This is a genomic window from Comamonas sp. Tr-654 (genome assembly GCF_011752915.1).
Taxonomy (GTDB): Bacteria; Pseudomonadota; Gammaproteobacteria; order Burkholderiales; family Burkholderiaceae_C; genus Comamonas.
Map to the genome: position 1 here is coordinate 57,672 of NZ_VWWQ01000005.1, position 226,451 is coordinate 284,122.

Genomic DNA, 226,451 nt, shown 5'->3' on the forward strand with positions numbered 1-226,451 from the left:
GCGCACCTTCACGGCTTCGTTGATGCCGGGCCCCGTGTTGGCCAGGCTTTTGATCTCGGTGCGCGGCAGCAGGGCCAGCACCGGTTCGGCCTCGATATGCAAAGTCCGGCACATGCCCATGGCCAGGGCACGCATGAACACATGATCGGGAAAGGCCGCGTAGTCATCAGCCTCCAGCGCCTCCAGCTTGCGCTGCGGCACCTTCAATGTTGCCGCCATCACGGGCAGCTGCATGCGGGCCGCTTCCCGCGCCTGACGCAACAAGGCCCCCGCCGTGGTCTGTGCCGGAGTTGGCGCCTGCTCTTCGCTTTGCATAGTTTCCTCTTCCACCGCATCCTCACTCATTGAAAGCTCCGCGCTCATAGGCCAGCCACTGACGCGATTGAGGAAAACGCTCGCGCAGCTGATCGGCCTGTTGACGCGCTCCAATGTCGTCGTGCAATGCCCTGTCTATTTTGATTCCCAGCCAGAGGCTTTCTGCACTGGCCTGGTTGCTATTGTTATTCAAGCGCCGGATGTAGAACTGCGCTTTTTTCAGATCACCCTTGAGCCAGAGCACATTCGCCAGGTTGTAGCCCGTAGCGGCGTTGCCCACATCCATCTCGTAGGCGCGGAACATGTTCTGGTAGGCCTGCTCCAGCTGGCCTGCCTGCTGGTAGCACATACCCTTGGCCAGCAGGGTCTTGGGCTGCTCGCGATAGCCCGGCGCCTGCAAGGCCCTGTCAAACCATTGCTGGGCTACATCAAAATGCTTTTGCTGACATTGCATCCAGCCGTAATTGTGAATCTGGTTGCCGTCGCGCGGATTAAGGTCCACGGCCTTGCGCATGGCGACCTCGGCCTGTGCCCAGTCCTGGTTCTGCATGAGGATCAGGCCCAGCAGACCGTACGCATCGGCGTAATCGGGCTTGGCAGCCAAGGCCTGGCCCACCTCATCCATGGCCACGTCCAGGCGCCCGGCCTGAAAGTAGTTGGCTGCCAGTTCCAGACGGATCTGCGCACGGCGATTGGCATCTGCGACCTGGGTTGCGCCCGTGCTGACCACGGAAGCCTGGGGAACGGACGTAGAGGAAGTGGTGGTCGTCGTCGTCGAGGTACAGCCCACAAGTGCCGCGACCGCAACCGGTACCCCCCACCGGGCCAACAGGCCCCAATGTCGCCAAACCGGTCGCTGTGCCACTGCCCTCATTGATTGTCCTTTATTCAAAGCTCCGTCAAGACACCTGCTTGAGCGGGATGGTGCGCTGCTTGGCCATACGCTCGGCAGCGCGGGTTCTATCCTTGACGTCACCAGCCAGCTGACCGCAGGCCGCGTCGATATCGTCGCCGCGGGTCTTGCGCACCGTGGTCACGATGCCGGCATTGCTGAGCATGGCGGCAAATTCGGTCACGCGCGCCGCAGACGAGCGCAGCAGCCCCGAGGCCGGGAAGGGATTAAACGGAATCAGATTGAACTTGCACCAGCTCTTGCCGTCGCCGCGCACGCGCACCAACTCTATCAGCTGACGCGCATGCTCCGGCTGATCGTTAACGCCGTCGAGCATGCAATATTCAAAGGTGATGAAGTCGCGCGGTGCAAACTCCAGATAGCGCTCGCAGGCATCCAGCAGCTCGGCAATCGGGTATTTCTTGTTCAGCGGCACAAGGTTGTCGCGCAGCGGATCGTTGGGCGCATGCAGGGAAACGGCCAGCGCCACGGCGCAGTCCTGCGACAGGCGGTCCATCATGGGCACCACACCGGAGGTGGACACCGTCACGCGGCGGCGCGACAGGCCGTAGCCATGGTCGTCCAGCATCACGCGCAAGGCAGGCACCAGCGCACTGTAATTCTGCAGCGGCTCGCCCATGCCCATCATCACCACGTTGGAGATGATGCGATCTTCGGTACCGAACCGCTTGCGCAGCGAATGCTCGGCATACCAGAGCTGGGCGAGGATTTCGCCAGTATCGAGGTTGCGGCTGAAGCCCTGATGCCCCGTCGAGCAAAAGCGGCAGCCCACGGCGCAACCAGCCTGGGACGAGACACACAGCGTGCCACGGTCGTCCTCAGGAATGAAAACGGATTCGACGGCATTGCCGTCACCCACATCGAACAGCCATTTCACGGTGCCATCGGCCGAGACATGCTCGGTCACCACGGGCAGCGCAGTGATATGGGCCCGGCTCTTGAGCTTTTCGCGCAGGGACTTGGCCAGATCGGTCATCTGGTCAAAATCGGATGCGCCACGCTGGTGAATCCAGCGGAACAGCTGCGTCGCACGGAAACGCTTCTCCCCGAGCTGCTCGCAATAAGCGGTCAGTCCTTCGAGGTCAAAATCAAGCAAATTAGTAGTCATATCGGCATGTGGCGAGGCGTCTTGCGAACGGTGTTTGCCACGCCGTGGCCAGCATCTTCAAGTGCTGACACCGGCTTCGCCCAGGCGAAGCGCTGGCGTCAGCGAGAGCATGCTGTAAAGCTAGCGTGGATTAACGCGAGTACACGTTCATGCCGGGGAAGAAGAAGGCAACTTCCACAGCAGCGGTTTCAGCAGCGTCGGAGCCGTGCACGGCGTTGGCGTCGATGCTGTCGGCGAAGTCGGCGCGGATGGTGCCCTTCTCGGCCTTCTTGGGGTCGGTGGCGCCCATCAATTCACGGTTCTTCAGGATGGCGTTCTCGCCTTCCAGAGCTTGAATCATCACGGGGCCGGAGACCATGAAGTCCACCAGATCCTTGAAGAAAGGACGGGCAGCGTGCACAGCGTAGAACTGCTCGGCTTCGCCGCGCGACAGGTGCACCAGCTTGGCAGCCACGATCTTCAGGCCAGCAGCTTCGAAGCGGGCGTAGATTTGGCCGATCACGTTCTTGGCAACTGCGTCGGGCTTGATGATGGAGAGGGTACGTTCGATAGCCATGATGATTATTTCCTAATCAGGGTTACTATGGGTTTTTGCCGAAAAAGCAAAACAGTTGATTTTAGCGGTGCCGCCATAGACCTTGAAGTCCAGACAGCACTCAAATCCTTACGGACACCTTTTTAGCGGCCGCCGCGGCGACCACCACCACCACCGCCACCAGGGCGGCGCTTGGCGTTCTGACGGGCACGCGACAGGCTGTCGCTGCCGATATAGCCCACCGAGGTGCGCATGGGGTCGGGCTGACCGCCCCCCTGCGAGCGACCCGAGCCACCGGAGCGGCCGCCGGACTTGTTGCGTGGGTTGTCACCCAGCATGCCGCTAGGTGCCGGACGATTGCCGTCCCACTCGCCACGGCGCTGACCACCGCCTTCACGACGACCCTGGGGTGCGCGATCGGCATTCATGCCATTGCCGCGACCACCGCTGCGGTTGTTGCGGCCGCCGCGGTTGTTGGCACCGCGGGCGCCACTGTTGTTGCGCTCGACGGGAGCACGCTCCTTGACGCCCGCTGCCGACATCAGCGCCTGGATATCAGCCTGATCGAGTTCCACCCAGGCACCGCGCTTGAGACCGCGCGGCAGCATCATGGCGCCATAGCGAATGCGGATCAGACGGCTGACGGCATGGCCCACGGCCTCGAACATGCGACGCACTTCGCGGTTGCGGCCCTCGGAGATGGTCACGCGGTACCAGCAGTTGGCACCTTCGCCACCGCCATCTTCCACGGCACCAAAGCTGGCTTCGCCGTCTTCGAGCTGCACGCCGTCCAGCAGACGCTGCTTTTCTTCCTTGCTCAGCGCGCCCAGCACGCGGGCCGCGTATTCACGCTCCAGACCGAAGCGGGGGTGCATCAGCGAGTTCGCCAGCTCGCCCGAGCTGGTGAACAGCAGCAGGCCTTCGGTGTTCAGGTCCAGGCGACCCACCGACTGCCACTTGCCATGCTGCAGCTTGGGCAGCTTGCGGAACACCGTGGGGCGGTTCTGCGGATCGTCATGCGTCACCACTTCGCCCACTGGCTTGTGATAGGCAATCACGCGTGCGGGCGGCGGGTCGATACGGAAGCGGATGGGCTGGCCGTTGACCTTGACGATGTCGCCGAATTGAATGCGCTGGCCGACGTGGGCAGGCTCGTTGTTGACCGAGATGCGTCCTTCCAGGATCAGTTGCTCCATCTCCAGACGTGAACCCATGCCGGCCTGGGCCAGCACCTTGTGCAGCTTGGGAGAATCAACCTGGGGCGCAAGCACGCGCTTGGCAGGCATGGCGCTGCCGTTCTCTTCCTCGTCGTCGAAGTCGCCCGAGATCACATCGGCAAAGTCGATGCTCTGCCCCTTGCGTCCCTTGGACCCATGAGGAGCGGCAACGCTCTGCACAGCCACTTCGGCAACAACGGCATCCGCTGCGTCATGGCCGTGGTCCTGGTCTTGCTCCTGGGACTGCAGCTCTTGCTCGACCACGGTCTGAACCAGCTCCTCGACAGCCACGGCTTCTTCGGCACGCGGCTTCGTCACGCGCTTGCGCGCTGGCTTGGCCTCGCCAGCAGCGTCCTTCTTGACGCCAGCACGCTTGCGCGGTGCAGCGGGCTTCTTGGCCTCGGCGGCATCCTTGGCACCATCGGCCTTGGCTGCGCGGGGCTTGCGAGTCTTCTTGACCGGCTCGGCTTCGGACGAAGCGGCTGCGGACTCGGGCATCGGGTTCGATGTCTCGTTGTTCATTCCAGTTTTCCTTCGGGGGTGACGCCATCGTCACCCTCCACAATTCGTTGTTCTGCCGCCCCGACGGTATCGTCGACCCGCGCTTTCGTATTTGCGTCCTCGGCCTCGTCGTCGCTGCCGTAGTCATCCTCGAGAAACGCCTTCAGGCCCACCCACTCGGTACGTCCGGCTTTCTTGGCAGCCGGTTTGGGCTCCGGCTCTGCCGCCTTGGCAGTCCTGGCGGGCCTGGCCGCCTTGGGCTTGCTCACGGACGGAGGTTCTTCGCTCGGCCCTAGCTCCGAATCCGGCAACTCACTTGCTATCTCTTCAGTAGCAGCTTGCGCAATGTCAACCTGCGTCTGGTCCGGATATGACTCCAAATCTGGCGCATCAGCCTCGGGCTGAAGCTCCGACACAGGCGCGGCAGGCGCTTGCGCCTCGGGGTCGGCATCTGTATCCGGCAGTTCCTGCGCGCCATCTTCCTCATCCGGGGCCCGCAGGATCTCACTCTCCGCCGCGTCGGACTCTGTTAGGGCATCTGCCGACTCTGCGGCCTCCACGCCCTCCTGGAGCTTGACCTCCTCGGCACCGGCCTCCGGCACAGCGGCTGGTTCGCCCTCATCCCCATCCAGCGCCTTGAACAGACTTTGCTGAGCCTGGGTTTCCTCCAGCATCGGCAGCTGGTCCAGCGACTGCAGACCCAGATCATCGAGAAACTGGCGCGTGGTGGCAAACAGAGCTGGCCGCCCCACGGTTTCACGGTGACCGATGACCTCGATCCAGCCTCGGTCTTCCAGCTGCTTGATGATCAGGCTGTTGACGGTCACGCCGCGAATATCCTCGATATCACCCCGCGTGACCGGCTGACGGTAGGCAATGATGGCCAGAGTCTCCAGCGTCGCCCGCGTGTACTTGGGCGGCTTCTCGGGATGAAGCTTGTCCAGGTAGACGCGCATCTCGGGCCGGCTCTGAAAACGCCAGCCAGAAGCCACCTGCACCAGTTCCACGCCCTTGAGGGCCCAGTCCTTTTGCAGGTCCAGCAGCAAATCCTTAACCGTGTCCGAGCCCAGCACATCATCAAAAAGTGAGCGCAATTCCCGCAGCGTCACAGGCTGTGGGGCACAAATCAATGCTGTTTCAAGAACCCGCTTGGCATCTACCGTATTCATGGGCGCAGCGTTTCGGGAGCGGCTGTCGCACCGACTGCGGTGGGACGCCTGATTCTAAGAAGAGAGGGAAGCGCCCCAAAGATGCCATGCGAGTGATGGTCAGAGGCTTTCCGGCGGATTGTAACGCAGACCCCATAAATCCAGTGCACCGGCCATGTCTTGTGGCAGCGGCGCATAGTGGACCAGCGGCTTTTTCGTCACAGGGTGCTCGAAGGCCAGCCTGAAGGCATGCAGCGCCTGGCGCTCCAGCCCCCCCTCGGGCTGACCGCCATACAACGTATCGGCTATCAGCGGATGGCCGAGCGAAGCCATGTGCACCCGGATCTGGTGCGTGCGACCGGTGTGCAGCGTGCAGCGCACCAGGCTGTGAGCTGCATCACCATCGAGCAGATCGAAGTCGGTACGCGCCTGCTTGCCGGGATGCAGATTCAGATCCACCACAGCCATGCGCAGGCGGTTGCGCGGGTCGCGTCCAATCGGCGCATCGACCTCGCGGCGCTTGCGGCTGCCCCATTGCTTGTGGGCAAGCGCCAGATACTGGCGGCTTACCTCACGTGCAGCAATCATCTTGATGAGCGCATCCATGGTGCTGCGATTGCGCGCCACCACCATCAAGCCGCTCGTGTCCTTGTCCAGCCGATGAACAATGCCGGCACGCGGCACCTGACGCGCTTTTTCGTCACGCGCCAGCAGGCCGTTGAGCAGTGTGCCCGTCCAGTTGCCGGGCGCCGGATGCACCACCAGACCCGCAGGCTTGTTGATGACCAGCAGATCCTCGTCCTCATAGACCACCTGCAGATCCATGGCCTCGGGCTGAAAGGCCATACTCTGCTGGGTGGGCCGCATTTCAACGCGCAGGCGGTCACCCACGGCCACCTTGACCGAAGGCTTAAGCAGAGCCTTGCCGTTGAGCGTGACCGCACCGTCGGCCAGCAACTGCTGCAGATAGCTGCGCGAGAACTCGGACACCCCCAGCGCCAGCACCTTGTCCACACGCTGACCATGATGCTCGGCAGCGACCGTGAGTTCGCGGTTCTCGACCTCGGCCGAGGCAATGCCGTCTTCGGCTGCTTCGTCCCAGCTCTGCTCGACCGTGTCAGAAGACACAAGCCCCTGCGGGGCAGGGGCTTGTGTGGCTTGCTTACGTTGCGAGGCCATGCTCAACGCGAGGGCAGATAGCGCGAAGGATCGACAGGCTTGCCCTGGCGACGCACCTCGAAGTGCAGCTTGACGCGATCAGCATCGGTGCTGCCCATCTCGGCGATCTTCTGACCCTTCTTAACGGCCTGATCCTCCTTGACCAGCAGCGACTGGTTGTGGGCGTAGGCGGTCAGATAGGTGTTGTTGTGCTTGAGGATGATGAGGTTGCCATAGCCACGCAGGCCGGCACCGGCATACACCACACGACCATCGGCCGCAGCCAGCACGGGATCTCCGGCCTTGCCGCTGATGTCGTAGCCCTTGTTGCGCTGCTCGTCAAAGCCGGCAATCAGCGAGCCGCTGGCGGGCCAGATGAAGTTCACATCATCGGCTCCCTTGGCAACAGGCGCAGGGCTGGTTGCAGGTGTGGCCGGTGTAGCAGGCACGGGCGTTGCGGTCGCCGCCGGGGGAGTCACGGGCGTGGTCGTCGCTGCGGTGCTGCCACCACCCACGACCACGGGCGCAACACCACGGCCCGAACCGGACGATGCAGCGGGCGTGTCACGTCCGGGCGGCACCACGCGCACCACCTGGCCGACTTCGATCACGTTGGGATTGTCCAGATTGCTCCAGCGAGCAATGTCCTTCCAGCTCTGGCCGTGCTCCAGACCAATCCTGATCAGAGTGTCGCCAGGCTTGATGGTGTAGTAACCGGGTTTGCCGGCATTTTCAGCGCCGGGCAGCGACTTGACGTCCACAGTTGAAGACGAGGAGGCCGACTGTCCGCGATCCTCCACAGGAGCCCTGTTTGCCTGGGCAGCACAACCGGCCAGGATGACACCTGCCAGCACGGCCGTTCCCCATGCACCAAGACTTCGCGATACCAACATAAGCTATTCCCTTCTAGGCGATCCCCGATTTTAGAGGGACAAAGTTGACTGCTTCCAAAACTGTCTGAGTAAAACCGTGTGAACTCTTGTCAATCACCAACAGCGCCTGCTTACCCGCGCCAACCACCACCGGAGCCACCAGACGTCCGCCCACAGCCAACTGGTCGCACCACTCCTGCGGCACCACGTCACCGCCAGCAGCGGAGATGATGCCCGCATAGGGCGCGCCACTGGCAAAACCCACCATGCCGTCACCGAGGATCAGATGCACATTGGACAGACGCATGGGACGCAGATGGCTGCGCGCCTTCTCGTGCAGGCCGCGCAGCCGCTCTATCGAATAAACCTCTTTGGTTAGCATGGACAGCACGGCGGCCTGGTAGCCGCAACCGGTGCCGATTTCCAGCACGCGCCCTTGCCCGTTGCGCGCCGCATCGGAGTCGAGCAGTAGCTCAATCATGCGGGCCACGATGCTGGGCTTGGAGATGGTCTGACCGAGGCCGATAGGCAGGCTGGTGTCCTCATAGGCCTGGTTGACCAGAGCACTGTCGACAAAGCGGTGGCGCTCCACCGTAGCCATGGCCTGCAGCACGGCGGGATTGCTGACGCCGGCCGCACCGATGCGCTGGGCCATGCGGGAGCGCACCGTGGAGGAATCCAGCCCCACCCCCACGGGCGAGGCGGCCACACGCAATGGATTGAGGGGCTTGGGGGCAACGGGCGGCCGAGCCGCGCTGGTGCCTGTCTGCACGGAACGTGCAATCCAGCCCGGCACCTGAGGCGGACGACGCTCGCTCACGATGCCGCCGTCGGTGGTGTGGACGAACCTGCCAGCTTGCTGGCTGTCTGCGCCCAGTAGCCCAGGTTTTCATGATCTGTCAGATCGACCTTAAGCGGCGTCATGGACACATGACCATGGGCCGTGGCATGGAAGTCCGTGCCTTCGGAATCATCCTTGGCAGCGCCGGCACTGCCGATCCAGTACATGGTCTCGCCGCGCGGGCTTTGCTGCTGAATCGCCTGCTCGGCCGCATGGCGGCGTCCCAGACGGCACAGCTTGACGCTTTTGAGCGCATCCAGCGGCATATTGGGGATGTTCACATTGAGCAGCCATGGCAAAACACCAATCAGCTGCTGGGACTGCATCTCCTGGACCATCTGACGCGCCGTGGCGGCCGCCGCTTCGAGCTCGGCCCAGCCCTTGTCCACCTGCGAGAAGGCAATCGAAGGAATGCCGAACAGATAGCCTTCCATGGCCGCCCCCACGGTGCCCGAATAAATCGTGTCGTCGCCCATATTGGCGCCGTTGTTGATGCCCGAGACCACCAGATCGGGCCGGTAGCCCAGCAAGCCGGTCAGTGCGATATGCACGCAGTCTGCAGGCGTGCCGTTCACGTAGCGAAAGCCGTTATAGGCCTGGTGCACATACAGCGGCGCGTTCAGCGTCAACGCATTGGACTTGGCGCTGTTGTTGTGCTCGGGCGCCACCACTTCGACGTCTGCCACGGTGCGCAGCGCATCGTGCAAAGCCACGATGCCTGGGGCCTGGAAGCCGTCGTCATTGCAAATAAGAATCTTCATGGATGAGGCGGATTGTAGGCGGCTCCAAGGTCACGACAGAGACACGCGGCATTCGCACCACACTTCTATCATCTGCGAGCCGATTCCCCCCAATCTCACCTCAAGAAGATCAGGAGACAAGATATGCACGCATGGCTTTGCACCACCCCCACCGGCGTCGAGACCCTGAAGTGGACCGAGCAGCCCACACCGCAGCCAGGCCCCGGCCAGGTACTGCTGGAAGTCAAGGCTGCCAGCCTGAACTTTCCCGACCTGCTGATCGTGCAGAACAAATACCAGATCAAGCCGGCCCTGCCCTTTGTGCCGGGCTCGGAATACGCCGGAGTAGTGCAGGCCGTGGGCGAAGGCGTCAAACATCTCAAGGTGGGCCAGCATGTGGCCTGTCTTTCGGGCACGGGAGGCTTTGCCACACATACGCTGGCACCCGCCGCCATGTGCATGCCGCTTCCGGCCGACTTCCCCTTTGTCGATGCCGCCGCCTTCATCATGACCTATGCCACCTCCCACCATGCGCTGATCGACCGCGGTCAGCTCAAGGCCGGCGAGACCGTGCTGGTGCTGGGCGCCGCGGGCGGCGTTGGTACGGCGGCCATACAGATTGCCAAGGCGGCCGGCGCACGGGTGATTGCAGCGGTCTCCACCGACGAGAAATGTGCGCTGTGCAAGGCGCAAGGTGCGGACGTCACCATCAACTACAGCCAGGGCGACCTGCGGGAAGCCATCAAGGCAGCGACCGACGGCAAGGGTCCCGACGTGATCTACGATCCCGTGGGCGGCGAGTTCGCCGAGCCGGCCTTCCGCTCCATTGCCTGGCGCGGCCGCTATCTGATCATCGGCTTCGCCTCCGGCCCCATCCCTTCGCTGCCGCTAAACCTGCCTTTGCTCAAGGGCGCTTCCCTGGTCGGCGTGTTCTGGGGCGACTTCGCCAAGCGCGAGCCTCAGAACAATGCAGCCATGATGCAGGAGCTGTCGCAATGGTGGGCCCAGGGCAGGATCAAGCCCGTGATCGACCGCACCATGCCCATGAGCGAGCTGTTCGCCGCCTACGAGCGCATGGGCTCGCGCCAGGTACAGGGCAAACTGGTGCTGGTCAACGCGTAAAGCTGCGGTAAACCGCGGCGATGCCTTCGGGGCCGGGGGATACTTCCAGCCACTGGCTACAAGAACCCCACACCACAGCATCGCCATGTTCTCTCCTCTTTACACGCCCGCGCCGGAACGCCGGCGCTTTCTGTTTGCCTCCAGCCTTGCCACGGCCGTGGGCGCCCTGCCAGCCTGGGCCCGTGCCACGGAATCGCTGACCCACAACCCGTTCACGCTGGGAGTGGCCAGCGGCGACCCGGAGCCCGACAACATCCTGATCTGGACGCGGCTGACAGCGCCTCTGGACTATCTGGGCACAGCGGCCGCGCCAGACCTGGCAGCACAGACCGTGCATTGGGAAGTCGCCCATGATGCCCAGTTCCGCCAAGCCGTGGCCCATGGGCAGACCCAGGCCAGGGCTGAATGGGGCCATGCCGTCCACGTGCAGGTCAACGGCCTGAGCCCTGACCGCTGGTATTTCTATCGCTTCCGCTGCGGCGACGCCTTCAGCACGACCGCACGCTGCCGCACCGCTCCGGCGGCCGGAGCCGATGTCCGCAGGCTACGCCTGGCCGTGGCCTCCTGTCAGCGCTGGGAGCATGGCTTCTACAGCGCCTGGGCCGATGCCGCACAAGCCTCGCCCGACCTGGTGCTGTTTCTCGGCGACTACATCTATGAATATGCCCAACCGGCCAAGCCCGATGGACTGGCGCGTGCGCAGCCGCTGCGTACCGCCCAGACCTTGCAGGACTACCGCGACCGCTATGCACTGCACAAGAGCGATCCCCATCTGCAGGCTGCCCATGCCGTATGCAACTGGTCCGTCATCTGGGACGATCACGAGGTTGAAAACGACTATGTAGCCCAATACGGACGCGGGGACAGCGCTCACTTTCTTGCAAGACGCATGGCCGCCTGGCAGGCTTTTTATGAAAACATGCCACTGCGTGACAGCGCATTGCAGCGCAACTTTCAAGGCCTGGCGCTGTACCGCAGTCTGCAATGGGGCAAGCTGGCCAGACTGCATCTGCTGGACGGGCGCCAGTATCGAGATCTGCAGGCCTGCCGCCCCGAGGGCAAGGCCAGCACCGGCACCGTAGACCCTTCCGAATGCCCTGCCCTGCAAGATCCGGGACGCAGCTTTCTGGGCTGGGATCAGGAGCGCTGGCTGGCCCGGCAGTTGCAGGACGATGCTCGCCAGAGGGCCGAGGCCACCCGCTGGAGTACCGTGGTGCAGACTACCTTGTTCGCGGCCCGCAAGCATCCCAACGGCCGGCAGTCAACCGACAGCTGGGACGGCTACCCTCAGGCCCGCCAGCGCCTGGTGCGTCAGATTGCAGAGAGCCAGCCACGCAACAGCGTGCTGCTCGGTGGAGACATTCACCAAAACTATGTCTGCGCCATTTCGGCCCAGCCCGACCAGGCCCCGGACAAGGCCAATCCGGTGCTTGCCAGCGAATTCTGCGGCACCTCCATCAGCTCGCACAGCGGCACGACACAGGCCAGGGTGGATGCCATCGTGGCCCACAACCCCCAGGTGGTTTTCGCACGCTGCGAGGAGCGCGGCTACAGCCTCGTGGAGATCACGCCGCAGTCCATGAGCACCGAACTGCGCGCAGTGAGCAACCCGCTCCAGGCCGACAGCAGTCTCTATACGCTGGCACGCTTTGTGGTGGAAGATCGCCGCCCCGGCCCTGTGAAGATCACCTGATGCGCTGCGGCATACTCGAGTCATGCAAAACACACAGGCCTCGAGACCCGAACTTCCCCTGTGGCGCGGTACGGCGGCAACCCTGCTGATTGCGGGATTGCTTGCAGGCTGCGGCCTGCCGCCCATGCCGGATCGCACTGCCACGCAGGCTCTGAATGCCGAACAGGCCCTGCAAACCCGGCTCGGCCGGGCTCTTGAGCCGCTGCAGCAGGCGCATCCGGGGCAAAGCGGCATTCACATGCTGGCCGATGCCCATGACGCCTATGCTGCCCGCGCCCTGCTGGCCCGGGCCGCGCAGCGCACGCTCGATGTGCAGTACTACATCTGGCGCAACGACACCACGGGCCATTTGCTGTTCGACGAGCTGCTGCTCGCGGCTGACCGAGGCGTGCGTGTACGCCTGCTGCTGGATGATGGTGGCACCGGTGGCATGGACGCCATGCTGGCCGCCCTGGATCAGCATCCGCAGATCGAGGTACGACTGTTCAACCCCTTCGCCTTGCGCACACCCAAGGTGATCGGCTATGTGACGGACTTCGCGCGCACCCAGCGGCGCATGCACAACAAGAGCTACACGGCCGACTCCGCCGCCACCATCGTGGGCGGACGCAATATCGGTGACGAGTACTTTGCCGCCTCCGATGGCGTGCTGTTCGCCGACCTCGATGTGGTGGCCACAGGCTCGGTCGTGAGCCAAGTGGCAGCGGAATTCGACCGTTACTGGAACAGCCCCTCAGCCTACCCGGCAGCCAGCCTGCTGCCCGCCATGCCGCAGCAGGCCGTGGACAAAGTCTATGCAGGCCTGCACGCCGATGTGAACCGCCCGGAGTCCCAGGCGTATGTGCAGGCCGTGGGCCGCAGCCGCTTCAGCACCGACTTGCTGGCGGGTCGGCTGCCGCTGCAATGGGCAGAGACCACCCTGGTCAGCGACGACCCGGCCAAGGTACTGCGCGAAGCCGCGCCCGAGGACTTGATGCTGTCCCAGCTCCAGCCGGTGATTGGCAAGCCGCAGCAGTTGCTGGAAGTGGTGTCGCCCTATTTCGTGCCCACCCGGGCCGGGGTCGACGCCTTTGGACTCCTGCGCCAGCAAGGCGTGCGGGTGCGCATTCTGACCAACAGCCTGGAGGCCACCGATGTGGCCGTAGTGCACGCAGGCTACGAGAAATACCGCAAGCCGCTGCTGGAAATGGGCGTGGAACTCTACGAGATGCGCCGCCAGATCGATCTGCGCAGCCAGCCCGCTGCCACCGGGGCGGACAAGACGCCAAGAAGCGAGCCTGCCGAAAAGGCTCCCAAGCGCGAAGCCCCGTCACCCGCCGCGCTGAGCGGCAGCTCTGCCACCACGGGCAGCTCCGGCGCCAGCCTGCATGCCAAGACCTTCGCGGTCGATGGCCAGCAGCTCTTTGTCGGCTCCTTCAACTTCGATCCGCGCTCGGCCATGCTCAATACCGAAATGGGCGTGGTCATCAAAGACCCGGCCCTGAGCCAGCAGGTCAGCACCAGCCTGGACCAGCATCTGCCGCGCATGGCCTACAAGGTGCAACTGGACGCAGAGGGCAGGCTGAGCTGGACGGGCCAGAATCCGCAGCCGCCCCATGAAACCCAGGTCTTCAGTGCGGACCCCGGCACCAGCTGGTGGCAACGCTTCATGGTGCGGGTGCTGAGCTGGCTGCCCCTCGAAGGGCTTTTGTAGCTCAGTCCAGACGGATGGAGGGACGCAGCCGCGCATTCATCAGATCGATCAGCCACAGCAGGCCACCGCGCCAGAAGCCATAGAGCCGCGCCTGGTGCGAGCGGTACAGCATGATGTGGCTGAGCATGGCCATGCGGCCACGGATCACGCCGCCGTTGAACAGGCCGAACTTTCCCAGCGAGCCATAGGCGTCGTAATGCGCGAGAGACACCAGGGCGCCAAAGTCGCGGTAGGCAAAGCCTACGGGTTTGGCGCCGGGACGTTCCAGCACATGAGGCAAAGTTTCGATCAGATAGCGGGCCTGCTGGTGGGCCACCTGGGCTGTGGGAGGCAAGGCCTCCAGCTTGCCGGGCAAGGTATAGCTGGCGCAGTCGCCCAGGGCATAGATATCGGGGTCGCTGGTCTGCATCTCGTCATTAACCAGCAACTGATTGCTGCGCGTCGTCTGCAAACCCAGCTGCATCAGAAATTCCGGCGCCTTGACCCCGGCCGCCCAGACACGCAGGCTGGCGGGAATCAGCTCTCCATTGGCAAGCTCAAACCCTTGCTCCGTCGCACGACTGACACGACCGCCGACGATCACGGAAACGCCCAGAGCCTGTAGCCGCACGCGCGTGGCTTCAGAGATTTCTTCGGGAAAGCTGGGCAGCAGGCGCGAGCCTGCCTCGATCAGCACGATGCGGAACTTGGCCGCCTCGCCCAATGCGCCGTAGGCCGTGGCACTTTCAGCAAGCTGGACCAGCTCTGCCGCCAGCTCAACCCCCGTGGCACCGCCGCCCACGATAGCGACCTGCAACTGTTCGCCACTGGTCATGCAGCGCACCATGCGCAGCCGGATCTCCTGGTTGAAGGCATCGGCCTTGCGGCGCGAGTCGATCATGAAGCAATGCTCATGCACCCCTGGCGTGCCGAAGTCGTTGGCACCGCTGCCCACCGCGATCACCAGCTTGTCATACGCAAGGCGCCGCCCCGCCACCAGCTCGCGACCATCAGGGGCATAGATAGGGGCCAGCAGAATTTCACGCGCCTCGCGGTCCAGACCACACATCTCACCGGGCTGGTAGGCAAAGTCGGCATCAGTGGCCTGGGCAAGATAAGTGGTCTGCTGCTGAGCCAGATCGCGGGTGCCGGCGGCAATCGTGTGCAGCATGGGCTTCCAGACATGGGCGGAGTCGCTGTCCACCAGCGTCACCGTGTCAATGCTCTCGCTCTTGAGCTTGCCCAGGGCAGTGGCCACCTCCAGCCCCGCCACGCCACCGCCCACGACCACGATGCGGGCCCCATGTCCATAGTGTGGAGGCCGAGGCTTTCGAGCTTGCGGCTCCTGGGATTCGGTGACGGGCTGCTCGCCCTGCTCTGCTTGGTTGACTGCGTTTTCCATGAACGACCCTGACTCTGCGTCTGTTGTAACCGGACGCCAGAACATCTCAAGATGTCTGGCACGCATTGATTGTTCTTCAATTTTTATAGCAGGAAACTCAATATGGACAAGGCAAATAATGATGATATATATCTTTTATAAGACTTGAGTCGAGAGCACGCAAGGCCTGCCGCAAAAGCTTTCAGTTTTCTGAACAGCTTTAGCTGCAAGCAATACCAATCAAGCGTGGCGCGCTATCAACTTCTTGAGCAGCCTGTCGCTGGCGCACATCACAAAACGCCACCCCATCAATGACGCATGTCAAACAACAACAAAACCGCAACAGAAATCATGCATTTCGCGTTTGTCAATATACGAAACGTATATAGGTCTTATGATGCTCGGCCATGGGAATCGTCAAAATTTCAGACCAGTTGCACGACCAGATTCGTGTCTCCAGCGCGGCCCTCGGCCGCTCCATCAATGCCCAGGCCGAGCACTGGCTGCGTGTAGGCCAGCTGGCCGAGCATCATCCCCAGCTCAATTACGAAGGCATCTGCGCCCTGCTGCTGCAGCAAGCCGAGCGTGAGCTGCAGCTAGTCAGCGCGCATGAAGCCGATGCCGTCGTGCGCCGCCCTCGTCCAGTGCGCCTGGTGGGAGGCATGCAATGAATCGCGGCAAGCAGAAAGTCGTGCCCATTCATGACGCTACTGACATCTATCTCTCGCGCAAGGCCGGCGGCCTGGCCGCCAAGGTGCTGGCCATGCTCACGCCTCATGTGCAGCCCGGCGTCAGCACCGAGGAACTGGACAAGATCTGTCACGACTACATCGTCAACGAGCTGAAATGCACACCCACCAATGTGGGCTATTACGGCTTTCCCAAGACCGTGTGCACCTCTGTCAACCACGTGGTTTGCCATGGCATCCCCGATGCCAAGCAAGTTCTCAAGGACGGAGACATCATCAATGTCGACGTCGCAGTGACCACGCCCGAGGGCTGGATCGGCGACACCAGCCGCATGTACTACGTGGGCCAGCCCAGCAATCTGGCCAAGCGCCTGGTCAACACTACCTATGAGGCCCTGGTGGCAGGTATCCGCGCGGTCAAGCCCGGAGCCACCCTGGGCGATGTGGGCCATGCCATCCAGACCGTGGCCCAGCGTGAGCGCTTTTCCATCGTGCGCGAGTACTGCGGTCATGGCATCGGCAAGGTCTATCACGACGAGCCTCAGGTGCTGCACTACGGCACGCCCGGTCAGGGACTGGTGCTGCAGCCCGGCATGATCTTCACCATCGAGCCCATGCTCAACGCAGGCAAGGCCGCCACACGCGAGCTGTCTGACGGCTGGACCGTGATCACCAACGACAAATCACTGTCCGCCCAGTGGGAGCATATGGTGCTGGTGACGGAGACCGGGTTCGAGGTGCTGACGCCCTGGCCCGAGGGTACGGGCGAGTACTCCGCCATCTGATCCGGCGTGCCCTGGCCTTGCACATTGCCCCAGGCGATGTGCGCACAGCCGCTGGATTTTGGCAATAACGGCCAGAAGCCGCCCGGGGTCTTGGAGCTGGGCTGGAAACAGCGCGGCTCCGGCCGCACTACAGTGCCCGGCATGACAAATTACCTGTATCTGGGCCTGGCCATCATCTGCGAGGTGATTGCCACCTCCTTCCTCGCCAGGTCGGACGGCTTCTCCAAGCTCGGCCCCACCGCTGTTGCCCTGGTGGGCTATGCGATTTCTTTCTATCTGCTGTCGCTGACGCTGCGCACCGTTCCTACGGGCGTGGCCTATGCGATCTGGTCCGGCGTGGGCATCGTGCTGGTCTCAGCCGTCGCCTATTTCTGGCAGGGCCAGAAGCTCGATGCCCCCGCTCTGGCCGGCATGGCCATGATTGTGGGCGGCGTGCTGGTGATCAATCTGTTTTCAAAGACCGCCGGTCACTGATCGCCGTCGCCCCCGAAGTCATCCGCTGACTGCGTCAGATCCTGCAGCCACTGCATGCTGGCCCTCAGCTCTTCGGGCCGGATCTCATGGGCACCCGGATACTCGTGGTAGCTCAGCTGCAAGGGCAAGGAGGCCAGGCGGTCACGCACGGCATGGGCGCTGGTCAGCGGGATCACATTGTCATAAGTGCCATGGCTGACCCAGGCCGACTTGCCCTCGAATGCGGCAGCGGGCGCGTGCAGCGACACGATCTCGGGCAATAGACGACTGTGCCAGACCAGTGCGGCACGCAAGGTCTGGGGCTGCGTCAGCATCTGGCTCAGGCTCATGATGCCGCCCTGGCTGAAGCCTCCCAGCACCACACGCTCGGGCGGGATGTCCAGTTGCTGTGCTGCCTGCTCCACCGTCTGCTGCAGCAAAATGCGCGCCTGCTGCTCCTGCGGCACATTGATATGGCGCGTGCCATCGGCATCCACGGTGAACTGAAACCAGGCATAAGCGCCCATGCCCATGGCAAAGGGCGCGCGCAGACTGAGCACATGGAACTGCGGTGGCACATAGGGCACCAGGCCAAACAGGTCCTGCTCATTGCTGCCCACGCCATGCATGAGCACCAGCAGCCAGGCAGGCCGGCCGGCGGCAAGCTGCGCGGGTCGCTCCAGATAAGTCAAAGGCAATGTGCTCATGGATAACTCCCAAAGGCAGCACGGAATTTGATAGGAAAACAGGCTGTAGCGCTTTTGCATTCTGCGACTGCAGCTATCAAAACAATATAGCGCAGACCCGCAGCCGGCTGACCGATCCGCACCCGGCCCGACGGGGTACGCACATGCCTTTTGATACAGTTGACTGACCTGAGCGTGGCTTTTCCGCTACACAAGCTCAGTCATGCACCCGGCCGCGCAAAGCCTTGATGCCGGAGCGCAGGCTTTTGCCCTGCAAGCGTCTTTGCTGCGAGCCCCAGGTCGGCTTGGTGGGTTTGCGCGGACGTGGCGGTCTGGCAACCGTCGCCACCAACGCATTGAGGCGCTGCAGTGCATCCCACAGATTGTGTTCCTGGGTGCGGTACTTCTGCGCCTTGATGACCACCACCCCATCGGTGGTGATGCGCGAATCGCCCAGCGCCAGCAAGCGCTGTTGAACATCGGCAGGCAGACGCGAGGCCCGGACATCAAAGCGCAGATGCACGGCGCTGGCCACCTTGTTCACATTCTGGCCGCCAGGGCCTTGAGAGCGCACGGCGCTCCATTGCACATCGGCTTCGGTCAGTTCGAGGGCAGCAGCATTGCTCACGGCAGAGCCTCCTTCAGCGCAGCGCAGAAGGCGGTCGGGTCCTCGTGCGGGGCCCAATGACCCACGCCTCGCATCACCTGCCAGTCCAGTACCCCCTGGCACTGCCGCTGCATCAGCAGTTCCAGCTCGGCCAGGCAGCCCGCATACAGAGGGTCATGCTCGCCGTAGATCGCCGCAACCGGCACTTTGATACGGGTCAGAGCCCGGGCCAGCACATCGGTGCGCGACAGCCGTCTGCGCGGCAGCCGGTCACGAGCCACATTGAGTGCATGCAGCGCCAGCGTCTCTTCATCGATCAGCGCCGCGTCATGCAGCATGAGGGCCGCGATATTGTGGCGATGGGCCTGCATCTGCGCCTCCAGACCCGGCAGATGACGCCAGCCCAGCAGGCGCACGCTGCGTCCTTCGGTCATTCCCATGCCGGGAGCACCGACCACCACCAGCTTGCGGGCCAGCTCCGGATGCTCGGCGGCCAGCAGACCGGCGGTCATGCCGCCAAAGGAAAAACCGACCAGATTGCAGACAGGGCCTGCACCGGCATTGCCCAGCAGTTGCCGGATGCCATAGGCCAGAGGCTCCAGCATGGTGTCCACATCCATGCCCCCGGGCACGCCATCGGATTCGCCAAAACCCGGCAGATCTGCCAGCCACAGGCTATAACCAGCCTCTGTCAAAGGCTGAATCACGCGCAACCAATGCGTCCAGCTGCCGCTGCCGCCATGCAGCAGCACCAGCGGCAAGCCACGCTGCGCCACCCCGGCCGGTGGCTGCCAGCCATGCCAGACCATCGAGCCACTGTCGGCGGCTTCGCCAAGCCGGGTCTGCACGCGCTGCGCCGTGGCCTGCAGCCGGGCAATCGCTGGTGGCACGTCGACACCCAGCTCCTGCGAGACCTGGTCCAGGGAGCAAGCTGCTTCAACCGCCGATGTCACCACTGCGCCACCGCATCGATGGCCAGGCCGTAGCCGGCCACGCCAAAGCCGCACATCACGGCACGCGCCGTGGCCGACAGATAGGAATGGTGGCGAAAGCTTTCGCGCGCATGGACGTTGCTGATGTGCAGTTCCACCAGCGGCACGGCCGTGCCCTTGACGGCATCGAGAATCGCCACACTGGTATGGGTATAGGCTGCGGCGTTCATGATCAGGGCCTGCAACTCCCCCTTGGCATGCAGCCGGCCTGCTTCGTGAATCCATTCCACCAGCTCGCCCTCATGGTTGCTCTGGCGGAACTCCAGCTTCAGGCCATGGCGCAGGCAAGCTTCCTCGCAGAGCTTCTGGACATCGGCCAGCGTGGCCGAGCCATAGATGGCGGGTTCGCGCATGCCCAGCAGATTGAGATTCGGGCCATTGAGGACGTAGACGGTTTTCACGGAAGCACTCTCCTGATTCTTGAGGACTGCCCCGGATTATGCGAGCACGGCACCCGGCCTGCAGGCATAAAAAACGGCTGCCTTGGCAGCCGTCTGTGGAGCAGCCCCTTTCAGGGCTCTGCCATCGATGCCATCAACGATAGTGATGGTGATAATGACCACGCCAGCGCGGGCCGCCACCGTAGTAGACCGGGCCGGGCACGACCATCACAGGCGCGGGACGATACACAGGGGGCGGCGGCGCATAGTAGACCGGGGCCGGAGGCGCATAGTAGACGGGGCGTGGCGGCATATAGACCGGAGCGGGCACCACATAAGGCGCAGCGTAAACGGGAGCGCCGACACCCACGGCCACACCGGGCACACCAATGCCGACCGACAGGCTGACGCCGCCATGCGCCTGGGCGCCTGCAGCAGCCATCAGGCCGGCCACAACGATAGAACCAACGGCAAGCAGCTTGGCCATGCGGGGGGAAGTTGTTCTGGACATCACAATCTCTCCTCTGTTTATGAGTCACCGAGGGCAGGCCTGCAGATCTGTACAGCGCCTTCGGCCCTTGTGGATATAACGTTTCAGAGTCCCGTCAGGATGGCACGGTTCCTCAAAAACATTGTGTCCAAATGCACACGAGACAAAGCTGCAGTGTCCGCAGATCGACATGAGGTCATGGCAGCCGGCCTAAAATGGTGCAATGAGCTCTGCTGACGCCTCCAAATCCAACAACTCCGCCCCTGAAGCGGTCAAGCCCACCAACTTCCTGCGCCAGATTATCGAATCGGATCTGGACAAGGGCACTTATGCCACCCGTCACTGGGGCGGCGCGCCCGGCGATGCCCAGCATCACCAGAGCGGCCAGGTCGACGAAGCCAAGATCCGCACCCGCTTTCCGCCAGAGCCCAACGGCTATCTGCACGTGGGTCATGCCAAGTCCATCTGCCTGAACTTCGGTCTGGCACGCGACTTCGGCGGCGTCTGCCATCTGCGCTTCGACGACACCAATCCGGAAAAGGAAGATCAGGAATACGTGGACGGCATCATCGATGCCGTGCGCTGGCTGGGCTTTGACTGGAAGGATGCCGACGGACACGAGAACCTCTATTTCGCCAGCAATTACTTCGACTTCATGTACCGCTGCGCGGTCTACCTGATCGAGCAAGGTCTGGCCTATGTGGATGAGCAATCGGCGGACGAAATGAAGGCCAACCGCGGCGACTTCACCCGTCCCGGCGTGAACAGCCCCTTCCGCGACCGCTCCGTGGCCGAAAACCTGCAGCGCTTTGCCGATATGAAGGACGGCAAGCTTGCCGATGGCGCCGCCGTGCTGCGCGCAAAGATCGACATGGCCGCGCCCAATATCAACCTGCGCGACCCGGCCATCTATCGTGTGCGCCATGCCGAGCACCACAACACCGGCAACCAGTGGTGCATCTACCCGATGTATACCTTTGCGCACCCCATCGAGGATGCCTATGAGCACATCACCCACTCCATCTGCACGCTGGAGTTCGAGGATCAGCGCCCTTTCTATGACTGGCTGCTGAACCATCTGCGCGAAGGCGGTCTGATCGATGCACCCCAGCCCCGCCAGTACGAGTTCTCGCGCCTGAACCTGACCTATGTGATCACCAGCAAGCGCAAGCTCAAGCACCTGGTGGACAACCAGTTCGTCACAGGCTGGGACGACCCGCGCATGCCCACCGTGGTCGGCCTGCGCCGCCGCGGCTACACGCCTGAGTCCATCCGTAACTTCTGCGAACGCATCGGCGTGACCAAGGACTACGCCTGGATCGACTACGGCACGCTGGACGGCTGCCTGCGCGAAGACCTGGAAAACAAGGCCCACCGCGCCATGGTCGTGCTGGACCCGGTCAAGCTCGAACTCAGCAACTGGGCCGAGGTGTTTGGCAATGCCGAACATCTGGAGGACTGCCACCTGCCCGCCCTGCCCCACGCTGCAGAAGGTGAATCCGTGCCCGAGCGCCGTTTTACCCTTGGCCGTGAAGTGTGGATCGAGCGCGAAGACTTTGCCGAAGTGCCGCCCAAGGGCTACAAGCGCCTGTTCCCCGGTAACAAGGTCCGCCTCAAGGGCGGCTATGTGATCGAATGCACGGGCGCCGAAAAGGATGCCGACGGTAATGTGACCAAGGTGCTGGCCACCGTGGTACCCGACACCAAGAGCGGCACACCGGGCGCCGACAGTGTCAAGGTCAAGGCCGCCATCACCTGGGTGGGCGTGGCCGACGGCCTTCAGGCCGAAGTGCGCATGTACGACCGTCTGTTCACCGACCCGCAACCCGATGCCGGCGGCAAGGATTTCCTGAGCCTGCTGAACCCCGACAGCCTGAAGGTGGTCACCGCTTATGTGGAGCCTTCGCTCAAGGTGGCACAGGCTGATGACAAGTTCCAGTTCGAGCGTTTTGGCTATTTTGTGGCCGACCGCAAGGATCACCGGAGCGACCAGCCCGTGTTCAACAAGATCACCGGACTCAAGGACAGCTGGGGCAAGTAAACGCTCCAGCCAGTTTCAGCAAGGCTGCCAGGATTCACTGGCGGCCTTTTTTTATTGCGCAATCGACTGCGGCATTTATCCCGAGAACAGCCATTCAGTCTCCAATCGGGAAATGAATGGCGCCCCTAAATTATGGTTACATATTGAAATAAATACCGTCGGTATTGATTTTCAATACTCGATAAACATTTGGATAAAATGTTCTGAAATTCAGAGCATTTGATTATTTTTCTTTCTAGAATCCTGCTCACCGCAACATTACCAATCCGCAATTCATTCGCGGATTTTTTATTTTCATCAAAGGTCAAGAATGAACAGAAAAGCAGGAGCAGGCATTGCAGCGGCCGTCGCCGTGATCGTGGCAGGAACACTGGGCACCAGCTACTACATGGGCGGCAAGCTGCAGCAAAGCTTTACCGAAGGCCTGGACAAGTGGAGCGAGCATGGCGTGAAGATTCAGGTCACCAGCTATGACCGCGGCGCTTTTTCTTCCACCGCCAAAACGGTATGGACCCTGGACAGCGGCGACGAGCCTGTACAGTTCACCGCCGAGCACAAGATCAGCCACGGACCGCTCCCCCTGGGCCATGCCGCCGAGATTCATACCAGCTTCAATCTGCCAGAGAATGCAGACCCGGAGCTGAAGACTGCGCTCAATGGACGCTCTCCACTGGAAGTTGACACCAAGGTCGGCTGGGGCCGCAGCAGCTCCAACGTCATGACATCGCCGGCCGTGAGCAGCAAGATCAAGGACAGCGAAATGAGCTGGGGCGGCATGAAGATCGTCTGGGACATGCCCGCCGACATGAAGGCCGCCAAGGGCACGGGCAGCTTCGCCGGCCTGCAGTTCAAGGACGAAGAAGGCAGCGTGACGCTGGACAAGGCCGATATGCGCTTCGACATGAAGCAGCCCCCGGGCCAGCAATTCTGGACCGGCCCGTTTGCCATGACGATTGCCAAGATTGCCGCCACCAAGCAGGAAGAGGAAGGCAAGAGCTCTGCCAGCCACTTTGAAGGCATCACCATGGATTCGGACACCATCCTCAAGGGCGAGGTCGTGGAAATGACGCTCAAGACAGGCATCAAGACCGCCAAACTCGAAGACAAACAGGCTGATGACCTGGTCCTGGACATGGCGTTCAACAATGTCGATGCCAACTGGATCAATCAGGTCGTGGAAATGAGCAAGCGCAAGAACCCGCTGCTCGGTGCTTCTGGCGAAGCCGGGGACGATGAAGACGCTGACAATCAGCAAAGCGGCGATCTGCGCGAGAAAATGCTCAAGTCGCTGACACAGGCGCTGGCACGCCAGCCCGTGATCGAACTCAAACGCCTGTCCATGCGCACCCCCGACGGCGTAAGCGAGTTCGCGGCTGCCATTCAGTATGTGGGCGATGGCGAGAAGATGGGCACTCTGCTGCAGGATCTGAAGGTCAGCCTCAAGGCCGACATGCCCAAGCCCTTCATGGAAAACATGATGCTCTCGCGCAGACGCTCCAGCCTGCTGGCCGTGTTTGAAGGCGAGAGCGAGTACAAGCCCGAAGATATCGAGGAGGCAGCCAAAGCCCAGACTCAAGCCAGCCTGGACATGCTCAAGGAGCAAGGCATCTTCGAAGACAAGGACGGCAAGATGCGCACCGAGATCGTCTATGCCAAGGGTGAATTCCAGGTCAACGGCAAGCCGCTGGACGCCATGGGCACGAGCACACTCATGGGCACCATGACCGAATGATGTGACCTGCGTACTGTGTCGCGGATCGCTCCAGGGCCTGCTTCGTGCAGGCCTTTTTCATGGAAAAAATCGCCCCGAGCGTGGAGATACAGGCGAGAAACCTCCCTCTGCATGCCTTGCCCAAAATTTTTGTTATTTTCGGCCCTTAAGCCTTACCCATACTACGAAGGAAGCTATCAAAATTTATATGCTCTCGTGGAGCATGACTGCAGCCACACGCTTTATTTGCTTACAACACTCTGTCAACAATGGCTCAACACTGGCGTTAAAACAGCATCCGCCATAGCACCGTGACTTGCACTGTGCGGCGCAAGGAGCGTTAGATGTCGCATTTCTCCCGGACCCGGCCTGAGCAGCCGGAACAGCAGCCAAGCATGGTCGCCCGCCTCTGGCACCCAGGCATGATTGCACTGGCCGCCGCCATGGCGCTGAGCGCCTGCAACGACAAGGATTCGCCGATCAAGGCGGACAGTGCGCCGTCGGCCTCGGCACCGGCCGCCATGTCGGATGACCCACAGCCTCAGCCCACAGCCTATGTGCCACCCGGTGCTGACGCGCTCTATCGGATGGTGGCGCCGATTGCGCTGTACCCGGACAAGCTGGTGGCCCAGATCCTGGCCGGTGCCACCTATCCAGACCAGATCAGCGCTGCCGAAACCTGGCTGGGGCAGAACCCCGGACTGCAGAAGACGGCGCTGAGCAATGCCGTCAATGCCCAGAACTGGGACCCGTCCGTCAAGTCATTGACCCAGTTTCCCAACGTGCTGGAACAACTGGCATCCAACCTGCCCTGGACCACGGCGCTCGGCAAAGCCTATTACAACGATCCCTCGGATGTGATGAACGCCATACAGGTCATGCGCAACCGGGCCTACAAGGCCGGCACGCTCAAGACCTCCAGCCAGCTCAAGGTCAACCTGGCGTCCGCGCCTGCCGCCGTGGCCTATACGCCTGGAGCCGTGGTCACACCGCTGCCCGACCCGGTCATAGAGCCACCGGAGCAGTTCATTGAAATCAGCCCCTCCCAGATGGATACGGTCTACGTTCCTCAGTACGACCCGGCTGCGGTCTATGGTCAGCCGCTGCCCGTATATGGCGGCTACCGCTATGTGGAAGTGCCGCCTCCGGCTCCCGTGGCCGGCGTGCCAGTGATGGCCGGCCTAATGGGCTTTGGCACCGCCATCGTGCTGGCCGGGTCCATGGACAGGCATCCGTCCTGGGGCTGGAATGCCTGGAATATGCATTGGGGCGATCCTGAAAGGCCCTGGCGTCACGGCGAGCGCCCCCCGCCCCCGCAGGCCCGTCCGGCCGTGGTCTACAACAACACCACCTATGTATCGCAGTCGCGAACGGTGGTTCAGAACATCCGTCGCACGGACAACACCTACATCAACAACATCCATGAAAATGCCTCAGGCGAGCGCCGCGAGCCGGCCGGGCAGCCCCAGGCAGCAGGCGTGTCTACTGGGCCTGGCACGATGGCCGCGGGCGCAGTAGCCGGAGCTGCCGTCGGTGCCGCCGCCACGGCAACCGGTGGCTATGGCCTGAACCAGCGCCAGCCAGCACAGAGCCCCCGGGCTACACAGCTACAGGGCAGGCCGGGCTTTGCCCAGGGACCCAACCAGGCTCCAGGCGGGCCACGCGCGTCCAATGGCAATGTCTTGTTGCCGCCGCAAGACCCGCATGATCGCCATCCACCACAGGCACCGCAGATGCAGGCTGCCATAGCGGAGAAAGCCTTGCAGCAACGTCCACATGAGCCAACCCAGCGCCAGCAAGCAATGCAGCAAGTCCGCGAGCAGCAGGAGCGCCAGCAACAAGCCGAGATGCAGCAGCAGCGCACCCAGGAGCAGGCTCAACGCCAACAGCAAATGCAGCAAGCCCGTGATCAACAAGAGCATCTGCAACAGGCACAAATGCAGCAGATGCAACAGCAGCGTTCCCAGGAGCAGGCTCAGCGCCAGCAGCAGATGCAGCAGGAGCGCCAGCAGCAAGCCCAGATGCAACAGCAGCGCGCCCAGGAGCAGGCCCAGCGCCAACAGCAAATGCAGCAAGCCCGAGAACAGCAAGAGCATCGGCAGCAGGCGCAAATGCAGCAGATGCAACAGCAGCGTGCCCAGGAGCAGTCGCAGCGCCAGCAGCAGATGCAGCAAGAGCGCCAGCAGCAGGCCCAGATGCAGCAACAGCGGGCGCAGGAACAGGCCCAACGCCAGCAGCAGGCACAGATGCAGGCCCAACAGCACCAGGCCGAGCAGCAGGCCCGCATGCAGGCGGCGCGCGCAGAGGGCCGCTCCCGCGGGGATCGCGAGCACCGCTGAAACGCCACTCGCCCTCATGCCAGGCCGCCTGTCACGCAGGCGGCCTGTAAGTGCGCGGCCTGCACGGCTGTATAAACAAGGCCATGCGTTTTTGCGCCATTCACTGCAGCAGGTCTTCATGTACAACCCCAGCCATTTCAAGGTCGACGACCCCACCGCCCTGCATGCTCTGATCCAGGCTCACCCGCTGGGTTGCCTGGTCACCCAGTCCGACGCGGGACTGGATGCCAATCACCTGCCGTTTGAGTTGCAGCAGGACGAGGATGGCTTGCTGCGCCTGATCGCCCACGTGGCGCGCGCCAATCCTGTGTGGCAGCAGATCCGGGACGACAGCTCCGTGCTGGTGATCTTCCGTGCCGAGCAGGCCTATATCTCTCCCAGCTGGTATCCCAGCAAACACGAGACCCACGAGCAGGTCCCGACCTGGAACTACCGCGTGGTCCATGCCCATGGCCGCATCAGCGTGCGCGACGATGAAAAGTTCGTGCGCGGCGTGGTGGGCCGACTCACCCGCCGCCACGAGGCCAGCAACAATGCCCAGGCCCCATGGAAGATGAGCGACGCTCCGCCCGACTATCTGCAGCGCATGCTCGGCGCCATCGTGGGCCTGGAAATTAGCGTCGACCGCCTGGAAGCCAAGTTCAAGCTGAGCCAGAACAAGCAGCAGCGCGACCGGCTCGGTGCAGTCCAGGCCCTGGAGCAGCGGGGACAGCTGGACCTGGCCCGGAACATGCGCCAGCCCTGATCGCGCTGCCAGCCTTCAAGGTATAGCCAGCGTAAAGCTCACATGCCTGTATCGCCTTTAGCTCCGCTATCGATAGCAATACAGCACAATGCCTGCACAACCCGATAAGCACCATGTCGACCGAAAAACTTACCAGCTCCCCTCTCCCACCCGAACGCCGTCGCCTGCTGCAATGGATGGCGCAAACAGCGCTGTTTGCCGCCGCACCGGCCTGGGCGGCGCGCAGCGCCAGCTCGGACAGCGTGCTCTGGCCGCAGGACAGCAGGGTTCCCGGCGGCGTCGCACGCCTGTCGCTGGGCCCGGCTCCCGCACGCCCCCTGGTCATGACCGCAGGGGCCGAGATTCTGGTGGTGGGCGACATGATCGAATGGACCGCACTCGTGGGCATACCGCTTGCCACCGCACCGGGTGAGCAAAGCGTTGACGTGAAGGCCGAAGGCCGTTTGCGCACCATGAGCTATACGGTGCGCGACAAACAGTATGTGGAGCAACGCCTCAAGGTCTCGCCCAAGACGGTGGATCTGTCTGCCGAAGACAATGCCCGCTACGAACGCGAGGCCGCCCACCTGAAGACCGTGATGGCCACCTTCACCGAGCCGCAGCCTTCCGGCAGCCTGCACATGCGCGTGCCGGTGCCGGGTCGCCGCTCCAGCAGCTTCGGCCTGCGCCGTGTCTTCAACGGCCAGTCGCGCAATCCGCACAGCGGCATGGACATTGCCGCCCCTACGGGCACGCCGGTGCGCGCACCGCTGCCCGGCAAGGTGATCGATGTGGGTGACTATTTCTTCAACGGCGGCACGGTCTGGCTGGACCATGGCGGCGGCCTGCTGACCATGTACTGCCACCTGAGCCAGGTGGATTGCAAACCGGGAGACCAGTTGCAGACAGGCGATGCCTTCTGCAAGGTCGGGGCCACCGGCCGCGTGACCGGCCCCCACCTGCACTGGAGCGTGATGCTGAACCGCGCCATGGTGGACCCGGCACTGTTCATTTGAACAAATCTCGTCGATAAAAAAAGCGGCTCCGGGAGCCGCTTTTGACTATATTGCTATTAAATCAGGGCCTCAAACGCTTACCCATCAAGCGCTACAGGCCGATTTACTCGAAACTATGGCGCATCCTGATCCTGCTTCAGATAGTTCTCCACCAGCTCGAAAAAGCTGTCGTAGAAGCTGCGTTTGGAAATGGTCTCGCTGCCTACCTTGACCAGCGAATCGTTGCTGGAAGAAAACGGCAGCGAAAGCGACCCCAGAGCACTTACGCCCACGCTGGCCGAGGTTGCGCTCTTCTTGAGCGAATAACGATCCTGCAGCGCCGTCGCAAAGCCCAGGCTGACCATGCCGTCGCTGGTCTGCGGCACGCAGACCACACGGAAATTGATTTCCAGGTTGGTCTCTGTATTGGGCTGGAAGTTCTTGCGCCCTTCAATCAACTCCTGCGTCCTGGCCGTGGCGATATAGCCCTGGCTCAGCAAGGCGCGGCGCGCTGCCTCGCAGGTCTGTGCTGGTGTCGCATCAAAGCCGCGGGAGAAGGTTGCACTGGAATCGAAAGTCTCCTGCACCGGCATCTGCTGCGGTGCAGTGGCCGAGCAGGCGCCCAGCAATCCCGCCAATATGCCAACAGCACCCAGCCGACCCCAATTCAGACCGAACAAAGCAACACCACCTAAGCGCACAGAAACTCCTTGATGCCCGGGCCATATTCTCTTTACCAGCCCAAGCTTCGAAGCGTAGCAGCTTGGCAAAGGCTAATTTGACGAAGCGCTGTCTAGCCGTACGGATTTTTGCGATCTTTACCGGGCTTTCATCCTTCTGGTTTTGCCACGCCCGCCGGCGAGCTGCATTTGTTGACACTCTGAGGCCATGGAACGTCAAAACAATGGCCAAGATTGGGTTAAGGTCAGATACAACCCGCAGGGAACTGATATGGTCAGCCAGACTCTTTTTGTGCTGACACGGTTTGCCGTATTCCTCCATTCCCCAAAAAGGAAACCCTATGAAATTTCGCTGGACCTGGTGCCTTCCCCTTGTTGCTTCCATGACGCTGGCCGCCTGCGGTACGACAAGCGGCGGCGGTGCAGGCAAGCCCGGCCCCTCCGGCCCTACAGGCCCCGCAGGTGATGCCGCATCGCTGACCGCCTATCACTGGAAGCTGCAGCAGGCCTACACGCCTGCCGGCAATGAGGACCAGAGCTGGTTCCTGAGTTCCAGCCAGGCCCCCATCGAGCTGGACTTTGTGGACCAGCGCGTCGTCGTCAAGAATCTGTGCAACGTCATCTCGTCGGCCTACAGCATCGAAGGCCAGCGCATCAATCTGCAACGCGGCATGAGCACCTTGCGTGCCTGCAACGACAACCAGCTGATGATGCTGGAGCAGCAGGTCGCACGCATTCTGCCCACGGCAAAGCAGTGGAACGTGCAGCTCGGCGGCTCCGCTGCAGAGCAGCCTCGCCTGACGCTTCAGTTCATCGACGGCACACGCTGGCAGCTCAACGGCAAGCCCACTGCCCAGACCCAGTACGGCAGCGCGCCTGAACGCATCTTTCTGGAAGTGGCCCCTGAGCGCAAGGCCTGCAGCCACGGCGTGATCAAGGACTACCAATGCCTGCAGGTGCGTGAAATTCGTTATGGCGACAACGGCGTCAAGACCTATACCGGCCAGTGGGAAAACTTCTACAGCGAGATCGAAGGCTACAAGCATGAAGCCGGTGTGAGCAATGTGCTGCGCATCAACCGCTTCAAGCGCCAGAATGTGCCCGCCGACGCATCGAGCTATGTCTATGTGCTGGACATGGTGGTGTCTTCGGCCATCGCCGACAAGCGCAAATAAGCCAGAGCTCTGGTAGCGAAAAGCCGGCCATGGTGCCGGCTTTTTTGCATTCTCATGCACCGATGTTTCACGCCCCACGCGCATCCGCCGTGGTTTGCTGCCAGATGCGATTTCCTTTTGCCCATAGCCACTTAGAGAGCATTACCTGAATGCAACCGTTCGGCAAGCACGATGGCAGGTTATGCCCAGCGACTGTGGAGCCGCCTGTGGACAAACCTCGGGAAAACGGGGAAAAGCCGCACCGGCATTGACTTGGGCCGCAGCGATCAAAAAATACGCAGCGTCCGACGGGCCTTTGATGTTTCACGGACAAAAACCGACACCTGTCGAATGTCGGCAAGAGAGGAAGACACTGGCCTCTCACCCACACTCTTTGCGCTACCCCCGGCCTGCGCTGCAGGCCGGGCAGGAGCTAACAGATTCAACGCAGGCGGAAGCGGCCTTCGACAAACATGGAGGACCGATGACCGGTTTCGCACTGGTTGTCGGCATAGGACCAGAAGGCCTGCACCGTGCCTTTGGCCGAATCGATGACCTGGCTTACCGTGAAGCCGGTTTTCTCGATCCAGTTCAGAAAATGCAGATGGTCGCTCAGTTGCAGATAGCTGAGGTTCTCGCAGCCCTCGGAGATATGCCCCTGCGAGTCCACCACGCGCCAGCGCATCTGCCCGCTGGCGGTGTAGCGGACCTGGGCCTGACTGTCCGGGAATTCAATGACTGCTTCGCGGCCCAGAAGAGTTCCTGCGTATTGCATCGAAAGCATGGACATGATGTCACTCCTTGAGAGAAGGCTTCGCTATTCATAAAGCCAAACCGTTTGCGTGAAGCTATGATGAATCCGCGCCGTTTTTTTGCGTGTGGGAAAGTGACTCATGCCTTCGTCGGTAAACATTTTTTGACAAACAAGGCTTCTCTCCTGCACGGCTTGACGGCCAATCCGCAGCCTGCTTGCCGGATACGAACTGCAGCAGAAGTGAATGCTCATGGCGGCCACAAGTTGTGCAGAAAACAAGGCGATCGCGCATACTCGGCCCTCTGACCTTTCAGGTCGCCGAGGCAGGAAGCCAGCCCAGGCCTTCCCCAGCCTCCCCGGCCGCATTCACGGATCTCACCTTGTCCAGCCCCGTCCCACCCAGCGCCCCCCAAGGCTCCACCGTTGCGCCCTTGCGCGACCCCGCTTTTGTCAATTTCGTGCTGGCACGCATGCTGGCCATGTTCGCCCAGCAGATGCAGGCCGTGGTGGTGGCCTGGCAGGTCTACGACATCACACGCGAGCCGCTGTCTCTGGCCTATGTGGGGCTGGCGCAGTTCCTGCCCATGGCTGGCCTGCTGATTCCCGCCGGCGATCTCAGCGACCGCATGAGCCGCAAACGCCTGCTCGGCATCAGCTGGCTGGTGGCCGCGCTGTGCTCGGGCCTGCTGTGGCTGCTGGCCGAGAGCGGAGCGCACGATGTGCACTGGATCTACGCCGTGCTGGTGCTGTTTGGCTGCAGCCGCGCCTTCAGCGGACCGGCGCTGCAAAGCCTGCTTCCGCAGATCGTCGCCCGCGAGCAGCTGGCCAAGGCCCTTGCCACCAATAGCATGCTGATGCGCATCTCGGCGATTGCCGCTCCCGTGCTGGGCGGCCTGCTCTATGCATTCGGTGGCGGCGTGCTGACCTATGCGGTCTGCGGCATCGCCCTGATTCTGGGCGCGATCCTGCTGAGCCAGGTCCCCGTGCGCTTTGCCAGCCCCATGATCGGTATCGACGGGCAAACCACCATGTGGCAGCGTTTTGCCGAAGGTCTGCATTTCATGCGCACCCGCCCCATCATTCTGGGCACCATCTCGCTTGATCTGTTTGCTGTGCTGCTGGGCGGCGTGGTGGCATTACTGCCCGTCTATGCACACGAGGTGCTGCAGGTCGGCCCGCAAGGCCTGGGCCTGCTGCGCTCCTCCATGGCCGCGGGCGAGGTCTGCATGGGCCTGTGGCTGGCGTCTCGTCCCATCAACCGCCGCGTGGGCAAGGTGATGTTTGCGGCTGTGGCCGTGTTCGGACTTGCCAATCTGGTGTTTGCGCTCTCGCACTGGTTTGTTCTGTCCATGCTGGCCCTGGCCGTGGCCGGTGCAGCCGATATGGTCAGCGTCTATATCCGAGGCGCACTGGTGCAGTTTTCCACGCCCGACCATATGCGCGGCCGCGTGAATGCGGTGAACATGCTGTTCATCGGCTCGTCCAACGAACTCGGCGAGTTCCGCGCGGGCAGCAGCGCCTCCTGGTTCGGCGCCGTTCCTGCCGCCATTCTGGGCAGCCTGTGCACGCTGGGCGTGGTGGGCGGCTGGATGACGCTGTTCAAGCCGCTGCGCGATGTGGACAGGCTAGAGGATGCCGCACGCGTGAGCGGTGTCGCCGGCCCCGCAGCCACTTGAGCCAGCCTGGCTGACGGCGATTCATTGATCGGCGCTGCAGCGTGTTCCCATCAAAAAAGCCTCGCCGGTGTCGCGAGGCTTTTTTTCATGGCTACAGGGGTTTACAGCAGCTCGGCGCGCAACTGGTCGGCGCTCTTGGGCGAGAGCAGGCCGGGGGCCACGTCAAACACGGTCTTGCCGCCATGCTGGCCGCTCTGGGCCATGCGGTGGACGGCACGGGCATAGGCCACCAGCACGCTGGAAGTGAACTCGGGGTTGCTGTCCAGCTGCAGACGGTATTCGATGACCTGCCTGTTCTCGGCATTGGTGTTGCCGCTGCGAATCACAAAGCCGCCATGCGGCATGCGGGCATGGTCGCGGGCCAGTTCCTCGGCACTGATGAAGTGAACCGTGGTGTCGTACTCGTCGAAGTAGTGAGGCATTTCCACAATGGTCTTGCGCACGGCTTCGGCGTCGGCTCCCTGCTTGAGCACCACATGGCATTCACGCTGGTGCTTCTCGCGGGTGGACAGTTCGGGGCGCACGCCGGAGCGCACCTTGTCGACAGCCTCCTGCACGGGGACGGTGTACTGCACGCCGCCAGCCACGCCTGCCACGCGCCGGATGGCATCGGAATGGCCTTGGCTCAGGCCCTTGCCCCAGAAGGTGTAGGTGGCACCGTCAGGCAGCAGGGCTTCGCCGAGCACGCGGTTGATGGAGAACATGCCCGGGTCCCAGCCGGCCGAAATCAGTGCCGTGCACTGTCCGCCCCGGGCGGCCTGGTCCACATTGGCAAAGTGCTCGGGAATGCGGGCATGGGTGTCAAAGCTGTCGACCAGATTGAAATGGGCCGCCAGCTCGGGCGCCTGCGTGGGCAGATCGTCCTTGGAGCCGCCGCAGAGAATCAGCACATCAACCTGGCCTTTGTGCGACAGCAAGGCATCCATGGAATGCACGGACGTGCCTGCATCCAGGGGCTTGAGTCCGGAAGGGTCGCGACGGGTGTAGATCCCCTTGAGCTGCATATCGGGGTTTCTGGCGACAGCAGCTTCCACGCCGCGGCCCAGATTGCCGTAACCAACGATAGCAACGCGGATAGGGGATGGGGTCGATGCCATGACAAGCAGTTCCTTCAAAGAAAACAAAGCTTTCATTATTGCCCTGCGATGCACCAACCTGGGGCGGCAACTCCGGCACTCTCAGTCCGATGTGTGTGAACGCCCACGCCATGAATGCAGCAGGCCGTCGACGATCAGCAGGCCCACGGCGGCAAAGATCAGCGCATAGCTGGTCTGCTGCTGCGGCTCCATGCTCTCGCCCAGCAGCCAGGCCACCACGACCAGCAGGACCGGCTCCACATAGGACAGCAGTCCGAACAGACCCAGCGGCAGCCAGCGACTGGCAATCATGTACAGCGCCAGCGCCACGGCGCTGACGATGCCCAGCAAGGGCAACAGGGCCCATAGCATCGGATGGGCCGCCACCAGCGGCCAGCTGGCGGGCGCAGGCAACGTGAAACCGACGGCCACCGGCACCAGCAGGGCCATGTCGATCCAGTGACCGGCCAGGGTATCGGTCTGCAGCTTGCGGCGCAGCGAGAAATACACCGTGTAACCCAGCGCCACCACCCAGGTCTCCCAGGACATGCCGCCCGCCTGCCAGAACTCGTGCGCCACGCCCGCAGCCGCCACCAGCGTGGCCAGGCTCTGGCCCGGCGTCAGGCGCTCGGCAAACAACACGCGCCCGGCCACGACCATCACCAGCGGCAGCAGAAAATAGCCCAGCGACACCGGCAGCGCGCGCCCGTTCATGGGTGCCCACATGAAAATCCAGAGCTGCACGCCCAGCAGCGCCGAACTCAACACCAGCAGCAGTCCAAAGCGGGGCTGGGCCAGGGCTCTCGCCAGCAAGGCGCGTACCGCCGCCACTTCCTTGAGAGCGAACAGCAGGGCCGTGGTAAAGGGCAGCGTCACCAGCACGCGCCAGCCAAAGATCTGCTCGCCATCGAGCGGGGCGAGAAAAGGCGAGAGGTAATACAACGAAGCGAACAGCACGGATGCGAGTACCGAAACCACCACGCCCTTGAACATCACAGACACAAGATCAAGCCTCCAGTTGACCGCCAGCCTTGATCCTTCATGCGCTGGCAGCTGTCCCAAACAAATGGGCCAGCGTCAAGCGGCCCTCACCGATTCTCGGCCACGGCGCGGCCTGCCGGCAGGCAGGCCCTGGTCAGCAAAGCTTTGCACTGTGCGATAGAGTGCGGCTCGCCCTGTACTGCCTGCCCTCTTCATGCCCGACGCCGCCCCCAATCCCCTTTTGCATATCCTCTGGCAGGACGAGCATCTGGTCGCGGTCTACAAACCCGCCGGCTGGCTGGTGCATCGCACAGGGCTGGATGCGCACGAGACGCGCTTTGTCATGCAGACGCTGCGTGACCAACTGGGCCGCCATGTCTGGCCCGTGCACCGGCTGGACAAGGGCACTTGCGGCGTGCTGCTCATGGCACTGAACAAGGAAGCGGCCCAGGCCCTGGCGGCCAGCTTTGCAGCCCATGAAACCCGCAAGGAATATCGGGCCCTGGTGCGCGGCTGGCTGCCCGAAGCGGTGGAAGTCGATCATCCCCTCAAGCCCGACGATGCGCCCGAGGATGCTCCGGTACAGGAGGCGCACACGCGCCTGCGCTGTCTGGCACGGCTGTCCTGGCCTGAAAGTTATGACGGCCGGCACCCCGAGACCCGCATCAGCCTGGTCGAAGCCCTGCCCACCACGGGCCGCCGACACCAGATCCGCCGCCACCTCAAGCATGTGGCCCACCCCATCATCGGCGACGCCACCCACGGCAAGGGCCCGCTGAACCGCTGGTGGGCCGAGCGCCTGGGTCAGCAGCGGCTGTGGCTGCATGCCAGGGCACTGGAGATCGCCCACCCCGTGAGCGGCCAGCTCCTGCGCTTCGAGGCCGACTGGTCTGCCCTGCCCCAGGTTCAGGAAGCGCAGGACTGGCAAAAGCTGCTAGCCCTGCCGGGCTGGCAGTCCACGCCATAAAAATAACTCTCAGCCCTTTTATATCAAGCGCTAACAGCTATTATTTTTGCAATCACGCAGACTTGGGCGTGACACGAACCCACTTGCCTTCCTCGTCGAACTGCAGGCTGGGTGCGGCCACAAACTCGTATTGCACCTCGGGATCGGCCTTGAGCTCGCCCTGCAGCAACTCCACCAGACGCTCGTTGCCCATCTTGAAGCCACAGGCCTGGGCGTGACCACCACCGCCAAAGCTCTCGGCCAGAGGAATGCAGTTGAACTCCGAGCGCGAGCGCAGGCCCACCTTGGTGCCCTTGTGATTGGCATGCCACATCAGTGCAAAGCTGCCGCTCTGACGTGCCAGCAGGTCGCCCACCTGGCTGTGGAACATGCCGGGGCAGTTGACCATCAGGCCCTGCCGGCCGTTGAAGACCAGCACCTGGGCGCCGTCGGCGATATCGGCACAGAGCTTCTGGAATTTCTCGTCCATGGCACCGCCGCGGGCCATGTAGACGGCTTCCTGCTCAGGCGTGAAAGCCGCGATCTCGGCCCAGCGCTCGAAGCTGCGCACGGGCTCCATGTCCAGGGCAGCCAGGAAGGCCGCGCTTTCGGGGAACTCCCATTTCCAGATGTCGCGGTCCTCGATGTAGCGAATCAGGCCCGGCACGGGCTTGTCGGCCTGGAAAAACTCCCAGGCCAGGCGTGCGCCGGACTTGTTCATATCGAAATGGATCACGCCGCACTGGCACTGGTAGCCGCTGAGCTTCTCGGCCGCGCTCTTGTGGTGGTCCAGCACCACGAGCTTGGCCACGCGCGACTCGATCTCGGCCATCAGCGCGGGCTCGAAGGCAAAGTCCAGCACATAGACGGCGCGACCGGCCAGCTCACCCAGGTCGTCGGCCGTCTGAATCTCGCCGTGGTCCAGGCCACGAAACTCGGCCTGGCCTTCATAGAACAGCCAGGCAGCCAGCGCCGCGCCAAAACCGTCGGGGCAGCGACGGCCGTGGTAGAGGATGAGGGGCTTGGGATCGTTGCGATCGGGACGCACCAGCAATTGCTGGAACAGGGAAGTTTTGGCGGTCTGTGCGGTCATAAGCCCGTATTTTCGCCGTTTGCGCCGCAGCAAGCTGGTGCACAGGACATTGCCGCTGCATCAGACCGCCGCTCGAGCCACTGCCCGGGCCCGCCAAAACACATCTGGCGGAACATTCGCCCCCGAGCGCCACAGAGATCGGGCCTGGTGAGTCATCGCTTGCTTTTTTCTCGGTTAGCACAAACGCTGAAATCCCTGATTTCGGTATCTACCTAAGCCCCCACTCCTCGCGTACGCCTATGATGGGGGTCTTGCTATTGAAATGCTGCGGTCACCAGCAGGCCCGCGACGCTTGCCTGCCACGACAGTTACAGCGCTGGGTGCTCCGCGGCCCCTGTATGCGATCTACACCCGATATCACTCCTCACCTCGGTACGCTGCTCAGTTTTCGCCGCGACCTGCATGCCAATCCTGAGCTCAAGTACGAAGAGCACCGCACCGGCGACAAGGTCGCCGCATACCTCACGGCCCTGGGCCTGACCGTGCATCGTGGCCTGGGCCAGACTGGCGTCGTCGCCAGCATCTACGGCAAGGGCCGCAGCAAGGACAACCCCGGTCGCAGCATCGGCATCCGCGCCGACATGGACGCCCTGCCCGTCACGGAAATCAACACCTTCGAGCACATCAGCCAGAACAAGGGCCGCATGCATGCCTGTGGCCACGACGGTCACACCACCATGCTGCTGGGAGCCGCCACCACGCTGGCGCAGCAGCCCGACTTTGACGGCACGGTGCACCTGATCTTCCAGCCCGGCGAAGAAGGCGGAGCCGGCGCCAAGGCCATGATGGATGACGGCCTGTTCGAGAAATTCCCCTGCGAGGCCGTGTTTGCGCTGCACAACTGGCCCTCGCTGCCGGCCGGCCAGATGGCCGTGCGTGTGGGCCCCATCATGGCCTCCACCCTACGCTTCCAGATCAAGGTGCACGGCAAGGGCGGCCACGCAGCCATGCCCCACACCACGCTGGACCCGATTCCCGTGGCCTGCGCCATCGTCAGCCAGCTGCAGACCCTGGTCTCACGCAGCACCGACCCCCTGGATTCGGCCGTGCTCACCGTGGGCAAGATCACCAGCGGCACCGTGGAAAACATCATTCCCGATGACGCCATCATCGCCGGCACCGTGCGCACCCTGAAGAAGGAAACGCGCGAGATGTTCATCGAAGGCATCAAGCGCATCAGCGGACATGTGGCCGCTGCCCACCTGTGCAGCGCCGAGTTCACGCTGCGCCCCGGCTCCTATCCCAACACCACCAACCATGCCCGCGAAGCCAAGTTCATGGCCGCCGTGATGCGCGAGGCCGTGGGTGAGGACAAGGCCTTTGACGACGTGCTGCCCGCCATGACCTCGGAAGACTTCGGCTTCATGCTTGAGGCCGTGCCCGGTGCCTATGGCTGGATCGGCAACGGTCCTACCAACGGCCAACCCGGCGTGAGCCTGCACAACCCGGCCTACGACTTCAACGATGACAACATCGGCCGCGGCTCCCGATTCTGGGATCTGCTGGCGCGTCGCTACTTCGAACAGCCGGCAGCCTGATCACTGCCAGCCAACACGCTCTTCAGCGCTGAAAGCCCTCAACCAGCAATGGTTGCGGGCTTTTTCACATCTTGACATCCGGATCGGGCTCGCCCAGTACCTCGACCTGCCAGCGCTGCTGCGGCCTGGGCATCCCGAGCAGCATGCCCTGCAGCACGATGTCCGGGTTCCATCGCGTCAGCTGCAGCGCCTGCTCGGACAGCTCCACGCCTTCGGCCACCACGCGCAGCTGCAAGCGGTGCGCCACCAGCAGCATAGCCTCCACCAGAGCCGCGTCCTTTTCGGAGCGATGGCTGCCGCTGACGAAGCTCCTGTCGATCTTGAGTTCCTGGATCGGCAGATGCTGCAGGCTGTACATGCTGGAATAGCCGGTGCCGAAGTCATCGAGAGAGATCTCTATCCCAAGGCCGCGCAAGGCCAGCATGCGCCGGCGCGCCTGGTCCAGATCCCGTAGCAAGGTGCCTTCGGTGATCTCCAGCGTCAGCTGGCGCGCATTGGCTCCGGTCTCCCTCAGTATCTTGTCCAGCGTGGCCATGAATTCCTCATGCCCGAACTGCTGGGCGCTGACGTTGACCGACAGACGCAAACCGCGCTCTGCCATGGCCGGTCTCGCCAGCAACGTACAGGCCTGACGCAGCACCCAGTCGCCCAGACGCACGATGAGCTCGGACTCCTCGGCCACCGGAATGAACTCTCCCGGGCTGACCAGCCCCCATTCCGGATGCTGCCAGCGCACCAGCGCCTCGGCGCCCACGCAGCGTCCGCGCGCATCGGTCTGGCTCTGCAGATACAGGCGCAGCTCGCCCTGGGAGATGCCGTGGTACAGATCCTTGGCAATGCGCACGCGCCGGTACACATCCTGAGCCATGCGTGGCTCGAACAGGACCACGCTGCCCGGTCCGCCCTGCTTGGCCTCATGCAGGGCCACGCTGGCAAAACGCAGCACGTCATTGCTGTTGCCGCCCTTGAGGGCCGGCTCCAGCACCGCACCGCCTATGCAGCAGCTGACAAACTCGGTCTCGATCCAGCTATTGAGGGAAAACGGCTTTTGCAAGGCCTTCTTCAAGGTCAGCGCGTACTGCTGCAGTTGCTCCTCCACGCCCTGGGCATGCTTGTGCAGGCTATCGAAGACGATGGCGAATTCCGCAGCCGCGATACGCGCAATCCAGGCATCGTCAGGCAGCGCCTCGACAAGCCTGGCCCCCATGGCCTGCACCAGCTCGTCGCTGTGCTGCATGCCATGCACATCGTTGAAGACGGAAAAGCGATCCACATCCAGCAGCAGCAGACCATGGCAGGCGTCCTGGCGGGCCAGGTTCAGCTCGCGCAGATGCAGGGTCAGCGAGTGGCGGTTGGGCAGGCCCGTGAGCGGGTCCAGATAGACCAGGTCATGGATGCGGCGCTCGGCCAGCACACGCTCGGAGAGATCGCGCTTGAGCTCCACATAATTGACGACCTCGCCCTGCGGCGTGCGGATCGGCGTCACCAGCACCGATTCACGCAAGGCCTCGCCCTTGCTCGTGCGATTGGTCATCTCGCCGCGCCACAGCGAGCCCGTGGCCAGCTGCTTAAGCGCGCGCTGACGGTGACTGCGGTCCATGCCCATGGTGGAGACCAGCTCGGTCGACTGGCCGAGCACCTGCTCGCGCTCATAGCCCGAACGGTTCAGAAAGGCCTCGTTGACATACACGACCTTCAGTTGGGGATCGGTGATGACGATGCTCTCCGGGTTCTGCTCGACCGCCCGGTAGAACTTGCGTAGCTCGTTCTGACTGGCCTCCAGCGCAGCCAGCGTTTCCATGCTTTTCTGCACACGCCGACCCAGGCTGGCCCTGGCCTGCAGACAAATGATGAGCACTAGCATCATCATGCCCACCACATGGATCAGCGCCAGCAGGTGTTCGGTGGCCGACAGCGCCGCAGCCGGCATGCCGATCTGGGGAGCCAGCCACCACAGGGCGACGACGACCAGGGTGGACAAGCCCAGCATCGCCAGGGCGGCACGCGTGCCCTGCACCCAGACCGCAACCACCAGCCAGGCCGGGAAAGCCATCACGGCCGGCCCGTAAAGCCCTCCCGTGTGCCAGGCCCAGAGCAGGCTCAGCAGCCAGTTGCCCCAGACAAAGCAGGACACGGCCCAGGCCCATTTCCTGGCCTTGGCCAGTCCCATGCCCAGCAGCGACAGCAGCATGACGCCGCCGGACAGCGCCAGGTCCATGTCGTCCACTGCGGGTGCCAGCAACCAGACCAGACTCATCATGGCGCCCAGGACCCACATCCAGAGACAGCCCAGCCACACCATGCGGCGCATGGGCAACCGATATCTGGCCTCGACAAAATGACGCCGCATGCAAGCCCTTTAGCATTCAGACTGAATGATGAATGCTAGGGGCAGTTGCCAATTAGTTCAATCGCCCAGGCAAGTCTGATTCAGAAAATCTGCACGCAAGGCCTGCCTGCCCAGTGCCACCTGCCTGAGCCACCCGGGGGCCGGGCGTTAGCCCCAAGCTCAGGGCTGGCGGCGGCGCGCGCTTCTGCGCGCCTTGGTCTGGGCGTCCTTCCTGGCCTGGCGCTCCGCATCTTTTTGCTGGCCCTCGGCAAGCCAGGCCTCAAATTCGGCCGGTGTCTCCAGCGTGATGCGGCCTATGCTCACATCGCGGAAGTCCGTCAGCACCAGCTCGGCCGCCTTCTGCAGATTCACGCGGCCACCGCTCATCACGGCCCCGCGCTTCTTGCCGATCAGCGTCAGCAGCTCGTCGTCGTGCAATGCCGCGATCTCCTCGGCCGAGATGCCCAGCTTGTAGCGCGCCTCCAGCATGGGGGCATAGTGCTTCTGCAGATACAGCAGCAGCTCCAGCGCAACCAGGTCTTCGTCATAGGCATTGCGCCCCACGGCGCCGCTGGCGGCGAGATTGTAGCCGCTTTTCTCCACGATGATGCGCGGCCAAAGCATGCCCGGCGTGTCCCAGAGGTAAAAATCGTCGGCCAGCACGATGCGCTGCTCCAGCTTGGTCACGCCGGCCTCGTTGCCGGTCTTGGCCTGGGTCTTGCCGCTCATGGAGTTGATCAGCGTGGACTTGCCCACATTGGGCACGCCGCAGATCAGCACACGCATGGGCTTGGCCAGACCGCCGCGCGACGGTGCCAGCAGCTTGCACTGCTCGATCAGGCGCTTGGTGGGCGCCGGCTCCGAGGCGTCCAGGCCAATGGCGCGGGTCTCGCTCTGGGCGTTGTACCAGTCCATCCAGGCCTTGGTCTGTACCGGATCGGCCATGTCCTGCTTGTTGAGTATCTTCAGGCGCGGCTTGTGGCCCGTCATCTCCTGCAGCAAGGGATTGGCGCTGGAGCCAGGCAGGCGCGCATCCAGAACCTCGATGACCACATCGATTTCCTTGACGCGCTCCGTGATGGCCTGACGTGTCAGATGCATGTGACCGGGAAACCATTGGATGGCCATAGCGCAGATCTTTCTTGTTGTGCGGGGTGTAGGCACGCAATCGGCGCAAACACCCTTTTATGTCGGTGAATTCAGGCGCGCAAGGATAATCTGCCTCTGCCTTTCTGACCTGTCCGCTCGCTTATGCCCCTGCCATCCGCCCCCCAAAAGCCCAAATCCCGCAACGAAATCCTGATCAAAGGCCTGACGATTGCGCTGATCGGCATCATCATCTTGCTGGCTCCGGTGTTCAAGCCCGAAAGCGGCATCGCCCAGCTGTTTGCCCAGTCCCATATCGTGGGTTGGTTCGCCCTGGTGCTGGGTCTGGCCTTCATAGCCCAGTTTCTCTGGGTTCGCTTCAGGAAATGAGCGATGCGGCCCTGCTGCAGCCGCTGACCCAGGCTCGCAGCCAGATCGCGCTCTGGCAGCAGCGCGCTGCGGCAGCGGCGGTGACACTGCGCCAACCACCACCCGAGCCCACGAGCTGCTGCGGGCGCGGCTGCAACGGCTGCGTCTGGGAAGGCTATTATGGTGCGCTGTCTTTCTGGCTGGAGGATGCGTCCGAAGCCCTGGCCGCAGGCTGAAACCAGACTGCCGGAACTTATGCCGTTTCGGCTTCCTGCGCAGGCAGGCTGCGCGGATGAGCCTCATCTTTCATAGCATCGTCATCGTCATCGAAATCGATATCGACGATCTCGTTACCCAACGACTGGTAGCTGACCCGGAAACGTCCTGCCCCGGCCTCCAGTCGCTGCGCCTGATGGAATAGCTCGCGTGCCGCCGCACTGGACTCCGCCACCAGACCCGCGTTCTGGCTGGTCATATGGTCCAGGGCCTGCACCGCCTCGCTGATCTGGGCAATGCCCTGGTTCTGAGCCTGGGCCGCCTCGGTGATCGATGCGATCAGACCGCTGACCGTGCGCACATCGCGCACGATATGCTCCATGCGCTGACCGGCCTGCAGCGCCAGCGTCTGGCCCGACTTCATCTGCCGGGTGGAATGGTCCATCAGCTGGCGGATCTGCTTGGCCGCTTCGGCACTGCGCTGGGCCAGCTCGCGCACCTCGGCTGCCACCACGGCAAAGCCGCGGCCCTGGGTGCCGGCCCGCGCCGCCTCCACGGCGGCATTCAGTGCCAGGATATTGGTCTGGAAGGCAATCCCGTCTATCACTCCCACAATGGCGGCCACCTGCTGGCTGCTCTGCGCCATGTGCTCCATGTTGCGCACGACCTCCTGCACCACGCTGCCGCCGCTGGCCGCCGCCTCGGCAGCACTGCGCGCACTCTGGTCGGCATGGCGCGCACTGTCGGCCGAATGGGTGACCAGGGTGACCATGTTCTCTATGCTGCTGACCGTGGCCTTGAGCTGCTCTGCCGCATGGGCCGTGCGATCGGAGAGGTCGCTATTGTCCTGCGCCATCTGGCTGGATGCGGCGGCCACCGCCTCCACGCCGCCCTGCACCTCGCCCACCAGGCCCCGCAACTGGCGCGTCATCAGCGCCAGCGACTGCATGAGCCGGCCCAGCTCGTCGCTGCGCCCCGTTGACGGCGGCGCAAAGCTCAGATCGCCCGCCGCAATGGTCTGCGCCAGCTGTACGGCCTCGCTCAGGGGTGAGGTGATGGAGCGAATCGTCGCCAGCGACAGCAGCGCCCCCACCAGCCCCATGAACAGACCCACACCCACGGCCATGCGCTTGGCGACAGCGGTTTGCTCGCGCCCCTGCTGCTCGGCATCCAGGCGCTGCTGCTGCTGGGCCTCGATAAAGGCATCCTGGGCCTGGACATAGCGCCTGGAGGCCGGGATCAGTTGCTCGTCCACCAGCTTCTGCGCCTCCCAGGCCTTGCCCAGGTCGCGCGCCTGATAGGCCTTTTCATAGATATCGAGCACGGCCTTGCGCTCCTGCTCCACCTTGGTCAGCCCGCCCCGATCGACCTCGGTCTGGGCATCGGCCTGTACCTGCTGCTGCAGACCTGCGGCCTGCTGCATCAGCCCGCGCGCTTTCTGCGAGAGCTGAGCGATCAGATGCTCTTCCGACGAGAGCACGCTGGCCAGCGCGGCCTCCACACTCTGCAGTGTCAGCGCCTGCCAGCGCAGCGCTAGATTGATGCGCTTGTCCGTGGCCTGAACGGCTGCGCTGACCCGCTGCTCCACATTCTGCAAATAGCTGAACAGGCCGCCTGCCACCAGCACATTGCACAGCAACAGCCCCAGGAACAAGGCCCACATCTTGCGAGCCACCGAAAGGTTCTGGAATTTCTTCAACAACATGAGCACACCGCCGATCAAGCGCGGAGCGCAGTGCCCCGCCAATCGTTACGATATGAAACACAGATGACGAGGCTGTGACATCGCAGCCTGATCAAAAAGAAAAAGCGCTTGCAACCCAGAAGCCGCAAGCGCTTTCAGCTATCAAATTCGGAGAATCAGCGCAGGCTGGACGGGTCCATATAGCGCTGACGCCACTCTTCGAACGTCATGGTGTCGGCGGCCTCGATGGCCTGCTGAGCAATCACCGACTCCTGGCTCATCTGCTCGTAGCGCGCCTGCTGCTCTGCCGTCCAGGGCATGGCCAGCAAGGCATCACGCGCCTTGGCGGACTGCGTGGTCATGAAGTCGATGAAATGGTTGTCATAGGCGCCGGTGAGCTCCTGCAGCACATGGGCCGAGGGCGTGGACTGCGCGTCCTGCACGCGGGCCAGGGCCTGCTCCAGCGCGGCGCTGTAGTCGCCCGTGCCATGCGCGGCATCCAGCGCCTGGGCATAGGGACGGCACTGCTCCAGCACTTCCTGCGCCCATTCGGTCAGCAGCACCTGCTGGCCGTTGCGCACCAGCGTCAGGCCTGGCTCGCGGCCCTGCTCGGCTGCCAGATGCTGGTTGTGCTTGAGGTCGGCGATTTCCTGGGGCGTGTCATCGGGGCTGTCGCTGTGCAGGCAGTGCAGCAGGAAGACGTCGATCATGCGCATGGTGGCCGGGGCAATGCCCACGGTTTCATAGGGATCGATGTCCATGAGCCGCACTTCCACATACTCCACGCCGCGCTCGCGCAGCGCATGCAGCGGGCGCTCGCCGCTCTTGACGGTGCGTTTGGGGCGGATGGTGCCGTAGAACTCGTTCTCGATCTGCAGCAGACCCGTGCCCAGTTGGTTGTAGTCGCCACCGGGGTTTCTCACGCCCAGTTGCTCGTAGGCCGGGTAGGGACGGGTCAGCGCCTCATGCAGCGAGTCCGCATAGCCCTCGAGTCCGTTGTAGCTGACATTGATGCTGGACTGCGCATCGCTCTGATAGCCCAGTCGCCCCATGCGCAGCGACGTCGCATAGGGCAGATACAGTGCGTTCCTGCCGTCGCCCAGAGGCTGCAGGCGATGCTCGCGCCCTTCCACAAAGCAGGGACACAGCGCGGGAGAGGCACCGTACAGGTACAGCAGCACAAAGGCGTTGCGGCGGAAGTTGCGGATCAGCGCGAAGTACTGGTCGCTGCTCACTCCGGGCAGCGACCAGTTGTAATGAATCCCAGAGATGGTCTGCATGCGGCGGCCATAGCGGTGCCCCAGCCCCATGCGGTAAACGCTCTTGGAACGACCCGAGTGCGAGCCGCCATAACGGCCCAGCGGAATTGTCTCGTCCGTGGGCAGCCGGCAGGGCATGCTGGCGTTCCACATCAGCTCGCCGCTTTCGCTGAGATTGCGCAGCACGAACTGGTGGACTTCGGTCAGCTCGTCCAGGCATTCCTCGACACCCAGGCGCGCGCCGGTGATCAGTTCCAGCTGGGACTCGCTGTAATCGGTGGTGATGTGCGGGTGCGTGAGAGCCGAGCCCAGTTCCGCAGGGTGCGGCGTCAGGGCCAGCGAGCCCGTGGCCAGGGCCCGCAGTCCTTCTTTCTCGATGCCGCGACGAATGCCCAGCAGCCTTTCGGCGGTGGGCATATTCACGACGGCCTGCGATGTCTTCATTGTTTTTACCTTCTTAGTGAAGACGCTGACGACAAACCTCGTCTGCCCAATCGCGCCCAGACGGCGAATGATAGAGAAACAAGGCACAACACGAAGGCGGCTGGCCGCTTAACCACGTTTTTCGGCCTGTTGAGCTGCTACAAGCCCGAAGCCATGCCAGAAATTTGTCAGGTTAACCGAAGCCCTGGCATGAGCACATGCTCACTCCCAAACAGAAAAAGCCCTCGCAAGAGGGCTTTTTTCAGCTGTGCTAATCGCAGCTGGCAGCCGTTGCCGCCGCCGGCACGGGCCAAAAAATGCCGCGAGCTTGGCTTTGATCAATGTCCATGCGCTTTCATGGCCTTGCCCACTTCCACCTGTCCCTGGACGGCGCCGCTGCCCGGCACCTGCTGGCCCTCGCTGGCCGTGACTTCGGCCAGGCGCTCGGCCAGCTCCTCGGGCACGGTCTCGCCCATGCCCAGATAAATGCCCTCGGTCATGGTAATGTGCGCGGCCTCGAAACCGCCGGCACCGGCGCAGACGATGGTGCGTGTGGGCGCGCTCTCGTGCGCCAGCACCAGCATGGCGGGCACCACGGCCTCCGGCTTCAAGGCTTCCAGCACCGGCTCGGGCAGCAGGCCCGCCGTCATGCGCGTGGCTGCCGTGGGGGCCAGTGCGTTGACCCGGATATTGTGCTTGGCGCCTTCGATGGCCAGCGTCTGCATCAGGCCCACCTGGGCCAGCTTGGCCGCACCATAGTTGGCCTGGCCGAAATTGCCATAGAGGCCGGTGGACGAGGTCGTCATCACGATGCGGCCATAGTTCTGCTCCTGCATATACGGCCAGACGGCCTTGCAGCAGTTGGCTGCGCCCATCAGGTGCACGTCGACCACCAGTCGGAAGTCCGCCATATCCATCTTGGCAAAGCTCTTGTCACGCAGAATGCCGGCGTTGTTGACCAGAATGTCCACGCGCCCCCAGGCCGTGATGGCCTGCTTGACCATGGCCTGCACGGCTTCGAAGTCGGTCACGGAGGCCGCGTTGGCAATCGCCTCGCCGCCTGCCGCACGGATTTCATCGACCACCTGCTGTGCCGCCGTGGCCGAGCCGCCCGAGCCGTCCACCGCGCCGCCCAGATCGTTGACCACCACCTTGGCGCCGCGCCTGGCCAGGGCCAGCGCGTGCAGACGCCCCAGACCGCCGCCCGCTCCCGTCACGATGGCCACACGACCTTGAAAATCCATTGCCATGATGTCTTGTTCCTTGCTTGTGCATTGATGCAATCACTTTAAGCCCCCATGCTGCAGCGCAACGTAGCGTTTGCGACTGCCTGCGGGTAAGTCTGGAGCATGCTATTAATTCGGAAGCTTTTACCGCAATCAATCAATTGGTTTCAATATTAAAACTATTCAAATTTCAATATTTGCAAGCGCTACAAGCTCTTTTATCAATAGCAAACATAGGTCATCCACAAGCGACGGGCTTTTCCCCAATTTTTCTCAACAAGCCTGTGGACAAGCCTGAATAGCTTTTGCAGCAATGTTTCAAGCACTTGATTTGCATGGGGTTTTGCAAATTGCCTGTTTTTTAATCAGACCACCATCGACAGACGTCCACTTATCCCGTCCTACGCTGGACATCCTTGTGAACAACTGCACCTGCCTCATGAATAAGTCAGGCAAGTCGTTGATTTCAAAAGGCTCATTTCCAAGCGCTGAAAAAACAGGCAATCCGCACCGGCCCCACGGCCTTGGCAAACCGGCTACAACAACGGGTTTTGCAAAGAATCACCACAGCGCCTCATGTCCAACGCCTCTGCTTTTGCCCCTCCCTTCTTCATCGCCAAGTGCGAGCCCAGCGGCCAGCAGGTCGATGCCTGGGCCGACCAGTCCCTGCTGGACTCGCTGGAGAGCGGCGGCGTGAACTGGCCCAGCTCCTGCCGCAACGGCACCTGCCGCACCTGCATGGGACAGCTGGTATCGGGCAGCGTGCACTACAACATCGAATGGCCGGGCGTGACGAGCGAGGAGCAGGCCGAAGGCTACGTGCTGCCCTGCTGCGCCTATCCCGACAGCGATGTGGTGCTCAAGGATCATGAGTATCTGTAAGCCACTCTGAGCCGCCTTGCTGCTTCTCCCAAGGGGAGGGCATCAATGCTGGAGCAGCCCACGCTGCGGGGCGGCTCTTGCTTGATGCCTTTGAACTAGGCTGTGCCAATACAAGCTGAAGCTTCCAATACTGGAGCGGCCTTGCCGCCTCTGCCGCCAAAGACGGACGGCATCATTGCTGGGGCAGGCATCCTCCGGGGCGGCTCTTGCTGGATGCCACGCATCGGAACTGCGTCCGGTTCTTGCATTGCATCATGGTTTCAGGGTCGGCTCGCGCGCTCAAAGCCCGCTCTGCAATAGAATGAGCGCTTTCCGCAAGGCCTTGCCCTGCAGAAAGCGGCTCCGCCCAGGCGGCCCCCGCCTCACACGTTCTTTGGAAGTCCTGCCTGCGCCCGTGGCGGCGTCGGCAATGCCTCACTGGTGCGTGTCATGCGCCAGCCGCCAACTGCAGTGCATCGCATCCAGTTCACGTCCAAGAAGGCATTCCATGAACAGCTCCCTCCAACCCGTGCCCATCTCGCCCGTCGAAGAAATCGTGGCGGAAATGCGTGCCGGCCGCATGGTCGTTCTCGTTGACGAAGAGGACCGCGAGAACGAAGGCGATCTGGTTCTGGCGTCCGACCATGTCACAGCGGAGGCCATCAACTTCATGGCCCGCTTCGGCCGTGGCCTGATCTGCCTGACGCTGACCCGCGAGCGCTGCGAATTCCTCAAGCTGCCGCCCATGGCCGCGCGCAACGGCACCGTGTACAGCACGGCCTTCACCATCTCCATCGAAGCCGCCGAAGGCGTGACCACCGGCATCTCGGCCGCCGACCGCGCGCGCACCATCCAGGTGGCCGTGAACAAGAACAGCCAGCCCAGCGATCTGGTGCAACCCGGCCATATCTTCCCGCTGCAGGCCGTGGACGGCGGCGTACTCATGCGCGCCGGCCATACCGAAGCCGGTTGCGACCTGGCCGCGCTGGCAGGCTGCACGCCCTCGGCCGTGATCTGCGAGATCATGAAGGACGACGGCACCATGGCCCGCCTGCCCGATCTGCAGCTGTTCTGCGCCGAGCATGGCATCAAGATCGGCACGATTGCCGACCTCATCGAATACCGCAGCCGCAATGAATCCCTGCTGCAGAAAGTGGGCAGCCGCCCCATGCAGACCGCCCATGGCGAATTCATCGCCCATGCCTTCCGCGACGTGCCCAGCGGCTCCGTGCACCTGGCACTGGTCAAGGGCGAATGGCAGCCAGACACCACCGTGCCCGTGCGCGTGCACGAGCCGCTGTCAGTGCTCGATGCGCTCGAAACCGGCCGCAACCAGCATTCCTGGTGTCTGGATGAAAGCCTCAAATACATCAACGGCAATGGCCAGGGCGTGGCCGTGCTGCTCAACTGCAGCGAATCCGGCGAGCAGTTGCTGACCCAGTTCGAAGGCAAGGCCCGTTCGGCCCAGGCCCCGGAACGCGGCCGCATGGACCTGCGCACCTATGGCGTGGGCGCGCAAATCCTGCGCGAGCTGGGCGTGAGCAAGATGCAGCTTATGGGCCAGCCCCGCCGCATGCCCAGCATGGCGGGCTACGGCCTGGAAATCACGGGTTACATCCCCAAGGAATAAGAGACGGACCACCAGATGCAAAACGCAGAAAAAGGCCAAGGCCAAAACCTGAACGGCGCCGGACTGAAGATCGGCATCGTGCAGGCACGCTTCAACGAAAGCATTACCAACACCCTGTTTGCCTCCTGCCGCGACGAGCTGCTGGCACTGGGTGTGAAGACCGAGAACATCGACCATGTCACCGTCCCCGGCGCACTCGAAGTGCCCGTGGCACTTCAGACACTGGCCGACACCGATCAGTACGACGCCCTGGTGGCGCTGGGCTGCATCATCCGTGGGGAGACATACCACTTCGAGCTGGTAGCCAACGAATCGGGCGCGGGCGTGACACGCCTGAGCCTTGACTACCGGCTGCCGATCGCCAACGCGATCATCACCACTGAAAACATGGAGCAGGCCATCGCCCGCCAGGTCGAGAAGGGCCGCGACGCAGCCCGCGTCGCCGTGGAAATGGCCAATCTGCTCAACTCCTACGACGATCATGAGTGAAGAACAATCCAGCGAGTCCGGCTCGCGCCGCCCACCCCAGAAGCGCACCGGCCTGACCAGCACCGGCGCACGCAAGGCGGGCTCCAAGTCCAACCGCAGCCGCGCACGCGAATTCGCACTGCAAGGTCTGTATCAGCACATCGTGGGCCGCAATGCGGTGCTCGACATCGATCGCTTCACGCGCGATCTGGCCGGCTTTCACAAGGCCGACGTGGTGCACTACGACGCACTGCTGCGCGGCTGCGTGGAAAACGAAGTCTCCCTGGATGCGCTGATCACGCCCAAGCTCGATCGCGGCCTGACCGAGATCTCGCCCATTGAACATGCCTGCATGTGGATTGGCGTGTACGAGTTCCAGAACTGCCCTGACGTGCCCTGGCGCGTGGTGCTCAACGAGTGCATCGAGCTGGCCAAGGAATTTGGCGGCACCGACGGTCACAAGTATGTCAACGCCGTGCTCAACGGGCTGGCTCCCGAGCTGCGTGCCACCGAAGTGGCGCATGACCGCGCCAACAAGTCTGCCAGCTGAAGCGCTTGACCTGCAGCGCCGCGCCTGCGCGGCCCTGCTGCCGCTGCATGCATAGTCAAAGCAAACACTGCAACAGGGCCGCTGGTGCTATCGTGCACCCGCTGGCTGGTTGCAGTTTTTTTATGGGCGCAAAGCTGCTGCAGCGTACGCCCTGCAGTTGCCCGATTGCTCCCAAACGCTGATTGATTGAAAGAATAACGTCGTCCATGTCCGTCATTGAGCTTTCCCGCCGCGCCCAACGCATCGAGCCTTTCTACGTCATGGAAATGGCCAAGCACGCGCAGGAAGTGGCCCGCCAGTCCAGCGCCAGCGGCACGCCCATGATCTACCTGAACATCGGCGAGCCGGACTTCAGCGCCCCGCCCCTGGTGCAGGAAGCGGCTGAGCGCGCCATCCGCGGCGGCCGCACGCAATACACCCAGGCTCCGGGCCTGCCCGAGCTGCGCGAGCGCATCAGCGCCTGGTACGCCAGCCGCTTCGGCGTGGACGTGCCGGCGCGCCGCATCATCATCACGGCCGGCGCCTCGGCCGCGCTGCAGCTGGCCTGCCTGGCGCTGATCGACGAGGGCGACGAGGTGCTGATGCCCGATCCCAGCTACCCCTGCAACCGCCACTTTGTCTCGGCGGCCGAGGGCAAGCCGGTGCTCATCCCCTCTTCGGCGGCGGAGCGCTTCCAGCTCAGCGCCGCCAAGGTCGAAGCGGCATGGGGCGAGCGCACACGCGGCGTGATGCTGGCCTCGCCTTCCAACCCCACGGGCACCTCGATTGCTCCCGATGAGCTGCGCCGCATCCACGACGTCGTGCGCGCCAAAGGCGGGTTGACCATCGTCGATGAAATCTATCTGGGCCTGTCCTATGACGAAGCCTTCGGCCAATCGGCCCTGAAGCTGGGCGATGACATCATCTCCATCAACAGCTTCAGCAAATACTTCAATATGACGGGCTGGCGCCTGGGCTGGATGGTGGTGCCCGAGTCCCTGGTTGCGCCCATCGAGATGCTGGCCCAGCATCTGTTCATCTGCGCCAGCACCGTGTCGCAATATGCGGCCCTGGCCTGCTTCGAGCCTGAAAGCATCGCCGAGTACGAGCGTCGCCGCGCCGAGTTCAAGGCCCGCCGCGACTACTTCATCCCGGCTCTCGAATCGATTGGTATGCCCGTGCCCGTCAAGCCCGACGGCGCCTTCTACGCCTGGGCCGACTGCCGCGCCGCTGCCGAAAAGCTCGGCGTGAAGGGCAGCTGGGACTTTGCCTATGCGCTGATGAACCAGGCTCACCTGGCCATCACCCCCGGCCGCGACTTCGGTCAGGCCGAGACGGCAAACTATGTGCGCTTTTCCACCGCCAACTCGATGGAGCAGCTGCAGGAAGCGATTGCTCGCATGAAAAAGCTCTTGTGCTGAACCCGTGATGATGCAGAGCCAACCAGCGCCTTTGTCTGACGGGGCCGATGCCATGCAAGCCGCCGCAGCGGGGGTGTTCACATTCCCGATACGCGTTTACTGGGAAGACACCGACGCCGGCGGCGTCGTGTTCTATGCCAACTACCTCAAGTTCTTCGAGCGTGCTCGAACCGAGTGGTTGCGCTCGCTGGGCATCGCCCAGCAAAAGCTGCGGGAACAAACCGGCGGCATCTTTGTCGTAACGTCTGCGCAGCTTGAATATCTGCACCCGGCGCGACTCGATGACCAACTCTTTGTTACCGCTAGCTTGAAAAGTGCCGGCCGTGCTTCGCTCACAATCGAGCAGCAGGCGCTGCTGGTGCATTCCGACAGTCAGCCCCAAGAGTCCACGCCGCTGTGCACGGGCTCAATCCGAATTGGGTGGGTGGATGGCACGACCATGCGCCCCGCGAGAATTCCGAACCATATCCTGGAGCAACTTTCATGAACTCCCAAGACATGTCCATCCTCAGCCTCATCATGCAGGCCAGCTGGGTGGTGCAACTGGTCATGCTGATCCTGGTGATCGCATCCATAGCGAGCTGGGCCACCATTTTCCGCAAGGCCCAGACCCTGAAGCGCGTGCGCACGCTCAACGACAATTTCGAGCAGGACTTCTGGTCGGGCACCAGCCTCAACGACCTCTACGCCTCTGCGGCGCAGAACGCCAAGACCGGCGGCCCCATGGAGCGCATCTTTGCCAGCGGTATGCGTGAATACCAGAAGCTGCGCGAGCGCCGCATCGGCGATGTCGCCACCCTGATGGACGGCACGCGCCGTGCCATGCGCGCCAGCTTCCAGCGCGAACTTGACGAGATCGAATCCGGCCTGTCCTTCCTGGGCACGGTGGCCTCGGTCTCGCCCTATGTCGGCCTGTTCGGCACCGTGTGGGGCGTGATGCACGCCTTCACCGGCTTTGCCAATATGGAGCAGATCACCCTGGCCACCGTAGCCCCCGGCATTGCCGAAGCCCTGGTCGCCACCGCCATGGGTCTGTTTGCGGCCATCCCCGCCGTAACGGCCTACAACCGCTACGCCCACCACATCGACCGCATCGCCAGCCAGGAAGAGACCTTCATCGAGGAGTTCTCCAATATCCTGCAGCGCAATGTCGGTGCCACCGCCAGCGGCTCCGCCTCCGGCCATTGAGATGAAGCAGGCCCTGAGTCGCTTCGCGCCTGCCCCCTCCCTCTTCGGCAGGGGGACGACAACTTCGCTGGGGCAGCCCCTGCTGCGCGGCAGCCCTTGCCCGGTGTCTTCGGCCTGCGCTGAGCAGTCTATTTGTAAGGAGTGTGATCCATGCCAGCCATGAGTTCACGCGGTCGCAATCGCCGCACCGTCAACGAAATCAATATGGTGCCCTTCATCGACGTGATGCTGGTGCTGCTCATCATCTTCATGGTGACGGCGCCCATGCTCACGCCGGGCTCCATCAACGTGCCCAGCGCGGGCAAGTCCTCGCGCCCGCCGACCAAGAACATTGCCTATGTGCTACTCGACAAGGACGGCAGCATTCAGTTCAAGAACGGCAGCAACACCCAGACCATCAAGCTCGACGACCTCAAGGGTCTGGCCCAGTCCTGGCAGCAAGGCCAGGGCGAGGACAGCGCCATACAGATCATCGCTGACAAGGGTCTGCCTTTTGACGACGTCATGAAGGCGCACACCACGCTGTCCAAGGCCGGCGTCAAGCGCATTGCCTTCGGCGTCGTTTCCTCTTCCAGCAATTGATCCCCTACAGGAAGCTCTGCCGCCAGCCGCGACTTTGATACCTTGAAGCCGCAGCCTGCGCAGACCACCAATTCACCATGCCTAACCAGCAAGATCGCGATCAGTTTGCCCCGCCCCGCCCCAAAGGCCGGGCGCGCTCATGGTCGCTCGCCCTGGCCGCGCACGGGTTGCTGATCGCGGCCCTGCTGTGGACGGTGCGCCCCCCCAAAGAAGCCGACGAAGCCATGGTCGAAGCCGAGGTCTGGAGCAGTTCCGCGCCCGCCTCTGCCGCCGCCGTGACACCGCCGCCCCCTGCCCCGGAGCCTACTCCGGAACCGCCCCCCGCGCCCGAGCCGCCGCCACCTCCACCGGAGCCCGTGGTGGCTCCGCCGCTACCTCCTGTTCCCAAGGTCCAGGCCCCTGACGACGATCATGAGGCCGAGATCGCCCTGGCCAAGAAGAAAAAGCAGGAGCAGCTGAAGAAGGAAAAGGCGGAGCAGGAAGCCCGCGAACAGCGGGAAAAAGAGCGCAAGGAAAAAGCAGAGAAGGACAAGGCCGAAAAGGAAAAGGCCGAAAAGGCTCAGCAGGAAAAGCAGAAGGCTGAAAAGGCGGAGAAGGAGCGCAAGGAAAAGCTCGAGCACGAAAAAAAGGAAAAGGCCGACAAGACTGCCAAGGACAAGGCCGAGAAGGAAAAAGCGGAAAAGGCCGAAAAGGAAAAGGCCGACAAAGCCGCCAAGGACAAGGCTGCCAGGGAAAAAGCCGAGAAGGACAAGGCCGATAAGGAAAAAGCAGCCAAGGAAGCCAAGGAGAAGGCGGCCAGGGACGCCAAGGATGCCAAGGCAGCCGATGACCGTCGCAAGGCCGAGCTGGCACGCCTGCAAGGGCTGGCTGGCGGCTCCGGCGGCAGCGATCAGGCCGGCAGCGGCGGCAGCCGCACGGGCGGTGCGGGCAGCAGTGCCAGCGGCGGCCCATCGGCGGGTTATGCGGCCAAGGTGGCAGCGCGCGTCAAGCCCAACATCGTCTACCCCGATGCGGTCAGCGGCAATCCGCGTGCCGAGGTTCGCGTGCGTACGGCACCGGACGGCACCATCACCAACGCCACGATCTCCAAGTCCAGCGGCAACGCGGCCTGGGACGAAGCCGTGGTTCGCGCCCTGCACAAGACCGACAAGCTGCCGCGCGATATCGACGGCAAGGTGCCGTCGGACCTGGTCATAGGTTTCAGACCCCAGGACTGACGCGGAACTGCGCCCTCGCTGTCCCCCAAGCCCCGCAGGCATGGCCTGCGGGGCTTTTCTCTATCTGTGGTCAATCCACAACGCACCGAGCTGCACGGCTTGCGCCGCCGCCCGCCAGTCCATAGCATGCCTTTCTTTGCCGCAATCCACGACGGATTGCGCGCTTTCACACTCACGCAAAGGAGAGAGCCATGTCCCAGACGACAAATCCCTTTGCAGTCGTGCCCGCCTAAAGCCTTCTAGCGCTTCCCGCCACGCTGCAGACCTCGCCCGGCCCATCAACGGTATGGAGTCAGGCCTTGCGCTGCGCGTGAATTTCCGGATGCCTCTCGGCCGAGCATGTCGCGACTGCCTATCGCTGATTTCATGCATTCGACCAAGGGCCATTCATGGGCAATTCTTTTTCGGACACCTATATCAAGGTGTTCGCCAACCGCAGCGTCTGGATCGAGGACGCTGCCATCCAGCAACTTCACACCACCGCCGCCAATCTGGACGGCATCCGCGCCGCCGTCGGCCTGCCCGACCTGCATCCGGGCCGGGGCTATCCGGTAGGCGCGGCATTCTTCTCGACAGGACGCTTCTATCCGGCCCTGGTCGGCGGCGACATAGGCTGCGGCATGTCCCTGTACGCGACCGAACTGGCCGTGCACAAGACTTCGGGCGCCAAGCTTGAAAAAGCCGTGGGCAATATCGACGGCCCTCTGCCTCAGGAGCTGCTGGAGACCGTGGACATGGAGCAGCTGCAGCAGATTGCGCAGACCAGCGGTGTCGCTGACCTGGCCTATCTGCAGCAGAGCCTGGGCACCATCGGCGGCGGCAACCACTTTGCCGAACTGCAGCAGGTCGAGACCCTCTATGAGGAAGGCGCGCTCGACAAAAAGCGCGTGCACCTCATGGTGCACAGCGGCTCGCGCGGCCTTGGCGGCGCCATACTGCGCGAGCATGTACAGCGCTTCAGCCACGACGGCCTGGCCGCCGGCACCGAAGCCGCAGGGCAATACCTGCTGCAGCACGATGCCGCCATTGACTATGCACAGCTCAACCGCCGCAGCATCGCCCAGCGCCTGCTGCGCGCGATCCGCACCCAGGGCGAGGCCGTGCTCGACATCACGCACAACCATGTGCTGCCCCACCACTGGCAGGGCCAGGACGGCTTTCTGCACCGCAAGGGCGCCACGCCGGCAGACCGGGGTCTGGTCGTCATTCCGGGCTCGCGCGGCGACTATAGCTATCTGGTGCGGCCCATCACCGGCCGGCACGAGGCCCTCGATTCGCTGGCCCACGGCGCCGGCCGCAAATGGGCACGCACGGACTGCGTGGGCCGGCTGCGGCCCCGCTTCACGCTGGACGAGCTGCTGCGCACGCGCTTTGGCAGCGCCGTGGTCTGCGCCGACCGCGAGCTGGTCTACGAGGAGGCCCCCCAGGCCTACAAGGATGTGGACTCCGTGGTCGCCAGCCTGCAGCAAGCCGGCCTGGTGGAGCTGGTCGCGCGTCTCAAGCCCCTGCTGACCTACAAGAAGGGAGCGCTGCAATGCTGCTGATGCAACTGAGCTCCGCCCACGGCCCCGCCGAGTGCGAATACGCGCTGCAACTGACACTGCGCAAGCTGCTGCAGGCCTGCGCCGCCGAGGATCTTGCGGTCGAGGTGCTGGAGGAGTTCCGCACCCCGGCCGGCTACAGGTCGGTGCTGCTGCGCTGCGAGCGCGAGACGCCAGCCCTGCGCGAATGGCTGGGCACCATCCAGTGGGTCTTCGCCAGCCCTTTCCGCCCCCGGCATCCGCGCAAGAACTGGTTCGTCGCCGTGCAACGCTGCGAGCCGCCGCGCCAGCTGGCCATGGACGGCGAAATCCAGTTCCAGTCCTGCAAGGCTTCCGGCAAGGGAGGCCAGCATGTCAACACCACGGACTCGGCCGTCCATGCCCTGCATGTGCCCAGCGGGATTGCCGTCAAGGTCATGAGCGAACGCAGCCAGCATGCCAACAAGCGGCTGGCACGCGAGCTGCTGGCCATCAAGCTGGCGCAGCACAATGCGCGCAGCGAGGGGCAGGCCCAGCGCCTACGCAGCCAGCAGCACTGGGAAGTCGAGCGCGGTCAGGCCGTCAAGGTCTTCCGCCTGTAACCGTCCCTTGACGACGTTGCCGCCCGCCTCCCGAGCGCAGGGGTGGCGACAATGTCACAGCGGCCCTCCGGGCTGCTGCCCGGCAGCCTGTGGCTGGGCCTGCCGGCCCGGCCACTCAGAAGCACAGGTAGATCCCCAGGGCCAGCAGACTGAGCATCAGCAGCTTCCGGAAAAGCTCGGGCGAGAGCTTTTCGCGCAGCAACTCGCCCCAGCGCATACCGGCCAGAGCCGGAATCAGCATCAGCGCCGAAGCCAGCAGTCCCATTCCCATCTCCTGCGCCTGCGCGCCCAGGCCTTGGCCTTGCCATAGCAAGCCGGCCCCCAGGGCCAGCGTGGAAGTGGTAAAGCACAAGCCCATGGCCTGCATGAGCGCGGGACGTGACAGGCCCAGCGACTGCAGAAAGGCAACGGCAGGCACGACAAAAACACCGGTCACCGCAGTGATGGCGCCCGTCAGCAGGCCGCATGCCGCCCCCAGCCAGGCCTGGTGCGGCGCCGGCGTCTGCCAGCGCAGGCCCGACAGCCCCCACAGGGCATAGATGACCAGCGCCAGGCCCAGCGCCGGCCTGGCTGCAGGCAGGCTGCCGACTCCGCCCCAGAGGGCCACGCCTCCCAGCGTGCCCAGCACAATGCCCAGCTGCATCCAGCCCAGTCTCTGCAACAAGGGCCGCAAGCCGGCCACGGGCCGCATCTGCACCAGATTCGTCACCAGCGACGGCAAAAGCAGCAGGGCCGCAGCCTGCGCGGGCGGCATGAACACCGCCAGCAAGGCCATGGAAACCGTGGGCAGGCCCAGGCCCACCACGCCTTTGACACAACCCGCCAGGCCAAACACGGCAATGGCTGCCGCAGCCATCCAGCCTTCATTCCACATCATCAATCCTTCGTATTGTCCGAACCATCAAACATCGGCAAGAATCATTCTTCTCTTGCATAGCGCCGATAATCCGGCGATGAAAGATGCTTGACCAGCAGGATTATTCAAATACAGACTTCGTATAAACCTTAGGCTTGAACCCCCATGCGCTTTGACCTGACCGACCTCCAGCTGTTTGTGCACATCCTCGACAGCGGCACGCTGACGGCAGCGGCACAGCTCAGCCATCTCACGCTGGCCTCGGCCAGCGAGCGCGTGCGCGGCATGGAGCAGCTTCTGGGCACGGCGCTGCTCATTCGCAAGGCACGCGGCGTGCAGCCCACGGCTGCGGGCCACACCCTGGGCCAGCATGCGCGCCAGGTGCTCAGCCAGATGCAACTCCTGCGCGGAGCCATGGGCGAATTCGGCGCCGGTCTGGCCGGGCAGATCCGGCTGCGCGGCAATACCTCGGCCGTGCGCGAGCATCTGCCCCTGGCCGTCAGCGGCTTTCTGCGCCAGCACCTGCAGATTGCGCTGGAGCTCCAGGAATGCCCCAGCAGCGAAGTGCTGGCCGGACTGCGCCAGGGCCTGTGCGATATCGGCGTGGCGGCCTGGGATGCCGAAGACAGCAGTGCCCTGGCAGGCCTGCACTGCCAGCCCTGGAGGCAGGACCCGCTGGCCGCCGCATTGCCTCTGGGCCATGCCCTGGCCGGACGCCCGCAACTGAAACTGGCCGAGCTGCTGCACGAGAACTGGGTCGGCCTGCCGCGCGAATCCGCCTTGCAGCAGTTGCTGCAGAAACAGGCCTTGCAGATCAATGACCGGCTGCTGCGCATCCAGGTTCAGCTGCAGCATTTCGAGGGACTGTGCCAGCTCGTGGGCCAGGGCGTCGGCATTGCCGTGCTGCCGCTGGCCGCCGTGCAGCGCCACGGCGCCGCCACCGGCGTGGTGGCCGTGCCGCTGTCCGACGCCTGGGCGCAGCGCCAGCTGCTGCTGTGCACGCCCGCCGCGACGGCCTCCCTGTCTTTGCCTGCGCGGCAGCTGCACGCGCAACTGCTACAGACCGCGTAGCCTTAGCAAGCCACGGTGAAAAGCGCTATGCGGGACAATAGCGCCATCATGACCCTCAAAGCCCCCGAACTGCTGCTGCCTGCCGGCTCGCTCGACAAGATGCGCGCCGCCTACGACTTTGGTGCCGACGCCGTCTACGCCGGCCAGCCGCGCTACAGCTTGCGCGCGCGCAACAACGAATTCCGCCTGGAGCAGATCGGCCAGGGCATTGCCGAGGCCCATGCACGCGGCAAGAAGTTCTTCCTGACCAGCAATCTGATTGCGCACAACGACAAGGTGCGCACCTATATCCGCGATATCGAGCCCATCATCGCGATGAAGCCCGACGCCATGATCATGGCCGACCCCGGGCTCATCATGATGGTCAAGGAAAAGTGGCCCGAGCAGGAAATCCATCTGTCCGTGCAGGCCAACACCACCAACCACGCCACCGTGAAGTTCTGGCAGAAGATGGGCGTCTCGCGCATCATCCTGTCGCGCGAGCTGAGCCTGGACGAGATCGAGAAGATCCGCCAGGAATGCCCCGACATGGAGCTGGAAGTGTTTGTGCACGGCGCGCTGTGCATCGCCTACTCGGGCCGCTGCCTGCTGTCGGGCTACTTCAACCGCCGCGACCCCAACCAGGGCACCTGCACCAACGCCTGCCGCTGGGATTACAAGACGCATGACGCGGCCGTGGACCCCAACACCGGCGAGGCGCTGGGCCAGACCATGGAAAACGGCTTCAACTTCGAAGAAGCCAAGAACGATCTGGACAACCAGTTCACCAGCACCTGCGGCGACCAGCAGCGCCACCCCAAGGCCGATGCCATCTATCTGCTCGAGGAAAAGGGCCGCCCCGGCGAGATGATGCCCATCATGGAAGATGAGCATGGCACCTACATCATGAACTCCAAGGACCTGCGCGCCGTGGAGCATGTGGAGCGCCTGACCAGGATCGGCGTGGACTCGCTCAAGATCGAAGGCCGCACCAAGAGCCTGTACTACGTGGCCCGCACGGCCCAGACCTACCGCCGCGCCATCGACGACGCCGTGGCTGGCCGGCCGTTCAACCCGCATCTGATCACCGAACTCGAAGGTCTGGCCAACCGTGGCTATACCGGCGGCCTGCTGGAGCGCCGCCCTGCCAACGACTACCAGAACTACGAAACCGGCCACAGCGTGCTGCAGCGCAGCCACTTCGTGGGCGCGGTGCGCGGCTATGCCGACGGCATGGCCGAGATTGAAACCATGAACCGTTTCGCCGTGGGCGACACCATCGAAGTGATCCATCCCCAGGGCAACCGGCAGGTCAAGCTGGAGAAGATGTTCAACCTCGAAGGCCAGCCCGTGGAAGTCGCACAAGGCAACCCCGTGCGCGTGCGCATTCCGCTGGAAGGCCCCGTGGAAGGTGCGCTGATTTCGCGACTGCTGTAAGCTCGACCGGCTTTGCTTTTCCAACGCCCCATACGCTGGGGCGTTGCTCTTTTCTCCATAGCTGCTATCGCTGGTCTTCTATCGAATTCACATTGATTTCATGCTGAAAACGAATGCCAACAAGCGCAAGCAGCTTCTCAATTTAAAGAACACACATGGAACTGAAGATTGACGAAGGCCTGAAGGCCTATATCGACCCTCTGACCCCGGACGAGCACGAATCGCTGGAGCGCAGCATCCTCGCCGAAGGCTGCCGCGACTCCCTGGTGGTCTGGGGCGATCTGCTCATCGACGGCCACAACCGCTACGGCATCTGCCAGAAGCACGGCCTGCCCTACAACACCGTGCAGGCCACGCAGTTCAAGAACATGGACGACGTGCATCTGTGGATGATCGACCAGCATCTGGGCCGCCGCTCGGTCTCCGACTTCCAGCGCGGCGTGCTGGCGCTGCGCAAGCGCGAGATCATTGCCGAGCGACGCGCTGCGGCAGCCGCTGCCGTGAACGCCGCCAAAGCCGCACAGCCGGCCAGCGAGGAAGCCCCCTGGGAAGGCGAGACCGACCCCGTGGTGGCACAGGCCCTGGCCAGCGTGGCCAAGGTGCCCGACGAAGCGCTGGATACGCGTGAAGCCCTGGCCCGCGCCGCCCGCCTGTCGGCCGGTCAGGTCAAGATGATCGAGACCATCCAGGAAAAGGCCGCGCCCGAAGTCGTGGCAGCGGTCAAGGCTGGTGAGCTCTCGCTCAATGCCGCAGCCGTGGTCGCCACCCTGCCCGAGGAAGAGCAGCAGGCCGTGGCCGCCGAAGGCGCCGATGCGCTCAAGCAGGCCGCCAAGCGCGTGCGCGATGCCAAGAAAAAGCCCAAGGCCGCCAAGCCCGAAGCCGAAGAATCGGCAGAAGCCGCGCCAGCCGCCAGCTCCGAAGAGCTGCAGGCCCGCGTCACCGAGCTGGAGGCCGAGAACGAGCGCCTGCGCCTGCAGGTCAAGACCTTGCAGGACCTGCTGGCCGAACAAGGTTAAGCCACCCCCGCCTGCCGCTCAGAAAGCGTCGGAGCCATGGACGCGCAGACTTTGGCGCATGAGCTGTACGACCCTGGGCCGGCGTTCGCGCTGCATGCGGTTTTCGGTGGCGGCCACGCTGCCCCCTGCCAGCACATCACCGCTGCCGGCCTGACCGGAAAGCGTGTTTCAACTCCGACCAGGCGGCTTGACGGGACCGCGCCGGCCGCCAGGTTGGCGGCACGGCCCCGGGACCACCGGACACGGTGGATCAGGCCTCGGCCGTGAAGCCCACCTGCTTGACGATGGGCGCCCACTTGGCCAGGTCTTCCTTGATCAGCGCCGCCAGCTCGGCGGGCGAGGACGACATGGCCTCCAGGCCGAACACGGCCAGGCTGTCGACCACATCGGGGCTGGCCAGGGCCTGGCGCATCTGGGCGTTGAGCCGCTCCACCTGATCGGGCTTGGCCTTGGCCGGCAGGAAGAAGCCGAACCACTCGCTGTGGGCCATGCTCTTGTAGCCCTGCTCGGTATAGGTGGGCACCTTGGGCATGAAGCGGTTGCGCTTGGCACCGCTCACGCCCAGCAGGCGCATCTTGCCGCTGGCCGCGTGCTGCATGGCATCGCCCACGGGGCAGCTCACCGCGGCGATGTTGCCGCCCATCATGTCCATGAGCGCGGGCTGCGAGCCGCGATAGCCCACATGCTTGAAGTCCACGCCCGCCTGCTGGCCAAGCAGAGCGCCGACGAAGTGCGGCGTGGAGCCCGCAGCGGGCGAACCGAAGCTGGCGCCGTCGGGATGGGTCTTGACCCAGGCAAAGAACTCGGGCACGGTGGTCACGCTGGCCGGCACCATGGGGCCGACGGCAAAGCCGAAGTCGAAGATGCAGCCCACGGTGACGGGCGTGAGATCGGCCACGGGGTCGTAGCCCAGCTTCTTGTAGATATGCGGGTAGATGGTGAGCATGGAGGTGGGCGTCTGCAGCATCACCGAGCCATCGGCCGGACGGCCCTTGACGTAGTTGATGGCAATCTGCCCGCCCGCGCCAGTGCGGTTCTCCACCACCACGGCCTTGGCATAGGCGGCGAGCTTGGTGCCCACGCGGCGGCAGATGGCGTCCGAGGTACCACCGGCCGCGAAGCCGGTGATGATGTTCAGATTCTCGAGCGGCGCCTGGGCCAGCGCCGGCAGGCTAAAGGCCGAAAGCAGCGCTCCTGCACTGCCCGCACCCGTAGCCTGCAGCCATTCACGGCGGTTGAAGTTCATATTGGTCTCCTTGGTGTTTTGAGTCGTCGTTGATTCTGTCCGTCAGGCCCTGGTGTGGTTTCATGCTCCCGGGGCTCCGCTTTTGCCTCTGTGCACATCACTTGCTGTCGCGCAGCCAGGTCACCGCTCCCGAATGCGTGACCGCGCCCTGGTGGGCGGGGCGCACGGTCAGCGCGTATTTCTCCAGCAGCCCGCCAAGGGGGCGCTGCTGCGCGCGGCTGGCCCGGGCGGCTTCCAGCCGTGCGGCAATGACGGCGGGCTCCAGCTCCACCGTGATGGTGCGTGCGCCGGCCCGCGCATCGATGGCAATGATGTCGCCGTCCTGCAAAGCGGCAATCGGCCCGCCATCAGCAGCCTCCGGCCCCGCGTAGCCTATGCACAGGCCGCGCGTGGCGCCCGAAAAACGCCCATCGGTGAGCAGTGCCACCTTGTCGCCCATGCCCTGGCCGTAGAGCAAGGCGGTGATGCCCAGCATCTCGCGCATGCCGGGGCTGCCCTTGGGGCCTTCGTTGCGTATCACCAGCACATCGCCGCTCTCGTAGGCCATGGCCTGCACGGCGTCCTGCGCCTGCTCCTCGGAGTCGAAGACGCGGGCCGGGCCACGGTGCACCAGGGTCTTGAGCCCTGCGGTCTTGAGCAGGGCACCGTCAGGGCACAGATTGCCCTTGAGCACCGTGAGCCCGCCGTCGGCGGAGATCGGGTTGCCGGCCTTGCGTACCACTTCACCATCGGGCTCGGCGGCATCGACCACCTCCTCGGCCAGCGTGCGGCCCGTGAAGGTGAGCGCATCGCCATGCAGCAGGCCCTGCTCCAGCAGCGTGCGCAGGATGACGGCCGCACCGCCGATGTAGTAGACATCCCGTGCCAGGAAGCGGCCGCCGGGCTTGAGGTCGGCGATCAGCGGCGTGCGCGCGAAGATCTCGGCCACGTCGTCGAGGTGAAAGCGTATGCCGGCCTCGTGCGCGATCGCCGGCAGGTGCAGGGCTGCATTCGTGGAGCCACCCGTGGCGCAGACCACGGCGCAGGCATTTTCCAGGGCCTTGCGCGTGACGATGTCGCGCGGCAGCACGGCCTCGCCTCTGGCGCTGGCCCAGACCATCTCCATGAGCTGGCGGCCCGCGCGGCGCATCAGCGGCGCGCGTTCGCTGAACACGGCCGGCACCATGCTGGAGCCTATGGGCGCCAGGCCCAGGGCCTCGCTGACCATGCCCATGGTGTTGGCCGTGAACTGCCCCGCGCAGGCCCCGGCCGAGGGCAGGCAGGAGCGCGTGACGGTGTCCAGCTCCTGCAGCGTGGAGGTGCCGGCCAGCACCTTGCCTATGGTCTCGTAGGTGTCGACCACGTTGAGATCGCGCCCCGAGACGCTGCCCGGCATCTGCCCGGGCAGGGCCGAGCCGCCATGCACGAAGACGCTGGGCACATTGCAGCGCACCATGGCCATCATCAGGCCCGGCAGGTTCTTGTCGCAGGCGCCCACGGCAAAGATGCCGTCCCACTGGTGGCCGCGCACCGAGGCCTCGACGCTGTCGGCGATCAGCTCGCGCGAGATCAGCGAAAAGCGCATGCCCGAATGCGCCATGGTCAGGCCGTCGCTGACCGAGACCACCGGGCACTCGTGCGGCATGCCGCCGCCCGCGTAGATGCCTGTCTTGGCATGCTGGGCCTGATCGCGGAGATTCATATTGCAGGGGCTCATCTCCCCGCCCGTATGGAACACGCCCACATGCGGGCGTGCAATCTCCTCGTCGTCCTGGCCCAGCGCATGCAGAAAGCTGCGCGCGCTGGCGCGCAAGGTGCCGCGGTGCACGATGGCCGAGCGCAGGCCCGGGGCGGAGGATGGCACAGAGGAGTCGGAGGGTTCAGCGTGGCCGCTGACAGCGGCCTGGGGATCGGTGGAGCGGGAATCGTTCATGGGGCGCGAAGCGGAAGCGGGATGAAGTCCAGCGGCTGCAGGAATGTGCCGGAACTTCGCCGCATGTTTATGAACGATAACGGTCAGCCCCGGTCCTGAACATTGGCGTTTCACCTTGCCGCCACCCGGCCTTGCCACAAGAAAAAGCCTGCCGGCGCAGCATTGCCCGAGAATCATGCGCCGAACGCCCGCGATCGCAGCCTCCACTGCGGCCATGCATGTCAGGCCGGCAACTGCGCGCCACAACTGCCCAGTCTGCAGGAGCTGCTGCCCGAACAGCGCCACACCCCTCTCCTGCCAGCGCCCACACGCAGCGGCCCCGGCCGGCCAGATTGCTGAACAGGGAGACTGCCATTTGTGTATCAACATAACCACAAACAGCCAAATGACAGCCATTCTCATTAATATCTGCGCCTGCCGATAAACGCCACATAGCCCCCCGGCCCCGACTGAAGACAAGAGATGCCGCCAGCGCAAGGCTGGCGCAGCGCGCTGTTCATGCCAGCCAGGTGCTGTGTGCACTCCCCTACAACACCTATGGCTAACCTCCATCCTTCCGACTCCCCCGCTTTTCGCCTGAGCAGCGCCGCCGCTGCCGTTGCCGCAGCCCTTGGCGTGCTCGCCAGCCCCGTTCATGCACAGACGGCCAACGCGGCAGCTACCGAAGCCGCCCTGGACTCGGTCACCGTCACCGGCAACTGGCTGGACGGCGACATGTCCAGCGCCGAGAAGGTTCTGGAGCATCCTGGCGCCCGTACCATCGTCGAGCGCGAGCGCATTCAGGAAAGCGGCGCAGCCACCTTGCGCGAAGCGCTGCGTCTGGTGCCTGGTGTGCAGGTTCAGGACAGCAACGGCACGGGCGGCAGCGATATCTCTCTGAACCTGAGCGTGCGCGGTCTGACCGCGCGCCTGTCGCCACGCTCCTATGTGCTGCAGGACGGCGTGCCCGTTTCCTACGCCCCCTACGGTCAGCCTCAGCTGTCGCTGGCGCCCGTGGCGCTGGGCAATCTGGACTCCATCGACGTAGTGCGCGGCGCAGGCTCGGTGCGCTACGGCCCGCAGAACGTGGGCGGCATCATCAACTTCACGACGCGCGCCATTCCCAAGACCTTTGCGGCCGAAGCCTCCATCGGCACCGAGATCTACAGCCACGGCGGCAATGTGAAGACCACGCCCAGCTTCTTTGTGGGTGGCACCAACGAGTCGGGCCTGGGTCTGGCCGTACTGTATTCGGGCACGCACGGCAAGGGCTGGCGCAGCAGCAACGACAAGACCGACATCGATGACCTGCTGGTCAAGGGCAGCTACAAGCTCAGCAACAACAGCAGCATCTCCGCTTCGCTGCACCACTTCGAGGGCAAGGGCCAGATGCCCGGCGGCCTGACCACGGCGCAGTACGCAGCCGACCCGTTCCAGAGCACACGCAACTACGACCAGTTCACGGGCCGCCGCACCGACGGCTCGCTCAAGTACAGCTACAAGGACGGTCGCAACAACTTCGAAGTGCTCAGCTACTACGTGGACTCCTTCCGCGGCAGCTATATCGAACGCGATGCCACTGGCGCCAATGCCGGCAAGCGCAGCCTCACGGCCGCACCGCGCGACTACAGCTACTACGGCGTGGAGCCGCGCTACTCGCGCATTTTCGAGACCGGTTCCGTGGTGCAGGAAGTCAGCGTGGGCTATCGCTATCTGAAGGAAAAGAGCTCCGAAACCGCGCAGGCCACATCGGGCTTCTATGTGCCCGGCCAGGTCAATGCCATGGCTCTGCCGCTGAACACCACCCAGACCAGCCAGGGCGGCACCACGGCCAATGCCTTCTATATCGACAACCGCATCGATGTGGGCAACTGGACCATCACGCCCGGCGTGCGCTACGAGCGCATCCGCTCCTTCAACAACGTGGTGGACTACAAGGGCGCGACCGCAGCGGCCATCTACCCGACGGCGGCCGCCAACGAACTGCTGCCCACACTGTCGGTGCTCTACCGCGTCGACAGCCACTGGTCGGTGTTCGCCAATGCCGGCAAGTCCTTCGGACCCCAACAGTACGCACAACTGGCCCAGTCGTCCAACAACCAGCTCTATCCCGAATCGGCCAAGACCTATGAGCTGGGCACGCACTACAAGAGCGACACCTGGAATGGCGAGCTGACGCTGTTCAACATCGACTTCAACAAGGAGCTGTTCCTGGACCGACCGGGCGACGGCACCGGCAACGGCATCTGGACCGATCTGGGCGCCACGCGCCACCGTGGTCTGGAATCGGCGCTGCGCTATGACTTCGGCAAGAACTACCCGGCACTCAAGGGCCTGTCGCTGGGCATGAGCTATACCTTCACCCAGGCCACCAGCCAGGCCGGCCCCTTCGCCGGCCGCGACCTGCCGCTTTATTCGCGCCACACGGCCGGCCTGTCGGCACGTTATGCAATGGAGCGCTGGACCTTCAATGCCGACCTGAACGCCCAATCCAAGCAGCGCTCGCCCGGCACGCCCGGCACCAGTGCCAAGCCCAACTCCTACATCACGCAGGAAGATGCCAACGGCAATCTGGGCGATATCCCGGGCTTTGCCATCCTGGGCCTGCGCACCAGCTACCAGGCAGGCAAGGAACTGAACAATCTGCGCCTGACCGTGGGCATGAAGAACGTGTTTGACCGCCGCTACTTCACCCGCTCCACCGACAACAACGGCGGCGGCAAATACGTGGGCATGCCACGCACCCTGTACGTTCAGGCCACCCTGCCGTTCTAAGCGGCGCCCCCGCGAGTCCAGCCTCAAGGCCGGTCTCGCGGGACACCACACCATCACGCGCAATGACTTCGCTCCGTTCTCTGTGGCTGCGCTTGCATCGCTGGTTCGCCCTGGGCCTGGGCTGGATTCTGATTCTGGCCGGACTCACCGGCACCCTGCTCATCATCGGCCAGCCGCTGGACCGCATGGCTCACCCCGAACTGTTCCAGGCCCGCACTACGAACGCGCAGCAGGCCCAGCAGGCCGCCGCGCTGACGCCGATACTGGCAAAAGCCCATGAGGAGTTCGGCAGCAAGGCCACTTTGCGCTTCCGGCTGCCGCAGCAGGCACAGGACAGCCTGTGGCTGCGTGTGCAGGCGGAAGACTGGCGCGGCACCATTTACCTGGACCCCGTTACCGGCCAGGAGCAGGGCCGGCGCGGCGAGACCGAGGGCTTTGTCAACACACTGTTCAAGCTGCACAGCACCTTGCTGCTCGAGACCAATGGCAAGGCCATACTGGCCTGGACCACGCTGGCCTACGTTCTGCTACTGCTGACGGGCGTCATTCTCTGGTGGCCCAAGCGCTGGCCGGGCAACTGGCGCGTAGAACTCAACAAGAGTCTGGTGCGCGCCCTGTTCGACATGCACCGCATCGGCGGCGTGATCATGGGCCTGCTGATCGCGGTCTCGGTCGTCACCGGTGCCTATATGGCATGGCGGCCGCTGGGCGACTGGCTCAATGTGCTCGCCAGCAGCACGGCAGTCAAGCCGCCCAAGCTGCCCGCACTGGCTGCGCAAGGCTCCGCCCAACCGCTGCCCGCCGATGTGGACGCCATGCTGGCCTCGGCCCGTGCGGCCATGCCCGATGCCCAGGCCAGCTTCGTGCAGCTGCCGCCCAATGCCAAGCAGGCCGTGCGCATCCGCTTTCGCGCTCCCGGCGAACCGCACTCCAACGGCATCAGCTCGGTATGGCTGGACCCGCGCAACGGGGCGGTGCTGGACGTCAGGCGCTGGAACGAACTCGACCCCGGCGCTGCGGCGGTCGCCGTGGCCTATCCGCTGCACACCGGCGAGCTGGGTGGCGTGCTGATGGAAATCCTGGCCGGTCTCAACGGTCTGGTGCTGGGCGGCTTGGGCATCAGCGGAATCTGGCTCTGGTGGCACCGCCGCAAGGCCAGAAAGCTGGCTGCCCGGAAAAAGCCCTGAGGGGACCAGGCTCGGATATCCCTGTTCAGGGCCGGGTCTGCTTGCATCACAGCCTCTGCGGGCTCAGCATCTGGACTTCCACCGATGAGCAGACAAGGAGCTGAAGATGGCTATGAATCCCGTTGGCTGGTTCGAGATCTACGTGCAGGATATGTCGCGCGCCAGGAGCTTCTACGAAGCCGTGCTGGACTGTCAGCTGCAAGCGCTGACCATGCCGGAAGGCGGCGAGCACCCCGATATGGAAATGTGGGCCTTTCCCGGGCAGCCGGACAATGCTGGTGCCACCGGGGCGCTGGTCCGCATGCCGGAATGCCCCTCGGGCGGCGGCGGCACGCTGGTCTATTTCGTCTGTGAAGACTGCGCCGAGCAGGCCGCACGCGTTGCACGCAACGGCGGCAGCCTGCACCGCGACAAGGTCTCCATAGGCCCTTATGGCTTTATTGCCCTGGCCATCGATACCGAAGGCAATATGTTTGGCCTGCACTCTATGAAATAGGGCCCGCATCAGCCCACGAAAAAGGCCTGCCTCCGAGGAGAGCAGGCCTTTTTTTATCTGGCAAGCGGACGCAATCAGGCCAGCAGCTGCCTCAGCACATAGGGCAGGATGCCGCCATGGCGGTAATAGTCCACCTCGATGGGGGTATCGATGCGCAGCTTCACGGTCACGGTCTTCTTGCTGCCGTCGGGCCTGGTGATCACCAGCTGGGCATCGCTTTGGGGCGCCAGGTCGGCGGCCGGGATCACATCGATGAACTCCTCGCCCGTCAGGCCCAGGCTTTGCCAGCTGTCATTGCCCTTGAACTGCAGCGGCAACACGCCCATGCCTACCAGATTGGAGCGGTGAATGCGCTCGAAGCTGCGCGCCACCACGGCCTTGATGCCCAGCAGCTGCGTGCCCTTTGCCGCCCAGTCGCGGCTGGAGCCCGTGCCGTATTCCTCGCCGGCCAGCACCACCGTGGCACGACCCGCAGCCTGGTACTTCATGGCCGCGTCGTAAATGGCCATCTTCTCGGCCCGGCCATGGTCGTCGCGGAACAGGGTGACACCGCCCTCCTCGCGCGAGCCGTCGGCTGCAGCAGGAATCATCAGGTTCTTGATACGCACGTTGGCAAAAGTGCCGCGCATCATCACCTCGTGGTTGCCCCGGCGCGAGCCATAGCTGTTGAAGTCGGCCTTCTGCACGCCATGCTCGAGCAACCACTTGCCTGCCGGCGAAGACTCCTTGATGGAGCCTGCAGGCGAGATATGGTCGGTGGTGATGGAGTCACCGAACAAGGCCATGATGCGGGCGCCGTGCACCGCGCTGGAGTTTGAGCCTTTTTGACCTGCAGTGCTTTCCCCGTCTGCGGATGGCGCTTTCAAATTCAGAGCAAAGTCGGTAAAGAACGGCGGCTCGGCGATATAGGTGCTCTCGGGCCAGGTGTAGGTGGAGCCCGTCACCCCCCGAATCTTTTCCCAGAGCTTGCCCGGCTCGCTGGCCACCTGCTCGTAATTGCTGCGGAAGGCCTTGCCGTTCATGGCGAACTTGAGCAGCTCCTGAATTTCCTCGCTGCTGGGCCAGATGTCGCCCAGATACACGTCCTTGCCGCCCTTGCCCTTGCCCACGGGCTCGGTCATCAGGTCCTTGCGCACCGTACCGGCAATCGCGTAAGCCACCACCAGCGGAGGGCTGGCCAGGAAGTTGGCCTTGATATTGGGGTGAATGCGGGCCTCGAAATTGCGGTTGCCCGAGAGTACGGCCGCGCAGACCAGATTGTTCTGCGTGATGACGGCATTGATCTCGGGGGTGAGATCACCGGCGTTGCCGATGCAGGTGGTGCAGCCGTAGCCAGCCAGCGCAAAACCCAGCTTTTCCAGATAGGGCAGCAAGCCCGCCTCGGTCAGATAACGGGTCACCAGGCGGGAGCCCGGCGCCAGCGAGGTCTTGATATGCGGCTTGACCTTGAGGCCGGCCTGCACCGCCTTCTTGGCCAGCAGGCCCGCCGCCAGCATGACGCTGGGGTTGGAGGTATTGGTGCAGCTGGTGATAGCGGCAATCAGCACATCGCCGCTGCCAATGTCGAAGCTTCTGTCCGGCGCGGCCAGGGCCTGGCTGGCTTCGACCGCAATCGCGCTGGCCTCGACCTTGCCGGTCTCGGGCGTGTTGCTCACCATCTCGACCTTGTTGCGCTCCGCATCGGCGGGCAGGGGCTTGCTCTCGGGCTTCAAGGCCTCGGGACCATCGGGACTCACCAGATGACGGCGCACCAGCTGGTCGGCGGGGAGATTGAAACCATTCTGGGCCACGGGAGCGCTGAACAGTTCGTCGAACTGCCCGGCCACATGGCCGATCTCGATGCGGTCCTGCGGACGCTTGGGACCTGCCAGGCTCGGCGCCACCTTGCCCAGATCCAGCTTGACCACATGCGAGTAGTCGATCTCGCCGGCCTGGGGCACGCCGAACAGCTGCTGGGCCTTGAAATAGGCTTCGAAGGCCTGGATCTCGCTCTTGGTGCGCCCGGTTCCCTTGAAATACTCGATGGTCTTTTCGTCGACCGGGAAGAAACCCATGGTCGCCCCATATTCAGGAGCCATATTGCCGATGGTGGCGCGGTCCGGCAGAGAAAGGCTGCGCGTGCCTTCGCCAAAGAACTCGACGAACTTCCCGACCACTTTTTCCTTGCGCAGCAGCTCCGTGACCGTGAGCACCAGATCGGTGGCCGTCACGCCCTCGCGCAGCTGGCCGGTCAGCTCGAAGCCCACCACGTCGGGCGTGAGGAAGTACACGGGCTGGCCCAGCATGGCCGCCTCGGCCTCGATGCCGCCCACACCCCAGGCCACCACGCCGATGCCGTTGATCATGGTGGTATGGCTGTCGGTGCCGACGAGGGTGTCAGGGTAGTACACCGCCTCGCCCTTGCCGCTCCTGGCCTTGTGCACGCCACGCGCCAGGTATTCCAGATTGACCTGGTGCACGATGCCGAAGCCCGGCGGCACGACGCCGAAGGTGTCGAAGGCCTGCATGCCCCATTTCATGAACTGGTAGCGCTCCTGGTTGCGCTGGAACTCCAGCTTCATGTTCAGGTCCAGCGCCTTCTTGGTGCCGAAGTAGTCCACCATGATGGAGTGGTCCACCACCAGGTCCACGGGCACCAGCGGCTCGATGGACTTGGGCTTCTTGCCCAGCTTGGCAGCCGTGCTGCGCATGGCGGCCAGGTCGGCCAGCAAGGGCACGCCGGTGAAATCCTGCAGCACCACGCGCGCGACGACAAACGGAATCTCGTCTACACGCTCGGCCTTGGGCTGCCAGCGCGCCAGCTGTGCCACATGCTCCTCGGTGATCTTGTTGCCATCGCAGTTGCGCAGCACCGACTCCAGCACGATGCGGATCGAGACCGGCAGTCGCTTGATTTCGGGAAACTGCTTGGCAAGTGCAGGCAGCGAATAGAACTTGGCTTTCTTGCCTTCGGCCAGCTCAAAGGACTTCAGGGTTTTGGCAAAAGCATGCGACATCGTGAGACTCTCCATGGACAGAACACAGGGGTAACGCTTTTACATTCCATTGTGCACACAATGCCCGTGAAAAGGGTGGGACAGGGCGCCGGCCATGCGAACCTGGCTCACATGGGCGCCAAAAAAGGAAAGCCCGCACAGGGCGGGCTGGTGTCGATGTGGAGCAAGCTCAGACGCCGGCGTCCGGCAGAAAATCCTGCCCCTCGCTCAAAGGGGCGAAGCGGTAGCTGGCCGGCGTGCGGCCGAGCTTGACCGGAGCACCCAGCCCCTGGTATTGGTCCATGGTCACCACCATCTCGCGATGCGCCGTATGTGGATGTTCAAGCGCCTGGGCGACGTCTAGCACCGGCGCGGCGGGCACGCCTATGGCCATCAGCTCGTCGGCCAGCGTCAGACCGTCAAGCGCCGCAAACGCCTGCTGCAGCAAGGGCTTGAGCTCGGCGCGATGAACGGAACGTTGGCCTGCGGTGGCAAAGCGCTCGTCCTGCGCCAGCTCGGGCCGGCCGACATGGCTGCACAGCAGCCGGAACTGCCGGTCATTGCCCACGGCCAGAAAGATGGGAGCCCCCCCGGTGCTGAGCACGTCATAGGGATAGATATTGGGATGGGCATTGCCCGAGCGTTGCGGCACCTTGCGCCCCATGAACCAGTTGGCGGCATGGGGATGGAGCAGCGACAGGCCGGAGTCGTAAAGCGAGGCATCCACCAACTGGCCCTGCCCGCTGCGCCCCCTCTCGTGCAGGGCCAGCAGAACGCCTATGGTGGCGTTCAGCCCGGTCACCATGTCCACCACCGGCAGGCCCACGCGCAGCGGGTCTCCGTCGGCCTCGCCATTGATGCTCATGATGCCGGCCATGGCCTGGATGGCGGCGTCATAGCCGGGCAGGCTGCCCAGAGGGCCGTCGGCACCGAAGCCCGTGACGCGGCACCAGATCAGATGCGGCAGCTGCTCGCGCATCTGCTCAAAGCCTATGCCCCATTTCTCCATGGTGCCGACCTTGAAGTTCTCCACCACCACATCGGCCTGGGCCATCAGCTCGCGCACGCGCTGCTGGCCTTCGGGCAAGGACAGGTCGAGAAACTGGATGCGCTTGTTGCGGTTCAGGCCGAAGTAGTAGGAAGCCACGCCGTCGCGAAACGGAGGCCCCCAGGTGCGCGTGTCGTCTCCCTGCGGCGGCTCCACCTTGAGCACATCGGCGCCATGGTCGCCCAGTATCTGCCCGCAGAGCGGCCCGCCGAGGATGCGTGACAGATCGAGAACCTTGATGCCCTGCAAGGCTCCGGCGCCGATCGTGACTGGATTGTGCATGTTTCAATTCCCTACAGAATACGGACCCTGGCCCGCATATCACTCAAAATGTGGCTCAAAAATTCTTTGCGGCTGACCGCAATCAGGCCAGGGGCGTTCGGCCCACGCTGCGCACCAGCGCACTCAGCCGCTGATGGATGGCAGCAAAGCTCCGGTCTGCCTCGGCCTGCGAGGTCACGGGCTGCCGGATATGCTTGCCCTCCAGCTCCAGTCGGCTGCGGATGTCCTGGTGCACCAGCGCCTGCCCTATGGCGCCGCGCAGAGCTGCCACGCGGTCGGCGGGCGTGCCCTTCTTCACGAAGTAGCCTGCGCTGACCGTGTATTCGAAGTCCGGACTGAGGCGGCTTTGCGATATCAGCGGCACATGGGCCAGCTCCTTGGGCAGGGTCTTGGAAAAGCTGGTCAGGATCTTCAGCCGTCCCTGCTTGGCCATGCCTTCGAAGCTGGCCTGATAAGGCAGGATGGCGAAGTCCACCTGTCCTCCTGCCAGGTCCTGCAGGGCTGGCGCGCCACCCTTGTAAGGCACGTGCAGAAACGGTAGCTTCAGCCTGGCTGCCAGAGCGTCGCCCATCAGGTTGTACATGGAGTCCACGCCCACCGTGCCATAGGTCAGCGGACCGTTCTTGCCGGCGCGTGCATATTCGATGAAGGCGTCATAGCTGTCGACCGGCAGACCGCTCTTGACCATGAGCACAATGGGCGACTCCGTCGTGGGAGCCGCCAGCGTAAAGTCGCCCGGCTTGTAGCGCGCTGCCGTATTGAGCATGGGCGCCAGGAAGATCTCGTTGGCCGAGCCGTGGAAGAACATATAGCCGTCGGCCGGTGTGTTGAGCACCTTGGCCGCAGCAATCAGACCCGTGCCACCGCCCAGGTTCTCCACCACCACCTGCTGCCCGAGGCTGCGGCCAATGGATTCGGCAAAGATGCGTGCCGCCACATCGCTGGCTCCGCCGGCGGGAAAAGGCACCATGAGAATCAGAGGCTTGGCCGGAAAGCTTTCTGCAGCCCGGACCCAGCTCGAAGCTGCCGCCAAGGCAGCCGCCTGCCACAGTGTGTGCCGCATAAAGCCGCGGCGGTTCCATATACCCATCTCCTGCCTCCCATTTCAGCAAGCGGCCGCTCAGGCCAGATAGCTTTGCACCAGTTGCGTCCAGAAGGCCGCACCGATGTGCAAGGCCTTGTCATTGAAGTCGTACAGCGGGTTGTGCACCATGCAGCCACCATCCTCGCCCACGCCGTTGCCCAGCCGGATATAGGCGCCGGGACGCTTTTGCAGCATGTAGGCAAAGTCCTCGCTGCCCATGGTGGGCGTGCGCTCGCCCACCTTGTCCTCGCCCAGCAGGCTGATTGCCACCTGACGCGCGTACTCGGTCTGGGCTGCGCAGTTCACGAGCACCGGGTATTTGTGCACATAGTCGATCTCGCAACCGAGCTGGTAACTCTCGGCCTGGGCCTGCACAAAGGCCTTGATGCGCTTCTCCACCCAGCTGCGCACATCGGGATGCAGGGCACGCACGCCGATCTTGAGCACTGCGCTCTCGGGCACGATGTTGAAGACCTCGCCGGCCTGGATGGAGCCCACCGTGATCACGGCTGCCTGCTGGGCATCGAGCTCGCGCGTGATGATGGACTGCAGACCCAGCACGATGCTGGCTGCACACTGCATGCTGTCTATGCCATGGTGCGGCATGGCGCCATGGGCGCTGCGCCCGCGCAGCGTGACGGTCACGCGATCGAACGAAGCCATGGCCGGCCCCGGACTGATCGCCATCCGGCCCACGGGCAGGCCAGGCGCGTTGTGCAGCGCGTAGATCTCGTCGCAGGGAAACAGCTCGAACAGGCCCTCATCCACCATGCGCATGGCACCACCCTCGCTCTCCTCAGCCGGCTGGAAGATCAGGTTCAGCGTGCCGTCGAAATCGAGCCTCTCGGCAATGTACTTTGCCGCGCACAGCAGGATGGCGGTATGTCCGTCATGGCCGCAGGCATGCATTTTCCCGGGCAGGCGACTGGCATAGTCCAGACCTGTTCTTTCGAGAATGGGCAAGGCGTCCATGTCGGCGCGTATGCCCAGCGACTTGCTGCCCGAGCCTTTCTTGAGCACGCCGACCACGCCGGTCACACCCAGGCCGCGATGCACCTCATAACCCCAGCGGGCCAGGGACTCGGCCACCGTGTCGCTGGTGCGCGTCTCTTCGAAAGCAAGTTCGGGATGGGCATGGATGCTGCGGCGGACCTCGACGAACTCGGCAGCGACCGCCTGCAGTTGCGCAAGCAAAGGGGATGGGCTTGAAATTGTCATGGCGATGGATAGTTGAAGAGCCTGGGCCCATGTCTTTCATGGGCCCGCAGGCAGTGGCTGGTGGTGCTAAACAGTGTCCCCTCGCAACCCATGCAAGAGGTTTCGAAAAGTTCTAACACGACCAGCCTTCGATGGCACGCGTTTGCTTGCATTCAAGCAACTGCAGCATCAGTCCAGCGTGACACCGGCCTTTTGCACCACCTCGCTCCATTTGCCGAGTTCGCTCTTCACAAAGCCGGCCAGATAGGCGGGTTTGGTATCCACACCGCGCTCCAGGCCCTGGGCCGCAAAGGCCTTCTTCACATTGTCGGAATCCAGCGCCTTGGCATAGGCCTGGTTGAGCAGCGCGACCCGATCAGCGGCCATGCCCTTGGGGCCGACCACGCCGAAGAACACGCTCACGTCATAGTCGGGCAGCCCCTGCTCGGCGATGGTGGGAATCTGGGGCATGGCGCTGGAGCGCTTGGCCGTGGCCACGCCCAGGGCCTTGACCTTGCCGGCCTTGATATAGGGCATGGCCGTGAGAATGTCGGTGAAGGTCATCTCCACCTGACCGGCCAGCAGGTCGTTGAGAGCCGGCCCCGTGCCCTTGTAGGGCACATGTTGCAGCTCGGTACCGGCCATGCCGTTGAACAGCACGCCCGCCAGATGGGACGATGCGCCATTGCCGGAGGAGGCGAAATTGAGCCGGCCAGGCTTGCTCTTGTCCAGCTCGATCAGTTCCTTGACGTTGCTCACCCCCAGGTTGGGCCGCACCACCAGCACATTGGGCAGATAGCCCACATAGATGATGGGCGAAAAGCTGGTGCGTGGGTCGTAGTTAATGGACCTGTACAGCGGCTTGTTGATGGCCAGCGGGCCCGATGTACCGAACATCAGCGTGTAGCCATCGGGCTTGGCGCGGGCCACGAAGTCGGCACCGATATTGCCCCCTGCTCCGGCCTTGTTCTCCACAATCACGCTCTGGCCCAGTTCCTTGGTCAGCTCGGTGGCCAGAATACGAGCCATGGCATCGGTGGGGCCGCCAGGCGGAAACGGCACGATGAAACTGATGGGTCGCTCGGGAAATTTCTCGGCGGCCTGGACATTCAAAGAGAAGCCCAGGCACAGAGCGGCACTGGCGAGCGCGGCCGGTCCGACCAGCAAACGGCGATTGATATTCATGACTTGTCTCCTTGGGTTGTTCGCCAATCGGTGTTGGCTTTCAAAATGCATAGCTGCCGGCGCTTGCCTGTATTGCGCCAGCGCTTCTTTGTGTGTCAATTCACTTTTGCCATTCCGGCGGCACTTCGGCCGCCGCCAGCGGATCGCGCGGCAGCACGCGGTGCATCAACACCAGCTGCGACAGACGCAGGCGCTCGGCCGAGCCTGTCCGCCTGGCTTCCCAGGCCATGGCGATGGCCGTGGTGCAGTTGTAGAGCGCAGTGGCAGCCTGGCGGGCCAGCACGTCACCTCCATCCTGGGCAGCTCTCTCGGCCAGGGCGCTGGCGCGCTCCAATGCCTGCTCCAGCGCCTGGCGGTAGCCGGACACCAGCAGGGCCTGATCCAGTAAGGCGTGCAGATACTGCTGCAGCACCGGCAGCGAGCCCTCGCGCTTGATGGCGCGGATCACGTCCAGCGCCACGATATTGCTCGTGCCTTCCCAGATCGAGCCCAGATGCGCATCGCGCACCAGCCGTGGGTCGCTCCACTCCTCGATATAGCCACAGCCGCCACGCACCTCCATCGCGTCGCCAGTAACCTTGCGTGCATCGCGGCAGGCACGGAACTTGATCAGCGGCGTGAGAATGCGCAGCAGCGGGTAGGCCCCCTCTTCGCCCGCGTCCGAACGCATCAGCGTCTGTGCGGTCTGGAACACCATGGTGCGCGCCTGCTCGGCGGGCACGCGCAGCTTGTCGAGCTGGCGTTGCATCAGCGGCATGTCTTCGAGGCGCTTGCCGAAAGCGATGCGCTCATGGGCAATGAACTCGGCTTCGGCCACGGCGCGGCGCATCATGCCGGCCGAGCGCACACCATTGGAGAGGCGCGAGTTGTTCACCATGTCGGCGATCTGCACAAAGCCCCGGCCCTGCACGCCCACCAGATAGGCGGTGGCGCCTTCCATGCGGATCTCCCCGCTGGCCATGGACTTGGTGCCCATCTTGTCCTTGAGACGGACGATTCGGTAGAGGTTGTCGCTGCCATCGTCCAGAGTGCGCGGAAGCAGGAACAGCGAGATGCCCTTCATTCCCGCCGGTGCCCCGTCCACGCGCGCCAGCGCCATGGCGAACTCGGCATCGGGGTTGGAGCAGAACCACTTGTCGCCGGTCAGACGCCAGGAACCATCGATCTGCGGATAGGCCACGGTCTGCGTGTTGGCGATGTCGGAGCCCGCAGCCTGTTCGGTCATGAACATGGCGCCCTGGGCTTGGTTGTCCCAGTCCAGCGACAGCAACTGCGGCAGGTATTTGTCCACCAGCTCGGACGTGCCGAACTTCTTGAGCGTGCGTGTCAGCGAATCGGTCATGGACAGCGGACAGCACAGACCGAACTCGGACTGCACGAACAGATAGGTCAGCGCGTACTTGACGGCCGGCGGCATCTTGCCCTGCCAGCCCAGCATGTCGTCGCGATGCGATATGGCCTGCAGGCCGAACTCGCCGTAGGCGATGCGCTCTAGCTCTTCATAGGCAGGGTGCTTGATGATGCGCTGGCTGTCCTGACCGGAGCGGCTGCGATGCTCGAGTGTGGGTGGGTTCCTGTCGGCAATGCCGGCCAGTTCGTCGATGCGCCCGCCGGCCAGCTCACCCATGCGCTGCAGATAGGGCTGCAGGTGGGCCAGCAGATCCTCCGGCAGATAGAGCCTGAGCAGCGACTGCAGCTCAGGGTCGGTGCTGTAGAAATTGGCACCGTGGCGGTCTGGAACGGGATGGGCTGCAGCGCTGGCAGCCAGGGCCACGGCATGCATCTGGCTCTTGTCGTTGGCGGACATGAAGGTCTCCTGCTGAATTCGAATACACCCTGGGGACGCGGTGCGCCTTCCTCCTGGATGGGGATGACAGCCGCGCTGCGGGACGGCGCGGCCGCCTGGACCCTTGCTCTCGGTCTCCGGGAAGGCGGCGATGGGTTCATGCGCCGTGCATCGCACAAAGAGCCTGGGACTGCTGCGAATTTCAGCACCCTGATATATTCACGTCAAATATTATTAAAATCTTTTCCAATACTTTTTATATATAGATAACAGCATGGAACTGCGGCTGCTGCATTACTTCGTCACCCTGGCCGAGGAACTCCACTTCAGCCGTGCGGCCCAGCGGCTATCCATCTCCCAGCCCCCTCTGTCGGTGGCCATTAAGCAGCTGGAGCAGGAACTGCAGGCCCAGCTGTTCGAGCGCAGCAGCAAGGGAGTACGGCTTACGGCTGCCGGCGAACATCTGCTGGACAAGGCGCGCCAGCTGCTGGCTCTGAGTCAGCAGGCCGCACAGGAAACGCGCGATGTGGCCCAGGGCACGCGCGGCCATCTGCGTCTGGGCTTCGTGGGGTCTAGCCTGTACCGCGGCCTGCCGCAGGCGCTGGAACAGTTCCAGCACAGCCACCCCCAGGTGCGCGTGGACATGCTGGAAGCCAATAGCGCGGAACAGATCCTCGGTCTGCAGCAAATGCGGCTGGACATGGCCCTGGTCCACTCCATACAGCCCCCCGAAGGCATTGACAGTCAGCTGCTGGTGGAAGAGCCTTTCGTGGTCTGCCTGCCCGAGCAGCACCCGCTTCACGACCGTGCCGCCATCGATCTGGCCGAACTCAGGAACGACCGCCTGATCCTGTTCTCCAGCCTGGTTTCGCCGACTTATCACCAGCGCATCTACGAGATGTGCCTGGCCCATGGCTTTGCCCCCGAGGTGCGCCACGAGGTAAGACACTGGCTGTCGGTGATCTCCCTGGTTTCGTTGGGCCAGGGCGTGGCCCTGGTGCCCGAGGCGCTGGCTCGCGTGGGCATGCCACGTCTGGTGTTCCGGGCGCTCAAGGGCAGCCATCCGTCATCGGAGATGCTGGCCATGTGGCGTCGCGCACCCGCCAATCCGCTGGTGGCCCGCCTGCTCGCCTGCCTGCGCACGGCCGCCGAGTCGCTGAACACCTCTGCCGACTCCACCTGACTGGTTCAGCCATACAGATCACTGCGCACCGCCTGCTGATAATGCGCATCGAGCTCCTCAATGCTGGCATGCTCGCCGTCCGTAGCCTCAGGGCCCGCCTGCAGCGCGGCGAAGCCGACCAGCATCTGTCCGATGCTGGGCAGCTCACTGCGCTGCGAGCGGGCCGCCGGCTCCCACAACCGTGCCCGATTGACGGCCTTGCCGCAGTGAAACAGCACTTCGTCAACACGCACCACCGTGGCGGTTTTCGGCGTTTTCTCGCCTTCATGCAGCTCCTGCAGCAGCTCGGCGGCCGCACTGACGCGAGCGCGGCCGTTGATGCGCAGAAACACCTCCAGGCCGGGGAACAGGAACAGCATGGCGACCCGCTCGTCGTGCTGGAGATTGCGCAGCGATTCGATGCGGTTGTTGCCCGGCCAATCGGCGAAGGCGAGGGTTTTGTCGTCGAGCACATGGACAAAGCCGGGCGGCCCGCCGCGCGGCGAAGCATCCATACCGGCCGGACCGGCCGTGGCCAGACAGAAAAAACTCGCCTGCTGCAGATACTGCCGATGGAAATCGACCAAACGGTCGAGCACCGCCTTTTGTATGCGCTCACTCGGAGGCGCATACAGGGCGTCGAGTTCCACCTGCTTCGGTTTCCGGGTCTCTGACATCTGGACTACTCCTTCTAAAGAGCAGCGAGCCTAAGGCAGAGCCCTCTGGCGGCCATAGAGTTGTTCAGCCATTGAATATCTGAAATCCGCCAAACTGATTGGCGGCCTGCCATCTCGCAATGACCGACCTGCTGGAATTACTGCGACCTCATCTGGATGACGACTCCGGCCCGGTCATCCTCGCTGCCACTCGCTGGCAGGAGCAGGAGCTGTCCTCCGAAGCGCATCAGCATGCGCGCGGCCAGCTGTTTGGCTCCCTGCGCGGCCTGATCTCTGTGACTGTGGAAGACGGCGTCTGGATCGTGCCCGCCATCCACGCCGTCTGGCTGCCGCCCCACCATCGGCATTCGGGCCGCTCGTTCGGGCCCTACCATGGCTGGAGCGCCTATATCGCTGAGCATGCCTGCGCCAATCTGCCCGCCAGGCCTTGCACCTTGCGCGTCTCCGGCCTGCTGCGCGAAGCGGTGTTGCGCCTGGCGGCCAGCTGGACTCACCCGGCACAGCCATTGCGCTCGCCCGAACTCGACAATGTGTCCAGTGTGGTGCTAGACGAAATCCGCCACCTGCCCAGGCAGGCCCTGGGCCTGCCCTTGCCCAGCGATTGGCGCGTGCAGCGCATTGCCCAGGCAATGATCCAGAACCCGGCCGATACCCGCGATCTGATGGCCTGGGCCGACTGGGGAGCGCTGAGCACCCGCACGCTAAGCCGCCGCTTTGTGGCGGAAACCGGCTACAGCTTCAGCGCCTGGCGCCAGCGCATGCGCCTGCTGCGCTCCCTGGAACTGCTGGCCGAAGGCGTGCCTGTCAGTCATATCGCACTCGATCTGGGCTGGGCCAGCCCCAGTGCCTTTATCCAGTTGTTCAAGCGCGAGTTCGGAGAAACACCGGGCATTTACCGCGCACGGCTGGGATCCTGACCCCCGGAAAGCGGCGCGTGCGTCACGGTTGCGCCATTGGCAACGCAGCCACCAGGGGTTCAGACACTTCATGACGAAAGAGCTTCGCTAAACCGGGCTCTTGCCATGAGCGTCCCAACCACCCGCCTTGCAGGGTTCAGCGCCCTGCGTATTGCCTGCGCAACTTCGACAAAACTGCCCGTCGATCAAATGGTTGTATCATGCAACCATTTGAGGAAATCTATGTCAAACGAACCGTCTTTGGTCGAGCAGATACGAGCTTACTCACGCTCCATGGCGCGTGATTGGGGCTTCATGGGTGAAAGCATTGCAGGCGCAGACCTGTCCCCGTCCGCCGTGCATGCGCTTCTTGAAATTGAAGAAGGCAATGTCAACGCCAAGGATCTTGGGACAATGCTTCGACTGGAAAAATCCAGCGTCAGCCGGATGCTGCGCAAACTGGTGGAAGCCGGCGATGTCAGTGAGTCACCTGACCTCCACGACAGCCGGCTCAAGCAGCTGTCGCTGACCCCTGCGGGCAGGTTGCGCGTCGAATCCATTCATGCACATGCTCGCGCACAAGTCACGCATGCCCTGGAACGCTTGAACCCAGGACAGAAGCACACCGTCTCGAAGGGCTTGCAGCTTTACAGCGCTGCACTGTCGTCCCGGATTCAAGGCGACAAGGAAAAGCCAGTCGTGGAGCTCGTAAGCGGCTATCAGCCGGGAATCATTGCTCGCATCACCCAGATGCATGCTCAGTACTACTCTCGTGAAGCCGGGTTGGGCCAGCGTTTTGAATCCGTTGTTGCCGCAGGCCTGGCCGAGTTCTCAGATCGCTTGAACCACTCCCGAAACCGGATCTGGACCGCCATGCATGAAGGAGAAATCATTGGCTCGGTCGCCATTGATGGCGAAGACCTCGAGCCCGGCATTGCACACCTGAGGTGGTTTATCGTCGATGACAGCGTAAGGGGAAGCGGTGCCGGGAGACGACTGCTGAATGCTGCACTCGAATTTGTCGATCAGCAGAAGTTTCGAGAAACACAGCTTTGGACATTTAGCGGACTCTCTGCGGCTCGCCATCTGTACGAGTCATATGGCTTCAAGTGTGTTGAAGAGTGGGTTGGCGATCAGTGGGGCAAACAGATGCTGGAGCAGCGATTCTCCAGAGTCGGCTCCGGCGGCTAGGACTGTTTTCCTGGTCAGCGCGCGCTTTGGCCAGCCACTGCGACAACTGAACTGCAGCCGCGATCATCCCAACGGCTGAGATGGACAGCTGCGAACCTCGTGAGCCTATCCAAAGCCGCCAGCACAGGGCGCCGATTGGAGACTAGATACCGGCCAGGCAGACGCTGTTGCGGCCTTTTCGCTTGGCTTCGTACAAGGCCCTGTCCGCCATGTCGATGAGGCTAGCGCAGGAGGAATCCAGCGCAGCACCACTTGCGCAGGCGACTCCCACGCTGATGGTGATCTGCACCAATCCGGTTTGCTCATTGCCTAGCGACAGGGCCTCGACCTGTTGCCGGATGAATTCGGCGAGCCTGGCCGCGCCGGACAGATCGGTGCCTGGCAACAGAATGGCGAATTCCTCGCCCCCATAACGGGAGACCAGGCTACCTGCGCGCTGGACGCAGTGCGCCAGCAGGCCTGCGAAACACTTGAGCACCTCATCGCCGAACGGATGCCCAAAGCTGTCGTTGAGCTGCTTGAAATGATCGACATCCAACAGAAGCAGCGAAAGTGCGCTCTCCGACCGGTGTGCTCTGCGCCACTCCGACTCCAGCACTTCATCGAACCGTCTGCGGTTCACCAAGCCTGTCAACGCATCCTTCACGGCCAGGGACTCCAGGTGCAAGGTCAGCTGCCTCAGCTCTTCCTGCTGCCGCCGTGACGCGGTGATGTCAACATGCGAAAAAAAGCTGCAACCGTTGGCTTGGGTTCCGCGCAGCTCCACCACGCGCACCCAGCGATCCTGAGGCAGAGCCAGCACATAAGGAGCCCCCGAAAACCGTTGCCGCTCCGTGAGCACCGAAAGTCCTGTTGCATAGTCCGTGGTCGGCTGCTCCTGCGCCCACGACTGCGCATAGATCTCTTCGAACATGCGCGCGCCAAGACACTCGATGTCCGGCATTCCATAGAGCACCAGAAATGAGTGGTTGGCCCAGACCGCCCTGTCCTGCTCATCGACCATCAGAATGCCGTCTGCCAGACTTTCCAGGGCTAGAGCCGTATCCTCCGAAATCTGCCGAGGCCGCCGTACCTGCCTGGGATTGATCCGGTCCTGCATCCCCGTGAGCAAGGGAGCGGTCTTGCGCCACAGTCTGATCCGGCCCAGAGGCCCCAGGGCAAGAGAGGCGGCCCGGACGCGATAGTCATGGTGGTCGAACTCGAACGCACGCTGCTGGTTGTGATGCCGCTGGATGCCCTCTTCGATGTAGCGCTCCATGCATGGCAGCTCCTGCGCCGAAAGCCTTTGCAGATAGAAACGCCGCAGATTCTCGCTATAGGCTTCACCGGCATAGACATGCCCGGCATGCTCGGGGAAGAACTGCAGAAAGGTATCGTTCCATAGCTGGGTTCTGTCGTTCGCATCAAAGACGCAAACCGCCACTTCCAGCTGGTCCAGGGCCAGCGCCACGACGCGAAGAATCGAGATCAAGATTCGCTACACAGACAGGGTTGACCGAGCAGGTTTGTCATCTCGGGCCCGGAACAGCCCCCTGCAAACCCAGGCAAGAGTGAGATCTGAACGCAGCGAGGCAACTGCCGGTCTCTCGATGCAGGCTTTGGCAAGACAGCCAGACAGGAGCAGCCGCTGCGGCCGCCAGCGGTGACCAGAGCCATGGACGCAGACGCCACGATGCAGTCCTTCATGGGAGAGCCTCTGGAGTCAGACAGTACCAGGCCGCTATTCCAAGGCTCATCCAGAGCACGATGATCATGATGGCTCCCGAGCGGCTTCTGGGTCTGGCCCCTTTGTCAGCCATCCATGCGTCGGCTTGAACACGGCATTCGGTGAGAACCGATGCTGGCAACAGCTTGACCGTGAGCCAGATCAGCCCCGGTAGCAGCAGAGCATCGTCCACGAATCCGAGAGCGGGGATGAAGTCCGGTATCAGATCAATCGGACTGAGCGCATAGGCAACCACAAACAGGCCCAGGGCCTTTGCGAACCAAGGCGTCGCGGGGTGTTTTCCTGCGAACCAGAGCGTCACTCCGTCGCGCTTGATTCGCTTTGCCCAAGCCTTCAGGCTGTCTCTGATATTCATTGGAAATCCTGGCCAAGAGCCCGGATTTTCTCATTATTTGAAATAACGACCGCCAGCCGCCAGTACTGGGCCAACTCGACCATCTCCAGCCGCCAGCGCCAGCGATCGCAGGCACGTATCACCTAGAAGGCCTGGCCAGAATGCGGGGCCGCGTTGACAAAGCCCGTCTTGTCCTTTGGGGAAATGACCCGAAGAACCTTGCAGGGAACGCCTGCGGCAACAACCCCTGCAGGAATATCGGAGGTCAGCACACTGCCCGACCCGATGATGGAGTCGTCGCCGATGGTCACGCCGGGATTGATATGCACGCCAGCGCCTATCCACACGCGGTTGCCGATCGTCACGGGTTTTGCAAAACAGCCGCCCGCCGCACGCTCGGCCGGATCGATGGCATGGTTGGAGGTGTAGATGCCAACACGTGGGGCCAGCAGAACATCGTTGCCGATGAAGATTCCTCCACCATCCAGCATGATGCAATCGAAGTTCGCATAGAAGTTATTGCCAATGTAGATGTTCCGGCCAAACTCGCAACGAAAGCGCGGTTCGAAATGCACGTTCTGGCCTACCGAACCCAGCAGGCGGCGAAGTATCGCCTCACGTACAGGCGCAGGCTCCGCGAAGGAGTCGTTGTACTCGTTGCTCAGCAGCACCGCATGCTGCCGTGCGCCCACCAGTTCCGGCGTCAGATCGTTGTACATCTTTCCGGTGCGAATGTGATCGAACTGTGTTTCGAGATTGGACATGGGGGCAGGCTTTGCAAAGTCGACAACCTTACCCCATTGCAGATGCCGCGGGCGGCTTGGGACGGCTCGCGTTGCCAGGAGCCTGGCAATTTGCAGACGACCTCGGGCCGAAGCTGCCTACTTTCCAAGCAGGTTCCTATTGCGCCTTGAAGGTGATCCATGCACTCCAGAACAGGCTTGAGAAAAAGCGCAGCGGATTGACGAAGCCCGCGTTGGCCAGCATCGTTTCCACCGCGGCCTCAGAAAGCGGCGGCACGGCTCCCTGGCGGATTTTGCCCAGCTTTGCGACGACCTCTGTCTCATCGGCCCCGGCCATGCGCCAGCGTGCAGCCCAGGCTTCAAGGAACAGCGGCTGGGATTCGTAGGGGCACCGGTTGCAGGCCAGGATCAGCGGCCCGCCCGGTTTCAAGCGCCGGCCGAGCTCGCGCAAGAGTGCGTCCTTGCGATCCTGCTCGGGAATGTGATGCAGGACTCCGACCAGGGTTGCGGCATCGAAGCCATCACCATCGGGAAGCTCCTCGACCGTACCGTGGAAGACCGTGGTTCGTCCGGACAGGCCTGCGGCCTCGATGCCTGTCATCGCCTGATCGAGCATTGCGACAGCCGGATCTGCGGCCACAAAGGTCCAGGCCGGCTCCAGTTTTGCGGCGCACAGGATTTCCTGACCTGTTCCGCCGGCTCCCGCGACAAGAACCGACTTTGCATCGTGGCCCAGGTGGGCCGAAAGCAGGCAGGCGGCAAGCTCGTGGCAGGCGTCGTAGCCGGCAAGGGCAATACGACTTTGCGTTGCATATTCAATAGACCTGGAGAGATCAAACTTGGCGCTGGAGCTTGTGGAAGTCATGCAGGCCATTGTGGGGAGTGTGCACTGGCGCCAGAAGCATTCCTTTGTGCATGCCATCGTCTGCTTTGGCGGCATATTGAAAATGCAGGTCTGGCCTTCTCGTCGGTGAACCGGGCCGGAAATCAGGCACAAGGGCTTGCGGGCAAATGGGGCCTGCACGATGTCAGCAATGCGAATGCATCTGCTTACAGCCCGCATCCAGAGCGCTTGCGCTCGGGAATTGATAGCTGACTTTGATTCCCGAGGCTGGTCGCAGGATACTCCAGGCTTCACAAATTCACCGAGAACAACAAATATGCAAGGCCATCCCGACGTCGTCGTCTACCTCAAGGACCTGCTGCGCGGCGAGCTCGCAGCGCGCGACCAGTACTTCGCACACTCGCGCATCTATGAAGACCAGGGCTTTGCCAAGCTGTTCACGCGTCTGGATCATGAGATGCAGGAGGAAACCCAGCACGCCGATGCGCTGCTGCGCCGCATTCTGATGCTGGGCGGCCGCCCCGACATGCGCCCCAAGGAATTCACGCCTGGCGAAACCGTGCCCGAGATGCTGCGCAAGGATCTGGACACCGAATACGAGGTGCGCGCCGGCCTGCAGCAAGGCGTGGCGCTGTGCGAGCAGCACCGCGACTATGTGAGCCGCGACATCCTGCTGACCCAGCTGCACGATACCGAGGAAGACCACGCCTACTGGCTGGAAAAGCAGCTGGGTCTGATCGACAAGATCGGACTGCAGAACTATCTGCAGAGCCAGACCTGAGCCTCTGCGACGCAACGCGGAGAAAGACAAAGGCCGTCCTTGAAGACGGCCTTTTTCATGGGCAGGAGACGAACTCGGCAACCATCACTGCCGCCCATGGCGGGCGGCAAGCAAGGCCGGCAAGCCGGGCTCACTCGAAGGGCTGGGGCCGCTTGGTGGCATCGCTGGAAGGCGGCAGTATGGGCAGCACCAGCTTGGGCTGCTCGCCGGTCAGCGTCTTCAGGAACGCGACGATGTCGGCGTTCTCGCTCTTGCTGAACTTCTTGCCCAGCTGGATGCGGCCCATGGTGTCCACTGCCTGCGCCAGGGTGTCAGCCGCACCGTCGTGGAAGTAGGGATAGGTCAGCTCCACATTGCGCAGCGTTGGAACCTTGAAGCTGAAGCGCTCCGCATCGTTGCCCGTGACGGCAGCACGTCCCTCTGCCGGATTGTCGGTCTTGTAGGGTTCGACCAGCCCCATCTTCTGGAACGAGGCCCCGCCAAAGTTCACGCCGTTGTGGCAGGCCACGCAACCCGAGTTCTTGAACAGCTGATAGCCGCGCAGTTCCTGGGCGCTGATGGCTTTCGTATCGCCCTCAAGCCACCGGTCGAAGCGCGCATGGGGCGTGACCAGCGTTTCCTCGAAGGCCGCAATCGCCGCTGTCACTTCCTCTATCGTCAGCTTGTTGCTGCCGAACACGCTCTTGAATTCGGCCACATATTGCGGAATAGAGCGCAGCATGTCCACGGCCAGATCATGCGTGAAGGCCATTTCGCCGGGGTTGGCGATAGGGCCGCCCGCCTGCTCGCGCAGGTTCTTGGCACGCCCGTCCCAGAACTGGGCCAAGTTCAGACTGGAGTTGAGCACCGTCGGCGAATTGATGGGGCCTTTTTGCCATTTGTCGCCGATCGAGGTCTTGAGATTGTCCGAACCGCCCATGCTCAGGTTGTGGCATGAGTTGCAGGAGATGAAGCCTGAGCGCGACAGCCGTGGATCGAAGAAGAGCTTCTTGCCGAGTTCGACCTTGGCGGGCTCCGTGACCCGGTGCGCCTTGATGGGCTGCACGGGTTCCTGAGCCGATGCGAGAGTGCCGGCCATCATGGCGGCGGCGGATACGGCACCCAGCACGAATCTCCTGAAGTGCTGGCTGGAGGTGGGCTTGTTTTTCATCGGGAACTCCTTTTCTTGCGCAGCCTGCTGAGGAACGCGATACCGCTGAGCCCTCAGCACCGGCACATCACAGAGATGCACCAATGCCGGCTGCATGGTTATTCTTAAGGAGTACCCCTATTGACTCGTTGAGCAAACACAAGATCCGAGTGCAAGCAGCATCGGATAGGTCAACCCCGGATGAATCAATCCCGGGTGGGTCGAGACTCTCGCGGAGTGCGAGATGCGGCCCTGTATCAAATTCAAATAGGGCGATGGACAGCCGATCAAGGCCGACTGCCCGCAGCCCGCTCAGCGCATCGCCGCTGCGGGCGCGACCTGCACCTTCATGCTGCGCACGATGGCCGCCAGAACCACGCCATATGCGGGAACGAACAGCAGCAGGCTCACGCCCAGCTTGATGACATAGTCGACCATGGCGATTTCCACCCAGTTGGCCGCCATGAAGGCATCGGAGCTATTCCAGAAGGCGATGGAGAAAAAGGCCGCGGTGTCCAGCACCTGGCCGAACACCGACGCGGCCGCCGGAGCCAGCCACCATGAATGGCTTTTCTGGCGGATGCGGTCGAAGACCTGAATATCCAGCAACTGGCCCAGCACATAGGCGGCAAAGCTGGCCAGTGCAATGCGGAACACAAAGCCGTTGAAGCTTTGCAGCGCCTCCCAGCCATTGAAGCGGCCCTCGTGGAACAGCACGCCCACCACATAGGACACCACCAGCGCGGGCAGCATGGCACGCATGATGACACGCCGCGCCGCGGTCTTGCCGATCAGGCGCACCGTCAGGTCGGTGGCCAGAAAGATGAAGGGGAAGCTGAAGGCGCCCCAGGTGCTGTGAAAGCCCAGCAGCGTGATGGGCAGTTGCACCAGATAGTTGCTGGCGATGACCAGCGCGATATGGAACGCGACGAGAACGGAGAGGTAAAACGGCACGCGCGACGCTTGCGTCTGCACGGCATGAGCGGATGTCATGACAGTCCTTTTTGGTCGATGGGGGCGAGGGAACCCATGGTTGCGAAGAGTACGCCAGCGCGGCGCAACCGTGAATTTTACGCGGTACGGAATTATCTCTGCCTCCCTTGGCCCGCTTATCCGCCCGGACACATGGCGGATATAACGAAAAGCATAGCTTGTAGCGCCTGCCAATCCATGTTTTCAACACCAAATCAGCCCACATTCAATAGATGGCAGGCGCTAGCCGCTATCCTTTTCTGCACCACTCAAAGCGCAAGCTGCGCCTCCTGCCTGGCCTGATGGCGCGTGGCACGCAGCCCTGCCCACTGCAGATCGGCCAGGATCAGCACCACAACCGCCTGCGCCGCCACCCAGGCCAGGCCCCAGGCACTGAGCGCCAGACCTGAGCCAAACACCAGGACCGCGCAGCCCAGTGCCCAGCCCAGATTGCCGAGAGCCACCAGACCGATCAGCGTGCGCGGCAGGGGCTGGCGACGCGCCATCCAGGCAGCGGCCGATGCATAGACCAGCAGGAAAAGACCTGTTGCCGTCAGCAGCAAAGGCGGCAGACCCGTCAGATCGGCCAGCGGCCGCTGCAGGGCCAGCTGCAGCGCACCGGTGGCGGCACAGGAGGCCGCATCAGCCCACATCACAAGACGCAGAAAACGGGGAGAAGCAAAGAGGGACATGGAAGACTCCTGTTCTGAAATCAAGTTCTTGCGACCGGCCCTGTGCCGGCTGCTGGGGTCCATGATTGCCAGCCGCGCGCACAGCGTCGATAACCTCGCAGGTCATGGCTGCATGTGCGGCCTGCCACTACGATGCGACCATGACTTCCAGCACCGCCCCCTCTTCTTTTCATGCCGCTCACCTGCCGCCCGGTGCACGCGCGCCGTTCGGCGAACACCTGCGCCACTGGCGCCAGCACCGTCGGCTGAGCCAGCAAGGGCTGGCACTGGAGGCCGAGATCTCGACACGCCACCTGAGCTATGTGGAAACAGGGCGCGCCCAGCCCAGCCGCGAGATGGTGCTGCGCCTGGCCGAGCGCCTGTCGGTGCCGCTGCGTGAGCGCAATGCATTGCTGGTGGCGGCGGGCTTTGCGCCCATGTACCAGGCCCGCCCGCTGGACCATCCCGATCTGGCCGCCGCGCGCCAGGCAGTAGAGCTGGTGCTCAAAGGGCACGAACCCAACCCGGCCCTGGCCGTGGATAGACACTGGAATCTGGTGGCCGCCAATGCCGTCGTGCCGCTGCTGCTGGACGGCGTGGCGCCCTGGCTGCTGGAGCCACCCGTGAATGTGCTGCGCCTGAGCCTGCACCCCGAGGGACTGGGGCCTCGTCTGGCCAACTCCGCGCAGTGGCGCGCCCATTTACTGCATCGCCTGCAGCAGCAGATCGCCGCCACGGCAGACAGCGAGCTGCAGGCACTGCATGACGAAATCGCAGCCTATCCGTTCGCAGCCCATGGCGCGGCAGCCGCCAGTGCTGCTGCCAGCCCGGTCGCCAGCCATATCGCCGTGCCTTTCGAGCTGCACACCGATCTGGGCACGCTGAGCTTCATCAGCACCATCACCATCTTCGGCACGCCCGTGGACGTGACACTGCAGGAGTTGGCCGTGGAATCGTTCTTTCCCGCAAATGCCGAGACACAACAGGCGCTGCAGCGGCTGCAGGCCCGGCGCACGGCCTGAAAAGTAAAAAGCCCGCAGGACTTGCATCCTGCGGGCTTTGGGGTCGGGCCCTTGAAGGCCCTGTCATCTGGCGCCTGAGCGCTTAGATCTTGGCCGCCACTTCAGCGTACTCGGCGATTTCGTTGAAGTTCATGTAGCGGTAGACGGAGGCCTTGTCGGCATCGATCACGCCCATCTCCTTCAGGTACTCTTCCTTGGAAGGCAGGTAGCCCAGACGCGAAGCGATGGCTGCCAGCTCGGCCGAGCCCAGATACACATTGGTGTTCTTGCCCAGACGGTTGGGGAAGTTACGAGTGGAAGTCGAGATGACAGTCGCACCTTCACGCACTTGAGCCTGGTTACCCATGCACAGCGAGCAGCCGGGCATTTCTGTACGAGCACCAGCAGTACCGAAGGCAGAGTAGTGACCTTCCTTGATCAGCTCGTCCTGGTCCATCTTGGTGGGAGGAGCCACCCACAGCTTGACGGGGATGTCACGCTGGCCGCCCAGCAGCTTGGCTGCAGCGCGGAAGTGACCGATGTTGGTCATGCAGGAGCCGATGAAGGCTTCGTCGATCTTGGCGCCGGCCACGTCAGACAGGGTCTTGGCATCATCAGGATCGTTCGGGCAGCAAACGATGGGTTCCTTGATGTCGGACATGTCGATTTCGATGACGTGAGCGTACTCAGCGTTCTTGTCGGCTTCCAGCAGATCGGGCTTGGCCAGCCATGCTTCGACCTTTTCGATACGGCGCTGCAGAGTCTTGGCGTCGGCATAACCGTCAGCGATCATGTTCTTCATCAGAACGATGTTCGATGTCAGGTATTCCTTGATCGGCTCAGGGTTCAGCTTGATCGTGCAACCGGCGGCAGAGCGCTCGGCAGAAGCGTCGGACAGTTCGAACGCTTGCTCGACCTTCAGATCTGGCAGGCCTTCGATTTCCAGGATGCGACCCGAGAATTCGTTGATCTTGCCAGCCTTGGCAACCGTCAGCAGACCTTGCTTGATACCGTACAGAGGAATTGCGTGCACCAAATCGCGCAGGGTCACGCCAGGCTGCATTTCGCCCTTGAAGCGCACCAGCACGGATTCGGGCATGTCCAGAGGCATCACACCGGTAGCGGCGCCGAAGGCCACCAGACCGGAGCCTGCTGGGAAGGAGATACCGATGGGGAAACGGGTGTGGGAGTCGCCACCGGTACCCACGGTGTCGGGCAGCAGCAGACGGTTGAGCCAGCTGTGGATCACGCCGTCACCAGGACGCAGGGCCACGCCGCCTCGGTTGCTGATGAAGTTGGGCAGTTCGCGGTGGGTCTTCACGTCCACGGGCTTGGGATAAGCCGCCGTGTGGCAGAAGGACTGCATCACCATATCGGCGGAGAAGCCCAGGCAGGCCAGATCCTTGAGCTCGTCGCGGGTCATGGGGCCGGTGGTGTCTTGCGAACCGACGGTGGTCATGCGAGGTTCGCAGTAAGTACCGGGGCGCACGCCCTGGCCTTCGGGCAGACCGCAGGCGCGGCCGACCATCTTCTGGGCCAGCGTGAAGCCAGCGTTAGAAGCAGCAGGCGCCTGGGGCAGGCGGAACTCGGTGGACGCGGGCAGGCCCAGGGCTTCGCGAGCCTTGGCGGTCAGCGAACGGCCGATGATCAGGTTGATACGGCCGCCGGCTTGCACTTCGTCCAGCAGCACGTCGGACTTGAGCTGGAAGTCAGCCACGGTTTCGCCGTTCTTGACGATCTTGCCGGCGTAGGGCAGCACGTCGATCACGTCGCCCATTTCCAGCTTGGAAACATCGACTTCGATGGGCAGAGCGCCGGAGTCTTCCTGCGTGTTGAAGAAGATGGGAGCGATCTTGCCACCCAGCGTCACGCCGCCAAAGCGCTTGTTGGGAACAAAGGGAATGTCCACGCCCGTGCCCCAGATGATGGAGTTGGTGGCGGACTTGCGCGAAGAACCGGTACCGACCACGTCACCTACGTAGGCAACCAGGTGGCCCTTCTTCTTCAGGTCTTCGATGAACTGCATGGGGCCGCGCTTGCCGTCTTCTTCGGGCTTGAACGCAGCGTCGGGACGCGTGTTCTTGAGCATGGCCAGGTAGTGCAGAGGAATGTCGGGACGGCTCCAGGCATCGGGAGCGGGCGACAGGTCGTCGGTGTTGGTCTCACCAGGCACCTTGAAGACGGTGACGGTGATCTTTTCCTCGACCTTGGGACGCGAAGTGAACCACTCGGCATCGGCCCAGCTTTGCATCACTTCCTTGGCCTTGGCATTGCCGGCCTTGGCCTTGTCTGCCACGTCGTTGAAGAAGTCGAACATCAGCAGTGTCTTCTTCAGCGCATCGGCAGCCACGCCAGCCACTTCGGCATCGTCCAGCAGCTCGATCAGGGGGTGCACGTTGTAGCCGCCCACCATAGTGCCCAGCAGCTCGGTGGCCTTGGCCTTGGAGATGAGACCCACCTTCAGGTCGCCGTGAGCCACGGCAGCCAGGAAGGAAGCCTTGACCTTGGCTGCATCATCCACGCCGGGCGGCACGCGATGGGTCAGCAGATCCATCAGGAACGCGTCTTCACCAGCGGGTGGGTTCTTGATCAGCTCGATCAGCTCGGCGACCTGCTTGGCATCCAGAGGCAACGGGGGGATGCCCAGTGCGGCGCGTTCTGCCACATGGTCACGGTAGGCTTTCAACATGGGTTCTCTCCAATGGTTTTTTAAAAAAGGCTGCGCGTGGAGCGCGAATTACAGGACTGACGCATGTGCGATACGCCAGTCCTCAGCCTCGCCAGACTTATTTGCTGTCCAGCAGGCTGGGAGGTGGGTTCTTGCGGATCGCTTCGGCCACTTGCTGCTGCTCGGGGCTCATGCATTCATCCGCAAGACGCTGCCCGGCCTTCTGGTTCATCAGCATGGACTTGTTGGCGATCTGCAGCCACACGGCACCGGCCGCCTTGTCTTCCAGGCGCACCGTGCCCGTGGAAGTCTTGACGGGAGCCATGTGGTACTTGAAGCCGCGGCCGTCCACGATGAAGTAACCGGGGTTGGCGGTGTCGGCATTCACATTCACATAGGCACCGAGCTCGCAGGCGATGCGGCCCTTGTGCACGCGCTCGGCCACGGCCAGCTCTTCCGTGCCCAGGGCTGCGGAAGCCGGGCCGGCGGCCACGGCAGCAGCGCCCGCGCCGGCAGCAGCCGCAGCGGCGGCCTTGCCCTTGGCGGGAGCTTTCTTGACAGCGGGAGCCTTCTTGGCAGCGGCAGTCTTGGCCTTGGGAGCGGTTTGTGCCACGGCGGAGTGGCTGATTGCGACCAGGGGAGCGGCAATCATCAAAGTGGCGATGAGGGTCTTCATAGGATTTAGCTCCTGCAGACTTGTTATGAGTTCAATGGGTTGGAGCCAGGGCAAACCAGGGTTGAACCTCAACCGGCAAGACCTGCCCCGTCTGGTGAGCGCGCTCCAGCAACTGCCAGAAATAGCGGTAGCTCGCGCGGTCGTGTAGTACACCACCAAAACTGATGGGCGCCCAATTCTGCACCGCTGCAGAGGTAAGTATTTGTGCCGCCTGCCTGACTTCATCCTCGGCAGGAGAAAAAGCACGCAGGATCGGTCGAATCTGGTCGGGATGAATGCTCCACATGCGTGTGTAGCCAAGCTCCCGCGAGGCTTTTTGCGCGCAAGCCTGCAAAGCTTCAGGATTCTTGAATTCGGTGACCACGCAGTGCGACGGCACCTTGCCGTGGGCATGGCAGGCCGCCGCAATCTCGAGCTTGGCGCGCACCACCAGCGGATGCTCGAACTGGCCCTGCGCCGTCATGGCAGAGGCCGGGATGGCGCCGCCATGGGCCGAGACAAAGTCCATCAGGCCGAAGGAGATGCTCTGCACGGCCGGGTGGGCCGCAATGTCGAAGGCCTGCTGCACGGCAGCGGGCGACTCTATCAGGACATGCAGCGGCACAGGCTTGTCTGTCGCGCGCTGCAGCGCTGCTTCAGCCTTGATGACGTCACCCACCGACTCCACCTTGGGAATCATGATGTGGCAGAGCCGGCCTGCGGCTCCACCGGCGATGATGTCCATGTCGGCCTGGAAATGTGCATGGTCCACCGCATGCACCCGGGCTGCCACGCGCGCGCCTGCAGCGGCGCCGTTGGCCAGCTCGACGACCAGACGTGCATGCTCGGCCTCCTGGCCGACGGGAGCGCCGTCCTCGCAGTCCAGCGTCACGTCGAACACGCAGGTGCCGAACTCCTGCATCATCTCGGCCTGCAACTGCAGGCTTTTGCGCATGCGTGCTTCAACGCCACTGTAGTGGTCGCAGATCGGCAGACGCTGAGCGCCACCCTGAGCGTCAAGCAGCACGGTGGCGGGATGAACCAGTTCTTTCGTCATGACTTGCGCTGAGCCACCATGAAAAGTCGTGGGAAAGCCAGCAGACGCTTGCCATCGGCTCGCTCCGGATAAGCCGCATCGATGCGGTTTTGATACTCGCTCAGATACTCGGCCTGCAGCTCCTGGGGCAAACCTTCCACGAAAGGCTTGAGGCCCGTGCTGCTGAGCCACTGCACAATCGCTGCAGCCGAGTCCATGGGATGCTGGTAGATGGTGTGCCACACATCGACGCTCGCAGCCTCGTTGGCGGGAGCCGCCGGCTGGGGCGCTGCCAGCAGGTCGTAATACACCCCTATGGGCAAAATCTCGGTACGCACCTTGCTCGCATTCCCGATGTGCGTCGCAAACCGTGGCAGCTGCGCGACTTCGCGCATGTTTCGGTGCGAGGGTTCCTGACGGTTGTCGGGCATCTGCACTGCCAGCACGCCACCGGGCGCCAGCAGCGAAAACAGGCGGGGAATCAGGCTCTCATGCTCGCCCACCCACTGGATGGAGGCATTGGCATAAATCAGATCAGGCGCTGGCTCACCTTCAGCAGGTGCCCAGGAGGCAATATCACCGGCCTCGAACCTGGCCTGCGGCAACTGCTTTCGCGCAGTCTCCAGCATGGCTTCGGAATTGTCGACACCGAGCACATCGGCGCCGGGAAAACGCTCCACCAGAAGTTCGGTGGAGTTGCCCGGCCCGCAGCCCAGATCCACGATGTGGAGGCTGCGAGCAGGTGAATGCAAGCTGGAAGGTACTCTTGCCAGCAGTTCTGCCGCAGGGCGGGTGCGCTCATTGGCAAAGCGCAGATACAGCGCGGGGTTCCAGTCTTGCATAGGTTTTGCGCTGTTTACAGCAGGTACTTGACGCCGTCTTGCTCGCCTTGCAGCTCAGCCAGAGTCTTGTTGATGCACTCTTGCGAGAAGGCATCGATTTCCAGACCTTCGACGATCTTGTATTCGCCGTCAGCCGTGGTGGTCACGGGGAAACCGAACACGATACCGGCTGGAATGCCGTACTCGCCGTTGGAAGGCACGCCCATGGTGACCCATTCGCCGTTGGAGCCCAGGGCCCAGTCACGCATGTGGTCGATGGCAGCGTTGGCAGCCGAAGCAGCCGACGACAGGCCGCGAGCAGCGATGATGGCGGCGCCACGCTTGCCCACGGTGGGCAGGAACACGTTGGCATTCCATTCCTGGTCGTTGATGGCTTCCTTCACGGACTTGCCGTCCACGGTGGCGAAGCGGTAGTCGGCGTACATGGTGGGCGAGTGGTTGCCCCACACGGTCAGCTTCCTGATGTCGCCAACCTTGAAGCCGCCCTTGGCAGCCAGCTGGGAAGCAGCGCGGTTGTGGTCCAGGCGCAGCATGGCGGTGAAGTTCTTGGCGGGCAGATCAGGAGCCGACTTCATGGCGATGTAGGCATTGGTGTTGGCGGGGTTGCCCACCACCAGAACCTTGACATTGCGCGAAGCCACGGCGTTCAGAGCCTTGCCCTGGGCGGTGAAGATCTGGGCGTTGGCAGCCAGCAGGTCGGCACGCTCCATGCCGGGGCCACGAGGACGAGCGCCCACCAGCAAAGCGTAGTCTGTGTCCTTGAAGGCGGTCATGGGGTCGGCATGGGCTTCGATGCCGGCCAGCAGAGGGAAGGCGCAGTCTTCCAGCTCCATGATCACGCCCTTCAGAGCGTTTTGAGCCTTTTCGTCGGGGATTTCCAGCAGTTGCAGAATAACGGGCTGATCTTTACCCAGCATTTCGCCGGAGGCGATGCGGAACAACAGGGCGTAACCGATTTGGCCAGCTGCGCCGGTAACGGCGACACGGACGGGCTTCTTGCTCATGGTGAAACTCCAAGATTGGAAAAAAGTGAGATGTTATGGGCGCCAGGTTGCACCAGCGTAACCACCAGTAGCGCAAGCTCCGCAAACATGCGGCAAGTGTACTGCTGAAATCAAAGCCCGGTCAATTTGTCTTATGTCTTATATAAGATATGATCTTCACTTAGCGACCAGAGTCAAATCGACTGTTTTTGTGCATCGCATCGCGGAGGCGATACCTTCAAAACCAACTATGCCGACCCCTCACAACACAGCCCCGGACAACAACGCCAGCCATAGCGGTGGCGCCGGCGTCTCCACCCCAGCCTTCAGCCCTCTGTACCAGCAGATCAAGGGCCTGATCCTGCAAAGCCTGGAAGCTGGCGAATGGCGCCCCGGAGAACTGATTCCCAGTGAAATGGAGCTGGCAGCCCGCTTCAAGGTCAGCCAGGGCACGGTGCGCAAGGCAATCGATGAACTGGCCGCCGAAAATCTGGTCATGCGCCGCCAGGGCAAGGGCACGTTTGTGGCCACTCACGCCGCCCAGCAGGTGCAGTACCGCTTTCTGAATCTGCGCCCCGATGCCGGCGACCTGCAGGGCGAAGGCCGCGCAGAGCGCCACATCCTGGAGTGCCGCCGCCTGCGCGCGCCCGCCGAGGTGGCCCGCGCCCTGGCCCTGCGCACCGGCGACGCCGTGATGCATGTGCGCCGCACCCTGTCCTTTGCCGCAATCCCGACTATTTTGGAGGACATCTGGCTGCCTGGCAACGCCTTCAAGGGGCTGACGGCCGAGCAGATGTCCAGCTACCAGGGCCCCACCTACGCAATGTTCGAGCTGGTCTATGGCGTTCGCATGGTGCGGGCCGACGAGAAAATTCGCGCCGTTCTGCCGGATGCCGAGCAAGCCCAGTTGCTGAACATTCCCAGCACCACGCCGCTACTCAGCGTGGAGCGAACTGCTTACACATACAACGATGTTCCCATGGAGTTACGGCGCGGCCTGTACCGCACCGACACCCATCATTACCGCAATGCTTTGAACTGAATCCCCCCGTAAAAGCGTTGATTGCAACAGAGCCCAATCATCTGCTATGCAAATTCGGCTAACGGATTCTGCTGCATTGCAATAGAATTTTGTGTCGCTTCGCACTAGCGATTACAACGCAGTTACATCCACGAAAGTACCCTGCCATGACAGAGCAAAAAGCAAAACAGCGGCCAGAGTTCCGCAATATCAACTTCTTCTCGGACCTACCGACCTATCGCCTGCCCCTGGCAGGCATCGTGTCCATCCTGCACCGCATCAGCGGCCTGCTGATGGCGATCCTGCTGCCGTTCATCATCTGGATGTTCGACCACTCGATCTCGTCGGAAATTTCGTTTGATTCCTTCACGTCGGTATTCGCAGGTCCCTTTGGCTGGTTTGCCAAGCTCGTCTGCCTGGCTCTGATCTGGGCCTATCTGCACCATTTCTGCGCAGGTGTTCGCCATCTGGTGATGGACGTGAACCACCATGCCGTTAACAAGCAGACCGGCAAGTCCACCGCCGCAGTCGTGCTGTGCATCAGCGTTGCCCTGACCGTGGTGCTTGGCGCCAAGCTGTTTGGTCTGTACTGATCAGCGCCCAGTCAATAACACCTCACGATAAGGAAACAACCATGTCCGTGAATTACGGCTCCAAGCGCACCGTTGTCGGCGCGCACTATGGCACCCGCGACTTTCTCGCTCAACGCTCCACCGCCGTCCTGATGGCGCTGTACACCGTTGTGCTGCTGGTGCGCTTTCTGACGGTCAGCGGCCCCGTGGGCTACGAGCAGTGGGCCGGCATTTTTTCGCCCCAGTGGATGAAGTTCCTGACCCTGGCTCTCTTCGTGGCTCTGGGCTGGCATGCCTGGATCGGCGTGCGTGACATCTGGATGGACTACGTCAAGCCCGTGGGCCTGCGCCTTGCACTGCAAGTGGTCACCATTGTCTGGCTGGTCGGCTGCATCGGCTGGGGCATCCAGGTTCTGTGGCGTCTCTGATTGAGACACAGTCTCCACGATTGAAGGTTAAGAATGAGCTACTCCAAAGCAAATATCACCAAGCGCAAGTTTGACGTTGTGATCGTCGGTGCCGGCGGCTCCGGCCTGCGCGCTGCGCTGGAACTGTCGCGCGCCGGTCTGTCCGTCGCCTCGCTGTCCAAGGTTTTCCCCACTCGCTCGCACACTGTGGCTGCCCAAGGCGGCGTGTCCGCTTCGCTGGGCAACATGAGCGAAGACAACTGGCACTATCACTTCTACGACACCATCAAGGGCTCCGACTGGCTGGGCGACCAGGACGCCATCGAGTTCATGTGCCGTGAGGCGCCAAACGTCGTGATCGAGCTCGAGCACTTCGGCATGCCTTTCGACCGCAATGCCGACGGCACCATCTACCAGCGTCCCTTCGGCGGCCACACCGCCAACTACGGCGAAAAGCCCGTGCAGCGCGCCTGCGCTGCGGCCGACCGTACCGGTCACGCCATGCTGCACACGCTGTACCAGCAGAACGTCAAGTCCAAGACCAACTTCTTCGTGGAGTGGATGGCGCTGGACCTGATCCGCAACACCCAGGGCGATGTGGTCGGCGTGACCGCACTGGAACTGGAAACCGGCGATCTGTACGAACTGCACGCCAAGGCCGTGCTGCTGGCCACCGGTGGTGCCGGCCGTATCTTCCAGGCTTCGACCAACGCATTCATCAACACCGGTGACGGCCTGGGCATGGCTGCTCGCGCAGGCATTCCTCTGCAGGACATGGAATTCTGGCAGTTCCACCCTACCGGCGTGGCCGGTGCTGGCGTGCTGCTGACCGAAGGCTGCCGCGGCGAAGGCGCGATTTTGCTGAACAGCGAAGGCGAGCGCTTCATGGAGCGTTACGCTCCCACGCTGAAGGATCTGGCACCACGTGACTTCGTGTCGCGCTCGATGGACCAGGAGATCAAGGAAGGTCGCGGCTGCGGTCCCAACAAGGACTACATCCTGATGAAGCTGGACCACCTGGGTGCTGAAACCATCCGCAAGCGCCTGCCTTCCGTGGAAGAAATCGGCCACAACTTCGCCAACGTGGACATCACCAAGGAACCCATCCCCGTGGTTCCCACCATCCACTACCAGATGGGTGGCATCCCCACCAACATCAACGGTCAGGTCGTGGTCTGGGACGGTCAGCAGAACAATGTGGTCAACGGCCTCTACGCCGTGGGCGAATGCTCGTGCGTGTCCGTGCACGGCGCCAACCGCCTGGGCACCAACTCGCTGCTGGACCTGCTGGTCTTCGGCAAGTCTGCCGGCAAGCACATCGTGGAATTCGTCAACGGCTTCGGCGCTCACCATGAAGCGCCCGCCGACGGCGCTGACCGCACCCTCGCCCGCCTCAACCAGCTGCAAGACTCCAAGGAAGGCACCTACGCCCAGGACGTCGCCGGCGACATCCGTCAGTCCATGCAGACGCATGCTGGCGTGTTCCGCACGCAAAAGAGCATGGACGAAGGCGTCGCCAAGATCAACGCGATCCGCGACAAGGTCAGCTCCGTGACCCTGAAGGACAAGTCCATGGTGTGGAACACCGCCCGCATGGAAGCCCTGGAAGTGGACAACCTGATCGAAGTGGCGCAAGCCACCATGACCTCGGCCGCAGCCCGCAAGGAATGCCGTGGCGCACACACCGTGTACGACTACGAGCACCCTGCCGACCACGCCGAATTCCCGCTGGGCCGCAACGACAAGGAATGGCTCAAGCACACCCTGTGGGACAGCGCCACCAACAGCCTGTCCTACAAGCCTGTGAACCTCAAGCCCCTGACCGTTGCCAGCGTTCCTCCCAAGGTCCGCACGTTCTAATTCAGCAGCCCACGAGAGAAGATCAAAATGAAGCGCACATTCAAAATCTACCGCTACGATCCGGACAAAGACACCAAGCCCTACATGCAAACCGTGCAAGTGGAGCTGGACGGTCACGAGCGCATGCTGCTGGACGCTCTGGTCAAGCTCAAGGCCATGGACCCCTCCATTGCCTTCCGTCGCTCCTGCCGTGAAGGCGTGTGCGGCTCCGACGCCATGAACATCAACGGCAAGAACGGTCTGGCCTGCCTGACGAACATGAACACCCTCAAGGGCGACATCGTTCTCAAGCCCCTGCCCGGCCTGCCGGTCATCCGCGACCTGATCGTGGACATGACCCAGTTCTTCAAGCAGTACCACTCGATCAAGCCCTACCTGCAAAGCGATGTCTACGCCTCACCCAGCAAGGAGCGCCTGCAGTCGCCCGAAGAGCGCGAAGAGCTCAACGGCCTGTACGAGTGCATTCTGTGCGCCAGCTGCTCCACCAGCTGCCCCTCGTTCTGGTGGAACCCCGACAAGTTCGTGGGCCCGGCCGGCCTGCTGCAGGCTTACCGCTTCATCGCGGACAGCCGCGACACAGCCACGGGCGAGCGCCTTGATAATCTGGAAGATCCTTACCGCCTCTTCCGCTGCCACACCATCATGAACTGCGTGGACGTGTGCCCCAAGCACCTGAACCCCACTGCAGCTATTGGCAAGATCAAGGAGCTGATGGTTCGTCGAACCGTCTGATGCTGATGACGAATACTCTGCTCGACGAACGTGAGCGCGACCTGCTGAGGTGGCGCAGCCGCCGTGGTCTGGTTGAGAACGATCTGTTCATCGAGCAGTTCTTCGCCACCTACGGAAGCCAGCTCACGCGGAGACACGCGACTGGCCTGTCTGCCTTGATGGATCTGGCAGACAACGACCTGATGGATCTTTTCTTGCGTCGCAAGGAACCAGAAGGACAACTCGATACCCAAGAAGTCAGGGAAGTGCTGGAGATGGTGCGCAAGCGCCAGCCCGGTAACTGTCCCCAGTAGGCTAGGCAAACTAGAGAAGGAAGTTTGGAAATGAAACTCGCTGACAACAAAGCAACGCTGTCTTTCAGCAATGGCGCTCCCAGTGTGGAAATGCCGGTGTACCAGGGCAATATCGGCCCGGATGTGATCGACATCCGCAAGCTCTACGCCCAGACTGGCATGTTCACGTATGACCCGGGCTTCCTCTCTACCGCTGCCTGCCAATCCGCCATCACCTACATCGATGGCGACAAGGGCGAGCTGCTGTACCGCGGCTACCCCATCGAACAACTGGCCAAGAACTGCAACTTCCTGGAAACCTGCTACCTGCTGCTGTACGGGGAGCTGCCCAACGAGAAGGAAAAGGCCGACTTCGAAGAGCTGGTGACCAAGCACACCATGGTCAACGAGCAGATGCAGTTCTTCCTGCGTGGCTTCCGTCGTGACGCTCACCCCATGGCCGTGCTGACCGGTCTGGTGGGCGGCATGTCGGCCTTCTACCACGACAGCACCGACATCACCAACCCAGAGCACCGCAACATCGCCGCGATCCGTCTGATCGCCAAGATGCCCACTCTGGTCGCCATGGCATACAAGTACGGTATGGGCCAGCCCTACATGTACCCCAAGAACGACCTGTCGTATGCCGGCAACTTCATGCGCATGATGTTCGGCAACCCTTGCGAAGAGTACAAGGTCAACCCCGTGGTTGAGCGCGCTCTGGACCGCATCTTCATCCTGCACGCAGACCACGAGCAGAACGCTTCGACCTCCACCGTGCGCCTGTGCGGTTCGTCCGGCACCAACCCCTTCGCGGCCATCTCCGCTGGCGTTGCCTGTCTGTGGGGTCCTGCCCACGGCGGCGCCAACGAAGCCTGCCTGAACATGCTGGAAGGCATCCAGGCCAACGGCGGCATCGAAAAGGTCGGCGAGTTCATGGAACAGGTCAAGGACAAGACCAGCGGCGTGAAGCTGATGGGCTTTGGCCACCGCGTCTACAAGAACTACGACCCCCGCGCCAAGCTGATGCAGGAAACCTGCAACGAAATCCTGGCCGAACTGGGTCTGGAAAACGATCCCCTGTTCGCCCTGGCCAAGAAGCTGGAAAAGATTGCCCTGGAAGACGACTACTTCGTCCAGCGCAAGCTCTACCCCAACGTGGACTTCTACTCCGGCATCGTGCAGCGCGCCATCGGCATCCCCGTCAACCTGTTCACCGGCATCTTCGCTCTGGCCCGCACCGTGGGCTGGATCGCTCAGCTCAATGAACAGATGGCCGACCCCGAGTACAAGATCGGTCGTCCCCGCCAGCTGTTCACCGGCTCCGTGTCGCGCGACGTCAAGCCTATCGCTCAGCGTTGATCGGCACATTCAGGCCCGGCTTGCCGGGCCTGACGCTGACCAAAAGCCCGCAGACTGCAAAGCCTGCGGGCTTTTTTACGTGAGCTTGCAATCTCGGCATTTGACAAGAAAAGCATAGCTGCTTGCGCATTATCCATATCGGTTTCAGATTGATATCACCATGTAATCCTTTAATAACATACGCTATCTGCTATAAAAATTCACGAATCAATCCGAGTCAGAAATGCCGAGTAGACCCGGAATTGGCTCTTCTATACTGCTCTTCATGCATGCAAAACGACAACGCAATCTGGAGCTGGCCCATGCCGTGCTGGACTGGAACCAGCGCCACCTGAACCGCCGCGCGACACTGAGCCGCGAGCAGGTCGCCGAGTGCTTTGCCGAGCAATTCGTGGTCGAGCCCAACGGCCGCCACTATGCGGCCGACCTCGAGAGCTATCGCGAGTTTCTCGAAGGCATGAAGCAGGACATGGAAGGCATTCGCTACGACATCCGGCACGCCACAGCCGACGAGGACTCGGTGGTCTTTTCCATGGATGTCTGCATCATCAAGACCGATGGCAGCACCCAGAACTTTGTCGCCATGCTGCTCATGCGCTTTGACGAACACGAAAAAGTCAGCCTGTGGCGCGAGGTCTATCTGCCACGCCCGCAAGCCGGCGCTCAATAAGACCTCCACCTCTGGCGTGGGCAGCCCCCCGTCAGGGCACAAGCAAGATGGGCTGCTGGGCGCCATGCGCCTCCAGTTGCCGGTGGGCTTGCGAGGCATCGGCCAGCGCAAACTCCTGCGGCTCGCCCATGCGGAAATGCTTTTTGCGCAGCGCCTCGAACAGGCGCGCAGCCATGGCATCGCGCTCTTTGGGCTTTTTGACGAAGTGAAACACCATGGGCCGGCACACGCTGTTCGACCTGGCGGCCAGACGCGCAATCTCAAGCGGCGGCACCGGGCCGGAGGACTGTCCGTACATCACCAGCTGGCCGCCGATGCCCAGACTGGCCAGCGAACCATCAAAACTGTCTTTACCCACGCCGTCATAGGCCACATCCACGCCTTCACCGCCGGTCAGCTGCTGCACTCGCGCGGCCACATCCTGGGCGCCCTCGCCGCGATAGCGGATCACCTCCACACAACCGGCCTGATCGGCTTTCCTGGCCGTGGCATCGCTGCCTGCCGTGCCGATCACCATGGCCCCCAGCTGCGTGGCCCACTGGCTCAGAATCTGCCCCATGCCACCACCGGCGGCCTGCACCAGAATCCGCGATCCCTGGCCTAGCCGGGCCACCCGGTGCAGCAGCACATCCGCCGTCAGCCCTCGCAGCAGGCTGGATGCGACCAGCGCGTCGCCGAGGTCATCGGGCACGGCAATCAGCTCGTCGCCCGCAATCACGCGCTCGGCGGCGTAGATGGAATAGGCGCCAGAGACATAACAGACCCGGTCGCCGGGCCTGAAGCGGGTAACGCCCTCCCCCACTTCGGCCACCACCCCCACGGCCTCGATGCCGGGCGTGCCTGGCAGCGCCAGCGTCTTGTAAAGCCCGGAGCGCACATAGATATCGTGAAAGTTCACGCCAATGCGCGTGTGCTGCACGCGCACCTGTCCAGCCGTCAGCGGCGGCGAAGCGACCGAGGCGATCTGCAGGACCTCGGGGCCTCCATATTCCGTCATGACAATGGCTTGATGCGTGATCTGACTCATGGCTGGTGCTCCTTGCGGGTTGTAATCCTCCGAATGTAGCCTGCCGCCGCGCTTGTCCCTGCGCCTCGCTGCGACGCGGCAATTCCCGCACAATGCGCCTCCTGCACACCGCTATTGATTCTTCTATGTCTTTTGCCCCCCTAGGCCTGCGCGCCGAGCTTCTGGATGCCACACTCGATCTGGGTCTGCGCGACGCGACGCCGATTCAGACCGAGGCCATCCCCGCCGTGCTGGCCGGGCGCGACCTCCGGGCCTGCGCGCCCACGGGCTCGGGCAAGACCATGGCCTATCTGCTGCCCCTGCTGCAGGCCTGGCTGGCGCAAAAGCGCGGCCACACCGGCTTTGTGCGGCCGCTGGCCACCCTGATTCTGGTGCCCACGCGCGAGCTGGCCCTGCAGGTTCATGAAAGCCTGAGCGACATCACGCGCCAGTTGCGTGAGCAGCCCCGCAGCCGCGTGGTCTATGGCGGTGTCTCAATCAACCCGCAGATGATGCAGTTGCGTGGCAGCGCCGACTTTCTGGTCGCCACGCCGGGCCGCCTGCTGGATCTGGTGGAGAACAATGCCGTGCGCCTGAATGCGGTGCAGCATCTGGTGCTGGACGAGGCCGATCGCCTGCTGGACCAGGGCTTTGCCGAGGAACTCAACCGCGTGCTGGCCCTGCTGCCCGCCAAACGCCAGACCCTGCTGCTCTCGGCCACCTTCCCGCAGAACGTGGAGGCGCTGGCTGCCCGGCTGCTGCACGACCCCATTCGCGTGCAGGTCGATGCCGACCAGGCCGCCGAGCATTCGGCAAGCCCCGAGAACATCAGCCAGCGCGCCATTGCCGTGGACAGCACCCGCCGCACCCAGCTGCTGCGCCAACTCGTCAAGCAAGGCGAGAACCAGCCCGAATGGGAACGCGCCCTGGTCTTTGTCGCCAAGCGCCACACCGCCGAAATGCTGGCCGACAAGCTCTACAAGGCGGGCATCTACGCCACCACCTTCCACGGCGATATGAGCCAGGGTGCGCGCAAAGATGTGCTCGATCAGTTCAAGGCCAAGCGCTGGCAGTTGCTCATCACCACCGATCTGGCCGCTCGCGGCATCGACATCGCACAGCTGCCCATGGTCATCAACTACGACCTGCCTCGCTCGCCCGCCGACTATATTCATAGAATTGGCCGCACGGGTCGCGCAGGACATGCGGGTTGCGCCATCACCTTTGTAAGCCCCGCCGACACCGCCCACTGGCAGCTGATCTGCAAGCGCAATCAGCTGGATATCGCCCTCGAGCAACTGCAGGGTTTTGAGCCTACCGAAGCCCTGCCGCCGCCACCGGTGGTGCAGGATGGCAATGGCGGCATCAAGGGCCGCAGACCCAGCAAGAAGGACAAGCTGCGCGCTGCAGCTGCAGCCGCCAAGCAGCAGCCAGCCGACTAAGTTCCGGATTTCCTCTCCTCAGCTCATCAAAAGGCCGCTCATGCGGCCTTTTTGGCGTCTGACAGACAGCGCCTTCAACCAGGCCGGATGCAGCCGCGCCCCTCCGTCCTCTTTCTGGACAGAGAAAACTTCAATTTTTTATAAACCAAATTGAAATTTAATCATTGATAGATGGGCGCCATCAACACACCCATCAGACCAATAGTCAGAGACATTAAGAAACATGGCTTACATGAACTTTTTAAATAGAAATTGGTAAGCCAGGTCCCTTGGCAACACGGTGAATACCAGCCAAGGATGTCACCGACCTGTCTGCATGCGCCTGAGAAGCGACGCGGGGAACGGTAATGAAGTCGTTAAAAGCACTGACAGGACTGACCATCGTCATTACCTGCTCCGCAAGCCCTGGCCGACGAAGCCAATCCGACTGCCGAAGCCAATCCGCCCGCCGAGGTCAATCAACCTGCCCAGGCCAGCCAGTCAACGGGCGCCTGGCATATCAATCTGCACACCGTCAGCCACCACTTCAGCGAACGGCAACATGGCAAGACATGGAACGAGGAAAACCTGGGACTCGGTATCAGAGGCGAGTTCTCCAGCGATTTTTCCGTGCAGGCCGGCTTCTATCGCAACAGCATCAACCGCTGGAGCACCTACGCCATAGACGAATACACGCCACTGGCCTTTGGAAATTTCCACTCCGGTGTGTATGCCGGCTTGCGCACCAACTACTCTCGCCCCGTCATGGCGGCCGCAGGGGCCCTGGTGTGCTGGCAAGGGGAGCGCTATAGCGTCACCGTGCGCGCTGCACCCAAGATCTGCGGCCAGTGCTCGGCATTCATTGCGCCGGAGCTCGGCTGGAAGCTGTGATCTCCGCTTAAAGCAAGTCATTCGTCAGCAGCATCGGCCTGCCTGCCGCGACCTGTCGAAACATCAGCACGGCAATGTCCTGGAAGCCACAGCAAGTGTGAAGTTTTATCAAAATCAGGACAATCGGCGCCAGATAGAAGAAATTAAATGAAAAACAAGGATGAATAGAGAAATTTAAAAGTCGGATGCTAGAGAAAGTGAACAGGACAGATGTCGATCTGGTTGCCCCGCAACTTGCACCTGCCAGGATCGCAACCCCTTCAAGCGCAGACAGGCGCCCCCCACCCCAGCGTGAGCGACATGCAGCGGAGATATCGTGTGAAGCGGCTGCCGAGGCCGCATCCACACAAGCCCGCAGGCGCCTGTACCTGCCCCTGCAGGCAAAGTTCGCGATAGCCCTGACAGCCAGCGTCCTGTGGGCGCTGATGGCGGCCACCGTGGCACAACGCTGGATTCAGGACCTGTCGCTGATCGTCGGCCGGTGCTTTCCCATCTCATTGTCTGAGGCATCGCTGTCATTCCGGGATTCATGAATGCCTTTCTGGTCGTCAGCCTGCTGATGGACCGGCGTCCTGCATTCACCTTGCAGTCCTACGAAAAGCGCCTTCCAGCCATCACCATCCTGGTGGCAGCCTATAACGAGGAAGCCAGTATTCTGTCGACGCTGGCCAGCATCGACAGGCAGAACTACCCGGGCGAGCTCTCCGTCATCGTTGTCGATGACAGCTCCACCGACGACACGTTGAGGAAGCTGGAAACCGTTGCCTATCCGTGGCTACAGGTTCTTCGCATGCCGCAGAACGTGGGCAAGGCACGCGCTCGTCAGGACAGATATCACACTGACGGTGGACGGCGACTCCTATCTCTACAAGAACGCACTGGCCAACCTGATCCGCCGCTATATCAGCGACCCGCCCAACACCCGTGCCGTGGCCGGAGCCGTGCTGACACGCAACTCCCGCAGCAACTTCGTGACCAAGATCCAGGAGTGGGACTACTTCCACGGCATTGCCGCCATCAAACGGCTGCAGAGCATGTACCACGGGACACTGGTCGCCCAGGGCGCTTTTTCCGCCTATGACACCAGGCTTCTCAGAGAGATCGGCGGCTGGCCGCATACGGTGGGCGAGGACATCGTGCTGACCTGGGGCATTCTGGAAGCGGGCTACCGCGTCGGTTTCGCCGAGAACGCCTGCCTGTTCACCAATGTCCCCGAAACCTGGACCCAATTCATCCGCCAGCGCCAGCGCTGGTCGCGCGGCCTGATCGAGGCCTTCAAAAGTCACTGGAGATTGCTGTTCAAGCCGCGGATGACGACCCTCTTCATATGGTGGAACCTTCTGTTCCCCTATATGGATCTGGTTTTCACCTTCGCATTCCTGCCGGGCCTGATCCTGGCCTGCTTTGGCATTTACTGGATTGCGGGCCCCATGACACTGCTGGTGCTGCCGCTGGCCATGCTGGTGAACTACCTGATGTTTCACATTCAGTCCCATATGTTCCGCAGCCAGCGCCTGCGCGTGCGCCGCAACATCGTCGGCTTTGTGGCCTATGCACTGTTCTACAGCGTGGTTCTGCAGCCCGCGTGCGTCTGGGGCTACCTCAAAGAATTAGTCAGTCGAACCAAGAACTGGGGAACCAAATGAACAAGCACGCTCGCAACTGCGGACTGCTGACGGGCATGCTGCTGCTTGCCTGCAATATCCAGGCCCAGCCTTCCGATACCGCATCAGGCCATGTACTTGGCGGCCTGGACGCCAGCAATGACTCGGACGGATTCAACGAATTCAAGCCCTGGGCGCAGTACGAAGCAGCCAATGGCTGGGGACTGCGAGCCGGCTGGCAGCACTATCGAATGGACAGCTGGTCTGCCACGGGCAAAAGTCTCTTTGCCACCCACAGCCAGAAGAACAAAAGCTGGTCTTCTCAGGCCCGCCTGGGCGTGAACCGCAGCGCCGGACACGACAATCTGGTCGGAGCATGGGATGCCAACTATCAGCTGGCGCCGTCCACAGCCGTGGGCCTGAGCGCGGAGCGCGACATCGTCAATTCGCGCCGCGGCATACAGTAAGGCCTGACTTCGACCAGTCTGCTCGGCGTGCTGGATCATCAGTTCCTGCCGCGCCTGTCCGTGGGCGCAGCATTCGGCAGTACCTGGTTTTCCGACGACAAGCGCAGAGACATCCTCAGAACCCGCTGGACCCTCACGCTCAGCGAGGACCAGGGCTGGTATCTGTACGCACTCACCCGCCACTATCGCAACAGCCAGCCTTATGGCGGCAACTACTTCGCGCCCGAGCGCTTTCGCGAGGCTGCCCTGGGCGTGATGTGGAAGAAGGCGATCACCGATGGCGTGGTGCTCAGCGTCAATGCGGGCGCCGGACGCCAGTACATTGATGGCGAAGGCCAGCAGCTCTGGCATGCCGGCCTGTACCTGTCTTCTCCGCATCGGGCAGCGGTTCAGTGGAAAGTGGGTCTGACGAGCAGCCAGGACCATGCATCGGCGCTTTCCAGCGGCGGCAGCGGCTATCGCTACACCAGTCTGGTTGCCTTCATGCACCTGCCGTTCTAGAAAGCGCAGGATGGCGGGCCTGCGCGCACCTGCTTCGCGGGCTGTTTTCCCAGTACAGTGAGCGGCTACTGATTGATCTGGGAAATCCATGTCCGCCAATGTGAATCACGGCGCAGTCGCAGACGCTACCGAATCCACGCCCGACGAGGCCGCAGCGCCCATCGCCCGCCAACTCGAAAAAAGCCGCCAGGCACTGCTGGACCTGTCTACGCGCAACCGTCTGCTGAGCCTGCCTCAGGCCGCCACGGCACGCGTGCTGCATTTCGCGGATGAGCGCACGGACGAGGTCTATCGCCTGCTGGCGGGCGAGAGCAAGTCCATGAGCTTTGCGCCTGCCAGGACCGAGGAGGAGGAGGAGCAAGTAGCCGCCGGCCCGGCCGAGGAACAAGAGACACCGGCCACCCCCGCCCTGCCCCAGCCCGAGGAAGGCGTCGACGAGCAGCTTGATGCGCGCGGTGTGGCCCAGCGCCATCGTGACCTGAAGCTGCAGACCCGCCTGTCCAGCGAGAAGCTGCAGCGCCGCCTGCTGGACATGTACTCCGACGCCCGTACCTTCATTGAGGAACAGGGCGTCAACATCCTGTTTCTGGCCCTGGGTCAGCTGCAATGGTTCGACCGCAATGCGCCCGACAAGCCGCGTTTTGCGCCGCTGATTCTGCTGCCCGTGGCACTGGAGCGCAAAAGCGCAGCCGAGCGCTTCACCCTGTCCTGGTTGCAGGAGGATGCGGCGGAGAACCTGTCGCTGGCGGCCAAGCTCAAGGCCGACTTTGGTCTTGAGCTGCCCGAATTCAATGCCGGTGACGACTTCGATCCCGGCACCTATCTGGCCGCGGTCGCCACCATGGCTGCCGCCCAGCCCGGCTGGCAGGTGCTGCCCGATGCCATGACACTGGGCTTCTTCAGCTTTGCCAAATTTCTGATGTACCGCGATCTGGATGCTGCGACCTGGCCGCCGGAAAAGCGACTCGACCGGCAGGCACTGATTGCCGCCACGCTGCAGCAGGGCTTCGAGGCCCGCGAACATCTGTTCCCCGAAGACGCTGATGTCGACCAGTTGATCCCCGTGGACAGCCAGCGCCATGTGGTCGATGCGGACAGCTCGCAATCACTGGCCATAGAAGCCGTGCGCCGAGGCGAGAACCTCGTCATCCAGGGCCCGCCGGGCACGGGCAAGTCCCAGACCATCACGAACGTGATTGCAGCGGCGATAGCCGATGGCAAGAAAGTGCTGTTCATCTCCGAGAAGATGGCCGCACTGGAGGTGGTGAACCGGCGCCTGAAATCCGTAGGCCTGGGACCCGCCTGTCTGGAACTGCACAGTCACCACACCCACAAGCGCAAGGTGCTGGAAGAGCTCAAGGCAACGCGCGATCTGGGCAAGCCGCGTGTGGAGCACCGCGAGCAAATCATCCACGAGCTGAGCAGCGTGCAGCAGCAGCTCAACGCGCATAGCCGGACCATGCATCAGGCGCTGGCGCCCTGTGCACTCACGCCCTACCAGATCCTGGGCCAGCTGGCACGGCTGGATGCAGTGCAGATCGCGCACCTGCCCGATCTGCTGCAAGACGCACAGAACTGGTCGCCCGAGGACTTTCGTTCACGCCAGCAGATTGCCGAAGCGCTGCGCCAGGCGGCGTCCAAGGTGAGCCCGGTGACCGGGCACGCATGGCGCGGCGTTTGCCACCCGGCACTGCTCAAGCTCGATGCACAACGTTTCGCCCAGCAACTGCCGACGCTGCAAGCAATGCTGGCCCGGTTGCAGCAGGATGGTGAGCTGCTGGCGCAATCCCTGAGCACGCAGGCCGCACAGACCCTGCAGACTCTGCATGAGCAGATCGCGCTGGCGCAGCAGCTCGCCAGTGCGCCGTCCATAGACCGGCAGTCCGTCGCCAGCAGCATCTGGGATCAGGGCCTGGGCCAGTTGCACAAGTTGGTCGAATGCGGCGCCCAGTTCGGCCGGCAGGCACAGAACCTGCGCGGCAGCTTTGCAGAATCCGCCTGGACGGCGGACTGGAACGCCCCACGCCAGAGCATCGCCGCACATGGCGACTCGTTGTTTCGCATTTTCAACAGCGGCTACCGCGCAGCGATAGCCAGCCTCAAGGGCCAGCTGAAAACGACATTGCCGAGCTCACTGGCAGAGCGCCTGAACCTGCTCGACAGCCTGATCAAAGCCCAGCAACTGCGCCAGAGCCTGGGCCAGCAGCAGACCCTGGGGGCAGATGCCTTTGGCAGCCTGTGGCTGGGCGAGCAAAGCGACTGGGCGCAATTGCAGGCCGTGCTGGGCTGGATGGCCGGCCCTGACGGGCAGGGCCGCAGTGCTGCCTTTCGCCAGCTCTATGCCCAGCTGCCATCACCCGCACATTGCGCGGAGCTGGCCGCCAAGGCCGATGCATCGCGGCAGGCATTCGAGGATGCTGCGCAAGGCGTGCTGAGCGGCTACCAGCTCGATACGCAGGAAGCTTTTGACGCCGCCGACCTGGCCCGCATCCCGCTGACGGATTTCGGCGAGCGACTTGGGCAATGGCTCGCCGAGCCGGACGCCTTGCTGGACTGGACCTCATACCACGTCACCCGGGAGCAGGCGCGCACAGCCGGCATGGCCGCCCTGGTACAGCAGCTCGAGAATGCATCCATTGCACAAGATGCCCTGCCCGCCAGCCTGGAGCGAGCCTATTACGAGTCTCTGCTGCGTCAGGCCACCCAGGTTCACCCCGATCTGGTCGCCTTCAACGGCGATCAGCACAGCCAGAAGGTGCGACAGTTCCGTGCGCTGGACCTGGAGCGCATCGAACTCGCTCGCGCCCAGTCGGCACTCTCGCATTACCAGCAGGTGCCCCGCAGCACATCCGGCATGGGCCCGCTTGGCGTGCTCAATGGCGAGATTGCGCGCAAGCGCGGCCATATGCCGCTGCGCAAGCTGTTCAAGCTCGCGGGCGAGGCCGTCCAGGCCATCAAGCCCGTGTTCATGATGAGCCCGCTTTCCGTGGCCCAGTTTCTGGAGCCTGGTGCGGTCGAGTTCGACCTGCTGGTGATTGACGAGGCCAGCCAGATAGAGCCCGTGGATGCGCTGGGCGCCATCGCTCGCTGCAGGCAACTGGTGGTGGTGGGCGATGACCGGCAGTTGCCGCCCACGCGGTTCTTCTCGCGCATGACCAGCGAGCAGGAAGACTTCGACAACGAGGACGAGAATGGGGACGCCAGCCAGCTCATCGCTGGAGCAGCCGATGTGGAGAGCATTCTGAGCCTGTGCCTGGCCAAGGGCATGCCCCAGCTCATGCTGCGCTGGCACTACCGCAGCCGCCACCAGTCGCTGATAGCGGTGTCCAACCAGCAGTTCTACAACAGCGGCCTTTACGTCGTGCCCAGCCCCTATACCACCCGCTCGGGCATGGGGCTGCGCTTTCACCATCTGCCCGAAGGCCGCTTTGACAGCGGCGCCAGCCGCATCAACCGCGTCGAGGCACAGACCATTGCACGCGCCATCATGCAGCACGCACTGCAGTCGCCACAGCTCAGCCTGGGCGTGGCCGCTTTCTCGCTGCAGCAGAAAGTCGCCATCCAGGACGAGCTGGAACTGCTGCGTCGCCAGCAACCCGAGGCCGAGTCCTTTTTTGTCGCCCATCCCAACGAACCCTTCTTCATTAAGAACCTGGAAAACGTGCAGGGTGACGAGCGCGATGTGATCTTCATTTCTGTGGCCTATGCGCGCAATGCACAGGGCTATCTGCCCATGCGCTTCGGCCCGGTGAGCGCCGATGGAGGCGAGCGCCGGCTGAACGTGCTGATCTCTCGCGCCAAGCAGCGCTGCGAGGTGTTTTCATCCATCACCGCCGACGATATCGATCTGGAACGCGGCAAAGGCAAGGGCGTGGCTGCGCTCAAGGTATTCCTGCAATACGCGGCCACCGGCCAGCTAGCCCTGGCCAGTGTCAGCGGACGCGATCTGGAGTCGCCGCTTGAAGAAGATGTGTACGAAGCGCTGACGGCCCAGGGTCTGCAGCTGCAGACGCAGATCGGCATTGCGGGCTTTTTCATCGACCTGGCCGTGGTCGACCCCGAGCAGCCGGGCCGCTATCTGCTCGGCATCGAATGCGACGGCATGAGCTATCACCACAGCCGCAGCGCGCGCGACCGTGACCGCTTGCGCCAGTCGGTGCTGGAGAGCCAGGGCTGGACACTGCTGCGCATCTGGGGCTGCGACTGGTTCCGCCAGCCGCGCGCCCAGACCGAACGCGTACTGGCTGCCGTCGAAGCGGCCAGACAATCCAGGGATTCTGCAGAGAATCAGCCTCCAGCCCTTATGCACCAATCGCAGGCCGCTACAGAAATCATAGAGCGCGCAGCACTGTCCGATGCCGGCAGCGCCGACACCGAGCCGGCCGCCGCCCATGACGACAACCTCTATCAGGAAGCCCGCTTTGCCGTTCCGGCCGGAGAGCTGCATCAGCAATCCACCACGCAGCTGGCCCAGCTGATGCGCCGCGCGGTGGAGCTGGAAGGACCGATTCATTTTGACGAGCTGGTCACCCGCATGCGTACGCTCTGGGGTCTGCAACGCGCCGGCAGCCGTGTGCGCGATGCGCTAGAGCAGGCGCGGCAATCGCTGCTGGCCGATGAGACGCTGGCCGTCGATGGCGAGTTTCTCGACCTGCCGGGGCGAGCAGTGCGGGTGCGCAATCGCGCAGAGGTAGGCTCGGCCAATCTGCGCCGCATCGACTGCCTGCCGCCAGCCGAGATCCGTGCAGCGATTGCCCTGGCTCTCAGATCCAGCCTGGGTGGCCAGCGCGACGAGCTGCCCGCAGCCGTGGCCCGACTGCTGGGCCTGAGCGCCGTCACCGCGCCCGTGCGCGAGCTCGTGCTGACGCAGCTCGATGCACTGCATGGCAGCGGCGCCGTGGCATTCAACGGAACGCTGTACCGGCTGCCGGCCTGAGTCCTGGGCCAGCTTCGAAAACGCCCTGAAGCAGTTCAGGGCGCTTTTCGTTTCGCAGCGTCGCCTCTGGCCGCCGAGCACATTCCTGTCAGTGCTCGTCGCTGACCTTGTGGTCTTCGCTCTTGGCCTGCTGCATCGCTTCAGGCTCCAGCTCTTCCGCCGAGCGATTCAGGTGCACGAATACGCCCCATCCCGCCAGCAGGACGCCCACGGAAACCAGCAAGGCGGCGGGGTACAGCATCTGCTCGGGGGTCTCCTGTGCCTTGAAGGTCGCCACCAGGCCCTCGATGGCCAAGGCCACCACCAGCACCACCATGAAACGTGACAGAAAGCGGCGCACCCGCGTCGGTCCGCTGATATGGGCCTCGCGCACCACTTCCTCCTCCACCATGGTCTGCGAAATCTGCAATGCCACCACACCCGAGGCCAGAATTCCCAGCGCCTCCACCGCATGCAGCGTGGACTCCGGCTGCAAGCCTCCCACGATGACGCCCCAGGCCTTGGTCACGGCAATCCACACCAGGCTCAGCGCGGCAAAGCCGAACAGCAGGGCAATCAGGGAATGGGTGACGGCGTAAATCAGGTGAACAAGCTTCATGGCGCAACCTCCGGATATCCCGCCAATGCTCGCAGACCTGGCGTGGACACTCCGTAGGACAGACATGGAACTGGTCCGCGCTGCTTATGCGGTGCGCCCGCCCCGAACGCCGTTGCCGCTGGTCATCGATTACAGGCCAGCACCCGGTTTTGCTCATTTCGAGCGCCAAATCGAAATACCATTGCGCAATGCCCCGCCAGAACACCAGTCCCGCAGACTTTCCGCCAGCCATCCTGGCACAGATCGAAGAACTTGCCCAAGGCATCGTGGCGCAGCGCAAGCAACGGGGCGAAACACAGGCACAGTGGGCAGCCAAGCTCGGCATCTCCCAACCGACCATGGCACGCATAGAACGCGGCGACCCCTCTGTGGCCATGGCAACCTATGTGTCCTGCCTGTGGCAGCTCAACCCTGCGCTGGATCTGACCCGGCTGCTCAGCCCGGCTGCAACGCGGGCCAAGATGCCAGCACTGGCACCCGTATATCGCGCGGAGGCGCCCGGCCTCGACAGGAAAAGAGATGCCATGCCAAAGAAGGCGAAACCCGTCGCCGAGCCTGCCCTCGAAACCGTGAACCACGATGAGCAGCAGGCGCAGATCGAGCGCAATTTTGCGGCCGCCAAGGCTGCTCTGGATTTCTTCAAGAGCCCTCTGTTCTGATCGGTCGGCCGAAAGAGTGGCGACTGCCGGGCGGATGCCGCAGGCGCATCAGTCTCCGAACCGCTCCCGATAGGCCACGGGCGTGATGCCCAGCTTGCGCACGAACAGATGCCGCAGCGCCTGCTCGGAGCCGAGGCCAACCTTGGCGGCCACGGTCTTGAGCGGCAGAGAGCCCAGATTCTCCAGCAACTGCTTGGCCCGCTCCAGGCGGGCGTTTTCCACAAAGCTGCTGGGGCTGCAGCCAGTCTCCTGCTGAAAGACGCGGCGAAAGTTGCGCTCGCTCATCGCCGCCTTGTCCGCCAGCAGCGCCAGCGGCATGGGCTGGTCCAGATGCTCCAGCACCCACTGCTGGGCGGCCCGCACGGCGCTGTGCTGCGTGGCTTGTGCGGCCAGGGATACGCTGAACTGCGACTGACCGCCGGGGCGCTTGAGATACATGACCAGATCGCGCGCCACCTGCAGCGCCAGCGCATGGCCAAAGTCATGCTCCACCACCGCCAGCGCCAGATCGATGCCGGCAGTGACGCCGGCCGAAGTCCAGAGCTGGCGCATGCCGTCGCTGTCCTTGATTTCGTCGCACACATAGATCGCATCGGCATCCACTCGCACCCGCGGATAACGCTGGGCAAGCGCCCCGGCCACACTCCAGTGCGTAGCCGCGCGACGGTCATCGAGCAGACCGGCTGCTGCTAGGAAAAAGCTGCCGCTGCACAGCGCAATCATGCGCCCGACCCCTGGCGCCACCCGCGCCACCCAGTCCACCAGCTCGGGCGAGGCCGCCAGCACCTGCTCGATATGGCGCGCCCCCACCAGCAGCACCGTGCACCCCGTGCCTTCGGCCTCGACCTGTGCCAGGGTGTGACTGGCCTGCAAGCCCATCAAGGTGTCCGAGGGCACCAGACCGGCCTGTGACGCCACCACCCGCACCATATATCCGTCAGCAAGGCCTTTGTGACGCAGATGCACATTGGCATAGTCAAACACGGACATGGGACCGATGGCTTCCAGCGCCTTGAAGCCGGGGTAGACAACCAGATCGACGCGGTGGGCGCCAGCGTGATGGTGTTCCATACAAAAATCAGAGCAGTTCGAGCATATACAACCAGCACTGCAGGCACTTGCAGCGCACAAGCCTCGACTATACGCAAGCCCTCTCGGCACCTCGGTCCGGCCGCCTCATCCACTGCTAAAGTCCGGGGCTTCTACCCCTGTGTCTACCCATGATTCCCGGACCACTTTTCACACTGCCCATGCTGTTGCTGCTGCTCGCCCCCCTGGTGGCAGCCGGCCTGAGCCTGTGGCTGCTGCTGCGCGGGCTGTTCTGGTGGCGGCGCCATAGGCGCACACCCGCCTCCGAGCGCCCGCCGTTCTGGTGCTGGCCTGTCGTGGTGGTGGCGATACTGGCCCTGGTCGGCGATCTCTGGGGCCTGGTGCTGGCGCGCAAGCTGGTGCAGATTGAAGAGGCCGTGACGCTGCGGGCCCACTATCGCGAGAGCCGACAGCGCTTTGTGCTGCCCGAGGACTTCCGCTATGGCGAGCAGCTCTTCCCCAAAGGCACCTTGATCAATCGCTACGACGCTTTTGACAACGGCGAGCGCCAACGCCCGCTAGGTCTGCGAGGACTGAGCGCGGCGCGCTTTGCGCAGCCGGTGCAGATCGCGGGCGCCTGGGTCAGCGCCATCGGCAACCACACGGTGGAGCTGGCCCGCGACCAGCGCCTCGGCCCGGTGTTCCACTTCGATCCCAATGCCAAGCAGGGGTATGGTGACTGGGTCATCGACCCTAAGCGACCTTATCTGGAATGCCGCAAGGGCGATATCGCCAGCCTGCATGTGCCCTTGATCGACTATGACATCCAGGCCGAGTTTCTGGTCGGAGCCCCCGATGGCCCCGAGGCCCGCTACCGCCCCAGTCAATGGGGCTTCATCGACTGCCAGGCTGGCAAGCCCGCGATTGAGGTGCAGCCTGCCTATGACGGCCCGGCACCGCCGGGCGCACACCTGCCGGTATGGGGGACGCTGATACCAAATGAGGATTGAGCGAGCGACGCCAGGCTTGCCAGTGCTCTCGGCGCTGCCAGCGCCACTAGGGACGATACATGCGGAACTTCTGCTCATCGCCAATCGAGAAATAGTCTGCTGGCCCCCCCGCGCGCAGAATCACCCCGGAACTGGCCGTGTCGAACACACCGTCCTTGAGCAGCCGACGATCGATGTAGACCTTCACCACCTCTCCAAGCACGAGCCAGGACGGAATCGACTCATGGCTGGCCGTACGCAACTGGTGGATGTCGGTCAATCGGCATTCGAAGCTCACCGGGCTCTGTGCCACTCTTGGCACCCGTATCAGCTCCGAATCCACGGCTTCCAGCCCTGCCAGCTCGAACTCGTTCACCTCCGCAGGTACGGCTGCACAGGTCTGGTTCATGGCATCGGCCAGCTCACGCGTGGCCAGATTCCACGCGAACTCGCCAGTCTCCTGGATATTGCGCACCGTGTCTTTCCAGCCGATGCTGGAGAAGCCGATGATGGGAGGGACGTAGTTGAAGGCGTTAAAGAAGCTGTAGGGTGCCAGATTGACCTGCCCGCTCGCGCCCTTGCTCGAAATCCATCCTATGGGTCGCGGGCCGACGATGGCGTTAAAGGGATCGTGCGGCAGTCCGTGCCCTTTGCGGGGCTCATAGGTATGCGAGTCAGTTTTCATCGCTGGTGGTTCTGGCGTCTGGCCTGTCGGGAAGTGCCCAACTGCATTCTTGGGCGATAGTGCAAGTCTAACGGCGCGCTGAAGGAGTTCAGGCTGCTGGGGGGCCCATCCCGTCGCTATAGCCGCCTCGCACTGGTGATGTGCTCGCCGATGAGCGCCTGTTTTTGCGCAAAAAACCGTCCTTTGAATCTGGAGACCAGCGCCTGCCCCGAGCAACCAGTCGCTCCCGCAACTGCAAATGGCAGTCTACGAAGCTACAGCCAACTTTCTTTGACTACAGACCAGTTGGAAAGTGCACGCCAGCGCGCTGGGCAGCCTGCACGATATGCGCTGCCATGGCCTGCTGTGCCAGCTCCGGCCGGCCCTGGGCCAGACCGTCGATGATGGCCGCATGCTCCTCGCAGGTTGCATGGCGCGCACCACGCTTGTAGAACGGCAGCCGCTGGCTCTCCTGCATGACTTCGCCGCTGCCGCGCAGCACGTCTGCAATCGCGTGATTGCCGGAGATGGTGGCAATCTGCATGTGGAAATCGAAATCCAGGTGGCTGGCCTGCAGGAAGTCCGAGGCATCTATGCATTGCTGCATGCCCTGCAGATTGGCCTGCAAAAGCGTCAGGTCCTCAGGCTGCACCACCAGGGCCGCAAGGCGCGCCGCAAACCCTTCCAACGCGAAGCGCAACTGATAAACATCGGTGAGCGCATGCGAATCGGCAAAGCGCCAGGCTTCGCCGGCTGACGCCTCGGGTGCCTCGGTCACATACATGCCTTTACCGGGCCTCGCTACGACCAGCCCCAGCCCCTGAAGCGTGGACAGGGCCTCGCGCAATGACGTCCGGCTGATGCCCAGCTGCTCCGATAGATCGCGCTGCGAGGGCAGAAGTGAGCCCACCGGATAGGTGCCGGCTTCGATCCAGTCCCGGATCAAGCGGGCGGCCTGGCTGGCAACGGCGACATTGGAGGAGACAGAGGGTTCCATTCGGAGGTAATCGTTCATCGCAAAAGGGGTTGCGCGCCATCTTAACGACTGCGCGCACATCCCGCCTCGAACACCGCCCCCGGTAGTGCTCCCGACTGCACTACGGCAGTGCTTCCAGGCAGTGCCTGCCGCGATGCGAGGCTATTTGTTGACCAGCTTAGCCGGCACGGTATAGGTCAGAAAGGCGCCGAACAGCAGCACGCCGGCCAGCACGAACATGGCCGCATTGGTGCTCTGAGTCGCATCCTTGATCAGGCCGATCATGTAGGGGCTGATGAAGCCAGCCAGATTGGCGAAGGAGTTGATCAGCGCAATGCCGGCCGCCGCCCCTGCGCTGGACAGGATGGCCGTGGGCAGGCTCCAGAACAGCGGCGAAGTTGCAAGGCTGCCGCCCGCAGCCAGCGCCAGCGCCGCCAGGGACAAATAGACATTGCCGCTGAAAACAGCTGACAGCGTCAGCCCCAGCGCCCCCACGCAGAACGGCACGATCAGATGCCAGCGGCGCTCGCGCATGCGGTCCGAGCTACGGCTCACCAGGTTCATGGACACTACGGCCACCGAGAACGGTACCGCCGTCAGCAGGCCGATCTGGAAAGCGCCTTCCACGCCCGACTGACGGATCAGCGAAGGCAGCCAGAAAGTCAGGCCGTACTGGCCCATCACCGTGCAAAAGCAAATCATGGCCATCTTGATGATGCGCGGATCGGCGAAAAGCGCGCGCAGCGTCATATGGCTGTCGGCCTTGCTGGCGTTCTCGCGGGCGATGTTGCGCTCGAGCAGCGTCTTTTCCGATTCACTGAGCCAGTTTGCGCTGCGGATGTTGTTGTCCAGGTACCAGAGCACGGCCAAGCCCAGCAGCAGCGAGGGCACGGCCTCGATCAGGAACAGCCACTGCCAGCCGCGCAGACCGGCCACACCCTGCATCAACTCCATGATGCCGCCCGACAGCGGCCCACCCAGAATGCCAGAGACCGGAATCGCGCACATGAACAGCGCCACCATGCGTGCGCGTCGGTACGACGGAAACCAGTAGGTCATGTACAGGATCATGCCGGGGTAGAAGCCCGCCTCGGCCGCTCCCAGTAGAAAGCGCAGCACATAGAACTGCGTGGGTGTGGTCACGAACATCATGGCTGCCGAGATCAGGCTCCACATGATCATGATGCGGGCAATCGTGGCCTTGGCGCCTATGCGGTGCATGAGCATGTTGCTCGGCACTTCGAAGAAGAAGTAGCCGATGAAGAACAATCCTGCACCGAGGCCGTACATGGCCTCGCTGAACTGCAGATCCGCCAGCATATGCAGCTTGGCAAAGCCCACATTGACACGGTCCAGATAGGCCGCCACATAGCAGGCCATGATGAAGGGCAGCAGGCGCCAGGCGACCTTGCGGTAGACCGCGGCTTCTGCGGCGGTTTCGCCGGCCAGCGTTGCCGCCGGCGCGGCGGCGTCAGGGGTGGAGGAAAGGGATGACATCTTGGATCCTTGTTGGCGGTGGTTTTCGCAACTGGTATTACCGGTATGAATTAACGATCGCAACCATAATCAAGATCAAGACATTACGCACTCGCAATTACCCTAGCCAATCTTTCGAATTGCGATTTGACAAAGCCACTTTGGCAAAACATACTGGTATTACCAGTTAGACCAACCCAAAAAACAACCTTTTATGACCACTGTCCTGGCAACCACGCCCGCCTCCGGCGGCGCCCCTGTCCTCCACCGCCTTAGCATTCAGCCCCTGACTGCCGAAGCCTTTGCCCGCTTTGGTGATGTGATCGAAAGCGCGGGACATGCCCCCATACAGATCAACCATGGCATGACCGAGCGCTACCACGCACTGGCGCAGGTGGACACAGGCGGCGTCGAAGGCCATGCGCTGATCAACCTGTTCCACGCTCTGCCTTACGAACTACCGCTGCGGCTGGAGGAGATGGAACGGCACCCGCTGGGCAGCCAGGCCTTCGTGCCCTTGCAGGAGACCCCGTTCATCGTCGTTGTTGCGGCTGCGGGCGATAGCGTGCAACCGGGCAACCTGCAGGCCTTCGTGACCAATGGCCGCCAGGGGGTGAACTACCACCGCGGCGTCTGGCATCACTCCCTGATCGCCCTAAAGGCCTCTGCACGTTTTATCGTTGTGGATCGCGGCGGTCCCGGCCACAACTGCGATGTGGTGCCCATTGGCGACGGCAGCGGCGTATTGCTGGAGTTGCCGAACGCCAGCTAAAGCCCCGGAGTTTGAAGGCGCAATCACGATGCATATGTGTGCGTGCATGGATCAGGGCCGGTAGTGGGGCCGTGTCGACTTCTAGTGGGTCTGCCAGACCCGCATTAGCTGCCATTGGCATCTGGGAGTTGAGTCACTTCAGACAAATTGCAGCAGGCCGCCAGGCCAAGGGGTGACCGATGGCTCCCAGCCAAACGCAGCCGCCACTACCACCGGACTGGTCAGTCATAACAGGTACAGAAAGTCAGATCGGCGGGAACACGCTGTCGGAGGCAGCGCTGCATGGAGGTGTATTCGCACCTGCCCCCAGCCCTTGGTCAGCAGCAGCCAGATTGAGCACCCACTGACTGTATTGAAGAAATACACTGCCTCTCGATCTGCTTCGGGCGTTAACGGGTTCCAAGAGCCCTGCTTCAAGCAGATTCCGGATATCGACTTCAAACGCTACTCAATAGAACTATCAAGGAGACCCCGTGAACCGTCGACAGATACTTGCTTCCATTGCCGCCGTAAGTACGCTCACCACTATGGCAACCGTCCACGCGGAATCTGCTTTCCCGCAAAAGCCAATTACTTTTGTTGTTCCGTATCTGGCTGGTGGAACCACCGATCTTGTAGCGCGAGTCGTAGGTGAACACATGGCACGCACGCTGGGCCAGGCGGTGGTGATCGAGAACAAGCCTGGGGCCGGAGGCAATATCGGCATGGATGTCGTGGCCAAGTCCAAGCCCGACGGTTACACGATCGGTTTCGGAGCCATTTCCACCAATGCGCTCAACCCGCACATCTACAAATCGATGGCGTTTGATCCCCGCAAGGACTTCACTGCAGTCTCCATGCTGGGCTACTCTACCATCGTGCTGGAAGTAGCCAAGAGCTTCCCAGCAAACAATGTGCAGGAGTTCATCGCCTACATCAAAGCGAACCCAGGCTTTCAGTACGGTACTGCCGGCGCCGGAACCAGCATGCACCTGGCTGGCGTGATGTTCGCGCAAATGACAGGCCTGGATACCGTCCATGTGCCCTATAAAGGCAGCGTACCGGGTATTACCGACATGCTTGGTGGCCACCTGCCCGCCATGTTCGATAACCTGCCCGCTTCCCTGCCACACATCCACGCAGGCAAGCTCAAAGCACTGGCCGTGGCTGGTAGCGAGCGCAGTCCATCGTTGCCCAATGTGCCGACAATCGCGGAGAGCGGCCTCAAAGGCTACGCAGTCGATCCATGGTTCGGCGTATATGGCCCAGCCAAGCTAGATCCAGCAATCACAGCTAAACTCAATACTGCCATCAATCAGGCCCTGAGCGATCCCGCCGTCAAGGACAAGCTGGTGCAGGCCGGTTTCACCCCCAAGGGTTCTACAGCCCAAGGCTTCGAAGCGCTGACACAGTCCGAATACAAACGACTGGGTGACGTGGCACGTAAGGCCCAGATGCAGGTCAACTGACGACGGCCTCTGGCGGTCGAAGGGAAAGCCCAATGGCTGGTAAAGGTGGTAGCGGTCATCGGTCCAATAGAACGGGATGTCGGCCACCACCCTAATGCCGTCGCAGATCGACCGATCGCCATCTTTGACGCCAACTTCTAGCTTGTGCGTTTGCGAACGCGCTCCATCGCATCGGATGACAACGCAAACCCAAGCTTTTCAAAAAACTCCGGAGCCTGAGAGCGCGAGGCTCTGAGCATCCAAGTGATGCCCGCATCGTCGCTCACGACCTCCTTCACCAAGCTCTTGCCAATTCCCTGGCCTCGCCATTCCGGAGTGACCACAACCATTGACAGGTAGCCATTGGATAGCCCGTCGGTGATGGCGCGAGCAAATCCGATCACCTTGTCCTTTGAAACAGCTACAGCTACTCGTTGAGATGCAGAGATGAGGCGTTCAAGAAATAGATGATCCGGAATGCGGTGAGACCAACCATTGGAGGTCAGGAGCTGAAATGCACTGTCTAAATCAGTAGTTGAATATCTACGGATATGCGGTGTGCGGACTTCCATTTTCAAGCATTCGTTCAAGGGGAAATTTATGACGGTGAGAGGTCAGAACACGGTCTATTTCCAGGACTCAAAGAGAGTGCAGCACCTGGTCCCCTGGTGGCAGCTCTTGATCGGCAATCATACTTTTCTTGAAGAACGCTCTTGAGCCCCACAGGGAAAAGCGCGGGCCCCTCAGGCAGGTCGAGCTCAGCCAGATCAAACCATCTTGCAACGCATTGCATTCCACTGTCTTCTTGAAATTCAATGCTGCTCTGGCTCTTAAAAATTTCGATATCGAACAGCACTTCACAAATGAAAAGTACTTCGTGGCCGAGCTCCCCTTCATGGGTATATAGGTTCTCCATGACGAGTGGGGAACCCATTATTTGAACATCAACGTTCAGTTCTTCTTTGAATTCACGTATCAGCGCTGAGTGCCATGTCTCACCGAATTCGATGCTGCCCCCAAGAGGACGAACACCCTTCAGTTGCCCCTGATCATCCAATACCTCCACAGCCAATAACTTGCCTTCTCGCCAGTGAAGCCCAAGCGCTTTGACTTTGATGGATGCTGCAGGCCTCCACTTGCTTATGACCATAATTTGTCTCCGAGCAGGGGTTACCTGCCTTTATTGTGAATGCCTAAACAGGCTGGCTCTTGATCCCGATCTGCACCACCTGCGCTTGCTGCAATTGCGCGAGGGCGTGAAGGCACGACCGAACACGCACGACTTCGCCCAAAGACTCAAGCGCATGTAGATCATGTGTCAGTTGCCAATTCGCGTTAGCAGGCCCGGCACAGGCATCACCAAGTTGCATCTGCTCTGCCTGGCGGGCGTTGGGGCGCAAACACCTCAACCAGATGATCAACCAGCGCCTTGGTTTTGGCGGGCAGATGGGCTCCGCCATGGAACTGGACATACACATCAGCCGGAGGCAGTCGCCACTCGGGCAAGACCACCTTGAGGAGCCCTTCCCGAATGCGGGCCCCTACCTCCCACTCCGATCGCATCAGAATGCCGTGCCCGGCCATGGCCCATGCGGATGCCGACTCCCCGTCGTTCGCACTCAGAGGGCCCCGGACCTTGACAGTCTCTGCCTGTGAACCGCTGCGCAAATGCCAGGTGCCGAATGCCTCATCGCCCTCACGGATGAAAAGGCAGGCGTGCCGGGCCAATTCCTGCGGAGTGGACGGCTCTCCAGCCTCCTTCAAATACAGCGGAGAAGCGCAGAGCACCCGCCGGTTGCGTGCCAATACCCTGGCCGTCCAGCGTGAGTCCGGCATATCGCCCAGCCGGATGACCACATCGAAGTTGTCTTCGATGAGGTTGGCAGGACGGTCACTCAAGTGGAGCTGCACTTCGACCTCCGGGAAACGGCGTGCAAACACTCCCAGGGCTGGTGCGATGTGCTTGCGACCGAAGCCGAAGCTGGCGTTGACACGTATCAGTCCTTGCGGAACGGCTGCCACACCGCCGATGGCTCGTTCAAGGGCGCCCAGCTCGGTCAGAAGACGCCCCCCTTCCACCAGGTATCGCTCCCCTTCGGGTGTGAGGCTCATGCGGCGAGTAGTCCGTTGCATGAGGCGTGCGCCCAGCCTGGCTTCAAGTCCCGCAAGCCGTTTGCTGACCGCAGGGCCTGTGACACCCAGTTGCTGAGCAGCGCCTCGCATGCTGCCTTCCTTGCTGAGCATGGCAAAAAAGGCAAGGTCTGAAAATCCATCCATTGATAACTCCAGCGACCGAAAGCGATTCCTTCGCAGATATTGTATGCTTCTGACTCACCTGTGAAACTGCCAGCACTCCACGACATAGAGCGCGCACATGAATCGCACCCTTTATCGCAAGTTGGTCGACGCACATACCGTCGCCCAGCTCGACGAGCAGAACGTCTTGCTGTTCTGCGACCTGCATCTGATGAATGAGTACACCAGCCCTCAAGCCTTCGCAGGCCTGGATGAGCACGGGCGCCGGGTGCTCATGCCAGGCCAAAATGTGGCCGTTGTAAGCCATGTCATTCCGACGGAGCCAGGCACGATCCGGGTCATCCGAGACGCTGCGCCAGCGCTGCAGGCCAGCAACCTGCGCAAGAATTGCGAGCAACATGACATCCCGCTCTTCGACACCCAGGATGCCCTGCAGGGAATCGAACATGTTGTGGCGCCTGAGCACGGCATGATCCGCCCGGGCATGGTCGTGATCTGCGGGGACTCGCACACCACCACCTATGGCGCGTTGGGCGCCTTGGGCTTCGGCATCGGCACCTCGGAAGTCGAGCATGTGCTGGCGACGCAGACGCTTGTCTACCGGCTGGCCAAGGACATGCGCATTCGAGTCGACGGCGTGCTGCCTCTAGGCACGACCGCCAAAGACCTTATCCTCATGGTCATTGGGCATATCGGGGCCCAAGGGGCCCGAGGCCACGTCATCGAGTTCTGCGGCACGGCGTTCGAAGCGATGTCTATCGAGTCACGCTTCACCGTCTGCAACATGGCGGTCGAAGCCGGAGCTCGCGGCGCTCTGATTGCGCCAGACCGGAAGGCGGCCAAGTATGTGCTTGAGCGTGCAACGGACTTGCACGGTGTTGCGCGCGACGCAGCGCTTCAACATTGGGAAACCCTGCACAGCGATGAAGGTGCGGAGTTCCATATCGAACATCGCTTCGAAGCAAGCGATGCAGCACCCCATGTGACCTGGGGCACCAGCCCTGACCAGGTGATACCGATTGGCGGCGCGATTCCCGACCCGGCTACGCAGACCTCCGCGACAATGCGCCGCAGTACGGAGCAAGCGCTGCGCTATACCGGCCTGGCAGCAGGCGCCCCCCTTGAAGGCACAGCCATCCAGCATGTCTTCATCGGTTCATGCACCAACGCTCGCATCGAAGACCTGCGTGCCGTCGCGGAAGTGGTGCGCGGCCGCCGCGTTGCCAAGGGAGTGCGTGCCATGGTGGTACCGGGCTCCGGCGCGGTCAAGCAGCAGGCCGAAGCCGAAGGTATTGCAAGCCTGCTCATGGATGCAGGCTTCGAATGGCGGGAGCCGGGATGCTCGATGTGCCTGGCCATGAACGGAGACATCCTGGCGGACGGCGTCCGCTGTGCGTCAACGACCAATCGCAACTTCGAGGGAAGACAGGGGCGCGGCGCCATCACCCACCTCATGAGCCCTGCCATGGCGGCAGCCGCAGCCGTCACTGGCACGATTACCGACGTTCGACGTCTGGAGACCCATCATGCGTGAGCAACACATTCTGTCCGGAAAGATGGCGCCCTTGGCCATCGAGAATCTGGACACCGACCAGATCATGCCCAAGCAGTTCCTGCACGGCATCGACAAGGCCGGGCTCGACAAAGGCCTGCTGTACGACCTGCGGTTTGATGCCGAGGGCCGCAAGCGCTCAGACTTTGTGCTCAACAGGCCTGAACGCGCAGACGTCGAAGTATTGGTGGCAGGCGCGAACTTTGGCTGCGGCTCAAGCCGTGAGCACGCGGTCTGGGGATTGCAGCAATACGGCATACAGGCAGTCGTCGCCCCCAGCTTCGGGGAAATCTTCTACTCCAACGCGATGAACAACCAGTTGCTGCTGGTGATGCTCCCGGAAGAGGAAATCACCAGACTCATGGCCGATGCCGACAGCCCGGAGACCTCGCACATCCATATTGACCTTGAGACGCTTCGAGTCAGAAGCTGCAATGTGGATGCATTCTTTACGCTGTCTGAGCGGCACCACCGCATGCAACTGGAGCGCCGGGACCTCATTGGCATGTCTCTGACCTACCAAGCCCAGATCGAACAATTTGCGCACCGTCACTGGGAAGCCCATCCCTGGATGAAAAACGTGGCCTCGCACACTCGCCGGCAGCTGGGCCATACTCCGCGAGCGCAGGGCATTGCCCACTTTGGGGGGGTCGCATGATGTTTGAAGGCTTCACTGCACAAGATGTACCGGTCAACGGCACGGTACTTCGCTGCCGCGTAGGAGGCTCCGGGCCTGCTTTGCTGCTGCTGCATGGACATCCGCAGACCCACGTCATGTGGCACCGGGTGGCGCCTGCTCTTGCCGAAAGATTCACTGTGGTTTGCGCAGACCTGCGAGGCTATGGCGATTCTGCAAGACCCGATGCGGGCCCCGAAAGCCACGCCTACAGCAAGCGCACGATGGCGGCAGATATGGTGGAGCTGATGTCCACGCTGGGCTTTGCACAGTTTCACATCGCTGCGCATGACCGGGGCGCCCGCGTGGCCCACCGGCTGCTGCTCGACCATCCAGGCCGTGTCCAGCGTGCGATGCTGCTGGACATTGCGCCAACGCTCGACATGTATGAGCAGACAGGTGAAGCGTTCGCCAGGGCTTACTGGCACTGGTTCTTTCTTATCCAACCTGCACCACTGCCTGAGAGACTTATCGAAGCGGACCCTTGCGCGTACATCCGGGACGTGATGGGCCGACGCCACGCCGGGCTTGGTGCCTTTGCGCCTGAAGCACTGCAGGAGTACCTGCGCTGCATTGCCATCCAGGGTACCGCTGCATCCATCTGCGCGGACTACAGAGCTTCCGCAGGCATCGACCTGGAGCACGACCGCGCGGATCGGGCCAAGGGACAAAAGGTGATGGTGCCACTGAGAGTGCTCTGGGGCGCGGAAGGCGCGGTTGGCCGCTGCTTTCCGGTGCTGAACCTGTGGCGCAAGGCTACAGCCGAAGTCACGGGAAAAGCGCTCGACTGCGGGCACTACATCGCCGAAGAACAGCCTGCACATTTATTGGAAGAGATGCTGGACTTCTTCGCCACCAGATGAGCCAACATTGAAGAGAGGCTCGCAACAGACCAGGCAATACCGCCGCCGCGGCATTCCAGGTATGCCATAGGCCTCACTTTCCTCTCAGCCCTCTAGCTTGCGCGCCACATGCGATCAACACACCCACGCCGCCTGCGACTTGGTGACAGAGCCGACTAGCGGGCCTTCCTGGACAGGAACTCCCCCATCAAGTTCGCGGGATCGGCCGATTCATAGGCAGCGCCGAAGATTTCAATGCTGTGGCGTATGCTGCCGTCCAGATGCGGCGCCTCACCGGTGCGCAGCACTCTTTTCTGAGCTCGCATGCCGCTGGCGGACAACCCGGCCAGACCTGCTGCCAGCGCTTGGGCTGCGGCCTCCAGCTCAGGCCTTGGCACCACGTCGCTGACCAGCCCCCAGGCTTGCGCCTTCTGCGCATCGATCGCCTCCCCGGTCAGCATGAGCCAGCGCGCATGCCCCTCCCCTATCAGACGACTCAAGAATGCGCCCTGAATGACTGAAGGGATGCCGATTTTCACCTCGGGCATCACAAACCGGGTGTCATCCGCAGCGATACGCAGATCGCAGGAGGCCGCGAACTCCAGCCCGACACCGATGCACCATCCCTGCAGGGCGCAAATGCTGGGCACGGGAAGATCCCGTGCTGCCTCGCACATTTCCGACAGGGCTGCGATAAACCGGCGCGCGGACTGCGGCGTAAGCGCCGCCAACTCCCTGATGTCTGCCCCCCCGACAAATGTCTTCGTGCCAGCCCCCTTGAAGACTACGACGCGCACCGCATCGTTGCCGGCCAGCGCGCGCAGCTGAGCCGCCAGCGAGAGCGCGGTCGAGCTGCTGATGATGTTCAAGGGCCCACCTGCGGCAAACTGAACAGTGGCTATGCCGTCTGCCGAAATCTCGATGGTGGCGGCCTCGGCCGGATTGCAAAGTGATTGATCAGGATTCATGGTGTCGATGATTTGGAAAGGTATTCGTCCGTGTGCTGCCCCGCCCTTGGCGCCAACCCGCCACGAACACCGGCAGACATGCTCGCCGCCCACTCGGGCTGCCCGTCTCTGGCATTGAGCTGAAAAAAACCCGTGCTGCGCAGATGCTCATCGTCAAACAGATCTTCGACGCTATTGACCCGGGCACAGGGAATTTCCGCAGCGCCGAGTATTTGCAGCCACTGCTCGGTCGTCCTGGATGCGAGAACCTCGGAGACAAAGCGGTAGATCGTGTCGTAATGCTCGGCTCTTGTCGCGGCCGAGTTGAAGCACTCATCCAGGTGATAGCGCTGCGGCTCACCGATGACCTCGAAGAAGCTCTTCCAATGCTTGTCGTTGTAGACAATCACGGCGATATGTCCGTCGGCCGTCCGGTAAGGCTTGCGATGCGGAGTCAGCAGGCGGCTGTAGCCGGTCTGCCCCGTTGAAAGATCGAAGGTGCGCTGCCCCATGTGATCGGACAGCACGAACTCCGCCATCGTCTCGAACATCGCCACGTTGAGGTAGCCGCCCTGCCCGGTTCGCTCTCGCCGCATCAGTGCCGCCAGAATCTGGTGAGCCGCCGTAATCCCCGTCATCCGGTCGGCAATCAGGCCAGGCAGATAGCCTGGCTCCGTGCCCATCTGCCGTGCAAACAAGGAAGCCAGGCCGGACTCTGCTTGAATCACATCATCGAAGGCAGGGCGATCTGCGTAAGGCCCGGATGCGCCGTAGCCAGTCAGCTCCGCGTAGACGATATCGGGGTGCAGCAAGCGCACGCTTTCGTAATCCAGCTCGATTCTTGCGATGGCTGCAGCGCGGATGTTATGCACGAACACGTCAAACTTCGGAATGGCGCTGCGGATCCACTGTTGTCCTTCGACGGATTTCAGATCGACCACGACCGAGCGCTTGTTTCGGTTGGCGTGCAGGAACATGGCACCCATGCCCGGCTCCAGCTTGGCGCCCGCATGGCGCATGATGTCGCCCTCCGGAGGCTCCACCTTGACCACTTCCGCGCCATACCCTGCGAGAATCTGCGTGCAGACCGGCCCCATGATGACCGAAGTGAGGTCAAGCACCCGCAGACCACTGAGGGGGCCATTCATTGGTACTGCGCTCATTCCGGCTTGACTCCAGCGGCCTCGGCACGCTTCATCCAGACCTGCTTTTGTTCGGCAGCGAACTTGCGATGTTCATCCAGGGAGTTGGGCGACACGCTCATCCCTGCTGCCGACAACTTGCTCACGGTGAGCGGGTCGCGCAAAACCTCGTTGGCCTCGGCTGCCAGCTTCTCAATCACGCCGGCTGGCGTTCCTTTGGGCGCAGCGAGCCCGACCCAGACGACCAGGTCGAAGTTTCGATAGCCCAACTCGGGCAGCGTCGGGACATTCGGAAACTCCTTGAGGCGCCCTGGCGCCGACACCGCAAGCCCTCTGAGTCGCTCGCTCTGTACAAAGGACTTCACGACAGAGAGATCGGCGAAAAGAAAGTCCACCTGTCCACCAAGCAGATCGGTCACCGCTGGAGGCTGACTTTTGTAGGGTACGCCCAGTGCCTTCACGCCTGCCAGCGTATTGAAGGTTGCTGCGGCGATTCGGGCGGCCGCGGAACCGTAGGCATAGCTCAGAGGCTGCTGCTTCGACAGCTCCTGCAATGCGGCTACGCTGTCGACCTTCAGGCCGAGCCGCGCCACCAGCATCATCGGGATGGAGGCAATCCTGGTGATATGAACAAAGTCTTCAGTGCCGTCATAAGGCACCTTGGCAATCAAGGCGCCTGCGGCCGAATGGGTCGAGCTGCTGGTCAGCACCAGCGTGTATCCATCAGGTGCGGCTGCCGCAACGCTTGCCGAACCGATGGTGCCGCCTGCTCCTGCCTTGTTATCGATGACCACGGGCACGCCCAGCCGGGCGGATAGGCCATGCGCCAGCACACGACCTGCCGTGTCCGTGGCACTGCCCGCGGTGAACGGGACGACGATCTTGATCTGCTTGCCCGGATAGCTATCGGCCTGCGCCGGTGCAGCCAGGCTCAATACGGCCAGACAGAAGGCTGCGACGGCCCCTAGGCGTCGGCTTGCGCGGCCGGTTGCATGAATGCTCAAGGTGTTACCTCCAAAAATCGCTCCGTCTTGGAAGCGCTGAGGCAATGATCAGCCGTGGAGACTCATTCAACAATCGACTAATTTTCATCAAAAGATTCCTGTTCAGAATGAGTGGCGAAGCCCTCCCCCGAGCGTCAGCAAGTTCACCCATGCTGCAGCGCAGCGGGCGGCAAACCAGCACGCAGCGCTTTGGGCAAGCTGGTCATAATGCAGGCAGGTTGCAGCCGCCTCGGCACCGCATCGGGTATGCGGCATCGCCTCCGCTATCGGCCAGTACTCTGTCCGGAGCCACCTTGTCCAGCGAGATCCCCATGAGAATGAACGTGACTTTGCGCCAGTTGCGCGTTTTCTGTGCAGTCTATGAGCGCCGCAGCTTCACCTCGGCTGCCGACGACATGCACATGACGCAATCGGCAGTGAGCAAACTCTGTGCGGAGCTGGAGTCCGAGATCGGGCTGCCGCTTTTCGAGCGCACCACGCGTCGTGTCACCCCGTGCGACGGAGCGGCAGAGCTCTATGAATATGCGCAGGAAGTGCTCAACACCATGCGGCTGGCCGGCCGGCGTCTGTCGGCACTTCGCACGCTGGACCAGGGCAACCTCAGCATCGCTGCATCGCCCATGATGATGTCCGGACTTCTGGCGCCCGTCATCGAGGCGTTCGCACGCGATCACCCCCATGTCCACATCGACCTGCATGAACTGACCACGGATGAATCCGTGGACTATGTCCGAACCGGACGATGCGATTTCGGACTGGTATCCATTGCCGAGCACGATCCGCAACTGGAGTCCAAGGTGGTTTGCGCGGAGCTGCTGTGCCTGGCCTGTACACCTTCCCATCCATTGGCGGCGAAGAAGAGGATCACCTGGGGCGAAGCTTCGGACTACCCCCATATCACGCTGCGCAGCGTGTACAGCACGAGAAAGACCATCGACAGAATTCTCAAGGCTCAGGGGCTTGAGCTGCGTTCAACGATACAGGCGGGCACCTTGGCAACCTCGCTCAGGCTGGTGAAGGCCAATCTGGGCGTGACCTTGATCCCCAGCTATGCCAGGGAGTTTGCACAAGACCTGGGACTGAAGGTCATGGAGATCTACGACAAAAAGTCCTATCCCCATGAACTGTCCTTGCTGACGCGCCGCGGCCTCAAACCCTCGATCGCCGCCACTGCCTTCATGGATGCGCTGCAAGTACATCTGCAAACGCGAGCAAGGCGCAGGCAGAGCCCTTGAAAGTGCCGCACTCAGTGCGCCGGATCTGGCTGTATCTTCGCTGTCGTGACGATGGCCTGCCATTTGGAGAGTTCCGCGCCCACATAGGACTTGAACTCTGGCGCGGACATTCCCGCGTTGGTAGTTCCACGATCCAGCAGCATCGCTTTGAATCCAGGCTCGGCCATCGAGCGTCGGGCCAGTTCGTTGAGCTGCTGGACGATCGCGGGCGGTGTGCCTGCAGGCGCATACAGGCCGATGAAGATCTCGGTTTCGTAGCCGGGCACGCCTTGCTCGGCAATTGTGGGCACATCGGAAAGCGCTGCGCTGCGCTCCCTGGTACTCACGGCGATAGGACGAAGCGTCCCCGAGCGAATGAACTGAACCGCTGACAGAGCATCCACGAATGAGGCATCGATCTGGCCACCGATGAGATCGTTGATCGCCAACGCCGTGCCTTTGTAGGGAACGTGAAGCAATGGCGCACCGGTCCTGCTTGCCAGCAGCTCTCCTGACAAATGTGTCGTCCCACCGGTCCCTGAGGATCCATAAGATACGCCGCCTTTGCGCCGGGCTTGCTCCAGCAGTTCCTTCAAATTCCTTGCCGGATTGGCTGGATTCACGACAAGCACGTTCGGGGTACGTGCCAGCATCGCTACGGGCTGGAAATCCTTGACAGTGTCATATGGCAGCTTCTTGTTGATCGCCGGGTTGACGACATGTGCCGTGGTGGTGATCAATAGCGTATATCCGTCCGCGCGAGACTTGGCCACTCTATCGGCTCCGACAATACCTCCGGCGCCCAGCCTGTTGTCAACGACGACCGGCTTCTGCCATTCCTGCTGCAGCGTCTTGCCGAGCTGCCGGGCCAAGATATCAGTCATTCCACCGGCAGCAAATGGAACCACCAGGGTAATGGGCTGATGCGGATATGCCTGCGCATCCTGTGCCACCGCCACCGCAGGCATGACGCAAGCAAACATGGCATGAACAGCATGGCGCCGAGAAATGAGCTTCATGAGACGGTCTCCAGACTAGAGTTGATGACGCCAGGTTCAGGCGCGGCGAAATGGACTGGTATCAGTGCATGCGATTCACGAGTCTCGAGAGGTATGCCGCATCGCGGTATACCCGCTTGAGATACAGATGTGCATCGTGCTCCCAGGCAAATCCGATCGCTCCATGCACCTGCAGGGAGACCCTCGTTGCCAGCTTGGCCGCACTGGCAGCAAGACGATCCAGTCGTTGCGCCTTGGCCACGAAAGCGCTCGCATCGTGACTGCGAGCCAGATCGCGCGCGGCATACCGTGCGTTGTCGATGCCGACCCAGGCATTGGCGAGCGAATGCTTGACGGCCTGAAACTCGCCGATGCGTTTGCGGAACTGAATTCTTTCCTTGGCATAGGCAATCGCCAGGTCTAGAGATGCAGCTGCGGCACCAATCATCTGCCCGTAGCTGAAGACCAGATACGCCCTGAGAATGTTCTTCACCTGCTCCGTTGCAAGCGTCAGCCGATACTCTGCATGCCCGGATGCAGAATCATTGACCGGCATCGCGACGGGAACTCCCGCATCAAGCCCTTGCACGCAGGACTGCCGGCTGGCAAGCCGCCGTGCAAGAACAGCGCCATCCAGTACGCGGAACCGAAGGTAGCCGATGCCGTCACCAAAGTAATCCATCGGAGCACAGGCCTCCATCTCACCGATATCGACACGGCCGGCGACCGGCAGCCGTTGATCCCATGAGCCCCCCAGAACCCTGGACATGGCATCCGGGTCTGCATCCTGCAACGGCTTGACGACAAAGGCACCGAAGGCAAAAGGCAGACACAGCAGATATCTGCCTGCGATCTCTCCCAGCTGCAACAGCTCTCCCCCCATGGCCTCGGACATCTCCTCTCGACCGAGATCCAGCCAGCCGCCTTGCGCCAGCTCCGTCCATGCCTGACGCGCGGCTGCACTCAGCTGGCCATCATCAGCAAGCGCAACACGGGCCAGACGGACCGGGTGACATTCGGCCAGCAAGCGCTCGAAGGCGGGAGCAAATTCATTGTCGGTATTGTCGGAATTCATGTGATGCCCTAGCCCTTAGGCAGACCCAGGATGCGCTCTGCAATGATGTTTCTCTGCACTTCCGATGTTCCGGCCACAATGGTTTCCGCGCGAGACCACAGGAACTCGCGTGCAGCGCCAGCGGCCATGGGAAAGCGCTCGGCAGCAGCTGGCCCAATCGCCGCCATTTCGCCAAGCAGCTCCATGCGAATTTCCATGACCGACTGACGGGCCTCGCTCCACAGCAGCTTGAGCACGGTGCCATCGACCCCCGGAGTCTTTCCCTTCGCAACACGCTCCAGAATGGCGTCCACCCGCATCCGTATCACGGCACAGGTGTCGCTCAAGCCTGCCAGACGCGCTGACAGCTGCGTTCGCGGAGCCTCTGCCAGAGTCTGGCGCGCGGACAGTTCCAGGACTTCATCCAGCTCGGCTTGCAGCTGGATGACACGAGGAAGAAAGTAGATTCCCCGCTCATATTCGGCGGCAGCCATGGCAATCCGCCAGCCATCGCCCTCCTCTCCGACCAGGTCCGTCAATGGGACCTCCACATCCTCGAAGAAGCACTCGTTGTAGTCGGCTTCGCCCGTAATCTGCCGGATCGGCTGCACGCGCACGCCAGCAGCCTTCATGTCGATGAGCATAAAGCTCAGACCCTTGTGCGCCATCGCATCGGCCTGGGTTCTGAGCAGCGCAAAACACCAGTGCGCCGCATGCGCCTGCGTCGTCCAGATCTTGTGTCCATTGACGATCCAGCGCCCGCCTTCAATCCTGGCTCGGGATGCAACCGACGCAAGATCCGAGCCCGCAGACGGCTCCGAGTAACCTTGACACCATATCTCCGTGCCCAGACGGATGCCCTCCAGAAACCTGCGCTTCTGATCGTCCGTGCCGAACTGCAGCAGCGTCGGAGCCAGAATCGAATGCGCGATGCTGTTCAGCGGCTGCGGAGCCCGAAGCACCGCGCACATCTCATGGAAGCGGATCAGCGTTTGCGTATCCAGGGCCCGGCCGCCATATTCTCGCGGCCATGTCAAAGCGACGAGATTGGCCCGGCAAAGCTCCTCGTTCCAGTGTCTGCGGCATTCCGGATGCGGAAACTCCCAGACAGCAAACCTCTGGCGCAAACGCAGCATCGTGCGCTCCAGCCACTCCCCTGCGTCATGCAGGAATACTTCGGAGCTGCTGTCCCGAATCCCGGCAGCAATGTGATTCGTCATGCGAGTCTTTCCTCGGACTTTCCTGCATCCAGCACCTTGGCGTGCGCATTCCATCGCAAGCGGCCATCCACCCTCCGCCTGACTTCCGCCTCATCGATGCCGCGTACCAATGCAATCGGGTGAAAAGCGTTCTCGACAATTTCAAAAACGCCCATTTCGGTGTACACGCGATTCACGACGGCCTGACCTGTCAATGGCAAGCGGCAGCGTTCGCGCAGCCTGGATGTCCCGTCGCGGGTGCACGAGTCCATCATCACCCAGACCGCGCGTGCCCCCTGTGCCAGATCCATGGCGCCGCCGACCGACGGCAAGGGGTCGTCCTCGCCCAGCGACCAGTTGGCCAGATCGCCGTTGGCAGCCACTTCGAAGGCCCCCAGCACGGTGACATCGAGATGACCGCCACGCATGATCGAGAACGACAGCGCATGATCAAAGATCGAGGCTCCCGGAATCAGATGCACAAACTCCTTGCTGGCATTGATCAGATCCGGATCCCCCTCTTCCTGCGCCTCCAGGCCCCGCATTCCCAGAATCCCGTTCTCGCTGTGAAGCAACACACCTGAATCGGCGCGCAGATGACGCGCCACCAGGGTGGGCATGCCGATACCCAGATTGACCGCGGAACACCTGGGCAAGTCATGCGCAACCAGATCCGCCAGCTCGCTTCGTGAAAGAGTCTGCATGCTCATATCCTCACCAGTCTGTCGACCAGAATCCCCGGCGTGACAACGTCTACCGGATCCAGCTCGCCCACGGGAACCAGGGACTCCACCTCCACGATGGTGACGCCGGCCGCCATGCACATGACCGGACCGAAGTTCCGCTGCGCATAGCGATAGACCAGATTTCCCGAATAGTCCGCAGTGCAAGCTTTGACAAACGCAAAGTCGGCATGCAGCGGCTGTTCCAGCACATATCCCCTGCCATCGATCACGCGGCACTCCTTGTCCCTGGCGAACGCCGTTCCGTAACCCGTCGGCGTAAAGAATGGCCCCAGGCCAGCGCCTGCGGCGCGCATGCGCTCGACGAAAGTGCCCTGTGGCATGACCTCCACGGTCAGCTTCCCGGCCTCCACCTGGCGCCGGATCGTCTCCGATCCCGGCATGCGCGGGTAAGAGCACAGAATGCGGCGCACACGGCTGGCGTCGACAAGACGCAGAAAGTTCGGATCGCCGGCGCCGGCGTTGTTATTGATGAGGGTGAGATCGCCCACGTCCGTGTCCTCGCACAGAGCCCTCAACAGCTCGGCCGGGATTCCCGATCCCCCGAAGCCACCGACAAAAATCGATGCGCCCGAGCGTATATCCCCAATGGCGGCCGAAATATCGGTCTGCTTGTTCCTGAAGGCATGCATCACTGTCGCTCCCATTGCGCCTTACCGTACGCAATCTCGGATCCACTGTTTTCCGAGATGCAGCGGAACGCGGCCTGGTCGCCGTCAGCCCACAACTGCACCCTCATCGTGTCCCCTGGATAAAAGACGCCGGAGAATCGCACCCGGAAATCCGAAAGCACTTCCCGGCTCGACTCGGGCTGCACGCAGCGCAATGCCCGGTTCACCATCCCCACGGTTGCTGCACCATGCAAAATTGGAGCTGAAAATCCCGCATCGCGCGCCGCCCGGGCATCCACATGCAGAGGATTCCGGTCGCCATTCAAGCGGTAGATGGCAGCCTGATTTCTGGCGGTCGGGAGCCTGATCTCCAGGTCGCAGCTTCTCTGCGGAGCTCGCTCTACGGGCTCGGGCAATGGATCGGACCGCTGCGAATTTCCTGCCGAGTAGCCTCCATCCCCTCGGCAGAAATTGGTCTGTTCTACGCAGGCCACCAAATCACCAGCCTCATCCCGGAGCTCACGCGCCATCACGACCACAGCGCCCTTGCCTTCACCCCTGTCGGAAACACTGAGGACGTGGGTCGATCCGTACAGCGTGGCCTCCACCGGCAAGGCCTTTTTGATCTGCAGACGCTGCTCGCCATGGACAATCCGTCTCCAGTTCAGCCCATATCTCGCGTCCCGCATCCAGAAACCTGCATAGCCGACAACGCAAGCCATGGCAGGCAGAGTCTGGAGCTGTTCCTCGTACAACAGCGCCAGCTCATCATTCAACGGGGCCTTGTCGCCGAGACCCGCTCCCACGCTCAGGGCGTAGAGAATGCATCTGTCGCGACCATACGAATCCCTCACCACAGGAAGCTTCAAGGCCTTCAGTTGCAGATAGTCGAGAGCCATGGAGCACCTCTTTCAGACAGGATCCCAGGCAAAGACCTCTGCAGAGGTATCCAGAGGCATGAAGGAGCCCTTGAGCGCCGCCATTCCATGGTCTGCAATCGTTTCCGCAGTCCAGCCATCGGAACGGTGAACAGAGCGAACGGGGCGCGATTGCGACATCAGGAAAATCTCGTTCAACCGGATCGCAAACACCTGCCCTGAAACATTGGCCGCAGCGTCCGAGCCCAGAAAGGCAACCAGCGGCGCGATGGTTTCCGGCCCCATGCGACGGATTTTTTCGATATGCCTGGCCTGCTGCTCATTCTTCGCCGGGATCGTCTCGGTCATCCGGCTCCAGGCCAGGGGCGCAATGCAGTTGGAGCGAATATTGCTCTGTCGCAGATCCAGTGCCATGGCCTTCGACATCCCGACGATGCCAAGCTTGGCAGCGCAGTAGTTCGCCTGTCCACGATTTCCGATCACGGCGGAATTGGACGTCATATGGATATAGCTGCCGCTGCCCTGCTCACGGAAGTGATCCACCGCGGCCCGGCTCACGTTGAAAGAGCCGTACAGATGCACCTTGACCACAGCATCGAAATCTTCGGGGGTCAGGCGATGGAACATCTTGTCCCGAACAATTCCGGCGTTGTTCACCACAATGTCTATGCCGCCAAAGGTATCCAGCGCCTGCTGGACCATGCGCTGCGCACCTTCGTAATCAGCCACCGAATCCGTATTGGCAACCGCGCGCCCGCCTTGCGCGTTGATCTCCCCGGCCGCCACTGTGGCGGCATTGCCCTGCCGCTCCTTCCCGTCGATGGAGACGCTCAGATCGTTGACGACCACATTGGCCCCCAAGCCTGCCAGATGTACCGCTATGGCTTTTCCAATACCTGCGCCCGCGCCTGTGACAAGCGCCGTTTTCCCGTTCAACATCACTGCCTCTCCTTTGAAAGAATGGTGGTTGCCTGTGCGCTCAACACGCCGCCGTTGCCATGAACCAGCGCGATCTCCGCTCCCGTCACCTGACGTGGGCCGCATGCGCCTCGCAGCTGCCGCACGGCCTCGATCAATGCGAACATGCTGTACATGCCGGGATGCACGCAGGACAGGCCACCGCCGTTGGTATTCACCGGCAGCGCACCGCCGGGAGCAATGCGCCCGTCCGCCACAAAGGCACCGCCCTCGCCTTTCTCACAGAAGCCAAGGTCTTCCAGAAAAAGAACCGGGTTGATGGTGAAGGCGTCGTAGAGCTGCAGCACATCGATCTCGCTGCGGGACACTCCCGCACGTGCCAGGGCAGACCTTCCGGTCTCTCTTGCGGCTGTCACCGTCAGATCGGCCATGCATGAGATCTGGCGGTGGTAATGCGCCACGGCCGTGCCCAGCACATAAACCGGGTCTGCCGGGCCGTCGCTGGCGGCATCGGCCGCCCGGACCACAATGGCGCCGGCTCCGTCCGTGACGAGACAGCAGTCATGCACCGTGAAGGGCGAAGACACCTGCTTGGCCCCGAGCACATCCTCGATACTGAGTTCGCCCTTACGGAAAGCCTCGGGATTGAGATTCGCCCATTGCCGGGCGGACACGGCCACCGCAGCCAATTGCTCGCGCGTCGTTCCGTACTGGTGCATGTGCCGCATGGCCGCCAGCGCATAGCTCGTGGGCGGATTGAATGGCCTGAACGGATCCTCGAACGGATGGGGGTCCATGGCAGCGCGCGCCGGCGATGTGGCCGAGACACTCTTTCCACCCCGAGGCGTGGCACCGTAGGCAATCACGATATTGCTGCACAGACCGGCTCTGATCGCTGCGGCCGCAATCTGCAGATGCGCCACAAAGGCGGCCCCTCCGATCTGTGTGCTGTCGGAAAACCGCGGGCGAATGCCGACATATTCCGCGAGCTTGACCACCCACATGGAAGAACTCAGCCCGGCGCTCATGAAGCCATCGATCTCGTCGCAGGAAAGCCCTGCATCGGCAATTGCGCCATGAATGGCATGGGCACACACTTCCAGATCCGTCTGGCCACCGGCATCACCAATGCCGTAAGTGGCGCAGCCGGTAATGGCGATGCAGCCACGCAGCGCATCGTCCCAATCATCAATGCGAGCGGTCATTGCGCCTCCACGAACACCAGCCGCGTGGGCTGGCTGTCGGTATCCACACTGGCCTGAACCCTGGCCCCTATGCAGTCAGCCTGAAGCTGCATTCCCGGGCAGGTCGACATCATGCGAAACCCTTCATCCATGTCCACGAGCACCACGTTGTACGAAGGCTGCTCGCCCTTGGCAGGAATCGTGGAGTACGAATAGATGGTTCCGAGCAGATCCATCTCCACCCATCGATAGACCCCGCCCTTGCAGGACGGGCAATGGGTGCGAGGCTGGAAGAAATGCAGTCCGCAGGCTTGGCATTCCTGCACTTTCGGAACGCCCGTCGCCAGCTCCTGCAGAAAGCGCGCCTCGGGCGATTCATGCGACGGCGCCGATGTCGACTTAGTCATCCTTGACATTCGCTTCCTTGATGACGCGTGCCCATTTGTCGAACTCCGAATTCACAAACGAGGCATAGCCTTTCAGGTCCAGATCACCCGGCTCGGACCCTGTCGACTGGATGTAGGCGGCGGTGTCGGGATTGGCGATCGCCTTGCGAATCTGCTCATTGAGCTTTTGCAGAATCGGCCGAGGGGTTCCGGCCGGTGCGTAGACCCCCACCCAGGTGCTCAGGTCGATGCCCTTGTATCCGAGCTCGCTCAGGGTCGGCACCTGGGGGTATTGCCTGCTTCGCTGTGCCGAGGCCACGGCCAGAGCGGCAATGCGCTCATCCTTCAGGTAGGCGTCTGCGGTCACGGATTCGGAAATTCCGAACGGCACCTGCCCGGACACCAGATCGGCCATGGCGGGCCCAGCCCCCTTGTATGCCACATGCACCAGCGGCAACCCACTCTTCCTGGCAAGCACTTCACCAACGATATGCGGAGAGCCTCCCGCCCCCGCCGTGCCAAAGGGAAGCGTTTTGCGCTCGGCGGCAGCCTGCTTGAGCTGATCGAAGGACTTGATGCCCAGCTTCGAATTGACCAGCACCAGATTCGGGCTCACCGCAAAGAGAGCGATGGGATCGAAAGCCTTGCGTGCATCGTAGGGCAGCGACTTCTTGAGAGCCGGGTTGATCACGTGACTGGTGGCACCGACCAGGATGGTGTAGCCGTCCGCAGCACGTCGCGACACGTATTCCGTGGCGATCTGCCCCGTCGCACCGGCCCGGTTCTCCACGATAAAGGGCTGTCCCATGGCGACTTGCAGATCCTTTGCGACGCGGCGCGTGAGAATGTCCGTCATGCCGCCAGGCGCATAGGCCACCACCAGAGTGACGGGCTTCGCGGGATAGTCCGCCTCTGCCCAGGCGCCTGCGCCCGCCACCAGCGTGCAGGCCAGAAACAAAGCTCTTTTCATGTTGTCTCCAAGTTATGTGGAAGCTGCCCACTTGGCGAAACAGTGCAATTGCCACACCATGCGCACAGCGCTCAAGCACCGGACTGGCGCCGGTTCGCTGAGGCGATCACGAAGGACCGTTGCAACAAATTCTGTGAGGCCGCATTCATTTGCACAATCGACTAAATTTCATTAACAGATTCCCGCGAGGAATAAGTGAGCAAGCCGCTCTCGCCCGGAAAACAGGGGGCTGACAGCTCGTTCGAAGCAGCTCGTGACAAGGCAAAATTCGCGCTTTCTTCAAGCCATCGAATGGCCGCATCGAGTGGCCGCATCGAGTAGTCGAAGAGGCACTACGACAAGACAGCCCCTTGAGCTTGATCACTGGGGAGCACCGACAAACTCCTGGCGGGCCGTACTGCTCTGCCTCGAGCGCCATCAGCCCCTGACATTCGGCCAAAGAGCCGCCATCAGCGGCCACGAATTTCCATAGCGCGACGGGATCGCCTACATTCACACTTCACACCCGGTGCGTCCGGTCAGGCCCAGACCCTGGCCGCGCAGCCACCGCATCCTCAGCGTTCCAAGAAAGACCTGCCCATGAAATCCCGCGCCGCCGTAGCCTTCAAAGCCGGAGAACCCCTGCAAATCGTCGAAATCGACGTCGCGCCCCCCAAGGCTGGTGAGGTGCTGGTCAAGATCACCCATACCGGCGTCTGTCACACCGACGCCTTCACCCTGAGCGGAGATGACCCCGAAGGCATCTTTCCCGCCGTGCTGGGCCATGAAGGCGCGGGCATCGTGGTGGAAGTGGGCGAAGGCGTGACCAGCGTCCAGCCCGGCGACCATGTGATTCCGCTGTACACCGCCGAATGCGGCGAATGCCTGTTCTGCAAGAGCGGCAAGACCAATCTGTGCGTGGCCGTGCGCGCCACCCAGGGCAAGGGCGTGATGCCCGATGGCACGACACGCTTCAGCTACAACGGCGAGCCCATCTATCACTACATGGGCTGCTCGACCTTCAGCGAATACACCGTGGTTGCCGCCGTCTCGCTGGCCAAGGTCAACCCCGATGCCAACCCCGAGCAGGTCTGCCTGCTGGGCTGCGGCGTGACCACCGGTCTGGGCGCGGTCAAGAACACCGCCAAGGTGCAGGAAGGTGACACCGTGGCCGTGTTCGGCCTGGGCGGCATCGGCCTGGCCGTGATCCAGGGTGCCAAGCTGGCCAAGGCCGGCCGCATCATCGCCGTCGACACCAACCCCGGCAAGTTCGAGCTGGCCAAGACCTTCGGCGCCACCGACTGCGTGAACCCCAAGGACTTCGACAAGCCCATCCAGCAAGTGATCGTCGAGATGACGGGCTGGGGCGTGGATCACAGCTTCGAATGCATCGGCAATGTGGACGTGATGCGCGCAGCGCTGGAATGCGCCCACCGCGGCTGGGGCCAGTCGGTCATCATCGGCGTGGCTGGTGCCGGCCAGGAGATCAAGACCCGCCCCTTCCAGCTGGTGACCGGCCGCAAGTGGCTGGGTACGGCCTTTGGCGGCGTCAAGGGCCGCAGCGAGCTGCCCGGCATGGTGGAAGACGCCATGGCCGGCAAGATTCAGCTCGAACCCTTTGTCACCCACACCATGGGCCTGAAGCACATCAACGAAGCCTTCGAGCTGATGCACGAGGGCAAGTCGATTCGCTCGGTCGTCAACTACGCCGACGCGGAGTAACGCCCCCTGAGGCGCTGCGCCTTCCCCCCTCTTTATTCGGGAGGGGGACGACTGCATCACTGCGGGGCGGCAGGGCCGCCCAGGCCCTTGCTTGCTGTCCCTTACTAAGGATGTGCCAGTTTTAGTGCAATACCCTGTACTTTCAATTTCATAGCTTCTTGCGTATGAACTGACTGGATTTCAGATACAAAACTGCTGCAATCGCTTTACAAACAAGCGCTAGCAGCTTTTCTTTTAGGAGTAAGCGCCATGGAACTCAACAACGCCCACGCCTGCTTTGGTGGCGCCCAGCGCTACTACGAACACCATAGTTCCGAAACCGGCCTCGCCATGAAGTTCTCGGTCTATCTGCCCCCCAAGGCCGTGATGGGCGAGAAGGTACCGGCCCTGCTCTATCTGGCCGGCCTGACCTGTACCGAAGAAACCTTCATGATCAAGGCTGGAGCCCAGCGCCTGGCCTCCGAACTCAATATCGCCCTGATCTGCCCCGATACCAGCCCGCGCGGCGCTGGCCTGGCGGGCGAGGCCAACAGCTGGGACTTTGGCGTGGGCGCCGGCTTCTACCTGGACGCGACTACCCGGCCCTGGGCGCTGCACTGGCGCATGGAAAGCTACATCCTCAATGACCTGCTGCCCCTGGTCGGCAGCAAGCTGCCCGTGGACCTGCAGCGTCTGGGCGTCTTCGGCCACAGCATGGGCGGCCACGGCGCACTGACCCTGGCATTGCGCCACCCCGGCCGGTTCAAGTCGGTCTCGGCCTTTGCGCCGATTGCCAACCCCATCAACTGCCCCTGGGGCCACAAGGCTTTCAGCGGCTATCTGGGCGAGGACAAGGCCGAATGGGCCAGGCATGACGCCAGCGAGCTGATGGGCGCGCAAGCTTCTGCCCCCTACCCCGCAGGCATCCTCGTCGACCAGGGCCTGGCCGACAAATTCCTGATCGAAAAGCAATTGCTGCCCGAAGCCTTCGAAGCTGCCTGCGCCAAGGCCAGCCAGCCTCTCACGCTGCGCCGGCATGCGGGCTACGACCATGGCTACTACTTCATCCAGAGCTTTGTCGACGACCACCTGCGCCACCATGCGCAGCAGCTGAGCGCCTGATCCTGCAGGCGTGGCCCGGCCAGTGGCGCTGCCGGGCTCTTCTGCCAGGCCTCAGGCCAGGCCGTAATTCGATTGGCTTCCATCCGCGACGACCGCCCGGTGCCCGGCCTGCCGCTTGGCGGCATACAAGGCCTGATCGGCGCGGCGCATGATGTCCTCCAGGCTGCTGTCGGTCGGCATGAAATGCGCAATCCCGACGCTGAGCGAGGGCACGGGGTCAGTCGTGGCATACAGTTGCAGCGTCTGCCTCCCCACGTCCAGCAGCCCCCGCGTCAGGGTGGTGATCTCGGCAATGCAACGGCCTCCGCACAGCACGGCGAATTCATTGGCCCCCAGGCGACCGAACACATGCTCTGGAGCCAGCAGAGGACTCACGGCAGCTGCCAGATCGCGCAGCGCCTGATCCCCTGCGGTATGGCCCAACCCCTCATTGATGGCTCTGAAGTGATCCACATCAAAGCTCAGGAGACAGGCCGATAGGCCTTGCTGCCTGTGGGCCGCGTAGGCCTGAGCCAGCTCGCGCATAAAGCCCCGACGATTGCGCAGCCCCGTCAACTCATCGGTCAGGCTCTGCTCCTGCAGCTGTTGCTGCAGGCGCTTGTTGGCCGTGATATTGCCGGCTACCCAGACTACCGCCCGTTCACCCCAAAACTGCTCCTCCAGGGCGCTGATGCGGCCTTCGAACCAGATCGCCTCGGCCGGCCCGCCATCGGGCAGCCCCAACAGATCGGCTGCGCCGAGCTCGTACTCCACCACCAGCACCCGCTGGCTGCTCAGCGCCTCCCGGATCTGCTGCAGAAACCAGAGCGCCTTGGCAGGAGCCAGCACATCGGCAATGAACTGGCCGACCAGCGCCGTGGCGTCATGGCAGCAGCGCTGGTGTTTGCCGCCGAGGACTGCCGCATAACGTCCCGACTCCGTGAAGACGAAAGTGGGGTCCGGCAGGCCGCTACAGAGGCTTTTGTACTGGCGGGCAGTGAAAAATGGGTTGTCGGGCATGAGCGCAAGCAGAGCAGGATCGGGAAATTCGCGAAGAATCGTTTTTTCGACCGCCGGCAGTGACACGGGCGTACCTCATGCAAAGATAACCGCCTGATGGCGGCTGTGCTTTCATCTACATCAAACCATGAGTGATGCGCTCGCTTTCAATCAATCCTCGGAGCGCTCCGCTCTTTTCGCGCGCCGCTGCTGCTCGCGCTCATCGGCACGCTGAGTCTGTACATACAGCTGCTCCACCTGCTCGCGCGCCCAGGGCGTCTTGCGCAAAAACTTCAGGCTCGAGGAGATGCTGGGGTCCAGATTGAAGCAGCGCACGGGCACGCGGCGCCCTAGCTCGCGCCAGCCGTAATAATCCACCAGATCGGTAACGATGCGCTCAAGCGTCAGCCCATGCAGCGGGTTGCGCGGTTGTTCTTGGAAAGTCATGGGCGCATTGTCGGGGAATCGCCCTCCAAGCGTCTGCTCCGGGGACAAGCGCCAGGCGGTACAAGGCGCAAACCCTGTCCTGCGCAGCCGGGGACACCGGGAATGCGCCACGCCAATGACATGGATTTGGCTTTCCTGCGCAACGACAAGAGATCACACTTTTGCCAACCAGCCTGACAGGCGGCCAGCCTGACAGGCGGCCAGCCGCAGCGAGCGCGAACGCAGTTCGCCTCAATGGCAGTGACGAGGCGTGAAGGAGCATCGGATGTCCAACCAACAACAAGCCCCCGAAACCCGGGGGGTGGCAGTGCAAATGCTGGCCACGCTCGACCTCGGCCCCGAAATCGAAGGCATGGCCGGACGCCAGCTTCGCATGCGCCTGGTGACCATGGCGCCAGGCGGCGTCTTCGGCCCGCTTCACGACCACAAGGACAGACCCGGCATGGTCTACATCCTCGAAGGATGCATCACCGACCATAGAAATGGCGTGGCCACCGACTATGGCCCGGGCGTGGGCTGGCCCGAAGACAGAAACACCACGCACTGGCTGGAAAACCGTTGCGCCGTGACGGCGGTGGAGATTTCGGTCGACATCATCAAGCTGCACCCAGCTCCAGGCTAGGTGCCGTCGATCCAGGTGACTTCAAGCGTCGGCCACAGCCGAGCGGCAGCTCAGGTGGCGCGCGGTGCCTGCACTTCATAGAGCCGCAGATCCCGCTGCCCGATCCCCAGCTCCGGCCAGGCGGCGCGCCAGACCTGGATATGCGCGGATGCGAAATGTGCATCCAGCGCCGCCTGATCCGCCCACAGCTCCTTCACATGGATCAGCCCCGGCACCAGCACATCCTCGGCATAGCTGTACTCAAGACAGCCCGGCTCGGCACGCGAGGCTTCCACCATGGCACGCATGGCGGGTCGGGCAAGGGCCAGGTTTTCGGATGGCAAACGCACCGTCCCCACGATCAACAGCATGTCTTCTCCTCTTGAGCACAAGCAAACATCGTAGCAAGCAGCGCCAACTCGCTCTGCCCGGGCGCAAAAAAGGGAGGGCCATGCCCTCCCTGAAACACCTTCCACGCATTGATGCTGATCAGCAGTCCTCAGGCCCGCATGAAGGACTCGAAATAGGCGCTCAGTGCAGCGTGGTCGCCCAGGGGCAGAACCTGGGCCACATACTGGTCGGGACGCACCACCACCAGAGCGCCCTGCTGGCGGTCGATGCCGCGCAGCTCGAAGATGTCCTGACCGGCATTTTTCAGATCGGGGCTGAACACCTTTTCATAGTCGATCATTCCCAGCTGGCCCTTGGGGGGCAGCAGCAAGGCAGGCAGCGTCTCCAGCGCCACTTCGGTATATGCCTGAGGGAAGATGGCACGCAGATCAAAGATGCTGTCGATATCCTGGCCGGTTGGCGTGAAACGGCGCAGCGGCGATGCAGCGTCGCCTTCCAGGAAGCGGCACAGCGCCAGCAGGCCGGACTCGGGCTGCGCCAGGTCGTTCTGGCCTGCAAACGCATACAGGCGCCAGCGGCCATCGGCCTTGCCGCAGTGACCCAGTTGCACGGGCTTGGCATCACAGACGCGCACCACCGGTGCGGAATGGAAGCGCATGCCCACCGTGAAGCCGCTGGCCAGTGCCTGATGCGTGGCCTGCCCCGTCAGCAGCGAGGGCGCATAGTGCGTGCCCACGCCGGCCGTGAAACGGCCATGCTGTTCGAAGTACTTCTGGAATTCCTTGGGGTCCACTCCGCCCTGACCGCCTTCCTTGGCCGGGTCGCTGAACATCTTGGCCCATTCGCGGTCAAAGTCGATCAGTTGCTGAGCCACGACCTGGCGCTCGGAAGAATAGGTGTGCAGCAACTCGGGGGCACATTGCTTGCGCAGCACGGCGGCCAGCTTCCAGCCCAGGTTGAAGCTGTCCTGCATGGAGAAATTCATGCCCTGCCCGGCCTTGGGGCTGTGGGTGTGGCAGGCATCGCCGGCGATGAAGACGCGCGGCAGGGGCGAGTCCGGCGTGGGCACGGCATCGACCACATCGTCATATTTGGCGCAGATGCGCTGGCCGATCTCGTACACCGACCACCAGGGCACATTCTTGACCTCGAGCTTGTAGGGATGGAGCACGCGCTGGGCGGTTGCAATCAGCTGCTCCACCGTGATGTTGCGGCTGGCCACACGCTCGTCGGCATCGAGCTTGTCCATCTCCACATAAAAGCGCACCAGATGGCCGCCTTCGCGCGGGATGATGAGCACATTACCCTGCTCGGACTGAATGGCCACCTTGTAGCGCACATCAGGGAAATCCGTCACGGCCAGCACATCCATCACACCCCAGGCCTGATTGGCCGAATCGCCGACCAGCTGGCGGCCGATGGCCCGGCGCACATTGCTACGCGCGCCGTCGCAGCCCACCACATAGCGGGCCTGCACGGTTTCGATCTGACCGGCATGGGCGGCGTCGCAGCGCTCCAGCGTCACGGCGACCGGATAGTCCGCTGCGCCATGGTCGATCTTCACATCCAGCACGCGGCGGGCGTAGTGCGGCTCCAGACGGCTGGGCGAATTGCGCATGCGCTCCAGATAGTGGTCGTGCACGCGCGCCTGGTTCAGGATGACGTGAGGAAACTCGGACAGACCGTCTTCCGTATCCTGCACACGGCCATGGCGGGCGATCCGGCCGGGCTGGGCGGGATCAGGCTTCCAGAAGGTGACGTCGTTGATCCAGCAGGCCTCCTTGAGGATGGAGTCTGCAAACTCGAAGGCTTCGAACATTTCCATGGTGCGGCAGGCAATGCCGTCGGCCTGGCCCAGCTCCATCGGGCCTTCCTTTTGCTCCACGATGCAGGTACGGATATCCGGGAAGGCCGCCAGCTGCGCGGCCAGCGTCAGGCCGGCGGGGCCGCAGCCCACGATCAGCACATCGACCTGCGACGGAACGGCCTCGGTATGGGCAGGGGCCAGCGGCGAAGCCGGAGCGATCAAGGGGTTGCCGGGACGAAAACCGTTCAAATGAAATTGCATGGAGGCCTCAAGTTCTTCAGGTGCGCAGACGCCAGTGTCTGCCCAATCAGTACGCACACAAATAGTATGTATGCATACAAAATGCATGCATCGTATTATTCGAACCTTGAAATGCCAACCCCACCTAGGGAAAACCATGACTAACTCTGCACTGCCAAACGCTGCCTCAGACAGCGCCAGCAGCCACCCCTTCTTTCCACGCCTGGAGGTGGAAACCTTTCCCGGCCACGGCATACGCCGCCTGCAGCAAGTGGCCGTGGCCGTTTTCAGCCAGGCCACGGAAGCCTGGGGCGTGACGCCGCTGCAATTTGCCGTGCTGCAGAAACTGGTGCATCTGCCGGGCATAGACCAGCGCACGCTGAGCATGGAAGTGGGCTTTGACAAATCCACCATCGGCGGCGTGATCGACCGCCTGGAAGCACGCGGCCTGCTGTTGCGCCAGCACACGGCCAAGGATAGACGCGTGCGTCTGCTGTCCCTGACGATCGAGGGCGAAGCCCTGCTGGCAGACGCCGGCCCATCCGTGCTGCAAGCCCAGCAGCAGATGCTGGACCCGCTGAGCGAGACCGAACGCGAGCTCTTCACACAGCTGATGCGCAAGGTCATCGAGCATCACGAGCAGCTCGATCCCGAGGCGCAGACGCCCGCAGGCTGAGCCCAAACCGCAAAAAAAGCCCCGGGCCGTCAGGCCTGGGGCTTGGCTGTTCAGGGCCGGGCTTGCAACCGGGTCTGCAAGCTCCAGAGCCGAGTCCTAGAACGGCATTTTTCCGGCACGCATCTCGGCCGCGATCTGCGCCAGCACAGCTGGCAGATCGGCCACGCTGCGCACCACGTAATGGGCTCCAGCCTTTTTGAGCTTGGCTTCTGCCACGGCGACACGGGCCTCGACCTCTTGCTCGGGCGCACAGGCAAACTCCTGCACGCTATAACCAACCTCGTTGCCCGACAGGCTCAGGCCCACGGTCCACATGCCTGCGCGCAGACCCTCCTCAATGCCGGGCACGGTGTCGTCCACCTTCACGCAGGCACGCACATCGCCAATGCCCAGCGCCAGCACATTCGCCAATGCCATGAAGGGCCCGGGGCGACCACCGGCTTCCAACTCGTCGCCCGCCACCACATAGTCGGGCTTGAGGCCTGCGCCCTCGGCCTGCGGCAGCAACTGGTTGAGCACCTCGCGCGGGTAGCCCGAGCAGGAGCCGACCTTCAGGCCCTGGGCGCGCAGCCATTGCAGCGTCTGCACAGCGCCTTCAATGGGGGCCGAGAACTCGCCCACCTTGGCAATCTGCAAAGGCATGAAGCGTGCGTAGATGGCATCCACATCCTCATCGGTCGGCATCCGGCCAAAAGCGGCCTGCCACTGCGCAGCAATGCTCTCATCCTGCAGCAGCTGGTGGATATGGTCCCATTTGGACAGGCCCATGGGGCCGCGTGCCTGGGCCAGGGTGATGGTGATGCCGAAGCTGGCAAAGGCTTCGACAAAAATCTGCGTGGGTGCGAGCGAACCAAAGTCCACCAGCGTGCCGGCCCAGTCAAAGATGACGGCTTGCAGCGGTGACAGATCGGCGGCGGGCTGGGACAGCACCAGAGTTTCAGCTTGAGCGATGGAGTTCATGGTTTTCAGTGGTGGCTTCAAGAGGATGGAAAGCGGAAACAGGTTCAGGTTCCGGGACTCAGTTCAGAGAGCGAATGAAGTTACGGCCGCGCGGGCCGCTGGCGGCTTTTTGCACCATGGCGCTCCAGGCCTGGGGCTGCACGCCATAGTGGGCCGGATCGGTGGCAACGCCCAGACCTTGCAGAACGCCGCGCAGATGCTCGATGGCCGCGGCAGGCGTGCTGGCATCGAAAATGGAGAGCAAGGCCGCATCGGCCGCCGCGTCTGCACCCAGCGCCATCTCCAGCACCAGGGGCAGGCTGAACGAGCAGGCCAGCCCGTGCGGTACGCCATGCTGCAGCGTGATGTCGTAGGACAGCGAATGCGCCAGTGCGGTCTTGGTGTTGGAAAACGCCAGGCCGGCCATCAGCGCTGCCTCGGCCATCTCGCTGCGCAGCTGCGCGCTGCCCAGATCCTGCATCAACGCGGGCAGCGTGGCCAGGGTGCGGCGGGCAGACTGCACGGCCAGCGCCATGGAGACGGGGTTGCGGTTCACGTTCCAGATCGATTCCAGCGCATGCGACAGCGCATCCAGCCCCGAAGCCAGAGTGGCACCCGCCGGCAGGCTGAGCATCAGCTCGGCATCGATCACCGCGGCCTCGGGCCAGGTGCAGGACTGGTGTAGCGAATACTTCTGGCCGGCGGCCTGATCCCAGATCGTGGCCCAGGGCGTGACTTCGCTGCCGGTTCCGGCCGTGGTGGGGATGGCGATCAAGGCCTTGTGCCCTTCCTGCCCCAACTGGCCGCCCTGCTTGAGCAGCGCCAGCAGGTCGGCAAACCGGCCTGAAGGCGTGTGGCAGATCAAAGCCTTGGCCGAGTCGATGGCGCTGCCGCCACCCAGGGCCACGATCACGGGCACCTCGGCATGGTCACGCTGCACCTGCTCGTACAGCGGTGCCAGCCACTGCACATCGGGATTGGGGGCAATGCTGTCGATCACGCCGTGCAGCTGCGCTCCCAGCAACTGGCGCATGCGCTGCACCAGGCCCAGGCTCTCGGCCTCGGGAAAAGTGACCAGCAGGCAGCTGCGCCCGGCCAGCAAGGCCGGCAGCTGATCGAGACTGTTGCGACCCACGCTGATGTGCACGGGGTTGTGATAGGTCCACACGAGAAAGCCCTTTGACGTTTTTTGAGCGAAATCAGCCCTTGGCGCTTATGCAACAAGCGCTGATAGCTCATATTTTTGATGTTTTCAAGCGCTGCGGCGCACACCGGCACCGCAGCGAGATCAGTGGCGAGCGCCCTGCTGTATGCGGCTGCGCAGCCAGTTGGACGCCATGTCGGCGGCAATCACCATCACCGTGATGACGATGATGCAGGTCGCGGTCTCCTGGTAGCGGAACAGCTTGAGGCTGCTGACCAGCTCGAAGCCCAGACCGCCCGCTCCCACCATGCCCAGCACGGTGGCCGAACGCAGATTGACCTCGAAGCGGTAGAGCACCACGGCAATCCAGGCGGTGATGACCTGAGGCACCACACCGAAGGCGATGATCTGCAGCTGGCTGGCACCGGCGCTGCGCAGGGCCTGCAGCGGGCCGTCGTCGATCTCCTCGATCGCTTCGGCAAAGAACTTGGCCAGCATGCCCATGCCATGCAGGGCCAGGGCCAGCACGCCAGGGAAGGGGCCCAGGCCCACGGCCGAGACAAATACCAGCGCCAGAATCAGCTCGTTGATGCTGCGGATCACATTGAGAAACTGGCGCGTGATGCGGCGCAGCCAATGCCAGCCGTGCAGATTGCCGGCCGCCACAAAGGACAGCGGCAGCGCCAGGATCACGCTGAGCAAGGTGCCCCAGATGGCGATCTGTATTGTCTCCAGTGCCGGTGCCCACAGGCGCGGCAGCATGCTCCAGTCCGGCGGCACCGAGCGCGAGAGAAAGTCGCCAATCTGCGGCATGCCGCCCGCCAGCTCGCTCCAGCTCATCTGCGCGCCCGCAGCGCTCCAGTGCAGCACCCAGCCGATGACCAGGGCCAGCGCGGCATAGCCCAGCCAGCCGCCCGTGCCTTGCGGGCGTGCGGCCGTCCATTGCCAGCGGTCTGGCTGTTTCAGGCTCTGACTGTTCATTGCAGACCTCCTGCGACCGCAGCGGGCGACATCGCCCCGGGCAGCCAGTTGCCAGCTGCGGTGCTGCTGACATGCAACGCACCGCCCTGCTCTGTGGCATGTCCGGCGGGCTGCGGCTCGCCACTGTAGATGGCGTTGAGCGCGGCCTCGTCAAGCATGGCGGGCACGCCATCAAACACCATGCGCCCCTGGGACAGACCGACGATGCGATCGCCAAACTCCCTGGCGTAATCGACCTGGTGCAGATTGCAGACCACGGCAATGCCCAACTCGCGCGTGGCATCGCGCAGATACTGCAGCACGCTGCGCGCGGTCTTGGGGTCCAGGCTGGCTACAGGCTCGTCGGCCAGAATCACCTGCGGCTGCTGCGCCAGTGCACGGGCAATGCCCACGCGCTGCATCTGCCCGCCCGAGAGTGCCTCGGTGCGCTCATCGGCCTTGTGGGCCAGGCCCACGCGCTGCAGGCATGCGTCGGCCAGTGCGATATCGCTTTGCTTGAACAGCTGCAGCACCGAGGCCAGCGTGCCGACCTGGCCCAGCCGCCCCGTGAGCACGTTCTTGCGCACCGACAGACGCTGCACCAGGTTGTGGTGCTGGAAGACCATGGCCACATGGCGAGCCAGCTCACGGCGCGAGTGCCTGCGCATCAGATCGATGCCGCCCACCTGCAACTGGCCGCTGTCGGGCTGGTTCAGCCCGTTCATGCAGCGCAGCAAGGTGGACTTGCCCGCGCCCGACAGGCCCAGCATGACCACGAACTCGCCGGCCTTCACATCCATGTCGATGCCATGCAGCACATGGTTGCTGCCATAGCTTTTGCGCAGATTGCGGATGCTGATCATTTCATCTTCCCGAGGTCCAGGTTCAACGCCTTGGCGGTCTGGCGCACCACGTCATAGGCCTGATCGTTGGTGGGCGCAAAACCATTGAGCTCGCCACGGTCGCCCCAGGGCAGGCCCTTGATCTCGGCCAGTGCCGCAGCCACTTTCTTCTTGGTGGCTTCGTCCAGATTCTTGCGCCATGCCATGGGCGACTCGGGGATGTCCTTGGAGCGCCAGATGATCTGGAAATCCTCGGCCTTCACATGGCCCTTGGCGACGGCCGTCTGGAAGATGGGATCGGCCACGGCCGCCGCATCCACCTTGCCGTTGGCCACGGCCATGATGCTGGCGTCATGCGAGCCCGAGAAGATCACGCGGGAGAAATATTTGTCGGTATCGACGCCCTCGCCCTTGAGGCCGGCCTTGGGAAACAGATGGCCCGATGCCGAGCTGGGATCGACAAACGCAAAGGTCTTGCCCTGCAGCTGGGGCACGGTGGTCAGACCCTTGTCCTTTTTGCTGATGATGATGCTGTTGTACGAGCTCTTGCCCGACTTCTTGGCCACGGGAATGGCGAATGCCTCGGCATTTGCCAGCTGGCTGGCCAGCACATAGGAGAAGGGGCCGAAATAGGCCACGTCGATCTTGCCCGCGCGCATGGCCTCGATCACGCCGTTGTAGTCATTGGCCACAAAGGGCTTGATCTTCAGGCCGGTCTTGGCGGCCAGCTGGTCCATCACCTGCTGGCTGGCGCGCATCATGGCCTGGGCATCCTCGGAAGGGATCAGGCCCACGCGCAGCTCGGTGGGCTGCTGCGCCATGACGCCGGTGGTGGCGGCCAGGGTCAGGCTGGCGACTGCGGCTTTGAGCCATGTTTTGCGGGTCATCGTCACGGAATTCATCCTTTGCATGTGCGTGTGAAATGCAGCTTTTTTCCGGGCTGCCGTCGCACCGTCATTGCAGTGCGTTGACGCAAATGTTAGGGACGACATATGACTGTCATGTGAAGGTTTCAGAATCAGTTTTGACAGCTTCCATAGATAAAACCTTGAGATGACATTTGCATGAGCACCGCCCGCTACCGAGCTTTCATCGCCGTGGCCCAGCAAGGCAGCCTGAGCGCCGCCGCCCGCGCATTGGGCGTGAGCCAGCCCACGGTCTCCAGCCAGATCGCCACGCTGGAGCGCCAAAGCCAGATCGAACTCTTCCATCGCCAGGGCTATCGCATGACGCTGACCGGCGCCGGCCACAAGCTCATGACACTGGCGCAGAAGCTGCTCGCGCTGGAGTCGGAAACCGAATTCTTTCTGCGCGACTCGGGCCAGCTCAACCAGGGCGAACTCAAGATCGGCGCGGTGGGGCCGTTCCATGTGATCGAGATGGTGGCGGCCTACAGTGCCCGCCATCCCGGCATGAAGCTATCGATTCGCATGGGCAACTCGCAGCAAGTGCTGCACGATCTGGAGAACTACACCACCGATGTGGCGGTACTGGCCGGTCTGTATGACAGGCCCGAGCTACTGGCGCGCGAATATGCGCGCCACGCCATCATCCTGTTTGCCCATATCGACCATCCGCTGGCAAGGCGCGAGCAGGTCGAGCTGGCCGAGCTGCACGGCCTGCCACTCTTGCTGCGCGAGCAAGGCTCGACCACTCGCACGGCCATCGAAAAAGCGCTGCAGACGGCCGGCGTGAAGCCCCGCACCCAGCTGGAGATCGGCAGCCGCGAAGCCATACGCGAGGCCGTGGCGCGCGGCCTGGGCATCGGTGCCGTGTCCGAGGCCGAATTCATTGCCGACCCGCGCTTTCGGCCTGTACGCATTGCCGGCGACCCGGCCAGCACCACCACCTATGTCTATTGCATGAAGGAGCGCAGCGAAAGCCTGCTGGTGCGCTCCTTCCTCAAGGCCATTGACGGTAGCGCTGTCCTGCAGACCGCTCCAAAACCCTTGATCGCTCCAACGGCCAAGAAGCTGGCGTAATTCGTCAAACCCTCTGTCCCCCTTGCGCTGAAAATTTTGACAATGCTGCCCGGGCGCCTCGGCCCCAACTCTCGCCGGGACGGTGCGGCGGCCAGGCACAGCGGCATGCTGGATCAGTTGCCGGGCTGTCAAAACAAGAGGAGACAAAGATGAAACAAACCATGCCCTGGAAGGCCGTTGCCCTGGCTACCAGCCTGAGCCTGACTGCAGCTGCCATGCCGCTGACCGCCCATGCCCAACCCACAGCCTGGCCCGTCAAGCCCATACGCCTGGTGGTCGGCGGCCCGGCCGGCGGCAATGCCGACTCGCTGGCTCGCCTGCTGGCCGACGGCATGCAAAAGCAGCTGGGCAAGCCGGTGATTGTCGAATCCAAGCCCGGTGCGGCCGGCGTGCTGGCCGTCAACGACCTGCTTGCCAACGGCAAGGACGCCCATACGTTCTTGCTGATCCAGGGAGGCATCGTCGGCGAGACGCCGCTGGCCTACAAGGTCAGCTACCAGCCTTTCAAAGACTTGAAGCCGCTGGCCCAGCTCAGCCGCAACGGTCTGGTGCTGATTGCCAACAAGGACTTCCCGGCCAGCAATCTGCAGCAGCTGGCCGACTACGGCAAAAAGCAGCCTGACGGACTGGACTTTGCCTCCTACGCCACGGGCATGCGCGGCCATACCTCAGGCATGCTGCTCGGGCAGTTGCTCAATATCAAGATGAAGCACCTGGGATACAAGGGCTCTCCCCCGGCGCTCAGCGACCTCATGGGCGGCCATGTGCCGCTGATGATGGATGGGCTCACCACTGCCCTGCCCCTGATCAAGGCAGGCAAGGTCAAGCCGCTGGCCGTGAACTACCCCACTCGCATGGTGCAGCTGCCCGATGTGCCCACCTTCAAGGAACTGGGCTATCCGCAACTGGCCGAGGTAAGCTGGTTCGGCGTCTGGTCGCGCCCCGACATCCCTGCCGATGTGCAGGCCAGAGTCAGAGAGATTGCGCTGCAGTATTTCAAGCAGCCGCAGGTCGAGGCCAGGCTCAGAGATATGGGCATGGAACCCGGCACAGACGCCAGTTCGCAATCGCTGATGAACGAGCTGGAAAAGGCCTACCAGCGCCAGCAGGCCTTGCTCAAATCGATTGACTACCAGCCTCAGTAGCAGGCCGGGCCAGCGGGGCCTGACTCATGCCTGAGTTCGACTCGCTACTGCAGTCCTTTTCGGGGCCTGCACCGCCAACAAGACGGCAGACTCAGGGCTCGGACCGGTCAGGGATACACCACCGTGACGGTCGCCTGCGCCTGCATGTTTCCAGCTGGCAAGGTGCCAGCCTCCCCAGGCGCCCGGACATATTGCACGTAAAAATCATGAAAGAAGCTCGTGTTTGCCAGGGTCAGCTGGTTGGTCACAGCAGGGGGATGGAGCGGAAGGCTGCTGCCCGTGGGCGCGATGCCAAACTGTACGGGCTCGTTGTTGGAGCCCTGATACAGCCGGAGGTTGACCTTGCTCGCCAACTGCCCGGTGCCATTCAGATAATTCTTGGTCGCACCGGCCGCATTGGTGTCGGTGAAGTAGATGGAATAGCTCGCTCCGTCACCGCAATTGATCGCACTGATATTGAACCGCGTCTCGCTGCCTGCCCCCTCCGTGCGGGCAGACCCATTGGCCGGAACCCTGCCGGTGGTAGAGAGATTGAGCCCAACGGTCTGATTGAGATTGGCAACCGGAAACTGGCAGGTCGGCGTCGGCGGCTTGGGCAACTCGGGCAGCGCGATGATGCCACCTGAGCCCATTGCCTGCGCAAAGTCCGAAATGACGGGGGAACATGCCTGGTTCGTGATCGGCGCGCTAAGGTCGGCGATGAAGGGCATGATCTGCATGCCTTTCAAAATTGCCTCGCGCGAGAAGTCGCCTCCGCCGCCTGCGTAGGTCTTGACATCAGTCACGACAAGCTCGAACTTCCATTTGATTTTGAACTTCTTCGTGGGGACATTGGATGCGAACGTTCCGGTCACGAAGTTGAATGCGTTGCCAGTGACGACCGCGCCCGGCGACTTGCTCTGGTTGTTGATCACCCCATCTTGAACGTTGTCGGCACCAGCCCAGCTCCACCGCAGGCCCAGGCCCGGAAACGTGGCAAGCGGAAAGGTCTGGTATGCGCCCGAGGCGCTTTGGGGCGCCAAGGTCGTGAGCGCCATCGTGAAATTGGCCAGCGTATTGGTGGCCGTGATGGTCTGGCTGAAGGTGACATCGGCAACTGCCACACCGTTCGCAATGCCGGCGAGGTCGGATTTGAGATTCCAGCCATTCTCACGCACCATGGGTGCCACGGTGCATTGCTGCCCGTTTGCTGCAACGGCATTGGGCACATGCAACGCACCGGCAGTCACGGCACAGACCGCCATAGCCTTGGCGAACCAGATCCAGCGCAAGGACTGGCTGTCAGGCATTGCAGACGAATGGAAGCTGTTTTTCACAATTCGATTTCCTTAGTTCTGTGCCCAATGAAAGGCAATATGAGAGGCAGTCGGTGTATAGGCGAATGCTATAGAGCGAGCGACTACTCATGACTAAGATCAATCCGAATCTGAATTTGAATCAATAACAGCTGTATCAGACCGGGCATTTGCAGCGCCTCGCTGGGCAACCGTTCAACCGGCCAGACCTTTTGTATTCACGGCCAGGCGCTAATGGCAGGAGCTATCGCAGGCGCTTATAGCTGGCCTATGGCGACCCAGGCAAAGGCCGTCAGGATGAAAATCGCCAATCGGCAACCCCGGGCCACCCAGCCAGCACACAGGCACGCTGGCGCTGATGAATGAGCTGCAGAAGGCCTGTCAGCGCCGGCAGACCTTGCTCAAACCCATCGAATTACCAGCCCGGCTAAGCAACCACCAAGACAAGGCAGGCACCGCTGCGGCCAATGGTCACAGCCCACCTCTGCCGCCATGGCAGGCGCATGGCGGCACAAGCCCGGGCCGATCACCGGGGCTGCCAGGCTCGTGTTCCGGGCCGACAATGTCCGGGCAGGGGCAGCCGCATCCCCTGCGGCGGCGGCCCTGCCTGCAGCCGCCATACCCATGATCTGCTTTCCCGGTGCGGGCGGGCGGCACAGGTGCACGCGGCGGCCGCAACGCCAGCTTTTCCAGGCGACGCTTCAGCCGCTTCAAGCGCTCCAGCCAGGATCGACGCCCGGCGAGGTGAATGGCTGGCTCGCGATGCGCCGTCCATGCCTCAACATCGCGGCAACGGAGCATGCCTGGCCACCGCGCGCGAAGGCGGCGGGTGCTAAAGACGGATAAAAAGCGAGTTCTCATGAATCAAGCACCGTATGTCGGCACATGGTCAGTGCAATGCACTGATGGTTCTTCACGTCTGCCCTGACAGGCGGCCCGTGAGCGCTGCGGCGCTCCCTGTCTCTCCAAAAGAAGGCCTGGTCTGACCGCCTCTTGGTTAATGGCCCGAGGGTCTTATGCCGACTCCAGCTGCTTCATCAGATGCCGGCGCATCAGCTCGGCCATCTGGCGCGCCAGCTCGCCATCCACACGCCACAGACCTTGGCTGGTCATGATTTCGAAGCCGCTTTGCATGGCCGGTACATGGCGGCTCAGGCTATCGCCGATCAGCTGTGCTTGAAGGCTGGCAGCCTGCGCCTGCGGCACAGAGGCGGGGGAAGCAGCGGGGTCGGGGTCGGGGTCGATCTCGGCATCGGGTGCAGAACCCGGGCATTCCACGATCTGCTCGAAGAGACTTGTTTTCATATCAATACCTCAACGTGGTCTACCGGTCTGGTGGCCCGGTAGCCGCCATGGCGCAGAAACGTCACCTGTTTGAGGTGACGCTTCTGGGACTCCAGCAAGGAGCGGGCTGATACGCGCAGTTTGGCAAGCGCATTAAGCGGCGCCAGCTTGCCGGCGCTCAGGTCACTAACGACGCTCAGGGATAGACCACCGTGGCAGTGGTCTGCGCCGACAGCGTTCCCGCCGGAATGATGCCGGCGTAGCCAGGGTCCCGAACATATTGCACATAGAAATCGTGCAGGAAGTTCGAGCCCGCCGGGGTATTGTTGTTCGCCACGCCAGGGGCACGGCTTGGCACGGTGCTGCCCGAGGGCGCGGAACCATACTGAACGGCGGTGCTGTTGCTGCCCTGGTACATCCTGAGATTGACCTTGCCCGCCAATGCTCCGGTGCTGCTCAGGTAATCCTTGTTCGCCCCAGCCGCATTGGTGTCGGTAAAGTAGATGGCGTAATTGCTATTGGCACCGCATTGGTTCGCCTGGAGACTGAACCGCGTCTCAACCGCTGCCCCCGCCGTACGGGCAGAGCCATAGGCTGCCACCCTGCCGGTCGTCGAGTAAGTGAGCGGAACCGTCTGATTCATGGAGGAAATCGGAAACTGGCAGGTCGGCGTTGGAGGCTTGGGCAGCTCGGGCAATGCGATGGCTCCGCCAGCGGCCAGTGCCTTTTGAAAGCTGACGTTGGTGTTGTAGCACGACATGCGTGTATTGCCGTCATAAATAATGGGAATAACAGACGTCATGCCCTGACTCAGATTCGTTTCTCTCATGAAGTCGCCAGTGCCGCCCGCGTAGACCCTTACATCGGTCACCACAAGATCCATCCTCCATAAGAATTTCATTTTCCTGGTGGTGAAGGCATTGCCGGTGGAGAAGTTCGAAGTGCCAAAATTTGCTACGGGGTTAGCAATGACTGTCCCGACAAGGGAATTAAAAGCATTCGGGCTAAGGTCCGCGCCTCCATCGTTGACATAACCAGCGAAGCTCAACCTTAGCCCCAGGCCTGGAAATGTATCCAACGGAATGGTCTGATAGGTCCCCGCCTGGGGTCTCGCAATCAAGAGATACACCTGATTACCAATGACCGTCTGTGAGGCCGTGGTGGTCTGGCTGAAGGTGGCATTGGCAATCGAAACATTGTTGGCAATACCGGAGAAATCGGACGTGACAACCCAGTTTGTCTCCTTGACCATATCGCCATTGGTACATGTTGGTGTCGCCAAGACAGCGGGCGCATACAGAGCACCTGCAGTCATGGCGCTGGCTGCCGCGGCCTTGGTCAGCCAGCCCCAGCGCTGGGGCTGGCTGGCAGGAGATGAGGACGGATAAATACGGGCTTTGATGGATCGAAACATGGATCGAACTCCTTGTGAGGTACGGTGAACTTGGGCCTAGGCAGCGGGATCAGGACCCCTGCTTGGACACAAGATCGGGATCGGTGGCCTGGGCCACGCCGGATCCGCTTTTGTTGGTAGGGGTGGGCACAGGCTTGGCATCAGTACAGCTCAGCGCCATGCGCTGGTAGTTCTCGCCCTGCTCCTTGGCGGGCAGGTCGTAGCCGATACGGCACTCCTGCTCTTCCCAGATGACGCGCAACTGGCCCTGGGCCTGGTCCTGCTCCAACATGGTCAGCACGCGCCCGCGGGTGTCGGTAATGCCGAGTCGGCTGCCGTCGGCGCCTTCCACAATCGCGCCAAACGGCATGGGGGAGCCATCGGGCTGGGTCAGCTCGAACTGCACACGGCGGCCCTCTTCGCTCTTGAAGGTAGCCAGCGGTACCGCGCCGCGACGCGGCACGACCTGCTCCATGCCGCCTTCGATCTCGACGTCGGCACTCAAGCCAGTGGCATCGATCGCAATCCAGTTGGCGCGATAGGGAACGGCATTGGGAATCACGGCATAGCCGTTGTTGCCCGTTGCCACGCCGCGGTAGCTGGACACCCGCACACCGGGCACCGCTGGCTCGACCTGGGCCAGTGCAAAGGTTTCGCCCACGGGCTGGCCAAGGTTGATACCACCCTGGTGCGCAACGATGGAGCCGCTGGCCTGCACCGAAGCGGTGTTCGAGCGGTTGCCGTAGGAATAACCTGCATTGAGCACTGCCATCGAGGTGGAAGCCCCCAGGAAGGCGGAGGCCGAGGCATCGCCATTCACATCACGCTGCCCCATCACCGAGTAGCTGATGTCGCGGTCGTTCGGCAGCCTGCCGGAAATACCCGTCTGCACATTGGTGCCGGCCTTCTGGTGGCCCACATTGGTGTACATATTGGGGGCGTTGCTACCCTTGCCCAGCGGGAAGGTAACGGACAGAAATACACCCGTATCGCTTTGGCGGCCGCTCGCATACTGCGCGCTGGCCACATTGCGCGAATGCGTGAGGCTCACGTTGAAAGAAGCGGGCCCCAGGGTGTTGCTATAGCCGGCCGACACACTGTTGGACTTGGAGCCATCCCAGTTGCGACCTGCCGTAGCACTGGTGTAGATGCTGCCGTAACGCGTGCCGACGCCCAGGTTCTGGCTCAGATACATGCTCAGCTGGCTACGGGGCAGCACGGAGCGAAAGCTCAGCCCGCTTTCATTGCCAGCCCAGTTCCTGGCCTGGACGTGATCGTTGAGGTTGCGAAAGCCCTCGTTCAGGCTTTCCTGGGCCGTGAACGAAACCTGGGTCGCAGTGCTCTCGAAGAACTTGCGGTAATTGAAGCGCAGGCGGCTGCCGGAATTGGTGTCGCCGTTGACACTGCTGCGCGAATGTGCGGCGTCCAGCGAAAAGGCACCGACCGTGGTGTTCAGGCCCGCGCCTCCCGAAAGAATCTGGTAGCCCGGGGCCGCCTGCATACCGCCCGCCAGGGTGATATTGCTGGTCAGACCGTAGAGAGCCGAGGCGCTGCCAAATGCCGGCGTGCTGCCGCCGTTGTAGTTGTTGCGAAACTGACCGACCGTGGCGTCGTACTTCAGACGGCCTTCACGCACCATCAGCGGCGGAGCAGAAAATGCCTGAACCGAGACGCGGCGCCGGCCGTCGGCCTCGACAACGGTGATTTCCAGATTGCCGTTGGTGCCCGAGGGAGCCAGATCGGTAATCTCGAACGGGCCCGGGGCCACATTGGTGCTGTAGATCAGAAAGCCGTTCTGGCGCACTTCGATGGTGGCATTCGACTCGGCGTTGCCACGGATCACGGGTGCATAGCCCTGCATGCTGTCGGGCAGCATGGCGTCGTCGGAGGCCATCTGCACACCGCGAAAACGCACGCTGTCGAACAGCGGAGATGCGGTGTAGGTCTCGCCCAGCCAGAGCTGGCTGCGCAGATCGGTCAAATCGCGCTGAATATAGGTGTTCTGGCTGCGGAACTGGGTCGATTGCTGCGAGCCGCTGCTGAGGTAGGAGTTGTTGCGGAAATGCCAGGGGCCAATATTGACGCCCATGTTCAGGCCCAGATTGGTGCTGCGCTGGTCGGCCATGCCGCCCGAGTTATTGGTAAAGCGCGAGCTGAAGTTGTAGTTGGCAAAGGCCACGGGCACGCCCTCGCTCCACTGCGACGGCTCGACATAGCCACGGCGTGCCTGGCTCATATAGACCTGGGGAATGTTCAGGTTCAGACGCAGGCGCGCTGCATCGAATTGCGCGGTGGCTTGAGGAATCAGCTCGGGCAGGCGCAGGCAGGACGGGTCCTGGCTGGCAGCCTGCTCCCAGTCGATCTTGGCCATATCCACGCCGGCCTGCGCCAGCATTTCCTTGGTAAGGCAGGGCTCGACCTCGCCCGTCTTGGCGTTCATCGTGAAGTTCACGTCGATACGGCTGGTCTGCAGCGTGTTGACCAAAAGGTCGACGCGGTAGTTGCCGGCAATCACCTCACTGCTGGACAGCAGGGTCTTGACGTCGACGCTGGCCCCCAGGCCTTGCAGGAATGCCGTACTGAAGCCCTTCATCACACCCTGGCTCAGGGCAGCATGGTCCAGCGCGGCCACTTGCACGGGCGCCTGGTTGGGGGCGGCGGCATTGACCACAGGTTGCACGGCAGCTTGCTCACCCGTAGACGACAGAGCCAGCTGCGCTACCATCTGCGCCGGTTCAGTTGCAGGTGCAGCGACTTCTTGCGCAAAAGCCCAGAAGGGCAGAAACACGCCCAGCGAACCAAACAGAATCTGGTACAGCGGGTTCAGGCGAAACGAGGTGTGGTTGCCGTGGGACGGCGCAAAGGGAACCTTGGACTTCAGCTTGCTCATGATCGAACGCTTGGGGATAGTGAATTTCGGACAAAAGTCCCCACCGCCCGGGATCGCCTCAGGCGATCCAGACTCATAAGTCTTCGGTTGTAGGGTCTTGCGACTGGGGCGCGCGAGGCGCCTAGTTCTTGCTTTGGCTACGCTCGGTGACCCGGCTAGCCTGTGCCGGCGATGCGCCGCCGATGCTGGCCTGATACGACTCGGAGCCGCCGTAGTCGTTGATGGAGGTGAAGCTCAGCGCCGAGGCGGAAGCTGCGCCGCTCTTGAGCGCAAAGGTACGACTCTCTCCGGGGGCAATCATCACGGCCTCGCTGACGCGCTGCTTGTCGGCGCCGGAGCCCATATCGATGCCCGTGGTAGAGACGTGGAACGCTGTGGGGTTCTGCACTTTCAAAACCTGCTTGCCGTCAGCGCTGTCTATGCTCCAGCGCAGGGCCGCGGGGGCTTCTGCAGCCGAGCCTGGCAGACCCGTGGGGCGGAAAAACATCTTGATGCGCTGGCGAATGGCGATCTGCAGGGAGTTTTCAGCTTCAGCCTGCTGCGGAATTTCCTGCACATTGACCCACACTACCGACTCGCGGTCCGAAGGCATGGCGTTGGCACCGCCGGCATACAGCACACGCAGCAATTGCTGGCCGTTGACCTGCATTCTTGCCAGCGCCGGGGTGATGGCAAAAGGCAACTCGCCCTTGTCGCCGGGAGTATTGCTTTCCAGCCAGGACTGGATCAGAACGGGATTGGCACCGTTGCGCACAACCAGGCTGGCTTCTTTGTTCTTGCCGTCAAAAATGACGCGGGTGGTGTTGAGCGAGATATCGGCATGTGCGCCGACAGCGCCGGTGAGCATCAGGGCCAGCAGCACGCGCCGAGCGAAGGTATGAATACGAGATACGGACACGGTGTGGGGCCTTTCATGAAGCCCTTTCGCAGGACTGAACATGCAGCCCGCGAAAGGGAAAACGATTTAGTTGTAAGACAGAACGTATGCAAGAGAGCCGTTGGCAGAACCCGCCGCAACCTGACTGGTGGCTTTGCCCGCTTGCAGCGTGTAGTAGGCATTCAGGACAAAGTTGGCCTCGCCGCCACTCAAAGGAGCTGACAAGGTCCAGGAGCCGGTATTGGAGAAGTCCAGAATACCGGCACCTTGCATCAGCATGATCTGCACATTGCTGGCGCTGCCGCTTGTGGCAATGCCCTTGCCCATGCGGGTTGTGGGAGTCAGCTTCAGCTCAACCGAGGAGCCGCTGGCGCATGCCAGCCGCAGATTCATGAGGGTGGGCGAGGCAATACCGCCAGGAGTGACAGGGGTCGCGGGCGTAGCTTCGGAGCCCAGAGACTTGGTGGTCACCATGCCCATGTCATAGGACAAATTGCCGCTGGTGATGGTGGCACCACTATCTTGCAAGGAGCATGTTTCTGCAGTGAGACCACCGTTGAAGGTGATGTTGCCGGTTGCGCCAACGTTGGCAGCATGAGAAACGGCGGAGAAACCTAAAGCGGACAAAACGGCAAGGCTGAGGATTGCTTTTTTCATTTCCGTTAAAACCTATGAGATGAATGAGAGACGATCGCTGGAGCCGGTTGCACGCATATCCCGGTTGATGGCTTGCTCAAGGCAAGGCACGACCGGAGAGAGCACCGAGACAAAGATCGTCGTAAGCTCTGGACAAGTCCTGCTCATCACTGCCAAGCCTGTGGCGATATCAATGCCATCTGAGCGGCAGAAGATCTGCATCAAATCCGATACGGACCAACCCTCCTGAGTAGAAACTCCCGAATCTGTCTGCCAAAAAAACCGGGGCGATGGAACTCGAGTTGCGCGAGTCAATCAAAGAATCGCCAAAGCCCCGGCTGCTTTCATTCATGCAACCTCTTTCGCAGGCTTGGCAGCCTGCGAAGAGGGAGCCGATTTACTCGTACGACAGTTCGTAAGCCACGGAACCGTTAGCGGGACCGGCCACCACATCGCCAACACCCTTGCCTTGTTGCAGCGTGTAGAAGGCGTTCAGCGAGATATCAGCCACGCCATTGGTCAAAGGAAGGTTGGCCTTGGTGTAGGAGCCAGAGCTGAAGTCCAGCTTGTTTACACCTTCCATCAGCATGATCTGCACGTTCTGAGCGCCACCGCTCACGCCCACACCCATACCAACGCGAGTTGTGGGAGTCAGCTTCAGGGAAACATTGGTGCCGTTCATGCATTCCATGGTCAGGTTCACGGGCACGGGCAGAGTGGTGATGGTGCCGCCAGTTTGGTTGGGGAATTCTTCAGTGCCCAGAGCGTTCGCAGAAACCGAACCCATTTGATAGGTCAGGTTGGTACCGCCGGAGGAGTTGGCACCGGCGCTGTGCACCACGCAGGTATCGGCGTTGATTTCACCTTGAAAGTTGATCATGCCCGTAGCGCCCACAGTGGGAGCGGCGTGGGAAACTGCGGAGAAGCCCAGAGCGGACAGGACAGCGATGCTGAGGATAGCTTTTTTCATTTCAAGAACTCTAATTAAGTGAGGTTAGTGATGGATGGAGCCAGTTACGCAACGATCGCGGTTAGTAGCTCTATCGCAGCCATGTGCCAACGGGTCAGCACATAGGAACGAAGTTTAGGGAGGGGGTCCGGCCGCAGGCCTCGGACGATTCCTAATCGCTAACCAAAAAAGCCGTTCAATGTCAAGCAATGTCAATTAGGGTTAGCCTTTGGCCATATTGCGATGGATCGCCCCGTTTTAGAGCTTCGCTCACCCTCTGCTGCTACCAGGCCATTGCCGCAGAAATTCAGGCCAAATCAGCCTCTACCCCAGTCACAGCAAGCGCAAACAGCTATCAAAAATAGCATCGCCTTGTCGCCAGCGACAGAGGCCTTGCCGGCCACGCCGGGATTTCGCCCCGGCAGGCGACTCACTTTCTGTTGCCAGAAAGTAAGCAAAGAGCACAACCCGACCATCTGCGTCCCTGCGCTGCGGGCAAACCTGCGTCACGCCATTCGGTCTGCGCTGCCGCCCAACTCGCTGCGCGGCTTTGCCGCTTCGCTCAGACAGACGGCGGCAAGTCAGTTCAGGATGCAACACTGTCCTGCGGCAGCGTTGCCTGCCGCCCGAACCGCGTGCCGCAGGCGCACATATACGGGTGGATGCGGGCGGCCTGCAAGAATTGGGACGAAGCCGGTTGTTGGTCTCACCCCTTGTGCCAACGCCTGCGATGGCAAGCTCTTGCGGCGCGCAGTTGCACCGCAGAGTGCAACTGCATCATCATCCAATCTGCGGCCGTTTGTCTGAGCTAAGCGGGCAAGGCACGCTCAACGAGTTGGGCCGCACAGCCGCAAGAGCTTGACGGCGCAGGTTGCCCGCAGGCGCAGCCGCAGGGACGGGGGCAGCAGGGGCTGGCTCTTTGCCTACTTTCTTGCGGAAGAAAGTAGGTCGGCTGGCGGGCCAAGACCCGTCGGGGGCGCCTAGCCCTCGGTCTAAATATCGGGCATGTTGCAGAAACAGAAGTCCAAGCAAATCACCCTCTAGCCCAATCACCGCAATTGCAGGCAGCTATCAAAACTGCATCCCTTTGTCGCCAGCGGCAGAGGCCTTGCCGGCCACGCCGGGATTTCGCCCCGGCAGGCGACTCACTTTCTGTTGCCAGAAAGTAAGCAAAGAGCACAACCCGACCATCTGCGTCCCTGCGCTGCGCTCCGGGCAAACCTGCGTCACGCCATTCGGTCTGCGCAGCCGCCCAACTCGCTGCGCGGCTTTGCCGCTTCGCTCAGACAGACGGCGGCAAGTCAGTTCACGATGCAACGCTGTCCTGCGGCAGCGTTGCCCGCAGCCGAACCGCGTGCCGCAGGCGCAGATACACGGGTGGATGCGGGTGGCCTGCAAGAGTTATGGCGAATCAGCCTAAAACGCTTATCCATAAAGCGATAGCAGCTATCAAAACTGTATCGCTTTGTCGCCAGAGGCTGAGGTCTTGCAGGCCGTGCCGGGTCTCGCCCCGGCGGGCGAGTTACCTTTATTGCATCCGCATCGCCCCTATCCCAAAAAGCACGAGCCCTCAAACCCAACATCCGCAGAACTTCAATCAGCGATACCAATCAATCAGCGAGACAGCTCCAGGAAGTGAAGCGGCCGGGTTGTAAGGCATGGGCCTGAACTCTCTTCAGGGCATGCAGTAACAGCGCTTTCTCGATGGCCGCACACGGCAGATTCGGATTCCTCTTAGCCTCAGAAATGCGCTCGGTTCATAGCATTTGCCTATGCACCGACTGCCCCTCAAGCCCATCACCAAAAATGCCGCGACGGCCACGCGCCTGCCCACGGTATTGCTGTATGCGCTTGCGGCTTCCTCGCTGCTATGTATCGTCACCATGGCATTGCTCTACAGCTTCTGGTCGATCAACGAGAGTGTTTCGGGGTATCGGCGCCAGATGAACGCCGCAGCCTACAACGCGCAGCTTTTCTTTGATCAGCGCGAGCAGCTGCTGCGCGCCACGGCCGCCTCCGCTGTCCGCAGTCTCAAACCATTTTCGGCGCCCGAAACACTGGGCTTGTCCGGCCTCTCCAGGCAGCTTGAGGTCTACCCGTTGCCAGAGGGCGAGAGTCGCCACGAGTGGGCCTTGGCTCTGACGCCACGGGATGTTCATGACAACAGCCGTATCAAGACGACGCTTGTCTACACGTCCAAGAGCAGCGGCACAACCCTGCCGGTATTGGGCGACAAGGCCTCGGCAACGCCTGATATTTCGCCGCAAACCCAGAAGTGGATTGCAAGTACTCTGCTGCTTGAGAACCCCAAGGTCGGAATCTCGGGCAGCTCGCCGCTGGTATGGCTGAATCCGCCCACCGACGACAGTGAAAGACTGTTCCTCTATACCCCCATCGACGGAACCGATACCGCCAGCGGGTGGCTGGGAATCACCTTCGACGATATCGGCTCAGCCCTGGACCTGACCAGCACGGCCGGGGGCAGCTATGTCCTCTACGACCCCAATGGCCATGCGACGCTGCGGGGCGCCAATGCACCCGACATGGACAGAGATTCGCTGCACATCACGCGCACCGACAACTTCGGCATCGTATGGGAGGGCAGCATTCCCAGATATCTGGCACTGAGCAAATCCGTAGGCCACGCAGGCTGGCGCCTGAAGTACTACATGCCCGTCAGGCAATTGCTCAAGGACAACGCCGCCAAGCTTTACGGGGCGCTGACTCTTTGCGCTGCGCTCGCTGTGGTTCTGCTGCTGGCGTCTTTCTATATCCACCGCAAGCTGCTGGCCCCCGCGAGATCCAACTTTCTAGCGCTGATGGACAGCGTGACACTGAACAGAAAGCTGCTGAAGACCGCTCCCATCGGTCTAGCCCTGCTGCGCCACGACGACCGCGAGCCGCTGCTATCCAACGAGCTGGCGCAGGCCTGGCTTAAAACCGAACACGAATGGAAGCATATCGTCGAGTCCCCCGACCTGAGCAGCGTTGACGAAGACCTGGAACTTGAAGATGGCCGCGTGGTCCAGCGCACCTTCACTCCGATGACCTATTGCGGCGGTCCAGCCATGCTGTGCACTATCAATGATGTCACCAAGCTCAAGCAGACGGAGTTGTCACTGCTCAACGCCATGCAGGCGGCCGAAGCGGCAAACCAGGCCAAGACGCTGTTTCTCACGACCATGAGTCACGAGATCCGCACGCCGCTCTATGGCATTCTTGGCACGCTGGAATTGCTGTCGCTGACCGGTGCCACCGAGCAGCAGCAGCAGTATCTGGACACCCTGCGCCATTCGTCCACCGTCCTGCTGTCGACCTTGAACGACACCCTGGATCTGTCGCGCATCGAGGCTGGCTACATGACGCTGGAGCGCCGGCCGCTGGCTCTGCTGGAGGTGCTGGACAATGTGGTTTCCACCTTCTGTGTGCGCGCAGAACGCAAGAACCTGAGGCTTTACTCCACGGCCTCCGTCAATACGCCATTGCAGGTGCTTGGAGACGTCACGCGGCTGCGTCAGATCCTGGACAACCTGGTCAGCAATGCCATCAAGTTCACGGTGAGCGGACATATCGTGCTGCGCCTTCGTTCGACCCCGGTCGACGATTTCCATGTGCAACTGGAGTTCGAGGTCGCCGATACCGGCATCGGCATCGCTGCCGAGCATGTGCCGCAACTGTTCCAGCCCTATTTCCGCACCGACTCCGACATCGACCAGCTCATCCAGGGCACGGGCCTGGGCTTGTCCATCTGCTCGCGCCTGTCGCAGATGATGGGCGGCGAACTTGCTGCGACCAGTGAACTGGGCATCGGCACACGTATCTCGTTCAAGGTGACACTGCCGATTGCCGTGGAGTCCAGACCGGACAATCTGCCCAGGCTGTCACCCCAGAAGATCTACGTACGCTGCGCAATCCCTGAGGTCGTGAGAAACCTCTGCGGCTGGCTGCGCCTCTGGGGCGCAATGGCGATGCCCTACCGCGAGCATCACTCATCCATGGATACGCAGTCACTGCTGATCGAGGCCTGGCCCTGGGCGATGCCGCTTGCGCAATGGCCGCACCGGCGCATCGTCATGCACCCGCCCGGCGCCCGGCATGGCATCACCGCAGACCGCCACACCTTGCTGATCAGTGCCCACGGCATCCTGGGCCTGGGCCGCGCGATACATGGAATGCAGCAAGGACAAGGCCTGGTCACCACCACCGGCCAGGTCGATCTCGACCTGATCAACATGAACCTGCTGGTCGTCGAGGACAACCCGATCAGCCAGCTGATACTGCGCGAACAACTACAGCACCTGGGCTGCACTGTGGCGGTTGCAACGAATGGGCAGATGGCCCTGAACCGACCCGACATCCAGGATTTCGACGCCATCCTCACCGATCTGCACATGCCGGTGCTGAACGGGTATGAGCTGGCTTTTGCGCTGCGGGAACGTGGCTACACGCGTCCGATCCTCGGTCTGACCGCCAATGCGTTTCCCGAGGAGCAGCGGCGTGGCCTCACCTCCGGCATCAACGTTTTGCTGATCAAGCCGCTTGCGATAGACCAACTGCGAAAAATCCTGAACTCGATCAAAGCCGAGGGGAGTTAACCATCATGCTTTCCAAATACAGAATCCTTGTCCTGGACGACCACGAGTTTTCCTGCGCGCGCATCTGCTCCATCCTTGCGGATGCTGGATTCGTTCACGTCAAGGCCGCGCAAACCGGCGAACAGGCCTTGAAGATGATGCATGCGGAGCACTTTGAAATTGTCATCATGGACATCAGAATGCCGGACATGGACGGCCTGCAGTTCATCAGCCGGCTCGCAAGCGAAAGCCTGACGCCCATGCTGGCGATCTCCAGCTCCTGCTCGCGCCGCATCATGAACAGCGTCAGCCTGATGGCCAAGGAGGTCGGGCTGTTCGTGCTGGACGCTTTCTCCAAGCCGTTCGACCCCTGCTATGCCCACAAGATCATCGGCAAGCTGCGTCACCGCGTGGCGACGCCGACCTCCAGCCCGGATCTACGCTTTGGCCAGCCCCTGGTGTTCGACAAATCGGCCATAGAGACCGCATTGAGCACCCGCAAGATACAGGCGTGGTTTCAGCCCAAGATGGCACTGCGCACCGGTGAAATCGTCGGCGCCGAGGCACTTGCCCGCTGGGATCATCCCGAGCACGGCTTCATGCTGCCGGGCTCGTTTCTGGCCGCCATCCAACATTGCAAACTCGAGCGACAGTTGCTCCAGCGCATGCTCGAGGATGCGCTGACCGCGCATCGACAGTGGCGCGACATCGGCTATACGATCCCCGTCTCCGTCAATCTTCCGGTCCCCCTTCTGGAGAACCCGGATCTGCCGGACGAACTGGAGCGGACCGCTCGCAAATGGGAGGTGCCCCCAGGCAACATCAATTTTGAGTTGCTTGAAGACGAGACAACCGCCGCGCCTGCGCACTACTATATGGGTGCAAGTCGGTTGAGGCTGAAGGGCTTTGGCCTTGCCCAGGATGATTTCGGTAAAGGATACAGTTCCATGTACAACCTGATCTCGATGCCGTTCACGGAGCTCAAGATCGATCGCGCATTCGTGACCGGCGCCACCGATGATGCGACCCGCGGCACGGCGCTGACGTCCGCAGTGCAACTGGGCAAGCAGTTGGGCCTGACCGTCACCGCTGAAGGCGTCGAAACCCTCACGGACCTTGAATTTCTGCGCCGCATCGGCTGCGACTGTGCACAAGGCTTCCTGATCTCTTCCGCACTCAAATCCAGCGACTTTGCCATGCTGCTGAACAACGATCAACGCAGGCAGTTGTTTCCTCCGGAGGCTGCGTAGTCATCGCTGATATGCAGAACACGCCAATCCATCGAATCACGCGCACGTCGCGACGGCAAAACTGGCTGCTGTTCGGCATACTTCCCATAGTCGTCGCTCTGGTGAGCGCGCTGCTCTGGGGAGGACAGCGCATCATTGACCGGGAGCGCGACCGGTTGCTGGTCGACTTCAGCACCTTGATCGGCTACATCAAGGAACAGGAAATCTTCCTGAGCCAGCTTCGTGCTCAGAGCCAGGACCTGGAAGCCATCCCTTACTCTCGGGTCACCAGTTTCCATGAAGTGGATGCACCTGCGGACTGGAGGGCGCGCCTCTTCCTGGGCCAGGAATCAGTGGTGGACATGCCGTTTTCGCTGGCCTGCGCCCTGCCCACCAAATGCTCTGCCGCTCCTGGAACACTATTCCAGCTGGGCAGCTATCTGTCCGATTTCTATTCGACGTTCTGGGCGTCCTCCTATTTCCCGGCTGCAGCCGTCTTTTTCGTGAATCCGGCGGACAGCACCAGCATCAGCGTGCCGGCGATCAATACCTATGCCGGCTATGAAGCCATCAGCATGGACATGTTCCGGACCGCGGTTTCTGCGATTCAGGAAAACCTGGCGGCACAGCCGGGTCCCGCCACGCAGTCACCCGGCAAGCGGCTGCCGTCGTTCAATCCCAACGAAGTGCACTGGTTCAAGGCTGCGGCCTTGCCCAACAAGATGATAGGCTGGGTCCCGGCGGGATTCCCGTCCGGACTGTGGGGCCCGTCCGGCCCCTCCCAGAACATCTATGCAGCCACGCTGCTCAGCCGCGAGCGCATCAACGTGCTCGAGAGAAGCACTGCCAGCGGACTGCCCTACCAGTTCTGGCTGAAGCATCAAGATGTCACTCTGATGGGAGGCGGCTCCGAACCAGTTGTCACCAAGCTTGGTCTGTCCTATACAAGCGCCGGACTGGTGTGGAAGGCGCTGGACGCAACCGGCACCTGGAGCGGCACCTATCTGATCAGCTACACCAGCTTTTTTAGAGGCCATATGGGGCTGCTCGTCGGTGCGGCCATCTTTGTTGCACTGAGCATGCTGGCAGGCCTGAGCTACACCTATTGGTACAAGCGCCGGGTCATGGAGCCCGCCGTGGACGCCCAGCGCAAGATTGACGAACGCGATGCGTTCAATCGCACGTTGATCCAGACAGCCCCCGTCGCGCTATGCGTGATCAGCAAGGCAAGCGGCGAGCTGGTTTTCAGCAACTCCATTGCCCTGGACTGGCTGGGCGGTGAGTCTGGCCATGCACAGCCGCTGCAGGCCAACGCCGTCCAGCTCCTTCGCTCCCTGCGCGCTGTCAACCAGTCCGGCAGCATGGACAACCTGTATATAGACAACGAGCGCACTCTGTCGGTTTCCTACACCCCAGCGCGCTATATGGATGAGGACGCCGTCTTGTGCGCGTTTACCGACATCAGCACGCGCGTTGAGATCGAACGGGCCCTGGAGCGTGCACGCCGCGCAGCAGACGAGGCCAGCGAAGCGAAATCCACCTTTCTGTCCACGATGAGCCACGAGATCCGTACGCCGCTATATGGCGTGCTGGGCACGCTGGAGCTCTTGACGGCCACGCGGCTGGATGGGCAGCAGCGTCAGTACGTCAACCGCATTGAGGGCTCCTCTCAAATCCTGCTTCAGCTGATCAGCGACATTCTGGACGTCAGCAAGATAGAAGCCGGACAGCTCAAACTGGAGCGCCTGGCCTTCAACGCACGCGAACTCGTGCAGGATTGCACAGGCTCCTATGCGGCCATGGCGCAACAGAAAGGACTGCTGTTTTTCTCTGCCGTTGACACCAGGATTCCGGATTCAGTGCTCGGCGACCCCGTTCGCGTGCGCCAGATTCTCAGCAATCTGATCAGTAACGCGATCAAGTTCACCAATGTTGGCAGCGTCATCGTTCGCTGCCTGGTCCTGGATCACACTCCTGGCCACGTGACGCTACAGATCGAAGTCGCCGACAGCGGCGTGGGTATAGACCGTGAGGACCAGAATCGCCTTTTCACGCCGTTCTACGTCGTCGACGGCAGCCGGCATGTCGTGCGTGGTGCCGGTCTGGGTCTGTCGATCTGTGCACGACTGGCCGAACTCATGGGTAGTTCCATGCAGGTCAAGAGTGAAAAACAGGTGGGTAGCGTCTTTTCCATTGCTTTGACACTGGATGTGGACAATCAGACCATCACCGACTTCCCCGACCTCTCCGACACCCAAATAGCCGTGCGTACACCGCACCCGGAGCTGACGGAGAACATCTGCGCCTGGCTGACCCGCTGGCACGCGCAGGCCGAGCCGCTTGCCCAACCCACCTCGGCCCACACCTCGCGTGCCCTGCTGCTGGATGTGCTGTCGGGCAGCACCACGGCGCCTCCCGACTGGAAGGGGCACTACGTCAGCATCTCTCCCCTGCAGCAGGAGTCCACCCACCCTGATATCGACGCTCAAGATGTGCTCAGCATCGGCCGAGGCATCCAGCGCATCCTGCACAACCAGCAACTGATAGTCCCGCCGGAGCCCGTCATGCCACGGTTCTCGATACGCATCCTGGTTGCCGAGGACAACCCCATCAACCAGACCACCATACTGGATCAGCTCGAACGACTGGGATGCCAGGTCACCTTGGCCGAGGACGGCGAGGATGCCCTGGCGCTATGGGACGTGCAGCCACATGACTTCGTGCTGACCGACGTGAACATGCCGCTCATGAACGGCTATGAGCTGGCCCGCACGCTCCGCTCGGAAGGCGTGATATGCCCCATCATCGGAATTACCGCCAATGCCATGCTGGACGAACAGCGGCGCTGCGTCAGCGCCGGCATGAATACCTGGATGGTCAAGCCGATCGGCCTGAATACGCTGATACAGATGCTGCGTGAGTACGCGCCTCACTCCGAAATCGGAGCCCATGACACGGTAGCGCCCAGACTGCCCGACATCGCACCAGTGCATATACCCGAAGGGCCTGCGCAAGTCCCCTCCAAGTATCGTGATCTATTTTTACGGACCATGCACGAGGACGTCCTCAAGCTGGAGCGGTCCAAGCAGAACAGGCGCGTGGACGACATCATCCTCACCTTGCACCGCATCAGCGGCGCTCTGGTCGACGTCAATCATTTCTCCTTGGCGCAACGAATGCAAAAACTCGAAAAGCACTTGCACTTCGACAGCTTGAACGACGACACTGAAGCCGCACTGAACTTCATGATTGAAGACCTGAAGAGTTTCCTCGCGGAGGTGTAGTTCAAGGAGCCGTTGTCAGACTCGACCACTTAAAGAGCAATAACATGGAAAAAATCCGCATAGTGCTGGCAGACGATCATCCTTTGACGCTCGTCGGCATTCAGGATCTGCTGGAGCGCGATATGAACATCGCCGTGACAGCGGCCGTCTCAACGTCTACCGCACTGGTGGAACAATTGAATTCGTCGTTGCCGGACATCATCATCACGGACTACACCATGCCCGGCGACAGCGTGTATGGCGATGGCATCCGATTCGTGGATTACCTGATCCGTACCTACCCCGGCCCCAAACTGCTGGTGCTGACAATGATCTCGAACCCGATGATCATCTCCTCGCTTTACGACGCAGGTGTATGGGGTGTGGTGCTGAAACATGACAAGCTGACGGAGATTCTTTCAGCCATCAACAGCCTGAGGCTGGGGAACAAGTATTTCCCCACGAACTATCAGCAGAACGTCACCCGTGAGCAGAGAAACACCTCTGTCGCCGATCGCATCAAGCTGCTGTCTCCACGCGAGTTCGAAGTGCTTCGCCACTTCGTACGTGGCGACAGCGTCGTACAGATCGCAGCCAATCTCAAACGCAGCGTCAAGACGGTCAGCACACAAAAGACATCTGCCATGGAAAAGCTGAACGTTCAGTCCAACCAGGAGCTCATCACCTTCTGTGTCGAGAACGGTCTGTTTGAATAGCCTCAGCGTGGTGCCCACGGGATGCCGAGGCCTTGCCTCAGGGGCTGATCAGACAGCGGAGTTCCATCCCCGCGCGAAACAAGCTGCTGCCATCCTTGACCAATGAGGTCCGGCGCATCCGCGGCCTCGGACTCCTATTTCACGGGTTTAGATCAACAGCAGCGTCTACTGTTGCCCATCGTCCGTATCACGCCCTCTTGACCAGGGCAAGTACGAAGCCAATCCGCACTGACGGAGTGCGAGATGACTTGGCAGTTTGCGGCGCAGCATTGACAATACCCGCAACGCACCAAGTTGGTGCTTCTTCTCGAATGCCTTGGCCCGGACAACACCGTTGCCCGGGCTTTTGTCCGTTTGCGCTACGCAAAAGCGCCAACCACACCATCTCGCAAGGGAGTTACTACATGGAGCGCAAGCCCAATATCACTCTGTCCTCCTTGGACCTGGATCGCATTGAATCGCTGCTGGAAAAGAACAACAGCCAGTTCCCCGGCCGCGATGCGCTGGAGGCGGAGCTGGACCGAGCAGATGTGCTTGATCCCGCTGAAATGCCCGCCAACGTAGTGACGATGAACTCCACCGTGCGCTTCACCATGCTCGAGAGCGGCAAGAGCAGCACGCTGACACTGGTTTACCCCAAGGATATGGATGGCAGCGCCGACAAGGTCTCCATCTTTGCGCCAGTGGGCATCGCCCTGCTGGGCCTGTCCGTGGGCGACGAGTTCAAGATGCCCAACCCTACCGGCCAGGTGACCGTGCGCGTGGATGACATAGAGTTCCAGCCCGAACGCGCAGGCGAGCTCCATCGCTGAACCTGCTCGCTCTATAAAAAAAGCAGCTCACCGGAGCTGCTTTTTTCATTGCCAGGCTCCGGCTCAGCGCAAGCCCGCCACCATCGTGGTCAGCAGTCCGGCCCCGATCAGGCCAGCCTGCCAGCGCAGAGCCTGACTCCAGGAGGAGACATGGCGCTCCACCAGCTGATACAGGGCATAGCCAGCGGTCAGCGACAGCACAAAGGCAAACGGAATGCCCACCACAGCGGCTGTGACCGAACCGTGCCAGAAATGGTTGACCACTGCATTGACCAGCAGACAGATTGAAAAGTGAATCAAGAACACCGAGTAGGAGATCTCTCCCAGGCGACGCAGCGGAGCAAGACCCTGCCAGCGGGCAATAGCCTCGGTACGCATGCAGACGATCAGCAGCATCGCGGTCACGCCGGCGAGAAAAATGCGGTCGCGCCACTCATAGACCAGCGCACCGATGATCAGTGCAGCAATCAGCATGCCCCAGCTCCAGGCCGTGAGGCGCTTGTCTGCCGCCACCGCCCAGAAGGCCATCATGCCGACGCCATAGGCGCCCATGAAGTAAATCGCCCAGACATCAAGCTCTGCATCAAGGTTGAAGCTCAGCAGCGAAGCCGCCGTCCCCAGAACCACCAGCGCCTGCATGCCGCTCACAGCCCACGGCCACCAACGCTTCATGGCCGCATCGCCCCAGCGCGCCACTGCCCATTGCTGCAGCCAGCGCACTCCGGCCAGCAGCAGCACGGTGCCCGCAAACAGCTGAAAGTCTATGGACACATACCAGACGCCAGCTGACAGTGATTCCTCGCCCACGATGCCTTGCAGCAGCAGCGCATGGGCCATGAGCTGCCATAGACCGGGGTCGGCGGACACTGATTCGTGATCGAACCAGGGGCGAATCGCGGCAGACACCACAATCGTCACCACCAGCGCCACGGCATAAGGCACGACCAGGCGAACAAAGCGCTTGCCGATCTTGGACCAGGGCGAGTCAAAGCGCGCCAGACCTTGCGGGGCCAGACTGGCCGCAGCCAGAAAGCCGCCGATCACCAGGAAGATCTGCACGGCCATGCGAGCGTACTCATAGAGCCAGTCCAGCAGATTCGGCATGACGGGATGAGCCACATCGGACATGGGGCCGTAAAAAGCCAGGTGATGCCAGACGATGGCTGCGCAAGCCAAGCCTTTGGTGCAGTCGATGAGCGCGCTGCGGGAATGAGAGGAAATAGAACTTTGAGCCATCTGATCACGGCCGCCAGCAGCCCATGGGCTGCCCAGCGGCAGGGTGAGTTTGCCCGGCAACAGGCAACGTAAAAAAACCGACTTAAAACAGGATGGCGATTTTGCGCTCATTCCCAACAATTTGCTGACAGCATTGCAAGTTTTACGAAACATATCTGCGCGGACCTCTGGCGGCCATGCATGAAAAACCAGGGCTATTGCAGTCCGGCTTGATTCCCCTGCCCCACTGAGCCCCCCCGGCAAAGGCACAATGGAGGCCATGACGCAAGCCAAACCACTGTCGGAGCTGAGCCGACAATTTGTTTCGCATTTCGGCGAGATGGGCAGCCGCTGGGGCATCAATCGCACCGTGGGGCAGATCTACGCCCTGCTGTTCATTTCGCCCGAACCGCTGAACGCAGACCAGATTGCCGACACGCTAGAGTTCTCACGTTCCAATGTGAGCATGGGACTCAAGGAGCTGCAGGCCTGGCGGCTGGTTCAGCTGCGTCACCAGCCCGGCGACCGGCGCGAATACTTCCAGGCGCCCGAGGATGTCTGGGAAATCTTCAAGCGACTGGCCGAGGAGCGCCGCCGCCGCGAGATCGAGCCCACGCAATCCATGCTGCGTGCAGCCATGATGGAAGAAGCCAGCACCGACGAAGAGCGCTACGCCCAGCAGCGCATGCGTGACATGCACGAGCTCATCGACAAGCTGATGAGCTGGTTTGACGATGTGCAGCGTCTGTCCCCCGAGACCGCCATGCAGCTCATGGGCATGGGCTCGGCCGTGACGCGACTGCTGGACCTGAAGGACAAGATAACCGGACGGGGCAAGTCAGGCTCGGAGGCCTGACTCCGACCACTCAGGTGCTGGCCCTGGGCACCAGCCTGAAGCCCAGATCCACGCTAGCCTCTCTGACGGTGTCCCCTGCCAGCAATTGCAGCAGCATGCCGGCAGCTGTGCTGCCCACTTCGTCCCTGGGCGTGTGAATGGTGGTCAAGGGCGGCACCATCTGATCACTGCCCGGAAGGTCGTTAAACCCTGCGATCGCCACCTGCTGGGGCACTTTGACTCCCATGCGGTTGGCTTCCAGCAACGCGCCTTGTGCAATGTCGTCATTGCAGAAAAAGATGGCATCAACCGTGGTCTGGGCCTTGAGAAGCGTCTCGAACTGCCTTGCACCCAGTGCCAGTGATGAGCGCTCGGGATTGAGAATCTCCAGGCTCTGGTCATATAGACCCACCTGTTTGAGCACCTGCCGATAGCCTTCCAGGCGCTGCATGACACGTGCGTCGAGCTGGGCTCCGCAAAATGCGATGCGCCTGTATCCCTTGTCCAGCAGATGGCGGGTCATCTCGGCGCCCGCAGCAATCTGCGAGAAGCCCACGCTGTAGCAATCGGGACCGCTACCGGGCTCGCGCAATTCCATGAGATGCACGCGCGGCACGGGATTGGCGGCCAGCAGCTTCCGCGACTCTTCACTATGGTCGAACCCGGTCAGCAGCAGACCGGCAGGCCGCATGGGCAGATAGGCCCGCAGCAACTGCTCTTCTTCAGCCGGGTCGTAGTGGGTCACGCCGATCAGCATGTGATAGCCCTGGGAAAACAGCACCTTGTGCACCGCCTCCAGGACCTCCACGAACAAGGTGTTGGAGAGCATGGGCACCAACACCAGCACCTGGGTGCTTTTTTGCGAGGCCAGCGCGCGGGCCGCCAGATCGGGCACATAGCCCAGAGAAGCCGCAACCTCGCGCACTTTGTCGACCAGGGCCGGCGCTACTCTGCGCTCTCCGCGCAAGGCTCTGGAAACCGTCATCGGGCTCACGCCCGCAGCCTGTGCCACATCGCTGAGCGTGACACGCCCGCTGGCGCGAGACCGCCTTGAAGAAGCGCTGTCTACCGTGGTTTCACTCTTGGTACGGGTCTCGGGAGGCAAGGGAATCTCCTAATCAGATGCCTGAGGTTTCTTGATTATGATAGCGCTATCCAGACTTGAAATGAAGTCTGTGGAAGCAGCTTGATGAAAGCACTGACTTGCCTTCGACCGAGGTCCGAAGCCAATCGCAGAAAGCAGCAGGCTGCTCATTTTTTAACCACTTCGGATAGCGCTATCCAAAAATGATTCAAAGCAAGATCCAGCCTCCGGGCACCATGTCGGCACTCGTCGTCATGGGTGTCTCCGGCTGCGGTAAATCGAGCGCAGGAGAAGCCATCGCCCGGCAGCTGGGGTGGACCCTGGTGGAAGGAGACAGCTACCACTCCCCCCAGAGCGTGGCCAAGATGCAGGCCGGCATTGCCCTGACGGATGCCGACCGCGAAGGCTGGCTCGAACGCCTGGCGCAGCGACTGGCACAGGCAGATGCCGAACACGGCCTGGTGCTGACCTGCTCGGCGCTCAAGCGCAAGTACCGCGACCAGTTGCGCAGCGCACAGCAGCTGGGCTTTGTGTTTCTCGACCTCGACTACGCCACGGCGCTGGAACGCGTCCAGACGCGACCCGGGCATTTCTTCTCGCCCGACCTGGTGGCCAATCAGTTCACGACACTGGAAGACCCGCGTCAGGAGCCTGATGTCCTGACCGTCAGCGCCACCATGAACCTCAACGATATCGCGCTCGCGGCCCGGCAATGGGCAAGGCGCGAATCCCAAGCATAAAAACAGCAGGAGACAGCCAATGTCTGAAGATCGCAAAGAGGCACAGGGCCGCAAGCCATGGCTCAAGCGCCTGGCCGAAGGCCTGATGGTGCTGGCCCTGGCCGGCATGGTGATTGCCGTTTTCGTCAACGTGGTGCTGCGCTACGTTTTCCACACCAGCATCGTCTCCTATGAGGAGATCTCGCGCCTGCTGTTTGTGTGGCTGGTGGCCATCGGCGCCATCGTGGCGGCTTTTGAAGGCGCCCACCTGGGCTTCGACATGGTGACATCGCGGGTCGGCCCGGCCACCCGCAAAGTCCTGTTCTGGGTCTCGCAGCTGCTGATCGGTGTCTGCATGGCCTTGCTGCTGTGGGGCTCCTGGGAGCAGGTCGTTGCCGGCTGGAGCAGCTACAGCACCGTGCTGGGCTATCCCCTGGCGCTGGGCGCAGCGGCGACGTTGGTGCTGGCCATAGGTATGTTGCTGGTTGTGGTGCGCGACATGTTGCGCGGCACCCCGACCGAGTCTTCTGAAACCAGCGTGGAGTAAGGCGCCATGATCGTCACCCTGATTTTTCTCGCCGTGCTGATCGGCGGCATGGTGATCGGCATGCCGATTGCCCATGCACTGATACTCACCGGCGTAGCCCTGATGTGGCACCTGGACTTTTTCGACACCCAACTGCTCGCACAGAATCTGCAAGCCGGGTTTGACAACTTCCCGCTGCTGGCCGTGCCCTTCTTCATCCTCGCGGGCGAGTTGATGAATGCCGGCGGCCTGTCGCGCCGCATCATCGACCTGGCCCGCGCCTTTGTCGGTCATATTCCGGGCGGCCTGGGCTATGTGGCCATCGGTGCAGCCGTGCTGCTGGCCTCGATGAGCGGCTCGGCCATTGCCGACACCGCCGCGCTGGCCACCATATTGCTGCCGATGATGCGCGACCAGAAGTATCCCGACAGCTACAGCGCCGGCCTGCTGGCGTCGGGCGGCATCATCGCCCCCATCATTCCGCCGTCGATGCCGTTCGTGATCTACGGCGTCACCACCAACACCTCCATCAGCAAGCTGTTTCTCTCGGGCGTCGTGCCTGGCCTGTTCATGGGCGGCTTTCTGATTGCCGCCTGGTGGTTCATCGCGCGCAAATACCAGCTGACCTCGGGTGAGCGCGTGAGCTGGGGCCTGCGCCTGAAGGCACTGGCCAAGAGCTTCTGGGCCATGATGATGCCGGTCATCATCCTGGGCGGCCTCAAGGGCGGCGTGTTCACGCCGACCGAAGCCGCCGTAGTGGCCGCGGTCTATGCGCTGTTTGTCTCCATGGTGGTCTACAGGGAGATGAGCTGGAGCCGGCTCTACGAAGTCTTCCTGGGCGCCTCCAAGACCACTGCCGTGGTGATGTTCCTCTGCGGCGCAGCCACCGTGACCGCCTACATGATCACGCTCGCCGACCTGCCCAATATGCTGGCCGACAGCTTCTCGGGCCTGCTGGATCAGCCCCTGCTCTTCATGGCCGTGATGATGCTCTTCCTGCTCGTGGTCGGCACCGCCATGGATCTGACCCCCACCATCCTCATCTTCGGCCCGGTCTGCGCACCGCTGGCCGTCAAGGCCGGCATCGATCCGGTGTACTTCGGCTTCATGTTCATCTATGTGGGCTGTATCGGCCTGATCACTCCTCCGGTGGGCACGGTGCAGAACGTAGTGGCCGGCGTGGGCAGGCTGCGCATGGAGACCGTGATCAAGGGCACCAACCCCTTCCTGATGGTCTATGTGCTGCTGGCCGCCCTCTTCGTGCTCTTCCCGCAGCTGGTGACCGCGCCACTCAAGTGGATGCATTGAGGGCCAGGCCATGGCGATCTCAAAAACTCCCAAATCAATAGCTGTCAACGCTTACCACGTAAGCGCTAAAGCCCAATTTCGCTTCAACCAAAGGGCCCAGGCCCACACAAGCAAGGAGACGGGTATGCGTATCAAATTTGCAGTCGCAGGACTCACGGCAATGCTGCTGGCCACCGGCGCCGTCCAGGCGCAGGACTTCAAACCCCGCCTGGTGCGGTTCGGCTACGGCCTGGTGGAAGACTCCAACCAGGGTCGTGCGGTGCGCATGTTCGCCAAGGAAGTGGAAAAGGCCAGCGGCGGCAAGATGAAGGTTCGCGCCATCGGCAACGCCTCCCTGGGCTCAGACACCCAGATGCAGCAGGCCCTGATCGGCGGTGCCCAGGAAATGATGGTCGGCTCCACCGCCACGCTGGTGGGCCTGTCGCCCGAAATGGCGATCTGGGACACCCCTTTCCTGTTTGCCAACACCAAGGAGGCCGATGCGGTGCTGGACGGCCCCGTGGGAGAGAAGGTCAAGGCCAGCCTGGAGCCCAAGGGCATGGTGGGTCTGGTCTATTGGGAAAACGGCTTTCGCAATCTGACCAACAACAAGCGCCCCATCACCAAGCTGGAAGATCTGCAGGACGTGAAGCTGCGCGTGATGCAGAACAACGTCTTCCTGGACAGCTTCAAGACCCTGGGCGCCAATGCCGTTCCCCTGCCCTTCTCCGAGCTGTTCACGGCGCTGGAAACCAAGGCCGTTGACGGACAAGAAAACCCCTTCAACACGGTGCTGTCGAGCAAGTTCTATGAAGTGCAGAAGTACCTGACCGTCTCCAACCATGTCTACAGCCCCTGGATCGTGACGGTCAGCAAGAAGTGGTGGGACACGCTGAGCTCTGCCGAGAAGAAGGTGCTGCAGGACGCGGCGATCATGAGCCGTGAATTCGAGCGCAAGGACACGCGTGAAGAAGCCGCCAAGGCCCTGGCCGAGATCAAGACCAAGGGCATGCAGGTCAACGAACTGCCTGCCGCAGAAGCAAGCCGCATGCGCGACAAGCTCGGCGCCGTCAATGCCGGCATTGCCAAATCCGTGGGTCAAGGCACCTGGGATTCTGTGCAGACCGCCGTCAAGCAAGCTCGCGCCAAATAAGCGCGCAACCATGGAGCCATGCCCCTGGGGCATGGCCCTAACCCATTCCAAGACAATGCCTGCGCCCGAAGCACAGGCATTGCTGCCCAAGGACTTTCATCATGGCACTTCACCCCGTTCTGGACCAGGTGACGCGGCGCATCCAGGAGCGCAGCAGCGCCAGCCGCTCCGACTATCTGGCACAGGTCGATGCCATGGCCGCGCGCCCTCCACAAGTACGCACCATGGGCTGCGCCAATGTCGCCCACGCCTTTGCGGCTCTGCCCGGCTCGGACAAGATTCGCATCGTTGAGGAAAAAGGCCCCAATGTCGGCATTGTCACGGCCTATAACGATGTGCTCTCCGCCCATGCGCCGTTTGCGCACTATCCCGATATTCTGAAAGACGAGGCCAGGCGCAACGGCGCAACGGCCCAGGTGGCCGGCGGTGTGCCCGCCATGTGCGACGGCGTGACCCAGGGCATGCCGGGCATGGAGCTGAGCCTGTTCAGCCGCGACACGATTGCCATGTCCACCGCCGTGGCTCTCACGCATGACACTTTCGATGCAGCCCTGATGCTGGGCGTCTGCGACAAGATCGTTCCCGGCCTGCTGATCGGCGCCCTGCATTTCGGCCACCTGCCCATGGTGTTCGTGCCTGCCGGCCCCATGACTTCGGGCCTGTCCAACAGCGACAAGGCCAAGGTGCGCGAGCAGGCGGCGCAGGGCCTGGTCGGCCGGCAGGAGCTGCTGGCGGCAGAAAACGCGGCCTACCATGACCAGGGCACCTGCACCTTCTACGGCACGGCCAACAGCAATCAGATGCTGCTCGAAGCCATGGGCCTGCATGTTCCCGGCACAGCCTTCATCAACCCCGCCGACGCGGAGCGCGAACTGCTTACACGCGAAGCCATGCGTACCGTGCTGTCCATCACCCGGGGCCGCCGCTTTGCCCCCATCGGGCATGTCGTGGACGAGCGCTGCATCGTCAACGCCATGGTGGCCCTGCTGGCCACCGGCGGCTCCACCAATCACCTGATCCACTGGGTTGCCGTGGCCCGTGCCGCCGGCATTGTCATCGACTGGGATGATTTCGAGCAGCTGTCCGCGGTGGTTCCGCTGCTGGCCCGCGTCTACCCCAATGGCAGCGCCGACGTGAACCAGTTTCAGGCTGCAGGCGGCCCCGGCTACGTGATCGCCCAGCTGCTGCAGGCCGGACTGATGCATGGCGACGTGCTCACGGTGCGGCCCGAGGGGCTGGCTGCCTTCGGGCGCATCCCCCATGTCGAAAACCATCAGCTGCAATGGCAGGATGCGGGCATCTCCGGCGATGACACTGTTCTACGCCCTGCCAGTCGTCCCTTCAGCCCTACGGGTGGCTTGAAGCTGCTCAAAGGCAATCTGGGCCGCAGCGTCATCAAGATCAGCGCCGTGCCAGAAGATCGCCACGCACTGCGGGCACCGGCATGGGTCTTTGATTCGCAGGATGAGCTGCAGGCGGCCTTCAAATCCGGTGCGCTGGAGCAGGCCTGCCAGACCAATGGCTTCAATGGCGTCGTCTGCGTAGTGCGCTGGCAGGGTCCGCAGGCCAATGGCATGCCCGAGCTGCACAAGCTGACGCCTCCGCTGGCCGTGCTGCAAGGCAAGGGCTATGTCGTGGCCCTGGTCACCGACGGCCGCATGAGCGGCGCATCGGGCAAGGTTCCAGCCGCCATCCATGTCAGTCCCGAAGCACTGGCAGGCGGGCCGCTGGCCAAGGTGCAAAGCGGCGACATCATCGTGCTTGATGCCCCCGCCGGTCTGCTGCAGGCCGAGCTGACAGATGCCGAATGGCAGGCCAGACCGCAAGCCATCATGCCCGCCGAGCTGCAGCAGGCCAATCATCGCGGCATGGGCCGTGAACTGTTTGCCGGATTCCGGCGCAATGCGCTGAGCGCAGAAGAAGGAGCTTGCACATGGCTGCTCAAATGACCGCCTTGTCCATCATGCAGGATGCACCTGTGATTCCGGTCATCGTGCTGCACAGCACGGAACATGCAGTGCCCATGGCCGAAGCACTGCTGGCAGGCGGCATCAGGGTTCTGGAGGTCACGCTGCGTACGCCTCAGGGCCTGCCCTGCATAGAGGCCATCGCCAAACAGCTGCCCGAAGCCATCGTCGGTGCGGGCACCGTGCGCAATGCGGCCGATGCCGCAGCGGCAGCTCGGGCCGGCGCGAGGTTTGCCGTCAGCCCCGGCTACACCGGCAAGCTGGGACAAGCCTGCCGCGATCTGGACCTGCCGCTGCTGCCCGGCGTAGCAACCAGCAGCGAAATCATGATGGCTCAGGAAGACGGTTTTACCGAGCTGAAGTTCTTCCCCGCCGTGCAGTCCGGCGGCATCCAGATGCTGAAAGCCTGGCAAGGTCCATTCGGGGAGCTGCGTTTCTGCCCCACGGGCGGCATCTCACCCGCCAACGCGGCGGAGTTTCTGGCGCTGTCCAATGTGGTTTGCGTGGGCGGCTCCTGGCTGGTCCCCACCAGTGCGGTGGAGAGCGGCAACTGGTCGCTCATCACCGAGTTGGCCCAGGCGACGCAGACCTTGAGAAGCTCTCGCACGGCCTGAGCAGAACAAGGCCTGATCCATGGAAAAGCCCGGTCAGCTCAAGCCGACCGGGCTATTTCACGTCTTAGTGACTCAGGCGTCGGGCAGCGAATTGGTTCGCTCCAGAAGCTTGCGACGCGTTGCCTCGTCATCCATCAGCTCGAACCAGATCGCATTGAGCACGGCAAAGGCTGCAGCAAGCGGCAGACCCAGCAACCAGGAGAAATACCACATAAGTTTCCTTTCATTCGGCCCATCCACGGGATGAGCCCACCAGTTTTGAACCGCCCCGAAGAACGCAGCACAGCGTCCCGGGGGCATCCCGTCTCAATACGAATGGCCCTGGCCGGTCACGATGGCCTTCAGGTCCACCTTGCCGCGCAGCACCGAGTACACCCAGCTGGTATAGGCCAGGATCAAGGGCAGGAAGATCAGCACGCAGACCAGCATGATGAAGAGCACGACATGGCTGGAGGAAGAGTCCCAGACCGTCAGGCTGAAGCGTGGATCGATGCTGGAGGGCAGGATCATGGGGAACATGGCGGCCCCCACCGTCAGGATGATGCCGGCAATCGCCAGACCGCTGGCCAGCAGCGCCAGCCATTCGCGACGGCTGCGCAGGCCGATGGCCACGATCAGCGGCATGAGCAGGCCAATGCCGGGCACCAGCCAGAGCCAGGGATGGGACTTGAAGTTGGCCATCCATGCACCGGCAGCCACGGCTGCGGTCTTGTTCAAGGGGTTGGAGGGACCGACGGGGTTGATCTCGCTGGTAATCACATAGCCGTTGATGCCCGTAGCCAGCCACAGGCCGGCGGCCGCAAACAGCAAGGTGGTCAGCACGGCAAACAGGCTGCCATAGCGGGCCGCGCGGCTCGCGACTTCGCCATCGGTCTTGAACATCAGCCAGGCCGCGCCATGCATGAGCAGCATGGACAGCGAGACCAGACCGCAGAGCAGGGCAAAAGGCGTCAGCAGACCGAAGAAGCTGCCGTCGTAGTAAATGCGCATATCGTCGCCCAGACGAAACGGTACGCCAAGAATCACATTGCCCACGGCCACGCCGAACAGCAGCGCAGGCACCAGGCCCGTGATGCACAGCACCCAGTCCCAGCGGTTGCGCCAGGACGCATCTTCATGTTTGCTGCGGAACTTGAACGCCACGGGACGCAGGATCAGCGGCACCAGCACGGCAAACATGGCCAGGTAAAAGCCCGAGAAGGACACGGCGTAAAGCTGGGGCCAGGCCGCAAAGATGGCACCGCCACCCAGAATCAGCCATACCTGATTGCCTTCCCACACGGGGCCGACGGAGTTGATGGCTGTGCGGCGCTCGACATCGGTCTTGGCCGTGGCGCGCAGCAGGCCCATGGCGCCGAGGTCAAAGCCGTCGGTGACGGCAAAGCCCACCAGCAGCACGCCGAGCAGCAGCCACCAGATGAGGCGCAGCACGTCATATGAAATCAGTTCATGCAAGATCATTTGGTTGCTCCTCTCAGCTTTGGCCGCGTGCCAGCTTCTTGATCATGGGTTCGTAGAGGCTGAGATGAGGCTCGCTCTCATGCTCGGGGCCCTTCTTGATGGCCGTGACCATCAGCTTGAGCTCGATCACCAGCAGCACGGTATAGATCAGCACGAAGCCGGCAATGGTCAGCAACAGCGTCTTCGCACCCAGGTTCGAAACCGCCATGGCCGTGGGCAGCACGCCTTCGATGATCCAGGGCTGGCGACCCAGTTCGGCCACAACCCAGCCGCATTCGGCGGCAATCCAGGGCAGCGGAATCGAGAACACGGCCACCTTAAGCAGCCAGGGGTAGGCATCCAGCCTGTGGCGGGCAGCCAGCCAGAAGAAGGTGCCGGTCAGCACGATGAAGAACATGCCCAGGGCCACCATGATGCGGAAGGTCCAGAACAGTGGCCCCACGGGCGGTACGGTATCCATTGCCGCCTGCTGGATCTGCGCTTCGGTGGCCTTGCGGGGATCATCCACATAGCGCATCAGCAGCAGGGCGTAGCCCAGATTGGCACCATTGTTCTCAAAGCGCAGGCGTGCCTCGGCAGGAATCTCGGCATCGGTCTTGGCCTTGCGAATGGTCTGCAGCGCGTCGTAGGCGTCGATACCGTTTCGGATATTGCCCTCGGCATTCTTGACCAGTTCGTTAATGCCGGGAATCGGGGTGTCCAGAGAACGCGTGCCGATCAGGCCCATAACCCATGGGATGTGCACGGCAAAGTGGGTCTCGCGCGCCTCGCGGTCGGGGAAGCCGAAGGCGGTGAAGGACGCCGGTGCGGGCTCGGTCTCCCACATGGCTTCGATCGATGCCAGCTTCATCTTCTGGTGTTCCGAGGACAGGTAGCCAGACTCGTCGCCCAGCACCACCACCGACAGCGAAGCGGCCAAGCCAAAGGATGCAGCCACCGTCATCGAGCGCTTGGCCAGATGGATGTGACGGCCCTTGAGCAGATACCAGGCCGAAATGCCCAGCACGAACAGCGAGGCCATGACATAGCCCGCCGACACCGTGTGCACGAACTTGGCCTGTGCCACGGGATTGGTGAGCACGGCAAAGAAGTCATTCACTTCCATGCGCATGGTCTGAGGGTTGAAGCTCGCCCCCACGGGGTTCTGCATCCAGCCGTTGGCCACCAGAATCCATAGGGCCGAGAAGTTGGTGCCTATGGCCATCAGACATGTGACGATCAGGTGCTTGACCTTGGAAAGTCGGTCCCAGCCAAAGAAGAACAGGCCGACAAAGGTCGCTTCAAGGAAGAAGGCCATCAAACCCTCGATCGCCAGCGGCGCACCAAAGATGTCGCCCACATAGTGGCTGTAGTAGCTCCAGTTCATGCCGAACTGAAACTCCATCACCACGCCGGTGGCCACACCCATGGCGAAGTTGATGCCGAACAGCACGCCCCAGAACTTGGTCATGTCGCGCCAGATGGCACGGCCGGTCATCACATACACCGTCTCCATGATGGCGATGAGTATGGACAGGCCCAGTGTCAGCGGCACAAACAGAAAGTGGTAGAGCGCCGTTATCGCAAACTGCAGTCGCGATAAATCGACGATATCGAGGTCCATGGTCAGGTCCTTTCTCTCGGTACTTCAAAAATCAATCGGAAAAACATATGTCCTGCGGTGCAACAGCCCCCAAGGTGTCGGGCCTCAGCTTCGCCATCAACTGCTCGAACTCCGGCGTGCCGCGCAGGGCCTGCGCTTTCACCTGCCCTGCCTGCAGATACACGATGCGGTCGGCAAGGCACGCCTCACGCTGCCAATGCGTGGCAAAAATCAGCGTTCGTGCGCCGCTCTCGGCAGCCTGTGCCAGGCGCTGCAGAACGTCGGCAGCAGTGACGGCATCCAGTCCCTCGCTCACCTCATCGAGCAGCCAGCAACGGTCGGGGCTCAGCAGCAGCCTGGCCAGTGCCAGCCGGCGCGACTGGCCTCCGGACAGGCCCAGGCCGCCCTCACCCAGCATGGTGTCCAGCCCCTGTGGCAAGGCCATGACGTCGCGTCCGAGGCCTGCAGCCTGCAGGGCGGCCCACAATTGCTCATCGCCGGCCTTGGCGTCGGCCAGCCTCAGGTTGTTGCGCAGGCTGTCCTGAAACAGCTCGGTTCTCTGTGTCATCCAGCTGCAGCTGCGGGCCTGAACCACGCCCTCGTCCGGCTGCTGCTCACCTGCCATCAAGTGCAGCAAGCTGGTCTTGCCTGCACCGCTGCTGCCAATCAGTGCCACGCGCTCGCCCTGGCGCACATTCAGATCTACAGGGCCCAATTGACGAAGCCGCACAGACTGCAGGCTGAAGGCCATAGTCTGCATGGGCTGCGGCAGGCTCTGTGCCGTATCCGCTGCGGCCATCAGCGCGGGAGCCAGCCTGCGCAGCGCCAGCCAGGTGCGCCCGGCCTGCTCAGCCCCTCGGCGCAGGGCGGCAAACGGCTCAAGGGCAGATAGTGCCAGCAAAATACCCAGCGCAGCAACCGGCGCGTTGATGCGGCCCTGCTCCATCAGCCAGGCCATCAGCAGCACGGATGCGCTCAAGGTCATGGCCGACACCACACCATAAGCCTTGGCGGCAGCCGCCTCGGATTGATAAAGCCGCTCATCGGCCCGGGCACAGCGAGCATCGCTGTCCAACACCTGTTGTACCTGGGCAGTCAACTGGCCTGCCATCAGCAGCTCGGTCTGGCCGGCAACCAGATCCACGGTCTGGGCACGCATGGCCTCCAGTGCCATGGCACGGCGTACGGCGGCCTTGCGGCTGCGCAAACCATGCCACAGGGCAATGCCCCAGCCAGCCAGCAGCAGCCACGCCAGGGTCAACAGGCCCAGCCACCAGCGCATGAATCCGTAGGCCAGAGCTGCCAGCAAGGCCGCGCCCAGCGCCGCGATGGCAGGCACCAGCAGGCGCAGATAAAGATTGTCCAGTGCGTCCACGTCGGAGGTCAGGCGCTGCAGCAACCTGGCCGGGCGCTGCAGCAGCAGACGGGCGGCCTGTGGGCGAGCCCAGCTCAGAAACAGTCTCTGGCGCATAGCGGCCAGTACGGCCAGCGTGGCGTCGTGAGTCACCAGACGCTCTGCATAGCGGGCGCCGGTGCGGCCCACGGCCAGCAGGCGAATGCCGGCCGACGGCATGAACACATCGAACACCAAAGCGCTGGCCGGCGCCAGACCGGCCAGCGCCGTGGCCGTGATGAACCAGCCGGACAGGCCCAGCAAGGCCATGCCCATCAGCACCGTGAGTGCGGCCAGCGCGGCGCCGCCCAACCATAGCTTGCGCGGTGCCATCCGACCGAGCACCTTCAGCATTTCGCGCACTGAAAAAGCTTGCTTCTTCATGACTGCGGCCCCTGCGCCGGTTGCAGTAGCGGCAGTTCGATCACGCGATCCATGGCTGCGGCCAGTTGCGCGTCGTGGGTGGCAACCAGCATGGTGCGCCCCCTGGCCAGATGGCGCAGAGACTGCGTGATCTGGGCCGCTGTCTCGGGATCAAGATGGGCAGTAGGTTCATCGACCAGCAGCAGTCCGGCTTCCGTCTGCGCGGCCATGCGTGCCAGGGCCAATCTCACCACCTCGCCTCCGGAAAGCCCTGCGCCGCCCTCGCCCAGGCTCGCACCGGGGCGATGCGCCAGGGTCTCGTCAAGTGCCGCCTGCTGCGTGGCTTGGGCAATCTGTTCGGGCCCTACCGAGCTGCGCCCCAGCGCGATATTGCGCGCGGCCGAACCAGCAAACACATGCGGTAGCTGACCCAGCCATGCCATGCGCCGACGCAGCTGCGTTGCACTGCGGGCATCGAGTGCTTGCCGATCTAGTTCGATACGGCCTTGCTGTACCGGCAAAAGGCCGGCAATCTGCGCTAGCAGCACGGACTTGCCACTGCCACTGGGACTCCACAGCGCCACATGTTCCCCAGCCTGTATGTGCAAAGTCAGCGGTGCAAGGCTGGAGTCGCTGCCTGGAGCCTGAACCTTGAGCCCGCAAACGCTGATGGACACAGGCTTTCCAGGGGATAGCCGCTCATTGACCAAGGATGCTTCGGCGGCATGCTGCGCCCCCACAATCTGCACGGACTGGATCTGCATGTTCTGCAAGGTCTGCAGCGCTGCCTCGCCCGCAGCTCTGTCATGCCAGACGGCCGAGAGATCGCGCAAGGGCTCGAAAAACGCCGGCGCCAGCAACAGCACGAACATGGCTTGGCCCAGACCGAGCTTGTCGCCCCAGGCGCCGAAGTTCAGCGTGCCCAGCAGGTGAAAGCCTATATAGACGGCCACCATGGCCACGCCCAGCGCCGAGAGAAGCTCCAGCACCGCAGAAGATAGAAAGGCAATGCGCAGCACACGCATGGTGCGGGCGCGCAGATCTTCGGCATGGTCGCGCAGCCGCTGGCCTGTCAGATCCACGGCATGCAGAGCGCGCAGCGTGCTCAGACCGCGCAGGCGGTCCAGCAAGAAAGCGTTCATATGCCCCAGTTGCAGCATCTGCTCTTCGCTGGCCGCCTTGGCACGCCAGCCCACTATCGCCATGAAGAGCGGAATCAGGGGCGCGGCCACTATCAGAATCAGGGCCACCACCCATGACTGCCAGGCAACGGTTGCCAGAATCACCAAAGGCAGCAGGCGCACACGCCACATCGCGCTCTGATAGCGCGCAAGCCACGGAACAATGGCCTCGGCCTGTTCGACCATGGCGCTGGCAGCCTGACCCGAAGCAGGGCGGCTCTTGTCCAGCGGCGATGCCTGGGCCAGCGACTGCAGCACCAGAGCGCGCAAGCTGCTCAGCTGTATACGCGCGGCACGATTGGCGAGCAAGCCGCCATGACCTTCTGCCCAGGCGCGCAACAAACCCAGCAACAGCACGCCCGCCGCCATGGGCCAGACGACCGCCACGCCCTGCCCCTCGGCCATGAGCTGTACAGCCCAGGCCAGCAAGGCGGCCTGCGGCAGCCAGATCAGTCCGGCAAACACCTGCCATACCGCGCCCGCACTGGGGCGGCGGATGACGCTCGCCAGTGCGGCATGCGTCGCATCGGTCTGATTGTCTATTGAGGAAGAAGGTATTTGCTGCATTTCTTAATTTTCAGTATTTACTGAAATTAACGGAATACTACTCTTCTTTTGACAATCATCATGACTTGATATGCAAAAGCCAATTGCAGGACCGGGCCTACATTGATGTCCATCAACTCCACAACGATTTATCAAGGGTTAACCCTTGTTTTAGTCGTGCTTGAGCAACATCAGACGAGCAGGCCGCCCATGAAAAACGGCGTCCGAAGACGCCGTTGGCACAGGGGAGTTGCGGATCCGCTTCAGGCTGCCAGCAGGCTGGCCTTGGCTTCGGCATATTCGCGCTTGAGGCGCGCCACCAGCTCGGCGGTGGGCTGCACCTTGTCGACAGCACCGATGCCCTGGCCGCAACCCCAGATGTCCTTCCAGGCTTTTTGCGCACCGCCGCCAAAGTTCATCTTGCTGGGATCGGACTCAGGCAGATTCTCCGGATCCAGACCGGCTGCACGGATCGAGGGCGCCAGATAGTTTCCATGCACGCCGGTGAAAAGATTGCTGTAGACCACGTCGTCGGAGTTGCCCTCGACAATCGCCTGCTTGTACGCTTCCACGGCACGCGCCTCGTCGGTGGCGATGAAGGCCGAGCCGATATAGGCAAAGTCCGCTCCCATTGCCTGGGCCGCGAGAACTGCTCCCCCCGTGGCAATCGAGCCGGACAGCGCCAGCGGGCCGTCAAACCATTGGCGAATTTCCTGCACCAGGGCAAACGGGCTCTTCACGCCCGCATGGCCGCCTGCGCCGGCCGCCACGGCAATCAGGCCGTCGGCACCTTTTTCAATGGCCTTGCGCGCAAACTTGTTGTTGATGATGTCGTGCAGCACCACACCACCCCAGCTATGCACGGCCTGATTCACATCCTCACGTGCGCCCAGGCTGGTGATGATGATGGGCACTTTGTACTTGGCGCAGACCTGCATGTCGTGCTCGAGACGGTCATTGCTCTTGTGCACGATCTGGTTGATGGCGAACGGCGCCGAAGGACGATCGGGATGGGCCTTGTCCCAGGCTGCCAAAGTCTCGGTGATCTCGGCCAGCCAGTCTTCCAGCAACTCGGCGGGACGGGCATTGAGCGAAGGCATGGAGCCGACGATACCGGCCTTGCACTGTTCGATGACAAGCTTGGGATTGCTGATGATGAAAAGCGGCGAGCCGATGACAGGCAAAGCCAGTTTTTTAAGAACGGGTGGCAGCTTGGACATATGTTGTCTCCTTCTTCGTTTTGTATATAAAAGAGCTGTAGCGCTTGCTCCAGATACGCCGGCAGCTCTTATTTCAGAAGCAGTTCGTTGAACGATCCACTCTCTGGCACTCCTGTGCCGACAGCAGCCTCGTCCGACTGGCCGATGGCCAGTTTCGCCTGCCATGGCGCCACTTCCTGTCCCCTGGGCAACAGTTTCTGCATCTGTTTTGCACGGCGGATCATCGTGATGGAATTGGCTGCAAAAAAGGCCTGAACGAGAAGCGTGTCAGGCCTTGGTTTCTTACTGCGTCACACGTCCTGCGGCGTTGACGATGGACAGGTCCACATATTTGGAGCCCACTTGCCCGGGCTTGAAGTTCACCCAGTAGCCGCCCAGGTCAAGAGACTCCAGTCCGCGCAGGGCGGCGCTCATCTTCTCAGGCGTTACCGGCTGACTGCGACGCATGGCCTCCACGATGACCTTGGCATTCACATAGCCTTCCATCATGGCAAAGCTCACCGGCACGTCCAGCGACTTGCCGGCCGCAATCGTCGCATCACGGAACTCCTTGTTGAGCTTGCCCGAGACCTTGTAGGGACTGGGCACCACCTGGGCGATCGACAGGCCGCTCATGTACTCCACAGGCAGGCGCTTGGCCAGTTGCTCGATATCCGCCTCGGCCGTGGCATAGATCTGGGCCGTGCCGCCCTCCATGCGATAAGCCTCGACAAAGGCCGCCGTGGCAGGGCTGGAAGCCACCAGCAAAATGGCCTGGGGCGAAGCCTTGGAAGCCTGTAGCTCCTGCACGGCCTTGTCCGAGCCACTTCTGCTCTTGATCATGGCCGAGGTCACCATCTTGGCTCCACTTGGGTTCACGGCCTTGGTGACCAGGGCCGTCAGTTCCTGAGCATCGGGACGCTCCTCAAACACCAGGGCCAGGCGCGTGATGCCGACAGTGGCCAGATGGGTGGAAATCTTGGCAACCTGCTCTACCAATCCTGCGCGCGTGGAGAACATCTGCGCCGACGCCAGCACACGGGTGTCCGTGCTCTGATAGCCCACCAGCGGAATCTGCGAGCCATCCAGCGACTTGCTCTCGAGCAAGGCCGAGAGATTTCGATTGCCGAAATAACCGGCCAGCACCACGGGTTTGGACTCGCTCAGCAGTTTGCGGGTCTTGGCCACAGTCTCTTCGGGATGACCCAGATCATCAAGCGAAGCCAGCTCCACAGGTTGGCCCTGCACGCCACCGGCCTTGTTGACCTGGTCAAAGTACAGACGCATGCCCTGCGCATAGGCGCGCCCCTGACTGGCTTCAGCCCCCGACATCGGAGCCACCTGCCCCACCGTCCAGGCCTGTGCCACCAAAGCGGCACCCGCACACAACGCGACCAAACCGGCTCGCGCCAACACCCAATGCTTGCGATTCATCAGAGTCTCCCTCTCCATCAATGCAGTGGGTCTGAAACGCCCATGCAGCTGCCGAATTATTGTTGATGGCCCGGTCCGTGCGAGCCAGACGCCCATGGAAAAAGAGGGGCTTGAAGCCCCTCTTTTGATGTGCGCCAAATTACAGCGCCTTGACCAGTTCAGGCACGGCGGTGAACAGATCGGCTTCCAGACCGTAATCGGCCACCGAGAAGATCGGTGCCTCGGGGTCCTTGTTGATCGCCACGATCACCTTGGAGTCCTTCATACCGGCCAGATGCTGGATCGCTCCCGAGATGCCGCAGGCAATGTACAGCTGCGGCGCCACGATCTTGCCCGTCTGGCCCACCTGCAGGTCGTTGGGCGCATAGCCCGCATCCACCGCAGCGCGCGAAGCGCCGATGGCCGCCCCCAGCTTGTCGGCCAGCGGCGACATGACTTCCTGGAACTTCTCGGCCGAGCCCAGCGCGCGACCACCAGAGACGATGATCTTGGCGGCCGTCAGCTCGGGACGCTCGCTCTTGGTCACTTCGCGGCCCACAAAGCTGCTCTTGCCGCTGTCCGCAGCTGCAGCCACGGTTTCCACGGCCGCAGAGCCGCCAGTGGCAGCTGCTGCGTCAAAGCCCGTGGTACGCACGGTGATGACCTTGACGGCATCGGCAGACTGCACGGTGGCGATGGCGTTGCCCGCGTAGATGGGACGCTCGAAGGTGTCGGCCGAGTCGACCTTGGTGATGTCGCTGATCTGGGCCACGTCCAGCTTGGCGGCCACGCGAGGCGCCACGTTCTTGCCCGAGGCAGTCGAGGGGAACAGGATGTGGCTGTAGTTGCCGGCACCATTCCCAGCAAGTGCCAGCACCTGGGCGGCGACGTTCTCGGCCAGGCCGTCCTTGAGGCTGGCGCCATCGGCGTGGATGACCTTGGAGACACCGGCGATCTGGGCAGCAGCGGCGGCCGCAGCGGCCGCACCTTCGCCGGCCACCAGCACATGCACATCACCGCCGCAGGCCTTGGCAGCCGTCACGGTGTTCAGGGTCGCGGTCTTGATCGAAGCGTTGTCGTGTTCTGCAATAACGAGAGAAGTCATTTGTCGTTCTTCCTTTAGATCACTTTGGCTTCGTTCTTGAGCTTGTCGACCAGGGCGGCCACATCGGCCACCTTGACGCCAGCGCCGCGCTTGGCAGGCTCGGAGACCTTCACGGTCTTCAGGCGAGGCGTCACGTCCACGCCCAGGTCTTCGGGCTTGAAGGTGTCCAGCTGCTTTTTCTTGGCCTTCATGATGTTGGGCAAGGTGACGTAGCGGGGCTCGTTCAGGCGCAGGTCGGTGGTGATGACGGCGGGCGTGGCCAGAGCCACGGTTTCCAGGCCACCGTCCACTTCGCGGGTCACGTTGACCCTGTCGCCAGCGACTTCGACCTTGGAGGCGAAGGTGGCCTGGGGCAGATCGGCCAGGGCCGCCAGCATCTGGCCGGTCTGGTTGGCATCGTCGTCGATGGCCTGCTTGCCGCAGATGACCAGACCGGGTTGCTCCTTGTCCACCAGGGCCTTGAGCAGCTTGGCCACGGCCAGGGGCTGCAGCTCGACATCGGTCTCGACCAGGATGCCGCGATCGGCACCGATGGCCATGGCCGTGCGCAGGGTTTCCTGGCACTGGGCCACGCCGCAGGAGACGGCGATGACTTCGGTGACCACGCCTTTTTCCTTCAGGCGCACGGCTTCTTCGACGGCGATTTCGTCAAAGGGGTTCATGCTCATCTTGACGTTGGCGATGTCCACACCCGTGCCGTCCGACTTCACGCGGACCTTGACGTTGTAGTCCACCACGCGCTTGACAGGGACCAATACCTTCATTGCTGCGGCTCCTTAATGATTACTGCATTGACGTTTACGTAAACTGGATTCATTTTATGCGGCACTGCAACACTCTCTGCACAATTTTCCAGACAATCTGCCCGGAGAACTGTGCAGCAAGCTTCGCAAGCGGGCTGACACAAAAAGAACGACCGTTCTATTTTATGCACAAGCCATGCGAAATCATGGGTATCAGATGAGCCCAATCAGGGTAAAACCTAGGAATTGAGCCCATCAGCGCCATGCCTGCATTCAGACAGGTCTCACGGTAACATCGCCCGAAAGCAGCCTCGTCGTTCAAATGGACGGGCCTGAAGCACAAGACCGCGATGCGTGGCTGCAGCATCCGCCCGGATCAGCCAGCCCGGCAGGCGATGGCCGAGGTTTCAAGACCAGCCAGGCTTGCGCTTCTCGAGAAAAGCCAGGGCACCTTCCTGTGCGTCGGCATCCAGCATATTCGTCGCCATTGTCTGGCCCGCCAGCTGATAGGCCGACTCCAGTCCCATCTCCCGCTGGCGATAGACCAGCTCCTTGCCCATCCTGATGGCCGTACGAGGCTTGCTCACAATCGCCGCCACCAGCTCCTCCACGGCGGCATCGAGCCGCTCGGGTTCGGCCACACGATTGAGCAGGCCGTAGTGCAGAGCCGTCTGCGCATCGATGAATTCCCCCGTCAGCAGCATCTCCATGGACTGTTTGATGGGCATGTTGCGCACCAGCGGCACACTGGGCGTGGAGCAGAACAGGCCGTACTGAATACCGCTGGTGGCGAAGCGAGCATCGCTGCTGGCCACAGCCAGATCACATTGCGCCACCAGCTGGCAGCCTGCAGCCGTTGCAATACCCTGCACTCTTGCAATGACGGGCACCGGCAGCTTCTGAATCGACAGCATCATGCGGCTGCACTGGGCAAACAGTTGCTGGTAGTAAGCCAGCTCCGTGTTCTTGGTCATATCCTTGAGGTTGTGCCCTGCGCAAAAGGCCCGCCCCTCGGCCGCCAGCACCACCACACGCACCTGCCCGTCCCTGGCCACGGCATCCAGCGCCGACTGCAGGGCCGCAAGCATTTCACTGCTCAAGGCATTGAAGCGCTGCGGATCGCTCAGCGTGATGCGCGCCACGCCGCGCTCGTCCTGGCTCAGCTGCACTAAGGAATCGCTCATCGCTGTCTCCCTGCTTTCGGACTAGATATCGGCCAATACGCGCAGATGCGCCTCCACACTGCGCGCCAGCGGATCCATCACATAACCGCCTTCGAGGCATGAAACAATGCGGCCCTTGGAAAAGCGCCGTGCGATATCCTTGATGCGCGTGGTGATCCAGGCAAAGTCGTTTTCCGTCATGCCAAGCTGACCCATATCGTCTTCGCGGTGTGCATCAAAGCCGGCACTGATGAAGATCATCTCGGGCTTGAATGCTTCGAGGCGCGGAATCCACATCATCTCGATGATTTCGCGAATGTCCATGCCCTTGGTGTACGCGGCCACAGGCACATTCAGCATGTTCGCGGCCGGATCCTTGTCGCCGCTGAACGGATAGAAAGGGTGCTGGAAAATGCCGCACATCAACACGCGCGGATCTCCGGCCAGGATGTCTTCCGTGCCATTGCCGTGATGTACATCAAAGTCAATCACAGCCACGCGCTTGAGATGGTGACGCTCCAGCGCATACTTGACGCCCACGGCCACATTGTTGAAAAAGCAAAAGCCCATGGCCTGGTTGCGCGTGGCGTGGTGTCCGGGCGGACGCACGCTGCAAAAAGCGTTTTCCAGTTCACCGGCCAGCACTGCATCGGTAGCCGCCAGCGTGGCGCCCGCAGCGCGCAATGCGGCCTTGAAGGTGTGGCGGTTGATGGAGGTATCGGTGTCGAGCTGCCTGTACTCAGGCCCGCCGGCGGCCAGCTCCTGCTCCAGTCTGTCTGTCAGGCCCTGCAGGGCGGCAATATGCATGGGGTCGTGCGCCAGCTCAATCTCGGCCAATGAGGCCAGCGGCACATTGCAGCGCTCCAGCGCGTCGCCCACGCCACTGACCAGCAGCCTGTCTTCTATCGCGTCCAGCCGCGCCGGGCATTCAGGGTGGCCCGGCCCCATCTCGTGCAACCAGCAATCCCGGTGGGTGAAATAACCTGTCTTGCCCACAGTCATGTCTCCGCTATCGCTTATTTAGGATATGTTTCTGCCATGCATGCACAGAACACAATTAATGCGCTTTTGAGTCAGCTTAACACGGTGATGGAGGGCAAACCGGATCAGGTCAGAGACGGTGTCGCCTGTTTGCTGGCAGGCGGTCACTTGCTGATCGAAGACGTTCCCGGTGTAGGCAAGACCACCCTGGCCCATGCGCTGGCACGTAGTTTCGGCCTGCAGTTCTCGCGTGTGCAGTTCACTGCCGACCTCATGCCCAGCGACCTCACAGGCGTCTCCATCTACGACCGTGGCCAAGAGGCTTTTGTGTTCCACCCCGGGCCGGTGTTTGCCCAGGTGTTGCTGGCCGATGAAATCAACCGGGCCAGCCCCAAGACCCAGAGCGCACTGCTGGAGGCCATGGAGGAGCGCCAGGTCACTACTGAGGGCAAGACCCACAGCCTGCCCGCTCCCTTCTTTGTGATTGCCACCCAGAACCCGCTGGAGCAGTTGGGCACCTTTGCGCTGCCCGAAAGCCAGCTGGACCGATTCCTCATGCGCATCAGCCTGGGCTATCCCTCGCGCGATGCCGAGCGCAAGCTGCTCGCTGGCAATGGCCGCCGCGCCGCTGCCGACGCGCTGCTGCCCGTCATCTCCGAGCAGGAGCTGCAGCAGTTGCAGACCGCGGCACTGGCCGTGCATGCCAGCGACGCCCTGCTCGACTATGTACAGGATCTGATTGCTGCCACACGCAACGGCCAGTGGTTTGCCCAGGGCCTGTCGCCACGCGCAGGCATCGCGCTGCTGCGTGCGGCCAAGACCATCGCGCTGATGGAGGGCCGCGACTATGTGGCGCCCGACGATGTACAAGCCATACTGCCCCAGGTGATTGCCCACCGTCTGGTTCCCGTGGGCCATGCCGGCCGTGGTGCCGTGGAGCAGGTGCGCGCCATGATGCAGGCTGTTGCTCTGTCTTGATGCCGATGGACTTCGCCATGAATTTCATAGCATGAAGCGCTCGGCATCAAAGGGCAAACAGCCAGAAGCATCCAATACCCTCCGGCGGTTCTCTCCCCGTGCCAGGGTGCGCGAGTGGATGTTTGCGCGTCTGCCGCGCAGCGACCAACTCACGCTGACCCAGGGCAATGTCTACATCCTGCCCTCACGCGCGGGCTGGGCCATGCTGGCCACGCTGATCGTGCTACTGATCGCAGCCATCAACTACCAGCTCAATCTAGGCTATCTGCTCACCTTTCTGTTAGCGGGCAGCGCCGCCGCCAGCATGGTTGTGGGCCATGGCAATCTGCGCGGCCTGCAACTGAGCCTCGGCGGCGCAGGCTCGCAAGGCAACGCATCGAGCGGCTGTTTTGCCCATGCCCCCTGCCCCATGCATATCAGTCTGCACAATGCCCGCCGCTCGCGCCGCTGGGGCATAGGCCTCGCCTTGCACCAGACCCGGCAAAGCGCCGATCACTCCGATGCCTGGACCTGGGTCGATATCCCCGAGCAGGGCAGTACCGCCGTGCAGCTGAGCTTCATACCCACACGCCGCGGCCGACAGGAGTTACCCGCCGTCTCCATACTCACGCGCTACCCGCTGGGTGCATTTCGCGTCTGGGCCCTGTGGCGGCCCCAAACCCTGGTCTGGGTCTATCCCGCACCGGAAACCCATGCCCCGCCGCTACCGGCCGCCAGCCCCGAAGCCGGCGGCCGCAGCAGTGCCCAGGTACGCAGCGGTGATGAATTCGACGGCGTGCGCAGCTATCAGAATGGCGACCCGCTCAAGCTGGTGGTGTGGAAAAAAGCGGCCCAGTCCTTTGCAGCAGGCGGTCATCAACTGGTCAGCCGCGACCGGCCCATGGCCCACCATCACCGGCTCTGGCTCGATGTGCGCCAGACCGGCCTGGCCGACCATGAGGCGCGCCTGTCACGCCTCGCCGCCTGGGTGCTGATGGCTCAGCAGCAAGGCCGCACCTGGGGCCTGCGCCTGCCTGGCGGCCAGGAAATCGCACCGGCCAGCGGTGCACAGCACACCACGCGCTGCCTCGAAGCATTGGCCGCCTGCCCATGAAAAAACACAGCCCCCACGTTCTCTTCGACGAGCGGCTACTGCCCATCCGCAAGACCACTCTTCACCCCGGGGGAGCCCGGCGATGAAGAACCCCGCCACCTTCGGCCGGCCCATCCAGGGCAGCTGGCGACAGCGCCTGACAGCCCTGCCGCGCGATGCACGAGACACCCTGTTTCTGCTCGCCGTCATCGCCTGGATCATGCTGCCGCAGATCCAGCACACCGCCTGGTGGACCTGCACCTTTGCTGCAGCCCTGTTGCTATGGCGAGCACGCCTGGCGCTGACCGGCGCCCCCCTGCCCGGCCGCTGGGTGCTGGCAGGCACGCTGGCTGTTGCCATTGCCGCCACCTGGGCCACGCACAAGACCATTGTGGGCCGCGATGCCGGCGTGACACTGATCGTCATGCTGCTGGCGCTCAAGACGCTGGAACTGCGCGCCCGGCGCGATGCCATGGTGGTGTTCTTTCTGAGCTTCTTCGTGTTGCTCAGCAATTTTTTCTATTCCCAGTCGCTGCCCACTGCCGTGGCCATGGTGCTGGGACTGATGGGCCTGCTCACGGCCCTGGTCAACGCCCATATGACAGCGGGCAAACCGCCATTGATGCAGGCACTGCGCACCGCGAGCTGGCTTGCACTCTGGGGCGCACCCGTGATGGTGGCGCTGTTCCTGTTCTTTCCGCGCATGGCGCCGCTATGGGGCGTACCGTCCGACGATATGGCCGGCCGCTCGGGGCTGTCGGAGAACATGCGCGTGGGCGAAGTCGCTGCGCTGGCTCTGGACGATAGCGTGGCCCTGCGCCTCCGATTCGATACTCCCGGAGGCCAGGAGCCGCCCGCCAACACCCTGTACTTTCGCGGCCCCGTGCTCAGCCAGTTTGATGGCCGTAACTGGCAGGCCGATCCTGTGCTTGACGCCATGACCATGCCTCAGCTGCGTGTGAGCGGTGAACCCGTTCGCTACCAGATGCTGATCGAGCCCAGCAAGCGCCGCTGGCTGACGCTCCTGGACGTCGCCAGGACCGAGCCCCAGATTCCGCCTGGCGCCTCGGTAGGCAGGCTGCGCATGAGCTCCAGCCTCCAGTGGCTGAGTTGGCGCCCGATTACCGATGTGCTGCGTGTCGATGCCCAAAGCTATCTCGACTTCAGCCACGGACCGCTGCAGCTCACGCCAGAACTCAAACGCTATCTGCAGCTGCCGGCCGGCAGCAACCCACGCACACGGGCTTTAGGCGCACAACTACAGGCCGAATTACGCGCCCAACCGGGCTCTGATGCGGATACGGACAGATTGATTGCCGCCGCCCTGCAGCGCCTGAAAACCGGCGGCTACACCTACACACTGGAGCCCGGCGTGGTGGACAGCGTCCACACCGCCGATGACTTCTGGTTCGACAGCAAGCAAGGCTTTTGCGAGCACATCGCCTCAGCCTTTGCCGTGCTCATGCGCGGCATGGGAGTGCCCGCGCGCATCGTGACCGGCTACCAGGGCGGCGACCGCAACAGCGTGGACAACTACTGGACCGTGCGTAACAGCGATGCCCATGCCTGGACCGAAGTCTGGATTGCCGGCCGGGGCTGGGTCCGTGTGGACCCCACGGGCGCTGTCGCACCCAGCCGGGTCGGCCAGTTCCAGCGCCTGAGTGCCCCCCCCGGCGCCTTTGCCAGCGCAGTTGGCAACTTCGTCGATACCGGCACGCTGGAGAAGCTGCGAGCCGTCTGGGAGGCCGTCAACAACCGCTGGAACCAGTGGGTGATCAACTACACCCAAAGCCGTCAGCTCAATCTGTTGCAAAGCCTGGGCTTCGAGTCGCCGAGCTGGACGGATCTGCTGCGCCTGCTGGCGGGCAGCTTGAGCGCCCTGGCGCTGCTGTGGCTGATCTGGGCCCGCGCCACACGACCGCAGCGCGATGGCTGGGCTCAGCTCATGCACACTGCCAGGCTGCGGCTGCAGCGCGCCGGCATAGCAAACGGCGCCAGCGACTCTGCGCGCAGCCTCTCGCGCCGCGTGCAGGAGCGCTGGGCCGAGGAATCGGCATCTGCCCCCCTGGCTGCGGCCTTATCCGACTGGCTGCTGGACATGGAGAGGCTACGCTATACGCCATCCTCCAACACCGAATCCAACGAACTGAAAACCTTGCGCCAACGCTGGCGGTCCATCCAGAAGCAGCGCTGGCCCCAAACCATCAAAAATTAAAAACATGAGCATCCACCCCAATCACAGCAATCGCTTCAGTACTAGAACATTGAGCACTCTGGCCCTGTGCCTGCTGACCGCCGGCGCCATCGCCGCACCGGCAAAAAAGGCCGTCCGCAAGGCCGCACCGGCAGCAGCAGTCACGGCTGCAGCCGCTACGGCCGTGGCTTATGCCGGCCGCAGCGACGCCATGCAACTGGCCGACGAAATCGCGGCCCGCCGCGATCTGCCTGTCGACTGGGTGCGTGCACAACTGAGCGAGGCACGCAATCTGCCCGTGGTCACACGCCTGATGACCCCGGCCGGCAAGACCTTTGTGAAGAACTGGACCGTATACCGCAGCCGCTTCATCGACCCAGTGCGCATACGTGCCGGCGTGCAGTTCTGGCAGGCCAACCGCCAGGCACTCGCGCGAGCCGAGCAGCAGTTCGGCGTGCCCGCAGAGATCATCGTCGGCATCATCGGCGTGGAAACCATTTACGGCCGCAACATGGGCAACTTTCGCGTGATGGATGCACTGACGACGCTGGCTCTGGATTTTCCGCAGGCCCACCCTCGTGCACAGGCCCGCAGCGACTACTTCCGTGGCGAGCTCGAGCAGGTACTGGTCACGGCCAGCCGCACGGGCAGCGACCCGTTTGCACTACGCGGCAGCTATGCCGGCGCCATGGGCCTGGGCCAGTTCATGCCCACCAGCTGGGACAAGTACGCAGTCGACTTTGACGGTGACGGTCGCATAGACCTGTTCAATAGCGCCACCGACGCCATCGGCTCGGTCGCCAACTACTTCGTCGGCCACGGATGGAAACCGGGCCTGCCCACGGCCTTCACGGTGGACATGCGCGCCCAGGGCGAGAATCTGGCAACCCTGCTGGCGCCCGATATCAACCCCACGTTCACGGCCGCGCAGATGAAAGAACGCGAAGTGCGGGTGCTCGGAGCCGACAGCTATGAGCGTCCGCTGGCACTCATCGAGCTGAAGAATGGCAGCTCCGGCCCCACGGAGTACATCGCAGGCACCGAGAATTTCTACGCCATCACGCGCTACAACTGGTCGGCGTTCTATGCGCTGTCAGTGATTGAGCTGGGACGGGAGGTGCATGAGGCCTATCTGAGCAGCCAGACCGCTGCGGCCATACGAAACTAAGCCAATTCCGGATCAATCTTTTTATCAGACATCGGTTTCAGCTATAGATTCAGTAGCAACCCTGTACCCACAGCGCTTGCCGACGCGAGAGCACTCGTAGTCCGGGACTCGAAAATCTCGCGCGACTCCATGCCCCCCTTGATCGACGGCGCCCAAAGCACATCAGGCTCAGATGCCAGAAGATTGACGCTGTCGGCTTGGGTGTTTTCAAGCGCCCTCGCAGGCCTGCATCATGGGCCGCCATGCGAGGGCAGGCCACATCTAGTGATAGCTCATCATGTAAGCGACCGTGCCGTTGGCAGAACCAGCCATCACATTGGAGGCCGTACTGCCCGCCACCAGCGTGTAGTAGGCCTTCATATGTATATTGGCTTTGCCGCGAATCATGGACGCATTGATCGTCTGGCTGCCGCCCGAGAAATCGACAGGCTTCGAGCCATTCATCAGCATGATCTGTACGTTTTGGGCGCCACCGGTCAAGCCAACGCCCTTGCCCGAGGCGATAGCCGGCGTCAACGTCAGATCGACAGCCACACCTTCCACACATTCCAGATTCATATTCATGTCGACCGGCAGCGCCGTGATGCGGCCACCGGCTGAGGTCATGGGAGCAGCTTCCGAGCCCAGCGCGTTGACGGATACCGGCCCCATGTTGTATGTCATGGCGCCGCTGGTTTGCACTGCGTTGCCATCGCGCAAAGCACAGGAGTCGTTGGTGATCGAGCCAATGAACTTGATCAGACCTGTGGCACCCACGGTTTTGGTTTGAGCCTGGGCGGTGGCAGCCAGACAGGCGATGGAGACAATGGCGCTAGTAAGGAGAAATTTCTTCATTTGTAAGCACTCCATAAAACGGTCATGGGTGAAATGGATCACCGGGATTTCCTCTCGCCCTATGTGCGCTATCAGCTAGAGCACACGCCTCGATATGAACATGCAGCAGAAATAATTGCAACATTTTGTAATTAGTGTTTCATCTCACAGTCATTGTTCGCGACAAATGCTTGCTGCCAAAACACTGCGTTGCCCTTCGGCCTTACCGGGCCGATGCATCTTGTGCTGAGCAAGGAGGAAACTGCCGGATCACCGGCTTGCGTCGCCTTTGCCAAAGGGCTCGTCCGCTTGAAGCAAGTCAATGAACCTCACCGTTGTGCGGCATCTGCAATTCGTTAGGACGAGACCTGCACGCCCAACAGCAGGAGCCAATACAGGGGCCAAGACAGGCCAGGCTTTGACGGAGACGCTCGCGTGGAACTGTTCAACGACACCATCGATGCCATGGATTCGGTCACAGACTGCTTCGCCAGCCGTGCTCCACAACACACGCGCCTGGAGCGAGAATCCGGCAACTCTGCCGTGCCTCAATCGGAGGGAAAGATGCTGGTGCCGGCTGCCGTATATGAATTGACTGTCGGCACTTCATGACACCGACTTGTCGGCCCCGGTGGAAGCTCAAGGGTATCGGGCAATTCAATTGCCACCGGCGTCTTGACCATGCCGCAGCTCGGCAGCACCTCAAGCGCAAAGGACGCAAGAACCATGCGATTGAATGACGTCGGATTGCGTGCTTCAAGCCCCCTCGCGGGACCCGTTGCCACACGAGGGAGCAACCCACATCTAGTGGTAGCTGATCATGTAACCGATCGTGCCGTTGGCAGTACCAGCCGTCGCATTGAATACCGTGCCACCTGTCACCAGGGTGTAGTAGGCCTTCATATGGATATGGGCTATGCCGTCGCTGAGGGGCGTGTTGATCGTCTGGCTGCCGCCCGAGAAATCGACAGGCTTTGATCCATTCACCAGCATGATCTGCACGTTTTCGGCAGCGCCGGTCAAGCCAATGCCCTTGCCCGAGACGATGGCAGGGGTCAACGTCAGGTCGACAGCCACACCTTCCAGACATTCCAGCTGCATATTCATGTCGACCGGCAGTGCCGTGATGTTGCCACCGGCGGATGTCGTGGGTGCCGCTTCCGTGCCCAATGCATGGACAGAAACCGGCCCCATGTTGTACGTCATGGCGCCGCTAGTTTGCACAGCATTGCTATCACGCAGAGCGCAGGAATCCGTGGTGATCGAACCCATGAAATGAATGAGACCTGCAGCGCCAAGGGATCTGGCCTGTGCCTGGACTGCCACCGTCAGCCCGAGGATGGAAATAATCGCACTGCGAAGGAGAAATTTCTTCATTTTGTCGGCACTCCTGTAAGAGGCTCGGTGAAGACGGATCACCTCGCCCCCTGTCACTCATGTGCGCTGCCATCAACAGCACACCCGTCAAGATGAACTTGCATCAAGGCCTCAATATGAACATGCATCAACCCCAGATGTAATGAGTTGCAACACATCTCTTGAGTGCCATCAAGACGGAATAAGAAATAGATAGCGGCCGAATCGAGGCTGACTTTCGCAGTCGAGAATCTGAACTTTGCCTACTCAATCGACGAGGCCGATGCATCTTGTGCAGAGCATTGAGACGCACTGCTGGGTGACGAACTTGCACGGCCTTTGCCAAGGAGCTCACGCGCTCGAAGCAAGTCAATGAACCTCACCTTTGTGCGGAGCCATCCGTTCGCCGCACAGGCCTCTTAGCAAACGCGGGCTCCGACTGAGCCATATGCAAGACCTAACAAGGATGCGGCTGCGTCCACAGCAGTTCTTGCAAGTCTGGGAACAACAAGGTCTGCCTGCCCAACGGCAGGGGCAGGTACAGAGGCTGAAACAGGCCCGGCTTTGGCGGCGACGCTCGCATGGAACTGTTCAATGGCATCATCGATGCCACAGATTCGGTCGCCAGCCAGACGCCATCAAAACACGCGCCAAGGGGGAGAATCCGGCAACTCTGCTGGTGCCTCAATCAATCCCTGCACAAAAGGCAAGATAAGCGCTGACGCAGGCAGCCATGAGCGCCCACAGGCGTTGATCGGGCTGAAAAAACGGCAGCGCCCCACGAAGTACATCGCGAACGACGCTGGCTTGCGCTTCGTCACACAGCGCTGCATGCGCCGTCGATGAGCAACGAAGGCGCGAGCTGCATCAGGCCACACTGATCAGGCAGTCCACCTAAACCAGGAAAAATTGAATCAAATTCGACTCAATCGCTTTACCAGAATGCGTCCGAAGCTACCTATTCAGTAGCATCCCAATGACTCAGAAGCGCTTCATCTGGCACTGGCCGGGCATTTCGGCCCTGCCCGCCGCAATCTCGCGCACGACCTTGAAGCCGTAGCCCGAGCCTTCCACATCGAAGTCCACGCCGGCACTGCCTTTTTTTTCCATCATGCCCACCACCAGCGATTGCTGGAACTGGTGGTCTGTCGCCCGCATGCTGCCCGAACGGCCCGCCATCTGCACCCTGGCATGCTCCATGGCCTGGGCCACGGCGACGGTGTCCGTGCTGCCGGCTTTTTCGAGGCTCTGCGCCAGAGCCTCGATCATGAGTTGCATGCGCATATGCACATAGTCGTCCTGAGGCCTGGGAAAACGCTGGCGGAAGGACTGGTAGAAGCCCCGGCTCTCTGCCGTGGGCACATTGGGCAGCCAGTCGGCCACGGCCAGCACCTTGCCCACACCGGCATCGCCCAAGGCAGCCGGGGCGCCCAGGGCATTGCCGTAGAAGGTGTAGAAACGCCCTTCGTAGCCGGCCTCGCGCGCAGCCTTGACAAGCAGCATCAAATCGTTGCCCCAGTTGCCCGTGATCACGGCCTGGGCACCGCTTTGCTTGATCTTGACCGCATAAGGCGCAAAGTCCTTGACGCGGCCCACAGGGTGCAGCTCATCGCCCACGATGCGCACATCGGGGCGCTGCACGGCCAGCTGGCGCCTGGCTTCGCGAAGCACGGCCTGGCCAAAGCTGTAGTCCTGCCCGATCAGATAGGCACTGTGCACGGCCTTGTCGTCCTTGATGACCTCCATCAACGCGGCCATGCGCATATCGGCATGGGCATCAAAACGGAAATGCCAGAAGCTGCAGCGCTCGTTGGTCAGAGCCGGATCCACCGCCGAGTAGTTCAGGTAGAGCACGCGGCGCGAAGGGTCGCGGCTGTTGTGCTTGTCGATGGCGTCGAGAAGCGCTGCCGCCGTGGCCGATGAATTGCCCTGCATGATGATGCGCGCACCATTGTCTATGGCTGAGCGCAACGCCGACAGCGCCTCTTCATTCTGGCCTTTGCTGTCATAGCGCTCTATCACGAGCTCATGCAGACCGTCGGCCAGGCGCACACCACCACGCGCGTTCACCCGCTCGGTCGCCCACAGCAGGTTGCGGAACACGGCCTCGCCCGTGTTCGCAAACGGACCCGAAAGGCTCTCCACCAATGCCAGCTTGACGGGCTGCGCAAGCCCGGCCCTGGCTGCCGCAACCGCAGCGCCAGCAATGCCGAACGGCGCGCATAGTAGTGGCAACTGCAGGTATTTCAAGGCATCACGGCGCAATTTATTCATCAAAAAAACCTCTTGAAATGCGCTTGCCACCACCTACCTATGAGTCAAGCGGCAACAACGCAAGCCGCGCAGTTTAAAGGAGTTAAACACCATGTTCTTCGCCCCTGTGATGAGCCGTAATACCTTTGTATCCCCTCGCGCCGCCGACTTGGCCCTGCAACGTTTTCTGCAGGAAACCCTGGGCGCTGCAAGCCCTGTACAACGCCAGGTTCAGGTCAGCCGCGATGAAAAATTCACCACACTGACCCTGGATGTGCCTGGCCTGGCACGCGAGCAGCTCAAACTCTCGCTGGAAGGGACTGTCGCCAAGCTTGAAAGCGTGGAAGGCGCGGCCCGTCAGGTCAGATACAGCTGGGATCTGGGCCATGAAATCGATGCAGCCAACAGCAAGGCCAAGCTCGAGCATGGAGTGCTCACGCTGACCCTGGCCAAGCTCGAGCCTCAGAGCAAGGCCGTGACGCTGAGCATCGAATAAGTGCTGCTTTTCGCCTACCGGTCTGCCTCATTCTTTCTTCCATCTCCTCTTAGCGGGGCCGACCGGAAAGCACAAGCCCGCAATGCCAAGGCGTTGCGGGCTTTTTTGCGAGCAAGTCTTCAGCACTTATCGATAGGCAAGCGGACTGGTTCTGAATACCGTCGGATAGCCATCTGCACCCGCCGAGCTCCCGTCTCCCACAAAAAGCTGATTCTTGGAAATACCCAGAATGTTCTTGCTCATTACACCGAACTCCATCTTGGCCTCAGCCTCGCTGACCGTGACATTGCCTGTCACTTCATAGCCTGTGTAGGTGCTGATCACGCGCACTGGATTGCTCCAGCCACTGACTGTCGCGGCCTCCCAGCTAATACTGCCAATCAAGGTCACAGTACCCTCAAGCTGGGTGCATCCAGAGTCTGAATAGATTCTGTGCGTATATGACATCGTTGACTGTGTGAACTCATAGCCGACGGGAGCAACGCCCTTCTGACTTTGCATGGATGCTGGAACCACAGGCCAGTTATCCGTGCAATAGTTATCCGAATCGTATTTCCAGCTTCCCAGGAACGGGGAAGCGACTGTCGCCGTGCTGCCCCCCGCGCCAGAATCTGGTGTCGGAGGCGTGGAGCTGCCTGCTTGGCTGTCGACGCTGCCTCCATCTCCCCCGCCTCCACAGCCCATCAGTATCAGGGCCATCACGCCAGCCGCAACCCATAAAGTCCGATTTCTGTTCATCTCCCCCCCTCTTTAAAGCATCCGGCCCGAGCCATTAGCGGCTCGGGCCGGATTCAGTATGCCGACGGATCCATGAAGTTGATAGCGGAAATGGCGCATGTCGATCTCTGGCAACGCTCGCACCAAGGGTTTGATCTGACTCAATACGAGGGCATCAAAGTCTCGCTCCATATATGTTTGAAGCGATCGACCTGTCTGCAACCGGGCAAAGGCCCATCAAGGCGGCTCGACCATATCTGGCGATGACGAGCGCCCCAGTCCACCATGAGTCAACCTCTTAACAACGCCAAGACTCGAACATCAGGACCAAATTCTGCGCAGCTGCAAAAGCGAGACCGAGATTCCTTCAATTCGGCGCTTTGGCTTACAACTGCAAGCCATCTATGGAGCACGGATCGCTGCCTGAGCTTTCTAAACTATGCGCACATGCGCGAGGCGGGGTCTGCCTCTTCTTTCACTCCTCGAGGAATTCACCCATGGCAAAAGTGCTGGTTCTCTACTATTCCATGTACGGTCATATCGAAACCATGGCTCAGGCCGTGGCCGAAGGCGCACGCAGCGTCAGCGGTGCCGAGGTCACCATCAAGCGCGTGCCCGAAACCATGCCCGAGGACGTCTTCAAGAACGCAGGCGGCAAGGCCAACCAAGCCGCAGAGGTCGCCAGCCCCGCCGAGCTGGCCAACTACGATGCCATCCTGTTTGGCGTGCCCACGCGCTTTGGCAATATGCCGGGCCAGATGCGCAGCTTTCTCGACCAGACCGGCGGTCTCTGGGTCAAGGGGGCCTTGATCAACAAGATCGGCAGTGTCTTCACTTCGACCGGCACCGGCGGCGGCCAGGAAATGACGGCCACGACCACCTGGGCGACGCTGGCCCATCACGGCATGATCATCGTGCCGCTGGGCTATCCGCTGCCCGAGCAGACCAATCTGAGCGCGGTCAAGGGAGGCAATTCGCCCTATGGGGCCTCCACCATTGCGGGCGCCGACGGTTCGCGCCAGCCTCATCCCGACGAGCTGAGCATTGCCCGCTACCAGGGCCAGAACGTAGCAAAACTGGCCGTGAAGCTTGCCGGATAAGCGCAGGCAGCCATGAAAAAAAGCAGCCACCTGGGCTGCTTTTTTGCTGTACGGACTCACTTGAGCGAATCCAGCGGCCAGCGCGGCTTCACATCAAATGCATATTCATGCAATGCCTGCTCGCGCCCCGCCTGTATGCGCATGGCGGCAGCCATGGCAATCATGGCGCCATTGTCGGTGCACAAATGCAGCTCGGGGTAATGCACGCGGATCTTGTGCTTGGCGCAAGCCTCATTGAGCTGTTCGCGCAGCTGCTTGTTGGCTCCCACACCTCCCGCCACCACCACCCGCTTCATGCCGGCCTGCTTGAGTGCAGCCATGGTTTTCTTGACCAGCACATCCACAATCGCGGCCTGCGTGCTGGCGGCCAGATCGGCCTTGCGCGCTTCCAGCTCGTCACCCAACTTCTTGGCCTGGGTCAATACGGCCGTCTTGAGGCCGGCAAACGAGAAGTCCAGATCGCCCGAATGCAGCAGGGGACGAGGCAGCTTGAAGGCTTGGGGATCGCCGCCCTCCGCCAGCTTGGAGAGCACAGGACCGCCCGGATAGGGCAAGCCCATGAGCTTGGCCGATTTGTCGAAAGCCTCGCCCGCCGCATCGTCGATGGTTTCACCCAGGATTTCATATTCGCCCACGCCGTCTACACGCATGAGCTGGGTGTGGCCACCCGAGACCAGCAAGGCCACGAACGGGAACTCCGGCGGGTCGGCACTGAGAAAGGGCGAGAGCAGATGGCCTTCGAGGTGGTGCACGCCCAGCACGGGCTTGTCCAGCGCTGCCGCCATGGCACAAGCCGCACCGGAGCCGACCAGCAGAGCCCCGGCAAGGCCTGGGCCGCGTGTAAAGGCAATCACATCGACATTGTCGAGTTGCTCCCCGGATTCGACCAGCACCTTCTCGGTCAGCGGCAACACGCGGCGAATATGGTCACGGCTGGCCAGCTCGGGCACCACGCCGCCATAGGCGCGATGCATTTCAATCTGGCTGTGCAGCGCATGACTCAGCAAGGTGGGCACACCTTGGCCGTCCGGCGTGCGCACCAGGGCCACACCGGTTTCATCACAAGAGGATTCGATTCCCAGGATCAGCAAACTCATGGCCGCAAGTGTAGAACTTGCGCCCTCCAGATGCAGGAAAGGCGGACATTAGCCCTGTCCGCCTTTACTATTCAATTCATAGCAGCCTATGGCTGATTCACATTGGGCGTCCCGGAAATATAGTGCTCCAGCTGGTGGATCGTGAACTGCTGGGCCGAGATGATTTCCTTGACGATGTCGCCAATCGAAATCAGCCCCTGCAGCTCTCGGGTCTCGTTGATCACGGGCAGATGGCGCATGCGATTGCTGGTCATCAGCGACATGCACTCCTCGCTGGTCTGGCGCGGCAGCACGCAATGCACCTTGCGCGTCATGACCTCGTCCACCCGCGTGCTGGCCGAGCTTCGGCCCTGCAGCGCGATCTTGCGAGCGTAGTCGCGCTCGGTCACGATACCGGCGATATCGCCACCTTCGAGCACCAGCAGCGCGCCAATGCTTTTTTCCGCCATGAGCTGCAGCGCAGCCAGCATGGTGTCGGAGGGAGAAACGCTGTAGATAGTGCTGTTGCCCTTGGCGCGCAGAATTTCGGCGACGGTCGTCATCTGGTTCTCCTTTCTGGATCGGCCCGTCATGCAAAACGCATGACGACATGACCAGTGTGAGAATCCTGCTGCATTGCGGCAATCAGGCTATGCCCGTATACAAAAACAAAAAAGGCAGCCAAAGCTGCCTTGATACTGTCACCCAATCGCGGCTCAGCGCCGACCGCCCAGCAGACCTGCGCCCAGCTTGAACAGATCTCCGGCATCGAGCTTGCCGTCGCCATTCTGGTCGAGCAGGCTGCCGAGGATGCCTCCCGCCATGCCGCCTTGCGACTGGATCTGGCCACGCTCCTGATCCAGAGCATTGCCCAGGTCGCCAGCCCCCATGCCCTGCGACTGGACCCGATTGGCCAGGAAAGACATCACCAGCGGAGCCAGCAGCGCCAGCAACTGACCTGCATTGCCCCCCAGACCCGTGGCCTGACCCAGCCGGGACTCGGCCTGCTGCTGCTGACCGCCAAAGATATTGCCCAGAATGGCGCCCGCGTCCAGCTGCGAGTTGCCGGCACCTGAGCCGCCTCCCAGCACCGAACCCAGAATGCTGCCCAGCCCACCCAGGCTGCCAGCCGCACCGGCGCCACCGCCTGCGCCGCCGAGCAGGCCACCGAGCCCGCCCAGCAGACCGCCCATATCCATTGCGCCATTGGCACTGCTGTGATCGCGCTGCAGCGCACCGAACAGATCGGCAGCTCCCTGAGGCTCGGCCGTGTTCTGGCCCAGCGCACCAAACAGCATGGGCAGCGCCACACCCACGGCCTGCTCGGCCTGCACGGAGTCGATGCCCAGTTGCTGGGCCAGGCCCTGCATGGGAGCGCCCTGCAGCTGGCCCATGAGTTCGTCGGTCAAAGATGCGTTAGCGGTCATTTCAACACTCCTCAAAAACAGCGCACATGGTACGCGCGCCCTGTGTCCCGAAATGTGATCAATGTTCATTCACTACGCAAGCCCCTCCCGAGCTATAGACCATTGAGGCGGCCTGCGCCCTGAACAGGGCTTCCTGCAGGCCGCAGCGTCCTGTGACGGCTTGGCTCAGAAGAGGTCTCAGAAGGAGTGCGAGATGCCGACCAGCAGCGAGCGCGGCTTGCTGCCCTTGGGAACCGCAGGCCCGGCATTGCTGGCGCTGTTGATGGTGAATGCTGCGTCGGCCTCATTGCGGATTGCGGAGACGCCCGCATACAGCTTGGTGCGCTTGGACAGCGCATGGTCGTAGCGCACGCTCAGGGCACGGGCATCGCTGTTCGCGCGCGCACGCCCCTGGAACTGCCCATAGGACAGCAGCACCTGTCCTGCCGTGCTGACCGGTATGGTCATGCTGGCTTCAAAGAAGCGCCCGCGCTTGCTGGCGGCATCCGGCAGATCATCCTCCCGGGTGGAAAGCAGCAAGGCCGCCCGAGCCACCTTGAAGTCATAGGAGCCGCCCAGCAAGCGATAGCGGTCGGTGTTCTGGGCCGTGGTGCGACGCTCCCACAGTGAAGCACCCAGGCTCCAGGGGCCACGCGTGTAGTCCAACGAGCCGCCAAACTGGCGCCCCACATTGGTGCCGGCGTTCTCCCCGAACGAGTACATGCCCCGCACCACCAGCCCCGCCATGGAAGCCGACTGAAAGCGCAGCGAGTTGTCTGCGCGCAGCACCGTGCCGTCACGGAAATAGTTGGCGGCATTGCCCCAGATCAGGCCCGTCAGGGCATAGGAAGCCAGCGAGGTATGAAACGTGGTGTAGTGGCGGCCCACCGTCAACTGACCCCAATCGCTACCCATGCCGACAAAGATCTGTCGACCAAAGGCGAGCCCGCCCTGACCGCGCTCGCCGGTATCGGCATTCAGTCCGGCCTCCATCACGTACAGCGCACGCAGGCCGCCGCCCAGATCCTCGGTTCCGCGAACGCCCCAGCGCGAGCCCGCCAGAACACCGCTTTCCGCACGCAGGGTACGACCCGCGCCGGTGGACACAGACTCGGCGGCCATGTCCACCACGCCGTACAGCGTAACCTGAGATGTGGCAGGCCCAGCGGTCTGAGCCTGAGCCAGCGAACATGTGGAGATGAAGGCAGCGGCCACGGCCAAGCCTCCCGATTGCAAGGATGTCATGAAGTCTCTCTTTTTAATAATGGATGGGCCTCGCAGCAGAGTCCTGCCGCTGTAGAGCCACTGACAGCGGCATCCGCCGCAGTTGCGGGGATGCCGTGTGGGAGTCCGGCGCCTCAGATGGCGCCGGCCGCGCTCATTCGAGGCGGATGTTCTTTTGCGTAATCAGGCTGCCGTAGATGCGTGCATCGTTTTCGATGCGCCTGGCCAGCGAAGCTGCGCTGGTGTCGTCAATACGCCAGCCCTGGGCCAGCAGCTTGCTGCGGATATCGGGAGCATGAAGAATCTTTTCCAGGGCCGCGGCCAGCTTGGCGCGATGCTCGGCGGGCATGGAAGCCGGTGCCATGACCGCATTCCAGACTTCGATGTCCACATTGCCGGCACCAATCTCGGGCATGGCCGGGACGCCGGGCGCCAGTGGGCTGCGCTTGCTGGAACTCACGGCCAGGGCGGCCAGCTTGCCGGACTGGACCAGTGGCATGACGGTGGAGGCCGGCAGCAAGGCCATCTGCACCTGATCGCCCATCAAGGCATTGACCACAGCCGGGCCACCGTTATAGGGCACATGCTGCAGATTCAGGCCCATGGCTTCCTTGATCAGCTCCACGCCCAGGTGGCCGCCGGACCCCGTGCCCACCGAGCCGTAGTTGCCCTGGGTCCCGGTCTTGAGTGCCTTGAAATAAGCCCCTGCATTCGCGGCCATGGACTTGGGAGCCACCAGCACCAGAGGGGCCGAACCGATCATAGCCAGCGGTGCGAGATCCTTGATCGGATCGTAGGGCAGCTTGCTGTAGAGAAACTTGGAGCTGGTCAGCGGGCCGTTGCCGATCACGCCTATGGTGTGGCCATCGCCGGCCTTGGCCACGGCGTCGGCGCCGATATTGCCGCTGGCGCCCCCTTTGTTCTCCACCACCACGGGCTGCCCCAGGGCTTTGGTCAAGGGCTCGGCCAGCAGGCGGGCCTGCACATCGGGCGAAGAGCCGCTGGCATAGCCGACGATCAGACGTATGGGGCGGGTGGGCCAGTCAGCCTTGCCCTGGGCCTGAGCCGCCAAGGGCAGGCACGCAGCGGCGCACAGCAGCAGGGCAGCCCGGCGCACGGGCATCGATTTTTTTGTCATCTTTATGTCTCCAGAATCTCAGTCTCAGTCTCGGATCAACAATCGGCGTATCCAGCCATCAGCTCCATCATCGGTGGCAGGCGTCCGCTGGCGGGCAAGGCCAGCTGCGAACGGTACACCCGGGTTTGCAGGCCAAACGCCTGATGTGCAGGCGTTTCGAGGTGATGCGCCTGCATTCGGTCGGCCCACCATTGGGCGCCTTGGGTGCATGCCGGTCCGTCGAGATGCTCGGCCAGCATGACCACCGTGACTTCCCCCTGGGCCTGCTCGGCAATGCGCTCCCCGCCAACGGGGTAATGCAAGGAACGCTCCACAGGCACCACACCCGCCATGACGCGCAGCAGACGCCCCTCCTGCACCGCCTGCTCAGCCCAGCGGGCTGCCTGCGCGGCCCAGGCTTGTACATCGGTGGTGACGGCCTTGAGCGTCGTCAGCGCCGCACCGCTGGATGCTCCAGCCTGCACCTGCAATATGCAGGGCCTGCGCATGAAAGCACTCAGGCGCGGCCTCATGCGTGCCGACCAGGGGGTGGGATTGGCGATCACATCCGCGTACTCGGCCGAGTCCAGGGCCGCCAGCGACTCCAGACCGTAGAGCGTGAAGTATCCGCAGGCGCCGACATAGCGATGGCCGTAGGCAAAGCCTGGCAAACCCACGCGCTCGGGAACATGCTCGAAGGCATGCCAAGCCTCGTATTCTGCGCGAGCCTCGGGCCGGTCGATGTCGTTCCACAAAGCCAGGAAGGCGGTGCTCATGATGCAGAACCCGCGCCGGGTTGAATCAGCACCTTGCTCGCCAGCCGTGCACGCGCCAGCTCAAACCCCTGCCCGGCCTGCGCAAGCGGCACGCGATGGGTGATCATGAGCCGCAGCTGATCCTGATGGGTCTGCATGAATTCAACGACCTCCAGCCAGCAGCGTTCCGGCGTGCGATAGGAGCCGCGCAGCTGTTGATGACGTCGCACCAGGGCCGTCAGATCCAGCGGCACGGGGGCTGAATGAATGCCGGCAATCACAAGCACACCATGGGTCTTGAGTGCACGCAGGGCCGGAGCCAGCACGGCGGCCGCCCCGGTGGCTTCGATCACCACGTCAAAGAAAGCTTCCTGCGTATACGCGGCAAGGGCTTCGTCGATGTCCTGCCCCTCGAAGTCCAGCAGATCCTCGAACCCCATGGAGCGCAGGACCTCCAGCCGCGCGGCATCGCCATGGCCGGCAACCACCACCTGGGCCGCCCCTGCAGCACGCGCAAACAGCGCAATGCCCTGACCGATATTGCCGGGCCCCAGGATCAGCACGCGATCGCCGGGCTGGACATTGCCCGTGCGCACGGCTTCGAAGCTCACCGACAGCGGCTCGGCCAATGAGGCAACCTCGGGGTCCACGCCGTGTGGAATCGCCACGCAATTGCGCAGGGGCACGGCCACATACTCGGCAAAGCCGCCATGGCGCATGACACCGATGCCGCGGCGGGTAGTGCAGGCATCGAATTCGCCGGCACTGCAACTGGGGCATCTGCCGCAGGTGACCGAAGGCCGCACGGCCACCAACTGGCCCAGGGGCAGATGCTCGGCCCCCTCGCCTCTGGCCACAATCTCGCCGCTGAACTCGTGACCCACGGTCACCGGCAGCGCGGCCTGCAAAAAGTGATAGCTCGCCGTCCAGGCATCGATATGCAGATCCGTGCCACAGACACCGGTGGAATGAACCCGCAGCAGAACCTCGCCTGCGGCAGGCGACGGCATGTCGACCTCGTTGAGCTTCAGTCCCTTGGCGGACTCGGTTTTTTGCAAGGCTTGCATGGGACAGGCAATGCATGCGTGGACATGCATCTCAAAACGAACAGGATCGGCAGTGTTGCCGCCCTTCATTCATATGTCCAACACTGATTTAATATAAAAATCATACTTTTGAAATATGGATTGATTCAGGCATGGAACTGAGACATCTGCGCTACTTCGTGGCGGTTGCCGAGCAGGGCAACGTCAGCAGGGCAGCCCGCAAGCTATTCATCGCCCAGCCGCCGCTATCACAGCAGCTCAAGCAACTCGAGGACGAGGTCGGCACGCAGCTCTTCACCCGCCTGCCGCGCGGCATGCAGCTCACCGCTGCGGGCGAGTCGCTGCTGGAAGATGCGCGCGTCATATTGGCACGCGCCGAGCAAGCCCCCTTGCGCGCGCGCGAACGAGAGCGCAGCAGCCAGACCGTGCTGCGCCTGGGGCTGGTTCCCTCGGCCATGCAGTCCCTGCTGCCCGGCTTGCTGCTGGCTGTGGCGCAGGCCGGCTGTGACGTGCAGATCGAAGCCCGTGAAATGATTTCCTCCCAGCAACAGCGGGCCTTGCGCCAGGGCGAGCTGGAACTCGGCTTTGCCCGCCCCGGGCACAGGGAGGCCGACGAGCTTGAGCTGGCCAGCATTGACGACCCCTATTGTCTGGCAGTGCCGGCCTCCCATCCGCTGGCCGGAGGCAGTGGAATGCTGGATCTTCAAGCCGCCGTGCATCAGCCCTTTGTGGGCTTCACCCGCTATCAGGACACCGACTACTTCGACCGCACGGTCGCGCTGTGCGCCGAGGCCGGCTTCACTCCGCTGATACGCCACGAAGCCGGTCAGCTGGTGAATGTGCTGGCGCTCGTGGCCTGCGGTCTTGGCGTGGCCATCGTGCCGGCATCCTTCGCGATGTTCCACCGCGAGCAGATCGTGTTCCGGCCGCTTCGGGCTTCGCGCCAGGCCAGTCGGCTCGCCGTTCTGGCATCTGCCGAAGCGCTTAAGCGCAACCCCATGCTGGACCTTGTCGCCCAGCTCGCGCAATCCCAGCTACAGGCGCTGGCTGCACAGCTGGCGCAACAAGGAGCGACGGTTTTCCGACCACGACCGGTTTGATTTATATAACCAAATCGTCTGACAACTCATGGTTTTTATAGCGACAATTACGTTAATCATGAGCATCAGCCAGTACATCAAGGAAATCGGTCGCGGCACCAAGGGCGCGCGCTCTCTTTCGCGAGCCCAGGCCTGTGATCTGATGGGACAGGTGCTGGACGGCAAGGTCAGTGACCTGGAGCTGGGCGGCTTTTGCATTGCCATGCGCTTCAAGGGCGAAAGCGCCGAAGAGCTGGCAGGCTTTCTCGACGCCACCCAGCAACGTCTGCCTGTGTGGCCTCAGGCCCATAAGGCCCTGCCCGTAGTCGTCATCCCCAGCTATAACGGCTCGCGCAAGCTGGCCAATCTCACCCCGCTGCTGGCAGGTCTGCTGGCGCAGCAAGGCCTGCCCGTGCTCGTGCACGGCAGCCATACCGAGGACAAGCGCCTGGGCACGGCCGAGGTATGGCGGCAACTGGGCTGGACGGCCATCGAGCGCCCCGTCGCTCTGGAACCTGGCGACAAGGTCTGGATGCAGACCCGTCATCTGCTGGCACCACTGGATCGGCTGCTGCAGATTCGCCGCCAGATGGGCCTGCGCAACCCCTCGCACAGCATCGTCAAACTGCTGGACCCTATCCATGGCAGCAGCACCGCGCAGTCCGGGCTGGTGCTGGCCAGCTACACCCACCCGGCCTATGCCCAACCCATGCTCCAGACGCTAGCCCTGCGCGCGACCAGTGCGCTGCTGGTGCGCGGCACGGAAGGCGAGGCTGTGGCCGCCCCCCACCGCGAACCCGTGAGCACGGGTGTGATTGCCGGAGAAATCTGCTTTGAGCGTTCTTCCCTGCACAGCAGCCAGCTCGCATCCGGCACCGAGATCAGTGCCCCGGAACAAGATCTGAATGCCGAGCAGACAGCTAGGCTGACGCTGGACATTCTGAACGGCCAGCAGCCTGTGCCGGCGCCGATCGCGCAACAATTGGAACAGATACAAGCACTGCACCAGGCCATGCAGGTCACCGATGCCGGCGCTGCCGCCAGCCGCGCCGCACTGCAAGCCTATAACCGCAGCCCCGACTGAGACCCCACAATGACTGCCATTTCCCATAACCCCAATCAGCGCGGCTCGTGCATCCTGGTGGGTGCCGGCCCCGGCGACCCCGAGCTGCTGACCATCAAGGCCGCCAAGGCCATTGCCGCAGCCAGCGTGCTGTTTGTCGACGATCTGGTCAGCGACGGTGTGATGAGCCACGCCTCGCCCAGCGCCCGCGTGGTCTATGTGGGCAAGCGCGGCGGCTGCAAGAGCACCCCCCAGGCCTTTATCGAAAAGCTCATGATTGCCGCCGTGCAGGACGGCGAACGCGTGGTGCGCCTCAAGGGCGGCGACCCCTTCATCTTTGGCCGTGGTGGCGAAGAGGTCGAACATCTGCGTCAGGCCGGCATCGAGGTGGATGTCATCAACGGCATCACCTCCGGCCTTGCGGGTCTGACCAGCCTGGGCGCCCCGCTGACCCACCGCGACCGCGCGCACGGCGTGCTTTTCATGACCGGCCATGCCAAGCCCGGCGACAGCGGCCCCGACTGGCGCCAGATCGCCGCCACGGCCCATGCGGCCAAGCTGACGCTGGTGATCTATATGGGAGTGAGCAGCGTCGAGCGCATCAGCAGCGAGCTGCTCAGCGGCCTGCCCGGCAGCACGCCCGTAGCCGTGATCCAGCATGCCAGCCTGCCGCAGCAGCGCCATGCGCTGACCTTTCTGAAGGATTTGCCACAGAGCATTGCCGAGCATCAGCTGGGCAGCCCCAGCATCATCGTCGTCGGCGATGTGGTCCAGGGTATTGCCGCCTGGCAGAACCAGTCCCAGGCCTTGCCGCAATCAGCGGCGGCCTGAGCCACGACCTTCCCCGGCTGTCGCTCAACCCGGGCGGCCGGCAAATGCCGCCTCGGCTCAGGGAGTACGAGTCTCGGCGAAGCGCTCGGCCAGTTCCTTGCGCAGTTCCTTGCGCACGATGGCGGCGTCCCAGCGGCGCTTTTCCTCGTCGGTTTCGAGCTGCAGCGGTGGCACGGGGGCAGGCTTTTTATCATCGTCCACAGCCACCATGGTGAAGAAGCAGCTGTTCACGTGGCGCACCACCTGGCTGCGAATCTCCTCGGCAATCACCTTGATGCCGATTTCCATGGACGACTTGCCGGTGTGGTTCACGCTGGCCAGAAAAGTCACCAGCTCGCCCACATGGATGGGCTGCAGAAACATCACCTGATCCACGCTCAGCGTCACGACATAGCGGCCTGCATAGCGGCTGGCGCAGGCATAAGCGACCTGGTCCAGCAGTTTCAAGATGGCGCCGCCGTGCACATTGCCGGAGAAGTTGGCCATGTCAGGCGACATGAGCACGGTCATGCTCAGCTGGTGGGATGGTGTATTCATGGGGCGCGATTCTAGAAGTGATCCATGGCACATGCAGAGGCTTGCCTCATATCCCAACAGGACAACGGGCTGGCGACTGCACAGGCATCACGATCCGCGCATTTCGGGACTTTGTCAGCCCCTCAAAACCCAGTGACCGGCCATCTGGGACAATGACCGGCTTTGTTGTTCGTGCTTCAGCGCCCTGCCCGCCGTGTCCTCCACCCCACAGGTCCCCTTCCAGATTTTTGACGCCATCATCATCGGCGCCGGTGCCGCCGGCCTGTTCTGCGCGGCCCAGGCCGGCCAGCAGGGCCTGAAGGTGCTGCTGATCGATCATGCGCCCAAGGTGGCCGAGAAGATCCGCATCTCGGGCGGCGGACGCTGCAACTTCACCAACCGCGATCTGGACGTGCGTGCGCCGCACAAGCATTTTGTGGGGCAGAACCCTCAGTTCTGCCGCTCGGCCCTGTCACGCTTCACACCCGCCGACTTCATCACGCTGATGGACAGACACGGCATTGCCCACCACGAAAAGCACAAAGGCCAGCTGTTTGCCGACCATTCGGCCGAGGACATCATCGCCATGCTGCTGGCCGAGTGCACAGCGGGCGGCGTGCAGCGCTGGCAGCCTTGCCAGGTCAAGAAAGTAGTGTTTACACCGGAAAACCCAGATACAGAAAGCGATTGCAGCTATCAGATTGAAACCGATCGTGGCCTGGTACAGGCTGCCAATCTGGTCATTGCCACCGGCGGCCTGAGCATTCCCAAGATAGGCGCCACCGACTTCGGCTACCGGCTGGCCCAGCAGTTCGATCTGCCGCTGATCGAGCGCACGCCCGGCCTGGTACCCATGACCTTCGACGGCGAAGGCTGGCAGCCCTACGCAGGCCTGGCCGGTCTAGCCCTGCCCGTGGAAATCAGCACCGGCAGCAAAAAGGAGCGCATGAGCTTCCACGAGGATTTGCTGTTCACCCATCGCGGCCTCTCCGGTCCTGCGGTGCTGCAAATCTCCAGCTACTGGAAGCCCGGCACCCCGCTGCAGATCAATCTGCTGCCTGGCGTGGATCTGGCCGAGGTGCTGGCCCAGGCCAAGCTTCACTCACGCAAGCTGGTAGCCAACGAGCTGGCCGCCCACCTGCCCGCGCGCCTGGCCGATGCCTGGGTCAGCCGCATGCCCGAGCTGCAGCGCCCCATCAACGAGGCCGGCGACAAGGCCCTGGCCAGACTGGCGGAACAGCTGTCGCGCTGGGAAATCACCCCCACGGACACCGAAGGCTACAAAAAAGCCGAGGTCACGCTGGGCGGCGTGGACACCAAGGTGCTGTCCCAGCAAACCATGGAGTGCAAGAGTCGCCCAGGCCTGTACTTTATCGGCGAGGTGGTGGACATCACGGGCTGGCTGGGCGGCTACAACTTCCAGTGGGCCTGGGCCAGTGCCGCTGCCTGCGCCCAGGCCATGGCGGAAAAGCAGTCGGTCCAGGCTTGAGCAACTGAAATCGGAGCGGCGGCGGCCATCAAAAAAGGATGGCCGAACCATCCTTTTTGCTGGCAGCCCCAGGGCCCACCATGCGCTCAGACCGCAAACTCCGGGCCTTCATAGTGCTCGGGAACCTTGAGCTGCCCCGAGGAGATGGCTGCGGACGCCCTGGCCACGCGCTCGCGCACAGCCGGTGCCACTGCCTGGCCCATGGTCAGGCGTACGGCAGCCGGATCGCTCAGACCGATCTTGCGAATACCCGGGCCGGGCGCACCGCGCTCCTGCATGTCCTTGACGGCCAGGAACGCGCCAATGCCCACATCGGCCCAGGCCGAAGCGACGAACACCTGCGGGTCCACCGTGGTCCAGTCGATCACATTGCCGATCTGGCGCGTGCCCGCCTCGCGACAGGCCTGGGTCACGCCATCGCGGCCGGAATTGAGCATGGTGAAGATCACATCGGCACCGGCTGCCATCTGGGCCCTGGCTATGCGGTGCGACAAGGCGTTGTCGTCCTGATCGCCAGAGAAGTTCGTCAGCAGCTTGACCCGGAGGTCGGTATCGCGCACGCCGGCCGCATAGGCGGCGCGCCCTTTGAGTCCCGGGGGCACGCGAATGCCCGACATATGACCGACCACACCGGTCCTGGTGGTCAGCGCCGCCAGCACGCCGGCCAGATAGGCCGACTCTTCCTGCAGCACGTCATAGCTGCAAAGATTGCTCCCCTGCACCGCGCCCTGGGTCACGACGAACTGGGTCCTGGGGAAGCGCGCCGCAACTTCGGCTGCGGCCTGATTGTTCTGCCCTCCATGGGCAATTACCAGTTGCGCGCCCTGCCCCGCGAGCTGCGCGAGAGCCGGCTCCAGCAACTCCTTCCTGGGTGCCATGCCGTCGAGAAAACGGGTCTGCACGCCCAGCTCCTGGCGCGCTTTTTCCAGACCGCGCCATCCGGCCTCCATAAAGCCCTTGTCGCTGCGCGAGCCCGCAAACAGACCGCCCACCACCAGAGAACTGCCGACTGCAGCAGCGCCCGGCGCCTGGGCCTTGCCGGCACAGGCCGTCAGCGCCAGCAGGCCGGGGACGGCGATGGCCGAAGCCATCCATTGACGACGCGAAACCGATGAGGAATGAGAAGCGCTGGACAAAATGAAAGCTCCTTGGACACGGAAAAGACAGCGATGCGCACAGGCACCAGGTCACTCGCTTCCTGACTTTGGTCAAGAAACAGAGCCATCAAACTGTATGCAATTTCCGTACACAAGATGCTCCACACAAACCCCAGAGCCCAGTTGCACTGGCATAGGCTTGACCCCGCCTGCCGAAGGCCTGTGTATTGCGCGCGTCAAAGGCATGAAGACGGGCACAAAGGCAGGCATAAAGGCGCAGTAGCGGTGCCTGAACCAGGCCTTAGACAGCGCGAACCGTTAGCGGCAAAGCACTGTCATCCTGTCCAGCGCAGGATTGCTTGGCAGTGCAATGCAGACGCGGTCCAAGTCTTGGTCTATAATGCTCGACTTTGCTGGCATTACCCCGTCGGCCATACTAGTTAAAAAGTGGCGGGGAAACCGCTGTACACGGCTCTCAGGCCCGATCTTCCCGAGAACCCTCTGTCAGCACAGATATATCTGGAAATTAAATGACTACCATCCGCGTCAAAGAAAACGAGCCCTATGAAGTTGCCCTGCGCCGCTTCAAGCGCACCATCGAAAAGCTGGGTCTGCTGACCGATCTGCGTGCTCGCGAGTTCTACGAAAAGCCCACAGCCGAGCGCAAGCGCAAGAAGGCTGCTGCCGTGAAGCGTCACTACAAGCGCGTTCGCAGCATGCAACTGCCTAAGAAGCTGTACTAATCGTTGATTAGGACCAGTCGGCCTTAAAACAGCCGCAAACCCGCGCTCGGGACGCCAGGCGCGGGTTTTTTGTTTTCTGGCCACTGCCAGGCCTGCCCGGCTGCGCAGTGACCTCCCAGCGCATGGATAGTCAACGCACCACCATTCGCCCACCCCAAGGAGAAAGCCATGAGCCTGAAAGCCCAGATTACCGAAGACATGAAGACCGCCATGCGTGCCAAGGACAGTGCACGCCTGGGCACCATCCGCCTGCTGCAGGCCGCGATGAAGCAAAAGGAAGTGGACGAGCGCATCGAGCTCGACGACGCAGCCGTCATCGCCATCGTCGACAAGCTGATCAAGCAGCGCAAGGACTCCATCGCCGCCTTCGAAGCCGCCAACCGCAGCGATCTGGCCGATGTGGAAAAGGCCGAAATGGAAGTGCTCAAGGTCTATCTGCCCGAACGCATGGGCGAAGCCGAGATCACCGCTGCCGTGCAGGCCATTGTGGCCGAGCTGGGCGCCTCCGGCCCCGGCGACATGGGCAAGGTGATGGGCGCCGTCAAGACCCAGCTGGCCGGCAAGGCCGATATGGGCCTGGTGTCCGCCGCCGTGAAGGCCGCGCTGACAAAGTAATTGACCACCGGCCTGAGCCATCACGCGGCATCAGGCTCAAAAACAGAAGCTGCTTGCGCTTGCTGTACATATTTTTCAGACTAAAAATACTCTGAAATTCATGTATATCAAACGATAGTAGCTTCTTTTTTAATAGCATTCCTGAATCCCGTAGGCGCCTGTTTGCTGAAGAACTCCTGCAGGAACTCGACGCAGACCCGCACCTTGGCCGAGCGCTCCAGCCGCGTCGGATAGACGGCCCAGATATTCGCCTGCTGCTGCCACTCGGGCAGCAACTGCAGCAGGCTGCCGGTCTGCAAATCGGCCGCCACATCCCACAGCGAGCGCAGCACGATGCCATGGCCGTCGCGGGCCCATTGCACGGCCATCTCGCCATGATTGGTGGACAGCGGCCCGGTAACTTTGACGCTGCGCTCCTGATTGCCCGAGCGCAGTTTCCAGACACCGAAGGGATGGTCGCGCTCTTTGATGACCAGGCAGTCGTGCGCGGCCAGCTCGTCGAGCGTGCGCGGACTGCCACGCCGCTGCACATAGGCCGGGGCCGCGCACAGCACGCGATGGTTGTCGGCCAGATGGCGGGCAATCAGATGCGGCGCGATCTCGTCGCCCACACGCACATCGAGATCGAAGCCCTCGGCCGCGACATCGACGATGCGGTCGAACACCTCCAGGCGCAGCTGCAGCGTCGGATATTGCGCAATCAGCTGCGACAGCGCGGGCGCCACCACATTGCGGCCAAAGCCGAAGCTGGTGGACACCCGCAGCAGGCCGCGCGGCTGGCGGCGCGTCACATCCACCTCCTGCAGCAGATGCTCGACCTCGTCCAGAATGCGCTGCGCCCAGTGGTAGACGCGCTCGCCCTGCTCGGTGACAGCAACCCGCCGTGTAGTGCGATGCAGCAGCTTCACACCCAGCTCCTGCTCCAGCAGGCGGATGCGCTTGCTGACAAAGGCCGGCGAAGCATTGTGCGCGGCCGCAGCCTCGGCAAAGCTGGCTTTGCGCACCACGGTGGTGAAGACACGCAGGTCTTCGGGCGAGGGCATTTTCTGCACGATCTGTAAACAATCAGGCCACGATCAGTCAATTGTATTCAGTTATGCAAGGTGCAAAAATACCGTCAGGCACAGGCCGAGCCGCTGCCTCGCCACCCAACACATTCACGAGAGAGCACCATGTCCACTCCCAAAAAGATTGCAGTCATCGCCGGCGACGGCATCGGCAAGGAAGTCATGCCCGAAGGCCTGCGCGCGCTGGAAGCCGCAGCCAAGCGCTTCGACCTGCCGCTGGAGTTCCACCATTTCGACTGGGCTCACTGCGACTACTACGCCGAACACGGCCAGATGATGCCTGACGACTGGAAGGCCCAGCTCTCGGGCATGGATGCCATCTTCTTCGGCGCCGTTGGCTGGCCCGCCACCGTGCCCGACCATATCTCGCTGTGGGGATCCCTCCTCAAGTTCCGCCGCGAATTCGACCAGTACATCAATCTGCGTCCGGTGCGCCTGTTCGAAGGCGTGCCCTGCCCCCTGGCCGGCCGCAAGCCCGGCGACATCGATTACTA

At 62.4% G+C, this 226,451-nt stretch carries 206 protein-coding genes and 1 pseudogene (2 of these 207 cut by a window edge); 93 read left to right on the plus strand and 114 right to left on the minus strand.

Annotated elements, in window-relative coordinates; all coding sequences use genetic code 11:
- From F3J24_RS15965 to surE, 10 genes are all read right to left on the minus strand, one after another.
- Window positions 1-345, minus strand: the beginning of a protein-coding gene (locus F3J24_RS15965) for a helix-turn-helix domain-containing protein (RefSeq protein WP_167008371.1). The gene continues 618 nt to the left of window position 1, outside the view; 345 of the gene's 963 nt are visible here — the first part of the coding sequence; the start codon lies at window positions 343-345; its stop codon lies off the left edge, out of view.
- Window positions 338-1,189, minus strand: coding sequence for a type IV pilus biogenesis/stability protein PilW (gene pilW, locus F3J24_RS15970; RefSeq protein WP_240154345.1), 852 nt, complete (start codon window positions 1,187-1,189; stop codon window positions 338-340). Before pilW ends, F3J24_RS15965 begins: the two co-directional genes overlap by 8 nt.
- A gap of 25 nt (window positions 1,190-1,214) precedes the next feature.
- The gene (gene rlmN, locus F3J24_RS15975; RefSeq protein ID WP_167008374.1) at window positions 1,215-2,336 is read right to left on the minus strand and encodes a 23S rRNA (adenine(2503)-C(2))-methyltransferase RlmN; all 1,122 of its coding nucleotides are present in this window, start codon (window positions 2,334-2,336) and stop codon (window positions 1,215-1,217) included.
- 130 nt (window positions 2,337-2,466) lie between these two features.
- Window positions 2,467-2,892, minus strand: a complete 426-nt coding sequence (gene ndk, locus F3J24_RS15980) for a nucleoside-diphosphate kinase (RefSeq protein ID WP_003053316.1) — start codon at window positions 2,890-2,892, stop codon at window positions 2,467-2,469.
- Between the two features lie 122 nt (window positions 2,893-3,014).
- On the minus strand, window positions 3,015-4,610 hold the full coding sequence (locus F3J24_RS15985) for a pseudouridine synthase (protein ID WP_167008378.1): 1,596 nt from the start codon (window positions 4,608-4,610) through the stop codon (window positions 3,015-3,017).
- Window positions 4,607-5,758: an SMC-Scp complex subunit ScpB gene (gene scpB, locus F3J24_RS15990; protein ID WP_167008381.1), complete on the minus strand. Its 1,152-nt coding sequence runs from the start codon at window positions 5,756-5,758 to the stop codon at window positions 4,607-4,609. Before scpB ends, F3J24_RS15985 begins: the two co-directional genes overlap by 4 nt.
- A 99-nt stretch (window positions 5,759-5,857) precedes the next feature.
- Entirely contained in the window at window positions 5,858-6,916 is a 1,059-nt protein-coding gene (locus tag F3J24_RS15995) for an RluA family pseudouridine synthase (protein WP_167008384.1), read from the minus strand.
- 2 nt (window positions 6,917-6,918) lie between these two features.
- The gene (locus F3J24_RS16000; protein ID WP_043005451.1) at window positions 6,919-7,788 is read right to left on the minus strand and encodes a peptidoglycan DD-metalloendopeptidase family protein; all 870 of its coding nucleotides are present in this window, start codon (window positions 7,786-7,788) and stop codon (window positions 6,919-6,921) included.
- 13 nt (window positions 7,789-7,801) lie between these two features.
- On the minus strand, window positions 7,802-8,587 hold the full coding sequence (locus F3J24_RS16005) for a protein-L-isoaspartate(D-aspartate) O-methyltransferase (protein ID WP_087084508.1): 786 nt from the start codon (window positions 8,585-8,587) through the stop codon (window positions 7,802-7,804).
- The gene (gene surE / locus F3J24_RS16010) at window positions 8,584-9,369 is read right to left on the minus strand and encodes a 5'/3'-nucleotidase SurE (protein ID WP_167008387.1); all 786 of its coding nucleotides are present in this window, start codon (window positions 9,367-9,369) and stop codon (window positions 8,584-8,586) included. Before surE ends, F3J24_RS16005 begins: the two co-directional genes overlap by 4 nt.
- A 123-nt stretch (window positions 9,370-9,492) precedes the next feature.
- Between surE and F3J24_RS16015 the strand changes: the two genes are divergently transcribed.
- From F3J24_RS16015 to F3J24_RS16025, 3 genes are all read left to right on the plus strand, one after another.
- The gene (locus F3J24_RS16015) at window positions 9,493-10,470 is read left to right on the plus strand and encodes an NADPH:quinone oxidoreductase family protein (protein WP_167008390.1); all 978 of its coding nucleotides are present in this window, start codon (window positions 9,493-9,495) and stop codon (window positions 10,468-10,470) included.
- Window positions 10,471-10,555: 85 nt separating this feature from the next.
- Window positions 10,556-12,163, plus strand: a complete 1,608-nt coding sequence (locus F3J24_RS16020) for an alkaline phosphatase (RefSeq protein WP_167008393.1) — start codon at window positions 10,556-10,558, stop codon at window positions 12,161-12,163.
- Between the two features lie 22 nt (window positions 12,164-12,185).
- Complete coding sequence (locus tag F3J24_RS16025) at window positions 12,186-13,856, plus strand: phospholipase D family protein (protein WP_167008396.1); 1,671 nt, start codon at window positions 12,186-12,188, stop codon at window positions 13,854-13,856.
- Window position 13,857: 1 nt separating this feature from the next.
- Here the strand turns inward: F3J24_RS16025 and F3J24_RS16030 are convergent, their stop codons facing one another.
- The gene (locus tag F3J24_RS16030) at window positions 13,858-15,237 is read right to left on the minus strand and encodes an NAD(P)/FAD-dependent oxidoreductase (protein ID WP_167008399.1); all 1,380 of its coding nucleotides are present in this window, start codon (window positions 15,235-15,237) and stop codon (window positions 13,858-13,860) included.
- A 386-nt stretch (window positions 15,238-15,623) separates the two neighbouring features.
- Here F3J24_RS16030 and F3J24_RS16035 point away from each other — a divergent pair, with 386 nt between their 5' ends.
- The 3 genes from F3J24_RS16035 (at window position 15,624) to F3J24_RS16045 (ending at window position 17,164) form a co-directional block, all read left to right on the plus strand.
- Complete coding sequence (locus tag F3J24_RS16035) at window positions 15,624-15,887, plus strand: ParD-like family protein (protein ID WP_167008402.1); 264 nt, start codon at window positions 15,624-15,626, stop codon at window positions 15,885-15,887.
- Window positions 15,884-16,690, plus strand: coding sequence for a type I methionyl aminopeptidase (gene map / locus F3J24_RS16040; RefSeq protein ID WP_167008405.1), 807 nt, complete (start codon window positions 15,884-15,886; stop codon window positions 16,688-16,690). The genes F3J24_RS16035 and map overlap by 4 nt, the downstream gene beginning before the upstream one ends.
- Before the next feature lie 141 nt (window positions 16,691-16,831).
- Entirely contained in the window at window positions 16,832-17,164 is a 333-nt protein-coding gene (locus tag F3J24_RS16045; RefSeq protein ID WP_043005486.1) for a multidrug efflux SMR transporter, read from the plus strand.
- On the opposite strand, the gene F3J24_RS16050 is transcribed toward F3J24_RS16045, so the two are convergent.
- The 5 genes from F3J24_RS16050 to F3J24_RS16070 all read right to left on the minus strand — a co-directional run bounded on the left by F3J24_RS16050 (window position 17,158) and on the right by F3J24_RS16070 (window position 20,295).
- Entirely contained in the window at window positions 17,158-17,850 is a 693-nt protein-coding gene (locus tag F3J24_RS16050; RefSeq protein WP_167008408.1) for an alpha/beta hydrolase, read from the minus strand. The genes F3J24_RS16045 and F3J24_RS16050 overlap by 7 nt on opposite strands.
- Window positions 17,851-18,046: 196 nt before the next feature.
- Window positions 18,047-18,457, minus strand: coding sequence for an alternative ribosome rescue aminoacyl-tRNA hydrolase ArfB (gene arfB / locus F3J24_RS16055; protein WP_167008410.1), 411 nt, complete (start codon window positions 18,455-18,457; stop codon window positions 18,047-18,049).
- Window positions 18,454-19,392: an alpha/beta fold hydrolase gene (locus F3J24_RS16060; protein WP_167008412.1), complete on the minus strand. Its 939-nt coding sequence runs from the start codon at window positions 19,390-19,392 to the stop codon at window positions 18,454-18,456. Before F3J24_RS16060 ends, arfB begins: the two co-directional genes overlap by 4 nt.
- Window positions 19,386-19,829: a type II 3-dehydroquinate dehydratase gene (gene aroQ / locus F3J24_RS16065; RefSeq protein WP_167008414.1), complete on the minus strand. Its 444-nt coding sequence runs from the start codon at window positions 19,827-19,829 to the stop codon at window positions 19,386-19,388. The genes F3J24_RS16060 and aroQ overlap by 7 nt, the downstream gene beginning before the upstream one ends.
- A gap of 133 nt (window positions 19,830-19,962) precedes the next feature.
- Window positions 19,963-20,295: a hypothetical protein gene (locus tag F3J24_RS16070; protein WP_167009335.1), complete on the minus strand. Its 333-nt coding sequence runs from the start codon at window positions 20,293-20,295 to the stop codon at window positions 19,963-19,965.
- Window positions 20,296-20,521: 226 nt separating this feature from the next.
- Here F3J24_RS16070 and F3J24_RS16075 point away from each other — a divergent pair, with 226 nt between their 5' ends.
- The 5 genes from F3J24_RS16075 (at window position 20,522) to F3J24_RS16095 (ending at window position 28,129) form a co-directional block, all read left to right on the plus strand.
- Complete coding sequence (locus tag F3J24_RS16075) at window positions 20,522-22,339, plus strand: glutamine--tRNA ligase/YqeY domain fusion protein (RefSeq protein ID WP_167008417.1); 1,818 nt, start codon at window positions 20,522-20,524, stop codon at window positions 22,337-22,339.
- Window positions 22,340-22,649: 310 nt separating this feature from the next.
- On the plus strand, window positions 22,650-24,071 hold the full coding sequence (locus tag F3J24_RS16080; RefSeq protein WP_167008420.1) for a YdgA family protein: 1,422 nt from the start codon (window positions 22,650-22,652) through the stop codon (window positions 24,069-24,071).
- 374 nt (window positions 24,072-24,445) lie between these two features.
- Window positions 24,446-26,389, plus strand: a complete 1,944-nt coding sequence (locus tag F3J24_RS16085) for a DUF3300 domain-containing protein (protein WP_240154346.1) — start codon at window positions 24,446-24,448, stop codon at window positions 26,387-26,389.
- 118 nt (window positions 26,390-26,507) lie between these two features.
- Window positions 26,508-27,134 (plus strand): FMN-binding negative transcriptional regulator, encoded by a 627-nt coding sequence (locus F3J24_RS16090; protein ID WP_167008426.1) that lies wholly within the window; start codon window positions 26,508-26,510, stop codon window positions 27,132-27,134.
- Window positions 27,135-27,247: 113 nt separating this feature from the next.
- Window positions 27,248-28,129: a M23 family metallopeptidase gene (locus F3J24_RS16095; RefSeq protein ID WP_167008429.1), complete on the plus strand. Its 882-nt coding sequence runs from the start codon at window positions 27,248-27,250 to the stop codon at window positions 28,127-28,129.
- Window positions 28,130-28,242: 113 nt separating this feature from the next.
- On the opposite strand, the gene F3J24_RS16100 is transcribed toward F3J24_RS16095, so the two are convergent.
- A complete protein-coding gene (locus tag F3J24_RS16100; protein ID WP_240154367.1) occupies window positions 28,243-28,701 on the minus strand; it encodes a DUF2242 domain-containing protein in 459 nt (152 codons plus the stop codon).
- 428 nt (window positions 28,702-29,129) lie between these two features.
- Here F3J24_RS16100 and F3J24_RS16105 point away from each other — a divergent pair, with 428 nt between their 5' ends.
- Window positions 29,130-29,963, plus strand: a complete 834-nt coding sequence (locus tag F3J24_RS16105; RefSeq protein ID WP_167008436.1) for an META and DUF4377 domain-containing protein — start codon at window positions 29,130-29,132, stop codon at window positions 29,961-29,963.
- A gap of 421 nt (window positions 29,964-30,384) precedes the next feature.
- Here the strand turns inward: F3J24_RS16105 and F3J24_RS16110 are convergent, their stop codons facing one another.
- Window positions 30,385-30,732 (minus strand): hypothetical protein, encoded by a 348-nt coding sequence (locus F3J24_RS16110; RefSeq protein WP_043005470.1) that lies wholly within the window; start codon window positions 30,730-30,732, stop codon window positions 30,385-30,387.
- 344 nt (window positions 30,733-31,076) lie between these two features.
- Here F3J24_RS16110 and F3J24_RS16115 point away from each other — a divergent pair, with 344 nt between their 5' ends.
- The gene (locus F3J24_RS16115; RefSeq protein WP_167008439.1) at window positions 31,077-32,372 is read left to right on the plus strand and encodes an MFS transporter; all 1,296 of its coding nucleotides are present in this window, start codon (window positions 31,077-31,079) and stop codon (window positions 32,370-32,372) included.
- A 101-nt stretch (window positions 32,373-32,473) separates the two neighbouring features.
- On the opposite strand, the gene F3J24_RS16120 is transcribed toward F3J24_RS16115, so the two are convergent.
- Window positions 32,474-33,469, minus strand: a complete 996-nt coding sequence (locus F3J24_RS16120; RefSeq protein ID WP_167008442.1) for a diaminopimelate dehydrogenase — start codon at window positions 33,467-33,469, stop codon at window positions 32,474-32,476.
- An 81-nt stretch (window positions 33,470-33,550) separates the two neighbouring features.
- Entirely contained in the window at window positions 33,551-34,441 is an 891-nt protein-coding gene (gene rarD, locus F3J24_RS16125) for an EamA family transporter RarD (RefSeq protein WP_167009338.1), read from the minus strand.
- 202 nt (window positions 34,442-34,643) lie between these two features.
- On the opposite strand from rarD, the gene F3J24_RS16130 reads away from it, so the two are divergent.
- Window positions 34,644-35,396 (plus strand): pseudouridine synthase, encoded by a 753-nt coding sequence (locus F3J24_RS16130; protein ID WP_205244814.1) that lies wholly within the window; start codon window positions 34,644-34,646, stop codon window positions 35,394-35,396.
- 52 nt (window positions 35,397-35,448) lie between these two features.
- On the opposite strand, the gene F3J24_RS16135 is transcribed toward F3J24_RS16130, so the two are convergent.
- Window positions 35,449-36,468, minus strand: coding sequence for a DHH family phosphoesterase (locus F3J24_RS16135; protein WP_167008445.1), 1,020 nt, complete (start codon window positions 36,466-36,468; stop codon window positions 35,449-35,451).
- A 338-nt stretch (window positions 36,469-36,806) separates the two neighbouring features.
- Here F3J24_RS16135 and F3J24_RS16140 point away from each other — a divergent pair, with 338 nt between their 5' ends.
- Window positions 36,807-38,006 (plus strand): M20 aminoacylase family protein, encoded by a 1,200-nt coding sequence (locus F3J24_RS16140; protein WP_167008448.1) that lies wholly within the window; start codon window positions 36,807-36,809, stop codon window positions 38,004-38,006.
- 64 nt (window positions 38,007-38,070) lie between these two features.
- Here F3J24_RS16140 and F3J24_RS16145 read toward each other — a convergent pair whose 3' ends face one another.
- Both F3J24_RS16145 and ylqF read right to left on the minus strand, forming a co-directional pair.
- A complete protein-coding gene (locus F3J24_RS16145; RefSeq protein ID WP_167008450.1) occupies window positions 38,071-40,356 on the minus strand; it encodes a bifunctional diguanylate cyclase/phosphodiesterase in 2,286 nt (761 codons plus the stop codon).
- Between the two features lie 159 nt (window positions 40,357-40,515).
- Window positions 40,516-41,463: a ribosome biogenesis GTPase YlqF gene (ylqF, locus tag F3J24_RS16150; RefSeq protein ID WP_167008453.1), complete on the minus strand. Its 948-nt coding sequence runs from the start codon at window positions 41,461-41,463 to the stop codon at window positions 40,516-40,518.
- A 123-nt stretch (window positions 41,464-41,586) separates the two neighbouring features.
- On the opposite strand from ylqF, the gene F3J24_RS16155 reads away from it, so the two are divergent.
- Together F3J24_RS16155 and F3J24_RS16160 are read left to right on the plus strand one after the other, a co-directional pair.
- Window positions 41,587-41,811 (plus strand): hypothetical protein, encoded by a 225-nt coding sequence (locus F3J24_RS16155; RefSeq protein WP_003053269.1) that lies wholly within the window; start codon window positions 41,587-41,589, stop codon window positions 41,809-41,811.
- Window positions 41,808-42,026: an oxidoreductase-like domain-containing protein gene (locus F3J24_RS16160; protein ID WP_167008456.1), complete on the plus strand. Its 219-nt coding sequence runs from the start codon at window positions 41,808-41,810 to the stop codon at window positions 42,024-42,026. The genes F3J24_RS16155 and F3J24_RS16160 overlap by 4 nt, the downstream gene beginning before the upstream one ends.
- Before the next feature lie 17 nt (window positions 42,027-42,043).
- Here F3J24_RS16160 and F3J24_RS16165 read toward each other — a convergent pair whose 3' ends face one another.
- From F3J24_RS16165 to F3J24_RS16175, 3 genes are all read right to left on the minus strand, one after another.
- A complete protein-coding gene (locus F3J24_RS16165) occupies window positions 42,044-43,711 on the minus strand; it encodes a methyl-accepting chemotaxis protein (protein ID WP_167008459.1) in 1,668 nt (555 codons plus the stop codon).
- Window positions 43,712-43,866: 155 nt separating this feature from the next.
- Window positions 43,867-45,393: a glutamate--cysteine ligase gene (gene gshA, locus F3J24_RS16170; RefSeq protein WP_167008462.1), complete on the minus strand. Its 1,527-nt coding sequence runs from the start codon at window positions 45,391-45,393 to the stop codon at window positions 43,867-43,869.
- A gap of 317 nt (window positions 45,394-45,710) precedes the next feature.
- Window positions 45,711-46,622 carry an SDR family NAD(P)-dependent oxidoreductase gene (locus tag F3J24_RS16175; RefSeq protein ID WP_167008465.1) on the minus strand — a complete coding sequence of 304 codons (912 nt, stop codon included), beginning with the start codon at window positions 46,620-46,622 and terminating at the stop codon, window positions 45,711-45,713.
- Between the two features lie 552 nt (window positions 46,623-47,174).
- Between F3J24_RS16175 and F3J24_RS16180 the strand changes: the two genes are divergently transcribed.
- The 11 genes from F3J24_RS16180 (at window position 47,175) to prfH (ending at window position 56,616) form a co-directional block, all read left to right on the plus strand.
- Entirely contained in the window at window positions 47,175-47,480 is a 306-nt protein-coding gene (locus F3J24_RS16180) for a 2Fe-2S iron-sulfur cluster-binding protein (RefSeq protein ID WP_167008468.1), read from the plus strand.
- Between the two features lie 487 nt (window positions 47,481-47,967).
- Window positions 47,968-49,089, plus strand: a complete 1,122-nt coding sequence (gene ribBA, locus F3J24_RS16185; protein WP_003053263.1) for a bifunctional 3,4-dihydroxy-2-butanone-4-phosphate synthase/GTP cyclohydrolase II — start codon at window positions 47,968-47,970, stop codon at window positions 49,087-49,089.
- Between the two features lie 15 nt (window positions 49,090-49,104).
- Window positions 49,105-49,578, plus strand: a complete 474-nt coding sequence (gene ribH / locus F3J24_RS16190) for a 6,7-dimethyl-8-ribityllumazine synthase (RefSeq protein ID WP_003053262.1) — start codon at window positions 49,105-49,107, stop codon at window positions 49,576-49,578.
- On the plus strand, window positions 49,571-50,107 hold the full coding sequence (nusB, locus tag F3J24_RS16195; RefSeq protein ID WP_043005483.1) for a transcription antitermination factor NusB: 537 nt from the start codon (window positions 49,571-49,573) through the stop codon (window positions 50,105-50,107). The genes ribH and nusB overlap by 8 nt, the downstream gene beginning before the upstream one ends.
- Window positions 50,108-50,313: 206 nt before the next feature.
- On the plus strand, window positions 50,314-51,507 hold the full coding sequence (locus F3J24_RS16200; protein ID WP_205244815.1) for a pyridoxal phosphate-dependent aminotransferase: 1,194 nt from the start codon (window positions 50,314-50,316) through the stop codon (window positions 51,505-51,507).
- A gap of 52 nt (window positions 51,508-51,559) precedes the next feature.
- Entirely contained in the window at window positions 51,560-51,994 is a 435-nt protein-coding gene (gene ybgC / locus F3J24_RS16205; RefSeq protein WP_167008471.1) for a tol-pal system-associated acyl-CoA thioesterase, read from the plus strand.
- Entirely contained in the window at window positions 51,991-52,695 is a 705-nt protein-coding gene (tolQ, locus tag F3J24_RS16210; RefSeq protein ID WP_043005484.1) for a protein TolQ, read from the plus strand. Before ybgC ends, tolQ begins: the two co-directional genes overlap by 4 nt.
- A gap of 150 nt (window positions 52,696-52,845) precedes the next feature.
- Window positions 52,846-53,277, plus strand: a complete 432-nt coding sequence (locus tag F3J24_RS16215; RefSeq protein WP_012839211.1) for a biopolymer transporter ExbD — start codon at window positions 52,846-52,848, stop codon at window positions 53,275-53,277.
- Window positions 53,278-53,354: 77 nt separating this feature from the next.
- Window positions 53,355-54,494 carry a cell envelope integrity protein TolA gene (gene tolA / locus F3J24_RS16220; RefSeq protein ID WP_167008474.1) on the plus strand — a complete coding sequence of 380 codons (1,140 nt, stop codon included), beginning with the start codon at window positions 53,355-53,357 and terminating at the stop codon, window positions 54,492-54,494.
- Window positions 54,495-54,883: 389 nt separating this feature from the next.
- Entirely contained in the window at window positions 54,884-56,038 is a 1,155-nt protein-coding gene (locus tag F3J24_RS16225) for an RNA ligase RtcB family protein (protein ID WP_167008477.1), read from the plus strand.
- Complete coding sequence (gene prfH / locus F3J24_RS16230; RefSeq protein ID WP_167008480.1) at window positions 56,029-56,616, plus strand: peptide chain release factor H; 588 nt, start codon at window positions 56,029-56,031, stop codon at window positions 56,614-56,616. Before F3J24_RS16225 ends, prfH begins: the two co-directional genes overlap by 10 nt.
- A gap of 115 nt (window positions 56,617-56,731) precedes the next feature.
- Here prfH and F3J24_RS16235 read toward each other — a convergent pair whose 3' ends face one another.
- On the minus strand, window positions 56,732-57,490 hold the full coding sequence (locus tag F3J24_RS16235) for a sulfite exporter TauE/SafE family protein (protein WP_167008484.1): 759 nt from the start codon (window positions 57,488-57,490) through the stop codon (window positions 56,732-56,734).
- A 147-nt stretch (window positions 57,491-57,637) separates the two neighbouring features.
- Here F3J24_RS16235 and F3J24_RS16240 point away from each other — a divergent pair, with 147 nt between their 5' ends.
- The 3 genes from F3J24_RS16240 to F3J24_RS16250 all read left to right on the plus strand — a co-directional run bounded on the left by F3J24_RS16240 (window position 57,638) and on the right by F3J24_RS16250 (window position 60,975).
- Entirely contained in the window at window positions 57,638-58,543 is a 906-nt protein-coding gene (locus F3J24_RS16240) for a LysR substrate-binding domain-containing protein (protein WP_167008487.1), read from the plus strand.
- 27 nt (window positions 58,544-58,570) lie between these two features.
- Window positions 58,571-59,959 carry a tRNA 5-hydroxyuridine modification protein YegQ gene (gene yegQ / locus F3J24_RS16245; RefSeq protein ID WP_114864496.1) on the plus strand — a complete coding sequence of 463 codons (1,389 nt, stop codon included), beginning with the start codon at window positions 58,571-58,573 and terminating at the stop codon, window positions 59,957-59,959.
- Between the two features lie 155 nt (window positions 59,960-60,114).
- Window positions 60,115-60,975, plus strand: coding sequence for a plasmid replication/partition related protein (locus F3J24_RS16250; protein ID WP_167008490.1), 861 nt, complete (start codon window positions 60,115-60,117; stop codon window positions 60,973-60,975).
- Between the two features lie 250 nt (window positions 60,976-61,225).
- On the opposite strand, the gene F3J24_RS16255 is transcribed toward F3J24_RS16250, so the two are convergent.
- Window positions 61,226-62,221 (minus strand): Bug family tripartite tricarboxylate transporter substrate binding protein, encoded by a 996-nt coding sequence (locus F3J24_RS16255; RefSeq protein ID WP_167008493.1) that lies wholly within the window; start codon window positions 62,219-62,221, stop codon window positions 61,226-61,228.
- Between the two features lie 97 nt (window positions 62,222-62,318).
- On the minus strand, window positions 62,319-64,133 hold the full coding sequence (gene ilvD, locus F3J24_RS16260) for a dihydroxy-acid dehydratase (RefSeq protein WP_167008495.1): 1,815 nt from the start codon (window positions 64,131-64,133) through the stop codon (window positions 62,319-62,321).
- A 537-nt stretch (window positions 64,134-64,670) separates the two neighbouring features.
- Here ilvD and F3J24_RS16265 point away from each other — a divergent pair.
- From F3J24_RS16265 to F3J24_RS16275, 3 genes are all read left to right on the plus strand, one after another.
- Window positions 64,671-66,887 (plus strand): TonB-dependent siderophore receptor, encoded by a 2,217-nt coding sequence (locus F3J24_RS16265; RefSeq protein ID WP_167008498.1) that lies wholly within the window; start codon window positions 64,671-64,673, stop codon window positions 66,885-66,887.
- A 62-nt stretch (window positions 66,888-66,949) separates the two neighbouring features.
- Complete coding sequence (locus F3J24_RS16270) at window positions 66,950-68,074, plus strand: PepSY domain-containing protein (RefSeq protein ID WP_167008502.1); 1,125 nt, start codon at window positions 66,950-66,952, stop codon at window positions 68,072-68,074.
- Window positions 68,075-68,180: 106 nt separating this feature from the next.
- Window positions 68,181-68,570, plus strand: coding sequence for a VOC family protein (locus tag F3J24_RS16275; protein ID WP_167008505.1), 390 nt, complete (start codon window positions 68,181-68,183; stop codon window positions 68,568-68,570).
- 74 nt (window positions 68,571-68,644) lie between these two features.
- Here F3J24_RS16275 and F3J24_RS16280 read toward each other — a convergent pair whose 3' ends face one another.
- The 6 genes from F3J24_RS16280 to F3J24_RS16305 form a co-directional block, all read right to left on the minus strand.
- Window positions 68,645-71,566: an aconitate hydratase gene (locus F3J24_RS16280; protein WP_167008508.1), complete on the minus strand. Its 2,922-nt coding sequence runs from the start codon at window positions 71,564-71,566 to the stop codon at window positions 68,645-68,647.
- 169 nt (window positions 71,567-71,735) lie between these two features.
- Window positions 71,736-72,875, minus strand: coding sequence for a CaiB/BaiF CoA-transferase family protein (locus F3J24_RS16285; protein WP_167008511.1), 1,140 nt, complete (start codon window positions 72,873-72,875; stop codon window positions 71,736-71,738).
- Window positions 72,876-72,957: 82 nt separating this feature from the next.
- Window positions 72,958-73,965 carry a tripartite tricarboxylate transporter substrate binding protein gene (locus F3J24_RS16290; protein WP_167008514.1) on the minus strand — a complete coding sequence of 336 codons (1,008 nt, stop codon included), beginning with the start codon at window positions 73,963-73,965 and terminating at the stop codon, window positions 72,958-72,960.
- A gap of 30 nt (window positions 73,966-73,995) precedes the next feature.
- Complete coding sequence (locus F3J24_RS16295; RefSeq protein WP_167008517.1) at window positions 73,996-75,177, minus strand: M20 aminoacylase family protein; 1,182 nt, start codon at window positions 75,175-75,177, stop codon at window positions 73,996-73,998.
- A 168-nt stretch (window positions 75,178-75,345) separates the two neighbouring features.
- Window positions 75,346-76,341, minus strand: coding sequence for a tripartite tricarboxylate transporter substrate binding protein (locus tag F3J24_RS16300; protein ID WP_167008520.1), 996 nt, complete (start codon window positions 76,339-76,341; stop codon window positions 75,346-75,348).
- 100 nt (window positions 76,342-76,441) lie between these two features.
- Window positions 76,442-78,148, minus strand: coding sequence for an acyl-CoA dehydrogenase family protein (locus F3J24_RS16305; RefSeq protein WP_167008523.1), 1,707 nt, complete (start codon window positions 78,146-78,148; stop codon window positions 76,442-76,444).
- A 253-nt stretch (window positions 78,149-78,401) separates the two neighbouring features.
- On the opposite strand from F3J24_RS16305, the gene F3J24_RS16310 reads away from it, so the two are divergent.
- Window positions 78,402-79,310 carry a LysR family transcriptional regulator gene (locus tag F3J24_RS16310; protein ID WP_167008526.1) on the plus strand — a complete coding sequence of 303 codons (909 nt, stop codon included), beginning with the start codon at window positions 78,402-78,404 and terminating at the stop codon, window positions 79,308-79,310.
- Between the two features lie 5 nt (window positions 79,311-79,315).
- On the opposite strand, the gene F3J24_RS16315 is transcribed toward F3J24_RS16310, so the two are convergent.
- The gene (locus tag F3J24_RS16315) at window positions 79,316-79,966 is read right to left on the minus strand and encodes an MSMEG_1061 family FMN-dependent PPOX-type flavoprotein (RefSeq protein WP_167008529.1); all 651 of its coding nucleotides are present in this window, start codon (window positions 79,964-79,966) and stop codon (window positions 79,316-79,318) included.
- 119 nt (window positions 79,967-80,085) lie between these two features.
- Here F3J24_RS16315 and F3J24_RS16320 point away from each other — a divergent pair, with 119 nt between their 5' ends.
- Together F3J24_RS16320 and F3J24_RS16325 are read left to right on the plus strand one after the other, a co-directional pair.
- On the plus strand, window positions 80,086-80,883 hold the full coding sequence (locus F3J24_RS16320; protein WP_167008531.1) for a helix-turn-helix domain-containing protein: 798 nt from the start codon (window positions 80,086-80,088) through the stop codon (window positions 80,881-80,883).
- A 222-nt stretch (window positions 80,884-81,105) separates the two neighbouring features.
- Window positions 81,106-82,053 carry a helix-turn-helix domain-containing GNAT family N-acetyltransferase gene (locus F3J24_RS16325; RefSeq protein ID WP_167008534.1) on the plus strand — a complete coding sequence of 316 codons (948 nt, stop codon included), beginning with the start codon at window positions 81,106-81,108 and terminating at the stop codon, window positions 82,051-82,053.
- A 142-nt stretch (window positions 82,054-82,195) separates the two neighbouring features.
- Here F3J24_RS16325 and F3J24_RS16330 read toward each other — a convergent pair whose 3' ends face one another.
- The 4 genes from F3J24_RS16330 to F3J24_RS16345 form a co-directional block, all read right to left on the minus strand.
- Window positions 82,196-83,524, minus strand: coding sequence for a diguanylate cyclase (locus F3J24_RS16330; RefSeq protein ID WP_167008536.1), 1,329 nt, complete (start codon window positions 83,522-83,524; stop codon window positions 82,196-82,198).
- A 211-nt stretch (window positions 83,525-83,735) separates the two neighbouring features.
- Entirely contained in the window at window positions 83,736-84,134 is a 399-nt protein-coding gene (locus F3J24_RS16335; protein ID WP_167008538.1) for a YkvA family protein, read from the minus strand.
- 122 nt (window positions 84,135-84,256) lie between these two features.
- Entirely contained in the window at window positions 84,257-84,877 is a 621-nt protein-coding gene (locus F3J24_RS16340; RefSeq protein ID WP_167008540.1) for a sugar O-acetyltransferase, read from the minus strand.
- A 136-nt stretch (window positions 84,878-85,013) separates the two neighbouring features.
- The gene (locus tag F3J24_RS16345; protein ID WP_205244816.1) at window positions 85,014-85,721 is read right to left on the minus strand and encodes a class I SAM-dependent methyltransferase; all 708 of its coding nucleotides are present in this window, start codon (window positions 85,719-85,721) and stop codon (window positions 85,014-85,016) included.
- Window positions 85,722-86,016: 295 nt separating this feature from the next.
- Between F3J24_RS16345 and bfr the strand changes: the two genes are divergently transcribed.
- Window positions 86,017-86,481 (plus strand): bacterioferritin, encoded by a 465-nt coding sequence (bfr, locus tag F3J24_RS16350; RefSeq protein WP_167008542.1) that lies wholly within the window; start codon window positions 86,017-86,019, stop codon window positions 86,479-86,481.
- A 130-nt stretch (window positions 86,482-86,611) separates the two neighbouring features.
- Here the strand turns inward: bfr and F3J24_RS16355 are convergent, their stop codons facing one another.
- From F3J24_RS16355 to F3J24_RS16365, 3 genes are all read right to left on the minus strand, one after another.
- Window positions 86,612-87,631 carry a cytochrome-c peroxidase gene (locus F3J24_RS16355; protein WP_167008545.1) on the minus strand — a complete coding sequence of 340 codons (1,020 nt, stop codon included), beginning with the start codon at window positions 87,629-87,631 and terminating at the stop codon, window positions 86,612-86,614.
- Window positions 87,632-87,922: 291 nt separating this feature from the next.
- Window positions 87,923-88,603, minus strand: a complete 681-nt coding sequence (locus F3J24_RS16360; RefSeq protein ID WP_003053226.1) for a 7-cyano-7-deazaguanine/7-aminomethyl-7-deazaguanine transporter — start codon at window positions 88,601-88,603, stop codon at window positions 87,923-87,925.
- A gap of 248 nt (window positions 88,604-88,851) precedes the next feature.
- The gene (locus tag F3J24_RS16365) at window positions 88,852-89,274 is read right to left on the minus strand and encodes a hypothetical protein (protein WP_167008548.1); all 423 of its coding nucleotides are present in this window, start codon (window positions 89,272-89,274) and stop codon (window positions 88,852-88,854) included.
- A gap of 140 nt (window positions 89,275-89,414) precedes the next feature.
- On the opposite strand from F3J24_RS16365, the gene F3J24_RS16370 reads away from it, so the two are divergent.
- Entirely contained in the window at window positions 89,415-90,275 is an 861-nt protein-coding gene (locus F3J24_RS16370) for a helix-turn-helix domain-containing protein (protein ID WP_205244817.1), read from the plus strand.
- An 82-nt stretch (window positions 90,276-90,357) separates the two neighbouring features.
- Here F3J24_RS16370 and acnB read toward each other — a convergent pair whose 3' ends face one another.
- From acnB to F3J24_RS16395, 5 genes are all read right to left on the minus strand, one after another.
- Complete coding sequence (gene acnB / locus F3J24_RS16375) at window positions 90,358-92,943, minus strand: bifunctional aconitate hydratase 2/2-methylisocitrate dehydratase (RefSeq protein ID WP_167008554.1); 2,586 nt, start codon at window positions 92,941-92,943, stop codon at window positions 90,358-90,360.
- 97 nt (window positions 92,944-93,040) lie between these two features.
- Window positions 93,041-93,598, minus strand: a complete 558-nt coding sequence (locus F3J24_RS16380; protein WP_003053222.1) for a hypothetical protein — start codon at window positions 93,596-93,598, stop codon at window positions 93,041-93,043.
- A gap of 31 nt (window positions 93,599-93,629) precedes the next feature.
- On the minus strand, window positions 93,630-94,634 hold the full coding sequence (locus F3J24_RS16385) for a CoA ester lyase (RefSeq protein WP_167008556.1): 1,005 nt from the start codon (window positions 94,632-94,634) through the stop codon (window positions 93,630-93,632).
- Window positions 94,631-95,455, minus strand: coding sequence for a trans-aconitate 2-methyltransferase (gene tam / locus F3J24_RS16390; RefSeq protein ID WP_167008559.1), 825 nt, complete (start codon window positions 95,453-95,455; stop codon window positions 94,631-94,633). The genes F3J24_RS16385 and tam overlap by 4 nt, the downstream gene beginning before the upstream one ends.
- A 14-nt stretch (window positions 95,456-95,469) precedes the next feature.
- Window positions 95,470-96,459, minus strand: coding sequence for a malate dehydrogenase (locus F3J24_RS16395; RefSeq protein WP_167008562.1), 990 nt, complete (start codon window positions 96,457-96,459; stop codon window positions 95,470-95,472).
- Window positions 96,460-96,688: 229 nt separating this feature from the next.
- Between F3J24_RS16395 and F3J24_RS16400 the strand changes: the two genes are divergently transcribed.
- From F3J24_RS16400 to F3J24_RS16435, 8 genes are all read left to right on the plus strand, one after another.
- Entirely contained in the window at window positions 96,689-97,480 is a 792-nt protein-coding gene (locus F3J24_RS16400; protein ID WP_003053218.1) for a GntR family transcriptional regulator, read from the plus strand.
- A 146-nt stretch (window positions 97,481-97,626) separates the two neighbouring features.
- The gene (gene sdhC / locus F3J24_RS16405; protein WP_167008565.1) at window positions 97,627-98,052 is read left to right on the plus strand and encodes a succinate dehydrogenase, cytochrome b556 subunit; all 426 of its coding nucleotides are present in this window, start codon (window positions 97,627-97,629) and stop codon (window positions 98,050-98,052) included.
- Between the two features lie 41 nt (window positions 98,053-98,093).
- Complete coding sequence (gene sdhD, locus F3J24_RS16410) at window positions 98,094-98,459, plus strand: succinate dehydrogenase, hydrophobic membrane anchor protein (RefSeq protein ID WP_003053214.1); 366 nt, start codon at window positions 98,094-98,096, stop codon at window positions 98,457-98,459.
- A gap of 33 nt (window positions 98,460-98,492) precedes the next feature.
- Entirely contained in the window at window positions 98,493-100,298 is a 1,806-nt protein-coding gene (gene sdhA, locus F3J24_RS16415; protein ID WP_167008568.1) for a succinate dehydrogenase flavoprotein subunit, read from the plus strand.
- Window positions 100,299-100,325: 27 nt separating this feature from the next.
- Window positions 100,326-101,030: a succinate dehydrogenase iron-sulfur subunit gene (locus tag F3J24_RS16420; protein WP_167008571.1), complete on the plus strand. Its 705-nt coding sequence runs from the start codon at window positions 100,326-100,328 to the stop codon at window positions 101,028-101,030.
- On the plus strand, window positions 101,030-101,323 hold the full coding sequence (locus F3J24_RS16425; protein ID WP_003053208.1) for a succinate dehydrogenase assembly factor 2: 294 nt from the start codon (window positions 101,030-101,032) through the stop codon (window positions 101,321-101,323). The genes F3J24_RS16420 and F3J24_RS16425 overlap by 1 nt, the downstream gene beginning before the upstream one ends.
- A gap of 30 nt (window positions 101,324-101,353) precedes the next feature.
- On the plus strand, window positions 101,354-102,664 hold the full coding sequence (locus F3J24_RS16430; protein WP_003053203.1) for a citrate synthase: 1,311 nt from the start codon (window positions 101,354-101,356) through the stop codon (window positions 102,662-102,664).
- 265 nt (window positions 102,665-102,929) lie between these two features.
- Entirely contained in the window at window positions 102,930-103,334 is a 405-nt protein-coding gene (locus F3J24_RS16435; RefSeq protein ID WP_240154347.1) for a nuclear transport factor 2 family protein, read from the plus strand.
- Between the two features lie 31 nt (window positions 103,335-103,365).
- Here F3J24_RS16435 and F3J24_RS16440 read toward each other — a convergent pair whose 3' ends face one another.
- Window positions 103,366-104,361, minus strand: coding sequence for a quinone oxidoreductase (locus tag F3J24_RS16440; RefSeq protein ID WP_167008577.1), 996 nt, complete (start codon window positions 104,359-104,361; stop codon window positions 103,366-103,368).
- Between the two features lie 125 nt (window positions 104,362-104,486).
- Here F3J24_RS16440 and F3J24_RS16445 point away from each other — a divergent pair, with 125 nt between their 5' ends.
- The 6 genes and pseudogenes from F3J24_RS16445 to F3J24_RS16470 all read left to right on the plus strand — a co-directional run bounded on the left by F3J24_RS16445 (window position 104,487) and on the right by F3J24_RS16470 (window position 114,160).
- Window positions 104,487-105,782, plus strand: a complete 1,296-nt coding sequence (locus F3J24_RS16445; RefSeq protein ID WP_167008580.1) for a DEAD/DEAH box helicase — start codon at window positions 104,487-104,489, stop codon at window positions 105,780-105,782.
- A 609-nt stretch (window positions 105,783-106,391) separates the two neighbouring features.
- The gene (locus tag F3J24_RS24945; protein WP_240154348.1) at window positions 106,392-106,652 is read left to right on the plus strand and encodes a hypothetical protein; all 261 of its coding nucleotides are present in this window, start codon (window positions 106,392-106,394) and stop codon (window positions 106,650-106,652) included.
- Between the two features lie 559 nt (window positions 106,653-107,211).
- A pseudogene (locus tag F3J24_RS16455) lies at window positions 107,212-108,298 on the plus strand (glycosyltransferase family 2 protein).
- Entirely contained in the window at window positions 108,295-108,723 is a 429-nt protein-coding gene (locus tag F3J24_RS16460; protein WP_167008581.1) for a hypothetical protein, read from the plus strand. The pseudogene F3J24_RS16455 and the gene F3J24_RS16460 overlap by 4 nt, the downstream one beginning before the upstream one ends.
- A 27-nt stretch (window positions 108,724-108,750) precedes the next feature.
- Window positions 108,751-109,224, plus strand: coding sequence for a hypothetical protein (locus F3J24_RS16465; RefSeq protein ID WP_167008583.1), 474 nt, complete (start codon window positions 108,751-108,753; stop codon window positions 109,222-109,224).
- 88 nt (window positions 109,225-109,312) lie between these two features.
- Window positions 109,313-114,160 (plus strand): DUF3320 domain-containing protein, encoded by a 4,848-nt coding sequence (locus tag F3J24_RS16470; protein ID WP_240154349.1) that lies wholly within the window; start codon window positions 109,313-109,315, stop codon window positions 114,158-114,160.
- A gap of 88 nt (window positions 114,161-114,248) precedes the next feature.
- Here the strand turns inward: F3J24_RS16470 and F3J24_RS16475 are convergent, their stop codons facing one another.
- Window positions 114,249-114,758 carry a hypothetical protein gene (locus tag F3J24_RS16475; protein WP_043005525.1) on the minus strand — a complete coding sequence of 170 codons (510 nt, stop codon included), beginning with the start codon at window positions 114,756-114,758 and terminating at the stop codon, window positions 114,249-114,251.
- Window positions 114,759-114,946: 188 nt separating this feature from the next.
- Here F3J24_RS16475 and F3J24_RS16480 point away from each other — a divergent pair, with 188 nt between their 5' ends.
- Window positions 114,947-115,417 carry a helix-turn-helix domain-containing protein gene (locus tag F3J24_RS16480; RefSeq protein WP_167008585.1) on the plus strand — a complete coding sequence of 157 codons (471 nt, stop codon included), beginning with the start codon at window positions 114,947-114,949 and terminating at the stop codon, window positions 115,415-115,417.
- Window positions 115,418-115,465: 48 nt separating this feature from the next.
- On the opposite strand, the gene F3J24_RS16485 is transcribed toward F3J24_RS16480, so the two are convergent.
- Window positions 115,466-116,488, minus strand: a complete 1,023-nt coding sequence (locus F3J24_RS16485) for a GlxA family transcriptional regulator (protein ID WP_167008587.1) — start codon at window positions 116,486-116,488, stop codon at window positions 115,466-115,468.
- Window positions 116,489-116,667: 179 nt separating this feature from the next.
- Between F3J24_RS16485 and F3J24_RS16490 the strand changes: the two genes are divergently transcribed.
- Window positions 116,668-117,456 (plus strand): hypothetical protein, encoded by a 789-nt coding sequence (locus F3J24_RS16490; protein WP_167008590.1) that lies wholly within the window; start codon window positions 116,668-116,670, stop codon window positions 117,454-117,456.
- A 46-nt stretch (window positions 117,457-117,502) separates the two neighbouring features.
- Here F3J24_RS16490 and F3J24_RS16495 read toward each other — a convergent pair whose 3' ends face one another.
- The 3 genes from F3J24_RS16495 to F3J24_RS16505 form a co-directional block, all read right to left on the minus strand.
- Window positions 117,503-118,120, minus strand: coding sequence for a flavin reductase family protein (locus tag F3J24_RS16495; protein WP_003053183.1), 618 nt, complete (start codon window positions 118,118-118,120; stop codon window positions 117,503-117,505).
- 274 nt (window positions 118,121-118,394) lie between these two features.
- On the minus strand, window positions 118,395-119,114 hold the full coding sequence (locus F3J24_RS16500) for a FadR/GntR family transcriptional regulator (protein WP_167008593.1): 720 nt from the start codon (window positions 119,112-119,114) through the stop codon (window positions 118,395-118,397).
- Between the two features lie 123 nt (window positions 119,115-119,237).
- The gene (locus F3J24_RS16505; protein ID WP_043374135.1) at window positions 119,238-120,572 is read right to left on the minus strand and encodes an MFS transporter; all 1,335 of its coding nucleotides are present in this window, start codon (window positions 120,570-120,572) and stop codon (window positions 119,238-119,240) included.
- A 193-nt stretch (window positions 120,573-120,765) separates the two neighbouring features.
- Between F3J24_RS16505 and F3J24_RS16510 the strand changes: the two genes are divergently transcribed.
- Entirely contained in the window at window positions 120,766-121,323 is a 558-nt protein-coding gene (locus tag F3J24_RS16510) for an ureidoglycolate lyase (RefSeq protein ID WP_167008596.1), read from the plus strand.
- Window positions 121,324-121,796: 473 nt separating this feature from the next.
- Window positions 121,797-122,771 (plus strand): tripartite tricarboxylate transporter substrate binding protein, encoded by a 975-nt coding sequence (locus F3J24_RS16515; protein WP_167008599.1) that lies wholly within the window; start codon window positions 121,797-121,799, stop codon window positions 122,769-122,771.
- 137 nt (window positions 122,772-122,908) lie between these two features.
- Here the strand turns inward: F3J24_RS16515 and F3J24_RS16520 are convergent, their stop codons facing one another.
- From F3J24_RS16520 to F3J24_RS16530, 3 genes are all read right to left on the minus strand, one after another.
- Window positions 122,909-123,340 carry a GNAT family N-acetyltransferase gene (locus tag F3J24_RS16520; RefSeq protein WP_370527736.1) on the minus strand — a complete coding sequence of 144 codons (432 nt, stop codon included), beginning with the start codon at window positions 123,338-123,340 and terminating at the stop codon, window positions 122,909-122,911.
- Between the two features lie 8 nt (window positions 123,341-123,348).
- Complete coding sequence (locus F3J24_RS16525; protein ID WP_167008602.1) at window positions 123,349-123,900, minus strand: NUDIX hydrolase; 552 nt, start codon at window positions 123,898-123,900, stop codon at window positions 123,349-123,351.
- A 206-nt stretch (window positions 123,901-124,106) separates the two neighbouring features.
- The gene (locus F3J24_RS16530) at window positions 124,107-125,027 is read right to left on the minus strand and encodes a LysR family transcriptional regulator (protein ID WP_167008606.1); all 921 of its coding nucleotides are present in this window, start codon (window positions 125,025-125,027) and stop codon (window positions 124,107-124,109) included.
- A gap of 97 nt (window positions 125,028-125,124) precedes the next feature.
- On the opposite strand from F3J24_RS16530, the gene leuC reads away from it, so the two are divergent.
- The 3 genes from leuC to F3J24_RS16545 are packed head-to-tail and all read left to right on the plus strand — an operon-like array spanning window position 125,125 to window position 128,097.
- The gene (gene leuC / locus F3J24_RS16535) at window positions 125,125-126,540 is read left to right on the plus strand and encodes a 3-isopropylmalate dehydratase large subunit (protein WP_167008609.1); all 1,416 of its coding nucleotides are present in this window, start codon (window positions 125,125-125,127) and stop codon (window positions 126,538-126,540) included.
- Complete coding sequence (gene leuD / locus F3J24_RS16540) at window positions 126,533-127,216, plus strand: 3-isopropylmalate dehydratase small subunit (RefSeq protein ID WP_167008612.1); 684 nt, start codon at window positions 126,533-126,535, stop codon at window positions 127,214-127,216. The genes leuC and leuD overlap by 8 nt, the downstream gene beginning before the upstream one ends.
- Window positions 127,216-128,097, plus strand: a complete 882-nt coding sequence (locus tag F3J24_RS16545) for an alpha/beta fold hydrolase (RefSeq protein ID WP_205244848.1) — start codon at window positions 127,216-127,218, stop codon at window positions 128,095-128,097. The genes leuD and F3J24_RS16545 overlap by 1 nt, the downstream gene beginning before the upstream one ends.
- Before the next feature lie 155 nt (window positions 128,098-128,252).
- Here the strand turns inward: F3J24_RS16545 and F3J24_RS16550 are convergent, their stop codons facing one another.
- From F3J24_RS16550 to F3J24_RS16560, 3 genes are read right to left on the minus strand one after another with little or no spacing between them, the layout of a single operon-like run.
- Window positions 128,253-129,044: an enoyl-CoA hydratase gene (locus tag F3J24_RS16550; RefSeq protein ID WP_167008618.1), complete on the minus strand. Its 792-nt coding sequence runs from the start codon at window positions 129,042-129,044 to the stop codon at window positions 128,253-128,255.
- Window positions 129,041-130,186 carry a CaiB/BaiF CoA-transferase family protein gene (locus tag F3J24_RS16555; protein WP_167008621.1) on the minus strand — a complete coding sequence of 382 codons (1,146 nt, stop codon included), beginning with the start codon at window positions 130,184-130,186 and terminating at the stop codon, window positions 129,041-129,043. Before F3J24_RS16555 ends, F3J24_RS16550 begins: the two co-directional genes overlap by 4 nt.
- The gene (locus tag F3J24_RS16560) at window positions 130,183-131,169 is read right to left on the minus strand and encodes a tripartite tricarboxylate transporter substrate binding protein (protein WP_167008624.1); all 987 of its coding nucleotides are present in this window, start codon (window positions 131,167-131,169) and stop codon (window positions 130,183-130,185) included. Before F3J24_RS16560 ends, F3J24_RS16555 begins: the two co-directional genes overlap by 4 nt.
- Before the next feature lie 317 nt (window positions 131,170-131,486).
- Between F3J24_RS16560 and F3J24_RS16565 the strand changes: the two genes are divergently transcribed.
- The gene (locus F3J24_RS16565) at window positions 131,487-132,404 is read left to right on the plus strand and encodes a LysR family transcriptional regulator (protein WP_167008627.1); all 918 of its coding nucleotides are present in this window, start codon (window positions 131,487-131,489) and stop codon (window positions 132,402-132,404) included.
- Between the two features lie 11 nt (window positions 132,405-132,415).
- Here the strand turns inward: F3J24_RS16565 and F3J24_RS16570 are convergent, their stop codons facing one another.
- The 10 genes from F3J24_RS16570 to F3J24_RS16615 all read right to left on the minus strand — a co-directional run bounded on the left by F3J24_RS16570 (window position 132,416) and on the right by F3J24_RS16615 (window position 141,324).
- Window positions 132,416-133,402: a tripartite tricarboxylate transporter substrate binding protein gene (locus F3J24_RS16570; protein ID WP_167008630.1), complete on the minus strand. Its 987-nt coding sequence runs from the start codon at window positions 133,400-133,402 to the stop codon at window positions 132,416-132,418.
- Between the two features lie 61 nt (window positions 133,403-133,463).
- Window positions 133,464-134,456 carry an acyl-CoA dehydrogenase family protein gene (locus tag F3J24_RS16575; protein WP_167008633.1) on the minus strand — a complete coding sequence of 331 codons (993 nt, stop codon included), beginning with the start codon at window positions 134,454-134,456 and terminating at the stop codon, window positions 133,464-133,466.
- 8 nt (window positions 134,457-134,464) lie between these two features.
- On the minus strand, window positions 134,465-135,655 hold the full coding sequence (locus tag F3J24_RS16580) for an acyl-CoA dehydrogenase family protein (protein ID WP_167008636.1): 1,191 nt from the start codon (window positions 135,653-135,655) through the stop codon (window positions 134,465-134,467).
- Entirely contained in the window at window positions 135,652-136,338 is a 687-nt protein-coding gene (locus tag F3J24_RS16585) for a CoA-transferase (protein WP_167008639.1), read from the minus strand. Before F3J24_RS16585 ends, F3J24_RS16580 begins: the two co-directional genes overlap by 4 nt.
- Before the next feature lie 2 nt (window positions 136,339-136,340).
- Window positions 136,341-137,024 (minus strand): 3-oxoacid CoA-transferase subunit A, encoded by a 684-nt coding sequence (locus F3J24_RS16590; RefSeq protein ID WP_240154350.1) that lies wholly within the window; start codon window positions 137,022-137,024, stop codon window positions 136,341-136,343.
- Window positions 137,009-137,887: a MaoC/PaaZ C-terminal domain-containing protein gene (locus tag F3J24_RS16595; RefSeq protein ID WP_167008642.1), complete on the minus strand. Its 879-nt coding sequence runs from the start codon at window positions 137,885-137,887 to the stop codon at window positions 137,009-137,011. The genes F3J24_RS16590 and F3J24_RS16595 overlap by 16 nt, the downstream gene beginning before the upstream one ends.
- A gap of 12 nt (window positions 137,888-137,899) precedes the next feature.
- Window positions 137,900-138,805 (minus strand): SDR family NAD(P)-dependent oxidoreductase, encoded by a 906-nt coding sequence (locus tag F3J24_RS16600; RefSeq protein ID WP_167008645.1) that lies wholly within the window; start codon window positions 138,803-138,805, stop codon window positions 137,900-137,902.
- Window positions 138,805-139,989 (minus strand): acetyl-CoA acetyltransferase, encoded by a 1,185-nt coding sequence (locus F3J24_RS16605; protein ID WP_167008648.1) that lies wholly within the window; start codon window positions 139,987-139,989, stop codon window positions 138,805-138,807. Before F3J24_RS16605 ends, F3J24_RS16600 begins: the two co-directional genes overlap by 1 nt.
- Window positions 139,986-140,375: a Zn-ribbon domain-containing OB-fold protein gene (locus tag F3J24_RS16610; RefSeq protein WP_167008650.1), complete on the minus strand. Its 390-nt coding sequence runs from the start codon at window positions 140,373-140,375 to the stop codon at window positions 139,986-139,988. The genes F3J24_RS16605 and F3J24_RS16610 overlap by 4 nt, the downstream gene beginning before the upstream one ends.
- Complete coding sequence (locus F3J24_RS16615) at window positions 140,368-141,324, minus strand: tripartite tricarboxylate transporter substrate binding protein (RefSeq protein ID WP_167008653.1); 957 nt, start codon at window positions 141,322-141,324, stop codon at window positions 140,368-140,370. The genes F3J24_RS16610 and F3J24_RS16615 overlap by 8 nt, the downstream gene beginning before the upstream one ends.
- A 579-nt stretch (window positions 141,325-141,903) precedes the next feature.
- Between F3J24_RS16615 and F3J24_RS16620 the strand changes: the two genes are divergently transcribed.
- Together F3J24_RS16620 and fghA are read left to right on the plus strand one after the other, a co-directional pair.
- A complete protein-coding gene (locus tag F3J24_RS16620) occupies window positions 141,904-143,025 on the plus strand; it encodes an S-(hydroxymethyl)glutathione dehydrogenase/class III alcohol dehydrogenase (RefSeq protein WP_167008656.1) in 1,122 nt (373 codons plus the stop codon).
- Window positions 143,026-143,274: 249 nt separating this feature from the next.
- Complete coding sequence (fghA, locus tag F3J24_RS16625) at window positions 143,275-144,126, plus strand: S-formylglutathione hydrolase (RefSeq protein WP_167008659.1); 852 nt, start codon at window positions 143,275-143,277, stop codon at window positions 144,124-144,126.
- A gap of 51 nt (window positions 144,127-144,177) precedes the next feature.
- Here fghA and F3J24_RS16630 read toward each other — a convergent pair whose 3' ends face one another.
- Together F3J24_RS16630 and F3J24_RS16635 are read right to left on the minus strand one after the other, a co-directional pair.
- On the minus strand, window positions 144,178-145,125 hold the full coding sequence (locus F3J24_RS16630; protein ID WP_240154351.1) for a GGDEF domain-containing protein: 948 nt from the start codon (window positions 145,123-145,125) through the stop codon (window positions 144,178-144,180).
- Window positions 145,126-145,275: 150 nt separating this feature from the next.
- Entirely contained in the window at window positions 145,276-145,551 is a 276-nt protein-coding gene (locus F3J24_RS16635) for a VF530 family DNA-binding protein (RefSeq protein ID WP_167008662.1), read from the minus strand.
- Window positions 145,552-145,816: 265 nt separating this feature from the next.
- Here F3J24_RS16635 and F3J24_RS16640 point away from each other — a divergent pair, with 265 nt between their 5' ends.
- Window positions 145,817-146,173, plus strand: a complete 357-nt coding sequence (locus F3J24_RS16640; protein ID WP_167008665.1) for a cupin domain-containing protein — start codon at window positions 145,817-145,819, stop codon at window positions 146,171-146,173.
- A 50-nt stretch (window positions 146,174-146,223) separates the two neighbouring features.
- On the opposite strand, the gene F3J24_RS16645 is transcribed toward F3J24_RS16640, so the two are convergent.
- The gene (locus F3J24_RS16645) at window positions 146,224-146,523 is read right to left on the minus strand and encodes a putative quinol monooxygenase (protein WP_167008668.1); all 300 of its coding nucleotides are present in this window, start codon (window positions 146,521-146,523) and stop codon (window positions 146,224-146,226) included.
- Between the two features lie 128 nt (window positions 146,524-146,651).
- Window positions 146,652-148,571, minus strand: coding sequence for an FAD-binding monooxygenase (locus F3J24_RS16650; protein WP_167008671.1), 1,920 nt, complete (start codon window positions 148,569-148,571; stop codon window positions 146,652-146,654).
- A 136-nt stretch (window positions 148,572-148,707) separates the two neighbouring features.
- Between F3J24_RS16650 and F3J24_RS16655 the strand changes: the two genes are divergently transcribed.
- Window positions 148,708-149,226 (plus strand): MarR family winged helix-turn-helix transcriptional regulator, encoded by a 519-nt coding sequence (locus F3J24_RS16655; protein ID WP_167008674.1) that lies wholly within the window; start codon window positions 148,708-148,710, stop codon window positions 149,224-149,226.
- 96 nt (window positions 149,227-149,322) lie between these two features.
- Here F3J24_RS16655 and phnX read toward each other — a convergent pair whose 3' ends face one another.
- The 5 genes from phnX to phnD form a co-directional block, all read right to left on the minus strand.
- A complete protein-coding gene (gene phnX, locus F3J24_RS16660; RefSeq protein ID WP_167008677.1) occupies window positions 149,323-150,186 on the minus strand; it encodes a phosphonoacetaldehyde hydrolase in 864 nt (287 codons plus the stop codon).
- Window positions 150,187-150,244: 58 nt separating this feature from the next.
- Window positions 150,245-151,333: an iron-containing alcohol dehydrogenase PsrA gene (psrA, locus tag F3J24_RS16665; protein ID WP_167008679.1), complete on the minus strand. Its 1,089-nt coding sequence runs from the start codon at window positions 151,331-151,333 to the stop codon at window positions 150,245-150,247.
- Between the two features lie 120 nt (window positions 151,334-151,453).
- Window positions 151,454-152,290 (minus strand): phosphonate ABC transporter, permease protein PhnE, encoded by an 837-nt coding sequence (gene phnE, locus F3J24_RS16670; protein WP_167008682.1) that lies wholly within the window; start codon window positions 152,288-152,290, stop codon window positions 151,454-151,456.
- Entirely contained in the window at window positions 152,287-153,132 is an 846-nt protein-coding gene (phnC, locus tag F3J24_RS16675; RefSeq protein ID WP_167008685.1) for a phosphonate ABC transporter ATP-binding protein, read from the minus strand. Before phnC ends, phnE begins: the two co-directional genes overlap by 4 nt.
- Complete coding sequence (gene phnD, locus F3J24_RS16680; RefSeq protein ID WP_205244849.1) at window positions 153,129-153,998, minus strand: phosphonate ABC transporter substrate-binding protein; 870 nt, start codon at window positions 153,996-153,998, stop codon at window positions 153,129-153,131. The genes phnC and phnD overlap by 4 nt, the downstream gene beginning before the upstream one ends.
- A gap of 177 nt (window positions 153,999-154,175) precedes the next feature.
- Between phnD and F3J24_RS16685 the strand changes: the two genes are divergently transcribed.
- Window positions 154,176-155,093 carry a LysR substrate-binding domain-containing protein gene (locus tag F3J24_RS16685; protein WP_167008691.1) on the plus strand — a complete coding sequence of 306 codons (918 nt, stop codon included), beginning with the start codon at window positions 154,176-154,178 and terminating at the stop codon, window positions 155,091-155,093.
- Between the two features lie 149 nt (window positions 155,094-155,242).
- Window positions 155,243-156,238: a tripartite tricarboxylate transporter substrate binding protein gene (locus F3J24_RS16690; RefSeq protein ID WP_167008694.1), complete on the plus strand. Its 996-nt coding sequence runs from the start codon at window positions 155,243-155,245 to the stop codon at window positions 156,236-156,238.
- Between the two features lie 107 nt (window positions 156,239-156,345).
- On the opposite strand, the gene F3J24_RS25165 is transcribed toward F3J24_RS16690, so the two are convergent.
- From F3J24_RS25165 to F3J24_RS16725, 7 genes are all read right to left on the minus strand, one after another.
- Window positions 156,346-157,554, minus strand: coding sequence for a fimbrial protein (locus tag F3J24_RS25165; protein WP_167008697.1), 1,209 nt, complete (start codon window positions 157,552-157,554; stop codon window positions 156,346-156,348).
- A gap of 993 nt (window positions 157,555-158,547) precedes the next feature.
- Complete coding sequence (locus tag F3J24_RS16700) at window positions 158,548-158,838, minus strand: hypothetical protein (RefSeq protein ID WP_240154352.1); 291 nt, start codon at window positions 158,836-158,838, stop codon at window positions 158,548-158,550.
- Window positions 158,839-159,013: 175 nt separating this feature from the next.
- Window positions 159,014-160,231, minus strand: a complete 1,218-nt coding sequence (locus F3J24_RS16705) for a type 1 fimbrial protein (RefSeq protein ID WP_167008700.1) — start codon at window positions 160,229-160,231, stop codon at window positions 159,014-159,016.
- Window positions 160,232-160,280: 49 nt separating this feature from the next.
- Complete coding sequence (locus tag F3J24_RS16710; RefSeq protein WP_167008703.1) at window positions 160,281-163,100, minus strand: fimbria/pilus outer membrane usher protein; 2,820 nt, start codon at window positions 163,098-163,100, stop codon at window positions 160,281-160,283.
- 121 nt (window positions 163,101-163,221) lie between these two features.
- Window positions 163,222-163,998, minus strand: coding sequence for a molecular chaperone (locus F3J24_RS16715; RefSeq protein ID WP_370527737.1), 777 nt, complete (start codon window positions 163,996-163,998; stop codon window positions 163,222-163,224).
- Between the two features lie 66 nt (window positions 163,999-164,064).
- Window positions 164,065-164,505 (minus strand): type 1 fimbrial protein, encoded by a 441-nt coding sequence (locus F3J24_RS16720; protein ID WP_167008706.1) that lies wholly within the window; start codon window positions 164,503-164,505, stop codon window positions 164,065-164,067.
- Between the two features lie 505 nt (window positions 164,506-165,010).
- The gene (locus F3J24_RS16725) at window positions 165,011-165,583 is read right to left on the minus strand and encodes a fimbrial protein (protein WP_167008709.1); all 573 of its coding nucleotides are present in this window, start codon (window positions 165,581-165,583) and stop codon (window positions 165,011-165,013) included.
- A gap of 1,751 nt (window positions 165,584-167,334) precedes the next feature.
- Here F3J24_RS16725 and F3J24_RS16730 point away from each other — a divergent pair.
- The 5 genes from F3J24_RS16730 (at window position 167,335) to rnk (ending at window position 176,156) form a co-directional block, all read left to right on the plus strand.
- Window positions 167,335-170,157: an ATP-binding protein gene (locus F3J24_RS16730; RefSeq protein WP_167008712.1), complete on the plus strand. Its 2,823-nt coding sequence runs from the start codon at window positions 167,335-167,337 to the stop codon at window positions 170,155-170,157.
- Between the two features lie 5 nt (window positions 170,158-170,162).
- On the plus strand, window positions 170,163-171,386 hold the full coding sequence (locus F3J24_RS16735) for an EAL domain-containing protein (protein WP_167008715.1): 1,224 nt from the start codon (window positions 170,163-170,165) through the stop codon (window positions 171,384-171,386).
- 11 nt (window positions 171,387-171,397) lie between these two features.
- The gene (locus tag F3J24_RS16740) at window positions 171,398-174,649 is read left to right on the plus strand and encodes a hybrid sensor histidine kinase/response regulator (RefSeq protein WP_167008718.1); all 3,252 of its coding nucleotides are present in this window, start codon (window positions 171,398-171,400) and stop codon (window positions 174,647-174,649) included.
- A gap of 44 nt (window positions 174,650-174,693) precedes the next feature.
- On the plus strand, window positions 174,694-175,344 hold the full coding sequence (locus F3J24_RS16745) for a response regulator transcription factor (RefSeq protein WP_167008721.1): 651 nt from the start codon (window positions 174,694-174,696) through the stop codon (window positions 175,342-175,344).
- A gap of 404 nt (window positions 175,345-175,748) precedes the next feature.
- Complete coding sequence (gene rnk / locus F3J24_RS16750) at window positions 175,749-176,156, plus strand: nucleoside diphosphate kinase regulator (protein ID WP_167008724.1); 408 nt, start codon at window positions 175,749-175,751, stop codon at window positions 176,154-176,156.
- A 63-nt stretch (window positions 176,157-176,219) separates the two neighbouring features.
- Here rnk and F3J24_RS16755 read toward each other — a convergent pair whose 3' ends face one another.
- The gene (locus tag F3J24_RS16755; RefSeq protein ID WP_167008727.1) at window positions 176,220-177,392 is read right to left on the minus strand and encodes an acyltransferase; all 1,173 of its coding nucleotides are present in this window, start codon (window positions 177,390-177,392) and stop codon (window positions 176,220-176,222) included.
- Window positions 177,393-177,642: 250 nt separating this feature from the next.
- Between F3J24_RS16755 and F3J24_RS16760 the strand changes: the two genes are divergently transcribed.
- Window positions 177,643-178,227: a GbsR/MarR family transcriptional regulator gene (locus F3J24_RS16760; RefSeq protein ID WP_003053080.1), complete on the plus strand. Its 585-nt coding sequence runs from the start codon at window positions 177,643-177,645 to the stop codon at window positions 178,225-178,227.
- Between the two features lie 10 nt (window positions 178,228-178,237).
- Here the strand turns inward: F3J24_RS16760 and F3J24_RS16765 are convergent, their stop codons facing one another.
- Entirely contained in the window at window positions 178,238-179,311 is a 1,074-nt protein-coding gene (locus F3J24_RS16765) for a LacI family DNA-binding transcriptional regulator (RefSeq protein ID WP_167008730.1), read from the minus strand.
- A 182-nt stretch (window positions 179,312-179,493) separates the two neighbouring features.
- On the opposite strand from F3J24_RS16765, the gene F3J24_RS16770 reads away from it, so the two are divergent.
- From F3J24_RS16770 to eda, 6 genes are all read left to right on the plus strand, one after another.
- On the plus strand, window positions 179,494-180,030 hold the full coding sequence (locus tag F3J24_RS16770) for a gluconokinase (protein ID WP_167008733.1): 537 nt from the start codon (window positions 179,494-179,496) through the stop codon (window positions 180,028-180,030).
- A gap of 19 nt (window positions 180,031-180,049) precedes the next feature.
- Window positions 180,050-180,556, plus strand: a complete 507-nt coding sequence (locus F3J24_RS16775; protein ID WP_167008736.1) for a TRAP transporter small permease — start codon at window positions 180,050-180,052, stop codon at window positions 180,554-180,556.
- 6 nt (window positions 180,557-180,562) lie between these two features.
- The gene (locus F3J24_RS16780) at window positions 180,563-181,843 is read left to right on the plus strand and encodes a TRAP transporter large permease (protein WP_167008739.1); all 1,281 of its coding nucleotides are present in this window, start codon (window positions 180,563-180,565) and stop codon (window positions 181,841-181,843) included.
- A 124-nt stretch (window positions 181,844-181,967) separates the two neighbouring features.
- The gene (locus F3J24_RS16785; protein WP_167008742.1) at window positions 181,968-182,975 is read left to right on the plus strand and encodes a TRAP transporter substrate-binding protein; all 1,008 of its coding nucleotides are present in this window, start codon (window positions 181,968-181,970) and stop codon (window positions 182,973-182,975) included.
- Window positions 182,976-183,076: 101 nt separating this feature from the next.
- Complete coding sequence (gene edd, locus F3J24_RS16790) at window positions 183,077-184,924, plus strand: phosphogluconate dehydratase (protein ID WP_167008745.1); 1,848 nt, start codon at window positions 183,077-183,079, stop codon at window positions 184,922-184,924.
- On the plus strand, window positions 184,909-185,556 hold the full coding sequence (eda, locus tag F3J24_RS16795) for a bifunctional 4-hydroxy-2-oxoglutarate aldolase/2-dehydro-3-deoxy-phosphogluconate aldolase (protein ID WP_167008748.1): 648 nt from the start codon (window positions 184,909-184,911) through the stop codon (window positions 185,554-185,556). Before edd ends, eda begins: the two co-directional genes overlap by 16 nt.
- 72 nt (window positions 185,557-185,628) lie before the next feature.
- Here the strand turns inward: eda and cydX are convergent, their stop codons facing one another.
- The 12 genes from cydX to F3J24_RS16855 form a co-directional block, all read right to left on the minus strand.
- A complete protein-coding gene (gene cydX / locus F3J24_RS16800) occupies window positions 185,629-185,769 on the minus strand; it encodes a cytochrome bd-I oxidase subunit CydX (protein ID WP_019043872.1) in 141 nt (46 codons plus the stop codon).
- A gap of 93 nt (window positions 185,770-185,862) precedes the next feature.
- Window positions 185,863-187,017, minus strand: coding sequence for a cytochrome d ubiquinol oxidase subunit II (cydB, locus tag F3J24_RS16805; RefSeq protein ID WP_167008751.1), 1,155 nt, complete (start codon window positions 187,015-187,017; stop codon window positions 185,863-185,865).
- Window positions 187,018-187,030: 13 nt separating this feature from the next.
- Window positions 187,031-188,620, minus strand: coding sequence for a cytochrome ubiquinol oxidase subunit I (locus F3J24_RS16810; RefSeq protein ID WP_167008753.1), 1,590 nt, complete (start codon window positions 188,618-188,620; stop codon window positions 187,031-187,033).
- 31 nt (window positions 188,621-188,651) lie between these two features.
- The gene (locus F3J24_RS16815; protein ID WP_167008755.1) at window positions 188,652-190,376 is read right to left on the minus strand and encodes an amino acid ABC transporter ATP-binding/permease protein; all 1,725 of its coding nucleotides are present in this window, start codon (window positions 190,374-190,376) and stop codon (window positions 188,652-188,654) included.
- Entirely contained in the window at window positions 190,373-192,103 is a 1,731-nt protein-coding gene (gene cydD / locus F3J24_RS16820; protein ID WP_205244820.1) for a thiol reductant ABC exporter subunit CydD, read from the minus strand. Before cydD ends, F3J24_RS16815 begins: the two co-directional genes overlap by 4 nt.
- A 242-nt stretch (window positions 192,104-192,345) precedes the next feature.
- The gene (locus F3J24_RS16825; RefSeq protein WP_167008757.1) at window positions 192,346-193,302 is read right to left on the minus strand and encodes a nitronate monooxygenase family protein; all 957 of its coding nucleotides are present in this window, start codon (window positions 193,300-193,302) and stop codon (window positions 192,346-192,348) included.
- Between the two features lie 68 nt (window positions 193,303-193,370).
- The gene (locus F3J24_RS16830) at window positions 193,371-193,526 is read right to left on the minus strand and encodes a hypothetical protein (RefSeq protein ID WP_167008759.1); all 156 of its coding nucleotides are present in this window, start codon (window positions 193,524-193,526) and stop codon (window positions 193,371-193,373) included.
- Window positions 193,527-193,584: 58 nt separating this feature from the next.
- Window positions 193,585-194,715, minus strand: a complete 1,131-nt coding sequence (locus F3J24_RS16835) for an ABC transporter substrate-binding protein (protein WP_167008761.1) — start codon at window positions 194,713-194,715, stop codon at window positions 193,585-193,587.
- A gap of 139 nt (window positions 194,716-194,854) precedes the next feature.
- The gene (locus F3J24_RS16840; RefSeq protein WP_167008764.1) at window positions 194,855-195,799 is read right to left on the minus strand and encodes an electron transfer flavoprotein subunit alpha/FixB family protein; all 945 of its coding nucleotides are present in this window, start codon (window positions 195,797-195,799) and stop codon (window positions 194,855-194,857) included.
- Window positions 195,800-195,813: 14 nt separating this feature from the next.
- Window positions 195,814-196,563: an electron transfer flavoprotein subunit beta/FixA family protein gene (locus F3J24_RS16845; RefSeq protein ID WP_167008767.1), complete on the minus strand. Its 750-nt coding sequence runs from the start codon at window positions 196,561-196,563 to the stop codon at window positions 195,814-195,816.
- Between the two features lie 386 nt (window positions 196,564-196,949).
- Window positions 196,950-197,726, minus strand: coding sequence for an enoyl-CoA hydratase (locus F3J24_RS16850; protein WP_167008770.1), 777 nt, complete (start codon window positions 197,724-197,726; stop codon window positions 196,950-196,952).
- A 21-nt stretch (window positions 197,727-197,747) separates the two neighbouring features.
- Entirely contained in the window at window positions 197,748-198,707 is a 960-nt protein-coding gene (locus tag F3J24_RS16855; RefSeq protein WP_167008773.1) for a histone deacetylase family protein, read from the minus strand.
- Window positions 198,708-198,743: 36 nt separating this feature from the next.
- On the opposite strand from F3J24_RS16855, the gene F3J24_RS16860 reads away from it, so the two are divergent.
- The 4 genes from F3J24_RS16860 (at window position 198,744) to mltB (ending at window position 204,098) form a co-directional block, all read left to right on the plus strand.
- On the plus strand, window positions 198,744-199,664 hold the full coding sequence (locus F3J24_RS16860; RefSeq protein WP_167008776.1) for a MoxR family ATPase: 921 nt from the start codon (window positions 198,744-198,746) through the stop codon (window positions 199,662-199,664).
- A 31-nt stretch (window positions 199,665-199,695) separates the two neighbouring features.
- On the plus strand, window positions 199,696-200,757 hold the full coding sequence (locus F3J24_RS16865) for a DUF58 domain-containing protein (protein WP_167008779.1): 1,062 nt from the start codon (window positions 199,696-199,698) through the stop codon (window positions 200,755-200,757).
- 82 nt (window positions 200,758-200,839) lie between these two features.
- The gene (locus tag F3J24_RS16870; RefSeq protein ID WP_167008782.1) at window positions 200,840-202,951 is read left to right on the plus strand and encodes a DUF3488 and transglutaminase-like domain-containing protein; all 2,112 of its coding nucleotides are present in this window, start codon (window positions 200,840-200,842) and stop codon (window positions 202,949-202,951) included.
- Window positions 202,952-202,955: 4 nt separating this feature from the next.
- The gene (mltB, locus tag F3J24_RS16875; RefSeq protein ID WP_167008785.1) at window positions 202,956-204,098 is read left to right on the plus strand and encodes a lytic murein transglycosylase B; all 1,143 of its coding nucleotides are present in this window, start codon (window positions 202,956-202,958) and stop codon (window positions 204,096-204,098) included.
- Window positions 204,099-204,359: 261 nt separating this feature from the next.
- Here the strand turns inward: mltB and F3J24_RS16880 are convergent, their stop codons facing one another.
- Window positions 204,360-204,932 carry a fimbrial protein gene (locus F3J24_RS16880; RefSeq protein ID WP_167008788.1) on the minus strand — a complete coding sequence of 191 codons (573 nt, stop codon included), beginning with the start codon at window positions 204,930-204,932 and terminating at the stop codon, window positions 204,360-204,362.
- 414 nt (window positions 204,933-205,346) lie between these two features.
- Between F3J24_RS16880 and F3J24_RS16885 the strand changes: the two genes are divergently transcribed.
- Window positions 205,347-205,523, plus strand: a complete 177-nt coding sequence (locus F3J24_RS16885) for a hypothetical protein (RefSeq protein ID WP_167008791.1) — start codon at window positions 205,347-205,349, stop codon at window positions 205,521-205,523.
- A 192-nt stretch (window positions 205,524-205,715) separates the two neighbouring features.
- On the opposite strand, the gene F3J24_RS16890 is transcribed toward F3J24_RS16885, so the two are convergent.
- Together F3J24_RS16890 and F3J24_RS16895 are read right to left on the minus strand one after the other, a co-directional pair.
- The gene (locus F3J24_RS16890; protein ID WP_167008794.1) at window positions 205,716-206,288 is read right to left on the minus strand and encodes a fimbrial protein; all 573 of its coding nucleotides are present in this window, start codon (window positions 206,286-206,288) and stop codon (window positions 205,716-205,718) included.
- 960 nt (window positions 206,289-207,248) lie between these two features.
- On the minus strand, window positions 207,249-208,541 hold the full coding sequence (locus F3J24_RS16895) for a branched-chain amino acid ABC transporter substrate-binding protein (protein WP_167008797.1): 1,293 nt from the start codon (window positions 208,539-208,541) through the stop codon (window positions 207,249-207,251).
- A 91-nt stretch (window positions 208,542-208,632) separates the two neighbouring features.
- Here F3J24_RS16895 and F3J24_RS16900 point away from each other — a divergent pair, with 91 nt between their 5' ends.
- Window positions 208,633-209,016: an Hsp20/alpha crystallin family protein gene (locus F3J24_RS16900; protein WP_167008800.1), complete on the plus strand. Its 384-nt coding sequence runs from the start codon at window positions 208,633-208,635 to the stop codon at window positions 209,014-209,016.
- Window positions 209,017-209,142: 126 nt separating this feature from the next.
- Here F3J24_RS16900 and F3J24_RS16905 read toward each other — a convergent pair whose 3' ends face one another.
- Entirely contained in the window at window positions 209,143-209,517 is a 375-nt protein-coding gene (locus tag F3J24_RS16905) for a hypothetical protein (RefSeq protein WP_167009372.1), read from the minus strand.
- Window positions 209,518-210,230: 713 nt separating this feature from the next.
- Here F3J24_RS16905 and wrbA point away from each other — a divergent pair.
- Window positions 210,231-210,833, plus strand: coding sequence for an NAD(P)H:quinone oxidoreductase (gene wrbA / locus F3J24_RS16910; protein WP_167008803.1), 603 nt, complete (start codon window positions 210,231-210,233; stop codon window positions 210,831-210,833).
- 56 nt (window positions 210,834-210,889) lie between these two features.
- Here wrbA and tsaD read toward each other — a convergent pair whose 3' ends face one another.
- From tsaD to F3J24_RS16945, 7 genes are all read right to left on the minus strand, one after another.
- Window positions 210,890-211,930, minus strand: a complete 1,041-nt coding sequence (gene tsaD / locus F3J24_RS16915; RefSeq protein WP_167008806.1) for a tRNA (adenosine(37)-N6)-threonylcarbamoyltransferase complex transferase subunit TsaD — start codon at window positions 211,928-211,930, stop codon at window positions 210,890-210,892.
- 86 nt (window positions 211,931-212,016) lie between these two features.
- Window positions 212,017-212,472: a CBS domain-containing protein gene (locus F3J24_RS16920; protein ID WP_043004812.1), complete on the minus strand. Its 456-nt coding sequence runs from the start codon at window positions 212,470-212,472 to the stop codon at window positions 212,017-212,019.
- Between the two features lie 153 nt (window positions 212,473-212,625).
- Entirely contained in the window at window positions 212,626-213,336 is a 711-nt protein-coding gene (locus tag F3J24_RS16925) for a DUF937 domain-containing protein (protein ID WP_167008809.1), read from the minus strand.
- 177 nt (window positions 213,337-213,513) lie between these two features.
- Window positions 213,514-214,560, minus strand: coding sequence for a porin (locus tag F3J24_RS16930; RefSeq protein WP_167008812.1), 1,047 nt, complete (start codon window positions 214,558-214,560; stop codon window positions 213,514-213,516).
- Window positions 214,561-214,693: 133 nt separating this feature from the next.
- Window positions 214,694-215,662 (minus strand): tripartite tricarboxylate transporter substrate binding protein, encoded by a 969-nt coding sequence (locus F3J24_RS16935; protein ID WP_167009376.1) that lies wholly within the window; start codon window positions 215,660-215,662, stop codon window positions 214,694-214,696.
- 50 nt (window positions 215,663-215,712) lie between these two features.
- Entirely contained in the window at window positions 215,713-216,432 is a 720-nt protein-coding gene (locus F3J24_RS16940) for a hypothetical protein (RefSeq protein WP_167008816.1), read from the minus strand.
- Complete coding sequence (locus F3J24_RS16945) at window positions 216,429-217,478, minus strand: zinc-binding dehydrogenase (RefSeq protein WP_240154354.1); 1,050 nt, start codon at window positions 217,476-217,478, stop codon at window positions 216,429-216,431. The genes F3J24_RS16940 and F3J24_RS16945 overlap by 4 nt, the downstream gene beginning before the upstream one ends.
- Before the next feature lie 131 nt (window positions 217,479-217,609).
- Between F3J24_RS16945 and F3J24_RS16950 the strand changes: the two genes are divergently transcribed.
- From F3J24_RS16950 to cobA, 3 genes are read left to right on the plus strand one after another with little or no spacing between them, the layout of a single operon-like run.
- Entirely contained in the window at window positions 217,610-218,557 is a 948-nt protein-coding gene (locus tag F3J24_RS16950; protein ID WP_167008822.1) for a LysR substrate-binding domain-containing protein, read from the plus strand.
- 58 nt (window positions 218,558-218,615) lie between these two features.
- Window positions 218,616-219,620, plus strand: coding sequence for a DNA-binding protein YbiB (ybiB, locus tag F3J24_RS16955; RefSeq protein ID WP_167008826.1), 1,005 nt, complete (start codon window positions 218,616-218,618; stop codon window positions 219,618-219,620).
- 9 nt (window positions 219,621-219,629) lie between these two features.
- On the plus strand, window positions 219,630-220,430 hold the full coding sequence (gene cobA, locus F3J24_RS16960; protein ID WP_167008828.1) for a uroporphyrinogen-III C-methyltransferase: 801 nt from the start codon (window positions 219,630-219,632) through the stop codon (window positions 220,428-220,430).
- 57 nt (window positions 220,431-220,487) lie between these two features.
- Here the strand turns inward: cobA and F3J24_RS16965 are convergent, their stop codons facing one another.
- Entirely contained in the window at window positions 220,488-220,967 is a 480-nt protein-coding gene (locus F3J24_RS16965; protein ID WP_003053005.1) for an acyl-CoA thioesterase, read from the minus strand.
- Window positions 220,968-221,160: 193 nt separating this feature from the next.
- Between F3J24_RS16965 and F3J24_RS16970 the strand changes: the two genes are divergently transcribed.
- On the plus strand, window positions 221,161-222,435 hold the full coding sequence (locus F3J24_RS16970) for an NAD(P)/FAD-dependent oxidoreductase (protein WP_167008831.1): 1,275 nt from the start codon (window positions 221,161-221,163) through the stop codon (window positions 222,433-222,435).
- Between the two features lie 86 nt (window positions 222,436-222,521).
- On the opposite strand, the gene F3J24_RS16975 is transcribed toward F3J24_RS16970, so the two are convergent.
- Window positions 222,522-223,571 (minus strand): BMP family protein, encoded by a 1,050-nt coding sequence (locus tag F3J24_RS16975; RefSeq protein WP_240154355.1) that lies wholly within the window; start codon window positions 223,569-223,571, stop codon window positions 222,522-222,524.
- A gap of 491 nt (window positions 223,572-224,062) precedes the next feature.
- Here F3J24_RS16975 and rpsU point away from each other — a divergent pair, with 491 nt between their 5' ends.
- Together rpsU and F3J24_RS16985 are read left to right on the plus strand one after the other, a co-directional pair.
- A complete protein-coding gene (gene rpsU, locus F3J24_RS16980) occupies window positions 224,063-224,275 on the plus strand; it encodes a 30S ribosomal protein S21 (protein WP_003052999.1) in 213 nt (70 codons plus the stop codon).
- A 168-nt stretch (window positions 224,276-224,443) separates the two neighbouring features.
- Window positions 224,444-224,890, plus strand: a complete 447-nt coding sequence (locus F3J24_RS16985) for a GatB/YqeY domain-containing protein (protein ID WP_003079000.1) — start codon at window positions 224,444-224,446, stop codon at window positions 224,888-224,890.
- 107 nt (window positions 224,891-224,997) lie between these two features.
- On the opposite strand, the gene F3J24_RS16990 is transcribed toward F3J24_RS16985, so the two are convergent.
- Entirely contained in the window at window positions 224,998-225,933 is a 936-nt protein-coding gene (locus F3J24_RS16990; protein WP_167009383.1) for a LysR substrate-binding domain-containing protein, read from the minus strand.
- A 129-nt stretch (window positions 225,934-226,062) separates the two neighbouring features.
- Here F3J24_RS16990 and F3J24_RS16995 point away from each other — a divergent pair, with 129 nt between their 5' ends.
- A protein-coding gene (locus tag F3J24_RS16995) for a tartrate dehydrogenase (RefSeq protein WP_167008834.1) crosses the window boundary here: on the plus strand, window positions 226,063-226,451 show its beginning. 700 nt of this gene lie beyond the right edge of the window; the window shows 389 of its 1,089 coding nt (coding positions 1-389); its start codon is at window positions 226,063-226,065; the stop codon falls past the right edge of the window.

Excerpts from the sequence above, each read along its gene's own strand:
- tam (WP_167008559.1), bottom strand. The coding sequence starts at position 95,455 with ATGCAAGACTGGAACCCCGCGCTGTATCTGCGCTTTGCCAATGAGCGC.
- F3J24_RS16585 (WP_167008639.1), bottom strand. The coding sequence starts at position 136,338 with ATGCAGACTCTTTCACGAAGCGAGCTGGCGGATCTGGTTGCGCATGAC.
- edd (WP_167008745.1), top strand. The coding sequence starts at position 183,077 with ATGGCACTTCACCCCGTTCTGGACCAGGTGACGCGGCGCATCCAGGAG.
- F3J24_RS16835 (WP_167008761.1), bottom strand. The coding sequence starts at position 194,715 with ATGAATCGCAAGCATTGGGTGTTGGCGCGAGCCGGTTTGGTCGCGTTG.
- F3J24_RS16000 (WP_043005451.1), bottom strand. The coding sequence starts at position 7,788 with ATGTTGGTATCGCGAAGTCTTGGTGCATGGGGAACGGCCGTGCTGGCA.
- F3J24_RS16300 (WP_167008520.1), bottom strand. The coding sequence starts at position 76,341 with ATGAATATCAATCGCCGTTTGCTGGTCGGACCGGCCGCGCTCGCCAGT.
- ribBA (WP_003053263.1), top strand. The coding sequence starts at position 47,968 with ATGAACAGCTCCCTCCAACCCGTGCCCATCTCGCCCGTCGAAGAAATC.
- rpsU (WP_003052999.1), top strand. The coding sequence starts at position 224,063 with ATGACTACCATCCGCGTCAAAGAAAACGAGCCCTATGAAGTTGCCCTG.
- F3J24_RS16400 (WP_003053218.1), top strand. The coding sequence starts at position 96,689 with ATGCCGACCCCTCACAACACAGCCCCGGACAACAACGCCAGCCATAGC.
- F3J24_RS16155 (WP_003053269.1), top strand. The coding sequence starts at position 41,587 with ATGCCCCTGCCATCCGCCCCCCAAAAGCCCAAATCCCGCAACGAAATC.
- F3J24_RS16935 (WP_167009376.1), bottom strand. The coding sequence starts at position 215,662 with ATGCCCGTGCGCCGGGCTGCCCTGCTGCTGTGCGCCGCTGCGTGCCTG.
- F3J24_RS16280 (WP_167008508.1), bottom strand. The coding sequence starts at position 71,566 with ATGTCGCATGCTTTTGCCAAAACCCTGAAGTCCTTTGAGCTGGCCGAA.
- F3J24_RS16650 (WP_167008671.1), bottom strand. The coding sequence starts at position 148,571 with ATGCAATTTCATTTGAACGGTTTTCGTCCCGGCAACCCCTTGATCGCT.
- wrbA (WP_167008803.1), top strand. The coding sequence starts at position 210,231 with ATGGCAAAAGTGCTGGTTCTCTACTATTCCATGTACGGTCATATCGAA.
- F3J24_RS16760 (WP_003053080.1), top strand. The coding sequence starts at position 177,643 with ATGGAGGCCATGACGCAAGCCAAACCACTGTCGGAGCTGAGCCGACAA.
- ilvD (WP_167008495.1), bottom strand. The coding sequence starts at position 64,133 with ATGAACGATTCCCGCTCCACCGATCCCCAGGCCGCTGTCAGCGGCCAC.
- F3J24_RS16315 (WP_167008529.1), bottom strand. The coding sequence starts at position 79,966 with ATGTCAGAGACCCGGAAACCGAAGCAGGTGGAACTCGACGCCCTGTAT.
- rlmN (WP_167008374.1), bottom strand. The coding sequence starts at position 2,336 with ATGACTACTAATTTGCTTGATTTTGACCTCGAAGGACTGACCGCTTAT.
- F3J24_RS16570 (WP_167008630.1), bottom strand. The coding sequence starts at position 133,402 with ATGAAGCTCATTTCTCGGCGCCATGCTGTTCATGCCATGTTTGCTTGC.
- F3J24_RS15995 (WP_167008384.1), bottom strand. The coding sequence starts at position 6,916 with ATGGCCTCGCAACGTAAGCAAGCCACACAAGCCCCTGCCCCGCAGGGG.
- F3J24_RS16615 (WP_167008653.1), bottom strand. The coding sequence starts at position 141,324 with ATGAAAAGAGCTTTGTTTCTGGCCTGCACGCTGGTGGCGGGCGCAGGC.
- F3J24_RS16460 (WP_167008581.1), top strand. The coding sequence starts at position 108,295 with ATGAACAAGCACGCTCGCAACTGCGGACTGCTGACGGGCATGCTGCTG.
- cydX (WP_019043872.1), bottom strand. The coding sequence starts at position 185,769 with ATGTGGTATTTCTCCTGGTTGCTGGGTCTGCCGCTTGCTGCAGCCTTT.
- F3J24_RS16475 (WP_043005525.1), bottom strand. The coding sequence starts at position 114,758 with ATGAAGCTTGTTCACCTGATTTACGCCGTCACCCATTCCCTGATTGCC.
- F3J24_RS16565 (WP_167008627.1), top strand. The coding sequence starts at position 131,487 with ATGAACGTGACTTTGCGCCAGTTGCGCGTTTTCTGTGCAGTCTATGAG.
- ybiB (WP_167008826.1), top strand. The coding sequence starts at position 218,616 with ATGAGCATCAGCCAGTACATCAAGGAAATCGGTCGCGGCACCAAGGGC.
- gshA (WP_167008462.1), bottom strand. The coding sequence starts at position 45,393 with ATGAAGACATCGCAGGCCGTCGTGAATATGCCCACCGCCGAAAGGCTG.
- ribH (WP_003053262.1), top strand. The coding sequence starts at position 49,105 with ATGCAAAACGCAGAAAAAGGCCAAGGCCAAAACCTGAACGGCGCCGGA.
- F3J24_RS16435 (WP_240154347.1), top strand. The coding sequence starts at position 102,930 with ATGCATGCAAAACGACAACGCAATCTGGAGCTGGCCCATGCCGTGCTG.
- F3J24_RS16095 (WP_167008429.1), top strand. The coding sequence starts at position 27,248 with ATGTCGACCGAAAAACTTACCAGCTCCCCTCTCCCACCCGAACGCCGT.
- F3J24_RS16490 (WP_167008590.1), top strand. The coding sequence starts at position 116,668 with ATGCTGTTGCTGCTGCTCGCCCCCCTGGTGGCAGCCGGCCTGAGCCTG.
- F3J24_RS16745 (WP_167008721.1), top strand. The coding sequence starts at position 174,694 with ATGGAAAAAATCCGCATAGTGCTGGCAGACGATCATCCTTTGACGCTC.
- F3J24_RS16370 (WP_205244817.1), top strand. The coding sequence starts at position 89,415 with ATGACTTCCAGCACCGCCCCCTCTTCTTTTCATGCCGCTCACCTGCCG.
- sdhA (WP_167008568.1), top strand. The coding sequence starts at position 98,493 with ATGAGCTACTCCAAAGCAAATATCACCAAGCGCAAGTTTGACGTTGTG.
- acnB (WP_167008554.1), bottom strand. The coding sequence starts at position 92,943 with ATGTTGAAAGCCTACCGTGACCATGTGGCAGAACGCGCCGCACTGGGC.
- eda (WP_167008748.1), top strand. The coding sequence starts at position 184,909 with ATGGCTGCTCAAATGACCGCCTTGTCCATCATGCAGGATGCACCTGTG.
- yegQ (WP_114864496.1), top strand. The coding sequence starts at position 58,571 with ATGCGGGACAATAGCGCCATCATGACCCTCAAAGCCCCCGAACTGCTG.
- phnC (WP_167008685.1), bottom strand. The coding sequence starts at position 153,132 with ATGATCAGCATCCGCAATCTGCGCAAAAGCTATGGCAGCAACCATGTG.
- rarD (WP_167009338.1), bottom strand. The coding sequence starts at position 34,441 with ATGTTCAAGGGCGTGGTGGTTTCGGTACTCGCATCCGTGCTGTTCGCT.
- mltB (WP_167008785.1), top strand. The coding sequence starts at position 202,956 with ATGAGCATCCACCCCAATCACAGCAATCGCTTCAGTACTAGAACATTG.
- F3J24_RS16275 (WP_167008505.1), top strand. The coding sequence starts at position 68,181 with ATGGCTATGAATCCCGTTGGCTGGTTCGAGATCTACGTGCAGGATATG.
- F3J24_RS16120 (WP_167008442.1), bottom strand. The coding sequence starts at position 33,469 with ATGGCATCGACCCCATCCCCTATCCGCGTTGCTATCGTTGGTTACGGC.
- F3J24_RS16290 (WP_167008514.1), bottom strand. The coding sequence starts at position 73,965 with ATGGGTATATGGAACCGCCGCGGCTTTATGCGGCACACACTGTGGCAG.
- F3J24_RS16295 (WP_167008517.1), bottom strand. The coding sequence starts at position 75,177 with ATGACAATTTCAAGCCCATCCCCTTTGCTTGCGCAACTGCAGGCGGTC.
- F3J24_RS16850 (WP_167008770.1), bottom strand. The coding sequence starts at position 197,726 with ATGAGCGATTCCTTAGTGCAGCTGAGCCAGGACGAGCGCGGCGTGGCG.
- F3J24_RS16305 (WP_167008523.1), bottom strand. The coding sequence starts at position 78,148 with ATGTCCGCCAACGACAAGAGCCAGATGCATGCCGTGGCCCTGGCTGCC.
- F3J24_RS16525 (WP_167008602.1), bottom strand. The coding sequence starts at position 123,900 with ATGGTCATAAGCAAGTGGAGGCCTGCAGCATCCATCAAAGTCAAAGCG.
- F3J24_RS16255 (WP_167008493.1), bottom strand. The coding sequence starts at position 62,221 with ATGAACTTCAACCGCCGTGAATGGCTGCAGGCTACGGGTGCGGGCAGT.
- F3J24_RS16705 (WP_167008700.1), bottom strand. The coding sequence starts at position 160,231 with ATGTTTCGATCCATCAAAGCCCGTATTTATCCGTCCTCATCTCCTGCC.
- F3J24_RS16270 (WP_167008502.1), top strand. The coding sequence starts at position 66,950 with ATGACTTCGCTCCGTTCTCTGTGGCTGCGCTTGCATCGCTGGTTCGCC.
- F3J24_RS16235 (WP_167008484.1), bottom strand. The coding sequence starts at position 57,490 with ATGTGGAATGAAGGCTGGATGGCTGCGGCAGCCATTGCCGTGTTTGGC.
- cydB (WP_167008751.1), bottom strand. The coding sequence starts at position 187,017 with ATGATCTTGCATGAACTGATTTCATATGACGTGCTGCGCCTCATCTGG.
- F3J24_RS16545 (WP_205244848.1), top strand. The coding sequence starts at position 127,216 with ATGTTTGAAGGCTTCACTGCACAAGATGTACCGGTCAACGGCACGGTA.
- F3J24_RS16250 (WP_167008490.1), top strand. The coding sequence starts at position 60,115 with ATGGAACTGAAGATTGACGAAGGCCTGAAGGCCTATATCGACCCTCTG.
- F3J24_RS16045 (WP_043005486.1), top strand. The coding sequence starts at position 16,832 with ATGACAAATTACCTGTATCTGGGCCTGGCCATCATCTGCGAGGTGATT.
- leuC (WP_167008609.1), top strand. The coding sequence starts at position 125,125 with ATGAATCGCACCCTTTATCGCAAGTTGGTCGACGCACATACCGTCGCC.
- F3J24_RS16610 (WP_167008650.1), bottom strand. The coding sequence starts at position 140,375 with ATGACTAAGTCGACATCGGCGCCGTCGCATGAATCGCCCGAGGCGCGC.
- F3J24_RS16550 (WP_167008618.1), bottom strand. The coding sequence starts at position 129,044 with ATGAATCCTGATCAATCACTTTGCAATCCGGCCGAGGCCGCCACCATC.
- F3J24_RS16140 (WP_167008448.1), top strand. The coding sequence starts at position 36,807 with ATGCGATCTACACCCGATATCACTCCTCACCTCGGTACGCTGCTCAGT.
- phnE (WP_167008682.1), bottom strand. The coding sequence starts at position 152,290 with ATGAACAGTCAGAGCCTGAAACAGCCAGACCGCTGGCAATGGACGGCC.
- F3J24_RS16575 (WP_167008633.1), bottom strand. The coding sequence starts at position 134,456 with ATGAATTCCGACAATACCGACAATGAATTTGCTCCCGCCTTCGAGCGC.
- F3J24_RS16735 (WP_167008715.1), top strand. The coding sequence starts at position 170,163 with ATGCTTTCCAAATACAGAATCCTTGTCCTGGACGACCACGAGTTTTCC.
- F3J24_RS16355 (WP_167008545.1), bottom strand. The coding sequence starts at position 87,631 with ATGAAAAACAAGCCCACCTCCAGCCAGCACTTCAGGAGATTCGTGCTG.
- F3J24_RS16215 (WP_012839211.1), top strand. The coding sequence starts at position 52,846 with ATGCCAGCCATGAGTTCACGCGGTCGCAATCGCCGCACCGTCAACGAA.
- F3J24_RS16285 (WP_167008511.1), bottom strand. The coding sequence starts at position 72,875 with ATGCACAATCCAGTCACGATCGGCGCCGGAGCCTTGCAGGGCATCAAG.
- F3J24_RS16430 (WP_003053203.1), top strand. The coding sequence starts at position 101,354 with ATGAAACTCGCTGACAACAAAGCAACGCTGTCTTTCAGCAATGGCGCT.
- F3J24_RS16580 (WP_167008636.1), bottom strand. The coding sequence starts at position 135,655 with ATGACGAATCACATTGCTGCCGGGATTCGGGACAGCAGCTCCGAAGTA.
- F3J24_RS16825 (WP_167008757.1), bottom strand. The coding sequence starts at position 193,302 with ATGTCCAAGCTGCCACCCGTTCTTAAAAAACTGGCTTTGCCTGTCATC.
- F3J24_RS16730 (WP_167008712.1), top strand. The coding sequence starts at position 167,335 with ATGCACCGACTGCCCCTCAAGCCCATCACCAAAAATGCCGCGACGGCC.
- F3J24_RS16700 (WP_240154352.1), bottom strand. The coding sequence starts at position 158,838 with ATGAAAACAAGTCTCTTCGAGCAGATCGTGGAATGCCCGGGTTCTGCA.
- F3J24_RS16345 (WP_205244816.1), bottom strand. The coding sequence starts at position 85,721 with ATGACTTCCACAAGCTCCAGCGCCAAGTTTGATCTCTCCAGGTCTATT.
- F3J24_RS16225 (WP_167008477.1), top strand. The coding sequence starts at position 54,884 with ATGGGCAATTCTTTTTCGGACACCTATATCAAGGTGTTCGCCAACCGC.
- phnX (WP_167008677.1), bottom strand. The coding sequence starts at position 150,186 with ATGAACTCCATCGCTCAAGCTGAAACTCTGGTGCTGTCCCAGCCCGCC.
- F3J24_RS16595 (WP_167008642.1), bottom strand. The coding sequence starts at position 137,887 with ATGGCTCTCGACTATCTGCAACTGAAGGCCTTGAAGCTTCCTGTGGTG.
- F3J24_RS16590 (WP_240154350.1), bottom strand. The coding sequence starts at position 137,024 with ATGGGAGCGACAGTGATGCATGCCTTCAGGAACAAGCAGACCGATATT.
- F3J24_RS16870 (WP_167008782.1), top strand. The coding sequence starts at position 200,840 with ATGAAGAACCCCGCCACCTTCGGCCGGCCCATCCAGGGCAGCTGGCGA.
- F3J24_RS16780 (WP_167008739.1), top strand. The coding sequence starts at position 180,563 with ATGATCGTCACCCTGATTTTTCTCGCCGTGCTGATCGGCGGCATGGTG.
- F3J24_RS16385 (WP_167008556.1), bottom strand. The coding sequence starts at position 94,634 with ATGACGAAAGAACTGGTTCATCCCGCCACCGTGCTGCTTGACGCTCAG.
- F3J24_RS16845 (WP_167008767.1), bottom strand. The coding sequence starts at position 196,563 with ATGAAGGTATTGGTCCCTGTCAAGCGCGTGGTGGACTACAACGTCAAG.
- F3J24_RS16480 (WP_167008585.1), top strand. The coding sequence starts at position 114,947 with ATGCCCCGCCAGAACACCAGTCCCGCAGACTTTCCGCCAGCCATCCTG.
- F3J24_RS16925 (WP_167008809.1), bottom strand. The coding sequence starts at position 213,336 with ATGACCGCTAACGCATCTTTGACCGACGAACTCATGGGCCAGCTGCAG.
- F3J24_RS16940 (WP_167008816.1), bottom strand. The coding sequence starts at position 216,432 with ATGAGCACCGCCTTCCTGGCTTTGTGGAACGACATCGACCGGCCCGAG.
- F3J24_RS16985 (WP_003079000.1), top strand. The coding sequence starts at position 224,444 with ATGAGCCTGAAAGCCCAGATTACCGAAGACATGAAGACCGCCATGCGT.
- F3J24_RS16880 (WP_167008788.1), bottom strand. The coding sequence starts at position 204,932 with ATGAAGAAATTTCTCCTTACTAGCGCCATTGTCTCCATCGCCTGTCTG.
- F3J24_RS16855 (WP_167008773.1), bottom strand. The coding sequence starts at position 198,707 with ATGACTGTGGGCAAGACAGGTTATTTCACCCACCGGGATTGCTGGTTG.
- surE (WP_167008387.1), bottom strand. The coding sequence starts at position 9,369 with ATGAAGATTCTTATTTGCAATGACGACGGCTTCCAGGCCCCAGGCATC.
- ylqF (WP_167008453.1), bottom strand. The coding sequence starts at position 41,463 with ATGGCCATCCAATGGTTTCCCGGTCACATGCATCTGACACGTCAGGCC.
- F3J24_RS16770 (WP_167008733.1), top strand. The coding sequence starts at position 179,494 with ATGATTCAAAGCAAGATCCAGCCTCCGGGCACCATGTCGGCACTCGTC.
- F3J24_RS16445 (WP_167008580.1), top strand. The coding sequence starts at position 104,487 with ATGTCTTTTGCCCCCCTAGGCCTGCGCGCCGAGCTTCTGGATGCCACA.
- F3J24_RS16160 (WP_167008456.1), top strand. The coding sequence starts at position 41,808 with ATGAGCGATGCGGCCCTGCTGCAGCCGCTGACCCAGGCTCGCAGCCAG.
- F3J24_RS16635 (WP_167008662.1), bottom strand. The coding sequence starts at position 145,551 with ATGACTTTCCAAGAACAACCGCGCAACCCGCTGCATGGGCTGACGCTT.
- F3J24_RS16905 (WP_167009372.1), bottom strand. The coding sequence starts at position 209,517 with ATGCAAAGTCAGAAGGGCGTTGCTCCCGTCGGCTATGAGTTCACACAG.
- F3J24_RS16165 (WP_167008459.1), bottom strand. The coding sequence starts at position 43,711 with ATGTTGTTGAAGAAATTCCAGAACCTTTCGGTGGCTCGCAAGATGTGG.
- sdhC (WP_167008565.1), top strand. The coding sequence starts at position 97,627 with ATGACAGAGCAAAAAGCAAAACAGCGGCCAGAGTTCCGCAATATCAAC.
- ndk (WP_003053316.1), bottom strand. The coding sequence starts at position 2,892 with ATGGCTATCGAACGTACCCTCTCCATCATCAAGCCCGACGCAGTTGCC.
- F3J24_RS16325 (WP_167008534.1), top strand. The coding sequence starts at position 81,106 with ATGTCAAACGAACCGTCTTTGGTCGAGCAGATACGAGCTTACTCACGC.
- nusB (WP_043005483.1), top strand. The coding sequence starts at position 49,571 with ATGAGTGAAGAACAATCCAGCGAGTCCGGCTCGCGCCGCCCACCCCAG.
- F3J24_RS16755 (WP_167008727.1), bottom strand. The coding sequence starts at position 177,392 with ATGGCTCAAAGTTCTATTTCCTCTCATTCCCGCAGCGCGCTCATCGAC.
- fghA (WP_167008659.1), top strand. The coding sequence starts at position 143,275 with ATGGAACTCAACAACGCCCACGCCTGCTTTGGTGGCGCCCAGCGCTAC.
- sdhD (WP_003053214.1), top strand. The coding sequence starts at position 98,094 with ATGTCCGTGAATTACGGCTCCAAGCGCACCGTTGTCGGCGCGCACTAT.
- F3J24_RS16605 (WP_167008648.1), bottom strand. The coding sequence starts at position 139,989 with ATGACCGCTCGCATTGATGATTGGGACGATGCGCTGCGTGGCTGCATC.
- F3J24_RS16050 (WP_167008408.1), bottom strand. The coding sequence starts at position 17,850 with ATGAGCACATTGCCTTTGACTTATCTGGAGCGACCCGCGCAGCTTGCC.
- F3J24_RS16310 (WP_167008526.1), top strand. The coding sequence starts at position 78,402 with ATGGAACTGCGGCTGCTGCATTACTTCGTCACCCTGGCCGAGGAACTC.
- prfH (WP_167008480.1), top strand. The coding sequence starts at position 56,029 with ATGCTGCTGATGCAACTGAGCTCCGCCCACGGCCCCGCCGAGTGCGAA.
- F3J24_RS16620 (WP_167008656.1), top strand. The coding sequence starts at position 141,904 with ATGAAATCCCGCGCCGCCGTAGCCTTCAAAGCCGGAGAACCCCTGCAA.
- F3J24_RS16080 (WP_167008420.1), top strand. The coding sequence starts at position 22,650 with ATGAACAGAAAAGCAGGAGCAGGCATTGCAGCGGCCGTCGCCGTGATC.
- F3J24_RS16895 (WP_167008797.1), bottom strand. The coding sequence starts at position 208,541 with ATGAATAAATTGCGCCGTGATGCCTTGAAATACCTGCAGTTGCCACTA.
- F3J24_RS16810 (WP_167008753.1), bottom strand. The coding sequence starts at position 188,620 with ATGGACCTCGATATCGTCGATTTATCGCGACTGCAGTTTGCGATAACG.
- F3J24_RS16265 (WP_167008498.1), top strand. The coding sequence starts at position 64,671 with ATGGCTAACCTCCATCCTTCCGACTCCCCCGCTTTTCGCCTGAGCAGC.
- tolA (WP_167008474.1), top strand. The coding sequence starts at position 53,355 with ATGCCTAACCAGCAAGATCGCGATCAGTTTGCCCCGCCCCGCCCCAAA.
- F3J24_RS16335 (WP_167008538.1), bottom strand. The coding sequence starts at position 84,134 with ATGAATATCAGAGACAGCCTGAAGGCTTGGGCAAAGCGAATCAAGCGC.
- F3J24_RS16640 (WP_167008665.1), top strand. The coding sequence starts at position 145,817 with ATGTCCAACCAACAACAAGCCCCCGAAACCCGGGGGGTGGCAGTGCAA.
- F3J24_RS16860 (WP_167008776.1), top strand. The coding sequence starts at position 198,744 with ATGCATGCACAGAACACAATTAATGCGCTTTTGAGTCAGCTTAACACG.
- F3J24_RS16085 (WP_240154346.1), top strand. The coding sequence starts at position 24,446 with ATGGTCGCCCGCCTCTGGCACCCAGGCATGATTGCACTGGCCGCCGCC.
- F3J24_RS16815 (WP_167008755.1), bottom strand. The coding sequence starts at position 190,376 with ATGAAGAAGCAAGCTTTTTCAGTGCGCGAAATGCTGAAGGTGCTCGGT.
- F3J24_RS16555 (WP_167008621.1), bottom strand. The coding sequence starts at position 130,186 with ATGAGCGCAGTACCAATGAATGGCCCCCTCAGTGGTCTGCGGGTGCTT.
- F3J24_RS16340 (WP_167008540.1), bottom strand. The coding sequence starts at position 84,877 with ATGTCCAATCTCGAAACACAGTTCGATCACATTCGCACCGGAAAGATG.
- F3J24_RS16690 (WP_167008694.1), top strand. The coding sequence starts at position 155,243 with ATGAAACAAACCATGCCCTGGAAGGCCGTTGCCCTGGCTACCAGCCTG.
- F3J24_RS16685 (WP_167008691.1), top strand. The coding sequence starts at position 154,176 with ATGAGCACCGCCCGCTACCGAGCTTTCATCGCCGTGGCCCAGCAAGGC.
- F3J24_RS16630 (WP_240154351.1), bottom strand. The coding sequence starts at position 145,125 with ATGCCCGACAACCCATTTTTCACTGCCCGCCAGTACAAAAGCCTCTGT.
- F3J24_RS16510 (WP_167008596.1), top strand. The coding sequence starts at position 120,766 with ATGACCACTGTCCTGGCAACCACGCCCGCCTCCGGCGGCGCCCCTGTC.
- F3J24_RS16865 (WP_167008779.1), top strand. The coding sequence starts at position 199,696 with ATGAAGCGCTCGGCATCAAAGGGCAAACAGCCAGAAGCATCCAATACC.
- F3J24_RS16175 (WP_167008465.1), bottom strand. The coding sequence starts at position 46,622 with ATGGCAATGGATTTTCAAGGTCGTGTGGCCATCGTGACGGGAGCGGGC.
- F3J24_RS16130 (WP_205244814.1), top strand. The coding sequence starts at position 34,644 with ATGCCCGACGCCGCCCCCAATCCCCTTTTGCATATCCTCTGGCAGGAC.
- F3J24_RS16530 (WP_167008606.1), bottom strand. The coding sequence starts at position 125,027 with ATGGATGGATTTTCAGACCTTGCCTTTTTTGCCATGCTCAGCAAGGAA.
- phnD (WP_205244849.1), bottom strand. The coding sequence starts at position 153,998 with ATGACCCGCAAAACATGGCTCAAAGCCGCAGTCGCCAGCCTGACCCTG.
- F3J24_RS16725 (WP_167008709.1), bottom strand. The coding sequence starts at position 165,583 with ATGAAAAAAGCTATCCTCAGCATCGCTGTCCTGTCCGCTCTGGGCTTC.
- F3J24_RS16900 (WP_167008800.1), top strand. The coding sequence starts at position 208,633 with ATGTTCTTCGCCCCTGTGATGAGCCGTAATACCTTTGTATCCCCTCGC.
- F3J24_RS16395 (WP_167008562.1), bottom strand. The coding sequence starts at position 96,459 with ATGAGCAAGAAGCCCGTCCGTGTCGCCGTTACCGGCGCAGCTGGCCAA.
- F3J24_RS16090 (WP_167008426.1), top strand. The coding sequence starts at position 26,508 with ATGTACAACCCCAGCCATTTCAAGGTCGACGACCCCACCGCCCTGCAT.
- F3J24_RS16830 (WP_167008759.1), bottom strand. The coding sequence starts at position 193,526 with ATGATCCGCCGTGCAAAACAGATGCAGAAACTGTTGCCCAGGGGACAG.
- F3J24_RS16105 (WP_167008436.1), top strand. The coding sequence starts at position 29,130 with ATGAAATTTCGCTGGACCTGGTGCCTTCCCCTTGTTGCTTCCATGACG.
- scpB (WP_167008381.1), bottom strand. The coding sequence starts at position 5,758 with ATGAATACGGTAGATGCCAAGCGGGTTCTTGAAACAGCATTGATTTGT.
- F3J24_RS16645 (WP_167008668.1), bottom strand. The coding sequence starts at position 146,523 with ATGCTGTTGATCGTGGGGACGGTGCGTTTGCCATCCGAAAACCTGGCC.
- F3J24_RS16965 (WP_003053005.1), bottom strand. The coding sequence starts at position 220,967 with ATGAATACACCATCCCACCAGCTGAGCATGACCGTGCTCATGTCGCCT.
- F3J24_RS16990 (WP_167009383.1), bottom strand. The coding sequence starts at position 225,933 with ATGCCCTCGCCCGAAGACCTGCGTGTCTTCACCACCGTGGTGCGCAAA.
- leuD (WP_167008612.1), top strand. The coding sequence starts at position 126,533 with ATGCGTGAGCAACACATTCTGTCCGGAAAGATGGCGCCCTTGGCCATC.
- F3J24_RS16365 (WP_167008548.1), bottom strand. The coding sequence starts at position 89,274 with ATGTCCCTCTTTGCTTCTCCCCGTTTTCTGCGTCTTGTGATGTGGGCT.
- cobA (WP_167008828.1), top strand. The coding sequence starts at position 219,630 with ATGACTGCCATTTCCCATAACCCCAATCAGCGCGGCTCGTGCATCCTG.
- ybgC (WP_167008471.1), top strand. The coding sequence starts at position 51,560 with ATGCAAGCCGCCGCAGCGGGGGTGTTCACATTCCCGATACGCGTTTAC.
- F3J24_RS16890 (WP_167008794.1), bottom strand. The coding sequence starts at position 206,288 with ATGAAGAAATTTCTCCTTCGCAGTGCGATTATTTCCATCCTCGGGCTG.
- F3J24_RS16035 (WP_167008402.1), top strand. The coding sequence starts at position 15,624 with ATGGGAATCGTCAAAATTTCAGACCAGTTGCACGACCAGATTCGTGTC.
- F3J24_RS15985 (WP_167008378.1), bottom strand. The coding sequence starts at position 4,610 with ATGAACAACGAGACATCGAACCCGATGCCCGAGTCCGCAGCCGCTTCG.
- F3J24_RS16500 (WP_167008593.1), bottom strand. The coding sequence starts at position 119,114 with ATGAACGATTACCTCCGAATGGAACCCTCTGTCTCCTCCAATGTCGCC.
- tolQ (WP_043005484.1), top strand. The coding sequence starts at position 51,991 with ATGAACTCCCAAGACATGTCCATCCTCAGCCTCATCATGCAGGCCAGC.
- F3J24_RS16015 (WP_167008390.1), top strand. The coding sequence starts at position 9,493 with ATGCACGCATGGCTTTGCACCACCCCCACCGGCGTCGAGACCCTGAAG.
- F3J24_RS16145 (WP_167008450.1), bottom strand. The coding sequence starts at position 40,356 with ATGCGGCGTCATTTTGTCGAGGCCAGATATCGGTTGCCCATGCGCCGC.
- cydD (WP_205244820.1), bottom strand. The coding sequence starts at position 192,103 with ATGCAGCAAATACCTTCTTCCTCAATAGACAATCAGACCGATGCGACG.
- F3J24_RS16135 (WP_167008445.1), bottom strand. The coding sequence starts at position 36,468 with ATGACCGCACAGACCGCCAAAACTTCCCTGTTCCAGCAATTGCTGGTG.
- F3J24_RS16320 (WP_167008531.1), top strand. The coding sequence starts at position 80,086 with ATGACCGACCTGCTGGAATTACTGCGACCTCATCTGGATGACGACTCC.
- F3J24_RS16950 (WP_167008822.1), top strand. The coding sequence starts at position 217,610 with ATGGAACTGAGACATCTGCGCTACTTCGTGGCGGTTGCCGAGCAGGGC.
- F3J24_RS16110 (WP_043005470.1), bottom strand. The coding sequence starts at position 30,732 with ATGTCCATGCTTTCGATGCAATACGCAGGAACTCTTCTGGGCCGCGAA.
- map (WP_167008405.1), top strand. The coding sequence starts at position 15,884 with ATGAATCGCGGCAAGCAGAAAGTCGTGCCCATTCATGACGCTACTGAC.
- tsaD (WP_167008806.1), bottom strand. The coding sequence starts at position 211,930 with ATGAGTTTGCTGATCCTGGGAATCGAATCCTCTTGTGATGAAACCGGT.
- F3J24_RS16920 (WP_043004812.1), bottom strand. The coding sequence starts at position 212,472 with ATGACGACCGTCGCCGAAATTCTGCGCGCCAAGGGCAACAGCACTATC.
- F3J24_RS16425 (WP_003053208.1), top strand. The coding sequence starts at position 101,030 with ATGCTGATGACGAATACTCTGCTCGACGAACGTGAGCGCGACCTGCTG.
- bfr (WP_167008542.1), top strand. The coding sequence starts at position 86,017 with ATGCAAGGCCATCCCGACGTCGTCGTCTACCTCAAGGACCTGCTGCGC.
- F3J24_RS16470 (WP_240154349.1), top strand. The coding sequence starts at position 109,313 with ATGTCCGCCAATGTGAATCACGGCGCAGTCGCAGACGCTACCGAATCC.
- F3J24_RS16240 (WP_167008487.1), top strand. The coding sequence starts at position 57,638 with ATGCGCTTTGACCTGACCGACCTCCAGCTGTTTGTGCACATCCTCGAC.
- F3J24_RS16360 (WP_003053226.1), bottom strand. The coding sequence starts at position 88,603 with ATGACATCCGCTCATGCCGTGCAGACGCAAGCGTCGCGCGTGCCGTTT.
- F3J24_RS16440 (WP_167008577.1), bottom strand. The coding sequence starts at position 104,361 with ATGAGTCAGATCACGCATCAAGCCATTGTCATGACGGAATATGGAGGC.
- F3J24_RS16380 (WP_003053222.1), bottom strand. The coding sequence starts at position 93,598 with ATGAAGACCCTCATCGCCACTTTGATGATTGCCGCTCCCCTGGTCGCA.
- F3J24_RS16020 (WP_167008393.1), top strand. The coding sequence starts at position 10,556 with ATGTTCTCTCCTCTTTACACGCCCGCGCCGGAACGCCGGCGCTTTCTG.
- F3J24_RS16180 (WP_167008468.1), top strand. The coding sequence starts at position 47,175 with ATGTCCAACGCCTCTGCTTTTGCCCCTCCCTTCTTCATCGCCAAGTGC.
- rnk (WP_167008724.1), top strand. The coding sequence starts at position 175,749 with ATGGAGCGCAAGCCCAATATCACTCTGTCCTCCTTGGACCTGGATCGC.
- F3J24_RS16740 (WP_167008718.1), top strand. The coding sequence starts at position 171,398 with ATGCAGAACACGCCAATCCATCGAATCACGCGCACGTCGCGACGGCAA.
- F3J24_RS16505 (WP_043374135.1), bottom strand. The coding sequence starts at position 120,572 with ATGTCATCCCTTTCCTCCACCCCTGACGCCGCCGCGCCGGCGGCAACG.
- F3J24_RS16100 (WP_240154367.1), bottom strand. The coding sequence starts at position 28,701 with ATGCCGGTGCAGGAGACTTTCGATTCCAGTGCAACCTTCTCCCGCGGC.
- F3J24_RS16495 (WP_003053183.1), bottom strand. The coding sequence starts at position 118,120 with ATGAAAACTGACTCGCATACCTATGAGCCCCGCAAAGGGCACGGACTG.
- F3J24_RS16655 (WP_167008674.1), top strand. The coding sequence starts at position 148,708 with ATGACTAACTCTGCACTGCCAAACGCTGCCTCAGACAGCGCCAGCAGC.
- F3J24_RS16930 (WP_167008812.1), bottom strand. The coding sequence starts at position 214,560 with ATGACATCCTTGCAATCGGGAGGCTTGGCCGTGGCCGCTGCCTTCATC.
- F3J24_RS16785 (WP_167008742.1), top strand. The coding sequence starts at position 181,968 with ATGCGTATCAAATTTGCAGTCGCAGGACTCACGGCAATGCTGCTGGCC.
- F3J24_RS16075 (WP_167008417.1), top strand. The coding sequence starts at position 20,522 with ATGAGCTCTGCTGACGCCTCCAAATCCAACAACTCCGCCCCTGAAGCG.
- F3J24_RS16070 (WP_167009335.1), bottom strand. The coding sequence starts at position 20,295 with ATGGCCAAGCTGCTTGCCGTTGGTTCTATCGTTGTGGCCGGCCTGATG.
- F3J24_RS16600 (WP_167008645.1), bottom strand. The coding sequence starts at position 138,805 with ATGTTGAACGGGAAAACGGCGCTTGTCACAGGCGCGGGCGCAGGTATT.
- F3J24_RS16200 (WP_205244815.1), top strand. The coding sequence starts at position 50,314 with ATGTCCGTCATTGAGCTTTCCCGCCGCGCCCAACGCATCGAGCCTTTC.
- F3J24_RS16025 (WP_167008396.1), top strand. The coding sequence starts at position 12,186 with ATGCAAAACACACAGGCCTCGAGACCCGAACTTCCCCTGTGGCGCGGT.
- F3J24_RS16710 (WP_167008703.1), bottom strand. The coding sequence starts at position 163,100 with ATGAGCAAGCTGAAGTCCAAGGTTCCCTTTGCGCCGTCCCACGGCAAC.
- F3J24_RS16485 (WP_167008587.1), bottom strand. The coding sequence starts at position 116,488 with ATGGAACACCATCACGCTGGCGCCCACCGCGTCGATCTGGTTGTCTAC.
- F3J24_RS16420 (WP_167008571.1), top strand. The coding sequence starts at position 100,326 with ATGAAGCGCACATTCAAAATCTACCGCTACGATCCGGACAAAGACACC.
- F3J24_RS16840 (WP_167008764.1), bottom strand. The coding sequence starts at position 195,799 with ATGACTTCTCTCGTTATTGCAGAACACGACAACGCTTCGATCAAGACC.
- F3J24_RS16945 (WP_240154354.1), bottom strand. The coding sequence starts at position 217,478 with ATGCAAGCCTTGCAAAAAACCGAGTCCGCCAAGGGACTGAAGCTCAAC.
- F3J24_RS16030 (WP_167008399.1), bottom strand. The coding sequence starts at position 15,237 with ATGGAAAACGCAGTCAACCAAGCAGAGCAGGGCGAGCAGCCCGTCACC.
- F3J24_RS16775 (WP_167008736.1), top strand. The coding sequence starts at position 180,050 with ATGTCTGAAGATCGCAAAGAGGCACAGGGCCGCAAGCCATGGCTCAAG.
- pilW (WP_240154345.1), bottom strand. The coding sequence starts at position 1,189 with ATGAGGGCAGTGGCACAGCGACCGGTTTGGCGACATTGGGGCCTGTTG.